222 protein-coding genes, 14 pseudogenes and 1 CRISPR repeat array are annotated in these 222,568 nt (G+C 40.5%); of the genes and pseudogenes, 120 read left to right on the top strand and 116 right to left on the bottom strand.

Going from position 1 to position 222,568, the window contains the following annotated elements:
* Positions 1-525 precede the first annotated feature (525 nt).
* Positions 526-954: a hypothetical protein gene (locus AACU33_RS36345; RefSeq protein ID WP_339376538.1), complete on the bottom strand. Its 429-nt coding sequence runs from the start codon at positions 952-954 to the stop codon at positions 526-528.
* Between the two features lie 928 nt (positions 955-1,882).
* On the opposite strand from AACU33_RS36345, the gene AACU33_RS36350 reads away from it, so the two are divergent.
* From AACU33_RS36350 to AACU33_RS36360, 3 genes are all read left to right on the top strand, one after another.
* Positions 1,883-2,458, top strand: a complete 576-nt coding sequence (locus AACU33_RS36350; RefSeq protein ID WP_096595518.1) for a hypothetical protein — start codon at positions 1,883-1,885, stop codon at positions 2,456-2,458.
* Between the two features lie 59 nt (positions 2,459-2,517).
* Positions 2,518-2,640 carry a hypothetical protein gene (locus AACU33_RS36355; RefSeq protein ID WP_339376539.1) on the top strand — a complete coding sequence of 41 codons (123 nt, stop codon included), beginning with the start codon at positions 2,518-2,520 and terminating at the stop codon, positions 2,638-2,640.
* Positions 2,641-2,734: 94 nt separating this feature from the next.
* A complete protein-coding gene (locus AACU33_RS36360) occupies positions 2,735-2,998 on the top strand; it encodes a hypothetical protein (RefSeq protein ID WP_096595519.1) in 264 nt (87 codons plus the stop codon).
* Positions 2,999-3,059: 61 nt separating this feature from the next.
* Here AACU33_RS36360 and AACU33_RS36365 read toward each other — a convergent pair whose 3' ends face one another.
* The gene (locus tag AACU33_RS36365; RefSeq protein ID WP_096595520.1) at positions 3,060-3,335 is read right to left on the bottom strand and encodes a hypothetical protein; all 276 of its coding nucleotides are present in this window, start codon (positions 3,333-3,335) and stop codon (positions 3,060-3,062) included.
* A gap of 69 nt (positions 3,336-3,404) precedes the next feature.
* On the opposite strand from AACU33_RS36365, the gene AACU33_RS36370 reads away from it, so the two are divergent.
* A complete protein-coding gene (locus tag AACU33_RS36370; RefSeq protein WP_339376540.1) occupies positions 3,405-3,539 on the top strand; it encodes a hypothetical protein in 135 nt (44 codons plus the stop codon).
* Positions 3,540-3,829: 290 nt separating this feature from the next.
* Entirely contained in the window at positions 3,830-4,429 is a 600-nt protein-coding gene (locus tag AACU33_RS36375) for a hypothetical protein (protein ID WP_096595521.1), read from the top strand.
* A gap of 211 nt (positions 4,430-4,640) precedes the next feature.
* Here the strand turns inward: AACU33_RS36375 and AACU33_RS36380 are convergent, their stop codons facing one another.
* A complete protein-coding gene (locus tag AACU33_RS36380) occupies positions 4,641-6,494 on the bottom strand; it encodes a protelomerase family protein (RefSeq protein WP_096595522.1) in 1,854 nt (617 codons plus the stop codon).
* 170 nt (positions 6,495-6,664) lie between these two features.
* Between AACU33_RS36380 and AACU33_RS36385 the strand changes: the two genes are divergently transcribed.
* Complete coding sequence (locus AACU33_RS36385; protein WP_339376541.1) at positions 6,665-6,826, top strand: hypothetical protein; 162 nt, start codon at positions 6,665-6,667, stop codon at positions 6,824-6,826.
* A gap of 138 nt (positions 6,827-6,964) precedes the next feature.
* Here AACU33_RS36385 and AACU33_RS36390 read toward each other — a convergent pair whose 3' ends face one another.
* A complete protein-coding gene (locus tag AACU33_RS36390) occupies positions 6,965-7,204 on the bottom strand; it encodes a hypothetical protein (protein ID WP_339376542.1) in 240 nt (79 codons plus the stop codon).
* A gap of 724 nt (positions 7,205-7,928) precedes the next feature.
* Between AACU33_RS36390 and AACU33_RS36395 the strand changes: the two genes are divergently transcribed.
* Positions 7,929-8,195 (top strand): hypothetical protein, encoded by a 267-nt coding sequence (locus AACU33_RS36395; RefSeq protein ID WP_096595526.1) that lies wholly within the window; start codon positions 7,929-7,931, stop codon positions 8,193-8,195.
* Positions 8,196-8,829: 634 nt separating this feature from the next.
* Positions 8,830-9,451: direct repeats of the CRISPR family, unit length 36 nt; unit sequence CTTGCCGATCACATTGCCCCGCAAGGGGATGGAAAC.
* Positions 9,452-9,613: 162 nt separating this feature from the next.
* Here AACU33_RS36395 and AACU33_RS37715 read toward each other — a convergent pair.
* Positions 9,614-9,742 (bottom strand): annotated as a pseudogene (locus AACU33_RS37715) (ribbon-helix-helix domain-containing protein); the annotation flags it as partial.
* A gap of 73 nt (positions 9,743-9,815) precedes the next feature.
* On the opposite strand from AACU33_RS37715, the gene parA (AACU33_RS36400) reads away from it, so the two are divergent.
* The 3 genes from parA (AACU33_RS36400) (at position 9,816) to AACU33_RS36410 (ending at position 11,838) form a co-directional block, all read left to right on the top strand.
* Complete coding sequence (gene parA / locus AACU33_RS36400; protein WP_096595527.1) at positions 9,816-10,448, top strand: ParA family partition ATPase; 633 nt, start codon at positions 9,816-9,818, stop codon at positions 10,446-10,448.
* Positions 10,449-10,703: a hypothetical protein gene (locus AACU33_RS36405; RefSeq protein WP_096595528.1), complete on the top strand. Its 255-nt coding sequence runs from the start codon at positions 10,449-10,451 to the stop codon at positions 10,701-10,703.
* A 196-nt stretch (positions 10,704-10,899) separates the two neighbouring features.
* The gene (locus AACU33_RS36410; RefSeq protein ID WP_096595529.1) at positions 10,900-11,838 is read left to right on the top strand and encodes a ribonuclease HI family protein; all 939 of its coding nucleotides are present in this window, start codon (positions 10,900-10,902) and stop codon (positions 11,836-11,838) included.
* 76 nt (positions 11,839-11,914) lie between these two features.
* Here the strand turns inward: AACU33_RS36410 and AACU33_RS36415 are convergent, their stop codons facing one another.
* Complete coding sequence (locus AACU33_RS36415; protein WP_339376543.1) at positions 11,915-12,427, bottom strand: GIY-YIG nuclease family protein; 513 nt, start codon at positions 12,425-12,427, stop codon at positions 11,915-11,917.
* Positions 12,428-12,473: 46 nt separating this feature from the next.
* Positions 12,474-13,163, bottom strand: coding sequence for a thermonuclease family protein (locus tag AACU33_RS36420; protein WP_096595531.1), 690 nt, complete (start codon positions 13,161-13,163; stop codon positions 12,474-12,476).
* 298 nt (positions 13,164-13,461) lie between these two features.
* Here AACU33_RS36420 and AACU33_RS36425 point away from each other — a divergent pair.
* Positions 13,462-14,160, top strand: a pseudogene (locus AACU33_RS36425) (ribonucleoside-triphosphate reductase, adenosylcobalamin-dependent); the annotation flags it as partial.
* A gap of 1,254 nt (positions 14,161-15,414) precedes the next feature.
* Here AACU33_RS36425 and AACU33_RS36430 read toward each other — a convergent pair.
* Positions 15,415-16,296 (bottom strand): hypothetical protein, encoded by an 882-nt coding sequence (locus tag AACU33_RS36430; RefSeq protein ID WP_339376544.1) that lies wholly within the window; start codon positions 16,294-16,296, stop codon positions 15,415-15,417.
* Between the two features lie 368 nt (positions 16,297-16,664).
* Positions 16,665-16,871 carry a hypothetical protein gene (locus AACU33_RS36435; RefSeq protein WP_339376545.1) on the bottom strand — a complete coding sequence of 69 codons (207 nt, stop codon included), beginning with the start codon at positions 16,869-16,871 and terminating at the stop codon, positions 16,665-16,667.
* Between the two features lie 119 nt (positions 16,872-16,990).
* Here AACU33_RS36435 and AACU33_RS36440 point away from each other — a divergent pair, with 119 nt between their 5' ends.
* A complete protein-coding gene (locus AACU33_RS36440; protein WP_096595534.1) occupies positions 16,991-17,392 on the top strand; it encodes a type II toxin-antitoxin system RelE/ParE family toxin in 402 nt (133 codons plus the stop codon).
* Positions 17,376-17,687, top strand: coding sequence for a helix-turn-helix domain-containing protein (locus AACU33_RS36445; protein ID WP_096595535.1), 312 nt, complete (start codon positions 17,376-17,378; stop codon positions 17,685-17,687). The genes AACU33_RS36440 and AACU33_RS36445 overlap by 17 nt, the downstream gene beginning before the upstream one ends.
* A 30-nt stretch (positions 17,688-17,717) precedes the next feature.
* Here AACU33_RS36445 and AACU33_RS36450 read toward each other — a convergent pair whose 3' ends face one another.
* Together AACU33_RS36450 and AACU33_RS36455 are read right to left on the bottom strand one after the other, a co-directional pair.
* Positions 17,718-18,641, bottom strand: a complete 924-nt coding sequence (locus AACU33_RS36450) for a ParB/RepB/Spo0J family partition protein (RefSeq protein ID WP_096595536.1) — start codon at positions 18,639-18,641, stop codon at positions 17,718-17,720.
* Positions 18,641-19,396 carry a ParA family protein gene (locus AACU33_RS36455; RefSeq protein WP_339376546.1) on the bottom strand — a complete coding sequence of 252 codons (756 nt, stop codon included), beginning with the start codon at positions 19,394-19,396 and terminating at the stop codon, positions 18,641-18,643. The genes AACU33_RS36450 and AACU33_RS36455 overlap by 1 nt, the downstream gene beginning before the upstream one ends.
* A 355-nt stretch (positions 19,397-19,751) precedes the next feature.
* On the opposite strand from AACU33_RS36455, the gene AACU33_RS36460 reads away from it, so the two are divergent.
* Together AACU33_RS36460 and rpsU are read left to right on the top strand one after the other, a co-directional pair.
* The gene (locus tag AACU33_RS36460) at positions 19,752-20,060 is read left to right on the top strand and encodes an RNA recognition motif domain-containing protein (protein WP_096595538.1); all 309 of its coding nucleotides are present in this window, start codon (positions 19,752-19,754) and stop codon (positions 20,058-20,060) included.
* Positions 20,061-20,175: 115 nt separating this feature from the next.
* On the top strand, positions 20,176-20,364 hold the full coding sequence (rpsU, locus tag AACU33_RS36465) for a 30S ribosomal protein S21 (RefSeq protein ID WP_096595539.1): 189 nt from the start codon (positions 20,176-20,178) through the stop codon (positions 20,362-20,364).
* Positions 20,365-20,571: 207 nt separating this feature from the next.
* Here the strand turns inward: rpsU and AACU33_RS36470 are convergent, their stop codons facing one another.
* The 6 genes from AACU33_RS36470 to AACU33_RS36495 all read right to left on the bottom strand — a co-directional run bounded on the left by AACU33_RS36470 (position 20,572) and on the right by AACU33_RS36495 (position 30,779).
* On the bottom strand, positions 20,572-25,485 hold the full coding sequence (locus tag AACU33_RS36470) for an nSTAND1 domain-containing NTPase (protein ID WP_096595540.1): 4,914 nt from the start codon (positions 25,483-25,485) through the stop codon (positions 20,572-20,574).
* On the bottom strand, positions 25,482-26,777 hold the full coding sequence (locus tag AACU33_RS36475; protein ID WP_096595541.1) for a P-loop NTPase fold protein: 1,296 nt from the start codon (positions 26,775-26,777) through the stop codon (positions 25,482-25,484). The genes AACU33_RS36470 and AACU33_RS36475 overlap by 4 nt, the downstream gene beginning before the upstream one ends.
* Before the next feature lie 317 nt (positions 26,778-27,094).
* On the bottom strand, positions 27,095-27,400 hold the full coding sequence (locus tag AACU33_RS36480) for a hypothetical protein (RefSeq protein ID WP_096595542.1): 306 nt from the start codon (positions 27,398-27,400) through the stop codon (positions 27,095-27,097).
* Between the two features lie 22 nt (positions 27,401-27,422).
* Positions 27,423-28,364, bottom strand: coding sequence for a ParM/StbA family protein (locus tag AACU33_RS36485; RefSeq protein WP_096595838.1), 942 nt, complete (start codon positions 28,362-28,364; stop codon positions 27,423-27,425).
* A gap of 499 nt (positions 28,365-28,863) precedes the next feature.
* Positions 28,864-29,976: a ParB/RepB/Spo0J family partition protein gene (locus AACU33_RS36490; protein WP_339376547.1), complete on the bottom strand. Its 1,113-nt coding sequence runs from the start codon at positions 29,974-29,976 to the stop codon at positions 28,864-28,866.
* Positions 29,977-29,978: 2 nt separating this feature from the next.
* Positions 29,979-30,779, bottom strand: a complete 801-nt coding sequence (locus AACU33_RS36495; RefSeq protein WP_096595544.1) for a ParA family protein — start codon at positions 30,777-30,779, stop codon at positions 29,979-29,981.
* A gap of 675 nt (positions 30,780-31,454) precedes the next feature.
* On the opposite strand from AACU33_RS36495, the gene AACU33_RS36500 reads away from it, so the two are divergent.
* Both AACU33_RS36500 and AACU33_RS36505 read left to right on the top strand, forming a co-directional pair.
* Positions 31,455-35,675, top strand: a complete 4,221-nt coding sequence (locus tag AACU33_RS36500; RefSeq protein ID WP_096595545.1) for a DEAD/DEAH box helicase — start codon at positions 31,455-31,457, stop codon at positions 35,673-35,675.
* Positions 35,676-35,934: 259 nt separating this feature from the next.
* A complete protein-coding gene (locus AACU33_RS36505) occupies positions 35,935-36,258 on the top strand; it encodes a hypothetical protein (protein ID WP_339376548.1) in 324 nt (107 codons plus the stop codon).
* Between the two features lie 152 nt (positions 36,259-36,410).
* On the opposite strand, the gene AACU33_RS36510 is transcribed toward AACU33_RS36505, so the two are convergent.
* Entirely contained in the window at positions 36,411-36,683 is a 273-nt protein-coding gene (locus AACU33_RS36510) for a hypothetical protein (protein ID WP_096595547.1), read from the bottom strand.
* Between the two features lie 417 nt (positions 36,684-37,100).
* Here AACU33_RS36510 and AACU33_RS36515 point away from each other — a divergent pair.
* The 7 genes and pseudogenes from AACU33_RS36515 to AACU33_RS36545 all read left to right on the top strand — a co-directional run bounded on the left by AACU33_RS36515 (position 37,101) and on the right by AACU33_RS36545 (position 44,374).
* Positions 37,101-37,465, top strand: a pseudogene (locus tag AACU33_RS36515) (Y-family DNA polymerase).
* A gap of 240 nt (positions 37,466-37,705) precedes the next feature.
* Positions 37,706-38,002: a helix-turn-helix domain-containing protein gene (locus AACU33_RS36520; RefSeq protein WP_339376549.1), complete on the top strand. Its 297-nt coding sequence runs from the start codon at positions 37,706-37,708 to the stop codon at positions 38,000-38,002.
* A gap of 206 nt (positions 38,003-38,208) precedes the next feature.
* Positions 38,209-38,400, top strand: coding sequence for a hypothetical protein (locus AACU33_RS36525; RefSeq protein WP_339376550.1), 192 nt, complete (start codon positions 38,209-38,211; stop codon positions 38,398-38,400).
* A 472-nt stretch (positions 38,401-38,872) separates the two neighbouring features.
* Entirely contained in the window at positions 38,873-41,263 is a 2,391-nt protein-coding gene (locus tag AACU33_RS36530) for a HEAT repeat domain-containing protein (protein WP_339376551.1), read from the top strand.
* 242 nt (positions 41,264-41,505) lie between these two features.
* A pseudogene (locus AACU33_RS36535) lies at positions 41,506-42,576 on the top strand (ISKra4 family transposase).
* Between the two features lie 48 nt (positions 42,577-42,624).
* A pseudogene (locus AACU33_RS36540) lies at positions 42,625-43,636 on the top strand (ISH3 family transposase); the annotation flags it as partial.
* Between the two features lie 558 nt (positions 43,637-44,194).
* A complete protein-coding gene (locus AACU33_RS36545) occupies positions 44,195-44,374 on the top strand; it encodes a hypothetical protein (RefSeq protein ID WP_096595551.1) in 180 nt (59 codons plus the stop codon).
* A 122-nt stretch (positions 44,375-44,496) separates the two neighbouring features.
* Here the strand turns inward: AACU33_RS36545 and AACU33_RS36550 are convergent.
* Positions 44,497-44,781: pseudogene (locus AACU33_RS36550) on the bottom strand (DUF6444 domain-containing protein); the annotation flags it as partial.
* Positions 44,782-45,129: 348 nt separating this feature from the next.
* Between AACU33_RS36550 and AACU33_RS36555 the strand changes: the two are divergent.
* Entirely contained in the window at positions 45,130-46,026 is an 897-nt protein-coding gene (locus AACU33_RS36555; protein WP_096595555.1) for an SDR family oxidoreductase, read from the top strand.
* Positions 46,027-46,203: 177 nt separating this feature from the next.
* On the opposite strand, the pseudogene AACU33_RS36560 reads toward AACU33_RS36555, so the two are convergent.
* Both AACU33_RS36560 and AACU33_RS36565 read right to left on the bottom strand, forming a co-directional pair.
* A pseudogene (locus AACU33_RS36560) lies at positions 46,204-46,533 on the bottom strand (molybdopterin cofactor-binding domain-containing protein); the annotation flags it as partial.
* A 28-nt stretch (positions 46,534-46,561) separates the two neighbouring features.
* The gene (locus AACU33_RS36565; RefSeq protein WP_096595557.1) at positions 46,562-47,017 is read right to left on the bottom strand and encodes a transposase; all 456 of its coding nucleotides are present in this window, start codon (positions 47,015-47,017) and stop codon (positions 46,562-46,564) included.
* A 204-nt stretch (positions 47,018-47,221) separates the two neighbouring features.
* Between AACU33_RS36565 and AACU33_RS36570 the strand changes: the two genes are divergently transcribed.
* Positions 47,222-48,361: an ISAs1 family transposase gene (locus AACU33_RS36570; protein ID WP_096595559.1), complete on the top strand. Its 1,140-nt coding sequence runs from the start codon at positions 47,222-47,224 to the stop codon at positions 48,359-48,361.
* Between the two features lie 224 nt (positions 48,362-48,585).
* On the opposite strand, the gene AACU33_RS36575 is transcribed toward AACU33_RS36570, so the two are convergent.
* Positions 48,586-49,317: a transposase gene (locus tag AACU33_RS36575; protein ID WP_096595561.1), complete on the bottom strand. Its 732-nt coding sequence runs from the start codon at positions 49,315-49,317 to the stop codon at positions 48,586-48,588.
* 98 nt (positions 49,318-49,415) lie between these two features.
* Here AACU33_RS36575 and AACU33_RS36580 point away from each other — a divergent pair.
* Positions 49,416-49,574: pseudogene (locus AACU33_RS36580) on the top strand (IS5/IS1182 family transposase); the annotation flags it as partial.
* Between the two features lie 467 nt (positions 49,575-50,041).
* On the top strand, positions 50,042-51,070 hold the full coding sequence (gene pyrC, locus AACU33_RS36585) for a dihydroorotase (RefSeq protein WP_096595565.1): 1,029 nt from the start codon (positions 50,042-50,044) through the stop codon (positions 51,068-51,070).
* A 302-nt stretch (positions 51,071-51,372) separates the two neighbouring features.
* Here pyrC and AACU33_RS36590 read toward each other — a convergent pair whose 3' ends face one another.
* The 5 genes from AACU33_RS36590 to AACU33_RS36610 form a co-directional block, all read right to left on the bottom strand.
* Positions 51,373-52,086 (bottom strand): HNH endonuclease, encoded by a 714-nt coding sequence (locus AACU33_RS36590; RefSeq protein WP_339376554.1) that lies wholly within the window; start codon positions 52,084-52,086, stop codon positions 51,373-51,375.
* 50 nt (positions 52,087-52,136) lie between these two features.
* Positions 52,137-52,403, bottom strand: coding sequence for a hypothetical protein (locus AACU33_RS36595; protein ID WP_339376555.1), 267 nt, complete (start codon positions 52,401-52,403; stop codon positions 52,137-52,139).
* 130 nt (positions 52,404-52,533) lie between these two features.
* Positions 52,534-53,466, bottom strand: coding sequence for an IS630 family transposase (locus AACU33_RS36600; protein ID WP_096595569.1), 933 nt, complete (start codon positions 53,464-53,466; stop codon positions 52,534-52,536).
* Complete coding sequence (locus tag AACU33_RS36605; RefSeq protein ID WP_339376556.1) at positions 53,379-53,645, bottom strand: helix-turn-helix domain-containing protein; 267 nt, start codon at positions 53,643-53,645, stop codon at positions 53,379-53,381. The genes AACU33_RS36600 and AACU33_RS36605 overlap by 88 nt, the downstream gene beginning before the upstream one ends.
* A gap of 495 nt (positions 53,646-54,140) precedes the next feature.
* Positions 54,141-57,221, bottom strand: coding sequence for a Tn3 family transposase (locus AACU33_RS36610; RefSeq protein WP_339376557.1), 3,081 nt, complete (start codon positions 57,219-57,221; stop codon positions 54,141-54,143).
* 197 nt (positions 57,222-57,418) lie between these two features.
* On the opposite strand from AACU33_RS36610, the gene AACU33_RS36615 reads away from it, so the two are divergent.
* Positions 57,419-58,003, top strand: coding sequence for a tyrosine-type recombinase/integrase (locus tag AACU33_RS36615; protein WP_096595575.1), 585 nt, complete (start codon positions 57,419-57,421; stop codon positions 58,001-58,003).
* 285 nt (positions 58,004-58,288) lie between these two features.
* On the opposite strand, the gene AACU33_RS36620 is transcribed toward AACU33_RS36615, so the two are convergent.
* Positions 58,289-58,930, bottom strand: coding sequence for a TetR/AcrR family transcriptional regulator (locus AACU33_RS36620; protein ID WP_096595577.1), 642 nt, complete (start codon positions 58,928-58,930; stop codon positions 58,289-58,291).
* A gap of 254 nt (positions 58,931-59,184) precedes the next feature.
* On the opposite strand from AACU33_RS36620, the gene AACU33_RS36625 reads away from it, so the two are divergent.
* Positions 59,185-60,567 carry an FAD-binding oxidoreductase gene (locus AACU33_RS36625; protein ID WP_096595579.1) on the top strand — a complete coding sequence of 461 codons (1,383 nt, stop codon included), beginning with the start codon at positions 59,185-59,187 and terminating at the stop codon, positions 60,565-60,567.
* 749 nt (positions 60,568-61,316) lie between these two features.
* Here AACU33_RS36625 and AACU33_RS36630 read toward each other — a convergent pair.
* The 4 genes from AACU33_RS36630 to AACU33_RS36645 all read right to left on the bottom strand — a co-directional run bounded on the left by AACU33_RS36630 (position 61,317) and on the right by AACU33_RS36645 (position 64,584).
* On the bottom strand, positions 61,317-62,672 hold the full coding sequence (locus tag AACU33_RS36630; RefSeq protein ID WP_096595581.1) for a cytochrome P450: 1,356 nt from the start codon (positions 62,670-62,672) through the stop codon (positions 61,317-61,319).
* A 73-nt stretch (positions 62,673-62,745) separates the two neighbouring features.
* Positions 62,746-63,864 (bottom strand): hypothetical protein, encoded by a 1,119-nt coding sequence (locus tag AACU33_RS36635; RefSeq protein WP_096595583.1) that lies wholly within the window; start codon positions 63,862-63,864, stop codon positions 62,746-62,748.
* 117 nt (positions 63,865-63,981) lie between these two features.
* On the bottom strand, positions 63,982-64,290 hold the full coding sequence (locus AACU33_RS36640; RefSeq protein ID WP_096595585.1) for an HNH endonuclease: 309 nt from the start codon (positions 64,288-64,290) through the stop codon (positions 63,982-63,984).
* Positions 64,291-64,386: 96 nt separating this feature from the next.
* On the bottom strand, positions 64,387-64,584 hold the full coding sequence (locus AACU33_RS36645; RefSeq protein WP_096595587.1) for a hypothetical protein: 198 nt from the start codon (positions 64,582-64,584) through the stop codon (positions 64,387-64,389).
* A 308-nt stretch (positions 64,585-64,892) separates the two neighbouring features.
* Between AACU33_RS36645 and AACU33_RS36650 the strand changes: the two genes are divergently transcribed.
* Complete coding sequence (locus AACU33_RS36650) at positions 64,893-65,645, top strand: antirestriction protein ArdA (RefSeq protein WP_096595589.1); 753 nt, start codon at positions 64,893-64,895, stop codon at positions 65,643-65,645.
* Positions 65,646-65,744: 99 nt separating this feature from the next.
* Here the strand turns inward: AACU33_RS36650 and AACU33_RS36655 are convergent, their stop codons facing one another.
* The 4 genes from AACU33_RS36655 to AACU33_RS36670 form a co-directional block, all read right to left on the bottom strand.
* Positions 65,745-66,083, bottom strand: a complete 339-nt coding sequence (locus AACU33_RS36655; protein ID WP_096595591.1) for a hypothetical protein — start codon at positions 66,081-66,083, stop codon at positions 65,745-65,747.
* 74 nt (positions 66,084-66,157) lie between these two features.
* On the bottom strand, positions 66,158-66,961 hold the full coding sequence (locus AACU33_RS36660; protein ID WP_096595593.1) for a hypothetical protein: 804 nt from the start codon (positions 66,959-66,961) through the stop codon (positions 66,158-66,160).
* Positions 66,962-66,979: 18 nt separating this feature from the next.
* Complete coding sequence (locus tag AACU33_RS36665; RefSeq protein WP_096595595.1) at positions 66,980-67,447, bottom strand: hypothetical protein; 468 nt, start codon at positions 67,445-67,447, stop codon at positions 66,980-66,982.
* A complete protein-coding gene (locus AACU33_RS36670; RefSeq protein WP_096595596.1) occupies positions 67,448-68,608 on the bottom strand; it encodes a ParM/StbA family protein in 1,161 nt (386 codons plus the stop codon).
* A gap of 412 nt (positions 68,609-69,020) precedes the next feature.
* On the opposite strand from AACU33_RS36670, the gene AACU33_RS36675 reads away from it, so the two are divergent.
* Complete coding sequence (locus AACU33_RS36675; protein ID WP_339376558.1) at positions 69,021-69,464, top strand: hypothetical protein; 444 nt, start codon at positions 69,021-69,023, stop codon at positions 69,462-69,464.
* On the top strand, positions 69,464-73,918 hold the full coding sequence (gene mobF / locus AACU33_RS36680) for a MobF family relaxase (RefSeq protein ID WP_096595600.1): 4,455 nt from the start codon (positions 69,464-69,466) through the stop codon (positions 73,916-73,918). The genes AACU33_RS36675 and mobF overlap by 1 nt, the downstream gene beginning before the upstream one ends.
* A 64-nt stretch (positions 73,919-73,982) precedes the next feature.
* On the opposite strand, the gene AACU33_RS36685 is transcribed toward mobF, so the two are convergent.
* From AACU33_RS36685 to AACU33_RS36740, 12 genes are all read right to left on the bottom strand, one after another.
* On the bottom strand, positions 73,983-75,374 hold the full coding sequence (locus AACU33_RS36685) for a hypothetical protein (RefSeq protein WP_339376559.1): 1,392 nt from the start codon (positions 75,372-75,374) through the stop codon (positions 73,983-73,985).
* Positions 75,367-75,768, bottom strand: coding sequence for a hypothetical protein (locus AACU33_RS36690; protein ID WP_096595602.1), 402 nt, complete (start codon positions 75,766-75,768; stop codon positions 75,367-75,369). Before AACU33_RS36690 ends, AACU33_RS36685 begins: the two co-directional genes overlap by 8 nt.
* A 10-nt stretch (positions 75,769-75,778) precedes the next feature.
* Positions 75,779-77,548, bottom strand: a complete 1,770-nt coding sequence (locus AACU33_RS36695) for a type IV secretory system conjugative DNA transfer family protein (protein ID WP_096595604.1) — start codon at positions 77,546-77,548, stop codon at positions 75,779-75,781.
* 2 nt (positions 77,549-77,550) lie between these two features.
* On the bottom strand, positions 77,551-78,750 hold the full coding sequence (locus AACU33_RS36700) for a hypothetical protein (RefSeq protein ID WP_339376560.1): 1,200 nt from the start codon (positions 78,748-78,750) through the stop codon (positions 77,551-77,553).
* Positions 78,747-79,568 (bottom strand): hypothetical protein, encoded by an 822-nt coding sequence (locus tag AACU33_RS36705; protein ID WP_096595606.1) that lies wholly within the window; start codon positions 79,566-79,568, stop codon positions 78,747-78,749. Before AACU33_RS36705 ends, AACU33_RS36700 begins: the two co-directional genes overlap by 4 nt.
* Positions 79,565-81,091 (bottom strand): TrbI/VirB10 family protein, encoded by a 1,527-nt coding sequence (locus AACU33_RS36710; RefSeq protein ID WP_096595608.1) that lies wholly within the window; start codon positions 81,089-81,091, stop codon positions 79,565-79,567. Before AACU33_RS36710 ends, AACU33_RS36705 begins: the two co-directional genes overlap by 4 nt.
* A gap of 4 nt (positions 81,092-81,095) precedes the next feature.
* Complete coding sequence (locus AACU33_RS36715; protein ID WP_339376561.1) at positions 81,096-81,812, bottom strand: hypothetical protein; 717 nt, start codon at positions 81,810-81,812, stop codon at positions 81,096-81,098.
* Positions 81,809-82,861: a type IV secretion system protein gene (locus tag AACU33_RS36720; RefSeq protein ID WP_096595612.1), complete on the bottom strand. Its 1,053-nt coding sequence runs from the start codon at positions 82,859-82,861 to the stop codon at positions 81,809-81,811. The genes AACU33_RS36715 and AACU33_RS36720 overlap by 4 nt, the downstream gene beginning before the upstream one ends.
* Complete coding sequence (locus tag AACU33_RS36725) at positions 82,851-83,609, bottom strand: hypothetical protein (protein ID WP_339376562.1); 759 nt, start codon at positions 83,607-83,609, stop codon at positions 82,851-82,853. The genes AACU33_RS36720 and AACU33_RS36725 overlap by 11 nt, the downstream gene beginning before the upstream one ends.
* The gene (locus AACU33_RS36730; RefSeq protein WP_096595614.1) at positions 83,551-84,108 is read right to left on the bottom strand and encodes a hypothetical protein; all 558 of its coding nucleotides are present in this window, start codon (positions 84,106-84,108) and stop codon (positions 83,551-83,553) included. Before AACU33_RS36730 ends, AACU33_RS36725 begins: the two co-directional genes overlap by 59 nt.
* On the bottom strand, positions 84,105-87,161 hold the full coding sequence (locus AACU33_RS36735; RefSeq protein ID WP_096595616.1) for a helicase HerA domain-containing protein: 3,057 nt from the start codon (positions 87,159-87,161) through the stop codon (positions 84,105-84,107). Before AACU33_RS36735 ends, AACU33_RS36730 begins: the two co-directional genes overlap by 4 nt.
* A gap of 317 nt (positions 87,162-87,478) precedes the next feature.
* Positions 87,479-87,967, bottom strand: coding sequence for a hypothetical protein (locus tag AACU33_RS36740; RefSeq protein ID WP_096595618.1), 489 nt, complete (start codon positions 87,965-87,967; stop codon positions 87,479-87,481).
* A 798-nt stretch (positions 87,968-88,765) separates the two neighbouring features.
* On the opposite strand from AACU33_RS36740, the gene AACU33_RS36745 reads away from it, so the two are divergent.
* The 4 genes from AACU33_RS36745 to AACU33_RS36760 all read left to right on the top strand — a co-directional run bounded on the left by AACU33_RS36745 (position 88,766) and on the right by AACU33_RS36760 (position 94,887).
* The gene (locus AACU33_RS36745) at positions 88,766-89,011 is read left to right on the top strand and encodes a helix-turn-helix domain-containing protein (protein ID WP_096595845.1); all 246 of its coding nucleotides are present in this window, start codon (positions 88,766-88,768) and stop codon (positions 89,009-89,011) included.
* Between the two features lie 132 nt (positions 89,012-89,143).
* On the top strand, positions 89,144-90,052 hold the full coding sequence (locus AACU33_RS36750) for a hypothetical protein (protein ID WP_096595620.1): 909 nt from the start codon (positions 89,144-89,146) through the stop codon (positions 90,050-90,052).
* 1,128 nt (positions 90,053-91,180) lie between these two features.
* Positions 91,181-91,336, top strand: a complete 156-nt coding sequence (locus AACU33_RS36755; protein ID WP_339376563.1) for a hypothetical protein — start codon at positions 91,181-91,183, stop codon at positions 91,334-91,336.
* Positions 91,336-94,887 (top strand): plasmid replication protein, CyRepA1 family, encoded by a 3,552-nt coding sequence (locus AACU33_RS36760; protein ID WP_096595622.1) that lies wholly within the window; start codon positions 91,336-91,338, stop codon positions 94,885-94,887. The genes AACU33_RS36755 and AACU33_RS36760 overlap by 1 nt, the downstream gene beginning before the upstream one ends.
* Positions 94,888-95,051: 164 nt before the next feature.
* Here AACU33_RS36760 and AACU33_RS37720 read toward each other — a convergent pair.
* Positions 95,052-96,279, bottom strand: a pseudogene (locus tag AACU33_RS37720) (IS4 family transposase).
* 146 nt (positions 96,280-96,425) lie between these two features.
* Here AACU33_RS37720 and AACU33_RS36775 point away from each other — a divergent pair.
* On the top strand, positions 96,426-96,611 hold the full coding sequence (locus AACU33_RS36775) for a hypothetical protein (RefSeq protein ID WP_339376565.1): 186 nt from the start codon (positions 96,426-96,428) through the stop codon (positions 96,609-96,611).
* Positions 96,612-96,713: 102 nt separating this feature from the next.
* A complete protein-coding gene (locus AACU33_RS36780) occupies positions 96,714-97,760 on the top strand; it encodes a tyrosine-type recombinase/integrase (protein WP_339376566.1) in 1,047 nt (348 codons plus the stop codon).
* Positions 97,761-97,779: 19 nt separating this feature from the next.
* Here the strand turns inward: AACU33_RS36780 and AACU33_RS36785 are convergent, their stop codons facing one another.
* Positions 97,780-98,361, bottom strand: coding sequence for a hypothetical protein (locus AACU33_RS36785; protein WP_096595625.1), 582 nt, complete (start codon positions 98,359-98,361; stop codon positions 97,780-97,782).
* A gap of 401 nt (positions 98,362-98,762) precedes the next feature.
* Entirely contained in the window at positions 98,763-98,942 is a 180-nt protein-coding gene (locus tag AACU33_RS36790; protein ID WP_339376567.1) for a transposase, read from the bottom strand.
* A gap of 405 nt (positions 98,943-99,347) precedes the next feature.
* Here AACU33_RS36790 and AACU33_RS36795 point away from each other — a divergent pair, with 405 nt between their 5' ends.
* Both AACU33_RS36795 and AACU33_RS36800 read left to right on the top strand, forming a co-directional pair.
* A complete protein-coding gene (locus tag AACU33_RS36795; RefSeq protein WP_096595629.1) occupies positions 99,348-99,767 on the top strand; it encodes an acyl-CoA thioesterase in 420 nt (139 codons plus the stop codon).
* A gap of 245 nt (positions 99,768-100,012) precedes the next feature.
* Positions 100,013-100,144: a hypothetical protein gene (locus AACU33_RS36800; RefSeq protein WP_339376568.1), complete on the top strand. Its 132-nt coding sequence runs from the start codon at positions 100,013-100,015 to the stop codon at positions 100,142-100,144.
* An 80-nt stretch (positions 100,145-100,224) separates the two neighbouring features.
* Here AACU33_RS36800 and AACU33_RS36805 read toward each other — a convergent pair whose 3' ends face one another.
* The 15 genes and pseudogenes from AACU33_RS36805 to AACU33_RS37725 all read right to left on the bottom strand — a co-directional run.
* Complete coding sequence (locus AACU33_RS36805; protein ID WP_096595631.1) at positions 100,225-100,482, bottom strand: WGR domain-containing protein; 258 nt, start codon at positions 100,480-100,482, stop codon at positions 100,225-100,227.
* Positions 100,483-100,644: 162 nt separating this feature from the next.
* Entirely contained in the window at positions 100,645-101,184 is a 540-nt protein-coding gene (locus tag AACU33_RS36810; protein WP_096595633.1) for a hypothetical protein, read from the bottom strand.
* Positions 101,181-101,744: a GNAT family N-acetyltransferase gene (locus AACU33_RS36815; RefSeq protein WP_096595635.1), complete on the bottom strand. Its 564-nt coding sequence runs from the start codon at positions 101,742-101,744 to the stop codon at positions 101,181-101,183. The genes AACU33_RS36810 and AACU33_RS36815 overlap by 4 nt, the downstream gene beginning before the upstream one ends.
* A gap of 27 nt (positions 101,745-101,771) precedes the next feature.
* A complete protein-coding gene (locus AACU33_RS36820; RefSeq protein WP_096595637.1) occupies positions 101,772-102,293 on the bottom strand; it encodes a hypothetical protein in 522 nt (173 codons plus the stop codon).
* A 438-nt stretch (positions 102,294-102,731) separates the two neighbouring features.
* Entirely contained in the window at positions 102,732-103,397 is a 666-nt protein-coding gene (locus AACU33_RS36825; RefSeq protein ID WP_096595639.1) for a hypothetical protein, read from the bottom strand.
* A gap of 2 nt (positions 103,398-103,399) precedes the next feature.
* Positions 103,400-103,864, bottom strand: a complete 465-nt coding sequence (locus tag AACU33_RS36830; RefSeq protein ID WP_096595641.1) for a hypothetical protein — start codon at positions 103,862-103,864, stop codon at positions 103,400-103,402.
* 3 nt (positions 103,865-103,867) lie between these two features.
* A complete protein-coding gene (locus AACU33_RS36835) occupies positions 103,868-104,893 on the bottom strand; it encodes a tyrosine-type recombinase/integrase (RefSeq protein ID WP_096595643.1) in 1,026 nt (341 codons plus the stop codon).
* A 124-nt stretch (positions 104,894-105,017) separates the two neighbouring features.
* A complete protein-coding gene (locus tag AACU33_RS36840; protein WP_096595645.1) occupies positions 105,018-105,353 on the bottom strand; it encodes a XisI protein in 336 nt (111 codons plus the stop codon).
* Entirely contained in the window at positions 105,341-105,757 is a 417-nt protein-coding gene (locus AACU33_RS36845; RefSeq protein ID WP_096595647.1) for a XisH family protein, read from the bottom strand. The genes AACU33_RS36840 and AACU33_RS36845 overlap by 13 nt, the downstream gene beginning before the upstream one ends.
* Before the next feature lie 38 nt (positions 105,758-105,795).
* Positions 105,796-106,131 (bottom strand): XisI protein, encoded by a 336-nt coding sequence (locus AACU33_RS36850; RefSeq protein WP_096595649.1) that lies wholly within the window; start codon positions 106,129-106,131, stop codon positions 105,796-105,798.
* Complete coding sequence (locus tag AACU33_RS36855) at positions 106,119-106,535, bottom strand: element excision factor XisH family protein (protein WP_096595651.1); 417 nt, start codon at positions 106,533-106,535, stop codon at positions 106,119-106,121. The genes AACU33_RS36850 and AACU33_RS36855 overlap by 13 nt, the downstream gene beginning before the upstream one ends.
* A gap of 380 nt (positions 106,536-106,915) precedes the next feature.
* A complete protein-coding gene (locus tag AACU33_RS36860; protein ID WP_096595653.1) occupies positions 106,916-107,734 on the bottom strand; it encodes a TniQ family protein in 819 nt (272 codons plus the stop codon).
* The gene (locus AACU33_RS36865) at positions 107,724-108,851 is read right to left on the bottom strand and encodes an AAA family ATPase (protein WP_096595655.1); all 1,128 of its coding nucleotides are present in this window, start codon (positions 108,849-108,851) and stop codon (positions 107,724-107,726) included. The genes AACU33_RS36860 and AACU33_RS36865 overlap by 11 nt, the downstream gene beginning before the upstream one ends.
* Positions 108,842-110,803: a Mu transposase C-terminal domain-containing protein gene (locus AACU33_RS36870; protein ID WP_339376569.1), complete on the bottom strand. Its 1,962-nt coding sequence runs from the start codon at positions 110,801-110,803 to the stop codon at positions 108,842-108,844. The genes AACU33_RS36865 and AACU33_RS36870 overlap by 10 nt, the downstream gene beginning before the upstream one ends.
* Positions 110,804-110,869: 66 nt before the next feature.
* Positions 110,870-111,124, bottom strand: a pseudogene (locus AACU33_RS37725) (TnsA endonuclease C-terminal domain-containing protein); the annotation flags it as partial.
* Positions 111,125-111,148: 24 nt separating this feature from the next.
* On the opposite strand from AACU33_RS37725, the gene AACU33_RS36875 reads away from it, so the two are divergent.
* Positions 111,149-112,026, top strand: a protein-coding gene (locus tag AACU33_RS36875) for an IS630 family transposase (protein WP_339376570.1) whose coding sequence is annotated in 2 segments (ribosomal slippage) — positions 111,149-111,478 and positions 111,481-112,026 — 876 coding nt in all. Because the reading frame shifts where the segments join, the coding sequence is not laid out codon by codon here.
* 15 nt (positions 112,027-112,041) lie between these two features.
* Here the strand turns inward: AACU33_RS36875 and AACU33_RS36880 are convergent.
* The 7 genes from AACU33_RS36880 to AACU33_RS36910 all read right to left on the bottom strand — a co-directional run bounded on the left by AACU33_RS36880 (position 112,042) and on the right by AACU33_RS36910 (position 120,839).
* Positions 112,042-112,533 carry a TnsA endonuclease N-terminal domain-containing protein gene (locus AACU33_RS36880; protein WP_096595659.1) on the bottom strand — a complete coding sequence of 164 codons (492 nt, stop codon included), beginning with the start codon at positions 112,531-112,533 and terminating at the stop codon, positions 112,042-112,044.
* A gap of 380 nt (positions 112,534-112,913) precedes the next feature.
* On the bottom strand, positions 112,914-113,726 hold the full coding sequence (locus tag AACU33_RS36885) for a TniQ family protein (RefSeq protein ID WP_096595661.1): 813 nt from the start codon (positions 113,724-113,726) through the stop codon (positions 112,914-112,916).
* Positions 113,716-114,024, bottom strand: a complete 309-nt coding sequence (locus AACU33_RS36890) for a hypothetical protein (protein WP_096595663.1) — start codon at positions 114,022-114,024, stop codon at positions 113,716-113,718. The genes AACU33_RS36885 and AACU33_RS36890 overlap by 11 nt, the downstream gene beginning before the upstream one ends.
* 190 nt (positions 114,025-114,214) lie before the next feature.
* Positions 114,215-116,137 carry a reverse transcriptase/maturase family protein gene (locus AACU33_RS36895; protein WP_339376571.1) on the bottom strand — a complete coding sequence of 641 codons (1,923 nt, stop codon included), beginning with the start codon at positions 116,135-116,137 and terminating at the stop codon, positions 114,215-114,217.
* 386 nt (positions 116,138-116,523) lie between these two features.
* Entirely contained in the window at positions 116,524-117,834 is a 1,311-nt protein-coding gene (locus AACU33_RS36900; protein WP_339376598.1) for a group II intron reverse transcriptase, read from the bottom strand.
* A gap of 120 nt (positions 117,835-117,954) precedes the next feature.
* A complete protein-coding gene (locus AACU33_RS36905) occupies positions 117,955-119,739 on the bottom strand; it encodes a reverse transcriptase domain-containing protein (protein WP_096595665.1) in 1,785 nt (594 codons plus the stop codon).
* 530 nt (positions 119,740-120,269) lie between these two features.
* Complete coding sequence (locus AACU33_RS36910) at positions 120,270-120,839, bottom strand: reverse transcriptase N-terminal domain-containing protein (protein WP_445291805.1); 570 nt, start codon at positions 120,837-120,839, stop codon at positions 120,270-120,272.
* Between the two features lie 234 nt (positions 120,840-121,073).
* Between AACU33_RS36910 and AACU33_RS36915 the strand changes: the two genes are divergently transcribed.
* The gene (locus AACU33_RS36915; RefSeq protein ID WP_339376572.1) at positions 121,074-121,226 is read left to right on the top strand and encodes a hypothetical protein; all 153 of its coding nucleotides are present in this window, start codon (positions 121,074-121,076) and stop codon (positions 121,224-121,226) included.
* 322 nt (positions 121,227-121,548) lie between these two features.
* On the opposite strand, the gene AACU33_RS36920 is transcribed toward AACU33_RS36915, so the two are convergent.
* Positions 121,549-121,971, bottom strand: coding sequence for an AAA family ATPase (locus AACU33_RS36920; RefSeq protein ID WP_339376573.1), 423 nt, complete (start codon positions 121,969-121,971; stop codon positions 121,549-121,551).
* 356 nt (positions 121,972-122,327) lie between these two features.
* Between AACU33_RS36920 and AACU33_RS36925 the strand changes: the two genes are divergently transcribed.
* The 20 genes from AACU33_RS36925 to AACU33_RS37020 all read left to right on the top strand — a co-directional run bounded on the left by AACU33_RS36925 (position 122,328) and on the right by AACU33_RS37020 (position 145,978).
* Complete coding sequence (locus tag AACU33_RS36925) at positions 122,328-122,906, top strand: DUF4255 domain-containing protein (RefSeq protein WP_096595667.1); 579 nt, start codon at positions 122,328-122,330, stop codon at positions 122,904-122,906.
* A gap of 12 nt (positions 122,907-122,918) precedes the next feature.
* On the top strand, positions 122,919-123,584 hold the full coding sequence (locus tag AACU33_RS36930) for a carboxypeptidase regulatory-like domain-containing protein (protein ID WP_096595669.1): 666 nt from the start codon (positions 122,919-122,921) through the stop codon (positions 123,582-123,584).
* Positions 123,585-123,715: 131 nt separating this feature from the next.
* Positions 123,716-124,972, top strand: coding sequence for a phage tail sheath family protein (locus AACU33_RS36935; RefSeq protein ID WP_096595671.1), 1,257 nt, complete (start codon positions 123,716-123,718; stop codon positions 124,970-124,972).
* A gap of 61 nt (positions 124,973-125,033) precedes the next feature.
* Positions 125,034-126,254, top strand: coding sequence for a phage tail sheath family protein (locus AACU33_RS36940; RefSeq protein ID WP_096595673.1), 1,221 nt, complete (start codon positions 125,034-125,036; stop codon positions 126,252-126,254).
* Positions 126,255-126,274: 20 nt separating this feature from the next.
* Positions 126,275-126,709 (top strand): phage tail protein, encoded by a 435-nt coding sequence (locus AACU33_RS36945; protein WP_096595675.1) that lies wholly within the window; start codon positions 126,275-126,277, stop codon positions 126,707-126,709.
* 22 nt (positions 126,710-126,731) lie between these two features.
* The gene (locus AACU33_RS36950; RefSeq protein ID WP_096595676.1) at positions 126,732-127,094 is read left to right on the top strand and encodes a hypothetical protein; all 363 of its coding nucleotides are present in this window, start codon (positions 126,732-126,734) and stop codon (positions 127,092-127,094) included.
* A 20-nt stretch (positions 127,095-127,114) separates the two neighbouring features.
* Complete coding sequence (locus AACU33_RS36955; protein ID WP_339376574.1) at positions 127,115-127,249, top strand: DUF6760 family protein; 135 nt, start codon at positions 127,115-127,117, stop codon at positions 127,247-127,249.
* Positions 127,250-127,353: 104 nt separating this feature from the next.
* The gene (locus tag AACU33_RS36960; RefSeq protein WP_096595677.1) at positions 127,354-127,794 is read left to right on the top strand and encodes a phage tail protein; all 441 of its coding nucleotides are present in this window, start codon (positions 127,354-127,356) and stop codon (positions 127,792-127,794) included.
* Positions 127,795-127,821: 27 nt separating this feature from the next.
* On the top strand, positions 127,822-131,445 hold the full coding sequence (locus tag AACU33_RS36965) for a hypothetical protein (RefSeq protein ID WP_096595679.1): 3,624 nt from the start codon (positions 127,822-127,824) through the stop codon (positions 131,443-131,445).
* Entirely contained in the window at positions 131,436-132,095 is a 660-nt protein-coding gene (locus AACU33_RS36970) for a CIS tube protein (protein ID WP_096595681.1), read from the top strand. Before AACU33_RS36965 ends, AACU33_RS36970 begins: the two co-directional genes overlap by 10 nt.
* Before the next feature lie 3 nt (positions 132,096-132,098).
* Positions 132,099-133,178 carry a phage late control D family protein gene (locus tag AACU33_RS36975; RefSeq protein ID WP_096595683.1) on the top strand — a complete coding sequence of 360 codons (1,080 nt, stop codon included), beginning with the start codon at positions 132,099-132,101 and terminating at the stop codon, positions 133,176-133,178.
* Positions 133,175-133,789 carry a phage baseplate assembly protein V gene (locus tag AACU33_RS36980; RefSeq protein ID WP_096595685.1) on the top strand — a complete coding sequence of 205 codons (615 nt, stop codon included), beginning with the start codon at positions 133,175-133,177 and terminating at the stop codon, positions 133,787-133,789. The genes AACU33_RS36975 and AACU33_RS36980 overlap by 4 nt, the downstream gene beginning before the upstream one ends.
* Positions 133,790-133,833: 44 nt before the next feature.
* Positions 133,834-134,238, top strand: a complete 405-nt coding sequence (locus tag AACU33_RS36985; RefSeq protein WP_339376575.1) for a PAAR domain-containing protein — start codon at positions 133,834-133,836, stop codon at positions 134,236-134,238.
* 14 nt (positions 134,239-134,252) lie between these two features.
* Positions 134,253-134,651 carry a GPW/gp25 family protein gene (locus AACU33_RS36990; protein ID WP_096595687.1) on the top strand — a complete coding sequence of 133 codons (399 nt, stop codon included), beginning with the start codon at positions 134,253-134,255 and terminating at the stop codon, positions 134,649-134,651.
* Between the two features lie 4 nt (positions 134,652-134,655).
* Positions 134,656-137,991 carry a putative baseplate assembly protein gene (locus tag AACU33_RS36995; RefSeq protein ID WP_096595689.1) on the top strand — a complete coding sequence of 1,112 codons (3,336 nt, stop codon included), beginning with the start codon at positions 134,656-134,658 and terminating at the stop codon, positions 137,989-137,991.
* 2 nt (positions 137,992-137,993) lie between these two features.
* On the top strand, positions 137,994-138,977 hold the full coding sequence (locus AACU33_RS37000; RefSeq protein WP_096595691.1) for a baseplate protein J: 984 nt from the start codon (positions 137,994-137,996) through the stop codon (positions 138,975-138,977).
* Between the two features lie 20 nt (positions 138,978-138,997).
* A complete protein-coding gene (locus AACU33_RS37005) occupies positions 138,998-139,822 on the top strand; it encodes a phage tail protein (protein WP_339376576.1) in 825 nt (274 codons plus the stop codon).
* Between the two features lie 26 nt (positions 139,823-139,848).
* Positions 139,849-142,065: a hypothetical protein gene (locus AACU33_RS37010; RefSeq protein ID WP_096595695.1), complete on the top strand. Its 2,217-nt coding sequence runs from the start codon at positions 139,849-139,851 to the stop codon at positions 142,063-142,065.
* A 245-nt stretch (positions 142,066-142,310) separates the two neighbouring features.
* Positions 142,311-144,485 carry an AAA family ATPase gene (locus AACU33_RS37015; RefSeq protein ID WP_096595697.1) on the top strand — a complete coding sequence of 725 codons (2,175 nt, stop codon included), beginning with the start codon at positions 142,311-142,313 and terminating at the stop codon, positions 144,483-144,485.
* 137 nt (positions 144,486-144,622) lie between these two features.
* Positions 144,623-145,978, top strand: a complete 1,356-nt coding sequence (locus tag AACU33_RS37020) for an eCIS core domain-containing protein (protein ID WP_339376577.1) — start codon at positions 144,623-144,625, stop codon at positions 145,976-145,978.
* 135 nt (positions 145,979-146,113) lie between these two features.
* On the opposite strand, the gene AACU33_RS37025 is transcribed toward AACU33_RS37020, so the two are convergent.
* Positions 146,114-147,460 (bottom strand): IS110 family transposase, encoded by a 1,347-nt coding sequence (locus tag AACU33_RS37025; protein WP_339376501.1) that lies wholly within the window; start codon positions 147,458-147,460, stop codon positions 146,114-146,116.
* A gap of 35 nt (positions 147,461-147,495) precedes the next feature.
* Positions 147,496-147,639, bottom strand: a complete 144-nt coding sequence (locus AACU33_RS37030) for a hypothetical protein (RefSeq protein WP_339375996.1) — start codon at positions 147,637-147,639, stop codon at positions 147,496-147,498.
* 405 nt (positions 147,640-148,044) lie between these two features.
* Between AACU33_RS37030 and AACU33_RS37035 the strand changes: the two genes are divergently transcribed.
* Complete coding sequence (locus AACU33_RS37035) at positions 148,045-148,833, top strand: eCIS core domain-containing protein (RefSeq protein WP_096595699.1); 789 nt, start codon at positions 148,045-148,047, stop codon at positions 148,831-148,833.
* A 224-nt stretch (positions 148,834-149,057) separates the two neighbouring features.
* Here AACU33_RS37035 and AACU33_RS37040 read toward each other — a convergent pair whose 3' ends face one another.
* On the bottom strand, positions 149,058-150,197 hold the full coding sequence (locus AACU33_RS37040; RefSeq protein ID WP_096595559.1) for an ISAs1 family transposase: 1,140 nt from the start codon (positions 150,195-150,197) through the stop codon (positions 149,058-149,060).
* Between the two features lie 369 nt (positions 150,198-150,566).
* Here AACU33_RS37040 and AACU33_RS37045 point away from each other — a divergent pair, with 369 nt between their 5' ends.
* Positions 150,567-151,148 (top strand): Imm21 family immunity protein, encoded by a 582-nt coding sequence (locus tag AACU33_RS37045; RefSeq protein ID WP_096595701.1) that lies wholly within the window; start codon positions 150,567-150,569, stop codon positions 151,146-151,148.
* A 122-nt stretch (positions 151,149-151,270) separates the two neighbouring features.
* Here the strand turns inward: AACU33_RS37045 and AACU33_RS37050 are convergent, their stop codons facing one another.
* On the bottom strand, positions 151,271-151,558 hold the full coding sequence (locus AACU33_RS37050; protein ID WP_339376578.1) for a hypothetical protein: 288 nt from the start codon (positions 151,556-151,558) through the stop codon (positions 151,271-151,273).
* Between the two features lie 595 nt (positions 151,559-152,153).
* Here AACU33_RS37050 and AACU33_RS37055 point away from each other — a divergent pair.
* Positions 152,154-153,734, top strand: a complete 1,581-nt coding sequence (locus AACU33_RS37055) for a B12-binding domain-containing radical SAM protein (protein WP_096595703.1) — start codon at positions 152,154-152,156, stop codon at positions 153,732-153,734.
* A gap of 239 nt (positions 153,735-153,973) precedes the next feature.
* Here the strand turns inward: AACU33_RS37055 and AACU33_RS37060 are convergent, their stop codons facing one another.
* The 3 genes from AACU33_RS37060 to AACU33_RS37070 all read right to left on the bottom strand — a co-directional run bounded on the left by AACU33_RS37060 (position 153,974) and on the right by AACU33_RS37070 (position 155,456).
* Positions 153,974-154,300, bottom strand: a complete 327-nt coding sequence (locus tag AACU33_RS37060) for a hypothetical protein (RefSeq protein ID WP_096595705.1) — start codon at positions 154,298-154,300, stop codon at positions 153,974-153,976.
* Between the two features lie 650 nt (positions 154,301-154,950).
* The gene (locus AACU33_RS37065) at positions 154,951-155,130 is read right to left on the bottom strand and encodes a hypothetical protein (RefSeq protein ID WP_096595708.1); all 180 of its coding nucleotides are present in this window, start codon (positions 155,128-155,130) and stop codon (positions 154,951-154,953) included.
* On the bottom strand, positions 155,130-155,456 hold the full coding sequence (locus tag AACU33_RS37070; RefSeq protein ID WP_096595709.1) for a hypothetical protein: 327 nt from the start codon (positions 155,454-155,456) through the stop codon (positions 155,130-155,132). The genes AACU33_RS37065 and AACU33_RS37070 overlap by 1 nt, the downstream gene beginning before the upstream one ends.
* On the opposite strand from AACU33_RS37070, the gene AACU33_RS37075 reads away from it, so the two are divergent.
* The 5 genes from AACU33_RS37075 to AACU33_RS37095 all read left to right on the top strand — a co-directional run bounded on the left by AACU33_RS37075 (position 155,448) and on the right by AACU33_RS37095 (position 157,978).
* Positions 155,448-155,780: a hypothetical protein gene (locus AACU33_RS37075; RefSeq protein WP_339376579.1), complete on the top strand. Its 333-nt coding sequence runs from the start codon at positions 155,448-155,450 to the stop codon at positions 155,778-155,780. The genes AACU33_RS37070 and AACU33_RS37075 overlap by 9 nt on opposite strands.
* 223 nt (positions 155,781-156,003) lie before the next feature.
* Positions 156,004-156,375, top strand: coding sequence for a hypothetical protein (locus AACU33_RS37080; RefSeq protein WP_339376580.1), 372 nt, complete (start codon positions 156,004-156,006; stop codon positions 156,373-156,375).
* A 291-nt stretch (positions 156,376-156,666) separates the two neighbouring features.
* Positions 156,667-157,071 carry a hypothetical protein gene (locus tag AACU33_RS37085; protein ID WP_096595715.1) on the top strand — a complete coding sequence of 135 codons (405 nt, stop codon included), beginning with the start codon at positions 156,667-156,669 and terminating at the stop codon, positions 157,069-157,071.
* Between the two features lie 33 nt (positions 157,072-157,104).
* Entirely contained in the window at positions 157,105-157,251 is a 147-nt protein-coding gene (locus AACU33_RS37090; RefSeq protein WP_339376581.1) for a hypothetical protein, read from the top strand.
* Positions 157,252-157,807: 556 nt separating this feature from the next.
* On the top strand, positions 157,808-157,978 hold the full coding sequence (locus AACU33_RS37095; RefSeq protein WP_339376582.1) for a hypothetical protein: 171 nt from the start codon (positions 157,808-157,810) through the stop codon (positions 157,976-157,978).
* A 461-nt stretch (positions 157,979-158,439) separates the two neighbouring features.
* Here the strand turns inward: AACU33_RS37095 and AACU33_RS37100 are convergent, their stop codons facing one another.
* Both AACU33_RS37100 and AACU33_RS37105 read right to left on the bottom strand, forming a co-directional pair.
* A complete protein-coding gene (locus tag AACU33_RS37100; RefSeq protein ID WP_096595717.1) occupies positions 158,440-159,357 on the bottom strand; it encodes a tetratricopeptide repeat protein in 918 nt (305 codons plus the stop codon).
* A gap of 24 nt (positions 159,358-159,381) precedes the next feature.
* Positions 159,382-160,722 carry an NB-ARC domain-containing protein gene (locus AACU33_RS37105; protein WP_096595719.1) on the bottom strand — a complete coding sequence of 447 codons (1,341 nt, stop codon included), beginning with the start codon at positions 160,720-160,722 and terminating at the stop codon, positions 159,382-159,384.
* A gap of 289 nt (positions 160,723-161,011) precedes the next feature.
* Between AACU33_RS37105 and AACU33_RS37110 the strand changes: the two genes are divergently transcribed.
* Complete coding sequence (locus tag AACU33_RS37110; protein ID WP_096595721.1) at positions 161,012-161,197, top strand: hypothetical protein; 186 nt, start codon at positions 161,012-161,014, stop codon at positions 161,195-161,197.
* A gap of 319 nt (positions 161,198-161,516) precedes the next feature.
* Here AACU33_RS37110 and arfB read toward each other — a convergent pair whose 3' ends face one another.
* From arfB to AACU33_RS37130, 4 genes are all read right to left on the bottom strand, one after another.
* Positions 161,517-161,930 (bottom strand): alternative ribosome rescue aminoacyl-tRNA hydrolase ArfB, encoded by a 414-nt coding sequence (arfB, locus tag AACU33_RS37115; protein WP_096595723.1) that lies wholly within the window; start codon positions 161,928-161,930, stop codon positions 161,517-161,519.
* Between the two features lie 112 nt (positions 161,931-162,042).
* The gene (locus tag AACU33_RS37120; RefSeq protein ID WP_096595850.1) at positions 162,043-163,128 is read right to left on the bottom strand and encodes a tyrosine-type recombinase/integrase; all 1,086 of its coding nucleotides are present in this window, start codon (positions 163,126-163,128) and stop codon (positions 162,043-162,045) included.
* A gap of 172 nt (positions 163,129-163,300) precedes the next feature.
* Positions 163,301-163,822: a DUF3122 domain-containing protein gene (locus AACU33_RS37125; RefSeq protein WP_096595725.1), complete on the bottom strand. Its 522-nt coding sequence runs from the start codon at positions 163,820-163,822 to the stop codon at positions 163,301-163,303.
* Positions 163,823-163,833: 11 nt separating this feature from the next.
* A complete protein-coding gene (locus AACU33_RS37130) occupies positions 163,834-164,058 on the bottom strand; it encodes a hypothetical protein (RefSeq protein WP_096595727.1) in 225 nt (74 codons plus the stop codon).
* Between the two features lie 29 nt (positions 164,059-164,087).
* On the opposite strand from AACU33_RS37130, the pseudogene AACU33_RS37135 reads away from it, so the two are divergent.
* Positions 164,088-164,494 (top strand): annotated as a pseudogene (locus tag AACU33_RS37135) (IS1 family transposase); the annotation flags it as partial.
* Positions 164,495-164,752: 258 nt separating this feature from the next.
* Here the strand turns inward: AACU33_RS37135 and AACU33_RS37140 are convergent.
* Positions 164,753-165,892 (bottom strand): ISAs1 family transposase, encoded by a 1,140-nt coding sequence (locus tag AACU33_RS37140; RefSeq protein WP_096595559.1) that lies wholly within the window; start codon positions 165,890-165,892, stop codon positions 164,753-164,755.
* Between the two features lie 167 nt (positions 165,893-166,059).
* On the opposite strand from AACU33_RS37140, the pseudogene AACU33_RS37145 reads away from it, so the two are divergent.
* Positions 166,060-166,332, top strand: a pseudogene (locus AACU33_RS37145) (IS1 family transposase); the annotation flags it as partial.
* Positions 166,333-166,361: 29 nt separating this feature from the next.
* Here the strand turns inward: AACU33_RS37145 and AACU33_RS37150 are convergent.
* Positions 166,362-166,664 (bottom strand): annotated as a pseudogene (locus AACU33_RS37150) (hypothetical protein); the annotation flags it as partial.
* Between the two features lie 230 nt (positions 166,665-166,894).
* On the opposite strand from AACU33_RS37150, the gene AACU33_RS37155 reads away from it, so the two are divergent.
* The 8 genes from AACU33_RS37155 to AACU33_RS37190 all read left to right on the top strand — a co-directional run bounded on the left by AACU33_RS37155 (position 166,895) and on the right by AACU33_RS37190 (position 175,025).
* Positions 166,895-167,389 (top strand): hypothetical protein, encoded by a 495-nt coding sequence (locus tag AACU33_RS37155; protein WP_339376584.1) that lies wholly within the window; start codon positions 166,895-166,897, stop codon positions 167,387-167,389.
* A 188-nt stretch (positions 167,390-167,577) separates the two neighbouring features.
* Positions 167,578-168,666 (top strand): tyrosine-type recombinase/integrase, encoded by a 1,089-nt coding sequence (locus AACU33_RS37160; RefSeq protein WP_096595731.1) that lies wholly within the window; start codon positions 167,578-167,580, stop codon positions 168,664-168,666.
* Entirely contained in the window at positions 168,667-169,089 is a 423-nt protein-coding gene (locus tag AACU33_RS37165) for a hypothetical protein (protein WP_096595733.1), read from the top strand.
* Complete coding sequence (locus AACU33_RS37170) at positions 169,065-170,591, top strand: tyrosine-type recombinase/integrase (protein WP_339376585.1); 1,527 nt, start codon at positions 169,065-169,067, stop codon at positions 170,589-170,591. Before AACU33_RS37165 ends, AACU33_RS37170 begins: the two co-directional genes overlap by 25 nt.
* Entirely contained in the window at positions 170,581-171,492 is a 912-nt protein-coding gene (locus AACU33_RS37175) for a DUF6262 family protein (protein WP_096595737.1), read from the top strand. The genes AACU33_RS37170 and AACU33_RS37175 overlap by 11 nt, the downstream gene beginning before the upstream one ends.
* Positions 171,493-171,705: 213 nt before the next feature.
* Entirely contained in the window at positions 171,706-172,524 is an 819-nt protein-coding gene (locus AACU33_RS37180) for a lecithin retinol acyltransferase family protein (protein ID WP_221705165.1), read from the top strand.
* Between the two features lie 123 nt (positions 172,525-172,647).
* On the top strand, positions 172,648-173,907 hold the full coding sequence (locus AACU33_RS37185) for a hypothetical protein (RefSeq protein ID WP_096595738.1): 1,260 nt from the start codon (positions 172,648-172,650) through the stop codon (positions 173,905-173,907).
* Between the two features lie 2 nt (positions 173,908-173,909).
* Positions 173,910-175,025 (top strand): DUF3800 domain-containing protein, encoded by a 1,116-nt coding sequence (locus tag AACU33_RS37190; protein ID WP_096595739.1) that lies wholly within the window; start codon positions 173,910-173,912, stop codon positions 175,023-175,025.
* Positions 175,026-175,173: 148 nt separating this feature from the next.
* Here AACU33_RS37190 and AACU33_RS37195 read toward each other — a convergent pair whose 3' ends face one another.
* The 4 genes from AACU33_RS37195 to AACU33_RS37210 form a co-directional block, all read right to left on the bottom strand.
* Positions 175,174-175,533 (bottom strand): hypothetical protein, encoded by a 360-nt coding sequence (locus AACU33_RS37195; RefSeq protein WP_096595741.1) that lies wholly within the window; start codon positions 175,531-175,533, stop codon positions 175,174-175,176.
* 161 nt (positions 175,534-175,694) lie between these two features.
* Positions 175,695-176,048 carry a hypothetical protein gene (locus AACU33_RS37200; RefSeq protein WP_096595743.1) on the bottom strand — a complete coding sequence of 118 codons (354 nt, stop codon included), beginning with the start codon at positions 176,046-176,048 and terminating at the stop codon, positions 175,695-175,697.
* A gap of 190 nt (positions 176,049-176,238) precedes the next feature.
* Positions 176,239-176,883, bottom strand: a complete 645-nt coding sequence (locus AACU33_RS37205; protein ID WP_096595745.1) for a glutathione S-transferase family protein — start codon at positions 176,881-176,883, stop codon at positions 176,239-176,241.
* 2 nt (positions 176,884-176,885) lie between these two features.
* Complete coding sequence (locus AACU33_RS37210) at positions 176,886-177,374, bottom strand: DUF4174 domain-containing protein (RefSeq protein WP_096595747.1); 489 nt, start codon at positions 177,372-177,374, stop codon at positions 176,886-176,888.
* A 257-nt stretch (positions 177,375-177,631) separates the two neighbouring features.
* Here AACU33_RS37210 and AACU33_RS37215 point away from each other — a divergent pair, with 257 nt between their 5' ends.
* Positions 177,632-178,366, top strand: coding sequence for a phosphoribosylaminoimidazolesuccinocarboxamide synthase (locus tag AACU33_RS37215; protein ID WP_096595749.1), 735 nt, complete (start codon positions 177,632-177,634; stop codon positions 178,364-178,366).
* A 147-nt stretch (positions 178,367-178,513) separates the two neighbouring features.
* Positions 178,514-179,005 (top strand): hypothetical protein, encoded by a 492-nt coding sequence (locus tag AACU33_RS37220; protein WP_339376586.1) that lies wholly within the window; start codon positions 178,514-178,516, stop codon positions 179,003-179,005.
* A gap of 157 nt (positions 179,006-179,162) precedes the next feature.
* Here AACU33_RS37220 and AACU33_RS37225 read toward each other — a convergent pair whose 3' ends face one another.
* Genes AACU33_RS37225 through AACU33_RS37235 form a run of 3 tightly spaced genes read right to left on the bottom strand, consistent with a single transcriptional unit; the run spans position 179,163 to position 181,468 of the window.
* Positions 179,163-179,672 carry an HAD family hydrolase gene (locus AACU33_RS37225; RefSeq protein ID WP_096595753.1) on the bottom strand — a complete coding sequence of 170 codons (510 nt, stop codon included), beginning with the start codon at positions 179,670-179,672 and terminating at the stop codon, positions 179,163-179,165.
* 45 nt (positions 179,673-179,717) lie between these two features.
* Positions 179,718-181,187 (bottom strand): DNA-processing protein DprA, encoded by a 1,470-nt coding sequence (gene dprA, locus AACU33_RS37230; RefSeq protein ID WP_096595755.1) that lies wholly within the window; start codon positions 181,185-181,187, stop codon positions 179,718-179,720.
* A 5-nt stretch (positions 181,188-181,192) separates the two neighbouring features.
* Positions 181,193-181,468 carry a phosphoribosyltransferase gene (locus AACU33_RS37235; RefSeq protein ID WP_096595757.1) on the bottom strand — a complete coding sequence of 92 codons (276 nt, stop codon included), beginning with the start codon at positions 181,466-181,468 and terminating at the stop codon, positions 181,193-181,195.
* Positions 181,469-181,663: 195 nt separating this feature from the next.
* Here AACU33_RS37235 and AACU33_RS37240 point away from each other — a divergent pair.
* The 10 genes from AACU33_RS37240 to AACU33_RS37285 all read left to right on the top strand — a co-directional run bounded on the left by AACU33_RS37240 (position 181,664) and on the right by AACU33_RS37285 (position 189,077).
* A protein-coding gene (locus AACU33_RS37240) for an IS630 family transposase (RefSeq protein ID WP_096595852.1) occupies positions 181,664-182,682 on the top strand; the annotation gives its coding sequence in 2 pieces (ribosomal slippage) (positions 181,664-182,084 and positions 182,084-182,682; 1,020 coding nt in all).
* A gap of 83 nt (positions 182,683-182,765) precedes the next feature.
* Positions 182,766-183,074 carry a hypothetical protein gene (locus AACU33_RS37245; protein ID WP_339376587.1) on the top strand — a complete coding sequence of 103 codons (309 nt, stop codon included), beginning with the start codon at positions 182,766-182,768 and terminating at the stop codon, positions 183,072-183,074.
* 70 nt (positions 183,075-183,144) lie between these two features.
* Positions 183,145-183,393: a helix-turn-helix domain-containing protein gene (locus tag AACU33_RS37250; protein WP_096595761.1), complete on the top strand. Its 249-nt coding sequence runs from the start codon at positions 183,145-183,147 to the stop codon at positions 183,391-183,393.
* 62 nt (positions 183,394-183,455) lie between these two features.
* The gene (locus tag AACU33_RS37255) at positions 183,456-185,468 is read left to right on the top strand and encodes an ATP-binding protein (RefSeq protein WP_096595763.1); all 2,013 of its coding nucleotides are present in this window, start codon (positions 183,456-183,458) and stop codon (positions 185,466-185,468) included.
* Between the two features lie 14 nt (positions 185,469-185,482).
* Complete coding sequence (locus AACU33_RS37260) at positions 185,483-186,817, top strand: DNA double-strand break repair nuclease NurA (RefSeq protein WP_096595765.1); 1,335 nt, start codon at positions 185,483-185,485, stop codon at positions 186,815-186,817.
* 26 nt (positions 186,818-186,843) lie between these two features.
* On the top strand, positions 186,844-187,299 hold the full coding sequence (locus AACU33_RS37265; RefSeq protein WP_096595767.1) for a hypothetical protein: 456 nt from the start codon (positions 186,844-186,846) through the stop codon (positions 187,297-187,299).
* Between the two features lie 210 nt (positions 187,300-187,509).
* Entirely contained in the window at positions 187,510-187,749 is a 240-nt protein-coding gene (locus AACU33_RS37270) for a hypothetical protein (protein WP_096595768.1), read from the top strand.
* Positions 187,750-187,785: 36 nt separating this feature from the next.
* On the top strand, positions 187,786-188,136 hold the full coding sequence (locus tag AACU33_RS37275) for a transposase (RefSeq protein ID WP_096595770.1): 351 nt from the start codon (positions 187,786-187,788) through the stop codon (positions 188,134-188,136).
* Positions 188,137-188,182: 46 nt separating this feature from the next.
* Positions 188,183-188,599, top strand: a complete 417-nt coding sequence (locus AACU33_RS37280) for a transposase (RefSeq protein WP_339376600.1) — start codon at positions 188,183-188,185, stop codon at positions 188,597-188,599.
* Complete coding sequence (locus AACU33_RS37285) at positions 188,562-189,077, top strand: 3'-5' exonuclease (RefSeq protein WP_339376588.1); 516 nt, start codon at positions 188,562-188,564, stop codon at positions 189,075-189,077. Before AACU33_RS37280 ends, AACU33_RS37285 begins: the two co-directional genes overlap by 38 nt.
* 53 nt (positions 189,078-189,130) lie before the next feature.
* Here AACU33_RS37285 and AACU33_RS37290 read toward each other — a convergent pair whose 3' ends face one another.
* Positions 189,131-189,352 (bottom strand): aldo/keto reductase, encoded by a 222-nt coding sequence (locus tag AACU33_RS37290; protein ID WP_096595772.1) that lies wholly within the window; start codon positions 189,350-189,352, stop codon positions 189,131-189,133.
* 66 nt (positions 189,353-189,418) lie between these two features.
* On the opposite strand from AACU33_RS37290, the gene AACU33_RS37295 reads away from it, so the two are divergent.
* Complete coding sequence (locus AACU33_RS37295) at positions 189,419-190,312, top strand: transposase family protein (RefSeq protein ID WP_096595774.1); 894 nt, start codon at positions 189,419-189,421, stop codon at positions 190,310-190,312.
* A 105-nt stretch (positions 190,313-190,417) separates the two neighbouring features.
* Here AACU33_RS37295 and AACU33_RS37300 read toward each other — a convergent pair whose 3' ends face one another.
* On the bottom strand, positions 190,418-191,269 hold the full coding sequence (locus AACU33_RS37300) for an aldo/keto reductase (protein ID WP_096595776.1): 852 nt from the start codon (positions 191,267-191,269) through the stop codon (positions 190,418-190,420).
* Positions 191,270-191,461: 192 nt separating this feature from the next.
* Positions 191,462-192,427: an aldo/keto reductase gene (locus AACU33_RS37305; RefSeq protein WP_096595778.1), complete on the bottom strand. Its 966-nt coding sequence runs from the start codon at positions 192,425-192,427 to the stop codon at positions 191,462-191,464.
* Positions 192,428-192,695: 268 nt separating this feature from the next.
* On the opposite strand from AACU33_RS37305, the gene AACU33_RS37310 reads away from it, so the two are divergent.
* The 4 genes from AACU33_RS37310 (at position 192,696) to AACU33_RS37325 (ending at position 195,132) form a co-directional block, all read left to right on the top strand.
* The gene (locus AACU33_RS37310) at positions 192,696-193,730 is read left to right on the top strand and encodes a class I SAM-dependent methyltransferase (RefSeq protein WP_339376589.1); all 1,035 of its coding nucleotides are present in this window, start codon (positions 192,696-192,698) and stop codon (positions 193,728-193,730) included.
* 239 nt (positions 193,731-193,969) lie between these two features.
* Positions 193,970-194,182, top strand: coding sequence for a hypothetical protein (locus AACU33_RS37315; protein WP_096595780.1), 213 nt, complete (start codon positions 193,970-193,972; stop codon positions 194,180-194,182).
* Positions 194,183-194,325: 143 nt separating this feature from the next.
* Positions 194,326-194,847, top strand: coding sequence for a hypothetical protein (locus AACU33_RS37320; protein WP_096595782.1), 522 nt, complete (start codon positions 194,326-194,328; stop codon positions 194,845-194,847).
* A 93-nt stretch (positions 194,848-194,940) separates the two neighbouring features.
* Positions 194,941-195,132: a hypothetical protein gene (locus AACU33_RS37325; RefSeq protein ID WP_096595784.1), complete on the top strand. Its 192-nt coding sequence runs from the start codon at positions 194,941-194,943 to the stop codon at positions 195,130-195,132.
* Here the strand turns inward: AACU33_RS37325 and AACU33_RS37330 are convergent.
* Entirely contained in the window at positions 195,095-195,661 is a 567-nt protein-coding gene (locus AACU33_RS37330) for an IS630 family transposase (protein WP_096588143.1), read from the bottom strand. The genes AACU33_RS37325 and AACU33_RS37330 overlap by 38 nt on opposite strands.
* Before the next feature lie 5 nt (positions 195,662-195,666).
* Positions 195,667-196,167: a helix-turn-helix domain-containing protein gene (locus AACU33_RS37335; RefSeq protein ID WP_096588144.1), complete on the bottom strand. Its 501-nt coding sequence runs from the start codon at positions 196,165-196,167 to the stop codon at positions 195,667-195,669.
* A gap of 210 nt (positions 196,168-196,377) precedes the next feature.
* Between AACU33_RS37335 and AACU33_RS37340 the strand changes: the two genes are divergently transcribed.
* Positions 196,378-196,563 (top strand): hypothetical protein, encoded by a 186-nt coding sequence (locus tag AACU33_RS37340; protein WP_096595786.1) that lies wholly within the window; start codon positions 196,378-196,380, stop codon positions 196,561-196,563.
* A gap of 111 nt (positions 196,564-196,674) precedes the next feature.
* On the opposite strand, the gene AACU33_RS37345 is transcribed toward AACU33_RS37340, so the two are convergent.
* A complete protein-coding gene (locus AACU33_RS37345) occupies positions 196,675-197,760 on the bottom strand; it encodes a DUF3696 domain-containing protein (RefSeq protein WP_096595787.1) in 1,086 nt (361 codons plus the stop codon).
* Between the two features lie 97 nt (positions 197,761-197,857).
* Between AACU33_RS37345 and AACU33_RS37350 the strand changes: the two genes are divergently transcribed.
* Entirely contained in the window at positions 197,858-198,031 is a 174-nt protein-coding gene (locus tag AACU33_RS37350) for a hypothetical protein (RefSeq protein ID WP_339376590.1), read from the top strand.
* 2 nt (positions 198,032-198,033) lie between these two features.
* Here the strand turns inward: AACU33_RS37350 and AACU33_RS37355 are convergent, their stop codons facing one another.
* From AACU33_RS37355 to AACU33_RS37375, 5 genes are read right to left on the bottom strand one after another with little or no spacing between them, the layout of a single operon-like run.
* Positions 198,034-198,426 (bottom strand): hypothetical protein, encoded by a 393-nt coding sequence (locus tag AACU33_RS37355; RefSeq protein ID WP_096595789.1) that lies wholly within the window; start codon positions 198,424-198,426, stop codon positions 198,034-198,036.
* A 4-nt stretch (positions 198,427-198,430) separates the two neighbouring features.
* Positions 198,431-198,721, bottom strand: a complete 291-nt coding sequence (locus tag AACU33_RS37360) for a hypothetical protein (protein WP_096595791.1) — start codon at positions 198,719-198,721, stop codon at positions 198,431-198,433.
* Positions 198,722-198,732: 11 nt separating this feature from the next.
* Positions 198,733-198,987: a Nif11 family protein gene (locus AACU33_RS37365; protein ID WP_096595793.1), complete on the bottom strand. Its 255-nt coding sequence runs from the start codon at positions 198,985-198,987 to the stop codon at positions 198,733-198,735.
* On the bottom strand, positions 198,980-199,213 hold the full coding sequence (locus AACU33_RS37370) for a hypothetical protein (RefSeq protein ID WP_096595795.1): 234 nt from the start codon (positions 199,211-199,213) through the stop codon (positions 198,980-198,982). Before AACU33_RS37370 ends, AACU33_RS37365 begins: the two co-directional genes overlap by 8 nt.
* A 33-nt stretch (positions 199,214-199,246) precedes the next feature.
* Positions 199,247-200,287: an HNH endonuclease domain-containing protein gene (locus AACU33_RS37375; RefSeq protein WP_096595797.1), complete on the bottom strand. Its 1,041-nt coding sequence runs from the start codon at positions 200,285-200,287 to the stop codon at positions 199,247-199,249.
* Between the two features lie 139 nt (positions 200,288-200,426).
* Here AACU33_RS37375 and AACU33_RS37380 point away from each other — a divergent pair, with 139 nt between their 5' ends.
* Positions 200,427-200,864 (top strand): hypothetical protein, encoded by a 438-nt coding sequence (locus tag AACU33_RS37380; protein WP_096595799.1) that lies wholly within the window; start codon positions 200,427-200,429, stop codon positions 200,862-200,864.
* 36 nt (positions 200,865-200,900) lie between these two features.
* On the opposite strand, the gene AACU33_RS37385 is transcribed toward AACU33_RS37380, so the two are convergent.
* Positions 200,901-201,128, bottom strand: coding sequence for a hypothetical protein (locus tag AACU33_RS37385; RefSeq protein WP_096595801.1), 228 nt, complete (start codon positions 201,126-201,128; stop codon positions 200,901-200,903).
* 111 nt (positions 201,129-201,239) lie between these two features.
* Here AACU33_RS37385 and AACU33_RS37390 point away from each other — a divergent pair, with 111 nt between their 5' ends.
* The 5 genes from AACU33_RS37390 to AACU33_RS37410 are packed head-to-tail and all read left to right on the top strand — an operon-like array spanning position 201,240 to position 203,411.
* A complete protein-coding gene (locus AACU33_RS37390) occupies positions 201,240-201,620 on the top strand; it encodes a hypothetical protein (RefSeq protein ID WP_096595803.1) in 381 nt (126 codons plus the stop codon).
* 4 nt (positions 201,621-201,624) lie between these two features.
* Positions 201,625-202,071: a hypothetical protein gene (locus AACU33_RS37395; RefSeq protein ID WP_096595805.1), complete on the top strand. Its 447-nt coding sequence runs from the start codon at positions 201,625-201,627 to the stop codon at positions 202,069-202,071.
* A 15-nt stretch (positions 202,072-202,086) separates the two neighbouring features.
* Entirely contained in the window at positions 202,087-202,551 is a 465-nt protein-coding gene (locus AACU33_RS37400; protein WP_096595807.1) for a hypothetical protein, read from the top strand.
* 10 nt (positions 202,552-202,561) lie between these two features.
* A complete protein-coding gene (locus AACU33_RS37405) occupies positions 202,562-202,858 on the top strand; it encodes a hypothetical protein (protein ID WP_096595809.1) in 297 nt (98 codons plus the stop codon).
* Positions 202,859-202,895: 37 nt separating this feature from the next.
* The gene (locus tag AACU33_RS37410) at positions 202,896-203,411 is read left to right on the top strand and encodes a hypothetical protein (protein WP_096595811.1); all 516 of its coding nucleotides are present in this window, start codon (positions 202,896-202,898) and stop codon (positions 203,409-203,411) included.
* Positions 203,412-203,457: 46 nt separating this feature from the next.
* Here AACU33_RS37410 and AACU33_RS37415 read toward each other — a convergent pair whose 3' ends face one another.
* The gene (locus AACU33_RS37415; protein ID WP_096595854.1) at positions 203,458-203,979 is read right to left on the bottom strand and encodes a hypothetical protein; all 522 of its coding nucleotides are present in this window, start codon (positions 203,977-203,979) and stop codon (positions 203,458-203,460) included.
* A 205-nt stretch (positions 203,980-204,184) separates the two neighbouring features.
* Between AACU33_RS37415 and AACU33_RS37420 the strand changes: the two genes are divergently transcribed.
* The 6 genes from AACU33_RS37420 (at position 204,185) to AACU33_RS37445 (ending at position 208,943) form a co-directional block, all read left to right on the top strand.
* A complete protein-coding gene (locus tag AACU33_RS37420; protein ID WP_096595855.1) occupies positions 204,185-204,550 on the top strand; it encodes a VOC family protein in 366 nt (121 codons plus the stop codon).
* 233 nt (positions 204,551-204,783) lie between these two features.
* Entirely contained in the window at positions 204,784-205,017 is a 234-nt protein-coding gene (locus AACU33_RS37425; protein ID WP_096595812.1) for a hypothetical protein, read from the top strand.
* Between the two features lie 278 nt (positions 205,018-205,295).
* Positions 205,296-206,228 carry a GIY-YIG nuclease family protein gene (locus AACU33_RS37430; RefSeq protein ID WP_096595814.1) on the top strand — a complete coding sequence of 311 codons (933 nt, stop codon included), beginning with the start codon at positions 205,296-205,298 and terminating at the stop codon, positions 206,226-206,228.
* Positions 206,229-206,858: 630 nt separating this feature from the next.
* Positions 206,859-207,818 (top strand): hypothetical protein, encoded by a 960-nt coding sequence (locus AACU33_RS37435; RefSeq protein WP_339376591.1) that lies wholly within the window; start codon positions 206,859-206,861, stop codon positions 207,816-207,818.
* 121 nt (positions 207,819-207,939) lie between these two features.
* The gene (locus tag AACU33_RS37440) at positions 207,940-208,077 is read left to right on the top strand and encodes a hypothetical protein (protein ID WP_339376592.1); all 138 of its coding nucleotides are present in this window, start codon (positions 207,940-207,942) and stop codon (positions 208,075-208,077) included.
* Positions 208,078-208,116: 39 nt separating this feature from the next.
* Positions 208,117-208,943, top strand: a protein-coding gene (locus AACU33_RS37445; RefSeq protein WP_339376593.1) for an IS5 family transposase whose coding sequence is annotated in 2 segments (ribosomal slippage) — positions 208,117-208,504 and positions 208,504-208,943 — 828 coding nt in all. Because the reading frame shifts where the segments join, the coding sequence is not laid out codon by codon here.
* Here AACU33_RS37445 and AACU33_RS37450 read toward each other — a convergent pair.
* The 3 genes from AACU33_RS37450 to AACU33_RS37460 form a co-directional block, all read right to left on the bottom strand.
* Complete coding sequence (locus tag AACU33_RS37450; protein WP_096595818.1) at positions 208,830-209,564, bottom strand: FAD-dependent oxidoreductase; 735 nt, start codon at positions 209,562-209,564, stop codon at positions 208,830-208,832. The two genes, AACU33_RS37445 and AACU33_RS37450, sit on opposite strands and share 114 nt — an antisense overlap.
* 64 nt (positions 209,565-209,628) lie before the next feature.
* Complete coding sequence (locus AACU33_RS37455; protein WP_096595820.1) at positions 209,629-210,918, bottom strand: FAD-dependent oxidoreductase; 1,290 nt, start codon at positions 210,916-210,918, stop codon at positions 209,629-209,631.
* Positions 210,919-211,927: 1,009 nt separating this feature from the next.
* Positions 211,928-212,821 carry a transposase family protein gene (locus AACU33_RS37460; RefSeq protein WP_096595774.1) on the bottom strand — a complete coding sequence of 298 codons (894 nt, stop codon included), beginning with the start codon at positions 212,819-212,821 and terminating at the stop codon, positions 211,928-211,930.
* A 220-nt stretch (positions 212,822-213,041) separates the two neighbouring features.
* On the opposite strand from AACU33_RS37460, the gene AACU33_RS37465 reads away from it, so the two are divergent.
* The 3 genes and pseudogenes from AACU33_RS37465 to AACU33_RS37475 all read left to right on the top strand — a co-directional run bounded on the left by AACU33_RS37465 (position 213,042) and on the right by AACU33_RS37475 (position 214,871).
* The gene (locus AACU33_RS37465) at positions 213,042-213,218 is read left to right on the top strand and encodes a hypothetical protein (RefSeq protein WP_339376594.1); all 177 of its coding nucleotides are present in this window, start codon (positions 213,042-213,044) and stop codon (positions 213,216-213,218) included.
* Between the two features lie 33 nt (positions 213,219-213,251).
* Positions 213,252-213,494, top strand: a pseudogene (locus AACU33_RS37470) (tyrosine-type recombinase/integrase); the annotation flags it as partial.
* A gap of 795 nt (positions 213,495-214,289) precedes the next feature.
* Positions 214,290-214,871, top strand: coding sequence for a PEP-CTERM sorting domain-containing protein (locus AACU33_RS37475; protein WP_096595824.1), 582 nt, complete (start codon positions 214,290-214,292; stop codon positions 214,869-214,871).
* 179 nt (positions 214,872-215,050) lie between these two features.
* Here the strand turns inward: AACU33_RS37475 and AACU33_RS37480 are convergent, their stop codons facing one another.
* From AACU33_RS37480 to AACU33_RS37490, 3 genes are read right to left on the bottom strand one after another with little or no spacing between them, the layout of a single operon-like run.
* Positions 215,051-215,275: a hypothetical protein gene (locus AACU33_RS37480; protein WP_096595826.1), complete on the bottom strand. Its 225-nt coding sequence runs from the start codon at positions 215,273-215,275 to the stop codon at positions 215,051-215,053.
* Complete coding sequence (parA, locus tag AACU33_RS37485) at positions 215,265-215,906, bottom strand: ParA family partition ATPase (RefSeq protein WP_096595828.1); 642 nt, start codon at positions 215,904-215,906, stop codon at positions 215,265-215,267. The genes AACU33_RS37480 and parA (AACU33_RS37485) overlap by 11 nt, the downstream gene beginning before the upstream one ends.
* Positions 215,882-216,091 carry a hypothetical protein gene (locus AACU33_RS37490; RefSeq protein WP_339376595.1) on the bottom strand — a complete coding sequence of 70 codons (210 nt, stop codon included), beginning with the start codon at positions 216,089-216,091 and terminating at the stop codon, positions 215,882-215,884. Before AACU33_RS37490 ends, parA (AACU33_RS37485) begins: the two co-directional genes overlap by 25 nt.
* Before the next feature lie 284 nt (positions 216,092-216,375).
* On the opposite strand from AACU33_RS37490, the gene AACU33_RS37495 reads away from it, so the two are divergent.
* The 3 genes from AACU33_RS37495 (at position 216,376) to AACU33_RS37505 (ending at position 219,157) form a co-directional block, all read left to right on the top strand.
* On the top strand, positions 216,376-216,567 hold the full coding sequence (locus AACU33_RS37495; protein WP_096595830.1) for a hypothetical protein: 192 nt from the start codon (positions 216,376-216,378) through the stop codon (positions 216,565-216,567).
* Between the two features lie 125 nt (positions 216,568-216,692).
* Positions 216,693-218,189: a protelomerase family protein gene (locus AACU33_RS37500; protein ID WP_339376596.1), complete on the top strand. Its 1,497-nt coding sequence runs from the start codon at positions 216,693-216,695 to the stop codon at positions 218,187-218,189.
* 626 nt (positions 218,190-218,815) lie between these two features.
* Positions 218,816-219,157 (top strand): hypothetical protein, encoded by a 342-nt coding sequence (locus AACU33_RS37505; RefSeq protein ID WP_096595834.1) that lies wholly within the window; start codon positions 218,816-218,818, stop codon positions 219,155-219,157.
* A gap of 145 nt (positions 219,158-219,302) precedes the next feature.
* On the opposite strand, the gene AACU33_RS37510 is transcribed toward AACU33_RS37505, so the two are convergent.
* Positions 219,303-220,454, bottom strand: coding sequence for an ATP-binding protein (locus AACU33_RS37510; protein WP_339376597.1), 1,152 nt, complete (start codon positions 220,452-220,454; stop codon positions 219,303-219,305).
* Positions 220,455-221,614: 1,160 nt separating this feature from the next.
* Between AACU33_RS37510 and AACU33_RS37515 the strand changes: the two genes are divergently transcribed.
* Positions 221,615-222,043 carry a hypothetical protein gene (locus tag AACU33_RS37515; protein WP_339376538.1) on the top strand — a complete coding sequence of 143 codons (429 nt, stop codon included), beginning with the start codon at positions 221,615-221,617 and terminating at the stop codon, positions 222,041-222,043.
* Positions 222,044-222,568: the final 525 nt, after the last annotated feature.

The raw sequence follows: 222,568 nt of genomic DNA on the forward strand, positions 1-222,568 counted from the left end.
GGGGTATACAACACCCCACTCATCGATGAGTGGGGTGTTGTATACCCCTGAGCCTGCACCCCATGTCTGCAATACACCCCTGAGTCTGCACCCCATGTCTGCAATACACCCCTGAGTCTGCACCCCATGTCTGCAATACACCCCTGACTCTGCACCCCATGTCTGCAATACACCCCTGACTCTGCACCCCATGTCTTTTAACTATACTAAGCATTTTAATATTACGCATTCTTAGTGCTTGCTAGGGACATTAAAGCACCCCTAAGTTACACCCCATAGCTTATATAAACCCCACTTTTGCACCCCATTTCACTATGCCATCGAATTTTACACAACTTTTTAGTACCCCATTTCTTTATACCTTTGATAAGTACACAACTTTTGCAACACCCCCATGTCTGCAATATAATTACCTGTGACAAATTTTTATACACCCCATTTCTGTTGACCAGAATCTTCAGCAATTCTGCACAGCATTAATTACACCCCATTTCTGTTAACTTTTGGCGATCGCTTCCAACAAGGTTATGCCTCATTAGTTTCTTGCGGCATAACCTTCGTGAGCGCGATTTCAATTTCCTTGAGTGCTTGGTCGATCGCCTCTAGACGTTTGCGGTTGTTCCATTCCTCATAAGCATCCTCAACCTTATCATCCATACCCAAGCCTGTTGAACTACCAACCCTACCAATGTGCTGATGACAGGTAAATTCCCGGTCTTTGCCCTTCTTGACTATCCCTTCCAACCTTGGCTTAGGATGACGTTTGAAAATTGGCTTGTCTGCCTGCCACTTAGCATAAACGTAATGTTCGATGTTCCCACTGCCAGGGTAGCGCCGGGTGATTGTGTACTCATGTATCCAAACACCTGGTGGTGACATCGGTGTCTTCAGCAGTTGCTCTCGTTCTTTTTCAAGCTGTTGCAGCTTTTCAATCAATTCTTGAATGTTGGTCATGACGGTCATGACATTAAAGTAGGTTATGCTTTTTTAAAATTTTATGGCATAACCCCCGTTACTGCGAAACCCGACCCTGGATGCTCAAAAGGTTGGCGATCGCTTCAGAACGTTTCACAACATTTTTAAATCACTGCCCTTTGCTAAACTGCCCTTAAAATCGCCTTAAAGCGTTTGAAAAGTTTAACATAGTAAGCTCTGAAATAATCGCCAACACGCGCTACAGACGCTTCTAGATGCCTCTAAATAGCTTTCCGCCTCTATAACGTTTGTGCAACGTTCTAAAACTTTCCTGGACTGTCAGATTTGCTTTGAAGCACTCCGGCGTGTTTTTAAAAGTTACTTGCGGTTTTAATCACCGTTGTGTGTTATTTTAATCACTAAAAATCAGTCACACCTTGTTTACATCTGGTTTAATAAGTGGTAAAAACAGGTGTGACCGCCATAAAGCTTGCTATACAAACGTTTTAGTCGTTTTTAAAGGCAAAAAATGAGAACTTTTTTCGTTTCTAAGTACAAGTACAATTTTATAAATGTATGTGCTAAATATTGCTAAATTTCTTAAGCGTTTTGAAATTCTGTAAACCTGATATAGCTATGTAACCTTGTGTGTTATTTTAATCACCAAAAATCAGTCACACACCTTACACATCTGGTTTAATAAGTTGTGAAAACAGGTGTGACCGCCACAAAGCTTGCTATACAAACGTTTCAGCCGTTTTTAAAGGCAAAAAATGGCAACTTTTTTCGTTTCTAAGTATAAGTACAAAATTATAAATGCGTGTGCTAAATATCGCTAAATTTCCTAAGTATTTGATAGCAGCTTCAGGAGTATCAAAAACTGGTTTTAAGACTTTGTAACATCTGTAATACTACAAGAGGCTGCGGGAACGGGCTGGAAAAAATATAAGCTTTAACTAATATTTTTATGGAACAAAAAGCGCATCAAGAAGAAAATACAAAAGAAATAAATGATCTCTACTGTGCTATAGGCGAATTCGTGATTGAGTTTGAGCAAGTTTGCTTTGCAATTTCTATGAATATTTCAATAACGCTTCTAGCGAATGGGTTGGAAAATGCCAATATTGGTCATATTTTTCTTGCTGGAATGACAGCATCTCCGTTAGGTGAAATATTTTCATCATTAATCCCTGAAGTTAAAAATCTTGATCAGCAAGAAAAAACTATAGTTAAGCAAATTTTTTCGCGGTTTCAAGCTCTTTTTCAAAAACGAAACGATATAATACACGCTACATGGTTTCTTCCTCTAAATGCTAACTCTATGGAGTTTGAAACTGCTAATGGAATAAAATTCCATAAAAGTAAAAAAGGATTTGAAATTAAAAATTTGAAATATACAGTTAAAACTTTTAAAGAATTAACAGCAGAAGCTAAAACACTCCGTGCAATATTTTATAGACTTGGTGTTTGTATATATGATGATTATGATATAAAAGATAATTTTTTTATTGATGCAGATGGAAATGTTTCAGAACAGTTCTAAAATTTTGATTTACAGATAATTTATTACAGATTTCTATGAATAAATGCTGAATATGCTCAATGAAATCGAGTGCTAAAGCTTGCCAGTATTGCTGGGGTGCAACTTTGGCAAGCGTGGCGGTAACAGGGGTGATCGCTGGTATGTGTGGTAAGATGTTACTTCCTGGTTTAATCCAGACCTAAAAACATTCGCATTAAGTCTACAAAGCTAGGCATATCCGGATGTTACTCTTGGCAAGGCATGGCATGGCATGGAATTACTTTTTCAGGAAATTTCATGACCAAATTAGTGACACCTCGACTATTAAAGACATATCTCGCTATCAAGGAATCGCCTAACTGGTTGACGGCTGATAGCATTGCTGAAATATCAGGAAACAAGCCGGACACAGTGAGAAAACACGTTCGCTACCTTTCTAGAGAAAAGGTTTTGGAGGTGTTTGAAATGCGTCCAGCTTATTATTACCAGTTGTCACAGAATATCAGTGATATATGGGTTGTACAACAACTAGAGGTACTTTTGACTACTGTTGGAAGCTAGCCTAGTTTATTTTAATTACCCCACCTCAGCAGTGGGGTTTTGCTGTCATGAAAAGCGATCGCTATGTTGTTCGCGCCAGCAATTCTTCAGTGGTCTGTATAGATTTCAATTGATTAAGCAATTGAATATTGCTTGGCTCGTCTGCAAGTTTGTAAAACCAATGTGGTCGAACGATTTGACACACAACAATTCCTTCCTGCATCAAGATATTTAGCCTGCGTACTACGGTAGCTCGACTGTATCCAGTAGTCTCTTCTAAATCAGCAGAAGTTAGCCAAGAGTTAGCATTTTCTAACTCGCGATGAATTATTACGGTTGCTTGTGAAATAGAGTTCATAACGCACTCACATAAATTTTGATGAGGTGCGTTGCGTTGCGTCGATTGACATAGAGATTATAGCAGGTTATGGGCGATCGCTCCTTTCTGTGGCGCTACTGCAAAGTCAGGGAAATCTACAAGAGAAATGCTAGCAGTGGCTTAAATGCCAAAATTAAGCCCACTCGCGTGATGATTGAGTGGAGTAAAGGTGATGTTGGGTGATGAGGAGAGGGGCGATAGTGGGGCGATGAAGGTCTAGGAAGTCGTTCAAACACCGATATCAAATTTTTTCGCTGTAGCAGATGGAATTATTAATAGTAGTACGTTAGTAAACCGTTTTCAGCAACTTTTGAGGTGATTGGTAGAGGCTCTTAAAGTCAATTGGCTTTATCAACAGCATCCAATTGACCACATAGGAATTATACAGAGGGATGCTTAATCCTTTTGCAAGAACGTTTGTCCAATCAACTACAAAAAGCCCACATTTAGCTAAGTAAGAAGAGTTACCGTATATGACAATAAAAATATTAATTAATAAACAAATGCATTTTATCGGAAATTATATCGTCAACGTTATAGAACCACGTTATGGTCTTTCCACCTCAGCTAAACTTGAGTTGGCTAAACAAAATGATATGCCAGAGTCTGGATTATGGGAATTTGAATGGCAAGAACTATGGCATAAAACAGACTTTGAGTATCAAAATATTATTAAAATTACTTGTGACAATTTACTCCAAGGTCTAATTAGATACGCAGTTTACACAGATGAAGATAGCGATCAGCCTTATTTGTTAGAAATTTTACATTTAGAAGCTATACCAGAAGACGAAAGATTAGTATCACCTTTAGGTAGATGGCTTATTTGGTACGCTGTACAGGTCGCTTTTAGGTACTGTACTCCTAGTGAGACTGGCGAATTAATTTATCTTGACTCAACGGAAGATGCAATATCATATTATCGGGATATAGTAGAAATGGAATCTCTAGGGTGGGTTTCAATCGCACCGGGAGAAGATGGTCATGCTTTTAGATTTACTGTTGCAGGAGCAAAAGACTTCTGTGAAAGACAAACAAGAGACTACGGAAAACCCAAGCTTTGTACAGTCTAAGCAAGTTAGAGTCGGTTATAAAACTGAATTAAGTCATAAGGATCGTCAAAATTGGCTGAAAACTAGAACTTATTCAGCTACCAAGCCCAGTTGCAATAGTGAGATTCACCAAAATTCTCTATAAATTAATTAAATAGAAGAATAAAAGCCTTGATTGCTTCAAATACAAGGCTTTTATTGTGTAATGGTGCAATTAGATTCTTTTAATTGACTACTCAGATTTAGCCTTGCGGTAGCCTTCTCCACTAAGGAACTCTTCATTTACTAGTGACAGAATTTTGTCTGTGTCCTTCCCTTTGTTGGCATAGCTAGCAGGGTTAGAAGGGTCTTTCTTGTTCTCCATCCCATACTTGGTATTGTGGCTAATCACTTCATCCTTATGCTGGTCAATCCAATCACGTACCAGCAAGCCATTACAGCCTGATAAATCTCTGAGTGCTTGGTTAGTAATAGCTAGCCGATCGCCATCCCCAGTTGCAACAGTATCGTTGTAGAGACAGATTGCTTGATATGACCTACGGATTTTTTCTAAAGATGCTCCCGGTGCTTTACTACCCCATACCTCAGCATCAGTCTTGGTTTGCCAGTCAATTTCTTCCTTGGGCGGTGCAACTTTAACAGGTGTGGCAGTAATAGCGGGTATCGCCACACTACCAGCTACTTTACCTACTACCTCAACAACTTTCTTTTCTAGCCAAGCTTCTAACTCTGTAATGTTGAGGGTAACTGTCTTGGGTTCCTGTGTAGTGGTTTCCATTGCGGCGTTCTCCTGTTGTAGTTGGTTATTAGTAGCTTGTAACTGGTTATTAAATTCTTCTAACTGCTTAACTTTTGCTTTTAGCTGTGCGACTTCTTGCTGTGCCTCTTTTAATTGCTGGGCTATTGATTCAGAGTTTTTGTAACGCTCAACCAACTTGGCTGTTACTGCCTTTTGGTTAGGAAGTTCTAAATCTTCTTGTAACTGTTTGACAAATTCCCAATCGGGAAGAGTAGCTTTAATATTGCAATCGCGCTCTTTCTCTGGTGCATCTGGGAACCCTACGGGCTTAGTAACGTAATAATCGGCATAACCCAAGCTGGTGACAATGTGGCTTAATTCTCGGTCTGACAGTTTTTCACCTGGGGTGATGTGTCCGAGAAATGTAGCGTAGAAAAACATTTTTGAGCCAACTGAGCCAGGGCGATCGCGCTCTGTCACTAAACAAGCACAGGCGGCCCGTAATGCCTTACAGTCATTTTGGTCTTGACCATGACGGAAGTTTAAAAGCGGTTCCTTGCTGTCCTTACCACCGTAGTACTCTTGAACTACTCGTCTTAGTGAATTGCCGCGTCTGTCTTCAATGGCTTTATTCTGTGCAGCCACATCACGGGGGAACTCATTAGAAACCTGCTTGAGCAGTTCCTTAATGCTGGCATCCTTCCGTAAGTGGTAAAAACGTTCGATGACGTAGGAAGCAGGAAACAACGTAGAAATTTTGAAAACTGGCTTTTCACCGCGTTTTTTACCTTGTCCCTCAAACATTAGTTGGTAAGATTCCTCTTCAACTGCGGTAAACTTACCTCTGGCTAAAATTTCATGTGGGCGGCGTCCAGTTGAGGCAATCAAACCTACTGCTAACTCATGAGGGTTATCGCTAGCTAACAAGCTGCCAGTAACTTCTAAATACTCTTCTGGGTTAATTTCAATCCCTGTATTGCCATCTTCATCAGCAGTCATCAGGCGATCGCTTACTCGTGTAGTCTCGTTTCTCTCTTCCCAATCTTTCTTATCCAAGCCACATAGTAACAAAGCATAGTGCTTTAACTCGTAACCTGTTACATTGCCCTGTGCATCATGCTTGGATACAGACTCAGCATTTTTACCTTGCTCTAATGGCAATGATTTAAATTTCTTGTAGAAGCCAGCACGACTCAACACAGTGCCTAGGCTGGCTTTACTGTAGTTAGTGCTGGTGTTTAGCCATTCGTTAAAGCTTTCGCAGTACGGTTTGATTTCATCGAGGCTTTTTAGGTCTTTTACCGCTTCAAACAGTTGATTTACTTGCTCTTGAACTGCTTTAGACATCTCACCTGCTCCCCTTATTTCTAAGCTGTTATCACTCTAGCTAACTTGTTAGAAAAAGTCAATAACAGTTATTGAGGAGCTATAACCTGTTAGATTATATTGATAACAGGTTGAACAAACCACAGAAAAAGCGGGCTACTAACCCGCGGCTTAAAAATAAGGATGTCTGTATGTTACTCACAATCGCAAAACCTCAGCAATCTCAACTTAGCAACGACTACTACGACGGACAATTTGATGCGGCGATCGGTCTTTCGCCAAAGACCTATGAAGGTGATTACTTCAAAGGCTACCTCGACAAAGTGAATGAATCTGGTGTAACACCGTTCTAAAAAAAACCAAAGGCTAGGGATAACCCTAGCCCATTTAAAATTTCGTTTTACCAATTCACCCTAAGGGTTATGAAATCCGAATCTTTTGTAATCGCCTTGCTCGTTGCAATTTTGATTTTGGTTAACGCACTCACTATATTAATTGCGCCAATTGTTAGGCACTGCTGGGCAAAGTACCAGCACTACAGGTTTATTCAAAAGCGTAGACGGCAATTCTACCAAGAGTTGAAAATTTTGATGAGCGATAGAGCGATCGCATAACTCACTTGCTTTGGCATTCATTCCCATACAAGACTTCTTTCTTCCCATCTGGGTAATACCTGATACACCAGCCTTCTGTCTTTGCCTGCCAGTACCGAAATGCAGTTGCCACAGCACAACTAGCAATAACCCCTAACACAATTGGCAATGCTATCTTCTTCCATCGGATTTGACTTTTAGCTTCCATTTCTCACCCCTCAGTAATTTTCTTATGGTTCCCAAAGGGGCGATCGCCTGTTAAAGCCAATTATGGACAAATAATTAGATGGATATCTAACACAAATTAGATGGTCATCTAAAAAAATAATAATAGGTCTATGTGAAAAAAATGTATCTAGAAATAGCTTGCGAGTTTCACACCCACATTGCGCCAAATCTCGCCAAAATTTCAAATAGCTATACCTACTCTACACCGTTGGCGAGTTTTGGCGCGGTTTAATGGTTGGCTTTTCTTAGTGCTATTCGTCTTACAGGATGAGTAATACTACACAACCTAAAAGCCGACCCTATCATTTTCAGAGATTGTCAACCTAATAATAACGGAAATTCTTACTTATACATAAAATGTGTTAAATATCATCTATCTAAAGATAGGTACATCTTTAGCTAAAAATTGGCATTAGTTGATGAAGAATTAACTAAGACATAATTTTCAAATAGATTATTGAAACTAAAACCCTGATCAATCAAGTGTTTTACTTAATAATTTCATTCTAATTTCGTATTTTCAATATTTAGTAGACTCACAGTGGATAGTTCAGATATCAGGAAATATATTGAATTTATTGGTGTATTAGCCAAAGTTTTTTTTGCCAACTTCTCATTTTTCAAAAGGTAAAGAATGATTTCTGAAATATCTTTGCTCTTCCCCACTTTTTATAGATTGTTAAATACTTTAGCTATAGCTAATAGCTTCAGGTTACAATCAAAAACAAAGAACGACCTAGAAATAAATAAGTCTGAAAATCAAGGAAAAAAGATAGTTCATAATGCTGATCAAGAAATAATCGACGACCCAGGCTCTGAAGCTATCTTTTTTGGATGGACAGATGATTTTTTTCTTGTAAACTTTGATTATAAACTCATTCCAATAAATAAAAATGATTGAACGTAATTGGCATAATCAAAAACTTATGGATTACTGTCTTTACAATATTCAATCACTACGTTTTCAACTTGGTAATAAGTTGAATTTGAATTAACAACTACTTAAAAAAGGGATGTAGTATTGGCTAGACCAATGCAAGATATATCAATCTTTGGCGGTTGATACAGTGTCCATTTAGATAATCTTCATAATTTTGGCTGACTTGATTGTCACTTTGAATACTTCCCATCCTTTCCAAGCGAGTAAGCAAAAAGTAAAAAAAATTTCTTCGTAATGCTGGAATCGGGTGTAGTGAGTTATTTTCAGAGCCATTACCTCGCAACACTTCCTGGGCGGTCGCACCTGTGTATCAATAATTTGCAGTAATAATATTAACTTATTTATTAAGTTCTTGACAGATTTAAGTATTGTATTTTACTTTTAAGCCTAAGTGTTGAGTCTCATCGACACCACTAAGCCGAACCTTGAAAACCTCATAACTTCGTTGACTGGTGTCGATTGCTTACACAGTAAAGTTTCCAAGCTGTGAAGAGTTAAATTTATTGACAATTTTCAGTATTTGTTGACACTAATAAAACTGGTGTCGAATTGGGTATCTGAAATCTTTGCTCAGTAAGCTTTCTAGAAGTGAACTCTTGCCGATCACATTGCCCCGCAAGGGGATGGAAACTTTGAAGATCAAAACCTTTAGGAAACCGCGTTTTCCTTGCCGATCACATTGCCCCGCAAGGGGATGGAAACCAGAGACTCGTGCTTCACTCCAAACACCTTGAATATTTGCTTGCCGATCACATTGCCCCGCAAGGGGATGGAAACCAGAGACTCGTGCTTCACTCCAAACACCTTGAATATTTGCTTGCCGATCACATTGCCCCGCAAGGGGATGGAAACGCTGGGGACACACCTTGTGCAGCTGCTCCGGCACTTCTTGCCGATCACATTGCCCCGCAAGGGGATGGAAACCAGCTATGCTTTGTCCTATCAAAACAAAAACAAAAACAAAACTTGCCGATCACATTGCCCCGCAAGGGGATGGAAACTTCTTCTATTGTTCCCTTGGCATTAATCACATTAACTTGCCGATCACATCGCCCCGTAAGGGGATGGAAACAGGAGAATCTCAGCCACAAGCTTATCGACCTCCCAAGCTTTCCGACCACATCACCCCGCAAGGGGATGGAAACCCGAAACCGTCTCGCTTGGCTTGGATCATCGCAAGACTTTCCAATCGCATTACCCCGCAAGGGGATGAGAACTCTTAACTAAATATGCCTTAGCGAGCAACTACAGCAAGTCTACAAGCTGTATACAGGATGCACACATTTACCAAACTAAAGCTTAGTACCAGCTTCACAGATTGCGATCGCGTGGAGCGCAGTGCCAGAGGCAATCACAGTTCATCACATTCAGCCGATCGCCTAAGCAATAGGTTTCTTACTATATTTCTCAAATAAATCATTTAGAGCCTCAGCGAGTAAGGCTTGTACAGTTGTATCTTGCTCCAAAACCAGTTGTCTCAATTGTTTTAATACTGCTGGGTCAAAATGTCCGGCGACCGCCCCCTAGTCAAAAGACTAATTTTCTGTAAATGTATAAACACGATTTCCTTTATTTACAGAAATGATTATTTCAGTACAGAACCAAAAAGGGGGCGTGGGCAAGACAACGTTGGCAATTCACATCAGTCATGGGCTGGTGTTGAAAGGTCATAGTGTATTGCTGGTGGATGCAGATCCGCAAGGTTCATCAAGAGATTGGGCAGCGGCACGGGGAGAAAAACCGCCATTTCCAGTAGTAGGATTAGACCGCCCTACCATTCACCGTGATTTACCAGCCCTGGCTAAAGATTATGACGATGTAGTGATAGACGGGCCACCGCGAGTCTCTGATTTAGCGCGAAGTGCAATTATTGCCGCAGATGTGGTTGTGATTCCCATTCAGCCCAGCCCTTATGATATCTGGGCAGCAGATGAAGTTATCAAACTCATCAAAGAAGCTTCTGTATTTAAAGAAAACATTAAAGCCGTATTTGTAATTAATCGTAAAATAGTAAATACGGCAATTGGACGGGATGTAGTTGAAGCACTTGAGCAGTACCCCTTTTCAGTATTGAAGTCAGCTATCAGCCAGCGAGTTGTGTTTGCAGAATCGGCAGCAACAGGTAATACGGTTCTTGAAGTTGACAAGAATGGTTCTGCTGCCAAGGAAGTGAAAGCGCTAGTTAATGAGTTGTTGAAGCTGGGGGTTGAATAGATGTCAGCGAAGAAGGTGAATTTTGGTAAAAAACCTGAAGCACGAGAATCTGTAGATTTAGAGCAATGGGTTAGCGATCGCGAGTCTTTAGTATCCCAACCGGAGCAAGCGCAACCTGAAAAGATGAAGCGTTTAACCTTGGATATCCCTGAATCACTGCACAAAGCAATTAAACGTCAAGCAGTGGATGCAGGGGTAACAATGGCTGATCTGTTGCGAGACTTGCTAGAGCAGCACTATGGAACTAAACAGTAAAAACGTATTTACAGAAATACTGAAGTGAGGAGGGAGGCGATCTCACCTGCGGAATCTGGGGTCTAAGTCAACAAATAAAATTTTCATAGCTTAGTTTGGTATTTTGTCCAATTGTCCAGTTAACTAGTTGACAATTACTTATAAACTCTTTTGTAATTTGAATTAAACCGCTATTAAATAAAATTTTTATAAAACTATGAATAAAAGAAAGAAGCACGTTGATGATGAACACTTCTGCCGAATTTATTTTGATGGTGCTACTCAACTAACTAATCCAGGTGAAGCTGCTTGTGGAGCAGTTCTTGAGAGTCCTGATGGAGAGTCCATTAACATAAGTAAAGCTTTAGGTTGGCAAACTAATAACTATGCTGAATACTCTGGGTTAATAATTGGTTGTGAAAAGGCTTTAGAACTAGGTTATAAGGGTGTTTCTATTAAAGGTGATTCTCAACTAGTTGTTAACCAAATTAATGGCTATTATCAGGTGAGGTCAGAAAGCTTACAACTACTTCACAAGCAAGCACTTAGCCTGCTACATCAATTTGATTTTTATGTCGTTAAATGGATTCCCCGCCATGAAAACGAGCAAGCAGACGCAGTTGCAGGTTCAGCTTTATTACCTATACAGCATCAAACGTTAGTGCTACGTGATAATTTTCCTGCGGAATTGCCTATAGTATCTCCTCGAAAAGGTTTAGAAGAGCAAATCCAGAAGTTGCTTACAAAGGGCGAAAATGCACAGTTGTACGATTACCTCAACATTAAATCAGGACGGGATGAATTTAGCTCAAAGCGTCTAACCGCTTTAGTGAAATTGCTTCCTGAAGAAGTGAAGGAAGCGCTCGCATCTCAACTCAAAGAGGGAGAAGATGAAGAGTTTTTAGGTATTTGTTATCGTTGGTACTTGCGTGGACTTCCCGTACAGTTTGCATTAAGGAAGGCGCGTGTGGATTTGGAAGCACGTAATTCGTTTAATAGTTCACCTGCAAGCATTCCAAGCTCCAGAGAACAACAAACCGAAACCGTTTCTTACTTTTGTCTTAACTGCGGTCGAGAGTGGTCTGAACTTGTTAAACGAGACTCCTTTATAGGAAGAGTTACCTGTTTAGACTGCGATTCTGGTAATGTCATTTGAGCGTTACAATATTGGCTGACATAATAGATAGTTAAGATTTTTCAACAGGGTGTTACCCGTATTTATGATTAGATATTTATAATTCTCTTTTTGCTTTTCTTGATAAATATTTTGTGTAGCATTCGGTGTTTTTCTTGAATTTTACGGGTAATAATCGATTTTTATTTTTCATCACTCTCACAACTTCATCTATTTTTAGCTGGTAAAATTCTTTTGATATACTTATCGGACATTCTTTTATATTGCCAAAATATAGAATAGGTCTTTTCTTATTAGTAAGTAGATATTCGTGTAGATGTCTCTCAAGATATTCTGCGCTTCCACATGAGTCTAATTGAAATATTTTAAAATTTTCATCTACCTGCTTGACTATATGCTGCTTAATATCTGAAATGTTGTACTTTTCTATGTGTTGATTGCTGGGATTTGTGTAAATATCGTTATATGTGATGTTTTGAAATTTTAAATAAGATATTTGTATGAGGTCTAGCCATTGTATAATTCTACGCTCTGGTGCTGTTGACACTCCTATTTTAGTTACAATTTCACTGCTCTCTGTTTCACACTCAATTAAATAGATATAGCTCATGTTACCGCCCTTAGTGAAATACCAGCATTGTCTACCCATCTAAGCTTTATCGCTCGCATCCTATGCCGTCCTTATCTCTATCAAATTTATGTGGATCAGGTTGGTTGACTCTGAATCGACGATACGGAATATCTTTGCAATCTAAATCCGGCGAATTAGGTGAAAGACAGAAGTCAGGATATGAAGGATCGCATTGTTGCTGTTGCTGTGGCTGGGACACTACTGGTTGAGTAGTAGTCCCCTTGCCTTGCCTAAAAATCCAAGGCATAACTGGCTTGGTTTGGTTCCAGAAGCCTAGGTTTTGCTGTTTGGCAGTAGCTTCAGCCTTGAGAAATTGGTCTTTAGTGCTGGCACATCCTTTTAAATACTGCCTGTAAACTACTGCCTGCCCTTCCTGAACCATATTGAGATTAATAGAGCGATCGCCTACATAAACCTCAGCCACAACTCGCTTGTATTTGTCTCGGTCAACTTGCCTGACTTTGATGGACTGACCTGCTGGCAGTAATTGCTTGAGTCGGGCTGCTGACTGCTGCCCCCAAGGTTGTTGTTTTAGTTCGGGAGCATCGATACACGCTAACCGGATAGTTACGGCTTGTCCTTGCTGGTTCCGTGCGCGTAATGTATCGCCATCTCCAACACTAACTACGGTCATAGCAGGTAAGTTGGTTTGAGCCACGGATGGAAGCCCAGAGATAAGCATTGCGGCTATTGCAAGGACGGCAGTCTTATTCATGGTTAAGTGAATAAATGTATTAGCTGGTAATAAAATTAACTTGTTATCGCTTTAACCGTCCGTGATATAGATCAATTAGACGACTAGCACAGTTGCAGGTGAAAGCATTGGCAGAACGCCCGAATACCTTACAATCCCTTTTTTACTGCTATCTGTCGCAGATTTTTTACTATCTGATATTCATGTTGCACTTTGTACTGTTGTAAACCAAGCGCAAGTTGTGCTTTTTGACAATCTTTCATCCTAAATCTACTTGGTCTATAGTCTTAATCTGTCAGCACGCAACAAGACTGGATTTATGGTTCGAGAGCTTGAAAGAAAACGCCAGAGTGCAAAGTTTCCGGAAACTGCCCCCGCAGCTAATCCTGTATTTTTCAGGACTTATAGCCGCCGCAATCCGGCTGGTTTGAAAGAAACTTGGGATGAAGTATGCGATCGCATACTTGTTGGCTTAGTCAAACTGGGGAAACTCAGCCATGAAGAAGCAGCCATCTTAGACAAGATGCAGCATCAGATGAAAGCCTTACCCAGTGGGCGCTGGTTATGGGTTGGTGGCACAGATTGGATAGCCAAGCCGAAAAACTTTTCTGGGGCTTACAATTGCACTTCCACCAACCTGCAAGACTGGAAAGCCTTTGGGTTAATGATGGATTTAGCTATGAGGGGTTGTGGTACTGGAGCCACCATTGAACCAAGATATATTAATCAACTACCCCCAATCCGCAATCTCCTGAATATAAATGTACAGGGTGAAATTAGTGCTACTCCCAAAGAACAGCTTCGGGAGTATACGGAAATTTCTATAAAGGGTAATCAAGTTACTATCCACGTTGGCGATAGCCGCGAAAGTTGGGTGGAATCATATCAAACCCTATTAGAACTTTCTACAGATGAGAGATTTAGTGGAGAACTTCAGGTATTTGTTGATATTAGTGATATTCGCCAAGCCAGAGAAACTGTAATGCTAATAAACAACCAGAGTCAGCCTGAGAGCCTGAGAAACCACCAGGCTGACTCTAAGTTAGACAAACTAGAAGGATGTGAACAAAAGATGAGACAGGAATCGCCATCTAATATCCAATCCCATTCACAGAGTAAACCACTGGAGACACAACGAACAACCGTAGGGGAATCACTGAATACAAAAGTTTTAAAACCCATCAGTAAAAAGAATTCTTGGCTTTGGCAGTTCAGGCAGAAATGCCGATTTTGGCACCCAATAGTTGCTGTTATAGCTACAATAATTGGAATTCTGATCCAGTTATTAATGTAATTAAAAGTACTTGGTAGCAAATTCACTACGAGAGCAAAACTGCTCTCGGTAGCATTTTTTAAGTCTCTAACTAGCATTAGCGGCTTAAAAAATTCCAGAACTGCTTACCTGAAGAGGTTTTGCTTCGATGTCGGGATAATTATATTTCCCGACATCTCCTCCACAAGCATTAACTTTTCTGTCCAACAGTTGACAGTTTTAAGTAGCATCTTTTACCCTTTACCCTAGTGTGTTGCATTCCATCGACACCACTAGCCCGAACCTTGAAAACCGCATAACTTCGTTGACTGGTGTCGATTGCTTACACAGTAAAGTTTCCAAGCTGTGAACAGTTAAATTTATTGACAATTTTCAGTACTTGTTGACACTAATAAAAGTGGTGTCGAATTGGGTATCTGAAATCCTTGCTCAGTAAGATTTCTAAAAGTGAACTCTTTCCGATCACATTGCCCCGCAAGGGGATGGAAACAAGGTGAAGAAGTCGAATCCGAATTCTCCTCGGAAGCTTTCCATAACCACTTCCCCTAACGGGGATGGAAACATATTATTCTGGGGGTTAACCAGCAAGTTATAGTCACTTTCCTAAACAACTACCCCTTACGGGGATGGAAACAAAAAATAATCATAGGGAATGTATCATTTATACTTCTTTCCTAAACAACTACCCCTTACGGGGATGGAAACCAGTAGATCCAGCTTGTTTGCTTGTGGAATAGGTTGACTTTCCTAAACAACTACCCCTAACGGGGATGGAAACCCTATGGTTATAAACATAGCTTCTGGTTTTCCTTTCCGATCACATCGCCCCGAAAGGGGATGGAAACACGCTTCCGCCGAGCGTATCTACACGATCCGCGAGACTTTCCAAACACATTGCCCCGCAAGGGGATTAAATAAACGACAATTCACACTGAAAAAAAACCTACCAACCACTTAAGGCTGATAGGGTTATAGCGTTCTCGCTGATCAAGCTAGCCTTTAGCTTTTAGGTTTTAGTTTCGGCTTTTCAACTACTGCCGCCGAACTTATTCCTGTTTGGTTCTGATTTTTCTCAATAACTTTCGGCTTAATCGTTACGTTGCCAGTATTTTGTCGTTTCCTGGCTAACTTACTCTTAAGCACTTCAGCCTTATCTTTCTTGCCAGCTTTCAAGTACTTTGGCGGTTCATCCTGTGGCATACCTAGCAACGAATCAAAGCCAAACATATCTTTACCTGGAATGAATCGAGCTTTGATTGACACAAACATTGCTTTACCCTGCTGTTCCTTTTCTAGCTTTGGATTGAATCTAAAAGGTTTTACAGGTGTATCTTTCCATATCAAAGGAATATGGCTAGCTTTCATAAAGTTAACCTTTGATGCTAGTTCAGCCTGCTTAATATACTCCAGCCGTTCATCACTAAAATTCTTCATTACAGTTATGCATGGTGTTCTACAAACTGGAATAAACTGCCATAACCCTGATAACTTAAATTCAAATTCATTCAATTCTTTTGAGATTGAATTCTCTACATTTATTGGCTCGAATGCAACCAATTGAAATGCTATTCTGTGTTGCTGTTCCCTGCCTGGATAGTGGGTAACTTTAGGATAAACAATCAATTTCTGTCTACTAATACCTGTAGATTCTATTTCTTTTCTTAACCCATTAAAAGATGCTAATTTGCTCCGTGATGAGCCAAGGGGTAATAGGTTGTATTGGTACTGCCCTATTGTGATATTTGCAATATATTTATTTCTTTCATCATCCTTAATGAAAGTGACATCGCCAGTCACAATGCCAACTGCTTGAAATATCCCTGTGGGTGTTTCCTGTTTGGTTTCTGTTGGCTGTTCTATTTCTGCTTGTTCGGTAGACATTTTGATAAAATCCCTAATGTTCCCAGTTGAAAAGCCATGTATCAATTGTATGGCTGTATCCTTACAATAGCTTTGAACCACTGGTTAGTTTGCAGCTAGCCAGTGGTTATGTCACTTTGATTCAACTTTCTATCGCTCTAATTGGTTCAATCCTGTCAGATTGATGTCTTGTGGATTTATTAAGACATGGTATTGAGCATTTTGGTTATGCCAATCTATATGACTGTGACGGTGAAAACGGGAGCTACGCTTACTTACTGAAAGACCCCAAACTCTTTAGACAACGATTCACTATTAAGGGCAAGCAGCCGATATTCTGGAAACCCCAGGATGCAAGTGAACAACGCATATTTGCTGCTGCATGGCAGCTAATCAATAAAGGCTGATTCTAGGGGCATTCCATCCACAGGATGAATTGTATTGCCTAGTGATTTTAAGCCCCTAGAAGGGCATCCTAAAGGTGGCATGAGATGTACACCTTGAATCATAAATGCGATCGTATTCTTCAAAAAGTGCGATCGCTTTTTCTTAAAAGCCAATGCTGAGAAATACGCCTGCTCAACATTGCCTCTCAAGAACTTTGCTATACAAGGATTATGACAACCCTTGGTAAGAAATTAATTACTATAGTTTCTTACTGGAGTTTACTTCGTTGCATTAATATAACAATATTGATATATTTATAAAGGAAGCTGTGCCTAAAACCCGTGTTGTTTTCTACCAGGAAGAGGAAGGGAAAGTTCCTGTCCTTGAATGGCTGACGCGACTTTTGAAAGAAGACCGCAAAGGTTATGCAAACTGTGTTGCTCGAATCAAACAATTGGCGGCATCAGGATATGAACTCCGTCGCCCTGTAGCAGATTACTTAAGCGACGGAATATATGAGCTTCGAGCAAAGCATATTCATGTGCAATACCGCATCCTGTACTTCTTTCATGGGCAAAATGTGGCGATTCTGGCTCACGCTATCACGAAAGAAGAAGCAGCTGTACCACCAATTGATATTGAACGAGCGAGCGCTCGAAAGCTTTTATTTGAAAAAAACCCAGAAGCTCATACCTATGTAGAGGAGGAAGATAATGGCTTCGACCAATGATGCAATAAAAATAATTGATAAGCTGACTAGCAGAGACCCTGAGCTTGAGGCAATGGTAGCAGAAGCTTCAATTAATGCAGAAGTGGCTCAGTTAATTTATGAAGCTAGAACTTCATCGGGGTTAACACAGAAACAACTGGCTGAACTTATTGGCACAAAACAGCCTGTGATTGCACGGCTGGAAGATGCTGATTACGAGGGACACTCTCTGTCAATGCTCCAAAAAATCGCTCAGGCTCTTAATCAGCGAGTAGTGATTCATTTGACTCCATTGTCACATGAACAAAGCGCATAGTGACATATAGGTGACAATGCTTTCATCAGCCTAATTTTCTGATGTGAGTTTTTCTAACTCATCCAGAAGCTTTAATATGCGTGTTCTATTCTTCTGAACACTCACTCCTTTATTTTTTTGTAGTCGCTTGCTAATCTCAGCTAATCGTTGAGCTAAAACTCTATCTGGTGTTGTTTCTGTTTCAGGTGTCAGTTCTTTTATTTTCGTCTTGATTTCGCTTAGAGATAAATTTTCAGCAATAGCTATTTTGAGTAAATCAGAACGTAGCTGTTCTGATTTTACTCGTGCAATTGCTTGAGCTTTAGTGTACTCAATCTCGCCCTGCCTCAGTACAGAAAGGATATCGTCAGGAAGATTTAGCAAAGGAATTCGACTAGAGCGGAATGTTCCAGCATTGAAACGTCCTATTTGAGACAATACTGTTTCAATCTGTTCAAGTTGAATCAGAACGTTCTGATTCAATTCAATACCTCTTTGTTTTGCGTTGAAAGACTGGTGCAAAATGGACACAACTTCACTCGGTTGTATTTCTAAGGAAAGCGACAAAATCTCTAGCACTGCCTCAGTTTCTTCCACTGGATTAAGGTCTTCCCGTTGTAAGTTCTCCATTAAGGCTACTTGGAGAGCTTGTTTGTCATCCAATTCATGAGAGACAATCGGGATTTCACCTAATCCAACTTCACGCGCAGCCCGTAGCCGTCGTTCACCAGCTACTAGCTCATACTCCCCATCATGCAGTGGACGAACTAGCAATGGTTCCAAAATGCCATGTTCTCTGACTGACTGCACTAATTGGGCTAACTTCTCCGGGTCGAAGTAGCGACGTGGTTGTTTGAGCGGTAATCGAATCTTTTCAATTGGGGCTGTAGTAGATGATGAGTTAGAAGAGCTACTAAGGAAGGCATCAACCGTATTTAGCTTTGGTGCTACTCGATTAGATTTTCTTGGTGGCATTAAACTTCCTCCAGTTTCTGAGCAATGGCTTCCAGGATTTGGACAGATGGGTGTTTAGGATCATAAACCGCCAAGGGCTGTCTTGCCATCGAAGCATCAGCAAAGCTAATTGTTCTAGGAATGGGCGGAAAAATTGGAGCTATAGGACTCAGTTGTTCATTGATGCCATCAAGAATAACTTTACCTTGGCTAGTACGGCTTTCGTGCATCATAGGCACTACACCAGCAATCGCCAGTCCAGGATTAATACGTTCTCTTACTTGGCGAATAGAGTCTAGCAGTAGTTCCACACCTAAAAAAGCTTTAAAGTGGGTTTGAATTGGTATAAGTACATGAGTAGAAGCTACCAAGCTCAGAATACTAAAAATTCCCAATGTGGGAGGGCAGTCAATGAGTACAAAGTCATAACTGTCTTGCACAGTTAATAATGTTTGCTTGAGCCTCCATTCACGAGCTATTACAGAATGAAGTTGTACCTCAATGGCACTCAACAGAATGTTGCTGGGAATCAAGTCTACATCGTGTATATTCTGGTGGAGCGGTAATGGAGCATCTTTTAACAACGAATCAGCAATGGTTTGCTTCAACTCGAACGGTTCTAAACCCATGAAGGCAGTAAGTGATGCTTGAGGATCAATATCCACTAGCAAAACTCGATGTCGCTGTTGAGCCAGCTGATAACCCAAATTCTGCGTCAGGGTGGTTTTACCAGTTCCACCAGCTTGATTAAAAAAAGAAATAATCTTAAGGGACACAGCGTTCACTGATGAAGCAACTAGAGTTAATTTAGCTTAAGCTATTGCTACTGATGATTGTCTGGAATGTCATAATAATTACATACTTACAAAATAAGATTTCTGTTGTGAGTGGTTATCATAGACTAAAATCAGTAATTCTGTAAATTTGTCAGTAATTTATTGATAATAAGTAGTGCTAGTAGGCATCACATCAGGGTTAACCATCTATTAACTATTTACTGGATGCGTAGATTTACCTTCTATGTCATCCTAGAAAACGAGAGTTAATTCGGTGAAAGTGTTTGTTTTTAGGATTCACAGACTTCTCTCCGAAATTTAAATCTCCACACATTTATGATTTTGGAGAAAATCGATGTCAATTTATGTAGGCAACCTCTCTTATGAAGTTACAGAAAATGATCTTAAGGGGGTTTTTGCTGAATATGGTACTGTAAAGCGGGTTCAACTACCTACTGACAGAGAAACAGGCCGTCCGAGAGGCTTCGCTTTTGTGGAAATGGGAACAGATGCTGAGGAAGAAGCAGCTATCGAAGCTCTTGATGGTGCTGATTGGATGGGTCGTGGACTCAAAGTTAACAAAGCCAAGCCCAGAGAAGACAGAGGTTCTTCTGGTGGTAATCGCGGGGGATATGGTGGCGGTGGTGGACGCGGACGCTACTAAGCTTTGAAACCAAGAATTTTACAAGCCAGTCTTTAGGTCAGACAAGGAGTCTGTCTTTTTTGCAATGTTAGCGCCTGCTCGCGCCATTGATTAAGTCAATTTAATAGGAGAGATAATGACCCAAATAGTAGTGGGTGACAATGAACACATTGAGTCAGCCTTACGTCGGTTTAAGCGAGAAGTTTCCAAAGCCGGGATTTTTCAAGATATGAGGAAACATCGTCACTTTGAAACGCCGATTGAAAAATCCAAGCGCAAAAAACTTGCCTTGCACAAACAAAGTAAAAGACGTTTCCGCACTTGATAAATGACATAGATATTAATCAATTCCCTCAGATATTTTATGAGGGTTTTATTTATGGAAATCAACACAAGTAATCAAAAAGTAAGAATGAAATTTTCTGAGCTAGCTGAAAATTAATATAGGCAAGAGTTCTGAGAGCCAATGCTGTTCACTGTTCTTGCCCGGTCGCGGCTTTGCCCTTGGTGTCACCTTTGCTAGATCCAGCCCTTATTGACTGGATGGCTTCTGTTTAATATCGTCACAGAGATGGCGATCGCTCTCATTCACTGTAGAGTTATTCTTCAAATAATCATGTAACCAATCACAGCCACGTACCAGTAAGCTATCTAAATTATTGAGATGATTTAGCTCATCCAAATTCCAAAGAATTATAGCGCCATCAGCACTGCTTAAGGCCAGAGTCTTGCCATCATCTGAGAAAGCCGCGCTTAATAAGCGATCGCTATGCCCAGTTAAAGTTTTGATTAAATTACCATCGTGTGTCCAGAGTTTTACAGTCTTATCATCACTAGCTGTAGCAATTTGATCCCCCTTGGGTGAGAAACTGACGCCATTAACCTGACCGGTGTGCCCTATCAGCTTTTTGTCCCAGCTAAACTTGCCTTTGTCGTCCCGCCGCCAAAGTATCACCGTTTTATCATTACTGCCCGTAGCAATCATTTTGCCATCAGGTGAAAAACTAACGCTCAAAACCCAACTGTTATGCCCTTTGTCTCCTGTAAGAGTTTCATATCTATAAAATTCGCCTTTGTTGTCCTGCTTCCAAAGTATCACCGTGTTGTCATCACTAGCTGAAGCAAGCATCTGACTGTCTGGCGACCAAGCTACAGCCTTTACCCAGTCATGATGCTTGTTGAGAACTTGATACTTTTTGCTATCTGGCTGTAATATTATGACTTTGTTATCCCTGCTACCCAAAGCAATAAACTTACCGTTAGGTGAAAAATTTAAGTCGAATATCTGATCGCTGTTCTGAAAAAGTGTTCTCAGGAATTTACCGCCATGTTTCCAGAGGTTCACTGTATTATCATCATTAGCAGTAACAATTGTCTGACCATTAGGTGAGAAACTAACGTTATTGCCCTCAAAAGTTTTGTTTAAAGTACCATCGAGCTTCGAGAGTTTCACAGTCTTGTCATTGCTGGCTGAAACGATTATTTTCTCACCAAGTAAGAAATGTACTTTATTAACCTGATCGCTATGAGCATTTAGAGTACTTACCACGCCACTACCAATCTGAATTTTCATCTTGCTGTCAGCCCCAGCAGTAGGAATTTTAGCGTTGCGTGAGCAAATCATACTACCAACTTGCCAAAGTTTCATCGTACTGTCAGCACTGGCAGAAACTAGGGTCTTACAGTCAGGTGAGAATCTGACACTATAAACTCCATTGGTATGTCCTGATAAAGTTGTCAGTAAGGTACCGTCAGGCTTCCAAAGCTTTATAGTTTTGTCATCACTAGCTGTAGCAATCATCTTACCGTCCGGAGAGAAAGCCACACTATTGATGCCATCTTTATGTGCTTTAAAATCTTTTAATAAAGTGCCATCTCGATTCCAGAGTTTTATTTTGTGGTCGCTACCAGCCGCAGCAGCAATTGTCTGGCTATCGGTTGACCAAGCAACATCCCAAACAAAGTCTTCATAGCCTTTTATAGTATGAAGAAGATTACCATTATATGTCCAGAGTTTTAAAGTACTGTCACGACCACCAGTGGCTATCATCTTACCGTCTGGTGAGAAAGCGAGACTGTTGACTCCATATTCATGGGCTTTTAGGGTTTTTAAGGGAGTGCCGTCTTGTTTCCAGAGTTTGAGTGTGCCGTCCCGACTTCCTGTGGCAATTGTCTGCCCATCAGGTGAAAAATCGATACTATAAACTCCCTTATCGTCATCAACTCCCTTACTATGTGTATTGATTTCTTTTAGGAAGGTGCCATCCCGTCGCCAAAATCTGATGATGCCTTTGAAATCGCCTGAGACAATTATCCGATCATCAGGTGAAAAACTCACACCCAAGACTTTATCTTTATGTCCTTCAAGAGTTTTGTACAGGCTCCCATCTAGATTCCAGAGTTTTATAGTATGGTCATAACTAGTTGAAGCAATCAACTTACCATCGTGTGAGAAAGTCACACCCCAGATCAAAGCCTGGTGTCCCTCCAAGCGATCGCGTTCTACTATCCAATAAAATGACTGTTGTAGCGCCGCTACAACTTGGGTGCGAAGTTGACTATCGCTTTGTGCAGAAGGCAATTTTTTCAGTAATATTCCAGCATGGATACCTTCAAAGAAAGCATCAAATGTTTGCTGTGAGGTAAAAAGTGCTTCTGAAGTTTTACTAATGGCTATTATTCGGTTTTTTTCTGATTGTTTTCTTTGATACTCTGCTTGGAACGCAAATATTACTGATACGATTGCCAAAAAGGTCATCATAGCACTTCCAGCGATCGCCCAGTTTCGTTGTCGTTTCGCGTTATTACGTTGTCGTTCGAGAACATGATTGAGTTCTGCTTCAACCTGTTGTCGTATTTCCTTTTCTTTTTTCCGTTCTTCTAATTCTCTTACTTGTTGTGACTGTCGGATAAAAGATACTAGATAGTCATGAACTAGTTGATATAAGTCAGCAGGGTCTTCAGGAATTTTTAACACCAGTCCAGAACCAACTAAAATTTCTAAGACTAGATTTAGTTGTTCTTTTTCTGGGACAATATCTGCTGTTTTTAAATCTTCCGCTAAATTGTCAGCAGTTTTGAAGGGACGAGTGCCTTTGTCATCTGTTAGTAAATATAAAACTACTCTGGCACAGAGTTCGTTTTCCGAACCACAGTCTTTAATAACTTCTTCTAAAAATCGCTCGACCAGTTTTTCTTTTGTTCCCAACTGAAGATATTGATCTAAAGTGGTAATTTTATCTGTTTGGAGTTGCGCTCCGACGATTTGTAACTCAATAGGGCGTACCTCGCCAAGTTCGTCTGCTAAATCTTCTACCAATTTATCAATCAACGCAGGCTCTAAGTGAAAGTGGGTTTGCTCGATCAGACTTTGCACAACAGCTTTAGCATCTACTGACGAGAAATTTCCCAAGTAATAGCGAACATTTTTATCTAAAATATTGTTATTAATGGTTGTAAAATTTAACAGGCGATCGCATTCCAATAAATAATGCAAATAATCTTCCCGCAAACAGAGAATAACCTTCACAAAAGGAATGTCCAAGACCAAGCGCAGAAACTTATAAAATGGCTGTCTTTTACTTTGATCTGTGTAAACAAAGAAGAATTCTTCAAACTGATCAAAAATTAAAACTGTTAACAAATTACGCTCGGTATTGTTCTGCAAAGTTTCACAGATAAATTCTATAGAGTTACTAGATGTATCATTGTCTACCAAACACTTTGCTAATATCCCCATCCAATCTGTATAAACTCGTATGACAATGGGTAATACATCACGAGCATCTATTGATTTCAGTTGCAGTGCTGGTACTAATCCCCCGTTTAAGATTGAACTTTTACCTACTCCTGACTGACCATGAAATACAGTCAATTTATGGTCATTACGGCTCATTCTATTCATCAGACGATTTACATCTTGTTGCCGACCAGAAACAGCAATTTCTTGAGCAACTTTTACAAGCTTTTCTGCTTGGAATAATGCTGGGTTAATTACCTCATGCTGAGGAATTAAATAAGCTGCTCCAATGAAAGCACGAAAACCATATTGATGTTCAATTTGAATTTTCTCTTGTTTAATATGAAAAGCTGCAAGATATTGACCCTGTTGGTAATAAATGTTGTGCAACCTTTCCAAAATCCGAATGTAAAGCTCTGGATCGTATTGAGGTTTAGTTTCTCTTCTTGCAGCTTTTAGAGTAGCTAAAGCATCTTGCACCTTATTAAGCTGCTGTAGCGCTCTGGCTAGTGCAAATAAATACCAACCTTGATGATAATAACGCACCAATTCTAAATTAGCGTTGGGTTGGGTGGATTGGTTAATAGCTACAATAGAAAGCGCTTTTTCAGCAGCTTGTTTAGCTTTATTCCAAGCAGAATCAGCAAGTGCTACTTCAGCGAGAAATCCATAAGCTCTTGCTTCTCGGAACCAATCTGGATAAATTTGATATAGACTTAAAGCTTTTTGAGCAACTTTTTCTAATTCATCCCACTGCTGAAGCGTTTGCAGTACTTCTCCCAAAGTGTTAATAAACTTTGCTACCAAGTCGGGACGATTTGCTCGCTCAAATAGTTCTAGACATTTATGATAATAATCTTTAGCGTGTAAGCAAGCAGCTTCCTGTTCTGCTAAATGCTGGATAGCGTAGGTACGCCACCATAACCCCAAATTGTGCAGTACACATCCTTCCTGCTCTAAGTTAAAACTCTGTCGCGCAAGTGCTAGACTGCGTTCATAATGCTGGCGCGACTGTTCCATCGAAACCGCATCTCGACCCAGGACAAATTCTAAACTGGCTTCTAGTTCTGCATCTAACTCCACACCCCGTTTTTGGAGTTCAGCTTGTGCTAACTCAAGTTCCACACGTTGCGGCGAACCGATTTCCAGGTTGAGTGCAGAATTATCGAGAAATTTCCCAGCACCCGCATCTAAAACTTTGGCAAAAACTTCTTCAGATGTTTGCTTGATGAATTGAACTAAATCAGGAGTTGCGATCGCAAAATGAATTATTGTTGCCCAATTCTCAAAATCTGTTGCTAATCTGATCAGCTTTTGCAGTACTTGGTCATTAATCAATAGCAGCACAGGGAACGGAAAATTTTTTCTAAACTCCTCCCGTACTCGGTTAGCTGAAGTTAGAATTGTATCAATATCTTTAACAGATTCCAAACCAAAAACTATTAACGCTGATGGCTGTTCATCTCCCAGTTTTTCATATATAGACGTGTAAAGAGTTTTTACTGACACAGGTAAGGTGATTTCACGAATTTTAACAGGAGATAGTTGATGTAGGCGTTGTACTATATCCTGACGGAAAGCTGCATAATTACAGCGTAGCAAAATCAACGAAAATTCTCCCTGAGAAAGGGTAATTGCTCGCACCAGAGTTTGCAATGAAAGCTCATTTTCAGCAGCTAAATTTTCTAGTTCGTGCTGATTACTCATAACCAGAATTCCTTAGCTTCTGCCAAAATTGGATTAATATCAAACCAAGAACCATCTTCGTCGCGGTATTCAAATACAAACATACTGCGAAGCAAAAGTTCGTATCTTTCATGACCTCTCAAGCTTTTCTGCTGCGCAACTTCACGCAGTACTTCCCATTCATCAGCAGTAATTGCTAAAGTTAGCTCATTGCAGCGTTGTTTAATCACCCTATTTACGCACTCTCGCGACAGGGGTGGGTCTTCTTGCTGAAGACAACGAAATAATAACATCAACAGATTTCGCAAATGACCGCCGCTAACTAAGCACAGTCTTTCTAAAGTATCAGGACTATCAAAAACTTCGGTAATCAAATGCTGACTTTGTTCCCAACTCACACCAGGAAAAGCCCTGGACATAATCATTTGTTTTAGTAGTGTCATTCCCTGTGGAAATTCCGAACCATTTAGCTTTACAGGAACCATCGGTAAAACTTTAGGGTCTACTCCAAAGCGATTTGTTAACCTACCTAAAGCATTGGAAAAAATCAACACTAGGGGAATGGTATAAACTACGTGACAATTTAGCTGTTTTAACTGTTCACCACGTTCCACAAAGAGATATTCTGGTTGGTAATAACCAGATGACTTAAAAGAATTATCAACTCGGTCGAGATTATCGACAATTACCACCAGTCCTTTTTTACCTTGCTGCGCCAGTTTTTCTCTAGCAGGCTTGAGTAATTCTTTGTTAATTGATTCTAAAATACCATTGGTGCGCGGTTCTAAATATTGTCGCAGTTGGACGCGAAGTTTGGGACTATCTTTAGTTTTAGCAGTAATTTTGGCAATACCTACAGATAACTCTCCCCCAAGTTCTATCGGCATTTGTAAAAATTCAGCAAGTTCAGTAAACAGAGTTTGAAAGTATCCAGGCTTGAGATTAATTTTTATTGCTTCCAAACTTTGACTTACTTCACGAGCAACTGCCAATAATATATCTGTAACATCAACATCAGCCATATCCAGGCTTTGGCTGGACTCAAAATAAACCACATGAAATCCCTGGTGTTCTAACTCTGCTTTTAGTCGCAGTAACTCAGTGGATTTGCCACAACCTATATGTCCTGTAAATAATTGACAAGTAGCTTGTTCCGGTGCAAGGCGGGTGATAGTTCGCCCTAATTCCTCAATAATCTTGGCACCACGCACTTTGGAGAAATCAATATAATACTGTTTATCCTCTGGTTTACTTATAACCAGAGTCTTGCTGGGGTTGCACGCTTGAAAAAAACTGAGTAAATCTAGTTTCATCACAAATCACCCGAAATCAGCTTGACACTCTTGCCCATCTCAGTGATTATACAGACGATAAAGCTACCATTTCGGAACAAACTTCTTTAGATTGACTAATTATTTATGTCTGATCAATATTTTTCATCTCCTTAGCTTTCCCTGATTCCCCAGCCACGACCGTGCAAAAGTGTTGCGAGACATTACCTACGAAAAACCCATGCTGTAAGCAGATCTAGATTTCATAGAGTAAGTGTTTCTTAGTTTTTTCTTTCTCCAAAACTGGTGAAGAAAAGAGCAGTGTAGGTGGGGGTGCGAACCCCGCACACGCCACTTGGTTATAAATCAAAATCAAGAGTGAAAGTTTCGCCATCTGAAGTTTCTTGAATTTCCTGTGTAGATGGCGTTGGAGTAGACTGTTCTTCTGGGTTTTGCTTTGTAGCACTAGGAGTAACAACAGGTGTATGTGGGACTGCTGAATATATCGGGAATGCACCTTTTTTGAATGCAAAATAGCAATCAATGATAAAGTAAAGCGTCTCTAGGTAACTTTTATCTAATTGTTGTGATTCTGCAAATATGCGTTCGCGGTAGCTGTCTTTAATGCGAATTTTTTCTGGGGTTGAGTCTTGTTTATCTGCCATTGTTATCTTCTACAAAGTATGCTTAGGTATTCTTTTTGACAATCGCTTTAGCCATTTCTAGGAGTCCAAAGGCATTAGCTTCTACCGGATTATCCAGAATTCTGAAACCATTCTTCTCTAATAACTTCTTAAATCCAGGTAACAGACAACCGCCACCAATCGCCCAAATTTCATCTCCAGTGTGTTTGGCATCAAGTGTGAGATTCACAACTTTCTTCAAGTATTTTTCATACCAGTCTTTTAAACAAGCACTATAAACATCTTTGATATCAATGTCACGGCTATACCTGGTATGTCCCATTTCTAGACAAAATCGAATCTTTGATGGATCGCCGATTTTCCCGCCATTGAGATGTTTCATTTTTTGAGAGATATCCTCTATGAGAACTTCTACACCTGTGGGATAAGGAGTATGAACTTCCCGCTTACCTTGGCTGTAACGAGAATACAGAGTTGTACCGTTGCCAAAGTCTAAAACGGTTAATTTTGGGGGAAGTTGTTGTCCAAACAATGCACCCATTCCCTCGGGGACGACTTTGAGTACTTCAATCTTTACCTCTGAAACTTTGCCAGCAAGTATTGGTTGGTATTCACCGTTGAGTACTTGTTTCAATTCTTCTGCCAAACCAACATCATGTAGGCTGACGACTAACTTTAAATGCCAAGCTTTACGGTGTGGCAGATGTGCCAATGCACCCAATAATGTAATTAGTGCATTATTGACTTTGTTCTCGTTGTTATCTGTATTACGGTCAAAATGATAACCTGTGCGAAAAGCAGATTCGCCGACAGTGTAAGCAGTACCATTGAAAACTACTCTTCCGGGGACATCTTCCATCTCAACGGAAGAAATGTAGCTGGGTACGCGAACAACATCAAAGCCATCGACTAAAAGTTTCAGGCTACCGTAACCGTTATCAAAGCCCGCTGGAAAAATTTTTTGTAAAGCGTGAATGTTGGTCATGGGGGTCAAGTAGGGCATAAAGTATTAATTAGCCAAAAATACCCTAAGCATCACCTATATATATCCTAAATAGGGGTTAAATTGAGTATCAAAATTCCCGACTATTTATAGGGTATATATAGCCCTCACTTATACCCTAGAAAAATTCTTGTGGATTGGTAACGATGTCAACTTTTGTGCTCTACTTTTACAAAAGTAGTAGAACTAGTCCAACTGACTATTTGATTGAGCAAGAAGCGCATAAATAGCTCATTGACCAATAATCCATGCTGCGTAAACTCTAACTTTTATTTATGGGGATAAGCCGCGCTTGTGATTTTAATCGCCATCTTTTGGCTATAAGCTAATCGTCATTCATTTTTCCAGGCTGATTCACTTGTAGTAAGGGTTTCAGCCCTAGTTTTATACAACTTAAATGCTGATTAGATTATTACTTCCATTTTTTATCTCCGCTTGAACTTAATTAGCAAAATTCAGGGATTGAAACTGTAAGATAAATTCAAGCATTGAGAACTTTAGAGAGCGCTACTAACTTTTGTTCTAGGAGTGCTCGTAACTGTTGAAGCTGTTCCTGACTAGCTCCCTGTAGCGAATCTTCAGATAGCTCCTTAATTTTTTGAATTACAGCTTTCACTTCTTTCGATTCAGATTTTTTGTACTTTAAATATTTATCCTTAATTGCTTTAATCAGTTGACGGGTTTCTGGGACTGTCAGGTTTTCGTTTAATACTTTATTTGTAGCGGCAATTCGCTCGGAAGTTGCTTGTTCTTCCTTTATGTCAAGTCCTTTTGCTGAAAGTGTTGCCAATGCTAAAGCATGAGCGCCCTTCAAGCCCTTTTGCCTAATTGCATCTTTCAAATCTTGAGGTAAGAATAGCATTGGCATAAGATTAGTTTTTACAGAACTTGGATTTAAGCCTAGTTCTAACAGTACTAAAAGTAGACTTTGCTCTGTATCTATAACTCCTAACTGCTCTAAACCTTGTTGCTGCTTTTCAGTGCTAACATTGATGAGATTTGTGAGTTCTTTGCTGTTACCATCTCTTTCTATTCGTTTAAGTACTGTTCCTAAAAGCGTAAATATTTCATCTATTGTTAAATCTGTAGACTTAGTTACTTCTTTAAATACCGCCTCTGCCTTATCTAAAGGGTTTAAATCCTCAAAGCCAAGAAAAGTAATAAGTGCAGATTGGGTTAAATCTTTAGGCATTGGAACCACGACAGCGCGAATGGTTTTCCATCCTAAAACCCTTGCACCCTCAGTACGCAGTTGACCATCAAGCAGCATATAGCGTCCGTTTTCCTGAAGTACCAGAATAACTGAAGAAATTTGCCCATGCTTTTTGAGTAAACGTGCTTTCGCTTGAATTGATTCTGATGTAATTGTCTGCCGAGGTTGGTTAGGATTGGAATCGATCAGGTCTAAGTCAATCTCAACTTCTCCTGATTGATTTTGTAACTGTTCTCGAAGTTTTTCCAATTCTATTTCTAAATCTGGGGATTGAGTAGCTCTTAGGCGCTCCACTTCTGACTGAAGTTCGGCAATTTTTTGTTCTTGATCTGTCTTTTGAATTGCGCCACTGAATCTGTCAGCAATTTTAGGTAAGGCCACGGTTATTTCTTCTCCTTTTTATCCTTTATCAAAGCTGCTAAATCGTCTGCTATTGGTTTGAAATCTTTACAAGCAGGATGCTTGGGACGGAATTTCTGTAAAGGCAAGCCATGAGCACTAGCATTTTTAAATTCATTCGAGTTGCGAACTTTGGGGTAAAGCTTCAAGTGTAACTGATTAGCAATTTCTGGCAATTGCTCTAAATATTGTCTATGCATTGCCACCGACTCATCATACATACTTGGTACAAAACCGAGAATTGGTGGTCTTGGTTCAAGATGCAATTCCTCCGCTGTGGAAATACACCATTCTACTAGTTCAGCTGACCCAGAAATGGCTTTCATTTCCAGTTGTACTGGTACTAAAATATGTGTTGACGCTGCTAAAGCATTGACATTAAGCATTCCTAAGGTGGCAGGACAATCCAAAATTATTAAGTTATGAGGCAGTGGGGAACTTTTAAGGCGATCGCTTAGTGCATACTCTCCTCGTTTTCTAATTACCAATTCATTTGCTATCTCAGCTAATAGTGGATGTCCTTGACAGACTTCTACTTTGTGATCCTGCCAAACCCGAACAAGAGACCAATTGCCTTTGAAGTCTTTCGATAAAACTTTTACTAAAGTGTTTGATGCTTCTGCTGGTGGTAGTCCGCAAAAAACATCCAAAGAACGCTGTGGATCTAGATCAATCATTGCTACTGAAAAGCCACGCCGACTCATTTCATAAGCAAGGTGTACACTCAGCGTAGTTTTGCCTACACCGCCCGCGTTTGCCAAAAGTGAAAGAACTATCTGCTTCATATGATTAGTTTTGTCGAATTTCAAAATCCGACATAATGGTGTTGAATATTTACTTTTAAGGACGTGACTGCAAAAAAGTGCTTTAGTTTAAACGTTTAGATTTGATATCCTCTCACCAATAAAAAAGTACCGTTTAGGGGTGGAGTTAATCAGCGATTTCCAGTCGGAGCCAGTCTTTTTGGTTGATATGTTAATCGATTTTGGATTTGAGATTGCTAGGCGGTAGCGTAGCAAAGAGTAAGGGTAAGAGACGCACTCGCATTCGCGATTTGGAATACAAGGATTTGTTCTGTCCACAGATGTGCATAAACTGAAATCATCTAAAATCTAAAATTGGTACGATCAAAGTAGTTGCTTGTTTACAGAGTAAATAAGGCTGGCTCCTACTTTTGGTTTAGTAATACCCCACCGGTGAAACACACTTTTTTTCAGGCTTTGCGCCAATAATATAGTTGCAGCAGCCTAATAGAACGAAGACGGTAGAGGTTATTATATGCAGTTTTGTCTGCTACATTAGCATGTCGGATTTTAAAATTCTACAATTGCACTGTCTGAATTTTCTATGAATTGAAGTAATTACCGCGCTCGCCTAAGAACAACTGGTACGTTCTGGATATAAAATACCGAACGGTGCGAAAATTATTATTAGTGGATATAACGCGCCTAATCAGAACCATGAACGCTTTTGAGGTTGATCGGCAGCAAAAACTACAAGCGCAACTCGCCCAAGCATACTCCCAGCTACCACCCCTAGAGCAAAAAATTGTCCAATTATTCTCAGTAATTTACGAACCTGTCAACAGAACTTCGTTTTTAGAATGTTTTAACTACATCGGTGCGCGTGATACAAATTACAAATATTTAATTAGCTCCACCTTAAAACCTTATATCGATGGATTACTAACAGCAGGTTTGCTGATTCAAGGACAAGGACAGGGGCCTCAGTGTCATCCATTACTGGTAGAGATTGCTACTCGCTCGGCAGTAAAAGCTGGCTGTTTTGAAGTCATGGTCAAAGCAGTGCAAGACAAGCTCAAAGTAAAGAGTCGTTGGCAAGATGGGCCACTGTATTTCCAAAGCGATCGCCAATTTATTCGAGAAATCCGGATTGGTCTTTACAATCAGAACCTCAGTTACATTAATAAACAAATTGAAGACTATAACAGATACAATTACAACGACGACAAGATATCTCTAGAAAATATCTTCGAGCAGATTTGCACTAACCCATTTGATGCCGATTGGTTTCGCACCCTGCCACAGGAATTATATGACAACTGCATATCAATCATCCTCATCAATGCCGCGTTGAAATGTTCTCCCGCAGATGAAGCCTTTACCTTACTGCAAGAAGAATGCGCAAAAGAAGGTGGACATAACTCAGATTACCTGCACATAGTTTTGACAGAACAATTACTACTGCGGGGTTGTATTCAAGAAGCACAGCAGAGTTTAGATTCCATATCCGAAGATTATCGAGATAATAGCCTTGTATACAGAGGTTGGTTGAATTTTTTACGCGGCGATAATCAGCAAGCCATAACCGATTACACTGCTGGTCTCAAAGCCATCAAAAAAGCCACAGGCAAGCGACAGGTGTATTTTAGTACTATGGGCGGCTTGTTTTTTATCTTGGCACTAATCAAAGATGGTTCGCGGGAAAGTCTCCAGGAAGCACTTGATTATACAAGTTTACTGGCACGTCAATCAGATCATTGGCTGAGACCGATTTATGCACAGTTGAAAATCTTGCTGCAAGTCCAATTAGGCGACATCGCTCAAAAAGAATTGATCATCAGCAACCGCATTCTATTCCCTGAAGAACACAACAGCCTAGAAACCCTATTTTTCGCCCTGTGCCATTACTGGGTAGATACCGACAGAGCCAAAAAACATCTGCCCAGGTTGTTAGAGGAATTCTACCAGCAAGCCGTGGCATCTGGTTATCACTGGTTAGCAATGGAGAGTGCAGAACTCTTGTCCCGACTCAAACCGCACAGCAGTTATGAAACCCAAGCAGAAATCCTGCGCGAAGATATCGGCATAGACAGCATTGTTGACTTGATGCAGCCACAAGAACCTTGGGAGATGTGCTTAAATGCACTAGCAAATCTTCAGAAAGCATCGCCAACACCTGTAAAGGCTCAAGCAGAACTACGCTTGGCATGGTTTATTACTTTCTACCCCAGCAAATGTCTTCTGCAACCACGCGAACAAAAGGTTAATGCCAAAGGTGAGTGGAGCAAAGGTCGCCCCATAGCCATCAAGCGCCTGAGCGGAAATCTGGGTGAGCTTGATTATCTCACATCTCAGGATCTGAGAGTATGTGGCTGTATTGAAACATTTACTTCCTATGATTATGGATATCGTGGCAAGGTTGAGTATACCTTCAGCGCCAAGGCAATCTCTGCGTTAATTGGACATCCCTTGGTATTTTGGGAAGATGCACCAACCACCCGCGTAGAAATCGTCAAGGGAGAACCAGAATTAATCGTTAAAAAGGGTAAACGCGATCGCTTAATTTTAGAATTTTCTCCCAAACTAGAGCCATCACAGAATATCCTCACTATTAAAGAAACCCCAACCCGCATTAAGGTAATTGAAATTAGTGCCGAACACCGACGCATCGCGGAGATTATCGGTAAGGAAAACCGACTCTTAGTTCCCGCCACTGCCGAAAAGCAAGTCTTAGCCGCCATCAATGCCGTCTCTGGCATCGTCACCGTGCATTCTGATATCGGTGGCGGACTAGAGGGAGCAGAAGAAGTACCAGCCCAGACTATACCCCACATTCACCTGTTGCCTGCCAATGCTGGATTGAAAATATCTGTGCTATCTCGTCCCTTTGCCCAAGGTGGCCCCTATTACTGTCCCGGCACAGGTGGTGAGACTGTAATTGCAGAGATTGACGGTAAGCGTCTGCAAACCAGGCGCAATCTCCAGGAAGAAAAGCAACTTGCCAATACCGCCCTTCAAGCCTGTCCTACCTTAACTCGTGCTGAAGAACAAGATAGGGAATGGCTCATAGAAGATCCAGAGGACTGTTTGGAACTGCTGCTGGAACTGCAAGCATTAGGGGACACAGTGGTACTGGAATGGCCGGAAGGAGAAAAACTGCGTATCAAGCACCAAGCAGACTTGAAAGATTGTCAGATGTCCATTCAACGGCAGCAAGATTGGTTTGCTGCTACTGGGGAGTTGAAACTGGATAAAGACCTGGTGCTGGATATGCAGCAACTTTTAGAACTCTTGGATAAAACCCCCAGTCGTTTTATTCCCCTGGGAGATGGTCAATTTTTGGCTTTAACCCAAGCCTTTCGCAACCGTCTTGATGAATTGCGATCGTTTTCAGAAAAGCACAGTAAAGGTATCCGCTTTCATCCCTTAGCAACATTAGGCTTAGAGGATTTTGTCGATGAGGTAGGCAAAGTAAAAGCAGATAAACACTGGAAGGCACATATCCAGCGTTTGAAGGAAGTACAAAGCCTGCAACCGGAACTCCCCTCTACCTTCCAAGCAGAACTGCGCGACTACCAGATGGAAGGCTTCAATTGGCTGGCGCGGCTGGCACATTGGGGTGTGGGAGCCTGCTTAGCAGACCAAATGGGACTCGGTAAGACCGTGCAGGCGTTGGCTGTCATCCTGATGCGTGCCCATGAGGGGCCAACCCTAATTATTGCCCCAACTTCCGTGTGCATGAATTGGGTGAGTGAAACGCAGAAGTTCGCTCCTACTCTTAATATTGTGCAATTTGGTGGGAGCGATCGCCAGCAACTACTCAACAACTTACAACCCTTTGATATGCTGGTGTGCAGCTATGGTCTGTTGCAGCAAGAAGAAGTATCGCAAATGCTATCCCAGATGCAGTGGCAAACAATTGTCCTGGATGAAGCCCAGGCAATCAAAAATATGACCACCAAACGTTCCCAAGCAGCGATGAACCTCAAAGGTGGTTTCAAACTGATTACCACCGGGACTCCCATTGAAAACCACCTTGGTGAATTGTGGAATTTATTCCGCTTTATCAATCCTGGGCTTCTGAGTTCCTTTGAAAGCTTCAATCAACGCTTTGCTATCCCCATTGAGAAATTTCAGGATAAACAAGTACGCAGCAAACTCAAAAAACTCATTCAACCATTTTTGTTGCGTCGCCTGAAAAATCAAGTATTAGAAGAATTACCCTCCCGTACCGAAATTCTGTTACACGTAGAGTTGAGTCGGGAGGAAATGGCATTCTATGAAGCGTTGCGCCGTGAGGCAATATCCAAACTGACCGAAAGTGAAGCAATTGCTGGTCAGAAACATCTGCAAGTGCTGGCAGAAATTATGAGACTGCGACGGGCTTGCTGTAATCCCAGTCTCGTTATGCCTGATACTGAACTATCCAGCGCGAAACTGCAACTTTTTGCTGAGGTGCTAGGGGATTTACTGGAGAATCGCCATAAGGCTTTGGTATTTAGTCAGTTTGTTGACCATTTACACATCATCCGCGATTATCTGGATAAACAAGGTATTAATTATCAATATTTAGATGGCAGTACCCCAGCCGCAGAACGGAAAAAACTGGTGGATGCTTTTCAAGCCGGGTCAGGCGATGTATTTTTGATTAGCCTCAAGGCGGGCGGTACAGGACTTAACCTTACTGCCGCAGATTATGTCATCCACATGGACCCTTGGTGGAATCCCGCCGTAGAAGACCAAGCCTCTGACCGCGCCCATCGCATCGGTCAACAACGCCCGGTGACTATCTATCGCTTAGTAGCAAAAGATACTATTGAAGATAAGATTGTGGACTTGCACCACCACAAGCGAGATTTGGCAGATAGCCTGCTTGAAGGTACTGATATTAGTGGCAAGATATCTACAGAGGCGTTACTGGAGTTGATTGGGGTATGAGATTAGCACAAGTTTTATGACCGAATTTTAGATTTTAAATAGTGGAATTGAAAATTCAAAATCTCAACAGGTCTCAAGCAAGCGAATTAATTAGTGGAATAAATCCAAAATCCACAATTTTTAATTTTGAAACCGTGCCAAAACATCATAATTCTGTATAGAATTAATCAATTAAATTGGGTGTATCTTTAAAAACACCCAGTTGTTGACGGTTGGTATTGACTGTCAACTGTCAAATACAAACTATCAACACATCCCTATGCTTCTCTCAGTATTTAAAACCTGCGTTCCTAGAAAAGAAATTTTAGCAGGGGAACTTTCTCCTGAATTATTAGCCGCCAAGTTACGGCTCGTTGTGGAAGGGAAAGCACCCCAATTATACCAAGATCCGACAGCATTTTTCGCCAATATTTTTGCTACTGACGGTTTAAAAACTCTAATTTCTGAAGTGTTTGGGCAGTTACTCAAGGAAGCTGTCGGTTCTCCTATTACCCGGCTACAAACTAGCTTTGGTGGTGGTAAAACCCACGATAAAATTGCTTTATGCACATTACTAAAAACGGGCGAGCCATTTCTGGACTAGACCGTTTTGTTGACCTGAATTTAATTCCAGACCGACTCATTTGATTTTCTGTCTTTTCAAAGATACGGAGTTTTTTCAGAAATCAAATAATAGCCCTATATTGCAAATGCATAAAAGTTCAATAGTTGTTGAAACTAACCATAGAGATAGTATCAATCACAAAAGTTATCAATACGTAAATCTCGCCAGATGTCAGACACCTGCCAGCCAGTGTTACCCACAGACTGGAGAACTGGAGAATCTTGCACTGGAGCGTAGATGTGAAGATATTCTCTCGATTGGCTTTTTGCCTTCACATCTGGCTGCTGCTCAATGATAGGTTCATCAGCAGAGACTGTCTCTGAAGGAGCAACTTCCTCAACTGCTGGCTGTGAAGCAACAGACTTTTTGACCATCAGTAGTTCCGGCTTTTTGATAGGTTTCATATTTATCTCGGTAATAAAAGCTTGATAGCAGAAAAACAGATGTAGCTAAAAATTATGTTTATGCCTCATCTATAGTGAGTAATTGGATAGCCCTTCACAAGTAGTGAAAACAAGACAATCTGTTCGGTCTGTTGAAGGGAGCAATTGAGTATTCGCAAGTTCTTTCTATGGGTTGGTCTCATTCAGGGCATCAGATGAAAGTCGGGCAGTATACCAAGTACATGATTTTAGGTATCTTTTCTGGCTATGAGAGTGCTTATGTACTATAAAGTTAGTACAGCAGTATTTAACTTTCAAAAAAAGGTAGATAAAATGCAAAGCTCTTGAGAAGCAAAATTTTGGATAAAAAAGCATATTTCGCTGTAAATCTAGGTTTTTGCGGTCAGTAAATGGATGAGGAAGATTATTCATATTGATATGGATGCCTTTTACGCATCAGTAGAGCAACGGGATCATCCCAGCTACCGAGGCAAACCATTAGTAGTCGGTGGCAGTCCCAATCAACGCGGTGTAGTAGCCGCCGCTAGTTACGAAGCCAGAAAATTTGGCATTCACTCAGCGATGCCTTCAGTCATTGCGATCGCTCTTGTCCAGGGCTAATCTTTGTCAAACCAAGATTTGAAGTTTACCGAGAAATTTCACAGCAAATCCACGACATATTTAAACGCTACACCGATTTAGTAGAAGGGGTAGCGCTAGATGAAGCATATCTGGATGTTACCGAAAATAAGCAAAACATCACCTATGCTTCGACTATTGCCAGTACAAGGCGGCAGAAATAAACAGAGCATTAAATAGCCAAAACTTTGCCCTTATATGTCCACTTAAAAGGTAAGCGCTATTGTTTGATTAAAGTAGTCAATAAAATGGAGAATTCGATTCTTTAAATCATCCTGGCTGACGAAACTTGCACGCTTTAGTAACTTGCAAACCAAAATACTAGACTTGTCCGAAATATTAACTTAGGAAAAGAAAAATGGTAAAACGTTGAATTAAGTGTCTACCATTTTTCTCAATTACGTATGGTTTTTGATTATATCGAGAAATATCCACATAGAACAAAACAAATTTTAGGAATTAGTTACGAACAATTTCAATCACTGTTAAATTGCGCCAGACAACGCCATCAGGAAATTAAAACTAAACTCCAGAGCCGAAAAATAAGAATTAATGCGGCTGGTGGTGGACGTCCAGAAAAGTTATTCATCCAAGAACAAGTATGTTTATGTTTATTTTATTTAAGACATATGCCAACATTTCAAGTCTTAGAAATATTGTTTAGTGTTTCCAAAACTGAGGCTAACGATACATTCCATTAATGGATATCTATTCTTCGAGACATTTTCCAATCAAGTTTATTAGAACAAGTCTCAAATAATGAGAGTGATTTACTATTTGTTCAAGAAGTATTAACCAATTTTCGGCTATTAGTCGATAGCCTAGAACAACCAATATATAGGGATTCTGACTCCGAGCAACAAAAAATTTTTCTGGTAAAAAGAGACAACATACATTAAAAAGTCTAATGGTTGGAATGCCGGAAAGAAAGGACATCGTGGAAGTAGAAATAGGTGTTCCTGGTCCAACAGCCGACGTTAATTTGTTTCGTAAATCTCAAAAAAAGTTTGATAAGTCTCAACCTTTTTCGGGTGATAAGGGGTTTCAAGGTGGCGAAAATATTACTAGACCTCATAAAGAAGACCGAAACGAGAACTAACTTAACAGCAAAAAGATGAAAACAAAGCTTTGTCTAGTAATCGGATATTGATCGAGTATTTGATTCGATTGCTTAAAATATTCTGCATAGCTCGAGAGCAATTTCGCTTAAAACTTGAGACTTATGAGCAGATTATGTTTAACAGTTTGCGGATTAGTTAGGTTAAGAATTGGTAGCTTAGTCCTGCCAACTTAGTTAGTAGCAAAAATTATAAGTTTTTTAGAAATTAGGAGTTGATTTTTATGCCTCTAAACTATCGTTAACTATTTCATACCCTTATAACTCCGTTTTTATGAAGATATCAAAGTTTTGCCCCAAAGCTTTGAACAGTCTGGCTTGGGAATTTTCGGACAGGTCTATTATATTTATTTGTTCCTGCATCGCAGAAAAACAATAAAATAGATACAGTTACCTAACTGGAGGTATAACACTGCTGAAAGCCACAAAAGCGATCGCCCAAAAATTCTACACCTTGTCTGTACTGTGTTTGTTGTTATTCTTGATGTTTACGGGAAATAGCTGGGCACAAATTCCTAGTGAGACAAAAATCACCCCTATAGTTGAAAAACTCATTGATACCAATGCCCGTGTGCGTTTAGAAGCACATGATGCACTTGTGAATATTGGTTCGGGGGCAGTACCGACGTTGGTAGAAAACCTCAAAAACCCAGATTGTAACATTCGCTGGCGTGCGGCTTGGGTTTTGGGTGATATGGGTACGGAAGCTGCGACTGCGGTGGGTGCGCTGACGGAAGCTTTGCAGGATGAAGATGTTCAAGTACGCATGTATGCAGTATTGGCTTTGGGTGAAATTGGCAGACCTGCAAAATCTGCGGTTCCGGCTTTGATGGCAGCTTTGCAGGATAAGGAACAATATGTTCGCATTTATGCAGCTTCGGCTTTGAGACGGATTGGTACGGAGGCAAAAGTTGCGGTTCCGTCTTTGATTAATGCGTTAAAAGATAGTAATCCACGGGTGCGGAAAAATGCAGCTTTGGCTTTGGGTGCAATGGGAACTGAAGCTAATTCTGCGGTAAAGGTTTTAATTCCTTTGTTGGATGATAGCGAATATTATGTGCGATATGCAGTAGTTAAGGGTTTGGGTAGCATTCTTGGCGGTTATCAGGATGTGGCTGATAATTTGCCTAGTGCAAAATTGGCGAAGGTTATAGGGGATTTTGAGCAGGTGATTCAAATTCTGGAATCACACAAAGATAATTTTACCGAAGTGGATAATGCTCGAATCCGTCGTCCTTTGGAAGCATTGAAAGCGGAGAAGGAAACCCGTTTATTTGATGTTGCGAGCGCGTGGATTTTGAAACATAAGCTAGTACTAGGATTAATAATCTATGTAGTTTTCCTCCCTTCGCTGTGGCTGATATTATTGCAAATCAAACCTTTATGGTTGTTACAAATTAATAATGCTCTAAAACCTTATACCGATTTTTCCCTGCCATTTCTCAGTATCAATGTGCCGTTGCGGTACGTGTTATTTATTGGTTGGTTTCATTTCCATCCCCAAGTGCTGGATGCATGGGTAGACAAGTATATTGAGTCAGCGCGATCGGAGTTTCCCAAAAAAGACACAGTTACTAGTCGTAGTAATTATATCCCGATTCCGGTTGTCTTAGATGGCAATACCTTACCCCAATTAACGCCGGAGAATTTACGTCCAACTTTTGAGAAACAGCGCAGTTGTTTGGTAATTTGTGGTGAAGGTGGGATTGGCAAAACCAGTTTAGCTTGTCAAATAGCCAATTGGAGTATTGAAGCACAGCAAGATCAACGACTTTGCGAACATTTGATGTTGCCTGTGCTTTTAGAAGACGAATTTCGCCAAGTTGATGGTAAGTTGGCACTAATTGAAGCCATTCGCGGACAATTGCGATCGCTTATTGATGAACCAGAACCAATATGCGAAGAGTTGCTGTTAAAGCTGCTCAGAAAAAGACGCATTTTAGTCATAGTTGATCGATTCTCAGAACTAAATTCAGCTACTCGTGAAGCTTTACAACCAGATTCACCAGATTTCCCGGTAAATGCGTTGGTGATTACTTCCCGGTTGGAAGAAAAATTAGGACAAGTAAATAAGACTATTATCAAACCATTGAGGATTGAAGCAAACAAGCTTTCGTCGTTTATGGAAGCGTATTTAATGCAGCGAGGGAAGCGAGATTTATTTACCGACCAGGAATTTTTTGATGCTTGTACAAAACTATCATTAATGGTGGGACAACGTAATATCACGGTGTTATTAGCAAAATTATATGCCGAAAAATTAATTGCTAATATCGCGTCTCCAAACATTACTGTACAAAATGGTGGTGTCCCCGAAACAGTTCCCAGTTTGATGTTGGGATATTTAAACGAGTTAAATCGCTATGTTATGGGAGAAAAATTGAATGATAGAACTGTACATCAAGATGCAAAAGTCATTGCTTGGGAATGTTTGCGGGAAAATTACCAACCAGGAACAGCAAAACGTGAGGATTTATTAGCTGTTTTAGCTGCATTAAACCCAGACAATCCAGATACACGCCTTGATTATCTGGAAAATAGTCTACATTTAATTCAAACAATTGGCTCCGCAAAAGATAAAATTAAATTCTGCCTTGATCCTTTAGCCGAATATTTAGCTGGATTGTATCTGGTGGACATGTACGAAAGCAACGAAAGCAAATGGCGATCGCTTTTCTTGAAGAAGGCTGATGATTTGGTGAAAAACAATCATCAAGATGCCATCAAAGGGTTTTTGATTGCTGTTGTTGATTGCTATTTATCTCAAATTACTAATGCGAAAGATTCTGACTTAGTACCGCAGAAATTGAGTAAGTTAACTGGGGTTGTTCCCATGACACCATAAACCTATAGGAATCTTGCTAAGTATGCTGAGAAACAAACCTTTGTATAGCAAGCTTATAACCAACTTGGTTATTCAGAAATCAAATAGGAGTCCTATACGATTCTTAGTATCAGTTTCGGGTGCATCCCACTTTTTATTCTCCCAACAATAAATAAGAACGTAAGATGGTGACACAAATCTGAAGTCAGAAAGTAATAGGACACCAGTAAGTGATAATAAAGTCATCAAAACTAGGTGTATCCATGACTCCCGAAGAAGAACAACAGATAATAGAGCATTCTCGTGCAATAGCAAAGATACTGTACAAAAATACTGCAAGTGAGCAACTGACAAGTTTGGCAAAAATAGAATCAATAGTACGCCAAAAAATGTAGGAATATATCATGCCAGAAGTAGGGGTTTTTTTTATCGAAAATGCCACAGGAGAAAGCAGGGGATACAAACGAAAAATAAAAAGTATAATTGGGATTTTGCCAATTACCAACTCTCAAGCACAAAAGCTAGAACTCAGACTACATAACCAATTGAGTCCATATTTAGAAGCTTGTTGTCTACGAATCAGCGCGTCGGTATCGTATCAACGTGCGGCAGAAGATATCGAATATTTAACTGGGGTAAAAGTATCAAAAACTATACAGCAAAGACTGGTACATCGGCAAAATTTTGAATTACCACAAGTAGAATCAATCGTGGAAGAATTGAGTGTGGATGGCGGAAATATCCGCATTCGTACTCCAGAAGGTAAACCCTGTGATTGGAAGGGTTATAAAGCTACTTGCTTACATGACAAACAGGCGATTGCTGCCTCATTTCAAGAAAATAGTCTTGTGATTGATTGGGTCAACACTCAACCACTTGCTTCGATTCTCACCTGTATTGGCGATGGTCATGACGGCATTTGGAATATTGTGCGCGATTTTGCTCCCCAACACCAGCGTCGAGAGGTGCTTGATTGGTTTCACCTTATGGAAAATCTACATAAGGTGGGTGGTTCAAATCAACGGCTCTTTCAGGCTACAACCCTTCTCTGGCAAGGAAAAGTTGATGATGCTATCGCTGTGTTTTCTGAGTGTAATCTCAAACAAGCCGAAAATTTTTGTGCTTACCTTGAAAAATATCGACACTGTATTGTCAATTATCAGTATTATCAAGCTGAACAGATTTGTTCTATCGGTTCTGGCGCTATTGAGTCTACTGTTAAACAAATTGACTGTCGAACTAAAATTTCTGGTGCACAATGGAAATCTGATAATGTTACTCAAGTCCTAGCTCATCGTTGTGCTTATCTCAATGGTTTAATCTCTGCTCGCTAAATAAAAACTGGGATGCTCCCCTAAAGATTTACTTTATAAATGGTCTCTAAGGCAGCTAGTAGTGGAGATAGTATTAAAAATACAGCCAAATTATTAAAGAACGTTCCCACAGCTAATGATATTAGATATCATCTCAATAAAATCAACAAGTTTGAGGAATTAGAGGCGTAAATAAATCAAGCGATGAAAAGTCGAATTCCTTTAGGATTGAAAAAAAGGCTCTTTAAAATAGCGATTGATTTAAATTTAATTTGTTATTATGGTAAGCCAACATCAGAGGAATCAGCATACATATATCGAAGTCAACCCAAAGCTGGTACTCATTCATTTTACTTCTTGAGCAACTTTATATGTGATTACTAAGAATAAGCGTGTAACCCTTGCAATAAGGGGTGTTCGTCAATCAGATACTAGTGTTGCTCTGATTACTTATTTATTATCAGAACTTGACTCTCTTAAAATAAATGTGAAGAAACTCTATTTAGATAGAGATTTTTTTAATACTCCTGTAATCCGATGGTTGCAGGCATTAGATATTCCCTTTCTTCTGCCTGCCATCAAAACTGGACAAAAGGGAGGTATAAAGCAATTTCTCAAGGGCAGGAAAAGTTATAAAACTACTTATACAATAACAAGAGATAAAGATGATTCAGTTACATTTGATTTATGGATTATTTGTAAGTATAGGAAGGGAAAGCGTAATCAGCGTGGAGTTCAATACTTTGTTTATGTCGCTCACAAGGTAAGAACAAATTTAAATTATATTTATCAAGATTATAGAAAAAGATTTGGCATTGAAACTAGTTATCGTCTGAAGAATATTTGTCGAATTAGAACAAATAATAAAAATCCAGTTTTGAGATTACTATTTGTGGGTATATCTTTTCTTTTAGTTAATATTTGGGTAAATCTACTTTGGCTCAGAATCAGTCGTAAAAGGAAAGGTAGCCGATTAATTTATCGCATACTTTTTGCGCTAAAACAGATGTTAGCCTTTTTATCTCAAGCCCTACAGCGGAAATATCAAGTCGTTGAAAGCATATATATTCCATCAGGTTAATATTGACCATTTTCGGCTAGCTAATTATCAGTAATCATAATCTATACTATGTCTGCTAGTCAGGATATTCTGTATTTTTAAGTATCATAAGCTACATTGTGTCTAGCTATTGCTCTTCTCTCAAAAACTTTTTGGTTTACTGGTTAATAACGCATCCCCTGAATCATCTGTATTACCGTGCGTTACGCTACGCTAACGCACTGGACTTGCGTAAATCCTATATTTTATTAAATTGTGATTTTTATCACTTTGATTTGTAATAATCCTCTAACAAATTTCAGCCAGTGAACTCATTGGTTGAATTTTTTATTGATGGTAAACAAATATTAGTAATTTACTCCTGGTGATATAGCTATCCTCTCCGCCTTAGGTAGGTTAAAACCTGTTTAACTATGCATAAAATTATTTTAATGCAATTGACAAAGCTCAGGTTATTGCTTCACTGATTGACATTAATGTTCAATCTTAGTTTTTGATAAACTTTTACGTTCGGAAAAACCAGCCAGAGCTTTTTAAAGATGAATTTGACCACTTTCTATAAAAAAGATAAGGACAATAATGATTGATTTAGAACACTTTGGCTTCTTTTTTCTGATACTAACAGTCTTGATGTTGACATTTAATGAAATGAGCTTGGCGTTGGATGAATCTGATATTGAGAGTTTTTCGTTGTGGACAGGTATTGCTGCTGTAATTGCTGGTTTACCGATAATTTTTTATCGAGTTTTAGTATTTTGAGGTGGTAATTTCAAGTGTGTAAAGAGTTGCAAAGACGCGATTTATCGCGTCTGTACTCAAGAGTCAAAAATTGGACTTTTGCAGCTAGATAAACTCTAAAAAAACTGGAGCCGATCAGTAAACGTTTTTCCTTGATGTCCTGGCTGCCCACCTGATTTCTTTTTCGGCTGATTTGATTCCTCTTGTGTTAATACTTTTTTGTTTTCGCTCTTTTTGTGGATATCTCCTGATGGAGGTTTCGATGAAGTTTTACTGTCAATTTTTAAGCTTTGTTTGAGCCTTGCTACTTCCTCTTGCAACGCCTTAATAATTTCTACCAACTGTTCCTTTGACAATTGGTTTAGTTCTTCTTCTGTTTTGGCTTTTAAACCTCGTCTATGTTGAAAACCGTAGTTTTTCCTCGTCAGAGTCAAGGTGATTTTTCACCCACAAGCGATCGCTTTTGGGTCTGTGATTTGATTAACTTGTGATAGTAGAAAATTAGGAATCGCGTTAACATAAGCTCAAAAGGTAACAAATCATGACTGAACGAGAATTTCCCAATTGGGAAGCGCTCTATCAAGAACAACTAGCCGTTATCCCACTGGCACTATCGTGATGCAGAGTAACTCATCTACCAATATCTAACCTCAGCAACTCATGAGCTATCCCAGATGAGGTCTTGGTGGAACATTATTCTGCTGAAAGGGTGAGGAATCGTTCTCCTCGATCTTTGATACTTAAGTCTGGAATTGCAAAAACTATCAAAACAAGCAATGAAAGACGATCGATTAGAGATGCAAGACCCCCGGCAGCAATATCCCGCTCCGCCCTTTCCCCAACAACCGCAGCCCGTACCAGGACTTGCTCAAAAGATGCAGCCCCAACCGGATCACGGTGAGCAAAGCTACATTGGATGTGGAAAGCTTGCAGGTCGCAAGGCATTGATCACGGGAGCCGATTCTGGTATCGGGCGCGCTGTGGCGATCGCATTTGCGCGAGAAGGTGCTGATGTCGCGCTCGCCTATCTTAAGAGCGAGGAGGCTGATGCTCAAGAGGTCATCCAATTGATTGAACAATCAGGGCGCAAAGCGGTTGCGCTTCCCGGTGACATTACCGACGAGCATTTTTGCCAAAAGCTGGTGACAGATGCAGTGCAATCTTTGAACGGTTTAGATATTCTCGTGAACAATGCTGGCGCACAGACATCTTACCCCTCAATTAGCGAGATCACGACTGAGCATTTCGATAAAGTGATGAAGACAAACCTCTACGCGCTATTTTGGATTACCAAAGCAGCCATTCCACATCTTTTACCCGGAGCATCGATTATTAACACCACTTCGATTCAGGCTTATCAACCTTCAGCGAGTCTGCTTGACTATGCGATGACGAAAGCGGGCATTGAGAATTTCAGCAAATCTCTGGCAAAACAGATGATCGAGAAGGGAGTGCGTGTTAATGCAGTCGCACCTGGCCCATTCTGGACACCGCTACAGCCGAGTGGTGGTCAGACCCAGGACAAGATCGAGAAATTTGGTTCTGAAGTTCCGCTCGGAAGACCCGGTCAGCCTGTGGAAATTGCTCCTGTGTATGTGTTGCTTGCTTCCCAAGAAGGTAGCTACATCACGGGAGAAGTTTATGGTGTAACAGGCGGCATCGGGATTGCCTAGTTCAAAATGTTGAAACAACTCTAGGAGAACTTTTATCAGAGTCACTGATCTTGAAAATACTGATAAGAGCGCGTTGAGGTGAACGCTCATCGCATTTGCACTAACTGTGACGTGCGTTCCCTCTCGCTCCCTATTCCCCTGCCCCTTTTGACATTGGTAATGTTGCGATCGCCAGATCTATAGTAGTTTGTCTAATGTAATTGGCAAATCGCGGACGCGTTTACCTGTGGCATGATAGACAGCGTTAGCGATCGCTGCCGCAGTAGCAGTAATACCAATTTCACCAATTCCCTTGACACCAAGCGGGTTGATATGTGGGTCATGTTCATCGACAAACAACACCTGAATATCGGGAACGTCTGCATTCACTGGTACGTGATACTCAGCTAAATCATGGTTGACAACGCGTCCTAGATTCGGGTCTATGACCGTATGTTCCATTAACGCCATACCAATACCATAAATAATCCCACCAATCAGTTGACTGTTGGCTGTTTTAGCATCAAGGTTCATTATCTCAATACTTCGGACAAAATTAAGCAGCAATAATGCCGTAAGATCGTAGGTTTTGATAGTTAGGATGGGATTTAATTACAGTCTCACAGAGTCCTAACTTTGAAATAAAAGTGTCGAGCAAGTGGTCATTGAGTGCACGTCGCTTAATACTTGCCATTGAGAAGACAAAGGGTTTTTGACCCAACTGGTGCTGATGAGCATCGAGCTTGGCAATATTGAGAGCAGCAAAACTGGCATTAAAATGAAAGTCCAGCTTTTTGACATCACGGGCTTGACAATCACTCAGTCCGGTAAACTGTTTAGCATCACGGAAGATAAATTCGATTTGAAAGCGCAGCTTGTAGAAACGATAAATCTCGTCTGCTGATTGGTTGATATCTGTTGAGAATAGAACTGAGTAACTCGGTTTGCTAGGGTTACGGTGGTCGAGTAAATAAGCCAGACGGATCTTACGTTTTAATGAAACGTGCCACACAACTGCTGTATAGAGTTTAACTCCTTCAGGTAGTTCGCCAGGGCAAACGCATCTAAATATAGTACAAGAATACTAAAAAAGGGCTAAAAGCAGGAAAATCTAGCGGCAAAGTTCCGTCTTAGTCGGTGGTATGGAGGATAACTAAAGCGACTAGGATGGTAAAGTGATGGATGGTCAAATGTAGAATCAAGTACCTAAAAAAGCGTGAAGCTCAAGCCCAAAATTACAATTGCTGACCACTTTGCACAGATGGAAGATCCAAGAGTAGATCGCACAAAACGGCACAAGTTAATTGATATTCTTACCATTGCCATCTGTGCAGTAATTTGTGGAGCAGATAGTTGGGTGGCAATTGAACTATATGGCTGCACGAAATATGAATGGTTAAAAACGTTTTTGGAGTTACCAAACGGGATACCATCACACGATACATTTGCAAGGGTATTTGCTCAATTAGATACCCAAAAATTCCAAGAATGTTTTCTGTCATGGATGAGAACAATACAAAAGATAACGTCAGCGGAAATAGTAGCAATTGACGGTAAGACTCTATGTGGTTCTAATGATAAAGCATCTGGGCAAAGTGCGATTGAAATAGTTAGTGCCTGGGCAACGACAAATAGAATGGTGTTAGGTCAAGTAAAAGTAGATTCTCATTCCAATGAAATTACAGCAATCCCAGAGTTGTTAAAGGTGCTAGAACTGTCTGGGTGTATTGTGACAATAGATGCAATAGGCTGTCAAAAAAATATTGTAAAGTTAATTGCCCAGCAAGATGCAGACTACGTAATTACCTTAAAAAAGAATCAAGGAAATCTTGCTAATGAAGTAGAAGAACTGATTGCTGAAGGAATAAGAACAGGCTTCCAAGGATTAAAGCATAGCACGTATAAAACAGAAGAAGTTAGTCATGGTCGTCACGAAATTCGTCATTATCTAATGATATCTAATATCGGAAATAAGCTTGACCCAGATTCAGTTTGGGCAAAATTAAATAGCATAGGCATGGTGGAGTCTGTACGGGAATTAGATGGCGAGACAACTGTAGAAACCCGTTATTTTATTAGTAGCCTGGAAGATAACGCCCAAAAGTTTGCTAATTCTATTCGCAGCCATTGGGGAATTGAAAATTCACTACATTGGGTATTGGATGTAGCATTAAACGAAGATAATTGCCGCATAAGAAAAGATAACGCACCACAAAATTTTGCAGTTCTGCGCCACATTGCAGTGAATCTATTAGGTAAAGAGAAACGGGTGAAGGTAGGAGTAAAAAACAAACAATTTCTAGCTGCAATGGATAATCAATATTTAACTAGATTACTTTCCTTAGCTTCAAGCTGATTTTATAGGACATTGAATCAGGCTATAACTAATTTTCTATTCAGGTCGCAGTTATTAAGTCATCTTGTTCACTTACTGCTAATTGTTGATTTAAAATCATATCTTCAGGGCAAATATTAAATTTTAAATATCTAAGGTTATCCTTTGATTTGTATTCAATATTTATCTCAGAAAACTGTCTTTATTCTAGATATTTGAATTTGCTTTCCAATTCTTATTAGCAATTAAGATGCGTTCGCCCTGGGTAGTTCGCTAACCATTGTCAAGCGAGTCGGGTCAGCTAAATTAACTTTGCCATCGTATTTACGCTTAGCTCCCCGTGCTTTCTGCTCACCCTCGAACACATATCGCAGATTCGCGTCTCGGCGCAGTTTACTAATCACATCCAGATTCAGTGCTCTGACTCCCTTGACAAATGCCTCTTTAGCATATGCTCCATCAACAGCAAGGTAGCGAACTTGGGGAGGTAATTGAGGTTGAGCAATTTCCAGGTGGTGGAGATAGTAGTCCATCCGCGTCAGTTCTGGACATTCGCTTTGGTCAAATGTTTGTTCAGCAAGCAGACTATAGGCCACTTCCGTTTCTACATCTACTACCGCCACCAAGGATACCTCTAATCCTCTCTCAACTCGATTGTGACTGCCATTATAAAATTGGTCTAGTCCAAAGGTCTTTTTCCCGCTTTTGGCAATGAATGAACAATCCATCACGGCAATCATTGAGTGATGAAAAGACGTTGCTGCTTTGATTAGTTCCGCGTTGAACTGAGCGAAATCAAACCGTTTTTTAAACTGTCGGCGATAAGTTCTCTCTGTTCGTCCGCTGTAGCGGCTCAAGTTGGTAAAGTTTACCTTGCCACAGGCAATTAGAATCGTCGCAAACAGCGTTGTCAATGCTTTGATCTGTGGTTTATGGAAAATCCCCATTTTTGTCAGTAAGCTTTGTACAATTTCCATATGGCTATCGAGTCGGTGCAAGGTTCTTCTAATCAGCACCTTAATGGTTCGATAGCTTTCTTGTCTATTCCGTCAACTAAAAATTGTCCGGAGTATTGTTATCTCAAACAGCTATGTTTAGACTCAAGACAATTTTTGGGGGCAAGTTAAGACGACGCTTTTTTGACAATCAAGCCGTCGAGTTATTTTTGCAGTGTGCTGCCCTTAACCGCATGATTCAATTGGGCAAGCCTGACAGTTACAAAGTTGAAGATTAACTAATACCAGATCTATCGAGAGAAGGTGTACCTTTTTTGATTCATGCAACAACGCCCATTCTGAAATTGAATTTCGCGTGGCGATTGCCCCACTCTCTGTGAGTAAATTCGTTCAAGGGCGATCGCTCAAGAAAAGTGGTTTCCTCACATCCAGCAGCCTGGGCGAATTCCTTGCAACTACCGACGGCATTTATGCAATTTTGTAAATAAGTTATATTTCTTTACTTAATGCCAGGGATCGCTATGCCAAAAAAGATTTTTTAAGCTTATGAATCTGCGGCTGCCGCGACCAGGCAAGAAAGCTGCGAAATAATGGCTCCGATAATTGTTGGCTTACATGACTTTTAAGCAAGTCATATATGCAATTGCCTAATTCTTGCTTATTTTGACATTGAGCCTTGAGCCTGCGTTCAATGGCGATCGCCCCTATTTTCATGAGGCCCTTGTTGCCGTTTTATAATTAAAGGATGCAAAAGCTTACCATCACCCGACCTGACGATTGGCATCTGCATCTGCGCGACGGTGCAGCACTGAAAGCAGTTCTGCCCTATACGGTGCGTCAGTTTGCCCGCGCGATCGTTATGCCGAACTTGAAGCCCCCTATCCGCTCGGTGGCAGATGCGGCAGCCTATCGCGATCGCATCCTCGCCGCCATTCCAGAGGGCCAACAGTTTGAGCCATTGATGACGCTCTACCTCACCGACAACACCAGCCCCGACGACATTCTCCGAGCGAAAGAATCCCAGTTTATCAAAGCGGTCAAGTACTACCCAGCCGGTGCAACAACCAACTCAGACTCCGGTGTGACGGATATTCGCAAGGGCGATCGCGTCTTTGAAGCGATGCAGCAGGTGGACATGCCGTTATTACTGCATGGGGAAGTGACCGATAACGATGTTGATACCTTCGATCGCGAGAAGGTGTTTATAGAGCGACATTTAATACCCCTCAAGCAGCGATTTCCCAACCTGCGGGTGGTGCTTGAGCATATCACCACCTCCGATGCGGTGCAGTATGTCCTGTCTGCCAACACCATCGCGGCAACAATTACGCCACAACATTTGTTGTTTAACCGTAATGCCCTATTCAAAGGCGGCCTTCGCCCCCATTTTTATTGCCTGCCCATTTTGAAACGGGAGGAGCATCGTCAGGCTTTGTTGCAAGCGGCAACATCGCTTAATCCGAAGTTTTTTCTAGGTACCGATAGCGCTCCCTATACCCGCACCAGCAAAGAAAGTTCCTGTGGCTGCGCGGGATGCTTTTCGGCTCTGCACGCCCTTGAGTTGTATGCCGAAGCATTTGAAAGCGTGAAAGCCCTGGATAAACTGGAGGCGTTCGCTAGCTTTTATGGCCCAGATTTTTATCAACTGCCGCGTAATACTGAGCGAATTACCTTGTCCAAAAAGACTTGGCGCGTTCCTGATGAAGTTCCATTTATGGAATCTGGGCTTGTACCTTTGGGGGCAGGGCAGGAAATGACATGGCAAATGGTATGACATTCGCATTGTGCATCAGCCATTGTGAAATCCTGTCGGTTAGCTTAGTCCAACGAGTAATTTGAATTCTGGCTCAACCCCCTCAGGCTTCTCTATCCATTCGATCATCTCCTGTGCGAACATTTTCTTGCCCTTCGGGGGTCCCGATTGTGGTGCATCATTTGACAAATATGATACTAATTGTGTGCATTGGGATTGCCCAAACTCCGATTGTGGTTGGATGGACGATACCTTGTGAAGAGCGATACCTACGGCACACTGCGTGAACGCTTGATAATTACCCCACAAAATATTTCTGTAAGTCAAGCAGGTGCAGAATCACCAAACAAACCTTTGTAAGTTTCAGCAGCTTCTATGCCAAAACCACCAGCTTGGGTATGGCGAACCAACGATTGAACGATTGGTACAGCTATACTCATACCAAATAAGGCATTGAAACCTGCAATTACCACTGGTGCTGACAATATAACCGTAAATTCTGGGAATAAAGCCAACACAGCCACTAACACGAGAAAAACAATTGGTGCAGCAATGCCTGCTGTTTTTGCTGCTTCTAAGATTAAAGTTTTATACTCTTCAACAGTGATGTCGCCTCTGTAAAGATCTAGAGAGTATGAAATCGCTGTTACTATAACTTGGGTGAGAATGGCGGTTCCCGTTGCAGTAATGCCAAGTCTAGCAATTGTCAGAGAATTGCTGACGATAGAATCTACAGCATTATAAACCCGGATATAGAACTGCTCTCCAACAGTCATAACTTCCGCACCGCGACGGAGATTATCAACGCCTACTTCCCAAAGAATATTGTCAGATCCATTTGAGCCACCATTGGAGCGTGGAATGATATGACTGCCATGTTTATCGCTGAGAAATTCACGAATAGTCCGTTCGTTAGCTCCCAGCTTTGATGTACCAGGGATTTTCTCAAAAAGCTTGATTACATCGGTGTCCGAGCGAGGAGAGTCACCAACTCTTAAACCAGCACGATACCTCAACCTATTTGCAATCTTGGGCATTTCTGCCGCTAATTCTGTGGCTGTCGAAGGCAAGTTTTGCAGAGCATTAGCTATAACCAGACTAGAGGTAGTAGCCCCAATAGCAGCTGCTTCAAATGCCTTGCTAACATTTTGTACAGTTTGAAAACCTTGGCTGCTGTAGTTGATAATCCTTGCAAATCAGCGACTGCATTAATGCTTGAAGTGGTAATCTCTACAGTAGTGTTTTTAATTCCATCAACCACTTCATCTAGACTGTTAGTTGCATTAGTTGCCACTTCCTGAACTTTATCTCTAACCTGAGATGCTAACTTTTGTGCTTGGTTGATGAAATCCATATTCTAGTAGACTGTCGAAAATAGTATTGAGTGTTTAGTCCAGCTTGTATGTTGATAGTAAAAAATCACAAGAGCATTAATCACGAAATTCTTAACAAGATTTTTAAAGAAATTGTAAATTAAACCTCGTCTAAGTTGAAACCCGTAGTTTTTCTTCATCAGGGTCAAGATGATTTTTCACCCATAGGCGATCGCTAATATCAAAGGGGTGAGCATTAATATCTTGTTCAAATAGATGAACACGTTCAATCAATTCTGTAGGAGATTGATAGCATGTGTGATAAGTAACATCTTCACGCAACCACTGCCACAGATGTTCGACAGGCATAAAATCAGGGCTGTAACCAGGCAAGGGTTCTAGATTGATTTGTAAAACATTCAATGCTTCTTTTACCAATTGTGCCCGGTGATAAGGAGCACCATCCCAAATTAGAGTGATGTCGCGCTCGGGAAATTCAGTTCTCAGGTGTTTTAAAACATCAATCGTATTGAATTGGTCTGCCTTGAGGTAAGGAAAAATTTTGACTTTGGCATAGTTGTAAACATAGACCCCATAAAACGAAACCTTGGCTCTTCCTGGGGAGTTGGAACTGACCCAAAAACGTTCACCTTTAATTGACCAACCATAACCTTCATCGCTGTCAAGATGAATGTGTGCCTCGTCGATAAAAATTATTAAATGACCATTATCCAGAGCATCCTCGAGTAAGCCCTTGAGTTTTAAGATAAATTCACCACGTTTTTTACTGTTGGCTTTATTTAACAACTTACGCGCTTTTTTCCATGAGAAGCCTAAATCTTTGAGAGTTCTACGCACTGATTCACGACAACATTTGAGATGGAATTGTTGGTCTATCCATGCTACTAAACGCTTTAATGTCCAACGAGGTAAGAATTCTTGATTCTGCTGTCTTTTCTGAGGTGGTATCGCTGCCAGTTCTAAAGCTTTGCGAATCTCCGAATCAATCGCTTTGTTTATATCTGAGGAAAAAAGGGGGGATGACCACCTGTGCGTTGATACCGCAATGCCGAAGCACCTGAAAGATTGTAACGATGTACCCACGCCATTATTGTCTGAGGGTTGCGTCCTGTTTCCCTACCTACCTGTGTTGCACTTTTTCCATTACATATCTCATACAGTGCCATTAATCGCTCACGGGTACGAGCATGATTTGCTTTTAATGCTTCTTCTCTCAATCTTGCGGCACTTTCATTCCAGCGCTCGCATTCTACTTTGAGCATTCCTGTTTCGTTCTCAATTACACCCACTTAAGACAGAGTAATATATCTTCTTGAAAAACTCCAGGTTTCAAGATGGATGAGGTTTAAGTTATAGCTTTTGTGGGTATAAAGCCAAAAAAATGAACAATGAGGTGAATTTAGCTCTTTATTTGGCGGTATTGGCAAATTTATTGATGTTGTAACACTATAGGAACAGCAGGGATTTGGCAGATGTGTGTTCAGTTGACCCTGGCGTTGTACGGCTAGGAAGAATTAAAGGTGGCAGGTAGAGCGATCGCACCCCCAAGAATATCATTGAATTTTTGAGTTGCAGTTAGAATTATGGCTTCTTGATAGCTTAGAAAACAATCTATAACATGAAGTCATCGCAGAGAATTTTGATTATCTTAGCTGCGCTAATTGGGTGGCCGCCGAGATACGTGCAAAATGGGACACGTTGTAAAGTTTTGTTAAGAGGTAAACAAAAAACCTGTGATTTACAAGGATTACAGCCGCTTAAGCAAGCACTAAACTTTCGACCTCATCCAATGAGGGTGGCACAGTCTCCATATCAATTAGGTAATCACCAAACCGCTTAACATGAGCCGTAATATAAGGACTCACAACCGCCACATCCTCACGACTAATCAAATATCCCTGCTTCTGTAAATTTCGCAGTATATCAGTTAAATCAACAACATTTTGGAACAAAACAGCATTTGCTACTAAATCCTTATACTTAATTACCTTTTCCTGTTCAATTGGGTCATTCTTCATCACAACTCCAAAGCCACCAAAGAAAAACCACTTCGAGAATTTATGATAAGCCTCCACAATATTCGTCACAGCAGTAATTTCTTTTCTCAGCTGCATATCCGATATGTATTGCAGCAAAAAAACAGTTCTTACTACTTGTCCTAATTCCTGAAAAGCCTGATATAACCTATTTTTACGGCTATAATTACCCAATTTACGCAATAAAATTGCGCTTGATACTTTACCTGTTTGGATTGATAGAACTACCTGTAAAATATCTTGCCAATGAGTTTCTATCCGCTTCCAATCAACAGTTTCACAGAACAAAGAATCAATATGTTGATAAACAGTCTCTTTATCAGGACGATAAAAATTTAAATCTTTCCAATTACGAATCCGAGGCATTAACTTAATTCCCAACATATGTGCCAATGCAAACACAGGTGTTGATTGACCGTGGGTATCAGCATGAATTGTATCGGGTTGAATATCGGAAGAGTTTTTTAACAACCCCTCGATGATATGAACAGCCTCCCAAGTGCCACAAGAAATAAACTGGCTAAATAAAGCCACATAGGTATCAGAGACATGGTGGTAAGCTATTCCTCCGTAGCCCCCATAGCGAATATGATACTCAGACAGTAAATTCTCTTCGTAGAGTTCATACTTTGTTCCATCTGCCGCCGCACTCTTACCATCACCCCAAACTGACGGCAGATTTAAAGCATTATAGCGGTTAATAATATCCACCAATGCTGCATTGAGCTTATCCACAGTCACATGGCGACGGTTGACAAATGCCAGTTCCTTCGCGGTGACAATGCCTCGCATATGTCTCGCCGCTTGAGTCGGCCCCAAATTGCAACCATAAGTAAACGTCGTTAAAAGATAACGTTCCGTCGCACGTTCAATTTTAGGATCTGAACCTGACAGCGGCCCAAAGTGACGGGTAAAATTCGTCCAGTAGTCAACATTTCTGAGGATATCGATTAAATTTCTTTCTGGAAATTGTTCTTCGATTTTCTCTATTAAGGCAATGGCCGCAACACTCAACTCGTTACGCTGATACTTTTTGAGTATGGGTTCGCCTTCATCATTAATAATAAATTGGTGGTTATTGGGATAACCTGCATCCACCGCCGCTGCCGTGTCCGTCAACCAAGATTTTAGTGTCAAGGTAAAAAAAGAAGCGGTATTAGGAAAGCCTAAATTCTCACAGTATTGGTCAACTAACGGCAAACACTCTGACCAAGGTAGTAATTGTTCGCGGTAGTCGGCGTAATCTTCACTACCAACAACGCAGATATCTCCTGACCTTAATTCGGCTGCTAAGTAATAAAAAATACAAGCCTCGAAGTGCCGACGAACTAATTTGGTTTTCTCTCCTCGCTTGACTACAACTAATTTTCGCCACTGTTCTGAAATAAAATCTAGTTCAATACTTGCTTTGAGAAATTCTCCTCGACGATGAGAATTATCTAGGACAAATTGTAATGCCTCGATAACACTTTGTTCGTTAGTAGTTGATTTGAACTCTAATGCTTTTACTAAGCGAAAAAATGTCCGACGGTGATTTTTATAAAATTTCCAAATTAGAGGAAGATGATTATTACCCCTATAAGCATTCATCGCCTCACATTCCGAAAGCAGTTGCTCTGCTCCTCCGTCTTGAATAAATACATTATTTAGTTTATGAAACAGAGATATTCCCTGATTTGTTAGTAGCTCAGTAGAGAGATTTAATTCCAGTATCTGCTCTGGAGAATTAGATGAATAACTATCGGTTGCTTCAATCTCTGGGTGAGAGGATACTGGTTCATGATTTAATTGATTTTCCTCCATAAAAACATGGATGACATTAGTCAACACACCAACTAATTTCTCTTGTGTTTCTTGAATTCTCTTTTTGATGAGTTCTAATTCTTTTGTAGCGTCATTATTGATTGAGCGCATTTGTTTTAAAAACATCTCAACCAAACTATCTCGCGCTGTAACTTGCGCCGCATAAATTAAGCATAAAATCAAAGTAATCCGTTTGGATAAACTAAAATCCTTGATTTCATGGGCATCTAATACCCGTACTTCGGCAGCAAAATGGTGAATTTTGGCAGTGGTAATATCCTTTAGTATTGGCTTAACATCACCCAAAGAATCTAGCCAGATTAAATGTACAATAAAGTCATTGATATTGTTACGGGTAGGGCTTTTAGGTAGTTGCTTCAGGCTGTTGAATGAGGTTTGATACTCAAGTGGATGACGCTCTAACAAGTCCAGCAAGCGTTCTTGGTAATCTGACGAGATGCGACTCAGTACGAGGGAAAATAATCTTTGGTTTACTACATTTCTCACTCGACGGACTAATCTATTTAATGTGTTAAACCCTGGTAATTCATATCTATTTTTAACTAATTCAGCAATGGCTACATTCATTAAATCAGCAGGATTATCCATAACAGTCGCCGATTCATTCACTGCTTTTATAGCTATATGTAGCCCAGTTTGATTAAATTGATTTACCTGGAGATATTCGCGGATAGCAGTCCGGTGCCGATACATTGTTTTGCGATTTTCATAACCCAAAACAGTATCAACTGAGAATTTTAAATTGCTGCGAATATGATTAACTATTTTCAGAGGAATTTCTATTACCGAAGGAAAGTAACCTAGTCGCTGGAATGATTTTAATAGACATACTAAGTTAAGAATATTACTTTCACCTTTAGTTGTTGCGTAAGCAAAAGCAATTTCACTCTTGTTGGGTGTGTAAATCTCGGTGAGTTCTTTGGGGGTTAATTGACGCTTAAATCGAGGGTAAGCGGTACGTTCTATCGATGTCACCATCAGTATGTGTTTGTGGGATTTAAAACTTCAAAAGATATATATCACCAATCAGCCACAAGCGTTGGATTTTATGTAGAGAAACATTACCAAAAAGAACTGTTTATGGGCAAGTTTTTAACATGGAATGTGTGGGGAGTTGATTGTGTCGTACCCAATGTTAAAGTACCCAATTACCTTTTATGGGCAAGTTGGTTTTTATGACTCATACTGCTCCACCCAAAAAAGTCACAAACCTAGAGAAACGCACACGAGAATATCTGCTACCCCACGAAGTCGAAGCCATGATTAAAGCAGCTTCATCAACAGGGCGGCATGGTCACAGAGATTCGACTTTAATTTTACTGGCTTATCGTCACGCTCTACGTGTATCAGAATTAGTAGCACTGCGATGGGAGCAGGTAGATTTTTCTAGTGGCACAATTCATATCAATCGACTCAAGCATGGTATTAGTTCAACGCATCCTTTACGTGCTAGAGAGTTAAGGTGGCTACGACAACTACAACGAGAATATCCTCACTCCCCTTATTTGTTTGTTTCTGAGCGTGGTACTCCGATGGCTGTTGCCACAGCTTTTAATATTATTAGTCGTGCTGGCACTCTTGCTGGGTTAGGGTTATCCGTGCATCCGCATATGTTACGTCATGCCTGTGGGTTTTATCTGGCATCTGTTGGTCATGACACTAGAGCTATTCAGGCTTATCTGGGACACAAGAATATTCAACACACTATTCGCTACACAGAATTATCGAGCGATCGCTTCAAAAATTTCTGGCTCGACTGAACCTAAAATCAATGCTTTCAACCTGATTTCTTTACAAAACTTTACAACGTGTCCCATTTTGCACGTATCTCGGCGGCCACCCTGAACGTCTTCCTGAAATGAGTGAAGCTGCCATATATGCCGTTATGACTCGTATTATGTTACGTCGTCTAGCCGTCTAAAGATTTACTTTATAAATGGTCTCTCAGGGCATTGCCTTGGTTATTAAACAGCAACCAGAGCGAATATAGATTAAGCTGTTACCCCGCCTACATAGCAATTGATTATTTTTTTAACCTAAAGTCCCTAAATAGAGAGTCGTGCTAATACATTTTCTATCCCCCTGCGCGCTTGGTTGAGATGAATCGGGTCATCTCTCATCACAAAGAGGAAATTCGCAGCCAAGAGCATGGCTTCGATTTCAAAGACTGTCTGAGCAACGTCCGCGTTGGGATCTATCTCGCTGAGAACCCGTGCATCAAGGATGCACTGCTTCAATAATGACATCCACTTGTCTAGCACTTCGACGACGCGATCGCGGGCTGGCCCCGGGCGCGTGTCGAGTTCTGCGGCGACTGCGGCAAAAAAACACCCACCCGGAAAAACTTTGCGTTCGAGATGGGAAAGAAATGCATTAACTACTACCTTCAGCCGTTCAGTTCCTTCCTGTGCTTGCATCGCAGGCTGAAGTACTTCACTCTCAAAAATCAAGGCTGCCGTTTCAATCGTCGCTAACTCTAGTTCTTGTTTGTCTTTGAAGTGGGCGTAGAGTCCACTCTTGCTCATCCCCACTTCAGCAGCTAGAGTCCCAAGCGATAAGCCATTCAGTCCCTTGATTGTTGCTAACTTCGCCGCAGTTAGCAGAATAGTGGCGCGACTAGTCTGGCCTTTTGAGTGGCGAGGCTTGCCGTCTTCTGAATCGGTTTTTAATGACGAAATATTACTCATGGCTTGACAATAGCACGAACGGTCGTAATAATCAACTTTAACAAATAAAAAACGACTGTTCGTGCTTTTATGTATCGCTCTTGATGTCATCCGCTCCGGAGGCAGAATCAGGTCAAGCTAATTGACTTACAGACAAATTAGATTGCCGCAGATATCCGACACCATTGGACGACAAAAAGTTTGACACTGCATGAAAGGACGGAGACTGTATCACCGATGTGTGCATCACTTTTAAAGTAGTAGGAATAAATATCATGACAATATTGTTGAATGAGACGCTTGGGAAACTGAAGACCAATGTAAGGGGTCATGTGGTGCTTCCTGAAGATCCGCCTTATGACGAAGTTCGGGAAATTTGGAATGCGATGATCGATCGGCGACCTGCTGCGATCGTCCAGTGTGCAACAGCCGATGATGTTGCTCATACAATCTTGTTTGCGCGAGAAAACGGACTGGAAATATCAATCAGGGGTGCTGGACATAATATTGCGGGGAATGCTTTGTGCGATCGCGGCGTGACGATCGATCTTTCAACCATGAAGAATGTCCGTGTCGATCCTCAAAAGCGGCGTGCCTATGTCGAACCAGGTGCGACGCTGGCTGATTTCGATAAAGTGGCACAGATGCATGGGTTAGCAACTCCAGTGGGAATTAATTCAACAACTGGTATAGCCGGTCTTACTCTCGGTGGTGGTTTTGGTTGGTTGACTCGTAAGTATGGCATGACGATTGATAATCTTGTTTCTGCGGCAGTAGTCACAGCAGACGGAAATCAAATCCGAACCAGCGAAACCGAAAACCCTGACCTTTTCTGGGCGATTCGCGGTGGCGGCGGTAACTTTGGTGTAGTCACTGAGTTTGAATTCGCTCTCCATCCTGTGGGCCCTGAAATATTGGCTGGGTTAATCGTTTTTCCGTTTAGTCAGGCTAAACAGGTGCTAACACAATATCGGAAATTTGCTCAATCGGCTCCTGAGGAACTGAATGTATGGGTGGTACTCCGCAAGGCTCCGCCACTACCTTTTCTACCCGAACACGTGCATGGTAAAGAAGTAATCGTGCTAGCTGTCTTTTATGCAGGTGACATTGCAGAAGGTGAGAAGCTGATTGAACCTCTACGCAGTTTTGGCGATGCCTATGGCGAACACATCGGCCCTCAACCCTATGTAGTATGGCAGCAAGCATTTGATCCCTTGCTGACAAAGGGTGCTAGGAACTACTGGAAATCTCATAATTTCATAGAATTACAGGATGGGGCGCTGGATGCGATCGCCCAATTCGCAGGCAAATTACCCTCACAAGCGTGCGAAATCTTCATAGCATTGATTGCCGGGGCATCCAACCGAATTTCAGCAGATGCTACAGCATATTATCATCGAGATGCAAAGTTTGTGCTGAACGTGCATGGACGATGGGACGATCCCGCGCAGGATCGAATATGCATTGCGTGGGCACGGGAGTTTTTCCAAGTTTCTGCACCTTATGCATCTGCTGGTGCCTATGTAAACTTCATGACCGAAGAGGAAGGCGATCGCGTCGCCGCCGCTTACGGAGCCAACTACGAGCGCTTGTTACAGATTAAGAGGCGCTACGATCCTGAAAACATTTTTCATCTCAACCAGAATATCAAACCCTGAGTTGGCTTTACTTTTATCGCTACGCCTGTACGTCGCATATTTTGAGTTGGGTTTAAATTCCCGACTCAAAATGTCTTTAGAGGTTATACCATTTTGGATTTTAGATTTTGCGGAAAGTTGCCAGGAGGGTTTCCCTCCGTAGCAAACTTTCCAAGACGGATTTTGGATTGTGAATTGTCTTCTGTGTATAGCTTCTGCGAATCCATCTGTCGCAATCATTAGGCTAAGAGTAATCCTTTACGGTAGCTTCTAGAGTTGTCTGCACAACCATAAAAGAGCGTTGTTTGATTTTAGATTAGTATTCCGCAAGGAAACGATAGATATTCGGCTAAAAACTAGCGTATCATCGAACTTAAACCTATTCCTGCCCAAATTGCATTATTTGAGACTGCTTAGATAGTGTCGTCGTTGAAAGTAGTATTTTGATATACGACAATATAGCCTCCAGAATGTTGCAATCTCGTTGCCGATTTCATTCTCAGGCTTTGCTAAATCATGGTTTAATTTCGCCCAATTGAAACTTTTGGTTGGAGTCAAAGTTAATCAACTGGTGGAATCTAGCTTTATCCTGGTTTAATCATTTACGATTCGTCCTCAAGTCTCAATCTTACTTCCTCTACAAAAAATCTCTCCTACCTGGTTTTTAGAGGAAAACCCAACAGCAATCTACTACTCGCAAGTTGGGTATTAGCTTTTTTGAGTATATCCATGACCAAACCTATAATATAGGGAGCAACAAATCCTAATGACTAGGCAGCTACTTGTTTTGCCACAATACTCATTTTTACACCACCTTGAGGTGCCAATAAAAAACCTCGACGTGCAGGATTAACAGGATATTTATCTTCTAATTTTAATTGATAATTTAACATAATCGTCGCCAGAATTAATTTCATTTCAAACAGAGCAAATACTTGACCTAGACATTGACGAGAACCTCCACCAAAAGGCCAAAATTCATAAGATGAGTATTTACGATTAATAAACCTTTCTGGTTGAAATTTGTTTGGTTGAGGATATAAATCTTCTCGACGATGAGTTAGATAAATACAAGGTGTCACATATGTCCCAGCAGGAACATCATATCCCCTTAAATTAACAGAGCGGAGAGTAACTCTGGGAAAAGTGAAAAGAACTACAGGGTAAATCCGTAAGGTTTCTTGACAAATTGCTGTCAAATAAGGAAGTTGAGTAATTGTGAGTGGATCGGGAGTCTTTAAACCTTGTAACTCATGTAACATTTTCTCATAGACTTCCGGTTGTTGATGAATCCAGTATAAAGCCCAAGCAATTGCAGTAGCAGTCGTTTCGTGTCCAGCAACAAGTAAAGCTAAGAGATTATCTCTTAATTCGGCATCACTCATGCTCTGTCCATCTTCATATTTTGCCTGCATTAGCAAACTCAGAATATCAAAACGATTTGGTTGCGATTGTTGGCGACGCTTCCATATTTCTGACATCAGTATTTTATCAATCTGTTGTCGCAAACTCAGATATCTTCCCCAAGGACTCCAAGAGCCTAAATCTTTCTGTAAAGCCGGGAACAATAAAAGACTAGCACCAAGTGGTGAATTAGTTAAATTTAACCAACTTGTCATTAAGGTTTTCAAATTTTCAAAGTTTAACCCCTCATCAATACCAAAGACTATTTTTAAAATAATCTTCATGGTAATGTTTTCACTCAAATGACGAGCAATAAAATTTTCACCTAGTTTGAGTTGTTGTATTACTTGTTGAGTAATCTCACAAATTTGTTGCCCATAATTGAACATTTGTTCTCCATGCAAGGGAGGCATCATTAGCTTGCGCTGTTTCTGATGACGTTCTCCATCTTGCACAATTAATGAGTTTTCGCCAATTTGAGGTTTGAAGATTTCATTGGCAGCACCTGGAGCATCAAGATTTTTTTTGGGAGGATTAAATAACTCTTGAAGGTCTTGCGGATGGCTAACAACTAAAGTCTCTATGTTGCCAAAAGAATTAGTAAAAAAAATATCTCCATAATTTTTAGCACAACGTTCCAAAAAATCTAACGGTTTTAGGGTAGATTCAATTTGTTGGATAAATTTAGGAGTTTTAAGTTTTTCAATTTGCTTGATTGTCATATGTGCTAGATGCCCCGAGAAATATTTTGTTTAAACTTTTAGTATAAACAGCAAGAAGCTGCATTGGTTTTCGTCAAACTGCGAATAATCCAGATTTTTTAAGACGAGAGAGTAAACCTGAACGGCTACTGTAATCCTTCTGTATCTTTTGAATGCTGGCTTTAAACTCTTCTAACGATCCTTGATATTCTGCCAAGTCTCGCAAATCAATAAGATATGCAACTGCTTGTTCATAGGGTTTTGATTGCTTCAGTTCGATTAACTTATATACTTCTAACCACACTTTATCTTTTTTTAAAGCCAGTGCTTCTAATTTACGGATTTTCTCCTGTTGTGCTCTCAGGAATTCCTGTTTATTGCGGCGTTCATTTTGCTCTTGAGCACCTGTTAATAATTCTGCTAAAGAGCGTCTAGTAATCTTATCATTACCAGAATTTTTTGGATTTTTAAATATTGCTCTTAGTCTCTTAATAAGCTGAAGCTTAACATTAGGTTCATCCCTCATTACTTTGAGTAGAAATTCATTTTTCTCCTCTGATGACAAAGTACGAATCCATTCTTCTATTGGTTCAACTTCATCTTGTTGCGAAACACTTTCTCCTGTTGCAAACGCTATCAGATCTCGGTCGATATCAAAAAATTCTATAAAAGCTTCCAAATAGATGGGTAGTTGATTCAAGTTCGCAGGTACAGGTGGTTCAAGCAACTCCTCTTGCTCTTCATAGATAGAGATGGAAGTAGCTTTTAGCCAAGCAAGGTATAAAGCTCTAAAATCTCCCTGTAAAATGTCATCTCGAATCTGCAATAACCTAGTTAACCATCCTTCACCTTCTATCCAAGTTCGATATTCTTCATCATCAAGATTGATATCTAAGATTATATAGCTTGAGTTTGTAGATACTGTAATTTGCTCGGGTAGACAGTAAGGCTCAAAAACTGAGGAATCAATCACCGATTTTGGCAGACGAAATACTAATTGTCTAGTACCCCAATTTGCCACATATAGCATAACATCAAAGCACTTTTCTAAAAGCTCTTTAGGTTCGCCTCTAAAATCACCATAGCTATAAGTAAAAATCGCACTTCTTGATGTTAGCTGTACGCGGCTGGAAAGCTTACTAATATACGTTTGTTCTGATGTTGTTAATGGTTTGTCTACTGCTTGAAATTCGTAATACTGATATTCACTCATTGTCTTATTTATTTTGACGATGTTAATTTATTTAGATAAATTCATAACAATTGATTCCGCCCATTTTTTATAATTTTGCTGTTATTACTTTTCAATAACAGCAAAACAGCTTAATATTTAGCTAACTTTTTGTTTTCCAAATAGCGATAATTGTCCAGGGGAAATATTGCCTCTTCTAAAACGATGGTAATAAAGATGACAGCCACTACATAGACAAGCTAAGGTTTCCAAACGATTATCGAAAGGATCGTAGTTCCAATGATGTACTTGCAATGTGTAAGCTTTACGTTGAGAAACAGTTAAATCAATAGGTTTTTCACCGGGGCGCAAGCATACTCTCCCGCACCTAGTACAACGCCAATCAGAAGCAGCTTTTAAAGCTATGGCTATTTCTTTCCAATTGTTTGGATATACACCTTGACTCATGAAAGTTTTTATAGCTGATAATGCTGATAATTACAACAGCTTACCGCAACTTTAAGTCTAGTTAAATCAGCGATCGCTCAATAGCAAAATTTACAATCAATCTTTCTCTTGAGCTTCCGCTTGTTCCTTAGCTACAGCAAGAGCAATAACCTGCCGTAGCCATTCAGAACGGTTGGGCTTGTTACGCACGTAAGTATCTAATTCCTCTGGCAGCAGTACAGATATAGGTTTTGCACCAGATTTTACTCCTACTCCTTTTGATTGAAAGCGAGTAGCAATATCCTTTCTTTCCATAGTAATTAGCCTTTTCTCTCAGCCTATTTTAACAAAACCCGTATATATACGGTTATACATTAATTATTTTAATCATTTAACAGGTTCAAAATTATTGAAATAGCCATATATATATGGGATAATAAAGATAGTGAGAGATAGGAAATGGAGCGCCAAAAAAACTCCCGGCAACGGAACCGATACCGAAGCGTGAAGTTTTAAGATGTAGCGCTAAATCCAAAACTCTTACATACACAACAGAAAAAGCACCCCCGACGACCAATCTAAAGGTGCTTCTTCTGAGTTCAATACTAGAAGGATTGTAACACATGAATTTGTTTTCTAATACCCTAATATTTCACTCAGAACAAGATGCTCAATTAGTTGCCCAACAAGTTTACAACTGCCACCAAGAAGGTAATGTTTTAATTTGTCCGATTCAAGAACAGAGGGCAGTAGATTTAGCAATCAATTTAGCAGATGTTGCCTTACCAATAATTGAAGGTACTAGTTGTTTACTTCCCTTCCCCAAGCATAAGCGTGAGTGTCAAGATGATGATACACCACAGATTTATGTAGCTTGTTTATCTGCATACAACAATGGCTTTTTACACGGAATGTGGATAGACTGTACACAAGATGCGTCAGACATTCAAGAAGACATTGAATGGATGTTATCTTGGTCGCCCTGTCGTAATTATGAAGCCTGTGAAGAGTTTGCAATTCATGATTTTCAAAACTGGTATGGTATTCATCTGAGTGAATACGAAAGTATAGAAAAACTAGCCGAACTAGCCCAAATTTTATCAGAGTATGGTGCAGCCTATGCAGCTTATTATGAATATGACAGTAGTGAGGCTAGCGTAGAGGATTTTCAAGAACATTATTGGGGCGAGTACGAAAGCGAAGAAGACTTTGTATATGACCAACTCGAACAACAAGGATTGATTAAAAATCTAGAAGACATGGGTATTTCTAGCTTCTACCTCAATTGGTCAGCAATAGCTCGTGATTGGTTTATTGACTCCTACTACTCAGTAGAAGAAAGTTACAACAAAGTCTACGTTTTTAGCCGTCACTAATAAAATAAAGAGGGTAGTTATCAACTACCCTCTCTCTTAAAAAAAATTGACATATGAATTTAGATAAAATTCATATGTCAATCTTAAAAAAAACCATAATCATTTACGTTGACGAGGGGATTTCTTGATAGATGATTCTTGGATATAATTACCAGGAATCACCACTTGTGTTTTATTCAATCGCAAATGATAACAATAGCTGTTGGTGTTAGGACAAGCAATCAAAGAAGGATAATTTACACCAAACCAAAAACCCAGTGAAGTAAAAATCAATAGACCCACCAAATAAAATGTACTGCCGGAAGTACCAGAACCAATCCATCCACCAAACCACAACAGATTTAACTTTAAATCGTGGATTTTTTCTTTTTGCAGTTGCACTCGCTTTTCTTGAGTTTGTACCCATTGTTGAGAATCTTTCAACTTTTGGTAAGCCAATTGAAGAGCTTTAACTTGAGACTTTTTTTCAATGCGAATATCAATGGTACGTTTTTCAGAAGCCAGCAGTTGTCCTAATCTGTATTCGTTCCATTCTCGGATTCGGGCGGCAATGGTATCGGCTTGTCGGAAGAAGGCAACAACGGTTTCATCTCCAAATCTGTCGCCATTATGGCGCGAAGTGGGGACTTTCCCTCAATCTGCTCCAAAATGCGCTCTTCCAATTGGGCATAAAAACTTTGAATATCCTCTTGGCTTTCAGATAGCTGACGCGAAACATTTTTCAGGTACAGTTTGTTAACTAAACCAGGAATCTCAGAAGCACGTTTTTCTGTGACCTTATCTACCAAATTAATCAGAGAAGCTTCCGATGAGGCAGCAGCATTACTAATATGCTCAGTAATATTTTGCTGAGGCTTTTGTTGAGTTACCGCAGTTAAGTCAACACCAAAATGAGTTGCTACTGTTTGGAGATTATTACCTTGCTTATGCAGCAGCTCACTGGCTTGCAAAAATCGCTCACGCTCAGACTGACTATATTGTTTTTGGTTGGGTGATAATCCACAGGCTGTACAAATTATGACAGCTTGTGATAATTCGACAGCTAAACCAGATTGTTCTTGGACATAATTCAACATCTCTAAAATGTTCATCTGTGCTAACGGCTCAATTGAAGATGAGCGTTTTTTATCTTCTTGTTGAAAGTAAGCAGATATTTGTTTTTTAGTTTTACCAAGCTCCATCAACTCACGACAGCTAAGAATTCTGAGAGCCTCATCTTCTGTATACTCAGCTTTGTCAGTTAAACCGCAAGCTTCTAAACACTGAGCAATTTTATCGTCTGTCAGGTTAGAAAAAACTTCATTTCGTTGTTGCATACTCTTTCACTCACTCACTCACTTGCTGATGATGCTATTTCCGAAAGGATTAAACGGCTCTAGAGGCGAATCTAACTCCAGACTGAGATCATCTATAACCTGTTGAGATTCAATTTCCAATTCATGATTTTGTGCTGTAGTAGTTGTAGAAGCCTCTACCAATATAGATGCTTCTTTCTGTTGTTGATGACTATTAGCATTATTGATAATTCTCAGAGAGCCTACCCCTAACTTGGTACGCAGATATAAACTGTGCAACTGCCAACGATATTCGGCATCATAGAGTAACTGTACTGCCTTGGTATGAGAATTAGTTTGGTGCTGACAAGCTAAAGGTAGCCAACAGACCTTGGCGGCGATCATCAGCATCTCGTTTTTTGAGTATGGTCTTGCTTGCTCATCTTGGAGAAATTCCATGAGCATTGCTTCCGGGCTATCTTCTTCCACCGTCGCCCGTAATCGGATTTCAAATGTCCGTTTTCCCATCTATTTATCCCGATTTTGTTTGCCAGCTAGAATTGGAGCTTGGGGAATTGCTTGCCGAAAAAGAAAGTTAGACAGAGCATAGCAATCAGTCAGTCTTGTACACAAAGCACGATGCTCCGGCGGAAAATTAAAACTAATGCGTACATCCTCCTCCAAATCACCTCCAAGGCACAGATGAGCATGAGGTAAGTGCTGAGATAACAGTTGTTTGAGTTCTTGGCGAAAGTAATCAAAAGTGCCACCACCAATAATTATCTCATCAATGTCAAAGGGAATGTGAGCCAGTATGAACTTAGAGATAGTTTTCCAATATTCAAGACGAGCGTATTTCACCGCCGAAGAAATTTGGGCAGCTTCAGAAGAGCGATTTTGAGAGTTTTTTGACAGCACCAGATGTAGAAAGTTTTTCGGTTTAATATCCTTGCCTAATTGGTGAATCGTTTCTAGTAAGCGCTGTTCTCTTTGTCTGGTAGTCTGGTCAAAAGTCCGGCTTTGTACAAGCTGAAGCATTTTAGTCATTCCCAGACGCTCCGTCTTACCGCTAATTACTCCTTTGTCAAACAGAACAACAGAGACATCCCTGTAACCAAACATCATGGATGCAATCTTCTTGTTGCTAAAAGCTGAACCAATCTTTTGTCCTCGTGAAAGAGCGTGACCACCTCCTTCCGGTACGCATAAGAACAGATTGACATTCACCCAAAACTTTTGGTCACAGAAGCAGAATTCACTAAGAGCTTTTCTGACTCCCATCTCAAATTTTTCTCTAGCTTCCCATTCGCTGTAGGGCAGCAGTAAAGCTAAAGCTAAATCAAACTTGTTTGGCAGTTTAGTTTTAATGGCCATTACCCCCACTGCCGAGAGAACTTTGGCGATCGCCCATTCGTACTTAAGATCCTCTAGGGCGACCCGAGCATCAAAATGACCTTGAGCTAAGTAACCCACAACGTAGATATTACCGTCATACTCAACCCAAGCTTCATTCTCCGGTTCGAGAGGAGAGATTCTGCGAGTTTTATAAAAATCGATTGCCTCTGTTTCAACTTCAATCACCTCTGGACTCATCAGCAGTAATTGAGGTGTTCTAGCCGAATCCCGCCAAATAATTTTCGTTCCTGACAGGCCAGGATCTAGAGTAAGCATTGCTGAAATTTCAGTCATGATATTCAGCCTCTAAAAATGGAAAAAAGCCTTAAAAAACGTGATTTTTACTCCCAAAAGTTGACAACAACCTGACAACTATTTACTAATTTGCAACCAATAACTTTAGGGATTGACAATATTATGGATACATTTGGGTAATTTTTTCAAGTAATTTTAATTTATTGAGAAAATTATCAATAAGCAATGGATGTCATGAGCGAAAAAGTTCCCAAAAGTTTCCCAATGTTCTCCCAAATCTAACAATTGCTTGACTAGAAAATCTCATAAATAAAAATTATGGTGCGAGTTGGTCAAATATCGGGAACCCCAAAAAACTTTCGCACAGTACGCAAAAAAGTTTTGCCCAAAAAACTGGAGAATAATTTAAAATTTAAAAAAGCATCAAAGCGGTATTAACAAATATAAAGTTTTGAATTACCCAATACTACAGAAAGTAACTTTTGCGCTTTTAAAGACTCAAGCGCAGCAGATGATGTCCATGTGTTTCTGGAAGAACAGCCATTACTTGAGTAGCCGTTCATCTTCTACAACAAGGAATTCTGGTAGTGTCGTCATCCGCATTGCTTATTTTAAAACGGTTAATTGGGTAGGTTTTAACTTTTGTAAATATCATCCGGACGCTGTGAAAGTATTTAGAAAGCTACCAAAGAGTGACAGATTATTTTATGGGATAAAGCCTAATCGCTATGCTGCATTCAAAGTTTGGTGCGTTGATTGTCAGCACTTTGAAAAGATAATAAGCTTCCTCAAAAATTACCCAGATATAGAAATTGAATTTGTAATCAGTGAGCCTAGCCAAATACCTGAATTATTCCAACCGCTAAACCTGAAATTCTATGAAAGGAGTGGTTAGTGTTAACAGGAAAGAATACAGAACCACAACAGGCAGTACATTACTTCATGGAAGGATATTACCAGGAAGGTACTTCACGTTGGTCTGGTCAAGGTGCAAAGAAACTGGGATTATCAGGAGCAGTAGATCATCAAGAAACATTTTCTAACATTGTTAATGGGCGATCGCCTGACGGCAGCCAAAACCTCTGTGCCAGGAAGTTGAACTCATCCCAACGTCGCGCCGCAACTGACTTTACCTTCTCTGCACCGAAAAGTGTCAGCCTGCAAGCATTGGTAGGCGGGGATGAAAGACTGATAGCAGCCCATCAGTTAGCAGTAAAGAAGACATTAGAACTGATTGAACAACGTTATAGCTACACCAGAGCCACAACCCAACAGGGGCAACAACTGATTCGGACTAACAACTTAGTAGTCGCGGAATTTGACCATATTGAAACCAGAGAACTAGACCCACATCTGCATACTCATGCTTTAGTCATGAACATGACGCAGTTAGAAAATAGCTCATGGTACAGCCTGTTCAACGATGAGATTTTCAAAAATAAGAAATTTCTCGGCATGGTCTACCAAAATTACCTGGCTCTGGAGGTGGAAAAATTAGGGTATCAGGTAGAACCTAAAAAGCACGGGCAGTTTGAGATTAAGGGCTTTCGAGACGAAGACCTCAAAGAATTCTCCAAACGCAGACAGCAGATATTAAATGCAGCAGGTTCTGATGCAACCTGGGCAGAGCGAGAAGCCGCTTGGACTGCCACCCGTAACAAGAAGCAGAAAATTAATCCGCATGAATTGAAAGCGTCCTGGAAAGAAGAAGCGGCAGCCCTGAGTATCAAGTTTGTGCAGCCAAAGTTGGCACAGCCTCTACTTCAACAGAGGTTAGTAAGTGAAGAGAACGTAGAGGATGCGATCGCTCACTGCTCTGAAAGAAACGTAGCATTCACCCAGGAAGACTTAGAAAAATTCATCCTCAACCAGGGATTAGCCACAGATGTAAGCTTAATTGAGCCATTAATTAAGGCTAACTCTCAATTACTCAGTTTATCACCAGAAAAACGCGACTTTACCACCCTAGCGGCAGTTCATCGAGAATTAGCAACCATTAAATTGATGCAGAAGGGGCAGGGTCAAGTTAGCCCACTGGCCCAAACAGAGGTAGCTTCTAGCCATTTAGAGAAAACTGCTTTAAACCCAGATCAGCGTCGAGCGGTACTAGATACAGCAACCACAACTGACCAATTTACAGCATGGCAAGGGGTAGCTGGTGCTGGTAAGACTTTTGCACTCAAGGAACTAAAAGCGATTGCTGCTGCATCGGGCTACACTATCAAAGGCTTTGCCCCCAGTTCGATGGCGGCTAAGGTTTTGAGTCAAGAGTTGGATATCCAAGCCGAAACTGTTGCTAAATTGTTAGTTTCTGAACCACCCCAAGAAATTGAACCCAATTCTTTTTGGGTAGTGGATGAAACTGGGTTACTCAGTGCTAAAGATGCCCTTGCACTTTTAGAACGGGCCACCTTGGAACAAGCCAGAGTTTTGTTAGTAGGAGACACAAAACAGTTATCAGCCGTAGAAGCTGGCAACCCTTTCAAATCGCTGCAACAGGCAGGAATCAAAACCAGCCACTTAAACGAATCGAATAGACAACGTGCGCCCAAACTCAAATTAGCAGTAGACCTGGTGGCAGAAGGTCGAATTCAAGAGGGATTTGAACGCTTAGATGAAAATGGCTACATCCAGACTGTAACCCCAGAATCCAAAATTGAGGCGATCGCTGCTGACTATATCAAATCCACACCCTCTGAACGAACACGAACCCTAGTATTAGCAGGAACAAACTTTGAACGTTTAGCCATCACCCAAGCCATTCGGGAGCATTTAAAAGCTGAAGGCAGTTTAGGAACCGCGACCAATATCACCCAACTGCAAGCCAAAGACCTCACATCAGTACAAATGCGCTACACACACAACTTTGAGTTGGGTGATATGGTGATGCCCACTCGCAGTTATAAGCGTCGGGGGCTATCCCAGGGTGAGTTGTATGAAGTGGTAGGCAAGGACACCGACCGATTGCTACTAAAGGCTACCGATGGCAAGCAACTTGAAGTAGACACGGGATTTAATAAAGCAGTTTACCAACGACAAAGTATTGAAATAGCTAAGAGCGATCGCTTACGCTGGACAAAAAACGACCGACAATTAGGACGGCGTAACGGTCAGGAGTTTGTCGTTAAAGCCATTGATGGTAATAAAGCTCAAATTGAGTATTTAGATAGTGGTCTAACCGAATCAGTCAACCTGCAACAAGCCCGGCACCTAGATTATGCGATTGTCAGCACTACATATAGTAGCCAAGGGAAAACTGCCGATAGGGTGCTGATAGCTGCTGACCATACCATTGGGCAGGAAAGCTTTTATGTTGCTGTTAGCCGTGCCAGGTATGACTTGAAACTATACACGGAGGATAAAGACAATTTACTAGCCTTGGCGCAGTTGAGTAAGGCTAAAGAAAATGCTCTGGTGCTACTGCGACAGAAGAAATTAGAGAAGCAACACCAGTCAAAACTAGAGAAAGAACAGGTTGCAAATGCTGTAATTGTAGCTAGAAGCCCGGAAGCAAAGGAGAAGGGGAGCGGAGGAGCAGAAGAGCAATCTTACAGTAAACCTTCCCCTCTGCGCCCCAGCACAAGAGCCTCTCTGCCCAATTCTTCCCTTCTACACAAGAGTGCCCTTGTAAAGGAGCCGAATTCTTCTCAAGAGCGCCCTGCCCCTCTGCCCCCCTGCACCCCTGCTCCTCCGCCTCCCGTTCCTACTCAACCGCCTGTTATTAAAAAACCAATCCCAAAAACAGCACAAAGGGAAGTAGCATTTTGGACTCCCGGTAATTTGGGTGAAGCCCCCGAAAGACTAGACTCTCAACACTTGCGAGAATTGGTAGAAGACAGTGCCATTCACCCAGAAATTGCCGCCCTTAACTTCAAAAGTCTGCATCAGACTCAAGATTGGGAACATGAAGCTTGGGAATACCTGATGTACAGCGACAAACTGCCACGCACTAACACAGGCAGGTTGTCCAATGGCACGATCAGCAAATATGCTCACATTGAAGATGGTGGCTGGTGGTGTGATGCTGGCGTTAATCCCAAATCCTTTGCTAACCTACAGCCTGGAGATAAACCTGATAGGAAGTTATGGGGATGCTATAAACCCAATAATCCAAGAGAAAAAGCTGATAAGCCAGGCAAATTCATTAAATATGAGCATCCACCTAAAACTGAACTGAGTATCTTCCTGCTTGATGTGCCGGATGATATTGCAGAACGTATTTATGAAAAATTTGGGGTACAGCCAACCGAAAGCGATCAGAAGAGTGGATTTTGGTACTGTGTTTGGAAACATAATCTCCCAGTCACTATCACTGAGGGAGCGAAGAAAGCTGCCAGTTTGTTGAGCCAGGGACACCCTGCCATTGGACTGCCCGGAATTTACGCCGGTTATCGTAGTAAGGATGATAGCGGTGAAAAGATGAAAGCTAGACTCATGGACGAGTTAGCTGTCTTCGCCACAAAAGAACGGGAAATTACTTTCTGCTTTGACTACGAGACGCGGACTGAAACTCAACGAAATATAGAAATTGCCATCTCGCGCACTGGTAGATTATTGGAGTCACAGGGTGCTAGGGTCAGTGTGGTGACATTGCCAGGCCCTAATAAAGGTGTTGATGATTTGATTGTGGCAATGGAGCCACTAGCATACGAGAAAGCATATTCTGAAGCATCAACCCTCAAAGCATGGCGAGATAACAATAATCAACAGCGTCATGCTTCACCTGCACCACCCAAAAAATTGAGTATTGAAGAACGTAAGCAACGACTGCAACAACGTTTAGAGGAGCAACAAAATCAATCAGCATTCAAGGGAGCAATCAATGAACTAACTAACCAAGAGTTACTGTACTTAGAACAAGCTGTTAATGAATATTTTGCCTTTCCTGTGGCGCAAATACCACCGACAATTAATAAGCAAGCTATTGAAAACCAAATTGACTCCTTAAAACAACAACTTGATAGTTTGTGGATAGAACACAATCAACAAGAAAAGGCTATTAAATCAATGGAGCATTATCCATTTCATAAGTTAAGTGATAAGTATAATAATGCTCTAGATAAGCAGTTAGAAACTATAGAAACTATCAAAGAATTATTTACGCAAAAACAACATCTAGAATCAAGTATCAACCAATGGGAAAACCAGGTTCAAAATCATGAAACCTGGAAGAGAGAGCAGAAAACTATTGAGATGAGTACTATTTATAATTTACTCAAATCACCTCAAATACAAGAGCGACTCACGAGTATTAAAGAGGAGCAGAAACAACAATCAAGAGAAGTTCAAGCTAAGTTGGCTATTTATCGTCAGCCATCTCCACAGTCAAAGCGAGGCTTGAGAAGATGAAGAAGTCAGAGGACAAGAATCAAAATTCACTTCTGCCTCCTGCCCTCTGCCTTTCTTGATAAAGCTAACGTCTTAATTTGGATGATTGTGATTGTGTTTGAGTCTTGGGTTTCAAATAATTATTGACGATTGCTTCTACCTTATTGAGAGACTCAACATCTTTTTCGGTCGCAGCAGTAGTTAAGTCACCCTCTAGCATGACTGGTCTACCATCAATAGAAGTAATGGAAAGATTACTTCCTTGCTGATGAAAGTGAAAACTTTTAGTTTCGTAACTCATAGACCCATCAGAATTAGTCTGACCAAAAAGACGCAGCATGGAATCAACACTTTTAGCAATAGCTTTACCTTTAGCCTCCATAACGCTATCAGTAACTTTTTCAAAATTCTGCTTAAGAGTGTTGGTTGCTGATGAATGTATATCAGCAACGGCTTGAGTTACCTGCTTGTGAACAGTATTGACTTCCTCTGAAACTTTACCTTGGATAGCACCCACAGCAGCTTGGTGACGTTCTACACCCTGTTGAATTTCGTTTTGTACTAGTTCCTTAACTTCACCAAAACCAGATTTGACAACATCAGCTTGTGTTTTCAAATCATTTCTCATAGTCTCCATTTGAGATTGCATTTCTGTCTTCAGAGATTCAATCTGACTGTCGATTTGAGCCTTAATTTTATCTATTTTTGGAGTCAGAGCAGATTGAATTTGAGTTTTAATTTCATCTACTTTAGGAGTCAAAGTAGATTTAACTTGCTCGTACAAGGATGAGGCAGATTTTTTAACATTAGTTTCCAGATTAGTTATCCATTCTTTCAAAGATTGATTCTTGACGAATGGAGTGGTGTGGCTATTAATTGCTTCCAACCCTTTCTGTAGCTGCTCAATCGTTTGATGCTGTGCTTCAAAAGCTGATTTTAAGTTGTTCAATTCAGCAGATAATTTTTGAATCTCTAAAGGAGATTTTTGTGATTGACTACTGAAATTATTAATGACTTTCTGCTGTTCTTCAACCTTTTGCTGTAAAGCATCAACTTGTTTCTGTAACTCTTTAATACTAACGACTGATTGCTTACTAGATTGAGCAACACTAGCGCTAGTACTCAATTTTTGAGAAGTTTTACTAGCCAATCCCAGTTTATCTGTGAGAATTTTTCCATCTTTAGCATGAAAAACTTTGTCCTGACCAATCATAATTCGGACAGAACCTTTCAATTTTGGCGGTTCATTAATAGCTGTATTCAATTGTTCTACTAAATCTGAATTCATCAGATTTACAATGACTTCTCCATGAGAATTAGCCTTATATTGAAGTTCTCTACCTACAAATATTGATACATCCTTGCTGGGAGCTACTCCTTGAAATTCTCCTTTTTCAAGTATCTTTTCTAAGATGTCATTGAGAATTTCTAAATAATCATGCTGTACTTGTTTAGCTTCGGATTTAATTTCATCCATGATTTTCTGCCTTTAAAATTGAATTTAACAATGCAGAGGGTTCAATAACCGCATCTGGTAAAACTACACCACCTAAACGATTGAGTATTTCTTGTCCTTCAACTTGTATATAAGCCCATTGGTCATCAATCTGTACCGCAATAGATTTTCTATTGATATCTAAATCATCGAGCTTGTAATCTTCTAATTGACCATTTAAGATAAACACATGGGGACTGATAGTATTGCCGTAATAAATTTCAATCATTTCTGGTACATAGTTGTCTGGAAATGGTGGTTCATCCCAAAACTCCGCAGCATTAATGATATCAATGCGATATTTTTCAGCTAATGCAGCAACATCTAAGGGAAGTTTTGCTAACAGATGTAATTCATAATTGGAGAAGTTCTTCATCAATTACCTCCTAAACTTCATTTTGCAATGCTTCTTCAGCTTGCTGTTTCTCATCTACTAAAGGCAATAACTTTTCAGCCGAAAATTTTCTAATTTCTAATTCTTCACCAGATGGCTCTTTCAATGTAGATTTGGATATAAATTCCTGCTGGAGTTCATACCACTTTTCTACACTAGCCACCTCGGAATTACGATCGCTTTGTGGTATCCGAATTTGCTCTAAAAGCGGCAACCCCACCTCTTTACCGGAGCGAAACCCAGGACTAACAATAATTGTTCTCCCTTCTGGTAAAGAATTAAATTGGTTCACCTCAAATAAATTCCGGGTACTATTTTGTTCAGAAATTGAGGTACTTGCACCACCTTTACCACCAGAACTGCGCGAACGTTCTCTATGCTTAATTTGTTCGTTACCTAAGAAATTACTAAAACGTTCAGCCGCTACATCATCTTGAGGATTAAAGAAAGCCTTCGTAGCACAACCGCCAAAGATAGCGTTGGTAGTTTCTTTGGAATAAGCCCTTTCAAGCTGTGATAAATTTTGCAATCCCAGTAAACAAATTAAGCCATCCTCCCTATTTTGATTAAGCCAATCTACCAAAGCTGGTAGATATAAAGTTGGTAATTCATCTAGTGCCAATAGCAATGGTTCTGTGCGTTTACCAGCCAAATTACGAGAACATAAAAGATGCAGAATAGACACCAATAAAGGAGAAATCACATCTCGCTTCTCCTTATCCATGCCAAACACCACCATCTTCCGCCCTTTCAAATCCAAGGGAATATTTGTTTGACCACAAAAGCCAGAAAGAGTAGAAGGGGTCATAAAGCGAGTAAATAACCCGCTCGTCGTACCGACAATACTAGCGGCGGTTTCTGGAGAACCAGCCACAGACAGGAATTGGTCAAAAGCAACTTTTACCCAAGGATTTAAAGAAGCTTGTTGAATGCGGTCAATTAATTTAGGCAGACTGAGAATTGCATGGCACATCATAATGTCTGGGAAATCAGTACCTCGTGCCAGCATAAAAATTGCTTGAGCTAACTGATCTCCAGCATTGACAAAGAAACCACCATCCGAGACATCACCACCAGAAGATAATTTAAAATTGCGGTTGAGAACGATCGCTAACTGACGTGCCATCTCTGCATCAGTTTCACTCCGCAGAAAATCCAGGGGATTAGCCACACAGGATTCAGGAAAACCGGGGGCGAGAATAGAAACCTCATACCCATGCATAGCTGCATATCCTGCCAGTTTCGCTGCTTGCCCTTTAGCCCCAGCAGTAGCAGATTCTTGATGAGCATATTTAAAATCGTAGAGAATAATTGGTAGTCCCTGGTCGATAGCAGAACGCACCAAGGGATTAATCATCGAGAAGGTTTTACCTGAACCAGCACCACCGCAAACCAAAATTCCCCGTTGCACATCTGGCAGATAGAGTCGGCTTTTATCTTCAGGAATATTGGTAATACGTTTGTTATCCACAACCTGAGATTTCGTACCCACAGGCGTACCGATGTAGAGAGCTACTCTGTTATGTCTGCGCTCAGTAATTTGTTTGCAAGCCAACTTACGAGCTGCTGTTTTCTCCCTAGCGCCCGCCCATCGCGCCCGTGCTAACTTGTTGGATGCTCCGCGCCCTTCCATAGCTTTCGCTAACATTAGCGCCCCAATACTTACAAGTAATGCCAAACCCATTGGTGAGAAGAAAGCATTGTAAAAGTTTTGAGGAACAAGATTATCTACTGGTTGGGTAGTTTTAGCGATTTTAGCCATCTTCATCCTTTACCTAAAATGACTAAATCATTCTCCTTAACTGGAACCCAAGGGACTGGCCCAATAAAGTAGGGAGTGCAAGATTTACCAGTTCCAAAGAAATTAACGCAAATACGAAAGAATAAACCAAAGTTAGCTGTACCTGTGGACTCATTAACACCTGTAAGGACGACTTTGAAACCAGAACCATAGACCAACCTACCTGTAGGTTCTTTACCACCATTGACACGTTGCAATATGCCAAAACCGCCATCTACCTTTTGTGAGGAACCAGAAGCCCAACGCTTACCGTAAAGATTGCCTTGTTGCCCCGCAATATCCCCCAATTCCAAGTAAGGGCATTCTTGACTCACCCCACAAGCAACAGCAACAGTTTGATTAGAACGAGTTACCTTACCTGATACAAAATAGCTTTCTCTTACCCTAGAATCTCCACGTTCAGATTTACCTAAAACCACAGAAGCAATACCAACTACATCCAACCCTGAATTAATTGGTTGGGGCATTTTATCAAAAGGTACTCTATTTAACCCAGGAACTTGATTAATAAAACTTTGTTGCCAGTTGAGAAATTTACTAATCCTTGTTTCTGTTAATTGCGGAATTGAACTTAACGAATACTTGCTTAAATCTAAATTACCGAGTGGAAAATTACTTGTTTTTGGATAGTCATGTAAAACTTGTGAAATTGTACCATTGGGAGAAATACCCGACTTCTGAAGTAAGTCTTGAATAGGTTTAATTTGACTCACATTAATATTGTTCAAATTGGGAATTGCTTGAACTAATGAACCGATAGTCTGCCACTTCATTAAACCAAAATCTTGTAATGTTAAAGAGTCAATCTGATTTGAGGTTATTTCAGCTATCAGTTTCAAAGTAAATTGACTTTGTGTAAAAGCTTCATCCACATCACCTAACATAACCACAGAATCGATATTCTGTCCGGCTGACCAAGAACGGGAAGGATTATAGCCTAATTTAGCAGCAATATCTGCTGAAACATTGATGTATCCAGGCTCCTGAACTGGATCTAAGCTACTCCAGTTTATCTTTGTCCAATCAGGAGACTTTAATTGATATTTACCAGAAGTATGAGTAACTGTTGGGATTTCTGCAATTGCTATACTTGGTAATTCTAATAGTAAAATAGCAATTAAAGAAACAGAAATTGTTGAGAAAATAGCTTTATTTATAATCACCGCCTTTGCCCCCATTGCATTAATTCATTAAAGAGGTTTTGGGGAATACCTGATAACCTGATAGCTTCCGTTCTGGGTTTACCTTTCCTCAGTAAGCGGATAGTATCTTGTGCTTTCCGCCATTCTACCGACTTAGGTTTAATTGTGCCGTTACCAACTGCAACAGCTAAACCAACGGCAATAGAATTGGCATCATTTCTTAATGATGAAGCATTTAAAACTGGAGAATTATTGTTGGAGAATCTATTTATTGGAGTCGAATTTCGATTTGCAGTATTAGTGCTAGTGTTTAAATTCCTGTTATCTGGCTTTTCAACGGAAAGAGGCTTTGGTCTATCAGAATCTGGTTTGATAATCAGACTTGTGTACTGTGGCTTACCTTTAGCCGGAATTAACTTAAATTGATACTGTTTTTGACCAAGAGAACTATTAGTAATCACTGTCATCACAGTACTACCATCAACAGAAGAAGTTAGAGAAGGAAAATCAATCGGTTTAATCTGCCTCAAAAATAAAACTGTCGCCCCTCCAGTTCCACAATTTTCATCATTTGATGCACCACGCTGACATAAATTGCCATTAGAACTAAGAGCAAAATGCGAAGGGTCTCCCAGCCAAACTTGCTTAATAGTTTCACCTGTAGAGATAAAGTTGATAGTTAGCCCGTAACCACTCCAAACTTTTAAATCAATTCCATTGGAGTTGTGACCTTGGGCATCTTGTGAATATACATTTCTAGCTGGCGGTAGTGCTAAAGATATGCCAGGTGTAGCACTGATAAATAAAGTAGTTATCAGTAATAAACTTAAACGTTTCATATCATAATAGATTGATTCACGAAAACTTGTACTTGCTTACCGGCTTCAATGACAAATACTTGTTGTTGCTGCTGTAGCCCTTGTAATTGCTGCTCATTGGAGTTTTTCATCCTCGACAAAATCTCATTAATACTTCCTTGGGCAAAACCAGCTGCTAAATCTTTCTCACCATTACTTGTAGTCGTAGTAGTCGTACCTAATGAGCTAATTGTTGTTTCGGAATTAGCTCGATTTTGAATTTCAGCAGCCTTAGATAAACCTCCTAGCAGAGATGCCATGAGCGAATTGCCTAAATTACTGCCACCTTTACGAGATTCAGCCTTTAGTAAATTACCGTTTTTACCTAATATCAAAATAGAATTTGGCGGCAGTTGTTTTTCTTGTGTCTGACCATCACTATTAATGAGTGCAGAAACTGCCGTCATCTGAGCTATTTCTGAGTTAGTCGGATTGAGGATAGCAACAACATAAGACCCTTTGGGTAATACTTCCTTACCATCAAAAGCTTTGAGAGGTTCTGATAGTTTAATCAAACAATTTTGTGCTTGCTGCTGATTATTTACGCCACTACCCACCCAAGCAATGGGAGTTTCCATTGTCCCAGCTGCACGAGTCCCAACCAATACCCGTTTGCCATCATAGTTAGTCTGCGGTGACTGAGGTACTTCTTGATTGCGATTAGAAGCACTGGCTGGTTTAACTCCTGTACCTCCTTCCACGCCAGCATTTTTTAAATCTGTCACCTCATTGTTTGATTCTCCACTCCCAGAATCGCTAGAAGCATAATTTCCGATATTGGCTACTGCTAACCATTCCTGCATCGGGTCTTTGGGCGTGGTTTTAACCTTTGGTAATGGGTTGGTATTGCCAACGTTAGATTTTACGGGTTTAGGTTGCGGTGCAGAAGTAGGTACAGAAGCAAGCTGTTTAACTGGGGGAGTAGCTTGATAGCTTGTACTAGGTCTGGTAACTGCAATAGGTGGTGGTGGTGCTTGATAAATTGTTGGCGATCGCGTTATTCTTGGCTGAGTCTTAACACTAACAGTAGCTGTCGGGGTAGTTGTTGGTGATGGCGTGGGTGATACATCCCCATTATCTTTTTTACTAATAGATTGCAATTCACCTTTTTGGGTAGTGATAGCCATAGCGGTTTTGAGATTTCCGTCCTCCGTATCCTTCTCTTGTTCTTTCATCTCTTGGCTAGTTTTTGCACTTTGTTGGGTTTGATTATTGCCCTTTTCATTTAAAGCTCCTGTCAATGTGCCAATCATCGCCCCAAAAATCAGAACTAATAGCAGAACTCCACCAGAAACTGTCAAGCCTTTCAACAAAGGATGTCCCGCTATCGGGCGAGTTGTGACAACTTCTTCTGGTTCCTTTGGTTCCTCAGAGAGGGTTACTTCTATCGATGATGATGAATTTTTTTCAATCTCTACACCATTCATCTGAGCAAATTCTTGGCTACGATTGTTAGATTCTTTATTAGTAGAAGAATTTGAATTTTCAATAACCTGACTTGACATAATATCACCTGCCCAAATCTACGTCTTGGATGCGATAAATTTCCATTCCCGCAATTCTGGCGTTATAAGCTGCTAACTGTTGTTTTGAAGGATTATTCGGTAAAGGAGGAGTATCTACCGCTCTGACAAAAATAGTTTTATTAAAAGAAATTCCTTTACCTGACTGGTCTTTACCTTTAAAAACCACTAAATTGGCAACCATATCTATGCGCCATTGCCCATCTGATAATTTTTGTGGAGGCGCAAGATAGCGCACTACTAGGGCTGATTGTGTATCCCCATTAAATACATCAGATGGCGTTAAAGCTGCTATTTCGCGTAAAAAACTAGCCCGAAAATCTTCTGATAATGCAAATCCTGCATTCCAAGTATTTGTAGTAACTTTTTTATCAGCTATTTGGATACCAGGGTCAATTTTTAAATTTCTGGAATCGAGATTTTCGTCTGATGATTTAGGGAGAGCATTCCAACTCATTAAATTCATCATAGTCCGCCCCACAAAATCCATAATAGCTTGGTCAGTGCGGTCTTTTTCTCCCATCGCAACTGCCCTAATAGAAGTTCCATCTTGCAGTTCAACCAAAGTCGGCTTGCTATTAGAAATCTTCCCTAATCTACTCGAATTAGCGAGAGTAATTAAAAATAAAAATATTAAAATAACAGTTTGTCCTATAGATACCAAAGGAGTAAAATTAATCTCTTTCTTATCCAGTAATCTCATCTGAATACCCTCCCAGAGATTAACCTACCACTACTAGAGAAAGCAGAGAAAACTGCCATCCCTCCACCAGCACCTATCGCGATAGCCAAAATCGGAGAAAGAATTGCTTCTATTAGCTGTAAAAACAAAGGATTATTACTATCTGCATTCACAATTGAACTAGCAGCAATCCCACAAATAATTGAATATGACATCAGTACTAAAGTAAGTGCCAGCCAGCCTGCAATCCAAGCATAGATAGGTTTAGTACCAAAAGGAAAAAGCGAAAGTACTAAAAAGATAGGCGCAATATAAGCATTCAATAAAAATGCTACCTGCACAACATACTGAAACGCTGCTTGTAAACCGCTAAAGATAATCCATGATAAAGCTTGCACCATTGAATTGATAGTTTGACCAGCAATATCTAATGGATTCCAGCTATTTGAATAAGATGGTAATCCATGTTTGTCCCGATATTCTTGAGCTTTTTGTTTGGCTTGATTGATTTTAGTCTCTCGACAAGTTTCTCTGGGATTAATTGGTTGTCCTTGGTCATTTTTACCATTCTCAGGCTCTTTTTCACATTCTTGAAGTTGTGCTTGAACTGAAAGGATAAAAGCCTGATTCATATTGGTACTACGAATCGCATCTCTTAGGCTGATACCGTTGCGCGTAATATTTAGCACCTTATCATTTAAATTAATAGCTGTATTGCGAAACATTAAAGACGTGCTAGCTAGTAATTGTCCATTATTGATTGTCAACATCAAACATACCAATAATGGATATACCATCTCATTTAAAACATCATGGCTCCATCCTTCTTGCATCATGCGTGAATACCAACCTACTGACCAGAAAGAAACAAATACAACACCACATAAAGCGGAGACAGTAACTACTGCTTTATATATTTCACTTTGACCAGTAGCTAAATCCTGCCAATCTTGGTTAAACGAAGATACAACCAATCGTGAACCATTGATAGCACCATCAACGATATCTTCAGCATTAGTATGTCCAGTTACATCTAGTAAGTACCAGAAATTAGTTACATTATTTATCATTTGTTTTTTCCCAAAAACCATCAGCAAATGCAGCTGCATCTAATATTTGTCGAGCGCTAGAATTACTATTAGCTTGCTCTTTCTTTGCTTGTTGATCTAACCTACTAGAGATATCACTCAAATTAATGTTCGCGGCTGATAAAGCTCTAGTTTGTTTTTGGGCTTCACTATGAATCGATTTAGTAATAATTGTGGTTTGCAGATTCTGCACTGCCATTTTTTTGAGAATGTCTTGAGTAATCACATCATTTTGAACCTCATCTGCGTTATTAGATGAAGTTGCCAAAGCCTGATTAGACATTTCACCCTCTTTGGCTTGAGTTTTCTGTCCTTCTCTACCCAAAACCGATTCAGCCAGCCCATAAGTATAAGATTGATGCCAGTTTCTTTGAGCATTATCACCTTGGGTTTGTGAATCAGTTTGCACTAAATCAGTATCTTGTTCTTGAATAACAATCTTAATTTTTTTACCAGCTTTTAAGGGGTCAGGTATCCCTAAATCTCCCACTGTAGAACTGATAGCTTCGTTTAAATCTGCGTTCAATTCTTGCCACTGCTGGCTGAATTCTTGTTTGTACTGCTCAATAGAGGTTTTTAGGCTCACAAGAACCTGTTGGAGTTGATTGAGAAAAGATGCTCCAGCTCTAGCTGGTAAAGCTGAAAATACAATCAATAGAACTATTAAGCTACTAAAAACTGCTAAACGGCGGCAGATAAGGGCTAATGTCAAGTTTTTGATTGGTCTCATATAAATTATCCAGTGGAACTATAAAAGTTTTAGGAGAGCAAGCAGATATTACCTCTGCGTTATTTCCTAAGAGTTTTTTTCCAGTTACCATTAATGGTTCTGGTGGATATTTAGCTAGTTGTCTAGATAATCTTTCAAATAAACTACCTTCATACCTGGGAGTTTCAGGTATTAAATGCATGGGTTTGTTATACATTAATATGTATTCTTTTTCTGTTTGAAAATTAGTTGTAATCCCAGGCTTTTCTAATTTAATTTTTAACGGTGATTGTGTTTTATGTGCATAATATTCAGCTTGCAGAAATCGATTACTCTGTACATAGCGGTCAGCCGTAGCTAAACGTTGCTTGCAAGCTTCTTCTTTCTGCGCGATATATTTTTCATGTTGTGCCTGATTCCATTTCCAAACTTCAAATGATGCCCATGCTGCTACAACTCCTAAAATTGCTAGCAAGACTTTATATTGTGCTAATCCAGTAACAAATTCTAACTTTTTCATAGAGGCTTACCCTGTTTAATGCAATCCACGTAATACTTAGAAAACTCCGCAACCCATTGAAATTTATCTGCATACATAGCTTTAAATCGGTCACGGGCTGCTTGCTCCTCCCGACTATTTGCCACCAACGCCAACATTGAGTAACAAGGATAGTAACGACAGCGAATATATTTGTTGTTGTAATCCAACAGCCAGAGCGTATATAACTGCTTAATATTGGGGCGAAAGCTTTCATTTTTCTCAATAATTTCTTGAGGAATTCCCAAATGTTCTGAAAAACTCTTAGCAGCCCCAGGTACTATCCGCCCAATCAAACGACAGGGCATATTTTGTAAAATCTGCTCCCCAGCTTCGGAATTAGCAATCGACAGAATATCTTGTCCTGCCAGCATAACTCGACAACCTGACTTGCGCGCCGTAGCACATTTACGACCTACCAACCGCGATAAAGCAGCGAACCGCAACAGCACACTGCTTTCATCCATGAAGAACGCGCTATTGGGTGCTGAGAGCGATTGGCGAGATGCGGCGATATATGCAGACATCCCGAAAACCTCTGCATCCTTACTAGATTGCAGATTTGTCAGCGCAAAGGTAATTAACTTAGCATCAGTATCAAAAGTTGAAGGACGGCAAATTGCATTGCCGATACTGCTATTTTTCCAATATTGAAAGCGCAGCCGGATATAATTAAGCGCTCGCTCCACATTCTCATCTTCATATCCCAGGCTGATATGCTCCTTGTCAAAGAAATGTTCCATATCTGCTAACGTTGGGGTATTCTCCCAAGCCGCAGAACCCAATCCTTCTTCTTTAGCTAAAGCAAAACGTCTTTGGATATCAGGATCGTCGTAAAAAGCCTTTGTCCCTAGGGGAATCAAAGACTCGATTGTTTGGGACAAGAAGCCGTCAAAAGTCTGCGAACCCAAAACTAATTGCAGAACAATTAAGTTCACATCATTCCTGTGCGCCTTAGCTCGTTCTTCCCTTTGCTCTACAGGGATTTTTGATAAGTCCAAAGGTTGCACCAAATTATTGGACTCCTTGGAGATATCAAAGTAAAAGCCATTGTGATAAGGTGTGTAGTCGCCAAACGTACCTGTACCATCATCATTGGGTAGGTCAATCATCAAAACACTCATATCCTGAGCTTGGCACTCGGCAATGATGGATGAGACTAAAACAGACTTACCTGAGCCGGTTGTACCCAGAATCAAGATATTTTTGGTTTTTGAGAGGTCAATTTTGACTGGTGAATCCCCTTCATCTGCAATCAACTCAAACCCTTGCATATCTGCGGGACTATTCTGCACTATATTGGTCAGTCCCAGAATTTCGCTAGCAAAGAAAGTTTGCCGCCGATTGTACGGACGCATCAGAATTGGTTCTAGCCTGATTAACAAAGTCTGCAACCAGATTAACCAAGCATATTCCACTTCACGGGTAAGTTCTGTCGGTTGGGAAATATAACCAGAAATCAGTCTGCAAGCATCATCTATTTCCTCTGCTGTATCTCGATAAACCAGCACTACCAAGCTTAAATTGAGTGGCACATCTCCTGTATACAGTTGTCTTTGTGCTTCCACTGACCTTTCTACATTAATTTGGGCAGAAACATCAATGGATTTTTTCTGCTGCACATTTAAATCTAACGCCCTAGAGCGTTTAGTAATCATCTGCTGGGCCGCACGGGTAATTCCTCGGTCAGCTGGGGAAAATTCTGTAATGATTTCCACATCAAAAATGTTGTGGCGCGAAAATAAATCCCATAAGAAACGAATTTGATGTCTGGTAGAAGCAAAGATTTCTGGTTTGCGGCTCAGTACCATTACGCCAACATACTTCTTCTCATCACCATTTGGTAAGCAAATCCAGCGCTTATCTGCAAAAGGTACACCATTGTTGAGGATGATAGAAGTTAGATGAGGTTGATTGATGATTTCGATTGGTTTATCAAACAAAGCTTTTTCATCAATTTCTTCTCGAATACCTTGCTCATCAAATACCAAAGTGTGCGGAATGATGACTTCTTTAGCTCCAATATTTTTACAAAGCTCTTGCCATAAATCTTTATCTGTTTTCGGCTGAGGATTTAACCCCATCTCTGCAAGAATCTGCTGGTATCTTAATGAAGCTTCTAGGGCTTTCGTTAATATTTGCGTTAATCTTTTCAGGGTTAATTGATTCACGCCAGAATCTGTAAATCTGCGTTGTAAGAAATTAGCCAGTTTCACCAAAAACTTATCTACTGGGTCTGAGGTTTCTAAAGATTCAGAAGCTATGGTAAATGACCAATAAATATTGAGTTTGATGTTCTTCCGGGCTTTTTCTTTGGTGAGCTTTTGTGTGCGGGCAAGTCTTCCCCAGTCTAAGAATTCGCACTCTAGAGAAGCTGGATTATTTAGGCGCTGCATCAAATATTCTGCACTATCGCTATCATCACAGAAAGAACTCCATCTAAACGTGATTTTTTCTCTTTGTGGTATTTCTTTACAGCCATTTTCAAAAGCTTTGGCTACTGCTTCTATCTCTTGTGCAGAGTTGAATAAAGGATGAATTCCCGTGCAAGAATAACCAAAGATTAATTGCAGAGTATTACTACTCTCAGTTAGATGCTTTTTACTGAGTAGATAAGCTCCAATAATGTATGAATCTTTTTTGAGTCTGACTATTGTAGTTAAATCCAACCAATCTTCAAATGGATTGAGAGTTTTTGGTTGAGATGAGCGAGTCAATTTGACTTTTCGCTTTCCAACTTTTTTCTTGTGCTGTGCCTGAGTGTAGGTGGCATATCCTCTTGTCCATCTGGGAAGAATTGGGGAAATTTTAGACCAATAAAGATATGGTTTATCTCCTGAGAGTAGGGCGATTGAGAAACTTGCCCAAAATGCCAAACCTAAGCCCCAAAAGATATCTAATCCTATGAGTAGGCACAATAGTACAAAAACTAGGCAAAATACCAGGGCGAAAATTACGAACTGTCTGCCTGTAAATGGGCCAAATTTGGGACTTTCACCTAAGCTCTGATTGACTTTGATAATCTCTTCTTTCATAGAACTTTCAGCAGGATTCCGTCAATCGATTTGATATAAGGATTCAGGAGTCAGAATTCAGGAGTCAGAAGGGTTAAAGAATGAGGAGAAATGTTTGATGAATTAATTTACTAATCTATTAGATTAACTCTAAATTCTGACTTCTGGCTCCTGGGTGCTGAATTCTTATAATTTGGAATTGTAGATGTCCGGATTGAAGAAAAGAAGAATTCTTCAATCAAAATTGAAAATCTAAAATTCCGTGCAGAATGACTAGAATTTAACTCTAAGTCCAATATCTGCGTCTGAATTTTTATTCCACTTCTGGATTTAATACGTCAAGTGCAGGATGCATTATTACCAAATAACAACGACTGAAATACCACGATAAATATTACGGATATGAATGTGAAGATGGGTTGCTGGATGACGTTACTTACTTCCTCTCCACGCCCGTATGCGGCAACTCCTTGGTAAACAGAAAAGCAGAAGTAACCAAACAAAACGATAGTCAAAGATGTAAATAGAATTACTGGCAGATTAGTCAGAACTGCATTACTAATAGTTCCACCACCTGAAGCACTAGTAATCACACAGGTCATTGCTTTTTGGGCATTAGAAAATATTGAATCTGCTCTAGCTGCTCTTGATTGCAATGCAACAGAAAGTGTGGTGGCGACTGAAACTAATTGCCAGCGTACTGGAAATAATCTCTCAAGTAAGTTTTTTGTGGCTGGATTAATTCTTGCTTTACTATCTACTTGCATGGATGCTGATGTAGATTTTTTAAGCAAAGCTAAAGCCACAGGGGGTGTTTTTCTTTGCATAATGAATGCCAAAGATTACAAAAGGTATTTAATGGTTATTTGTCAGGTTGCTGCCTTTAATTGAAGACTATTACGAGGGGTTTCCCCTCTAGTATTGGAGAAATATTGATTATGAGCGTTGGTTATTAACCTTGATAACTAACAAGAGTTAAAAAATACCAGAATGCAATAATTTTAGACTTCTTCGTGAGCCTCAACCGAAATATTTTAGATTGGAATACTCTAATTCAAAATCTAAAATTCGCTAATTTTAGATGCCTTTACCCTGACAGTCCTTTGCTTCAATGAATTCCTATAGGAAGGAATAAAGCCTTTGTGGTAAGAAGCATAATTATTTTGCAAAGGAACAATAAAAAAACTGTAGTCCAAGTTACCTGGTATAAACACAGCTTGCAAAATTAATTCTACTTTCTATATATTTATTTACTAACAAAATTTCTATAATCAAGGTTTTTACTACTTTGACAGCTTGACTCAATAATATATTTATGTATTGAACAAGACATTATATTGTGTTTTGTAAACCAATGAATATTTATGATAAAAATATGTATTAAAAATACATATACTACTTCGCCACATAGATACCCATAGTCAACCCCGATCGATCAATGGTGAAACATGTCCAAATTCATAATTTTGATGTCTTCAATTAGTACACAGTCGATCAAGCGTGTTTTTTTATGCATCATTTAGTACACTATTAGTTTATAGTGTGTTAACTAATAGCTGATAGTGTATAGAAAAACTAATAGTTAACCCTTTACTCTAGGAAGTGATAATGTGATGAATACCAGAATGCGAATTAGACAGGTCAAAGAAGTTGAAATTGAAGGGTTAGGAGAGCGGATCAAGCAAGCTCGATTTAATTGCAGTAAGTCTCTCGAGCAAATATGTGATGAGGTTGGTGTATCGCGCACTTACTGGTACGACATTGAAAAAGAAACTCTTAAAGGAGCCCTTTCAATTGAGAATCTTCGCAAAATCGAACAAGTGTTGAGTGTAGACTTTGGTGTAACTCTTTTTGGCGAAAGTAATGTTTAATTACACCGATATTCATCCTATGCTGCTACTTTCAATTTCTTGACTGGAGTCATTGCAACTATCTAGCTCGTAGAGGATTGATTTGCAATCGACCTTAAACTCACATCATCAAAGTATAAGAGATGGGAAATCATGAACAAACCATCCTCTAATGACTCAGAAATACCTGCAACAGAGGCAACTAAGGATATCTCCCATCAAACAGATTCAGTTTCAGCAACTATTACAGTGATGGCTGTGGAAATTTCTGAACTGACACAGGAAGAACAGCGAGATCGTCTCCACTTAGAACGGAAGGTAGAAAGAGCATTTTTTGAAGCAGGTAAGGCATTGATGGAGTTGCGAGATCGCAGGCTATACCGCTCGACTCATAAAACTTTCGAGGATTATTGCCGTGATAGATTTGGTCATAGTCGCCAAAAGTCAAATTACTTGATTGCGGCAGCTGATGTCTACGAAAATTTGACAACAATTTGTTGTCAAAATTCGCCAGATCGAGATTTGACAACAAATGAATCACAAATTCTGCCGACAACTGAGGGGCAAGTCCGACCCATTACAAAGCTAAAACCGCAGGAACAGTGGGAAGTATGGCAGAGTGCAGTACAACAAGCAGGTGGTAAAGTGCCGACTGGTAGAATCGTGAAGGATGTTTTACAACGCATCATGGAACGTACCAAAGTACCAAACACCTACTTTGTTGGCGAAGTCTGCCAAATCCTAACTAAGGATAATCCAGAACTTAGAGGTAAAGGTGGCTGTTGGGCAATTGTCACTCAAGTCAACGAATTTAGTTGTACCGTGAGAATGTGGGATGCAGAGTATACCATTGGGTTGAAGCATTTAAAATCCTTCAATTACTTGCCTGATGATTGTCAGCAGATGCAACTCATATGCGGTCGCATTAGTCGAGTGTATTCCAGTACCTTAGAGGAATCAGTGCAAAAATTTCTGGAGTATTTGGGAAAAGTGAACCGTCCTTATTTAACTTCTTTGGAAGAGAAATTGTTGCGTGTATTAGAGTCAGAAATTCTCCCCTAAAGGTTTCGGGACTGTCAAAACTTTCACCAGTATGGATTTACTCCGAATAAAAAAATATTGATTTGACAAATTATAGCTCACAACGATGCGCAACAGGCGGCTTTCATACTTGCAACAAAATCGGCAACACGGAAGAGATCGGCGAGTTTTAATACTGTCCAGGAGCAATTCATGTTACTCTAGCGAAAGCAATGATACCCAGAAATGGTCTTCGTCGATGTTTGAAGGAGGTTAAACCGACAAAAGCAATATATTGAGATAACCAGAATGTGAGGGGAGTCGTTAGAAAACAGGATTGGTGTCCGAAGGACTTGGCGGTCAAGAAAACACCAAAATTGTTTAGAGCCTAACGATACCTTACGACCGACCCCTGTTGCCAATATTAGCATATAGGGGATGGAGTAGTATGCCTTTTTTTAGACAAATAGCAAAAAAGGCATCTAGCGCTACAATTTCTCCCAACTCTAGCCCGACTGTAGGTGAAAAACATTTTGATAGCTAGATTATCTAGTTACCAGTCACAAATAGTTTAGGAAGAAATTTCTCGGCTAGATGCCTCTTATATGAGGATAATGTCGTGAATACTCAAATTTTCCAGCTAAAAGCTGTTTTGTTTGGCTTTGAAATCAAGCATAGGACTGATTTTTGGTTTTTTGACTGTCAACCCCCAAAGCATTGCCTAATCGCTTAGGAGTTTTGGCAAGTCACTTAAAAAGAAATCGGTTAGCTGCCCACACGCCAGACCTATGCTAAGCGGTTAACAACTAACCGTAACAAACATTAAAGTAATTTCAATGTAACAATGTCTGCGTCATAAAGGCAAAGTAAGCGCAACACCGAATCAAGTGCATCACAGAATATCAAACTAACTTCTTAAGTTTCGTTACTCAAAATTTCAGCCTTTTCAGGAACGAAACTGCTTTGTTAAAAGATTGAAATCTTGTTATTAAGGGAGTTGGAATGAAGTTGTTAGCTGTTGGTAACACTTGATATGAACACCGCTACTTTCGCCTTCGAGAGTCAGGGTAGGGGGCTTTTCAACAGTAGGTATTTAGGTTGACGACAATTAATTGCAGTAAATTCTCAATTATTTAATGTTTTTTTCAGATTTTTAACCATTGTTTTGGTTTGAGAACCCAAACAATTGGTCAAATCTCAAAAACCTACACTGGAAAAACGCTGGAAGTAGAAGAAGAATCTTCACTACACCTTGCATTCAACACCCTACGCTCTCAAACAGTGGGTAGCTCCGATGTACGCGATCATCATCGGAGAATAGAATAATGACACTTCCCAATGTAATTAATATCAATTTTACTAATGATAACGACCAATTAACTGACAACCATTGGCTTGAATGGGTAATTGCTTCAGGTGTTGACCCAAAATTAACTGCTCTCAATGTCCGTTCTCTTAGCGGATCGATAGTATACGAATATTTACTTTACGCGCTACCCCAAACAGCCAGACGTAACGATGGGCGATTACGAGATGGATACTTAAGACAATATGCTCACACTACATTAGGGGGATGGTGGGTAAATGGACTAGACCCACTCAACAATTGGCTTCCTATGGAATGGGGGCGTTTCAAACCAGATCGTCCCCGCATCGATTTTGAGAAAAACAAACCCGTTAAATACGAATCTCCTCCCAAAACACCCAACCGCGTCACTTACTTTGATGTTCCCAACTGTATTTGGGATAAAGTTGCCCAACGGTACAATATCAAAAGATATCATTCTCCCTTAGCATTACGTCTGTTTGACCGACTCAATCCGCGCTTATTTTGGGAGTGGGTGCAGTTACATAGAGAAATTCCCATCATTCTTTGTGAGGGAGAGAAAAAAGCAGCCAGTTTACTGAGTCATGGATTTGTAGCGATCGCCCTCCCAGGAATTTGGAACGGACGCGTGGGGCAGCAGGACTTTGATGAACGGTTACACCCAGACTTAGTACCGTTAGCACAAAGCGGGCGCAAGTTTATAATTCTCTTTGATTATGAAACAAAAGCTTCAACCTGCTGGTCAGTTTTTCAAGCAACCGTTCGTACTGGTAAGGCGATTGAGGCATACGGTTGTACAGCTGAAGTGGCGCTGTTACCGGGGCCAGAAAAAGGTGTTGATGATTTTGTGGTTTCTAGGGGTAAGGATGCTTTAGCACTACTGTTAGCAATCATTGATGATGCCAAAGCACTGGCTGATTATCGCTGCTCGTATCGTGGCAGAAAATGGGGACTGAGCAAATATAAACCAGATGTGACAGTCAATATCAAATATCTAACCCAAGCTCTGGAAATTCCTATTTTTGAAGAACTTGGCGATACTATTGAGGTTATCGATCGGGGAGCAAAAGAAGATGAGTCGCACGAAGTTAGCTTTGCAACCACCCCTCTATCTGACTCCAAAAACCTAGTCGAAAATTACCCTAAGTCTCTGACTGCCCAATATTCTTCCACAAGCAGAGCATCTTTTCGCTTTCCTCGTTCGGGGCTTGTGGTTTTGTGGAGTGATATGGGTACAGGTAAAACTGAACTCATGCGCTGGTGGCGTAACCACAATCCAAAAGCAAGATTCCTCAACAACGGACATCGCGTCAACCTGCTGAAAAATCTGGCTCTGCGCTTAGAAACTGCTATGTACTCAGAATTGGGTTACGTAGGCTTGGCTCAAGCTACTGCTTTGAGCATTACTATTGATAGCTTGCATAAGCTCAACACTCAAGCCCTCACATACGGCTGCATCTTTATTGATGAAGCTTGCCAATACCTCACACACCTCTTGCACAGTAACACTTGCAAGGAACATCGCGCTGCAATCCTGGAAGTGCTGGAATACATAGTATACAATGCTCCACTGGTTGTGATAGCTGATGCTCATATGGACGATGTTACTATCGACTTCTTCCGAGCAATGCGACCGCAATCAGAAGTCCCATACATCATCAAAAACGAATGGCGCAATGGAGATCGGACAATTTACTGGTATGAAGGTCATAATTCCAGCGCCCTAGTTGCTCAAATTTCAGCAGCGCTAATGGCTGGACAAAAAATTATGGTAGTTTCTGACTCGAAGCGCTTTATTAAAAAACTCGAACAGTCACTAACAGTGCAGATACGCTCAAAAAACGACAACAACAGCGCTGACGAGCAAAATCTTCCAGGCTTGAAAAATCAGCTACGCATCTGGTCTATCCATTCAGATAACTCCGGATCTGAAGAAAACATTGCTTTCATCAAAGATATTACCAACGCCGTCAAAAACCTCGATGCTTTACTGACCTCTCCCAGCCTCGGGACTGGAGTAGACATTGCCCAATATCATTTTGATTTGGTTTTTGGTGCGTTTCATGGAGTTTCCCAAACTGCAACCGAGTGCGCCCAACAGCTGTATCGTTATCGTCCCTTAGTTCCATTTCACGTTTGGGTGGCAAAGCGCCCTCCCTTTGGCTACAAAGACACTAACGCCGCCAAAATTAAAGAACGCTTACTGCAAACCAATGAAATGACAGCTTTTTTATTGCGAATTGACCGTCAAACTGGCTCTCGGGGCGCAGAGAAAGACTGGGCGCTAGAGGCTTATTGCCAAATTTTAGCTAAACGCAACCAGTCTATCAATAATCTGCGTGATGATTTGCACTCGCTGCTGTCCCTTATGGGCAATACATTTATATCCATAGGAAGTGATGACAATCGGCTTTCCCTTGAAAATCTTAAAAAAGCTGCGGCGGCGTTGGATACTGCTTATCATCTGGCTGTTACCAGGGCTAATAATATTACAGCGACTGAGTATCGTCATCGTAAGAGCAAAGATTACTTGTCACCAGAGGAAGTTTTTGAGTGCGAGAAGTATCGTATTCGGTCAGCTTACGGTATGGAGGTGACACCCCAACTGGTTGAAAAAGATGCGGGTGGTCGGTTAATTGGTGCGCTTGCTGACTTAGAAGCAATTTTAGAAGAACCATTCGAGTCAATTATTGACTTTCAAACTGGGCAAAAATACCCTGCGCCACCAAAAATTGTCATAGATAAAGACCGCACCGAACGGGACAAATTACCTTTGTGCATTGACTGGGGGAATTACTCGGCGCGGTGGCTGGCCCGCTTCAACTTGGGTTTACATCACATTCTTAAACGATTGATAGCCGGGGGCGAGATTACAGCAACCGACCCAGACTTACTCAATATGAGGGAGATTGCCTCACATTGTGCTGCTCACATTAAAGCAATTCTTGGTTTTACTGTCCCTTCAGAATGCGAACCCATTTGGTTACTGGCCACTTTAGTCGAACAGCTAGGACTAAAGTTATCATGTCGCAAACAGGGGCCACGCGGTCAACAAGTGAAAATTTACTCACTTTCACTAGAGGAATTAGAATTTGCTTTTCATGTAATTGCTTACCGTCACCAAGGGCTTACATTCAAGGAGTCGGATGTTTGTTTGGTTGCTGGAACTCCCGCTTCATTAGAGGAGATCGTGCAGTCCCAATCTGCTGTAGAGCGAAAACAACAGCTCGTATCCACCCCCCCCCATAAATGTATAGGTAACTCCCCTCATCAGGGGGGGGATACTACGGATTTTGACCCACCTCCTACTGACCCCACTACCCTACTCCATTGTGTGGAAATGCTTCGTTCTGTTGTTGCTCAAGGAGTGGACGCAATTAAAGTCATTCTCCAGCGATGGAGTGGAGTTTTGCGCTGGGAGACTGTGTTGGAGTGCGAAGCGAGATATCCTCATGAACTGCGGCAACTTCATGCTGCTGTCCCAGAATTTTATGCCTTGCTAAATGAGGAAGTTTTACCAGTGACAACTCTCCCAATACGGTTCGGTTAAGTTCTAAGCGGTGTTAATTACGGAGAAAGTGAGCGTTTGTAATTTAGCTGTTTGGGTTCTATGTATGGGCTTTTTGTTCGGAAATTTGGCTCTAGTTTTTTTGACAACACGAGGATTGCTTCTACCTTCAGGTTCAGGAATCTGCTCATCCAAAATTTCGCGCTTTAGCCAGGCGAAAAAAAGGGAAATTCTTCAATTTGGAGCCGCTGAAATTTAGGAACAGCCCGACGAACAATATTCAGCGTGCCAGTAAAACTTAATCGTAAGGGAGAGATGGAAGCAGATTCGGCAACTTGAAACATGAGCGAACGCACAGCCCAATGACCAAGCAGCCAGCCATAAATTTCCTGAACAACTTCACGGGGATTGAGAGAACGAATCAGAGTTTTACGCCCTAAAAGATGGACTTTAAGTTCATCAATAGTACTCTCTATTTCCCAACGGCGATGATATTCTGTTGCTAACAATAGAGCGGGGAATTTCTCAACATCAGTCAAACTGGTAATTAAACGGTAAGTTTGCGCTTGGTCATCAGTATCAATAGTGTATTCAATTACCCGCGTCCTAATTTTTGTGCCACCTTTTTTTTTTAGATTTACCGTCCGGGGCAATCCAAGATAGATAAGAACCATCGGGCAAGACTGTCTCGATTGAGAACTTGACATTCTTTGGTATCCGCCCCAAGTAATCACATTTTTGATTGACAGTGGCTTGTACCATTTTGTAAGAATGTAGCCCTCTATCCCACATCAATAACATTCCTTTTTGTACAGAGCGTAAGAGCTTTTTTGCTCTGGTTCGTTCGCCAATCCGGTATGGACACATCAATGCGTCAACGATTAAATGTGTTCCAGCTTCAATCAACAGTACCAAACGAACCTTGGGGAAAGCAGCTACCGTACCTGGGCGTGTTGCTGGGTAGCCAAATACTCTTGCATTTGTCACTGTATCTGGAACATCAAATACTGTCCCGTCTAGTGCCATCAACCGCAGCCCTCCCAAAAAAGCCCCTGGGGTTTGGGCTGTGGCACAAGGACGCACTACCAAATGAAACAAGCGGCTCATCACCCTACATCCTACACGCTGTCTGGCTTCCGTTATTGACGACTTGCTAGGTACTCGCCAATACTGCCCAACTCTGATCCACACTTCACTCAACCCATCCACCAGATTTTTCAGTACTGTTCTCATTGATGCTTTTGACCACAAGCTCATTGCAATCACCAAACAAATCACCAAATTTGTTGGTAAAGCCCGCTTCCGTTCCTCATTACTGTCTGTGTCTGCGATCGCCTGCGTCATTGCCTGTGCCGGTATAGCTGTTTCTAAAGCTTTGAGTACTGTACCCGACTCAATTGCTGACGAGATTAATGAGAATTCTTTGAGTTGCATTCAACATCAGTACACTTGAGTGACAACCCTCAGTCTACCTGCTTTTGACCTTAACCGAACCGTATTGAGAGTGGAAGACGGAATATAAGGAAAAATCGTAGCAAAATTCCAAATCGCATTCTGAGTTGGTGAAGTGGAGTTGAAGGGTGCAACTTATTGCTCTTTTAGGCGATCGCTCTGCCACATTGAGCTACACTAGCATTTCTGGATCGACGGGTCTTTCCAGTAACCTTCAAAAGGGAGCAACGCGATCGCCTAAAAGAGCATTTCACCTTGTAAAACCTCAGCCTTCTACAGTATTAAAAGCGTATATTAAATTACATTTATCTTGAAGAATTATCATAGAGAATTTGTTAGTTGAAAGTGAGTTAGAGAAAGCAAATTGCGGGAGAATAGGATTGATATCGAAAAGAACCATTTTCGCGCACAAGGCTATGTCCGATACCTCTTATCCGACTGGGCGTGCATCCCCAAAAGCAAGCGATAATACTCCTATTGATTTGACAGTAGAGTCATTAAAAAAATCTTTTGAAGCCCCAATTGAGCGGTATTTTGCGGCAACGGAGGATGAGCAGGATGTCATTGCTTTGATGCTTGCTAATATCCGCGCACTTAGTACGCGGCGCGAATACCAGAAAGATTTGCGGAAATTTTTCGTGGCGATGACTGGTGTTGACCCAAATCCTGACAGTGTGTTGGAGTTTTTACACCTCAGCGAAAAGCGGGCAGTGGCGGTGGTGTTGAAATATAAGGCCAAGCTACTGGCTGTTGGGTTGAAGGAAGCAACAGTTAACCGTCGCCTCAGCAGCATTAAATCGTTGGTGAAGTTTGCCCGCAAGTTGGGTGTGTGCAGCTACACCCTAGAAGATGTAGAGTTGGAAAAGGTAAAGGCGTATCGAGATACCACTGGGGTAGATGCCGAAAGCATCAACAGTGCAATTGGGCTAATTGAGCGCTCAACTGTTCGGGGAAAAAGGGATTATGCGCTATTGCGTCTTTTATGGGAAAATTTGCTGCGTCGTGATGAAGTCAGCAAATTAGACGTGAAAGACTTTAACCCTCATGAGTGCAGATTACGGATTTTGGGGAAAGGAAAGGGTACAAACGATGAATGGGTAAGATTATCAGTGGCTTCGGTGAATGCCATCTGCGATTGGTTGCAAGTGCGAGGTAATCTTAGTGCCGCTTCACCTTTATTTATCTCTCTTGACAACCGCAGCAAAGGGCATCGGTTGACTGGAGATGGCATTCGCAAAATTGTCGTCAATTATTTTGATGCGGCTGGTGTAAAAAAGTTAATGTCACCGCACCGTATCCGCCACAGCGGGATTACAACTATTTTGGATGCGACTCAAGGGGATGTACGCAAGGCACAAAAAGTTAGTCGCCATGTGAAGCTGGATGTATTAATCCAGTACGACGATAACCGCAAACAAGGTCAAGATGAAATGACCAATTTATTGGCAGATATGATTGACTAAGGAAGCTAGCTGGGTAATTCTATTGCGGTACTGGATGGTATAGACCGTCTTCTAGGTGGAACTCCCATCCTATGCTTCTTGGGTCGCGGTTACGAGTCCAACTGATGAAATCTTGGATGGAAAGTTTTTCAAAGTGGTCTACAAGATATGATGCTGTTACACCTAGTCTTGAGGCTAAGTTTTGGGCTGGTAATGGTTCTAGTTCTAGCTGTGGTGGGTGGTAGTTATTTGATTTGCGCTTAGAACTAGAATATGAGCGCCCAGAGAGGACAGAGATTGCTCCTTCTATTTTTGCTAAACGTTGGGCAATTGCTTCGGTTTTCTGCTCTAACAGTGAAAGTCGTTGTTTTGAGCTATTTTCTACACCAAATTCTACACTGGCTTCTTGCCTATTAGCGAGCGCGCTCAATTGAGCTTCCAAGTTGTGTAGACGAGTTTCTACACTCACTTCTGTACCAGCAGTTGGTCCCAGGACATGAGACAAACCTTGGATAACTAAATCGGTAGCAGTGGTGTGACGTTCTTGTGCGGCAGCGCGGAGCGCTTTGGTCAGGGTTTTGGGAAGTTTGAAATTAATTGATTCGCGTTCTATAGAAGCCATGTCTACACTACTTATATACCCTAGTACAGACAGTTTACCGCGTAGTATGACACTGTATGTGGTGTGAGTTCGCAGATCGGATGAAATTTGAACAACGAATTTATGAGTATTAAGACAACGAAACTCGCGCATAAATTGAAATAGACTGTGGAGTTAGGCTGGGAGCTAAATAGTCAATTCGCAAAGCAACTGAAATTTTCTGACATGGAGAAATGATGATGTATCGAATCTATCCCACTAATAAAATTCGGTTAATCCAGATATGAATCGTGGCTAGAGAAAGAAAACCATTGAAGCAGGCAGCAATTCTTTCCCCTCTCACAACGAGCCGACGATATTTTCGTTGAAACCAAGCAAAACAACGCTCTTGTTGAAAACGCGGCACGGAAATTTTAATTGGTCTACCCCGATTTTTCTTGCTCTTCCAAGAACGTCACATCTGTTTGCCAACGCTGAAGCCATCTGTGTGCTGCACTTTTTGATACCCAAATTTCCCCTTTTGGAATATCACACCAACGACTTCCTGTTATTAATATATACAGCAATGTGTTCAGTACATGACGAAATGGTGCATGAGGCATTCCGCGTTAGCGAAGCTTACCGAAGGTATCGCGTTTTTCTGGTTCTTGAGGAAATATATCTTCAAACAACCTCCATTCTAAATCGCTTAATCCTTCAAACCGTCCAGCCATACCGTGTTACACCTTTCTGATTTGAAAAGCAGATTATCACATTTCTGGTATTAGTGGGATAGGTTCATGTATCCGATTACATTATTTGTTGCTGCAAGATGTGAAAAAATTTCAGGAACAAACCTCACTCAACCCCTGAATATTCAGCAACCATCTAGAAGTGAAAATATAAACAAGATACAGGTAATGTTCAATGTTTTCACTGCTGTAGTGATTTTATCCGAAAAATCTCAAGATATAGTCTAATAGTATTTTTATCCATTGAATAAATCCAAATTGAGAGAGTTTGAATTAATGAATTTTGAACTTGTTTCCTTGCAACTACAGGTACGTCCGAATGATCTAGATAGTTTTGGTCATGTTAACAATGCTACTGTTTTGGAGTATTTAGAAACTGGGCGTTGGCATTGGCTAAAACAACACAACTTACAGGGCAAACAGAAAATTCTTCCAGTTGTTGCTCGGATTGAAGTTAATTATCGTAAAGAAATTATCCTGGAAAATGTGATGATTCATACCAAGTTAGAAGAAGACAAGAAAGCATCTAACTACCAAGCGAATTTTTGGCAATCAATTGAAATCCTTAAAGAAGGCAATCCATTAATTGCGGTTGAAGCTCGCATCAAATTAGTATTTATTGATTCGACCAAACGAACTTTGCGGACACTACAAGAATTTTTAGAAGGAGCAAACGATAATACCTTAACTACTTGAGCTTGAATAAAATTTTCACATTCACCAGGTAACAATTTCCCAACATTTAAAAGTGGATTTTGGGGATTTTTGTGCCTTTTTTGGGTTAGGACTTATAACAGTTTTCATCTCTATACAACTTCAATTCATCTAATGAAGTTGCACGTTAGTGCTTGTTATAGTTCTGATGATTAAGGGAGAAAATTAATTGTCCCCTTCTTATAATTATTGGTGATTTCTCTAAATTAAATTCTACAACGTAAAAAATGGTCAAGGTAGAATGGGCGATTACTCCTGTTGAGGATGATTTTGAACTTTGGTATCGTCAGGCTATTGAGAGAGGTTTCTGTCAGGATGTTCCGAAAAATATTTACCAGTACAGCAAGGAGAAATTTTAGTTAGAGTCAGCAATGATAAATTTTTATGAGGTTATGAACTACTTTCATGGCGACTAGCTAAAGATTCATCAATATCTTGACTATAGGTCAACTCTTTTATACCCTCGCTTTTCTCTTCGCTCTTGGAGCTTATAGTAAGTTAGTAACGCGGCTTGATAATCAGGACAATCTAAATCTTTTGACTTGCCAAATCCTCTATATATGGCACTGCCCCAAGTTTTAGCGATCGTCCATTCTCCAAATAGGTTTTGGCAAAGGGTTAAGGTGTAGAATCGCGTATCTCTTTGCCACTTCGATTGAAGCCATTTGTCAAGTTGGTAGGCAATTTTTACAGTCATCTCAACCACGCTTTTGCTGCTGGGAGCAAGAATCTGTCAACACAATGATTTTAATAATTAGGCTCGGCTTGTGCGTTACTGGAGTACCTATTACTCTTGCGGTTGCCCCTTTAATGAATTTGATTTAATTTAATACAATATTGTTGTTCTTATATTAAGTATTTAAGCAGAAAGTTTTTCGGAAAAATTTACCTGCAACATAACTTGTGCGCGTATTGAATTAGCAGCTGTCTCTGCAATTTCTGCTCTATCAGAATCAGTAAGAAGTACTGCAAGTAGCGATTTGAGAACTTCGCGGTTAGATATAAACTCTTCACCGTATAAATCATCTTGTAGCAGTGTCGCTTCTAAATGAGGTAATAGCTCAGGCGCAGGAGATAACAACCGTTCTTTAATGCGTCTCCTTGCAGTCTCTGTTGCCGCCTTTGTACCTACACCTAAATCCCATGTTTCAATTATTAGCCTGATTTCACGGTTAAGTGATACACGCAGCGTTGATAGGCGACCAAATAAAGGAAGGTTAAGCATTAAAGGTGGTAGTGCATTACCCCAATCCAAACCAGCACCAATAGTGCAATTGGCTTCATCTTCGATACGAACAGCTTCATCGAGCCATCCTTCACCAAAAAGTAAATCTATAGCTTCTTGGGTTGTTACTGGCTCGTTCATCTCAGAATTATTATTTTGCTGTTGATGATTCATAAATTTTCACCCGCTCTTCGTCTCAATACACCATACTCAAAGTAAACCAAATTATCGTATTCTTCTTCAGTCCCGCAGTTAAACATATTTTGGTTTTCGTAAAATCCTACAGACCTTGGTAAAGAATGCAACCCAACTCTACCTTCATACCCAAGCTCAACACTTCTAATTCTGGCAAAATTTAAAAGTGCTTGACCAACACCTTTGAATTGAGGCGGACGCTGAATTTCAATTCGGTTAGTGGGGGCAGTTGCAATACCATCAATATAAACTAGTCTCTTACCAATATTCAACCGGGAACCGTGCATTTGTGTTTCTATTATCATTAAACCTTGAGTTGTATTTTCGCACTCAACTGCATAACCTTCAAGATTTGCTTGATTGGCAATAGATCTTAATTTAAATATCCAGTCCCAGTATTTATCTTCTTGAGTAAATAACCTTAACTTTTCGACCCAAACATTGACATAATCATCAACGTGTCTTTGTCCTAAATCTACCAAATATGCTTCAACAGATGTGTTATCGCTACCCCTTTTTAATTCGATTTTTAGTTGCACATAAAGCTCCTAATGCTCAACTGATGATTAAAGCTTGTGGCTGCTATTTGACTGATAGATAAAAGAGTAAATGTGAATGCGTATATCAATAGCTTTATGCCAACCAGCAAGCACAGCATCATCTGAAATGTCTCCAAGAACTACCAAACTATCTTCTTTATCCACATAGTAAGGTAAAGGTTCAGCCTCTAACCAACCATAAGCGATCGCTTGGGAGTTCTGCTCGTCAAAAACTGAAACTTTTAAGCACTGCTCGTACCTGAAGTAGTAATAGGGTAAATAGCAAGCTGGATATTCTCTTAAAGATTCGCGATTAACTGTGTATGATTGCCAACGTAGTCGCTCACCCTTAATTTCTTTTGCATTAGCTTCTAGCCAATCATAAAGTTTTTTAGCTTGCCGCAATGCGTGGTCTTTGCCTTCAAAAACAACGCTGGGAAGAAAAATATCGCCGTCAAAATGCACCGCGACTTCAAATAAATCTTCATCCTTATCCTCATCTTCAGCTTCTGTTACCTCAATGATTCCAGCCTTGTATAGTTCGGTCATTTCCCTGCATTGCTTCGTCAGATATACCCCTACATTATTAAAATTTTAGCTTTCAGTTACAAAATAATCAGAACGCTCTGTTGGTTCTAATCCCTTATCTGGAGGGAAGTTTTGTTTGTGTACACGAGCCAGTGCCGTGGTGTTAGCGCAGGTCGGCAGTCCGATTTTGGAGGTTTTCTCCTGAAAGAACTGCCATGCATGGTTTCCCACTCCAGTCCGCACAATGGAGGTTCCCCCGGCAAGTGGTTGATACCATTAGTAGGAATTGCGATTTTACATCGCTACGATTGCGGATTTCAATTGAATCTAAAGTGTTAACATCACAGTATTGCTGAGGGTCTGTTAGGTTAGCCACGCTAAAAGCGATCGCAGATAAGAAAAATGCTTGGAAATTAATAAAATACTAACTGTTGTGACTTGGCAAGCGTGCCGTTCGGTTTAGTCTGCCATTACCCAAATATCCGATTTATTATAAAAATCCCCACGCTGTTCCAAAGTAAAGCCACCCAGCAACAATCCCAGCCATACCTCAACAATTGGCATTTTTAAAGCACGTTGGAGTTGAGGAAGCGAAATTTCATCTTGAATATTTGCAAGGCAGTGAGCGATCGCATTTTGCCACTTCTGCACATCTTCATCACCCGCTAATTTGTGAACATCTTCTACAGTCCTGACTTCCTCCAACATTTCTAAGACTTTCTCTTTCTCCACAGGTGCTACCACTGAATCACCCTTAGAGCCAGTATTTAAAAACTGATGCGGGCCATGTGGTTTGAAAGTTTGCGGTACTGTTGGTTCAATCAAATCATCCAAATCAAGCTGCATTGTGGTTCGCACTAACCCAGCAAAGATATCAGTGCTGACAATTGGCCCGTCTGGGCTATTGCGATCGCGCACATCTTGCAATAACATCAGCGCCCGAGATTTGAGGATATCTGCAATTTGATTAAACGCAACAGCAGCAGTTTCTAACTGTGCTTCCACAGATAAATCCTGGAGTTCTGTATCCAAACAATCCCACACCGGAGCAAGCGAAGAAGTTGGTGGCGCTTCTGACATCTCATCAAGTACATCCCAAATCGTTAATTGACGGTATGCAGTCATTGCTATGACTCCGGATGTAGTGGACAGGGACGCACTGGACAGTGCTTGGGGCTAATCTCAAACATATCCTTATATTGATACAGTGACACACCATATTCTTTAGCAAATGCCTGCAATACCCGATCTGTGTATGCACGTATCTTGCCAGCAGTTAGCCCAAAGCAGTGAATTGGTTCGAGGCGACAAATCGGTTTTTGCCCCAACCACAGTTCAGCACCCAATGCATGTAATGGCTTATCTCCCGGTTCCTTGTATAAATACAGTACAGCAAAATACGTTGCAGGCGGTTCAACTGTTATCGAATCAATGCTGCTATGATCTTCAGTTCGACTACGGTAAAACGAGCGACGATTATGGCAAATACGCGGATTCCAGCATCCATCCCCTTCAGTACCATGCAGCACCTTAGCCTTAGCAGTTGGTAACTTGGCGCACAACTGACACTTAGGATTTAACGGTTTTGGCATTTCCTACTCTACTTCCTCTTCGCCAATAGCTTTGTAGTAGGCAGAGATTGCCGCTTCTTGCTCGCTGCGGAGTGTATACCGTCGAAAAGCTTTCTCGCTAGTGTGTCCTGTCAGTTTCCGCGCATGAGTTGGGTCTACACCTAATAACAACAAATCAGTAGCATAAGTATGACGGAATTGATGAGGATGCAAGTCTTCAATACCAGCCAGTTCCCCGATTTTCTCGACAGCAAAGTAAATACCGTGATAACTTAGGCGATCGCCCTTGTATGACGGATGGTGCGAAATCATCAGTGGACTGAGGCTAGTCAAAACCTCCCCCTGCGCCTTTCGCCAATGCAAATACTCTGCAACCACCTCTCGGCTTTCTTTGCGCAACGGCACTAAGCGTGGTTCATTCGTTTTTGTATCTGGTAAGAAAAGGAGTTTACCATCGAACGAACCAACATTTAACTGTACAATTTCCCCGGCGCGGAGTCCGTGGCTGAGGATGTGGACGAGTGCTGTATCCCGTTGTTTTGTTTCTCCAAGCAATTCTAAAGCAGACCAAACTCTTTCCATTTGCTCAGGAGTCAAACTTTGGGCTTGTGGGAGCGGAACTTTCTCCAATTTCACTCCCAGAGTGGGATTAGTAGTGATGATTTCTGGGTACGTATAGCACATCCATTTGAAAAAGCTTTTGAGCGCAGCTATCCCTGCATTGATGCTGCTTTTTGATAGTGATTTACCCGCATCAGTCTTGACTTCATCTCGTAAATATTCTTTGTATAACCCAAAGTGACGCGATCGCAGTTCATGATAGTGCAACTGCGTCCATCCTAAAAACCGCTTAAGTTCGCGTTCATAAAGCTTACGGCTGTTGGGTGCGAGATTGTTACTGCGTAAAAATTCCAATACCTTAACCCAACGGATATCAGTTGGTGGGGTTTTTAGATTAGTCTTTTTACTACCAACTGGATTCCTATTAACTGCGGTATCTTCAATTGGAATTAGTTTAATAGGTGGTAAAGATTCTGCATTTTCCATCATTTATTATTTAATAATTGCCAGTAATTGTATCAGCAAAATTGAAGTCACGTTATATATTATCTGTGGTTTTACAGATGATATTATCGGTGTTTTATATCAGATTTTTTTGGATAAATATGTTTAATTAGCTAACAGCAAAATCTGTCAAATGCCTTAAATAAGGAGCTTGGTATCCTAGAACAATATCTGCTTTTGGTATTCCTCTATCTACTAATTCATTGGCAATACCCACTTCCGTATTATCATTTTGAATCCAAACTTTTTCATCTTGAATATCAATGTGTACTGTACATCCATAAATCCGGTGACGATTCTCCCATCCCATATGAAGAACTTGATATTTATCAGATTCATTATTAAAAATAGGAATAACTTCAATTTCTCCATTGGCTGGTTTAATCTGGCTATACTCTGTGAGCACTTCTTTGATAATTTGTCGATATTTATCTACTTTATCCATGTTACTATTTCCTCTTGAACTGGGTCAAAAATTAACAGTTTTAATTGATATTCTTGAATACTTAATTTAGGGAGACGGCGATTAAAAAAATCATTATATATTTCTAAGTTGACTGCTAGATAGAGTACACGCTCTGGTTGTTTCTCACGCAGAACAATACGATAATTAAGAAACTGACCAAGCGCTGTATGAAACTCTGATAAAGTTGAGGGAGCTAGAAAACTCTTAATTTCGACAGCAATCTGTTCCCGATCTCGTTGTGCAGCAATTAAACGTTCAGCACCCAAATCTATAAATACTTGGTCATCTTCTAGCTGTAATGATAATGGATCGTCAGTAATCGTCCACCCATCTTTTTGTAAAGCTGTTTTGACAATTTCATGAAATACATCTTTTGCTGCCATTCACTTTATATTCTTATGATTTTATACCTGTTCATTTTTTAATTAACTGCATAGTCTGTAAACTGACGCTTGAATGGCGAATGAAAACCAATTACTATGTCTTGTTTAGGTATTCCCAAGTTAATCAGTTCTTCGGCAACTTCACCTTCTGTACCATTGTGTTGCAGCCAGACTTTTCCATCTTTAATATCAATATGTAAAAAACAACCATAAATGCGACGCTGATTTTTCCAACCCACATTCATCAGTTGATAATGGTCGCGTTCGGTATCAAATAGAATTTGCGTTTCTACATCTGGGTCAGGACTACCAATTTCTGCGTATGACAGTAGAACTTGTTTTACTATTTCTCGATACTGATTTATTCTATCCATTCCACAATTTCCTCTGTTTCTGGGTTATAAACTATTAATTTTAGTTGATGAATCCGGATAACATTTTGTACAAGCCGGATGGTAAAAAATGAACTGTAAGCATCAATTGGTATGGCTAAATACAGTATGCGCTCCGGTTCAATTTCAGATAGTGCTAGTCGGTAGTTAATAAATTGTCCCAGTGCTGTGTGAAATTCAGAAATTGCTGATGTTCGTACAAAACTTTTGATCTCTACTGCAATTTTTACCTCACCCCTTTGAGCAGCCAGAAGCTTTTCGGCACCCAAATCAATATACATATCCCCTAATTCAAAACTGACTGGTAATGGATCGTGGGTAATTTCCCATCCATCGGTAATCAGTCCACGCTTAACTGCATCGTGAAAAACATCTCTTGCTGGCATATTTTCAATCTTCTCAAATAGAACCTCCATATTTAGTGTCCCCTAAGGTAAAACCCATCGAAGTGGCGATTGCTTCCGTATACTCAAGCCTCAACCAGACTATGCCTGACCCCACTTCTGTGCTTCCAGCATAGGCTTTCTCAGAGCAGGCTTCAAGAGCGTAGATAGCGATCGCCATCCTCAGCATTCAAGAGCCTAAGTCAGGTGTTTGGTCATATTATGGTTAAAATTACACCGTAGTACAACACTACAAGACAAAATAAGTAGACATTATCTTTTATCCGATATTAAATACGATTAATACCTGTGACTGTAACCATAAGTTTGCCGGAGCGGCAGGTTTATGGTTTCAAACCCCCTGAGCAGGTAAGAATGGAAAATTAGTTCTGATTTATGGGTGGCAGGAAATCAGAGGGAGTATTGGCAGCCAAATCATCGACATCATCAAACCACATACACTGCCAGACAAGCTTGTTGCTTTGATGAGAGTGCACAGGAGTCATCAAAAGCTGTCGCCAAAAATCAACGCTTTGAGTTTGTTCATTGGCTAATTGGTTGAGTTTCTGGCTACCCAACCACAGATGACAGATTGAGCAAAACCCTGGACGAGAATACCTGGATAATGGTGGAAATTTTTCGTGGCAGTGAGGGCATTCCTCAATTAAGGGCTGATGGTCATGGTCAGGGCATTCCTCAATTGTGTTAACTAACCATAACAGTGGATTGTAGATGACTCGATTATTGACAAACCAATGGTCATAACATAAGGGACACCAAGCTTGATGCAAACGCAAAATGCTAAACTCGAAAAAAATGCTGGCCCATTTTAATGGCCATAAACAAGATAAATCTTGACGTAAGGTCAATTCTTTTAGAGCTTGAATCAGAGTGGTGGCAATGTCAATTCTTTTTTCGTTGCTTGAAGTTAAAAAATCTTGACCTCTAAATAAATGATTAATGATGTTAATAGAACAAACACTACTTCTTTTATGCCTCATCAATGGAATAACTTTTGATAAAACTAGTTCTCCAGTAGTTATGGTGTGACAATCGGCAAGGCGAGCAATATATCCACTCAAGCTTTCGACATAGAGCGTACCGACACCGATTGGTTCCAATGGGAATAATTTAGAGCGTTCTGGAATTGTTGGTTTTTCTAAAGCCCAAAACTCATCTTCGGTATAATAATCAACTGACATCAAGATTAATTCCTACGGTATCTCTTTTAGCCTGACGTTTTCCAACACGACCTTTCGTTTGAGATGGTTGCTTCACATCTTCATTGGTCAAACTAAGTCCTACTGTGGCAACATCGTTGCGCCATCGTTTCTCTCCAGCTTGTGCTTCCTGTTCTATTTGCTGCCGTCGTGCTTTTGAGTATTCATTTTGTTGAATATACTTTACGTTGAGGGTTGTTGCGTTCTCTACCAAAGCATTTCGTAAAGCTTTTGTTAACCAAGTTTTGAGAAGACCAACGCTACCAGATGAATAATCCAACAGATATTCATATTGTTCTACCAAGCAGGGTTCTTCAAGTAAAGGTAAATGCGCCTGAAATGTTCTGATAATCCGCATAAACTCAGCGATATCTTCTTTGTTATCTGTTGAGTAACGAGGTAAATGTATATCATCGCTGCGTCGGCTAACTTGACCACTGAGGTGACAGCAGTTAAGTAAATCGTAAGTACCAAATAAAATATGTACAACACCAGTAATATTGGCAAGAGATTTTATCCAATTCATCTGATGTAACATTTGCTTTCCCCCAGCAACCATCAGTAAATGTTGGGCTTCGTCTATCATCAATGCTGTTAATTTATGGTGTTGCATAGATTGTTCTAAAGCACGACGCACCGTATCGGAACTTTTAGAAGCAAAGTATGTAGTAGAAAGAAAACCTGAATTATTTTGATAATTTAATGAACTATTTGTAGCAATTGAATCAAAAGCAATTTTTTCTAAACATTCTAAAACGCGGAGATAGTAATCTTTATAATTAAATTTTCCTCCTTCATTAGCAATTGCCTCAATACCTGCAACTGGAATTTGATAAATATGATTTTTCATAGATGCTAATGCATCTTCCATCAATAGTTTTTCAGACCTTAGTCGCAAAGTCGTCTTACCTACTCCTGCTGGGCCAACAACAAAGAAAACACAAATATCTGTTGGTTGTTGAAGGTTAAGCAACAAAGTCTCTAAAGCTTGTTTTAATCGTAAGTGTCCAATTGTAATTCCTTGAAAATAGTTCAACCGTTCGGTTAATGATTGTGTCAAGAGTTCTTGTGGAAATGGACGGTTGTTTTTTACTGCCATAACTCCTCTTGAGAGTAAGGTTGGATTTTTCCCAAATCTATTGCTGAAGTATTTAATTGATGTGTTTGTGATACTTCTTCTGTACTAATAATTTCATTGCTATCAACTGGACGCTGAGTAAGAATAGAGGATGTTTGTTTCTTACCATTTTTATATATTAAGTGTCGCAAATCAGTTGCAGCTAAATCATGAAGTCTTTGTGTCTGTAAAACTTCTTGAGCTTCTGCTGATTCTAAATACTGTGCAAGTTCTTTAGCTCTAATTGCTATTTTTTGATTATACTGATTTTTTTGCTGTCGTAATTCAATACTTATCAGTCGAATTTCTTTTTCGGAATGACCTTGTAAGGATGAATAATATTCAGATATACAGCGTACCCAATTACCTTTAACATAAGCATAAGCAGTTCCTACATCAAATGGATCATATCTAACTGGTACTTGAGTGCCTTCAACTTCAGGATTAAGAAATGAATCATCAATTGACCAATAGTAGATATAATTAATTTTTATCCCGAGTCTTGGTATGACTTTTGCACTTCCCTTTGCAGTTGAGGGCAAAGTAAAAATTTTAAAGTTTTCATCATCTAAAATTTTTTGTCCATAGCGCATCCCACTCTGATTCACACCTCTTGCAAATGCAGCAAGAGGAGACATTCCCAGTGCTGGATGCTCTCTACTGTCATAAATTACATAAGCATATTCACAAAAATATTCATATAATTCTGGCAATGTCCAGACAGCTTGTACTTTTGGGTTATTTGTTTTATTTACCAAGCGTACCTGTTTAGTAATTTGAGTATTGCCTTTAAGGTTGTAAAAAAATTCTGTATTAGTTGTGCCGAAAAATCTTTCAATGACTGAACCAAATCTAGGACTAGCAGATGGTCTTTGCTTTTTTGTGCAACTAAAGGCAGCTAGAAGAGTTTCAAAGTAAATACTGCCAAACTCTACACCATTATCCATTACTAATGTTTCTGGAAAGCGTCCAAATCTCTGCACACAAATTCGCAATACCATCATGCAGGAACGATAGGATGGCGGGTCAAACGTTAAATAGATTGCGAAAATACGACGCGAGAAAGCATCAATGAGAATAGTTGCCCAAGGTCTGCCTAAAGGGCGCCCAGTGCGCGAACAAACTAACTCGATATCTAATTCTGTATGATCAATGTGGCAGATTTCAAATGGCCGACTCCCGTGACTAGGGGTGGAGAGCGTTAATTCGTGATAAAAAGGACTCTTTTGGTAAGCGGCTCTTGACCCTTGCCTATGGCGAGTTTGTCCTACTTTTTCTCGTTGATTAATGCGTTTACAGAAAGTGATCCGGCTGGGGCAAGGGTCTGTTTTCCCAGCTTTTTCCCATTCTCTAATGAGAATACCGTAAGTTGCTAGTTTTCCTCGCTGTTTGAAGTTCTCATAGTGCTGTTCAATAATTTGGTCAATAAACTCCCAAGTATCGGGTGAAAAGCGATCTACCCTGTTCCCTTTCTTGCCACGATTGGGTAGTAACCCAATATAGCCCCAGCCATAGTTATTCAGAGCCTGATGATATTTTGATTTCCAACTACGAATTGTCCGCTCAGGTACAGAACTATTAATTGACGGGCTGCCATGCAAATATGGTTCAATAACTTTATAGCGGTAATTAGCTACTGCTAAATCCTCAGAACTGGCGCATTTGATGTGTTCCCAAATTTCTGTTGTTTTTGCAGATAATGGTTGAATATGAATGATTTCTTTTTGTGCAATCAGTGCATCAAAGTTTGCATGAGTTAACCCAATCAGTTCATTTTCGCTTTGAAGCGCAATCTTTGTGTCTCCGATTTGAATTACACACCAACTTTTACCATCCCAAACCAGCGTTGAACCAACTGTCACATCAATTCGTTGCCCACTGGCGATACTAGCAGAAGCCTTTTGAGCAATGATGAGATCATAAGTCCTAGCCATTTCTTGGCTGCTGAAAAGATGAACTTTTTCTGGCTCATTCAAGGCTACTGCTTTGAGATCTATATATATTTGCTTTGTTGCAATCAAGGCATAGATATCATCTGCCCAATCGGTATTTGTTGATTCTAGTAGTTCTTTGAGGGTTACTCCAGGATTGGCATTAATACACTCAACAACTGTTTTTCTTACCTCTTTGTTAACTGTATTTTCTTGGTTGAAATAACCTTGAAGAAACTGATAGTTCCGGTAAGCAATCCAGTTGATTTCAAGATCTGTACGTATAGCTATAGCCAGCCAAGTTAGGACGTAGAGTATAATGATTAACTTCTGATCTACCCGATTTCAATGGCTAAACCTTACAGTAATGACTTCCGGCAAAAAGTAATGCAAGCGATTGAGTTGGATGGTCTCAAGAAAAGTGAGGCGAGCCAACTGTTTAATATCAGCCGCAATACAATTAACTTGTGGTTCCAGCGCAAAGCCGAAACAGGCGACATTAAGCCAAAGTCGAGGCAAGCATCCCAACAGAACAGCAAAATCAGCGATTGGGAGAAGTTTCGGGTATTTGTCAAAGCACATGGAGATAAAACTCAAGCAGAGATGGCACATTTATGGGAAGTTCCGATTAGTCAGCGAACGATTTCCCGGGCATTACAGAAGATTCGTAATAGTCGTAAAAAAAAACATACGGATATTGCCAACGCTCTGAAGCCAAACGAGCAGCTTTCTTAGAACAACTGGAGAACCCAAAAGCCCCTCACTTGGTCTATGTCGATGAATCTGGCATGGATGAACGAGATAATTATGGCTATGGTTACTCACCTGTGGGGGAACGGTTTTACGACTTCAAATCAGGTCGGCGGCAGGGACGCATTAATATGATTGCTGGATACCGAGATAGCCAATTGATTGCGCCATTTACTGTCGAGGGTGCGTGCAACCGCACTGTCTTTGAAACCTGGCTAGAAACCTGCTTGATTCCAATGTTACGTCCAGGTGAGTGGGTGATTTTGGATAATGCGACGTTTCATCATGGTGGTCGGATTGCACAATTAATCGAAGCTGTGGGCTGTCAACTGATATATCTGCCACCCTATTCCCCCGATCTAAATCGAATTGAAAAATGTTGGGCATGGTTGAAAAGTCGGATTCGCAAACTGTTACCCAACTCAGATAATTTACGCCATGCAATCGAAGCCGTTCTCAAGCAGGCAGCGTCCTAATTAAGATGGCTATAGCTATAAATAATAGTACAGTCCCATTGCTTGAACTTTCGTTTCTGCTGGTGGCGCGTGCCAACGACCTTCTTCGCTTTGCTGATAGCGTGTAGGTTGTTTCTGAGCTAGTGTTTTGAGCCGCTCACTAGCTTTCCATTCTTCAAATCCCGCACTATTACGCCTCATTACCCAAAAATCTGGAGTATGAGATGTCACCACACAACGTCCGCTCAGGGAATGAAATGATAAACTTAGACGAATTGGCTGGTCATAGTACTCTAATACATCTTCATCATTTTCGTACTCTACGAGCGCCGGCAGTTCTACTTTATGAGATTCAAACTGAATCGTTTTCCCCATTTTGCGACTTGGATAACTGCCGCAAACATTTTTCGCTCCGCCACCTACCTTCCTCACAGGTTCTGAATTCCGGATTTTTTGCACTAGCTCTTTTGTCGTCTCTGGTAAACAAAGGCGGCGACACCAGTCTTCAAACTCTCGGTCGCTGAGCATACGAAATACCGTAACTTTCGGCAGGTTTATGCTTGATTTTTATACTTTCGGCAAGCTTATCATTTCAAAACTCAACTTTTTCTATTTGGCTACTAAACGTAATAATCTACTTTTGGGCTATGTCTGCGGCAAGGTTATGGTTTCAAAAACGGCAAACTTTTGGTTACAGTGACAGGGTGTGTGACTGTAACCATAAGTTGTCCGCCGCGGTCAGTTTATGGTTGAAAATCTATGAGTTAAAGTAAAAGGTTACTTACCATAAAGCCTGACTGGCTTTATGGTCGAATACCCGTTTTGTACTTTGCTCCCGGTGTACACGCCTGCTATAGGCGATCGCAAAGTACAAAAAATCTCCTTCCTCTCATTGATGACGAGTGAGTTTAATGCTTGGGCGGTAAAAAATTAGAAGGCGTATTGTCAACCAAATCTTCGACATCATCGAACCACATGCACTGCCACACCAGCTTGTCATTGTGATTAGAGCTAAAATCTCCTATCAAAAGCTGCCGCCATGAGTCTTGTGTCACTATCTGTTCATTAAAGGCTTGATTGAGGCCAAAACTACCCAACCAGAGATGACAGCTTGAGCAATATCCTGGACGAGAACACCGAGTCAATGGTGGAAATTTTTGGTCGCAGTGAGGACACTGCTCGAGAAGAAGTTGATGTTCGTGGTGAGGACAAAACTTGATTGTGTTGACTAACCAGAGCAAAGGATTGTAGATAATCCGATGATCTGTGTGCCAATTGTCATAACATAAGGGGCACCAAGCTTGATATAAGCGCAGAAGACTAAATTCAAAAACCAAACTTGCCCATTTCAGGGGTGTCAAATTAGATAAATCTCGACGTAAAGTTAATTCCTCAAGAACCTGAATGAGGGCCGTGGCGTAAATACCTCTTGTTTCGTTTGCAGTTGCCAGAGAATGTCGAATTCCAAATAAATTATTAATGATGTTGATGAGGTTTGGCTCAGACATTTTTTGTCCCATGAGAGGGACAATGTGGGACAAAATTAACTGTTCGGTAGTCATGAAATGATATTCAGCAAGGCGAGCCACATACCCACTCAAGCTTTCTACGTAGAGGGTGCCAATACCAATAGGTTCTAATGGAAACAATCTACTGCGTAGTGGAATTGCTGGTTTTTCTAGGTTCCATAATTCATCATTAGTATAATAATCAACTAACATCTAGATTAATCCCCACTGGATCTCTTTTAGCTTGCCGCTTTCCGACACGACCCTTTTTTAAAGGTGATTGGCTTCTTTCTTCAGCTGCTAAAGTTTCTATCTGAGTTCCTACTTCGTTGCGCCATCGTTGCTCTCCGGCCTTGGCTTCAAGTTGAATTTGCTCACGTCGTGCTTTTGAGTACTCGTTAAGTTGAATATACTTCCAACTCAAGGTCAGGGCATTGTCTGCTAACGCAGCTCTTAAAGCTTTTGTTAACCAGGTTTTGAGGATACCAATGCAACCTAACGAGTAATCCAAAAAATATTCGTACTGTTCTACCAGCGATGCTTCTTCAATTAATTAAACTCAACGAGTCAGTTACCCGACCCGTTGGTCTTCAAAACCGTGCGTGAGGTAGGGTAGGTAGCCAGCGAGTTACCAAATATTGGCACTTTTCCAACCACCCCCCTCCAAACGAAGCATGACCGTTTCCGTATCACTTCGCTTTCTAGTAATTTTTACGTTTGAGAGCGTCACCGTCGTAGCGTCCGTATTGGATTTTCTCATGGCACTGACGGCAAACCACCAGGGTTTTACGTTTACGTGCTGACATTTTAAGCATCCATTCAGGGCGTTCCTTACAACCTTTTTGCTGAATATCTGCTAATTTGCGGACATGGTGGACTTCAATATTATCCGTTGCTCCACAAATTTCACATTTTTGGGCTAAAAGACGTTGAACGACTTCACTACGCCCGTTCCAGATATGATTAGCCAGGTTATCGTCTATGTTGACCCACTTATTCCATCGCAAACAGACACCACCAAAATGAGTTATCAAAGGCTTATTGTCATCGCGCTCCATTGTAATTTGTAATACTTTGTAAGTACCGTCTTTGGTATCAATGGTTGTGCGATACCGTTTGTAAATTTTCTGGCATGTAGTTTTGAACTTCTTTGCCAGAGTCTTTACTAAGGAAAGCTCCATGACTCGTTTAAGTAAGGAGAGAGTGTGAAGGTTGTAAGCCATGCGGTAATACTGGACTAATCCTCGATATTCCGCTTGATACTGGCTAACTATGCTGTAGGCATTGTCGTTGACTCTTTGCGTCAGGTGTATCGGCTTCCCAGAGCGCATATATTTAACACAATGGTCTTTAATTACGCTTTTTGGAACCAAAAGACCCACACTACCGTTGATACATCTTTGACCACGATGGTCATGCTTATCATCGGCGTGTAGTATGTGGATTTCATAACCCAGGAATTTAGCAGCTTCGTCCCTTGCATGGGTAACGAGCGTCTTTTGTTCACTGAGTTCCAGTTTTAAATTTTCACGTAGAAATGTGGCAATTTTCTGTTTGATTTCCACAGCTTCAGATTTTGAGCCTACAACTCCCAACAGAAAATCATCGGCATACCTTGTATACCAAAGGCGACGAAAGTTTGGGTCATTAGGGTCACGAGATGGAATAGACTGTGCCTGTTGGTTCAGTTTCCGTGCTTGTGATAATTCTCCCGCTTTTCGTGCTTTTGACGCAGCCTTAGTTAAATCTCTGTACGGTGGATAGACACTCCTTCGTTGACCTCGTGTGTATGCTGGTATTAGTTCGTGTTCAACGTATTTATCCAGCTTGTCTAACACCAGATTGGAAAGTATTGGGCTTACAACTGCACCCTGCGGAACCCCGCTATAGGTGGCATTATATTTCCAGTTTTCCAAATACCCTGCATCCAGCAACCCCTTGATTAGTCGAATAAAGCGATTGTCGTGGATTTTATCTTGTAGTATTTTTAACAGGATAGTATGGTTTATTCTGTCAAAACACGCACAGATATCTCCTTCGACAAACCACTTAGTAGCTCGACCTTTTTGGGTAATTTCTTTGAGTGCTGTATGACATCCGCGTTGAGGTCGAAAACCGTGAGAATGTTCGCTAAACTGAGGCTCATAGTAGGCTTCTAGTATGGAACGAATTACTTCTTGAAGTAATTTATCTGACCAAGAAGGCATACCGAGAGGTCTTAATTTACCGTTCTTCTTAGGGATATAAGTACGTCGCACTGGTGTCCATCTATATCGCTCATATCTCAGAGCCTCGATGATGGCATTGATTTTCTCCAGGGACATTCCATCCACTGTTTGCGACGTAGCGCCTGGTGTCATAGCACCTGCGTTGCTGTTTAGCTTGGCGTAGGCGCGTAGGTACAAGTTTGGGTTATATAGCAATCGATACACGTTTTCTACTGGCAACCCACGTTGTCCTCGCTCACGTATGATGTTCAGTATCGTTTCGGCTGTTCGCATCTCGCGTACCTCTCGATTTCTGTTACATCCAATTACCTGTTCCACTTCGCCCTGTAAACGGTTCTCCCGTTTTCCCTGGTGGGGCGTTACTCCCACGACTACTATTGAAAACTCCGTTACCATAGGACTCGCGTCCCTTAGGCAATCCCATGTTCCGTCACTGATGAACGTATAAAGAACGACTTAGGCTCCTACTCATATCCTTGAATGAGTTCATTACTCATCGTTTATCGGTCAGGGCGTACCATAAACAAACGTCGAATTTATGGCTACCGATAACATCGGTGTACAAACGTGATACCGAAGGATGTGCAGTTCCACCACTGGACATTAGGGTTCAGGCATTCAGCTTTAACCATATCGTTCAGGCGTTGCAAAACCGTAACATACACGTTTTCTGTTACTTTCCGCTTTACGAACATGCTCTTGTCCCCTCGCCCTTTCGGGTCTAGGTTAGTTGTTCGCCTTGGAGTCAGTTGCCCTGAACTCCAGCCAACTGTGTTGGCAATTCAATCAGTGCGTACCACGGCGCACACTTTCACCTCACACGGCTCCTCAACAATTTGGCTCAAGTTATGAGTACCTCTACTACCATCGTTGGCAGTTTTGCGATCGTGGCAGTGACGATGTAATGCTTGGAGGTTGCTGTACCTATCCAAACCGCCTAGAGACTTGGGAATGATATGGTCAACTTCGATTAAATCGTCTTCTCTAAAGTACAATCCGCAGTGAGCGCACTTACCTTTCTGTTCTTTTAGGAGTTTTGCAACTCTCGTAGGAACTAGGGGGTGTTCTCCTCTTCTAGAACTCCAGTATTTCAGGTTTCCATCAAATGGGGATGCATTGCCCTTAACTTTGATATATCTAACAATCGGTTTGCTGGAATACCTGATTAAGGTTTCTGCAACTTTGCCATCTTTGGTTACTGCGAATACCCAATTGTCGCCACCTACTGTATGCCAGTACTTTCTAGTTACCCATGCCGCTGATTTATTGGGGTGGCGGCGTTGCGCCCATCTAGAAAGCTTTTGATATACCAAGTGGTCAAGCGTAGAGAATGTTTCTTTGCTTACAACTGTCGAATAGTAATTTACCCATCCCCTAATGACGGGGTTAAGTTTTGCTATTAGTGCAGCTTGTGGGGCTGATTTGTGAGCATCGATAATTTCTACGATTGCGTCGTAGTGTTTCTTAATCGCTTTCTTACTGGGTTTGATGAGTGTTTTAAATCCTAGCTTTGTTCCATTGGATGAACTACTGGAGCTATTCGAGCCAACTTCGTATTGCCTGACATTGAACCCCAGGAAGTCAAACCCAGCATTATCTGAGAATTTTTCTTCTGGTTGTTTGTAGTTTCTTTGCCATTTATCAAAGGTATTATCCTTGATAGGGAGCAACATCTTCTCCGAGAAGTTCTTCTTTCGAGGATTTAAGAGAGTGTGACTAATGCTCGTTTTGCTAGGACTTAATTCCAATCCCATTCCTGCTAACCACGTTTTAGCTAACTTTTGCATCTCAGATATCTGAGATGCTTTTGGGGCTAAGATAACAAAATCATCTGCATATCTTATTAAGGATATGGATTGTTGATTTGCTTTCTTTTCTCCTTTGAGGCTGCGTGCATAATCTATTACTAATTGTTCCATCCCATGAAGGGCGATGTTAGCTAATAGGGGAGAAATAACGCCGCCTTGAGGTGTGCCTGAGTTAGTTTTAAAGAACTGTCCATCATCCATTACACCCGATTTCAACCATGCTTTGATAAGTCTCCGCATTGTTGGGAATGTATTGATTTTGTTAAGTAATTCTTCGTGGTTGATTTTATCAAAAGTGGGTAGCCAGCTAGCGAGGTTTCCACTGTTTTGGCTCCTTTTCTAACTAGCCCCCTCCGAACCGTGCTTACGAGATTTCCAGGTACACGGCTCTCCAGTATTCTGTGATCACGAGACTCGTTGAGACATTGGTTTACCAGCGTGTATTGCATCATGGCATTGAGGGCAAACCATGAGAGTTTTCCTTCTACGTGCGGACATAATTTGCATCCATTGCGGTTTTTCTTTTCTACCCTTGGTTTTGAGGTCTTTAAGGGCACGAATATGGTGAACCTCAATGTTACCTTTTGCACCGCAAATCTCGCATTCGTCAGCAAGCAGACGCTTGATTAGTTCATTTCTGAAAGCGGGCTTTCTACTTGTTGGTAGGTCTAAAATGTTTGCTTTTAGGTTACGTTTTAATTGTATGCCGCCAAAGCGAGCCACTAAGGATTTCTTACCTTCTACAGGGACGGTTATTTCCACACATTTTCTTCTTCCTTGTGGAAGCTTAACAGTCTTCTTATACTTGGCGCAGATTTTCGCTACGCTAGTTCTGTATTTACAGGCAAGGGTTTTCATCAGCGAACTCGACATAACCCATTGGAGTTTTCGCAGCCATGCAATATTTTGAGCCAGACTATAGAATTGTACGTACCCTCGAAATTCCGATTGGTAAATGTTGATAATAGTAAAATCATCATCATTTATTAATTCAGGGCGATGAATGGGTTTACCATTCCTCATGTATAAGGCACATTTTTCTTCTATAACTCTTGCTGGGATTCTAAGTGCAACAATTCCGTTGATTGAGCGTTTACCATTGGTATGCTTATCGTCAGAATATTGAACTAGAACTTTGTAACCTAAAAAGCTTGCTGCTTCATTCCTGGCATTAGTAATTAAGGTCTTTTCTGATGACAGTTCTAACTGAAGATTTGCAGCTAAAAAGGTCTTGATTTTCTCCTTAATTGCTTTAGCTTCCTGAAATGAGCCAATAAAACCAAGTAGGAAATCGTCTGCATAGCGGACGTAATTTAGCCTTCTGTACCCAGGGTCACGAACATTTTTCGAGGGCATTTTCTGGTATTTAATTTCCAGTTGACGTGCTTTCTCAAATTGTCCATTCTGCCTGTAGTACCAAGCCAGCTTTACGAGTTTTGAATACTCTGGATTTTCTGCCCGACATTTGCCGCGTGTATACTCTGGAATCAGTATTTGTTCGATAAATTTATCGAATTTGTCAAGATAGATATTGGCAAGTATGGGTGATAGAATCGAGCCTTGTGGGGTTCCGCTAAGGGTCGAATAATATTTCCATTGCTCGCAGTAACCTGCCTTGAGTAAATTTTCAATCAATCTTAAAAAGCGGTTATCTTGGATTTTCTCACGTAGGATTGACATTAAGATTTTATGATCTATATTGTCAAAACAACCGCGAATATCTCCTTCAATAAACCATTTAGTTCCTTGCCAAGTTCGGTCTATTAATGTTAGTGCCGTATGGCATCCGCGCTTGGGTCGAAAACCATGACTGCTGTTGGAAAATTGAGGTTCGTAGTACGCTTCTAGTATCAAACGTATTACTTCCTGAACCAATTTATCATTCCAAGTGGGAATACCCAGCGGTCGAGTTTTTCCATTTTTCTTGGGAATATTAATTCGCCTTACTGGTGTCCACCGAAAACGTTCATAGCGAATATCTTCTATGAGGTTTTCAATCTTTTTAAGGGACATCCCATCTACAGTCTCTGATGTAACTCCTTGTGTCATTGCCCCATTATTTTTATAGATGCGGCTGTACGCTAAGAAGTACAGATTCGGATTGAAAAGTTGTCTGTAAATACCATTCAGAGGTAAACCACGTTGTCCTCTGTCTCGGATTACACTTAAAACCGTTTCGGCGTTTCGCATCTCGCGTACCTCTCGATACAAGTGTAAAGATTACCTGTTCCCCTTTGCCACAGCAGTTATTACTGTGAATCCCAGTAATAAAGTGCCTCATGTGGACGGCTTTCCCGTCCCCGGACTACTATGGGAACTCTGTAACCATAGGGGTCGCCCCCTGTAGGTCATCCCGCGCTTGATTAACTCAGTACGTAACAGTGTGATTTAGGTGTCCCATTCATTCGTTAAGCCATCTCATCGCTGGCTGACTCCGTTTGAAGAAGTTGTGTGGTTCAAATGCTTAAAACTACACACAAACGGTTATTCCTGTTAGGCGTTGTAGGAATAGGCAATCGCGTATACCGTCAGAATTGGGCTTCAGGTAGTTTAACCTTCACCATGTCACACAAGTCTTGCCGGACTCTAGTTTTAACGCCTTCTCTCTATTTCCGGCTTTACCAACATGCTGTTGTCCCTTTTGTCTTTCGACTCCAGGTAAGTTGGTTGACTTAAAGACGTTCTTCTTAGTCTTTCCCAACTTAGTTGGGGATACCGCGTTAACTGTCACGGCGCACACACTTGGATATATCGGCATCTAGTACAAATTTTGGTTTGTACCGGATTTCGTTAAAGATTGCTTCGATGGCATCATGACATGACCTTCCGGCTCTGAACCCGTATGAGTTCGGTTCAAATCGCGCTTCCCATTCTGGCTCTAATGCCAACTTGACAAGTGCTTGCAAGGCGCGGTCTTTCATTGTAGGAATTCCTAAAGGTCGCTTCTCCTCCGTTCCAGGTTTGGGTATCCAAACGCGTCTGGTTGGGCTGACTTTTGAACCCAGTTTTAACTGATTTATCAGGGCAAGACGTTGCTTTGGGGTTAGTGCTTTAATACCATCCACACCAGCCGTCTTTTTTCCGCAGTTATCTTGGGTTACTCTACGAACCGCTAATGCTCTTGCAGACCAGGATTTCATCAACGTTTTCTGAAGTCGGCGAGTTGCTTTCACATCACCACGTTGAGAGGATTGATAGATTCTCTTTTGCAGCTTGTACACTTTACGTTCCAGCTTGCGCCAGTTGATATCGTGCCATTCCACCGTAGTCTTAATACTCGTTTTAGACATATTTACTGTTACTGGAAACTCTATCTTCCAAGCCACCGTGATTCTGTCTGCTTATCCTCACCATTACAGTGAAGCTTTTGCTTGTGAATCAATCTTTCCGTCTTGTTGTATCTGGTTAGCACCTACTCAGACATCGACCTGTCTGAGAACTAACAAGCGGTTACTTCGTTTCTGATAGTCATTTGGTCGAGTTTTTAGAGCGGTACTCTCCACCGGGGTTAGAGGAAGTGCTTGTTGGTCAACCAGGAACTTGCCAACTCCCCATTATCCTTATTACAGCCAAGCATTCGCTTCTTACTCAATCTCGCCCGTCAAGGCATCCGGTTAGTACTTACTCAGGTATTCGACCGCCTGAGAGCGTTTGACGGGTTACTTCGTTCCGAATAACAATGCTGATACCTTTAGAGTGACACTTTTCACCGGGTTTATCGGGGGTGCTTATTGGTCGGCAATATAACCGCCAATCCCATATCCTTTGCCTTTTGGCGTAGCGTTTCAGCCTGATTTCGCTACTTACACATAACGGTGATTCAAACGTGTCTTTCTTGCGTACTCATGGGTATCTTGCTCGACGATTACCGGGTTTTAGGCTCCCAGTACTACCGCCTTTTATTCCCGCTTTACGGATTGATGACTAGTCGCTACCGTAGGGAAAATGCTTTCACCTTAGCACTTGAGGGGTGGGTTATACTCCCACATTGTTATTCAGTTATCTAGGTTTGAACCTAGCGGTTAATCCCCTAGAATCCTTATGGGGTCTAGTTTCTAACCAACGAATCGCACATGGTATGTGTGTTTGAAATGTTTGGAGTACTCGAATAAACTCAGTTACATCTTCTTTGCTATCTGACAAATAACGAGGTAAATGAATGTCATCACTGCGCCGATTGACTTGACCACTGAGGCGGCAACAATTAAGCAAATCATAAGTGCCAAATAAAATATGTACAGTACCAGTAATATTGGCGATAGATTTTATCCAATTCATCTGATGTAACATCTGCTTTCCTCCAGCAAGCATCAACAGGTGTTGAGCTTCGTCTACCATGAGCGCTGTCAGCTGATGGTGCCGCATTGCTTGTTCTAAGGCACGACGCACAATATCAGAACTTGCAGTGAGGGCACTGCTCAATCAAGGACTGATGCTTATGGTGAGGGCATTCCTCGATTGTATTAACTAACCACAGCAGTGGATTGTAAATTACCCGATTATTGGTACGCCAGTTGCCATAGCATACTGGACACCAAGCTTGATGTAAGCGCAAAATACTAAACTTAAGTCTGCGAACCCACACACATAGCTATCTGTAACGACTTGTAAAATCTCCTTGACTTATTCATCAAGCAAATAAGAGAGTAAAAGACAAAGACAAATAAATATACTTATTTGCCAATTTTTAAGGTATTACAGGCTCAATCAACAAAATTTAAGCCGCAATCATCACAGTTTTGGGTTGGGTTTAGAGGAAGATAAGGTATCGAAACATCATGATTGACGACCTAGATCGGACTCTAGAAGAATTACTTAAGCGATCGCTACCACCAGATCTAGTTCGGCAGGTGAGCATCAGTTTTGCTACACCTGATCCTCAGTTTCCGCCTCCTTCAGTAACCCTACCAGCAATAGATCTATTTCTTTATGACATTCGAGAAAAACGCGAACTACGTAACAATGAATGGCTCGTAGAACGCCAGAGCAATGGTACGGTCGCCAAAAAGCCTCCTCTAGTGAGGGTAGATTGCTCCTACCTAATCACTGCTTGGCCTAGTGAAAGTTCTACTACTCCAATTCGAGATGAACACCGTCTACTAGGGGAAGTGATGAAAGTGCTGTTGCGCTATCCAATACTTCCATCTGAGATACTTCTGGGAAGTCTTGTAGAACAGGAAATACCACTGCCGACGATGACACTTCAGCCGATTCAACTGCAGAGTTTGGGAGAATTCTGGCAGGCGCTGGGAGGAAAGCCGAAAGTAGTTTTGAATTACACCATAACCATCAGTGTGACAGTCCACGAGGCAAGGTCGGCAGCACCGTTGGTGACAGAAACACAGGCTGGAACATAGGAGTCATAGCCAATGTCGCAGTGGGTTTTAATCGAGCCAGTTCGTCATCAGGTAGCAATCGCCGGACGGGTGATCAACGCTCAGACAAAGAAAGCTATAGGTGGTGCCAACGTGATGATTACCAAAGCACCAGAGGAGTTTACTAAATGGCTAAATCTCAAATCTTTACAGTATGGAAATCACTGGCAGGTCATGGTCGAACGCCCTGACCGAACCAGAAGCGCTGTTGATGGACACTTTCACTTTTTAGATCTTCCTAACGGCGAATATAGGTTGACTACATCATTACTAGGTGCTGGAAAACGCTACGATACCGCCCTGGTAGGTATCACAGTATCCCGCCAAAATGACAAGATTATCATGGCTACTGCTGATATCGCCCTACCGCCCACAACCATCAAAGGCAAAATATCTGACCAGAATGGCGATCCTGTAGTATTGGCTGAAGTGTGGGTGAACAGAAGTACAGAAAGTGCCTACAGTAATCAACAAGGACAATACTTATTGATGGAATTGGAGGCATCAGAGAAACAGGAGCGCACAGTTATGGTTTCGGCTCCAGGCTACGAAATAGCCTCTGTGGAAGTACTGCTCAGTCAGGCTGGCGTAGAGAAGACTTTGGATTTTGTCTTGAAAAGAAGAAATAGTGTGTCAACTGTTTCAGGGGCAAGCCAATGAAGTTTTCATTGCCATATCCAAAAAGTTTCCTTGTATAAGGGATGGCCTTGTGCCTTTCAACTAGGTGAGGCTAACTCACCGATCTCAGATACGTAGTTCACTAACCATTTTGAACCGAAGGAAGGAAGACTATGCCACCAACAACTTATTTCTCACCTGGAGTATATGTTGAGGAAGTCCCCTCTACTATCCAGCCTATTGCAGGTGTGGGCACTAGCACACCAGGCTTCCTCGGAGTTGTACCAGATGCAATCAAGATTCCTAAAAGCAATCCAAACTATGACCCAACCCTCCCAGTAGGAGACAATAACAAATCTTTTATAGAAGAAGATGTTACGCTTACTATTGCTGCAGGTGAAGTGAAGCTATGTACCAACTTCAGTGAGTTCAAAAAGTTTTTTGGAGACTTCTCGACTGACCTAGGGCAAAAAATACTGACCCATGCAGTTTATGGATTTTTTAACAACGGTGGCACTCGCTGCTATGTTGTGCGGGTAAAGGCTGCGGGTGACATTACTGCTGAGTTTCTAAAACAGAAATTTGCAGCCATTGACGAGATCGCAATTGTTGCTGCTCCTGGGATCACAAAAACAGATCATCCCGAGGTTATTGATGCTATCACCATCCACTGTCAAGAGCAGACTCAAGACCGTTTTGCTATCTTTGACAGTGAGGAAGTAGTCGAAGACCTAACCCAACTCGACCCGAAGTCTAATAACAACAAATTACCTCCCTTTTCAAACTATGCTGCTTACTACTTCCCTTGGCTCCAAGTTTTCGATCCGGTGACAAAAGTCCAAAATCCACAGGGTGATGGGTTCATATACGTCCCACCAAGCGGTCACATAGCGGGGATCTATGCTCGAGTAGACAATACTCGAGGCGTGCATAAAGCACCAGCTAACGAACCTGTGTTGGGATCTCTGGGACTGAAGTACAAAATTAGCAAAGCTCAACAAGACGGACTAAATCCCCAAGGCGTTAACTGTATCCGCGACCTCAATGGTAATATCCGCGTATGGGGAGCACGCACACTTGGCGGTGATAAAAACGGCGAGTTTAAGTACATTAATGTCCGCCGCACAATGCTCTTCCTGCGCAAATCAATCGATCAGGGTACTCAGTGGGCAGTCTTTGAACCCAATGATACTAACTTGTGGGCGAAAATTATACTCAATGTCACTGCCTTTTTGACCATTGTCTGGCGTAACGGGGCTTTGTTCGGCAACACACCCCAACAGGCATTCTATGTTAAATGTGATGCAGAGACCAATCCTCCTGAAGTTCGAGAACTGGGTCAGGTAATTACAGAGATTGGGGTGGCAATTGTCAGACCAGCAGAATTTGTCATCTTCCGCATCAGTCAGTGGGCTGGACCTAGCAAATAATTTAAGGGTAGGGAGTTGTTGATGGCGCTATGTTTCATTTGCTATCGAATAGGAGTAGAAAATGCTCAAGTATAAAACACCTGGCGTTTACTACGAAGAGCGCTTTCCATCACCAGTGGAAAAACTGCAAACAGGAGTGCCTGCAATTCTTGGATACATCAAGGGTAACGCAAAATTTAATGAACCTCAGCCCCTAACCCACTGGTCTGAGTTTCAGCGAGACTTCGGTGCGCCACTTCCCAATGGTTACTTGGCTTATGCAGTCCGAGGCTTCTTCAAGAACGGTGGAAGTTTATGCTATGTGGTTCCTCTCAAAGATACTATCCCGCCTGAAGATGCTTTGCTTGAAGGTTTGGCAGCGCTAGAACCACTTTGCACTATCGACTTAGTTTGCACTCCGGATATTATGCGATCGCCACCACCTATGAATTTGACAAATGATCCTTGTGCGCCAGATCTGACAGACTCAACAATATGGTCAAACTTGTCGCCACTTAACCCAGATAGCGTAATCACAATGCAGTCTGCTGTCTTAGAACATTGCCATCGTTTGGGCAATCGCTTCGCCATCCTAGATTCTTTACCTCACACCAATGAGCAACAACTGCACAATCAACGACGGGGACTCAATGGGGCGAGTGCTGCCCTTTACTATCCTTGGGTTCGAGTACAAGATGACTCATACCTGAAAAGCACCTTCGTCCCACCTTGTGGTCATGTAGCTGGAGTGTACGCCCGCAGCGACCAGAAAATTGGTGTCTACAAAGCACCTGCAAATGAAGTTCTTAAGGGTGTTCTCGAACTGGAAGTCAATTTGACAAACCGTCAACAGGGTCTATTGAATCAAGAAGGGATCAACTGTCTGCATACTTTTCCTGGTCGTGAAATTTTAGTTTGGGGTGCCCGAACCCTAAGCCATGACCCTGAGTGGACATATATCAACGTGCGACGGCTGTTCCTGACCGTTATCCGTTGGATCGAACGCAATATGTTGGAGGTAGTGTTTGAACCTAACGATGCCAGTTTATGGAATCGGATCAAGCGTGATCTGACGGATTACTTCAATGACCTGTTTCGACAGGGGGCTTTGAAGGGCAGTCAACCAGAGGAAGCTTTCTATGTCAAATGTGATGAGGATACCAACCCGCCGCAAGTGCGTGAAGCAGGACAAGTGGTCACGGAAATCGGCTTAGCTCCAATTGAACCCTGCGAGTTCATCATTGTTACCATCATCCACGGCACTACCGGAGTCACCATTTCCGGTGTTCCCAAACTTGGTTAGTAAATTCAGGAGGTTTGATTATGGCAACTGGAGATCGCAAAGATCCATTGATGGCTTATAACTTTACACTAGAGATTAGTGGAAAACGTGCTGGTTTTCGAGAGTGTTCTGGTTTGGATTCCAGCCAAGACCCCACTGAATATCGCGAAGGTAACGAAAAAGTCCTCACAGTACGGAAATTACCTGGACTGGTTAAGTACTCCAATATCAGCCTTAAATATGGAGTAACTGACGATACATCTCTTTGGCAATGGTTGACAAAAGCAGTGACGGGTGACATAGAGCGCGTGGATGGCACTATCTCCCTTTTGGATGATAAAGGTGCAGAGAAACTCAAGTGGAAGTTTAAGGCTGGCTGGCCTACCAAATGGACAGGTGCAACCTTCAACGCCACCAGTAACGAAGTGGCGATCGAAACCCTGGAAATTGCTCACGAAGGAATAGAGAAGGGCTAGAAGCGATCGCTAGGAGGACATAATGCTGCAAACAGAGTTTCCTTTCACCTTGCCTCAAGGCTACGTGGACTCGGAGGGCAGCCTCCATCGCGAGGGCATAATGCGGTTAGCTACTGCCTACGACGAGATTGAGCCATTGAAAGAGTATAAGGTGCAGACTAATGCTGCTTACTTAGTAGTCATCCTGCTGTCACGGGTGATCACCAAACTAGGTAACTTGGAACAGATTAATCCCAAGGTCATCGAAAGCTTATTTGCCGGTGACTTTGCATTCTTGCAGGACTTTTATCTGCGGATCAACCAGAATGGTAACAGTCGGCTGCTCGTGGAATGTCCACATTGCAAAGGTGAGTTTGAGGTGGAAACAGCCACCTTGGGGGAGTAATTCGCTATCCAGCAGACAGATTGTCTGCTGAGATAGCCTATATTGCCTATCACTTTCACTGGTCTTACGATCAGATTATGACCTTGGAACACCCAGAGCGACGGCACTGGGTGAGCGAAATTGCCAATATTAACCAGCAGTTTTCACATAAATGAACCACATCTTTTGTCAGGGCGAACGGTCGAGAGCCTCTATGACTATTTACAACAATTTTGCTGAAACCAAACAGATCAACAACACTGTAAGGAGGTCATGATGTATGACGGTAGGTGCTCGCAAAGATCCCTATCTCGCTTTTAATTTCCTTGTTGAGATCGGTGGATTAACAGTTGGCGGTTTCTCCGAAGTTAATGGTTTGCAGGCGGAGCTGGAAATCCTAGATTATCAGGAGGGTGGTGAGAATCAGTACATTCACAAGCTACCTGGTCCAGTTCGCTACCCGTCTAACCTAGTTCTCAAGCACGGGTTGACAGATAGCAAAACTTTGTGGAATTGGCAGCAAGACGCAATCAAAGGTACTATCAAACGCTTTAATGGGTCTATTATTCTGCAAAACAGTACTTATCAAGAAGTATGGCGCTGGAATTTTTTCAAAGCGTTTCCTGCACGCTGGATTGGACCCGATCTGCGTGCGAATACTGCAGAAGTGGCTTTAGAGACTCTAGAACTGGTTCATCATGGAATGATACAACCCCAATAGTAGATCCAACACCAATAGGCTGACGAAATGACAACATCTCCTGAAGGTCTGCATCAAGAGGGCGATCACAACGATCTCGCTCACCAATCTACCCAAAATAAGACCTGGCAGGATGCTCTTGACCCGCAATTGACCTGGCGGCTCAGGCGTCCGCTAGTCCAACCAGGTGCTATTGGGAGTAGACTCGCTAGGGCTGTGTTGTCGCGGACGCAACGAGTGAGTAACCGTTTGCCATTACTAACAAAATTAATACAGCCTTGGATTCATAATATTGGTTATTTTCACTTCCAGCCCAGCCCCAACGACCATATACTGCGGCTACCAGACTTTGATTCCACTTCTGACTCACCTGATATAGCTGCTGCGTTTAATTCTCAATCCCCTGCCAATAATGCGATCTCAGACCAAGCCGACCATCATAATACTACCGAGATGTCCCCCAGCTTGGAGGTGACTAAATTTACTCTTCTGGCTCAGGCAAGACATCAAGTTGGCTACCATAGCCAACCTTTATCATCTCTAGCTAAATCTACAGATGATACATCTAGCAGAGATAACCCACAACAAAACATCTCATTGCCCACAGATGCAATCACAATTAGCAAACCAACTTTAACTTCAGGACAACCAATATTACACAGAGCAGCCTCTAATTCTATCCCTAGTTCCCAGCCACATCTATTAGACGTAAATGCTCAACTATACCAAAGGCTTCAACGTCCGCAATTACAACCAAGGCTAGTTTCTATTCAACTAGCTCGTACTGTTCAATCACGAATACAACACTTAAGCGATCGCTTACCGTTACTGAAAGAATTAGATCAACATCAGCCTCATCAAGAAGATTTACAAGTACATAAAAAGTCTAATGATGAGATACAACGTTTGCCAGACTTTGATTCTGGCAAGGATTTACCTGAATTAACCGTATCTGAAGATTCTCAAGCTATCGCCAATGCCAATGTTGCTCGATTTAGCAGAGATAATCCTCAACAAAACATCTCATTGCCCACAGATGCAATCACAATTAGCAAACCAACTTTAACTTCAGGACAACCAATATTACACAGAGCAGCCTCTAATTCTATCCCTAGTTCCCAGCCACATCTATTAGACGTAAATGCTCAACTATACCAAAGGCTTCAACGTCCGCAATTACAACCAAGGCTAGTTTCTATTCAACTAGCTCGTACTGTTCAATCACGAATACAACACTTAAGCGATCGCTTACCGTTACTGAAAGAATTAGATCAACATCAGCCTCATCAAGAAGATTTACAAGTACATAAAAAGTCTAATGATGAGATACAACGTTTGCCAGACTTTGATTCTGGCAAGGATTTACCTGAATTAACCGTATCTGAAGATTCTCAAGCTATCGCCAATGCCAATGTTGCTCGATTTAGCAGAGATAATCCTCAACAAAACATCTCATTGCCCACAGATGCGATCGCTACTAGCAGACCAATTCTAACTTTAGGAAAACAAATAGTACACAGAGTAGGCTCTAGTTCTATCACTAGTTCCCAGCCACATCTATTAGACGTAAATGCTCAACTATACCAAAGGCTTCAACGTCCGCAATTACAACCAAGGCTAGCTTCTATTCAACTAGCTCGTACTGTTCAATCACGAATACAACGTTTGAGTAACCGTTTGCAACTGCTGACAGAGTTAACCCAGCATCAAAGCGGGGTACAACATCTGCAAACAAATCAAAAAAATCATCATGAAATACAACGGCTGCTAGACTTTAACTCTAACAATGTTTTGCCAGCATTAACAGCATTGCCCAATTCTCCACAAGTGCGTTACATTAACCAAACTAGCCAGCCGACGCAGAGAATTTTTGAAAATACCCTCTCCAGATCAAGCTATACCCATGATTTTCTAGTTGACAAATCACTTGCTCCTGATGCAACTACATCTATTGATCAACCTACTAGACAAGATCCAGAAAAAAACACCTCATCATTTTCACCATCCGTAATCAAAAACAGTGAACTTGCTGCTAACACTGCACAGACAACATCAAAGCTCGATTTAGAAAACCAACTACAACACCAACTCCTGCGTCCAATAGTCCAACCAGGTGTACTCAGCTTTAAACTAGCCCATGTTGTTCAATCACAGATACAACGCTTAAGCGATCGCTTACCGTTACTGAAAGAATTAGATCAACATCAGCCTCATCAAGAAGATTTACAAGTACATAAAAAGTCTAATGATGAGATACAACGTTTGCCAGACTTTGACTCTCGCGTTAACCCACCTAAGTTAGCAGAGTGGTCTACTTCTAATGCCGAAACTTTTCTCGCCCAACAAGTGCATCATATTAACCAGACTAGCAAGCCGAGTGGATCAGCTACCTCACGAAGCTCGAAGGCTAACAAACCGACTATTGTTCAAGGAAAAGCAAAGCATCAAGTTACACATGAAATGTTTGTCAGGGTGGATAGCCGTGCTAACCTACCATCTGCATCTGTAGTCAGATCAAAGCGAAATGGTACAACTACGATCCCAGCCCAAAAGATAAAGCAATTTATTCATCAACCAAAAACCTCATTCCCATCATCAGTTAAGACTCAAAGTAATGGGATTGCTTCTAGTAGCACTCCCATGACTGCAAAGGAACAAATAGCACAGATATCAAAATTCAACTCTACCCCTAATTTCCAGTTACATTCATCAGAACAGCAACGGCAACAACGACTCCAACACCCCCTAGTTCAATCAAGTATAATTGGCTCTCAACTAGTACGTACTATCCAGACACGAAAGCAGCAGCTAAGTAATCATCAACCACTGTTAGCTAAGTTATTCCAGCGCCAGCATAGTAGATATCACAACCAAACTCAGTCAGATCCGAGAGTTGATGTGCAGCGATCGCTCCAGGAATTTCGTCACCCTAGTGATTTAAAAGTGTTAGCAACTGAAAACACCTTGACAACAAACCCCTCTAAATTTGAGCTAGTTAACAGATCGCAACCTAACGAGCAACCAAAGGCGACCGTATCACCTTTGGCTAGAGTTATATCCGCGAGACAAACTAGATCCAACCCTACACAACAAAATTTGCAGCCTGTGAAATCAATTACTGTTTCCAGAAGCAAATCTTCTGTTTTTTCTAGTCATGCAGATATCTACTCGCAAATATCGGCAACACCTGTGACAGCAATTTCTCATAGAACAGACCATGTTTTAGAGCCACAAAGCTCTGCACCCATACAAAGAATTATGATTAAAACGAACGAAAATAGCCAGAAAATCCAACTTTCATCTGTACGACCTTTAGTGAAGGAAATTAGGAGGAAAAAACTGCTTAACTCTCCTATGCCCTTAGTTCTCTCTAGTTCATCAGCTTTTGATCGCTCAGGAGTGAAATTACAACCAACGAACAACTCAGTTATGTCTGGAACTCACAATTCATTTACCAACAGCCATCAGGAAAGTGCAATCATACCCAGCAATTCATCACAGATTAATGATACTCAATCTCATACTAATAATCAAAACAATTCAGCGAGAACCAGAGAACGCGATCGTGAGAATGCAATCGATGTAGACGACCTAGCAGATCGGGTAATGCGGAAGGTAATGAGGCAACTTGCCATAGAAAGTGAACGACGAGGAGGATGGCAATGGCCTTAGAAAAATTGAAAATCGTACCAGAAATTGGCGCAGAAATTACTGTCTTGTTTAATCCCAATGAAATCACTATTGATAAGACAGCCAATTGGCGCGTAGCTCCTACCGATGAATCAGACGTGCCAGAATCTCAATTTACTCATGGTGATCCAGCACAATTGACCATGAATTTATTATGCGACACCTATGAGGCAAAGACCGATGTCCGCACACACACTGATAAAATATTTGACCTCGCAACTATCCAGAAACACGGTTCATTACACCGACCACCTTTGTGCAAATTGATGTGGGGAAAGTTTGATTTTAATAATTTTCAGTGGGTGCTAACGAATTTAAACCAGCGTTTTACCTTATTTCTGGATAACGGTACGCCTGTGCGTGCTAACCTCACATGCACTTTTAAACAATGGCGTTCAGATCAAGAGGACGCTAAACTAACAAATAAGCAGTCGCCAGATGTAGCTAAGACACGCCTTGTTAAAGACAAAGAGAGAATTAGTAACATTGCTTATGAAGAATATGAAGATCCCACCCTCTGGCGGGCGATCGCCCAAGCAAACAAGATTGATAACCCCACCTACTTAAAACCGGGCATAGTATTAGCAATTCCTGCTTTGCGTCCTGGTTCTTCATTGGGAGGTGACATCTAAAATATGCCGAATTTAGGTGACAAGCAAAAAATAGTCCCAGATTTCCGTGTGTTGATTAATGGCACACCTATCCCAATTGATGTATCGACTGATCTGATGACTGTCGTTGTCCAAGAAGATATAGAAGCACTCAGTATGTTTACTCTTAAACTTACTAACTGGGATATCCAAAAGCACAAAGTAACTTGGTCGGATGATGAACGTTGGTTTAAAATGGGCAACGAAGTCGAAATCCATATGGGTTATATAAATCACCTCGAAAAGCTCATCAATGGTGAAATTATTGGTCTCGAACCAGAATTTGATGTGAATGAAGCTCCTAGTGTGATTGTTCGTGGTTACGATCGCCGCCATCGTTTATTGCGTGGACGTTATACTCAGGCTTTTCTTCAGATCAAAGATAGTGAAATTGTCAGCCAAATAGCCAGCAGCAAAGAGGTGAATCTAACACCTAAAGTAGAAGACACAAAAGTAAAGCTGGATTATGTCTTACAACACAACCAAACTCACTGGGAATTTTTGCAGGAACGTGCTCAACGTATAGGCTATGAAGTGGTTGTAGAAGACAAGATCCTGTATTTCCGACCTCATCAAAATGCTGATAGCCCTGTGTTAATGCTAGACCTCGACACAGACTTAATGGAGTTTTATCCCCGCCTGACTACATTACCTGAAGTTGGACAAGTGAAGGTGCGCGGCTGGAATCCCAAGAAAAAAGCAGAAATAGTTGGTTTGGCTAAGGCTGGGGATGAGGGTACGATGATGGGTGGTTCTACTACTGGCCCTACGACTGCTAATCAAACCTTTGGTTCTGCTATTAACACCAGCGTCAAGCGACCTGTATTCAATCAAGGAGAGGCAAATCAAATCGCCTTGGGATATTTAAAAGACATGGCGCTGGAATATATCACTGGTGAGGGAACTTCCATTGGTCGCACAGATTTACGAGCTGGTAAAGTTCTCAACATTCAAGGTATCGGTAAACGCTTTAGTGGCAACTACTATATGACCTCAACCACCCACATCTATTTACCGAAACGAGGCTATCGCACCCGCTTTACTGTCAGGAGAAATGCAACATGATTGATGTTAGTCTATTAGCAAATCTTTTACATTCAGATAATCAAGGTAGTCGTTTTTACGGTGTAACTGTAGGTATTGTCACTAATAATAAAGATCCTGATGGTTTGGGGCGAGTGAAAGTTCGTTTTCCTTGGTTGTGGGATGAACAAAAAAATATCGGTGTCGATAGTCACTGGGCTAGGGTGCTGGCTCCGATGGCTGGGAATAATCGAGGGCTTTACTTTTTACCGGAAGTGGAAGATGAAGTTTTAGTTGCCTTTGAACATGGTTTAGCTGAATTTCCCTATATTTTGGGGGGTTTATGGAACGGTAAGGATAATCAACCAGAAAATAATAATAATGGTCAAAATAACAAGCGTACGATCAAGTCTCGTAGTGGTCACATTATTAGCTTCGATGACACCAATGATAAGGGAAAAATCGAGATTGTTGATTCATTAGGGAACAACAGCATCACCATCAGCACAGATGATAATGCGATCGCCATTGTGTGTAAAACTGGCAAGCTCAAACTCAGCGCCGAAGGAATTGAAATTAGCTCTGGTGCAGGGATTGATATCAAAGCTACGGGCGAATTAAATATCAAGGGCAGTGTGGTGAATATCAACTAAACCGATCAGATTTGATTTTTTCAGAATAATTCTGAGGAGGAAAATTGCTAGAACAGCCAGCAGCTAAACAAGGCGACCAAATAGTGGCTGTAGATATGCATATCGTGATGATTCCCAGTCCAGCAGGGCCCGTACCAACACCATTACCTCATCCTTTTAAAGGCATCATTAAAGGTAATCTCAGCCGCAACGTCAAAATTATGGGTATGTCAGCAGCAACGGTAGATAGCACTGCGGATAATATACCGCCCCATATTCCCACACCACCAGGGACTGCTTTTCAAAAACCACCAACTAATAAGGGTACTATCATCACTGGCAGTACAACTGTCAAAATCAACGGCAAAGCTGCTGCTCGTACAGGCGATCGAGCCATAACTTGCAACGATCCGGTAGATCTGCCAGTAGGTAATGTTTTGGCTGCTGGTACTGTATTCATCGGTGGATAAGAGAGGGTGTATTTATGAATACTAATTTTCTGGGTGTAGGCTGGGAGTTTCCAGTAGAACTGGACAAAAATGGGAAAATCAAAATGGCCTATTACGAACAAAGTATCCGTAGGGCTATCAAGATGATTATAGAAACTGCCCCAGGTGAACGGGTGATGCGTCCCGACTTCGGCTGCGGTATCCACAATTTTGTTTTTGCGGTCAATAGCGCTGGTACAGCAACTAGAGTTGCAAGTGAGGTGAGTGAGTCTCTGATTAAGTGGGAACCTCGGATTGATCTAATTAATGTAAATGCCTTTCCTGATCCCGACAAAGCCTACATATTGCTAATCTCCATCGATTATCGGGTGCGTGCTACTAACAACGAATTCAACATAGTCTATCCATTTTATTTGGAATATCAGGGTGTATGAATTTATGAAAGTTCCGGAGATTGACAAGCGCAACTATGACGATATTGTTGCCCGTACGGAAACCTTAGTTCAAGCTTTTACAAGTGAGGTAAAGCCGACATTTGAAGCACTTAAGAGTCGTACTCTCAATCAAGATATTACTGACCCTGATACGGGTAAGATAATTGCTGCTGGAACTTATATAAATGATGATTTAGCCAAGCAAATCAGTGAAATTAAAGGACTGAACCTGGTAAAAGTGCAGCCTTGGCAAGCATCTGAAGATCATGATGCTGGTGGGGCGCTGATCCATATCTTTGCGCGAATGGTGCAACTAGCGATCGCTCGCCTCAATAAAGTACCAGAGAAGAATTTCTTGGCTTTTTTGGATTTGATTGGTATTCAAACCCAACCGCCCCAGCCAGCCAGAGTCCCCTTGACTTTCAATTTAGCAACTGGTAGTCCCCTTGATACTTTCGTCCCTGCTCAAACTCAAGCAATCGCTCCACCAACTGAAACCAAACCAGAAGAAATTACTTTTGAGACTGATCGCGATTTAGTTGTCACCCCATCCCAACTGATGGCGGTGTTTGTGCGTGACCCTCTGAGCGATCGCTATGGTGATTATACAGAAGTAGCTCAGGGTTTGGTAGATAAAAGCTTTTCTGCTTTCAGTGGCGATCGCCCCATTACCCACAGTTTTTATTTAGCCAACGACGAGTTATTTTTATTACCTAATCACAAGACAATTACTCTGACGATTCACTCAACTGATGCAGAGCGACTCGCAGGACTCCCTATTTCTTGGTACTACTGGGATAGTAATAATATTATTCAAGACTTAATAGTTACTTCCTCACTCAGAGAAAATGACCAGTGGCAAGTCTTGATCGCAAACTTCCCAATCCCAACAAAGCAAACAATCAACGGGGTGAAAGCTTCATGGGTAGAGGCTCGACTCAATACTGCTTTACTGCCAGACTCTCAATTACCAAAAATTAATTATATCAGTGTCAAGGTAAATATTCAGCATAGTGAGTTAGTTCCTGACCTTGGATTTACCAACTTCTTGGCACTTGACCTGAGTAAAGATTTTTATCCCTTCGGTACACAACCAGCCTTTAACGACACTCTATACCTGGCTAGTGAAAAAGCATTTGCCAACCCAGGAAGCAAGGTGACGTTAAATGTGAAACTTAGTGAATTTTCACCCTTACCAATCAATCCTGCGGCAGACTTAGAAATTGCATGGGAAGTTGGAAATGGTCGTGTTTGGGAGCTAGTAGGTAAGTCAGTTTCTCATAGTTCTGGTAGTAACTCTGGCTTCATTGATATGACTCAAGCTTTTACTAAAAATGGCAAAATTGAATTCACCCTACCCTCAGAAATTGGCTTAGAAACAGTTAATGGACAAAGCAATTATTGGATACGCGCTCGGATTATTAAAGGTAACTACGGTACGAGAACGGCTCTTACTCAAGAACTTACACACACTACACTAAGTGAAAATAGTCAAGACACCGATCCAAATGAGAGAAAAATAATTAAAGTTACTAGTGTTCGAGGTTTCTTACCAGGCGATCGCATTCAAATTGCTTCTGGTGGTAATAACCAAGAAGACGCTGAGATTGAAAGCATTAATTTGGCAGAAAGTAAATTTATCCTACGTGCAGCCCTCACCCACGATCACCCTATCGGCACAAGTGTAATCCTGTGGAGCAACTCAGCTTTAGGTCCACCATCAATCGCATCCCTTACCCTGAGTTATGACTATAAGCAGAGTGCTGCTGTGTCTGCCTGTCAGACTTACAATGACTACACCTATGTTGACTGTACAGCCGCAGCAACTCAACTAGACTCTTCTGGCTTTGAACCCTTTACCCTCACAATAGACACACAGCCAAACCTCTACTTGGGATTTGACAAACCTTTCTCTAACCGATCCGTTACACTCTATGTTGGTTTAGAGACATTACTTTACCAAGCAGAAATATCTTTCAAAAATCAAAATTTAACTAAAGAACTAGCTCCAATCAACTGGGAATATTCCAGTTCTTCAGGTTGGATTTCTCTGCAAGTTCACGATGAAACTCATGCTTTTACGCAACGGGGCTTAATTCGCTTCACGGGTTTACAACATATTCAGCCTCGCACAGAATTTGATCGCAACCTTTATTGGTTACGTGCTTACACAAAAAACAATAAAGATCAACAGCAAACCTTGCCGCCCATGCGACATCTGCTACTGAATACGACTTGGGCTACTCAAGTAATCACAATCGAAAATGAAATTTTGGGATCTAGTAATAGCCAACAAAACCAGGTTTTTCGCACAACCAAAACACCAGTATTAAAAGGACAACATCTGGAAGTGTTTGAGCCTCAGATGCTTTCACCAAAAGAACGGAACAAAATTATTGAACTTGAGAGTAAGGATGCGATCGCACCGATTTTAGGTTTTGCTGGTGAATTGGAAGGTGTTTGGGTGCATTGGCATCAAGTACCGAATTTCAATGCTTCTGATACATGGGATCGTCACTATATTCTGGATCACCTTACTGGTGAAGTGCGTTTTGGCGATGATCAACGGGGAAGAGTCCCGCCTCAAGGTCGTAACAATATCCGTATAACTTACCAGACTGGTGGCGGTGAAAATGGTAACTGTCCAGCAAAAACTATTGTTCAACTTAAATCGGCAGTACCCTACATAGACAGTGTTACAAACTATGAAGCTGCTGGTGGTGGTGCTGATCCAGAGACACTAAATGCTATCAAAGAACGGGGTCCCAAAACACTCCGTCATCGGGGTAGAGCTGTAACTGCTCAGGATTTTGAAGATTTGGCCCAAGAAGCATCTCCTGCTGTTGCTAAAGCCAAGGCCATTACTCCTTCTAAGAAAAATGGTATTGGTCTAGTTGATTTGATCGTTGTACCCCATAGCCAAGAGCCTCAACCAATCCCCAGTTTAAACCTACTGGAAAACGTTGCCAATTACATTCGCGATCGCTGTGCGCCTACCTTGGAGTTGCGAACCAACGGCCCGGATTGGATCGCCATTAGCGTTAAAGCAGAGGTAGTACCAGTGTCTTTAGCAATGACCATGAATCTTGAGGTAACTATAGTCAATGCCTTGCAGGACTTTCTGCATCCACTCACTGGTGGTTGGGAGAAACAGGGATGGCCTTTTGGTCGCACACCGCACAAGTCTGATTTTTATAGATTACTGGAATCGATTGACGGCGTTGATTTTGTCACTACTATGTCTGTGCAGGAAAGCCAGCAATCGATCTTAACTAGGAGTTTAGTCTACTCTGGCAATCATACCATCAATATCACTTCACCATCACCGGAGGAAGCCTAATTATGACCTTACCTTTACCAAACCTAGACGATCATACTTACGCCGAACTGGTAGAAGAAGCTCGTTCTCTGATTTCTAATTTATATCCTAAGTGGACAAACCATAATCCCACAGATACAGGGATCATTTTGATTGAATTATTAGCTTGGTTGACAGAGATGAAGCTCTATCAAATCAACCGAGTGCCAGATCAAAATATTGTCACTTTTCTCAAACTGCTCAACGGACCAGAATGGAGTTTTCAAGGCGATTTGCCAGAAAGGGATAAACAAACCAAAGCTTTAAACGCAGCTATCCGAAACACACTGTTGGATCTGGAGGAACGCTACCGAGCAATTACTTGTGATGATTTTGAATACCTAGCTATTCATCAATGGCCACAGACACCAGAAGCAAAAGCTTTGGGTGATGAAGGTAAAATCAAGCGATCGCACTGCATCGCCCAACGCAATCTCACTTGTGCTGATCCCAAAGCACGACAACAGTCAGCACCCGGACACATGCGCCTGATTGTAGTACCTGATATCTCCGACAATCCCACGCCCAAGCCAACCGAGGCTTTATGCCAAAGTTTATGGAAATTTCTGGATGAGCGACGTTTATTGACCACACGGCATTATGTGGTGGAAGCACAATATGTACCAGTAAAAATTACAGCAAAGTTATTCCTTGTAGACAATGCATTACCAAACAAAGTCTGCAAACAAGCTGTGCAAGATATTCGCCAATTCTTCCATCCTTTAACAGGAGGAAGAGACAGTCAAGGTTGGCCCTTTGGACGAGATATATACGTATCTGAAGTATATCAATTGCTGGAGACCGTAGGCGGAGTAGATTACGTAGAAGCAGTTAAATTACAGACACAAGAAACTTGGCGGTTCAACCGTGCTTGCAGCAACGCACTCATGAGCATTACTTTAAACCCGGACGAATTAGTAAATGTGGAGGTAAACGAAAAGTCTTTTGAGATCAAGACAATTGGTTAATCCTAAATCAGGTAATGTATATGGCAAATAACATCCCACTGACACAGGTAAGCTACTATTTACAATATCTGCCAGCCATTTTTCAGGAAGATATAGACCAGTATGGAGTCAACTTTATTGGTCGCTTCTTACTGGCTTTTGAGAAAATCATCACAGGTTTAGGGGATGTTGATGAACCTGGAATAGAAGAAATCCTCGATGGCATTACCGATCCAACCACTCAAGAATTGTACTTAGCTGGGATCTCCCGCTACTTTGAACCTGGCCCTGGTTTGTCTGCACATAAGCGATCGCCACCCGAATTTATAGAATGGCTAGCAAGTTGGGTAGCTCTCAATCTGCGCGAGGATTGGAACGAAGAAGATAAGCGTCGCTTGATTAGCCATGCAGTCACTCTGTACCGCAAGCGTGGCACAAAAGCTGGTATCAAAGAAATGCTCAACACTTATATTAGTCCAGTTGTTGAGATCTATGAATTTCACGAGCCTTTACAAGTAGAAAGAATTTCTACTGTCGGTATCAATACTATTCTTGGTAACGGTTTACCCCACTATTTCTTGGTCAAAATATTCTTGTCTAACTTTGGCGAAGAAACTTTTAACACCTGTAAAGACCAACAAAAGCTAGCTAGAGGGATTCTTGAGCAAGAAAAACCAGCCCACACTTATTATGACTTTGACATCGAAGTACCGTTGATGCAAGTTGGAGTGCGATCAACGGTAGGAGTAAACACGATACTTGCATCTCCAGCCTATGAAGTCCCAGCTATTCAACTTGGAATATATTCCACAGTCGGAGTTGATACCTTGCTAGGAACACTAATACTCGGAAAATTTAACAGTTAAACCATTACAGAATCAGGATTACAAACATGACAAACAATCATGATGTGGAAAAAAGACTACGTTATTTTAACGGTCAGTTCTTAAATAACGATGACTTCACAGACGAACAGAAATATCACCTAGACAGACAACGAAGACATAATCGACTGTTGCACACACCAGGTATTGCTGAAGGTCTGGAAATTATTGCTGAGTGTAATTCACATCATATAGAAGTACGCCCTGGTACTGCTGTAGATCAGCAAGGTAGGCAGATTGTTTTGACTACAAAAGAAGTGAGAAGCCTCAGAGATTTTGGGTGTGGTAAGGTTTATGTAGCGATCTCCTATCATCAAGAACCATCGGATCTCGCCACAGTGGGAGCAAGAGACGAGACTCGCTGGCACGAACATCCCAAAATTGAAATTTTAGCACACAGTGACGATATTGAAAAAGGCGATCGTATTCCATTAGCCTGCTTGGTTTTAGGTGATGGTGGCAAGATAGAACACCATCACGAGCATGTTCGTTACTATGCTGGCGTTCGCATCAGTCCAGAGGTAGATTTACGTAAACTTACTTTCTCAAGTAAAAGTGTACATTGTAGTTGCTGGCCAGAACTTCATTTTGGTGCTGCTCATCGCATTGACCTGATAGGTAGTCTCTATGTCGAAAGACATCTTGGTATTGGAGTAGAAAATCCCAAAAATAGATTAGATGTCAAGGGTGGAGCAGTCATTGGTGCAGATTACTGCGAAAGACAAGAAGCTCCATCAGATGGTCTTTTGGTAAAAGGAAGGGTTGGCATTGGGAATAATAGTCCAGGATCAAGTTTAGAAGTCACAGGTGCAACGAGAAATAACAATGATTCCGCCCTTAATGTTACAGACTGTGATGGGAAGAGTCTTTTGTATGTAAGAAATGATGGCAACCTTGGCATCGGGACAACACAACCGCAAGATAAGCTGCACGTTAGTAGTGGAAATATCCGACTCGATAAAGACAGTGAATTGTTTTTCGCTGATAACGGACAAATTAGGAGTTTAGACAATAACCACAGTATTTTGTTCAACCCATCCCAGAACAAGATGGAGTTGAGGGAAAAAGGCGACTTGATCTTTTCCCCAGGTGCTGTAGAAGGAAAAGAGACCGCAAAAGTTGTGATGTTGGCAAACGGCAACGTTGGTATTGGCAAGGCTGATCCAAATGTAAAGTTGTATGTTGAGGGCGGAATACAAGCTACCAATCTTGGGGGTACAGGGAGTGACTATGCTGAGTGGCTTCCTAGACTTCAGCAAGATGAAGTTATCCAAGAAGGCGATATTACTGGAGTGTTTGGCGGCAAAATTACTAAGAAAACTAACGATGCCCAAACTCTTATGGTCATTAGCAGTCAGCCGCTTGTTCTGGGGAATATGCCTAGTCAAGAAAACAAACTCCCACATGAAAAAGTGGCATTTATGGGTCAGGTGCGGGTTAAGGTGAGAGGAAAGGTTCAAGCAGGTGATTATATTGTCCCGTCGAGGTTGAATGATGGAGTAGGTATAGCAGTATCGAGCGATAAAATTACTTCTGCTGCTTATGCTACTCAAATCATTGGTACTGCCTGGGAATCTTCACAGCAAGAAAATGTGAAGCTGATTAATGTGTTAGTCGGTCATCAGTCTAATTATTCCTGGATAGGAAAAATTCTGAATACTATGCAAGCACAGCAAATAGAAATTCAATCGCTCAAGACTGAAATAGAGTCGCTAGAAAATTCAGCAGATTTAACTGAGATTCGCAATCAACTTGCAGAAATTCAATCGCTTAAAGTTGAAATGGAGTCGCTAAAAAATTCAGCAGATTTCACTGAGATTCGCAGTCAACTTGCAGAAATTCAATCGCTCAAAGCTGAAGTGGAATCTGTCAAAAACCAATCTGATTTAACAAATATCCAAAATCAAATTACAGCAATTCAAAGCTTTAAAACAGAGGTGGAATCAAACCAAAAACAATCTGAACTAACTACAATTATTGAAATTGCAGCATTGAAAGCAGAAATAGAAAATCTAAAAAACCGATCTGAACTAGATGCTATGCAAGCTCAACTATCACAAGTTCCATTGCTAAAAACAGAAATAGAATCTCTCAAAACCAAATCTCTTATCACTGCTAATAATGAAATTGCTTCACTCAAAACAGAAATTGAGTCGATAAAAACTAAACTCAAGCAATCTAATTGGCTAGGTAACGATAATATTGTATCAACTTGGTTGGGTTAATGTTGGTACTTAGAAACACGGTTTTAACGAACTGCAAATTTTATTAGGGTGCTTTATAAATGTAACGCACCCCACCCAACATACAACTTTTGGGTTAATAGAAAGCTTTAAAGGTCGCTCTATAGGTAAAAACCTATCTGGGCAGGGGTTAATAAAGTTTATTCTCTGCCATCAGCAACAAAAGCCGATATTATTTGGTGTTTCTCTGATTCTGGTGCGTGATTTGAGCAGAAATTCAATTTTTTATGGAATATTATTCAACCTCAGTTGAGCATATTTTGGCAGAGCTAGAGAGAATTGGCCTGCTGATTCAAGTCCAAGTCTGGAGAATGCAGCACATCCAGCCAAGTGACAACGAATTACAGGGACTTCTCGTTTCCGAACAAGAGATAGAGGAACTCTTAAGACAACCTATCGGTTTACCCCGTTGGGCAAATATTCCCACACCATTGTCCTCAATCGAGATTCAAACTGCTCTAGAAGGTATGGCTGCTGATATTGCTCAACGCCAAACTGAGAGTATTCAAAAAGGTATCAAATTACGCTTGTATGAACTAGTTTGTCACTTTCAGATCACACCATTTGACAGAGATACGCTATTAATTTGTTTAGCTCCGGAATTAGATTTGGGTTACGAGCGTCTTTATGCTTATCTCCAAGATGATGTAAGAAAGAAGCGACCTTCTGTAGACTTGGTGTTAAATTTACTATGTGCGGATTTCAAAAGCAAGCTCGCAGCGCGTCAACGTTTCCTCTCTACTGCTCCCCTACTCAAACATCAACTGCTGCATTTGTTTGATGATTCGTCACAGCAGCAACCACCACTGCTGAGTAAATATGTCAAAGTCGATGAACGGGTAGTTAATTATTTACTTGGTAATGACGAACTCGACATCCGGCTTTTACCCTATGCTAAATACGCCTGTACTCAAAAAAAACTTGAAGATTTGTTACTACCACTGGAAATTAAAGAACGCTTAAGCATACTAGCCCGAGAGAAACAAGTAATTAAAGCCGGACTAATATTTTACTTCCAGGGGACTTACGGAGTTGGCAAGCATACTACTGCCGAGGCATTTTCTCAGGAATTGGGAATTGGGTTGTTGACAGTAGAGTTAGAAAGACTATTACAGGCAGAAGCAGGAGAATTTGCAAGAATTATCGCTCTAGCTTGTCGTGAAGCAGTTTTACAGTCAGCAGTTATATACTTTGAAGGCTTTGACGCACTTTTGACAGATGACAAAGCGGCTTGGCGATTAGCCCTATTGCGACAAGTGCAGGAGATGCATTTGCTGACCTTTCTAGCTGGCGATATCACCTGGGAACCATCCGATGCACAACCTGAATTGACCTTTTTGCGAGTGGAATTTCCTTACCCAACAGCAGCCCAACGGGTGGAGTTATGGAGGAAGTTTATAGGGGAGCAAGGCTTTGCACCTCTACAGGATTTGGCTAACAAATTCCGTTTGAGCGGCGGGCAAATTCGTGATGCGGCAGCTACAGCACGCAATTTAGCTTGCTGGCGAGATCCAACACAAGGGCAAATAACTATAAATAACCTAATCGCTGCCTGTCGCTTGCAATCAAATCGCCAGTTAAGTGAAATGGCTCGTAAGATTACACCACGCTACAAGTGGTTAGATATTATTTTACCTGATGAGCAAAAAGGAATAATACAAGAACTTTGTAATTATGTTAAATATCGCAGCTTGGTTTATGACGAGTGGGGATTTGAGAAAAAACTGTCTTTAGGCAAAGGATTAAACATTCTATTTGCAGGGCCTCCAGGGACAGGTAAAACAATGGCGGCTGAGGTTGTAGCAGGAGAATTGGAGTTAGACTTATATAAAATCGACCTTTCGGCAGTGGTCAGCAAGTATATTGGCGAAACAGAAAAGCACCTATCTCGCATCTTCCAAGAGGCAGAAACTAGTAATGCAATTCTCTTTTTTGATGAAGCCGATGCCCTATTTGGCAAGCGCACCGAGGTAAGTGATGCCCATGACCGCTACGCCAACCTTGAGGTCAGCTACCTCTTGCAAAGAATGGAGGAGTACGACGGCGTGGTAATTTTGGCGACAAATTTTCGCAAAAACATGGATGAAGCCTTTGTGCGGCGCTTGCATTTCACCATCGATTTTCCCTTACCTGACGAGAAGCATCGCCGCTGGATTTGGCAAAAGCTATGGCCGGAGGCTACTCCTCGCAGTGCAGACTTGGATTTGGATTTTATGGCGCGTCGCTTTGAGATTGCGGGGGGGAATATTCGCAATATTGCACTGGCGGCGGCTTTTTTGGCAGCGGATGAGGGCGGGGTAGTGAAGATGAGTCACTTGATGCGTGCGACTCGACGGGAGTACCAGAAGATGGGAAAGGTGTTGATGGAGGGGGAATTTGGGGAGTATGTGGGGCAGTTGTAATCTTAGATTTGGGAGTTTGGATGGTTAGAGCAAAGACGGCAAATAGACGCTGCGTTGATTTAACAGAACAAAACAGTGGTTTAGAGTCAGCAGAAAGTTTTTGAAATTCGTATTATTCTACATCTGGAGATAATGTTATGTTTCACCGTCATCAAGAGCAGATATCGAAGAAAAGTGATAAGGTACTGCCAAAGCAACAAACGACAAGAAATACAACAGTGCCGCAGGTCAATGTGATGCACCCAGCAACATTGATTCAAAGGGCGAAAGCTGACCCCAAATCGCTGAGTGCGGATGAGGTGTTGACACTTCAGGAGACGATAGGGAATCGGGCGGCGAGTCGGCTGTTGGCGGGGCGAAGTCCAACCCTGGTGCAGGCCAAGTTGACTATTGGAGAGCCAGGGGACAAATACGAGCAAGAGGCAGATAGGGTTGCTTCTCAGGTAGTCGAACAACTCTATGCTCCCGCTTCTGCCCAGTCAAATCAAGGGCAGTCGGTACAGCGTCAGGAAGAAAAGAAAGAGGAACTCCAGGCGAAGTCAATCCTACAGCGTCGGGAAGAGATCGCGGTTGGGGAAGCTTCAACGGATTTGGAATCGGCAATTAACAGTGCCAGGGGAAGTGGACAGCCTTTAGATGCGGGTCTGCAACAGTCAATGGGGCAGGCTATGGGGGCAGATTTTAGTGGGGTGAAGGTTCACACGGATGCACAGGCTGACCAGTTGAATCAATCGGTTCAGGCAAAGGCGTTTACCACAGGGCAGGATGTGTTCTTTCGGCAGGGAGCATATCAGCCGGGGAGTCGCGGGGGGCAGGAGTTGATTGCCCATGAGTTGACCCATGTGGTGCAGCAGAATGGGGGGGAGTTGCGGACGCCGGAAAAGGATGGAGACCCAAGCAACCAGGAATCGAAAGAGAACATAAGCCTAGCAGGAGGAGTCATCAGCCTCCAGAAGAAGACCGCGACGGAGTTCAGCAAGGAGACTGGGGTACCTCATAGTAGTGAGTTAGAGAGCATCACGCACGAGAGGGTTGATATGACAACTGCGGAAAGAAATGCTGCGAAGGTATACTGGGCAAATGCGGGATTCGGGCTTATACCGACACGCACAGTGTGTAATCATCACATACCGTACAAAGAGGTTAGAGACAAAGTACGAGAGGCTCTCGTCCATCGGAAAGCTGACGAAGTAGCTTGGCGATTGTCTCAGGTAGCGCTAAGTGTATTGCCCAATGAGACGGGATTCAATCGTCAAGAAATAGAAAATAGTATAGATGAACTTATAGCCTCAACAGCTAACAACCCTAAAAACCTATTCTATTGGCCAGACACGACAGGCGACGACGGTGGAAACACGAGAGACAATCCGGCTTTTAGTGACAACTACGATATAAAGCAACTACGTGTCCGAGGAGAACTGGTAGATCAGTTGAGAGCATATGATCAGTCATTTGAAGATATAATGTCTTCATTAACTAAACCGATATCATAAGCTAGAAGTATGTAACGCACCATCTATGTTTTCTGACCCTCCGTTATCGTAAGTGCGATCGCCCGATCTTGTAGCAACTGGCTTAAAAGTCAAGTAATCGCTCCTACGCTGATATCATGATGACATGGATATCTCCTAAGAAACACATTCCGTAGCGTTGGAAATAGGGATGAGTTCTAAGCCAAAAGCTTGAGCTTTTCTCTTGAGGTTTTTAAGTATCCGGTCTTGATACTGTTGCTCGTAAGCATCAATGCCAGGGTCAGTATAGTGCTCGCCAGATGTCCAAAGGCGATAAAAAATACGTGCCAGTTTATGAGCGGTAGCAGTAATTGCCTTGGGAGCGCCCATCCGTGATTGCATACGACGGTAATATGCACCTAAAGCAGAATGACTGCGACATAGAGTTTGTGCCGCCATGCGAAAAGCAGTCGCAGCACGACTGGCAACAGGGCGAGTTTTGGAACTTTTAACTTTACCGCCAGTAACACGACTACCAGGACATAGACCTAACCAAGAAGTAAAGTGCTTAACAGTAGGAAAGCGATTTGGATCTAAACCAACTTCAGAAAGCAGTACCAGTACAGTTAAAGCACCCAAACCATCAACAGCAGTAAAATCGACACCACTGATGCGATATAAATGTGTACGTAAATCAAACTGTGGTGCATTACCTGGTTGCTTTTTACCCCGACGCTTGGGTTTAGCTAAAGGCTTTTTTTCCACATCAACTTTATCAGTAAATGAAGCCAAACATTGCTCAATTTGGGTATCGCACTTCTGGATTTGAGCTTGATAAAACTCGTAAAGTTCTAATTCTTGCTCAAGGATAAAAACTAATTCTGAACGATAGTCTCCAGTTAAAGAAGCAGCTATTTCTTCTAAGCTGGCTTTAATACGCCCATCCTTCAAACTTGCTAATTTCACTGGGTTTCGTTCCCCAGATACAATTTCTCTAATTATGCTCAAGCCAGTAGTGCCTGTAATATCGCTGATGACTCGATGTAATTGTATATTCATCTGTGTTAACGCTTTTTGCATCCTTTGTACATGGATGCAGGCACTTTTAATCAGATTATCCCTTTGACGTATGTAACTGCGAAGCTTACATATTTGGTCTTCGGGACGGAATGAGCCGGATAGTAAACCGTAAGTATGTAATTGTTGTAGCCACTGACAATCTAATACATCAGTTTTCCGACCAGGTACAGTTTTAACATAGTGAGCATTGACGAGTTTAACGTCAAAACCTCGACTTTCCAAAATCTGGAATACAGGTATCCAATAAACCCCTGTCGATTCCATTGCTACGGTTTCAATTTGGCACTGCTTTAACCATTCTGCCATTGCATAGAGGTCGGCAGTAAAACAAGCAAAACTGCGTATATTGTCCTCATCTCTCCCCTTAGGCACACTTACCCAATGCCTATCAGCACCAATATCTATTCCTGCGGCATTTGGGTTGATTTGGGATAGTAAATTCATCTCCAAATCTTGTTTTTTTGGCTTTTTGTAGTTGCTCATGCGACAAGGGCAGCATTGATTGCATCGCTGATTTTAATTGGGTGTACCATGCCTGGGTGGGCAAGTAAATCTAATCTCCTAAACGGGATAGTAGCTTTAACTACTTCACCAATACCATTGCCAACAACACCCAGAACCACGCTTACATTCGGACGAATACTGTACCAGTGTAATAACGGCTTTGACTGTCATGATACTTTTTTAGTGTATAAGTTATTAGTATTAAAACTCTTGTTAACTGTGTTTCTTTCATTTATTGCGGGCGTGTAATCGCGCCCCTTGGGCGCTTATATCACGTACAGTGCGCTCGCTCTTGTCGCGACTGTCTAATTGTGATAGCTTGTCAATTGATTTTTGACAAAATGGAGACCGATCACGTGTATTGGTTGAGTGATGAGTGTGATCGCCTTGAGTTTCCAAAGTGTGATCACTCACTCATAGGTGGTGTTGAGGCAAGAAATCCTGGTAATCTGACCTGACAACGTACTCAATTGAATCTACTAATTATAGAGCGATAATTTAGCTACCCAACATAGCGCAATATTATGTTTTACCAATCCAGGCAGATATTCAAGAAAGGTAACGAGCCACTGCAAAAAGGACAACAGACAACGTATAGACCAACGCCGCAAGCAAATACGACGCATCCGGCAATGCTCATCCAGAGAGCCAAACTTAACCCTAACTCGCTGAATGCGGATGAGGTGTTGACACTTCAGGAGATGATAGGGAATCGGGCGGCGAGTCGGCTGTTAGCCAGTCGAAGTACAACCCAGGTGCAGGCCAAGTTGACTATTGGAGAGCCAGGGGACAAATATGAGCAGGAGTTGATTGCCCATGAGTTGACTCATGTGATGCAGCAGGATCAGGGTGGTGCTGTACCACAGAACATTCAATTAGCCCAACAAAACGAACAAGTAAGAGATCTAGACAAACCCACCTCTAATCACAGAGAAACAGGACTAATTCAGCGCCTTGCAGCTATACCTACTGCACAGAATGCTAGTGATCAGGCTGTGCAAAATGTAGAGACTTCTGTGGGTGGATCACAATTATTGTCTGGATGGAATACTAACCTTAATGCTTATACAGCGGGACGCAGCGGACATAATTTTACAGTAGCGGAAAGACAGGCGCTTAATGCAAAGGGCGACCAATATGGATGTTGTATCTGCGGAACAAAAGATCCCGGAACAGTATCACAACCAAACCGCCCAATAGTCAAAGGAAAACAGGTAGGAAATTTCATACCTGATCATGAACCACCAGACTCTCTTGTGGGTGGTGGTTACACAGGTACTATTCGCTTTTATCCCAGGGCGAACGCATCTTAATTGCTAATAAGAATTGGAAAGCAAATTCAAATATCTAGAATAAAGACAGTTTTCTGAGATAAATATTGAATACAAATCAAAGGATAACCTTAGATATTTAAAATTTAATATTTGCCCTGAAGATATGATTTTAAATCAACAATTAGCAGTAAGTGAACAAGATGACTTAATAACTGCGACCTGAATAGAAAATTAGTTATAGCCTGATTCAATGTCCTATAAAATCAGCTTGAAGCTAAGGAAAGTAATCTAGTTAAATATTGATTATCCATTGCAGCTAGAAATTGTTTGTTTTTTACTCCTACCTTCACCCGTTTCTCTTTACCTAATAGATTCACTGCAATGTGGCGCAGAACTGCAAAATTTTGTGGTGCGTTATCTTTTCTTATGCGGCAATTATCTTCGTTTAATGCTACATCCAATACCCAATGTAGTGAATTTTCAATTCCCCAATGGCTGCGAATAGAATTAGCAAACTTTTGGGCGTTATCTTCCAGGCTACTAATAAAATAACGGGTTTCTACAGTTGTCTCGCCATCTAATTCCCGTACAGACTCCACCATGCCTATGCTATTTAATTTTGCCCAAACTGAATCTGGGTCAAGCTTATTTCCGATATTAGATATCATTAGATAATGACGAATTTCGTGACGACCATGACTAACTTCTTCTGTTTTATACGTGCTATGCTTTAATCCTTGGAAGCCTGTTCTTATTCCTTCAGCAATCAGTTCTTCTACTTCATTAGCAAGATTTCCTTGATTCTTTTTTAAGGTAATTACGTAGTCTGCATCTTGCTGGGCAATTAACTTTACAATATTTTTTTGACAGCCTATTGCATCTATTGTCACAATACACCCAGACAGTTCTAGCACCTTTAACAACTCTGGGATTGCTGTAATTTCATTGGAATGAGAATCTACTTTTACTTGACCTAACACCATTCTATTTGTCGTTGCCCAGGCACTAACTATTTCAATCGCACTTTGCCCAGATGCTTTATCATTAGAACCACATAGAGTCTTACCGTCAATTGCTACTATTTCCGCTGACGTTATCTTTTGTATTGTTCTCATCCATGACAGAAAACATTCTTGGAATTTTTGGGTATCTAATTGAGCAAATACCCTTGCAAATGTATCGTGTGATGGTATCCCGTTTGGTAACTCCAAAAACGTTTTTAACCATTCATATTTCGTGCAGCCATATAGTTCAATTGCCACCCAACTATCTGCTCCACAAATTACTGCACAGATGGCAATGGTAAGAATATCAATTAACTTGTGCCGTTTTGTGCGATCTACTCTTGGATCTTCCATCTGTGCAAAGTGGTCAGCAATTGTAATTTTGGGCTTGAGCTTCACGCTTTTTTAGGTACTTGATTCTACATTTGACCATCCATCACTTTACCATCCTAGTCGCTTTAGTTATCCTCCATACCACCGACTAAGACGGAACTTTGCCGCTAGATTTTCCTGCTTTTAGCCCTTTTTTAGTATTCTTGTACTATATTTAGATGCGTTTGCCCTGGCTTTTATCCACATTGTCTAACCCATTCAAATATGCAAGCTGCTGTAGTAGCTAGGTATAAAAAGGAAATGAAAACACTACGGAGCGCAAATGATAGTGATTGGGCAACAGGTGTACAGGGACAATGGTTTTGGAATTAATTAACTTCAAATACTCTGTGTAACAGAGAACGCTCTACTTAAAGCAGAGGAGCAGTACAAAAAATGAAAAGTCGATTAAAATGGATTTCTTCAACTGGAGGTCCTTTCGTCCTCATTCATACGCTAGATCTAAACAAATGGTTCGGAGGCTATTCGTTCACCACTGAGGAAAACAAAGTAGAAATTCATTTGGAAGGAGGAGGTTTGGTACTAGAAGAAGATTTTCTCAATCCCCAGAAGACTCACTATGGAAAAGCTTGTGAATATCCTAATCTTTGCCGAATAATAGATTTAGATGGCAAACAAGTAATCGTACTAGGGGATGAACCAGCTACTACAGCTTGGTTCCCTTACGCCGATGATTCAGGAGGAATTTTTATAAGATGGATTTATGCAAACGATGAAGAATCCATACTAAGAAGTTTGAATGGCATACCAAAAAAGGGATGGGAGAGAAATGGAATATTTAATGCAAAGTCGTCTAGTTTTAAATTAATAGATTCTTTTAGTCCAGGGATAAACATAAAAGACAATGAATCACTAGCTATTACATTAAATCCAGGAAATTATGAATTGGCAACCCTTGAGTATCAACCTGATATATCTACACATTTAAGGTTACACAAACTCGAAGCTATCCCCTGATATGGTTGTGCGATCGCTTGTCAATTGATTTTTGAGAAGATGGGGAGCGATCACGTAGAAATTGGTTGGGTAATGAAGATAGCGATCACTTTGAGTTGCAAAAGTGAGATAGCGTGTATTGGTTAGATGATGAAGAGTGCGATCTCTTTGTTTGTGGAGATTTGTGAAAGCGATTGCCTGATTTGTAAAGTCCGATCGGGTGGAAATTTGTTGGGTGAGGAACAGAGCGATCGCTTGATTTGTAAAGTGTAATCGCGGATCTTGTAGTGCGATCGCGTGTATTGCTTTGGTGATGAAGAATGCGATCGCTTTGTTTGTAGAGATTTGTGAAAGCGATCGCTTTTGGCACAGTGATGTGTGTGAGAAAATCCATTCATGGAAGCTTCGTAGGATTTGCTAGGCGATCGCATTCTTCAGTGCACCTATAGCCACGACTCAGCAAAAGTGTTGCGAGACATTAGCAGCCAAAACCTTTATAAATCAGGCTTTTTAGCTAAGTCATCAGATTTTTTCTTAGTTGCTTTCTTACTTACCGAAGAAAGGCAGAGGGAGAGATTTGCAGGGTATTTGTGAGAGGCGATCGCTAAGTACAGACCACCACAATTCTGGAATTAGTGGGATAGGTTCATGGAACCATTATGCTGTCTACTTTGAGCAGCTGACGGTGTATTTAATTACTCTATAGTACAACTATGAACTGTAATCTCTAGAGAGGCAATAGCATGGCAAATATTCAAATAGCTAAACACTCAAAGTTGGAGTAATCAGATTTTTTTCTTAGGTGTTTCCTTACTTGCGCCAAGTTTACAGTATCTCGATTCCAGATTTTAGAACTCGTGGCGATGAGGCGGCAACGCGTAGCGTCTCGTAGAGAAGGTTGGCAGCGATCTTGAGGGACTTAACGGGAAAAGTCATCAATGAAAGATTATACCATTTGAAGACTCTAATTTTTGTAGCCTAAAACCCTTATGGCTACGTTGTTTTTTGTTGTATCAAACAGCTTTTATGCGAATTCTATTACTTTATCCTCTGTTTCCCAAATCATTCTGGTCTTTTGACAAAGCTCTGGAATTAATTGGACGTAAAGTTTCTCTTCCACCTTTGAGTTTGATCACTGTTGCAGCTATCCTGCCTCAAACCTGGGAATTTCGCTTGGTAGACCGGAACGTTGGTTATGAAACTGAAGCAGATTGGGACTGGGCAGATCTGGCGATCATCTCCGGCATGATCGTGCAAAAAGACGACATGCTGTATTTGATTGCAGCGGCGAAGCGGCAGGGCAAACGAGTCGTGGTTGGAGGACCTTATGTCACCTCCGTACCTGAGGCGGCGCAGTCGGCTGGGGCAGATTTTCTGGTGTTGGATGAAGGTGAAATCACTCTACCGATGCTGGTTGAAGCATTGCAACGAGGAGAAACGAATGGCATCTTTCGTGCCAATGGCGAAAAGCCTGATGTTACCACTACACCCATTCCTCGATTTGATCTGCTCAATCTCAATGCATACAGCGATATGTCGGTTCAGTTCTCGCGGGGGTGCCCGTACCAATGCGAATTCTGCGACATTATTGTCCTCTATGGACGCAAGCCACGCACTAAAACACCTGCCCAACTGTTAGCAGAGTTGCAAAGGCTCTACGACCTGGGTTGGCGTAGATCGGTCTTTGTCGTAGACGACAACTTCATTGGCAACAAACGCAATGCCAAGCTGATGCTACGAGAACTGGTACCCTGGATGGCAGAACATGACTACCCTTTCAGCCTCTCAACAGAAGCTTCGGTTGATTTAGCCCAAGATCAGGAATTGCTGGCTCTGATGATCGCCGCTAACTTTAGTGCTGTCTTTTTGGGTATTGAAACGCCAGACACAGATAGCTTATCTCTGACTCAAAAATTTCAAAACACTCGCAACTCTCTTGTAGAGTCAGTTCAAATCATTAATCGAGCAGGGCTACGGGTAATGGCAGGTTTCATCATTGGGTTTGATGACGAGAAATCAGGCGCTGGCGATCGCATTATTGACTTTGTTGAAGCCACTGCTATTCCCCAAGCACTCTTCGGAATGCTGCAAGCATTGCCCGGAACCGCACTCTGGCATCGACTTGAGAAAGAGGGGCGCTTACAGACAGAACACAAAGCGGTTAGCGGAAAACAAACAACGCTGATGAACTTTGTTCCAACCCGCCCATTAGAGGAAATTGCCCAGGAGTATATCAAGTGCTTCTGGCAGTTGTACGAACCCGATCGCTATTTGGCGCGGGTTTACCGCCATTATTTGACTATGACACCGATTTCTCATAAAAAGAAAAATCCTCAGATGTTGGAGTTAATGGAAATTCGGGCGCTGTTCATCATCTTCTGGCGGCAAGGAATCAAGCGCAGCACTCGCTGGCAGTTCTGGAAACAGCTATTTGCAATTATTCAGAAAAACCCAGGAGTATTCACGCATTATCTGACCAGTTGCGCCCATATCGAACATTTTCTTGAATATCGTCAGATTATATGGGAAGAAGTTGAAGTCGAACTGGTTGATTACTTATCGCGCGAGCCGAAAAATACTGAATTAGCAACAGATAGCTCCATGTAAAAACCTGTTTTCTTGCTTCAATCACAGAGGACACCAAATCCGGTCGTGAGGTCGAGCATTGGTCGAATCATCCCCATTACTTTCATTCCACGAATTTAGGATTTGGTGTAATCGGCAACTGAGAATGCTTCTAGCTCTGCAATGAGAATTGGGCAAACGTTGGTAGTTTTAGAAAAAATTAATGCAGTAAAAAATTAAGGGGCTAGTCAGTAGCTATGCCCCTATTTTTCTGCTTATTTTTATAACCGCGAACGCTGATACATCTCCCATTTATTGCAGTACTCCTGCTGCCGATACTCTTCTGGGATTTCCATTTCTTTGCACTCGTTAAACAGCGATTCAAAAGCCTTCCAGAATTGCCCGTCTCGTGGCTCATTCACTAAATCCCACTTGTTGAGCGCTCGCTGCAACAAAAAGAATGCTGTCAGCTTTTCGAGTGGTTGTAAATCCCACTTCTGAGATGAGAAATAATTATCTATTGCTTTGCTTGGGTCAAACCCAGTTCGTTGCAGATATTTGTATCCATCAAAACGTAAAGCACAGGTATTTAGTGTATCGTCGTTCATTTTTCTATCCTAATTGTGTACTCATCTACTGCGATATTCTATTAATATTCCTCGCTTTATCAACCAAGAGCGAGACATAAATCTGTGAAACTTCATGTATTCCTAAGAAAATCCAATATCTCCCAAAATATCGACCTGAAAAACTGATTTATCACACTTTGTTATAGCCACTTTGATCGCTCACCATCTCCTTTCGCTGAGTTGGTGGCTGGAGCATACGCAAGATCTATGGCAACAAGTTTTCGCTAATTTGGGGGTTTAATTAGCTGAAATAGGTTGTTTGATAGTTGGGTGCATTATTTAACTTTCTTATAGAAAACTTTTAATAGACGCAAGTGGATGCGATCGCTTCCTCTAGACTCAAGCGCAAAGGCGATCGCACGCTAGAGCTTATTTTTTGGCAGATATCTATATCTATTGCCATCTTTTATTTTTTCGACTAAACCTTCTTGTACTAATTTATTCGCGTTCCTATATACAGTATCCGTGCAAATATAGTTTAGTTTTTTAGATATTTCGCTTGCAGTAACTCCATTTGAACATTGAATAATTATCTGCTTAATCTTGTCTTTATTATTAGTCATAGTTTTTCTTCATTAGTTGTTGGGAAAAAGGCAAGCGCCGTTTAGAATTGCGCTCGCCTTTTTCCTCTAAGAAATTGCCTGCTCAACTGCATCAACCAACTTTCTTGCTAGTTCAAGAGCGCGTTTTGCCCTTGGATCTGTTTCTGCTAAGAAATCAATTGTAAGAGCAGTTGAATCACATCCTATGAAAGTTGCAACTTGGACTGCAAACTCATGAACTAATTCGTGACGTTGTTCTGAGGTCATTAGTTTAGTGCAGTAGCGATCGCAGCCCCTAACTGTTTCAATGTTCTTTCTTTAGCAAACTCAGCCGCCGCCCGTGCTGATTCTGCCAGGATGGTATCAGTGTTAGGGGTCAGCTTGAGCGCACCGCCCAAATACCCCAGTGCTTTACAGTAATTGTCAGAGAGATTGGTAGATGCCAAACGTTTTACAACTTGATGATTATTTTGATGAAATGCTTTCAAAGCATCAATTTGAGCATCGGTTTCAGGGGTTCCCAAAACATCTATAATCGCGTTAATAGCTTCTAATACTTGTGCTGTTGTTAATTCTGATGTTGATTGAACCATTTTACTTATTCTCCTTTTAACCAATCGTTAGATTTTTCTGCCAGCGATACTAGAAAAGCCAAAGAAAGATTTATCGGTGTAACCCATCTTGGAACTAATGCAGCTTTTGGGGATGGTACAGCAGCCATGAGAAAGGCTGGCAGTATCCTGATTGAGAAATTTACAGCAGATGGTGAGAAACCATTGTCTAGAGTAGTTGTTAAGCATGGCTTAGTTGATACTCAAGAGAATAAACTAGAAGATATAGAGCATATATTACCAACATGGTTTGAGGCTTTCACGATTTACAATCATTTCCACAATCAACCTATTGACTTTAATTAAACTATGGACACGAACTTATGATTAAGAAATTAATTAAGATTATATTAAAAATCTTACCAGATGATACACTCTGCTTACTTGAAGAGGAATGCTTTAAGGAAATGGAAACAAGAAATTTTATTATTTACGAAGATGATTTAAATCAATCTGGGCAGAATTAAATCAGTAGCGATCGCAGTCTTTCTCTTGGGAAAGCTAAATTTATAAACAATTAATAAATAATATGACAACTACATTAGACCTATCAAAATTCCTATACTGCCGCAATTGTGGTATGAAAACCCAGCATTACAAAGATTTAAAATATGACTGGGGCTATAGCTGCCGCACTTGCACGACTTGGCAACATCAAAGCCAATTATTTGAAATTCAGCAAGGTTATCCCGCAGCTTTGATAGTTGATAGCATGAAAGATGATGAAATTAAATGGGCTGGTGGCAATTTACAAAATTTTATCGAAGCTGCTCATGCTTTAGAGCTTGAGTATGATTATCAAAAAACTGAGGATGGATATGATTTTTTAGCCTGGCATCCAGATGATGAAGAAAAATCAGCACAAATTAGAATTGCCACTATGGAATATATAAAAGATTAGCGTAGGAAGCGTAAGAACCGTAAGCATCGCTTCCAAGACAATATAAATTTTCCTCTAAGAATTATGAAAGCACGAAAGATAACAGGAACATTCAAATACTGCAATTCAGGCAGGGAGGAAGTTAAAACAGTTAATTGCCTATTTGATGAAAATGCTGAAAAATACGAGTTGACAAAGGTTTATGTTGTAGAATTTGGTTGTCAACTAGTATTTTCTAAATCAGACAATACTTTTTTAGTTAACGATTAAATTTATAACGATAACGCGCTTTAATATGAGAGTTAATGAAGCATGAATATGCAATCATTGCCACTAGAATTTGAACTGGCAGCATCTAAAATTGCAGCACAGTATTATCCACATAGGCGTTATAAACTAGTTTTCACAATTGAGGCTAATTATATTGAGATTCAATTTCAGGGGTATCTCGCTGAAAGTTTTGACCCACGCAAACGCCCATCAAATAATCCAACTGATGATTTTTACCGCGACAAAGAAATAGACTTCACAGTTAGTTATGGAAACGGACAGCTATCACTATCTGGATGGTGGCGGAGAGCGATATTAACTTTTGATTACAATACTCAGTCTTGGAGTAATGAAGATGGGGAAGAAATTAGTTGTCCCTATCCCGATGGCTATGAGTTCGAGAATATTGCAGCAGCACTCTACCCTTTGTTACGGCAGTATTTTTAATTAAAACAGTGGGGTAGCAAGTTGCTGGGCGGGATGAATATAAAACAGAAGCCTGTGAATAAAAAGAATTCATCACCAGGGCAATTGAGCCTACCTTGGAACCAGTGCCAGGTATCGGAAAATCCCCAAGTAAAAGATGTTGCAGAAAAATTTATTCGTGCCAATTGCTTTAAGTCTTGAAAATTTGCTATCTTTGATTCTAGTTACTTTGTCCCCCACCCCCTGTTTGTTCGGGAGCGACACTCGCAGCATAAGAATTTGGTACTTCTTGGAAAATCATGAGTGAATGGGGTGGAAAAGGGAAAAGGTACTACTAACAAGCTGCTTTGGTGTTCGTTCATTCAACTTACTTAACTTCAGGGCTTGCCTTGAAGAAGTATAAGGATAACTGTATTTTATATGCAGATGTCCAATGCTGATCGCATTTTGCTGTTGCAATTTGTGATTTGAGTTGTATACACGGATGCCCGGTTAAACAAAGCAGTATAAAGTCAAGCTTTTAGCTACCGGAATTGTTGCAAACGCTCTCTTCAAGGCAGCCTCCTAGATTAAACCCAAGGAGGTTAAATAAAGTGCAACGTTCCGTCAATATCACCAAAAGCAATAAGACCGCATTCAATGCGATCGCCCCAGGCTGTCTTGATCTGGGGCTTTTGCTTTTGCAGTTTCTATTCACAGAAAAAAGCCCGGAATCTCTTCCAGGCCAATCAATTAAACTCACTTACATGATATAGCCATGTCAATAGAGAAACATAAATTTCCTAAACCGCCCAAAAAACGCAGAGGTTCACTGCTTTGGTGGTTTCGTCAGAAATGCAGATTCTGGCAGCCAATTGCAACTGCGATCGCAGCAATCTTTTCCTTGCTGCTAACACTGCTAAAGCTTTGGCAATATTTCCATCCTTAACTGTGCTTTACGCACATAATTAAACTTCAAAGGTGGGCATTGCTCACCTTTTTTGTATGTAACGTACAGTCTTAGCATGGGGCATTGTCAATGCTGTACAAAGTGCGATCAACTTTTGCCGTTATGAAGCGATCACAGAGTCAGACTTAATCACAACTTCAGTTCTTCGCGCTTAGTGTTTGAACCAATCATCCTGAGCAACTGCTGATTAAGGTAACTTTGAGTGCAAACGTAGAGACTATCCCAAATACCAGACTAGGACAGATTTTGCTACCGACTGTATTGACTGTTGGTTTCTCTAATACCAGATACTTGCGATAATGCAAAAGCAAAGTTTGCTTTTGTCAAACTGACAGTAGCATTATATTACCACACTACAACAGTTGAACTTATCTCTAAAATGACATGACAGAAGAGACATTTAAATAACTGCATGAAAACTAATTTTATAGACTTTTCTCTTAACTCTCAACTTTATACCTAAAACGAATAGCCTGATTCCGAAGGGCAGGAAATTCCTTTCCAGAAACTTCCTCTGCTTCTTTAGCCAATTGTTCAGCGTCCTCCTCATTACCTTCTGCCCTAGCTAACTCTGCTAGTCGAAGTAGTACACCAGCTTTCATATCAGTGCGATTAATTTCGTTACAGAGTTGATGGCATTCAGCATAATATTTTCTAGCATTTTCATAATCCTTTTGAAGAAAGTATAATCGACCTAAGTTCAGCAATGGGGCTGCTTGATAATACAAATATGGAGAACCCCATTCACTATATAGTTCACGATACTGAGTTAAAGACTTATGAAGTTCATCATAACTTGCATGGAAGTTTTGGAGCTTGAAGTAGAGATTACCAAGCACATTACGTAGTTCCGCTTCTTGAGCTGCCAAAGCCTTGTCTTTATGAACTTTAGTTTGTTCAATAACTACAATTTCTAAAGCTTGGCAATAGCACTTTAAGGCAGATTCTAAGTGTTTTTGGCGAAGTAATAAAGTTCCTAAATATCGTAGTGACTGGCATTCGCCTACAGGATTTTTAATTAATTGGAATTTCTGTAGTGACTCATCAAATTGCTGTCGGGCTTTATCAAATTTTTCTTGTTCCATATAAGCCCATCCTAGCTCATTTAAGAGTTGTCCTTGTGCTGAAATATTATCTAGAGCTTTAGCACAACTAAGAACAATAGTTCCACATTTTACATAGTCATTCCAATATCCCTTGTACCACAATTCTGTACTTATACATTCCCATATTTCCTTCAACTTATTAAAAGCACGAACGCTTTGAGAATTACGTAATAAACAAAACTCTTGATAGCTTTTTAGAAGACTAGGTAGATTTAACCTTTCTTCAGATACGAGTAAGTCAGTTGTATTCATAATTACTTTCTATTTCGTAACTTTTTATATACCAAACTTCCACCTAGTTATTTGTTCTAATTCTTCAAGTGATGGTTGCCATTTCTCTAATAATCCACTACGTATACTTCTCCTCACCCACGGATGTAAATCATATCTTTGATTACCCTTAACGTCTTGTGCGTGTAAAATTAAAGACCATCTCTCTAGTTGAGTCCGTGCAGCTCTTCCATCTGAATCTGATAGCTCCAAAGTACCGCATAATTCTTCTAGAGGAACACCTGCGTCTACCCGACCCATATAATGCAGTACTTTTTTGGCTGCATCACTAATTCGCTGCCATGCTGTTTCTAGGGTAAATCGATAAAATACTTCAACTTCTCCGTCAGCTTTCTCTAAGGCTGATAGAACTGGCTCTAACGCTTGATCGTCACAAACACGTCCAATAACAAAATGCAGTGCTAGTGGGGCACCACAGGATAACTCATGCACACGATGTAGCTGTTCATCATCCGCCTGTAACAGGGCTAGTATGTTTTTACACTCTGCTGCCTCAAATAACAATTTGCGTGACCATTCTTCTTCTAGTCCTGGACATTCAATTGGTTTGACAAATGAAGGACTGCTCTTGAGACGGCTGGTTAAAAGTGCCCGACTGGGGTTTAGCATCCGGACAAGCTTAGAAAGAATATCTTCTATATCTGCCGTTTCAGCATTATCCAAAACAACTAGTAGTTTTTCTTTTCTAAGACATCTGATTACCTGTTCTCGTTCTGGAGGACAATCTAATTGCCGAGATATTTCGTAAAGAAACTGATCCCAATCAAGAGTCTCAGATTCATTTGTAATACGATTTTCAACTAGCTCACTCTCCCTAGCTTGAACCCACAGCACATCAGTAAATACATTTTTTGCGAGTGCTGCTTTAGCAATTTGACTAGCAGCTTCAGTCTTACCATATCCTGCAACGCCATTTAAGGAAAGAATAGGCAATTCCAGGGAATCAGTTAACTGACTAAGCACTCTTTCAATTAGTCGCTCGCGTCCCCACACTGTTTGGCAGCGAGCATTAGGTATATACAATCCACGATGCTGTGTCTTTTTTTCTAAGTCATTGACTTTTGCTTCTCGAAAATTATTGGTTGGTTTTTGACTTCTTGGGGTGTCATCAACAATTTCTTCCCAATTTTTTATTCCTACAGCATCACAGATAGCAACAAATACATCTCGGTCAATTGGCTCCCCCCTCCTAAACCGCTTTAAGGTTGATTCTGTAGTTTGGGCAGCCTCACACCAAGTAACAGATGTTGCTGCCCATCCTTTCTTTCTTCTCGCTTGATCAACAATTTTTAGACCTTGTTTAGATGCTCTAAGAGAAATTGCCATACTTAAGCATATTTAAATACAAGTATATATTCCAACAAAAACTCTTTCCTTGCGGTTTTATAAACGCATTCGCTAGCTTTGCACAATTTAACTGATATGCCACGTTTAGCCAACGCTTGGCTTCTATTCGGCTCAATTTTGGTTCACTTTAGAAGTAGTCACAAAGATAAGCCAAAACTAGAACGTTGAAATCTAGGTGCATCGGGGATTCTAGAGATATGAGACGAACGCCAGCACTAACCGAACGTCTCCTTTGTTCAACCAAATAGCTTGTTTAAGGACGACTTTGATGAAACCCCAACAACAGCCCTTCATCCACACTGATGTACCCATCATAACAACTGTACCTGTTGACCCTGCTACGTTACCTCAGTGTTGGGTCAATGCACCTGGATTGATCTTGGCAACCGCTGCTTTAATTCGAGCAGTTACCACCCTGATTCAGGTCTTACGAGAGCCTCGTAAACAAAAATAGTCGGATTAATTACAGGTCGTACCTTCTTTTCTTGAGAAGGTACGATTTTTTCTTTGTATACAACGAAGAACCCCCAAATTCTTTGGAAGACATCGTACAAAATTTGTGTAATAGTATACAATTATTTTAGCGCTCGCCCCTTCGCCTTTCCCCCAGAACTACCCCGGCAAGTAAAGACCTGAAGAATCGCACTTGCTTGGCGTGGCCATAGCGACTGGTAGTATGCAAAGATGTGTGGCCCAAAGTCTGCTGCACCAATTGCACAGGTACTAGCAGTACAAAAGCTTAAGCAAATTCATACAAGCTAGGCGATCGCATTTTAATCAATGACTTGCCTTCTACTAGATTTAATCTGTCCACGCTTGGTTTTACTATCAAGGCGTTTTTTTTGCGAACTGCGCGTTGGCTTAGTAGATTTGCGTTTTCTCTTGAATACAACTGCGCTTTTAATAAGTTCTTTAAGTCGTTCTAAAGCCTCTTCCCGGTTCTGCTCTTGGCTGCGGTGTTCTTGGGCTTTGATGACAATTACTCCCTCTTGGGTAATGCGTCTATCGTTTAGCTTCAACAGCTGCTCTTTATAAAAAGCGGGTAATGATGAAGCTTCAATGTCAAAGCGTAAGTGGATGGCGGTAGCAACCTTGTTGACGTTTTGACCACCTGCTCCTTGTGAGCGAATCGCGCTAATTTCGAGTTCGCTATCTGGGATGAGAATTTTTTGAGAAATTTGCAGCATACCTTATATATAGCGTAGCGCGATGGCGCAAGCGATCGCCTATGGTGGGCACTACAGTTTTAGGGCAACCGTGGATTTTACCAAGCAGCAATAGCATGAAGCGATCGCTTCTTTAAAACCTTGGCAGCACTGTACCCGTGCCCGCGTTTTTCTTCGTGCGGACATAAGCCTTTGTTGTATCGGTTTTACTATGCCCCAACTGGTTTTGCACCTCAAAAACATTCTTATAATGCACCGCCCTGGTTGCATGAGAGTGCCTTAGCCAGTGACAAGAAAATTCTATTTTGGCCACTTCAGATATATCTTGAATCAACCGTTTAATTGCGCGATCGCTCAACGGCAAGCCCCTTTTTTTTGGGTCAGGTGACATATTCGGGAAAACTGGCATCTTGTCACTAGCCATCCCCCGGTACTTTTTAAACTGCGATGATGTCTCGTGGTCTAACCCAATCTCCCGGTACTTCCCACCCTTCCCTCGAAACTTAATTGTGTAATACCCCCTTTGCCTATCCTCCGGTGTTGGGTCAAATTGCCATTGAAAGTTGTGCCAATATAAACCCGGATAATCTTCTTTGGGTTTCCCTGGTTCATCACCTGGAACAGTTACACGACCAACTTCACCAACCCGCATCCCACTATAAAAAAGCAAACTAAAAACTAGCCAGTGCTTCCCTCCCAACTGCTTGGCTGCTTGGGCAAGTTTCGCCATCTCCCAATCTTCTAAATACCGCTCTGCCTTCGGTAACTCACTGAAATTGTCGTAATTTATAGTACTTGCAATATTCCTCAGGAAATAGCCAACATTTTCTCCACTCCCGTAACTCCAGAGCGAACGCAACATCAATACTTGGTTAGATTTAGTATAAGGGGAAACCTCACCCCAAGAGGCAATAAATTCAAGTAACTTTGGTTGCTGGATTAATCTTAAATCAGGTATACCTTCATTGCGTACCCAATCGAGTAATTTTTGACCAAAATGATAGTATTTCCGCTTAGTTTGCTCGCGGTTCTGACTACCCGCCCAAGCCACGATTAACTCCTCATCACTACCCACAGCAGGAGTGCGGTAATAATACTGCCTAATAACCTCGCTAACCAGCTCCGGAGTAACTTGTTGCTTAGTATTCTGAGTTACACTTATGTGCTGGTCGCTCGAGAGAATTTCTACGGAGCTAACCTCGATACCTTCGACTGACATATCAGAAAAATATTTACTCGACCATAAACATATAGCTTCCTGGAAGTGCAGTTTCAGGAAGCTTTTATATTCTACAATGCAAGCGTGGATATGCCGGCATTGCCCCCAACTGTATTTGTGGTCAAAGTCCGCCCCGGCTTTGGGGTTTTTTGAGTTCAAGATGTTACAGGGCTTAATCAATCTCTGTTACTAGCCATTGCCACTCGGTTACTACAGAGTTGGGGATATTTAGAACCAATGGCTTTCCACTCTCTACTGGCACATGAAGTTTGAGCGCATCGATGGTTGGCAGTTTGGCTAAGACATCAGTTAATTGATATTCACCCACATTGGAAGCGGGTGCAGTTACAGCATAAGCATCTGACGCCAACAGCAATTTTCCACCTGCTGTTTCAATTTCTAATGGTTGGGGGTGAGCAATTTCAACCACACCAGGAAACCCTACCAAGCGTAACCTTAAGTCTTTAACTGGATTGTTGTAATTTTGTTTGAACAGCAGCACTTGCCAAGCATATCCAAATTCATCTTTGATGGATACTTGCGAGTGGTAGCGCAAAACGCTAGGTGAATCGTGATGTTGACGCAGCAGCGCCTGTGCTGGCTCCACACCCCATCCAGCAAAAGTTAACACTAGAATGATTACCAGGGCGCAACGCCAAAAATATTGCCAAAATTTTCGCTTTTGTTGACACATACACTCAATACTTATTTGACTGGGTGATAAAGACCATCTTTTTGAGAAAATTTCCATCCCGTACTCATGGGGTCGCGGTTACGAGTCCAGTTGATAAATTCTTGGGCAGTTTTGGTTTCCCTTTCTGCAATTAAACTTTGAGGACTAACAGCGAGTCTTGCGGCAAGGTTTTCGTTGGTTCTGGGTTGCAGTTCAACTTGGGGTTGATGGTATGAATAAGCTTGTCGGCGTTGCATAATAGAGAGATGAATTGAGGTCATCTACTGTGCAATGTCCATACTGCGGAACTACGAAAATTCGTAAGAACGGAAAGCGAAAAGGTAAACAAAATTACATTTGCGTATCATGCGATCGCCAATTTATTGATGTGTACGATCCGCCAAAAGGATACTCAGAGGAGCTCAAAGAAGAATGTTTAAAAATGTATCTTAATGGTATGGGTTTTCGTGGTATTGAACGGGTTAAAGGTGTACATCATACTACGATCATTTATTGGGTCAAACAACTAGGAGAAAAGTTGCCAGACGTTCCGAAAGAAGATATCGTACCAGAAGTTGGAGAACTAGATGAATTAGAGACATTCATAGGTTCAAAAAAAACAAAATCTGGCTGTGGACAGCAGTAAATCACTTTACTCAAGGCATTTTAGCCTGGGTTTTAGGAGACCATAGTGCTGACACCTTTGAGCAGGGCGAACGCATCTTAATTGCTAATAAGAATTGGAAAGCAAATTCAAATATCTAGAATAAAGACAGTTTTCTGAGATAAATATTGAATACAAATCAAAGGATAACCTTAGATATTTAAAATTTAATATTTGCCCTGAAGATATGATTTTAAATCAACAATTAGCAGTAAGTGAACAAGATGACTTAATAACTGCGACCTGAATAGAAAATTAGTTATAGCCTGATTCAATGTCCTATAAAATCAGCTTGAAGCTAAGGAAAGTAATCTAGTTAAATATTGATTATCCATTGCAGCTAGAAATTGTTTGTTTTTTACTCCTACCTTCACCCGTTTCTCTTTACCTAATAGATTCACTGCAATGTGGCGCAGAACTGCAAAATTTTGTGGTGCGTTATCTTTTCTTATGCGGCAATTATCTTCGTTTAATGCTACATCCAATACCCAATGTAGTGAATTTTCAATTCCCCAATGGCTGCGAATAGAATTAGCAAACTTTTGGGCGTTATCTTCCAGGCTACTAATAAAATAACGGGTTTCTACAGTTGTCTCGCCATCTAATTCCCGTACAGACTCCACCATGCCTATGCTATTTAATTTTGCCCAAACTGAATCTGGGTCAAGCTTATTTCCGATATTAGATATCATTAGATAATGACGAATTTCGTGACGACCATGACTAACTTCTTCTGTTTTATACGTGCTATGCTTTAATCCTTGGAAGCCTGTTCTTATTCCTTCAGCAATCAGTTCTTCTACTTCATTAGCAAGATTTCCTTGATTCTTTTTTAAGGTAATTACGTAGTCTGCATCTTGCTGGGCAATTAACTTTACAATATTTTTTTGACAGCCTATTGCATCTATTGTCACAATACACCCAGACAGTTCTAGCACCTTTAACAACTCTGGGATTGCTGTAATTTCATTGGAATGAGAATCTACTTTTACTTGACCTAACACCATTCTATTTGTCGTTGCCCAGGCACTAACTATTTCAATCGCACTTTGCCCAGATGCTTTATCATTAGAACCACATAGAGTCTTACCGTCAATTGCTACTATTTCCGCTGACGTTATCTTTTGTATTGTTCTCATCCATGACAGAAAACATTCTTGGAATTTTTGGGTATCTAATTGAGCAAATACCCTTGCAAATGTATCGTGTGATGGTATCCCGTTTGGTAACTCCAAAAACGTTTTTAACCATTCATATTTCGTGCAGCCATATAGTTCAATTGCCACCCAACTATCTGCTCCACAAATTACTGCACAGATGGCAATGGTAAGAATATCAATTAACTTGTGCCGTTTTGTGCGATCTACTCTTGGATCTTCCATCTGTGCAAAGTGGTCAGCAATTGTAATTTTGGGCTTGAGCTTCACGCTTTTTTAGGTACTTGATTCTACATTTGACCATCCATCACTTTACCATCCTAGTCGCTTTAGTTATCCTCCATACCACCGACTAAGACGGAACTTTGCCGCTAGATTTTCCTGCTTTTAGCCCTTTTTTAGTATTCTTGTACTATATTTAGATGCGTTTGCCCTGCACCTTTGAGCCATTATGGGAAATTGTTGAACAGTGGAAAAGCTATTTTTATGTGACCGATGGCTGGAAGGTTTATCCCAATTTTATACCTGATGGAGACCAAATTGTGAGTAAAACATATATGACGCGAGTGGAAAATGAAAATACCCGATTACGTCATTATCTTGCACGTCTTCACAGAAAAACTTTATGCTATTCCAAATCAGAACAAATGCTGAGACACTCAATTAAATTATTACTTCATTATTTGAAGTATCAAATTGTACCTACATAAATAAATTCATCTCTCTATTCAGCAACGCCAGCTTGTCTTTTTGCTCTAGTGTTGTATCTACCAGAGGCCATCGCTCTCTCCATCTGCTCCAACTTCTTAGTAATCGCTTCTAGTTTGGTTTCCAGCTTCTTTTCTAGCTGCTTAACTGCAAAACTACTAGGGGTAATATCGATATCAATATTGCTATCAAACTGAGCTATCAATTCCTCTAAGGCTTGCAGCAATGCAATTGTATGACCTTGCCGATGTAGTTTTGATAGTTCTCTGACTGCTGGAATTAGAGCAGTAGGCACGCGAATCATTTCGCTTGGTGGAGTCTTGTGGTCAGCCATGATATCAATTTTGATAGCAATAAACTGATTTTAGGATGAAAGCGATCGCCCTCACCCAATACAAGCGTTCACGTAGTGTCTCGCAGAGAGGAAACTAAAGCGATGAGGCAAGAGCGATGGCACGAATAGCACTCAGGTGAGTTTACTTTCCGAACACTTTATTAAGCACATCCGCAATGAGATATTATGTAACAAAAACATTAATAAAATTAATTTTTTCCAGCAAAATTATGATGAAAATTTTTTATAAGAATGTGATTTTTGGATTATTAGCTTTACTAATTACCATACTTATTTGCGGTACAATTCCGACTTGGGCAGCAAACCCTAATTTAGATGGCGACTCACAGCCTACAAGAATCAAGCTAAATGAATGTCTTGCAGATGTAAAAGAGGTGACAGCTTGGGGCGAGGAAGAAACATTGGATGCAGCTCGTGAAACTTGTGAACTCCGCAAAGCTCACGCCCAACAAAAGACGCGGTTTTTAACATCTTTAAAGAAACTACAACAGGAGTATAAAGATTCTACAAATCACGGATTTGATAAACATTTACCTACAGCTATTGCAGATTCATGGACAATTGTGAAAAGTTGCATTGATTTCAAAGAAGGATTTACATATCCCCACAATATAGCTTTATTGAAAGTGCCAGAGAATGTTCGCATTCGTTGTTACTCGCTAGGTGCAGATTTAGTAGAATCCGCACTGTTTAATCAAAAATAAAAGTCCAGCAGATTTAGTAGAGCGATCGCGCTACACGCTATCATCCATCCAACCGCACTTAGGGCTTATATTTAGCTAATTTATTTATTTCTACCACGTAAACAACAACAATGTTGACTAGTCATTCTGTACGTCGTATAATTTTAATATATTGCTATTCTACAACGTAAATTAAATAAACCAAGTAAATGAAGGTTCAAAGGGTTCGCATCCCCGATACTGACAGAGTGACGTGGTTGGTGCTGGATGACAACTATCTATCAATTCAACCCATTCAGAGCTATTTGCAGTACCTAGAAAGCATTGAACGTTCTCCCAACACAGTTCATGCTTACGCAGGTCACTTAAAGCTGTTCTGGGAATTTTTGAGGGATTCCAAAATTGATTGGAAGGATATCAGTTTAGAAAAGCTAGCAGATTTTATTCACTGGTTGCGTAGTCCAGAACCAAAGGTTATTTCTATTCAAACCCAAGAAGCCAAACGAACTGAGCGTACTGTTAACACTATCCTTTCTGCCGTTTGTAACTTCTACGATTTTCACTACCGGATGGGAAATGTAGAAGAACTGAAAGTTTACGGTCAGCAGTTTTACTCTGGAAGTCGTTCATATAAGCCATTTTTACACCACATTACAAAGGGCAAACCAGTAAAAAAAAGTCTCATCAAATTAAAAGAACCTCGCATACCACCGGAGATTTTAACAGGTAAGCAAGTAAGAGAGCTAATTTCAGCTTGTAATTGTAGACGAGATAAGTTTTTGATTTCCTTGCTTTATGAGAGTGGAATGAGAATTGGACAAGCTTTAGGGCTACGTCATGAAGATGTTCGTTCATGGGATAACGAGATTTATATTGTCCCAAGAACAAACAATGTTAATGGTGTAAGAGCTAAATCTAAAAACTCTTATGTAGTTCACGTTTCCAAAGAACTAATGACTCTTTATTCCGATTACTTAATTTACGAGTATCCAGAGGATTTGGAGTCAGATTATGTATTTATTAATATTTGGGAAGGTGAAACAGGAAATGCTTTAACTTACTCAAGTGTTGCGGCTTTATTTCGTCGCTTAGAAAAGAAAACGGGGATTAAAACCAGCCCACACATATTTCGGCATACCCATGCTACAGAATTAATCCGCCAAGGTTGGGACATGGCTCACGTTCAGAAGCGGTTAGGTCATGCCAGCGTCCAAACTACTATCAATACCTACACTCACTTGACAGATAACGATCTCAAAGAAGCTTATCAAGAATATTTGCAGCAACGAGATAAATAAATGGAACCTCTTCACATCTGCTGGTCAGAATCAAAACAAAAAGATTTGGAGACTCAACTAGTAGGATTTTGGGCAAAAGACGTATGGAATAGAACCGAATGTCCTTTAGCTAAAGATGTTATCTGGAAAGGTAACAATGGCAAAACTATTGGAATCAAGGAAATACAGTTTAACGGCAAATCTAAATCAATTAATACAGAAATTAAATATGTTCTATGGCAGAGATTGGAAAAACAGGAACTATCGCCAATGACTCTTTGGCGACAGGTTCATATCCATATTCGCTGGATTACTGAATGGATAAACCAAGTAGCTCCTAATACTACTTCCTTTATGGAAAAAAGCCTAACACAATGGGAGCTTTCTTTTCGGTCATATGTAGTATCTCAAGGAAAGTTATGTACAAAAAAAGAAAATATATAGCTGAAGGTGAAATTCGATTTAGTCCAAAATGTGACTATCGGATATCTACCCTCAGAACAATATATGAAACTTTGCAGGAAGCTTACGATGAACGTTCTGAGTATGAGAAAGATATTTGGGATATGCGAAAGTTAGGGGTAAAGCTTGTCAAATCAGCAAGAGACCACCACCTAAACTTTACGTTAATTTTGCAGCCTTGGTTGCGCCAAGCGACTAAATCTTATATTCGCTATTGTCTTGCTATTCAAGCAGGAGGAACTTGCCGTAATAAACTTAAGTACCTCAGCCATTTTTCTGAATTTATTAATAAATTAGCTACAGAAATTCGTCCCGAAGATATTAATCGTTCATTGATTGTTGAATATTTAAGTGACTTAGCATCTTTGGATTTAACCAGTTCATATAGACAAGGTTCAATTGGTGCTTTAAAGGAATTTTTAGAGCTATCTACAAGAGAAGGATGGGTTAATGTAACAGAAAAAAGTTTAATTTATCCTAGTGATTATCCCAAAACTACTGAACATTTACCTAAATATATTTCTTCTTATGTCATCGAACAATTGAATCAACATCTAGATGCCTTACCACCTTACATTATGAGGATGGTGTTGATTTTAGAAGAAACGGGAAGACGGATTAGTGAAGTTTGCTGTCTACCTTGGGACTGTATTAAACAGGATTCTCAGGGAGATTGGTTTTTAATTCACTATCAATACAAAATGAAAAAGCAAGATAGTATTCCTGTCAGTAAGGAATTAGCAGCAGTTATTCAAGAACAGCAGGAATTTATTATTAGTCAATGGGGTCAAGGTTTTCCATATCTTTTTCCTACTCCTAAGCCTTGGGGTAAGGGAGAACCAATGAGTGGTAGTAATTTTAATTATGCTTTAAAAAAGCTGGCTTACGAGAAGAATATCTGTGATGAATCAGGAGATATTTATCAATTTCACTCTCACCAATTTCGTCATACAGTAGGGACGCGCATGATTAATAATGGGGTTCCGATACATATTGTGCAGCGTTACCTTGGGCATACATCATTAGAAATGACGTTACGTTATGCCCACATCCACGACCAAACCCTTAAAGCGGAATTTGCTAAATATCAGGGTAGGATGGTGGATATTACTGGCAAGATTGTTCAAACAGAAAGCGTCATTGCAGAGATGGCTTTCGGGTCAAATCTAGACAATATTGATGAGCAATGGATGAAGCAGAATATACTAGCCCAGGCGTTGCCTAATGGTCTTTGCAGCTTACCTGTAGTCCAGGGTGCTTGTCCTTATGGAGCTAACAAATGTTTAAGTTGTACTCATTTCAAGACTGATATTAGATATTTAGACAAACACCAAGAGCATTTAGAACGCACTAACAAAATAGTTGAATGGGCGCAGCAAAATCAAGGCAGTAAGAGAGCTAAGGAGATTCTTAAAGAAAATTTACCAGTTCAAGAAAATTTGGAGCGCATTATTGCAACCTTGGAGATTAACCATGAGGCATGAAAGAAATATAGATGGTTTGCGTCAAAGTGCTGAACAGAGAAGTCAAGAAACTTTAAAGCGAACTGATGAGGCAATAAACAGGTTGGTCAAGGCAGGAGAAAAAATTACTTTTCAATCGGTAGCTAAAGCAGCAGGAGTATCAGTTGCCTACCTTTATAAATATGATGAAATTAAACAACGCATTGACCAGCTAAGAAAGCAACAATTTCCCATTAAAGGATTGCCACAAACGCAGAAAGTATCTGAAGATTCCCAAAAAGCTGTTGCGAAGACTTTAAAGGAGCGAATAAAGAAGCTGGAAGCTGAGAATAGGGGGTTACGCGACCATATTGAGGTCGTTCAGGGAATAGCTATGCAGGTTACAGATTTAAAACAACAGGTAGAAGCTCTCAAGGCTGAAAATTTAAAACTTAAGGAGAAGTTAGAAGAGTCCGACCGCACAATTGCTTCTGCTCAGTTGCAAACAGTTGATGATTTAAAAGTGTCATCCCTAGATAAGAAAAGGTCAAAACGCCTAAGTATAAATAACAAAATTCAATTTGAGCTAGACGAATTGGGGGTTAGGATAAATTCAACCTTGTCGAAATTAATTAACTCAGCACCAGAAGAATTAGTGCTAAAGGCTATTGATGCACTTAAGGAAGCCCTAACAAACACCGAGGTACGTAATCCCTCTGGTTTCTTAGTGGAAGCCATTAAAAATACTTGGATACCTAATGAAGAGTATGTACAAAAAGTGGAACTCGACGTTTTCAATGAGTGGTATGAATTAGCACGAAAAAAAGGTTTAGTTCTTGCCAGCCAAAGCAGTAAAAATGGGATTTTACTTTACACAAATCATGAACAGTGGATACCATTCCCAGAAATGCTAATCAAGTATCCTATAGAAGAAATTAGATAGCAAATTAACTAACATCAAAAGCTTAATGAAAGTATCAGGATTTTCCCAGCACTAGTGTATCTACGATAGGAATATAGTTCTCCTATAGACAAACTTTAAAATAACTCAGTTTAAATACTGTAGATATTCAGAAAAAGTTTATGCCACAAATATCTTAATCAGCTTCTAATTCTGCTGCCATTAATTAAATCTAGTATTAAAGAGAAATACGGTATGCGGGGAGATCACGTTTACTACAATTGCGGTGCTTACAGCCATCATGGTATTGACTGTGGTGATGGTACAGTCATTCACTACACCAAAAGTCAAGGAAATATTTCTCGTATTTCTTGGGCTGACTTTGCATCAGGAATGACAGTTTTTGTAAAAGAGTATGGTCAATGTGATACACCAGATACTGTAGTTTGGCGTGCTGAAAGCAGATTAGGGGAAAATGCTTACGACCTATTTGATAATAATTGCGAACACTTTGCTACATGGTGCAAAACAGGTATACACGCAAGCGAGCAAGTAAGAAATGTAGGAGCAGTTGGAGTGGGAGCATCTGGAAGTGGAGCAGCAGTTGCAGGTAGTCTCGGTGTTGTTAGTGCTGCTGGAGCAGCTGCCGGGTTAAGTGGAGCAGGGATTATGTCAGGTCTGGCTACCGTAGGCGGAGTTGTTGGAGGTGGTGCAGTTGCAGGCATTGGTGCGCTTGGTTTAGCTCCTGCTGCTATCACAAAAATAGCTATGGATCAGGTTTTAACAGATGATGAAAACCTTCCAGATGATGAACGTGAAGCTCGTGCTGTTGGAAGAACCATGACAACTGTAGGTGCTTTAGCTGGTACTGCTGGAGCCGTTGGTACAGTCGCTGCTGCTGGAAGTGTTGCTGGTTTGAGCGCGGCTGGAATAACTTCTGGATTAGCAGCAGTTGGGGCGACAGTTGGAGGTGGAATGGTAGCAGGTGTTGCTATTACGGTTGCAGCACCTGCGGCTGCGGCTGCGGCTGTAGGCTTTGGTGCTTACAAACTCTGGAAATGGATATCAGAATAATAATTTACTACTGTTAAGCGAAGTGAGCTAGACCAATCTGCACTTTGTAGTTTAAATACTACTTGCAACTATTAAATCCACCTAGCTAACAGGTGGATTTTTCAAGTAAAGATTCAAAAAAATATGATAGAACTTCAGACTACATTTGAAATTCCCGATTGGATAGTACAAGGTTTAGAAAGCCAAGAATATGTACGAATTGGAGGAGTTATTCGTGATGCAAAAACAAAACACATCATTGCTATGTTACGTGAAACAGTACCTGACATTTCACAAGCATCAACATTACTTACCCAAGCTGGCTCAGTTGCTAGTCTTGTTAATTTAGGTGTATCAATACTTAATTTAGGCGTGTCGGTAATAGGATTTGCTTTGATACTGAAACGTTTAAAACAAATTGAGCAATGTCTTGAAGAGGATTTAAATCAAATTCAAGCAAACATAAATAATTTACACCGTAATTTTAATATTTCTGTTCATGCTAATTTTACTACTGCTCTTGATCTAGCTCGTGATGCTACTACAATGCTTCATCCCGAAAATCGCAGAAGTATGGCTACATCAGCTATTAATAGATTTTTAGAAGCTCAACATACTTATAATCAATATGTAGATATTTCAATCAATGAAAATATTAACTTTACTGATAAGTATATATTATTTTTATCGTTAACCTATATAGCAAGAACACGTTGTTACTTAGAATTAGAAGAAATTAATTCAGCTATTTATTGCTTGAATGAAGGTAATGAAGTTCTTCGTCGTCATGTGGAAAAATATGTAAAAACTCTTCTTATATCTCAGCCAATAGCAAAAATTGTTCCAAAAACAATTGGTAATAATTTTGTAATATTAGGTTTAGGGAGTAGTTTAGAGAGTTCTGTTGAACTAAATAGACTAGTTAGTATTTGTAAATGGCTTGAGCCAGAATTTAATAGTATTTTAGATGACCAATATATATTGCTTGAGGCTCAAGAAAGAAATTTAGTCAAATTTCATCTTGATGGGATGGGGATGATACCGCTAGATGTAATTGCCACTGCTGCAACTCCTATGCTACCACTACCAATAATGCTTGGAAAATTTGTTGTAGATAAAACTGTAGAAACATTTTTTCCAACAGAAGAGAAAGCTGTAAAAGAAGAGCGTGATTGTACTGGTAAAGAAAAAAATAATTCTTACGATTTACTTCAGGTTGTAGAAAAGATTGAACAAATAATTGAAACTTATAATCGCTTTGAAACTTATTTAGTAGAAGTGCAAGTTATCCAACAACTAGGAATGAGCTTTCAAAACTGGCTTAAATTAGCTTCTCAGAAAGAAGCCCAACAGCATGAAGTAGAAACTATCTGTATTATCCCATTACAACCACTTAACCTATAGCGATGGAACTATTGTTTTATTTAGACGAAAGCGGTAACACAGGTGATGCCATTGCCAAACATGGTGTTGAAGACTCTTTTGCAGGGCAACCATCCTTTGCACTAGCTGGGGTTGGTGCTTTTATGGAAGATGAGTTAGAACAAATTGTACAAAACTTGAAGAGAAAACATAATGTTTATCTGTCAGAATTGAAGGCTTCCCGTCTCTTCATAAAAAAACCTAAATTTATTCAAGAATTGGTACAGACTTTAGTGGAAAGAGATTACCCCTTGTTCATCGAACTGATGGACAAAAGGTATTTTATTGCAGTTAATATTGTATTATTTTATTTACTACACGTTTTAACCGTTAAGTATCCTTTGTTTCAAGGCTACGCGAGATATTTAGCGGGTTTAATTTCAGAACAGCTTGATGATGTTGTTTTGATTGAATTCAGTGAGTTTTGCCGATTCCCATCAAAAGAAAAACTTGTTCAATTTACTCAGTTGTTTCGTAAGGAAGTTTTGGCTACTTTTGACAAAGTGCCAATCGATAGCGATTTACTTAAACAGGTAACTCTTATTGTAACGAACGGTGTGCTAGAAGCAGAGCAAAACAATGAGTTAGATGAAGACATATTTGAGAGATTTTTACCTCCACCTGACCGAAATAACAAGGGGGAGATAATCGCAATGTTGCCTCACACCAGTGCTTTTACCAATATGTATGCACGAATCAACCGTTTTGTAGATGATGATATGAAAATACGAATAATTCATGATGAACAGGCACGTATTGGCGAGATTCTAAAAGTGCATGAAGATACACTCAGGACAAATCAGTTAACTAATATACTTCAGAAATTAACTTGGTGGGATAAAAACGTTAATTATAAATTCACAGGTAAATCTAGTTTGGAATTCACTAAATCTAATACAAGCATTGGTATCCAAGTTGCAGACATTCTTGCAGGATTCTGTACCAGATACTTCAACAAGATTAAAGCTAATCAGGTAGAAGAGGTGCGTTGTCATCACATAACGATTGAGCTACTCAAAAGTGTGTATTCGGGTGATGGTCGAGGGTTAAATATAATTGCTTCAGATGCTTCGATAGAAAGATTTTATTCGCCATTTTGAAAGTTTAATGGTTCAATTACGGTTGTATAACCCTATACCCCTTTTCGATGTCCTTATCCAAAATTTCTTTTGGTTTTTCTACTTTTATCTCACATTCATCAGACCGAATACTTTCTTCGTTGTAGAAAACATTTATGACGTAAAACTTTTATAAATCAAAGTGTTTGTTGTTAAACCTATAGATAACTGCACAATCCCAATGCACCCGTGCTGTATAGTCGCGGTCAAATGTAAACCCGCACTGTGGGCATTTACCAGTGAATAAAGGATGGGTGTCTAGCAGTTCTAGCTGTTGCTGTTGCGTCCATCGCTGTTCGGGTTGCAAAATCAACTCGCCATTGTAGTAACTTGCGCCTTCTGGTTGCCATAGTTCCTCTACTTGGGCGTTGGGGTCTTCTCGAAAGTCGAGGCAGCTGTCACCATCTACCCCCGTTGGGTGAACGGCACAGACGAGGTGGGGGTTGTGGGCATAGAGGAGACAGCGATCGCATTGGTTGATTTTTGGCATAAGTACTAGTGTACTCGCTTTGAAAATGATAACTTGTCAGGTCTACATCTTTATAGTACATTTGTACTTTACAAGAGAAATCCCTATCCCCACTGATAAGGTGGGGATTTTATTTTATGCTGGGGTGTAACATCTCTGGTGGCTTACAGAGAGCGGCCCCATCACTCCCCATCCTTAACTTCGAGCTGATAAATCTGCATCGATGGGTGTTCTTCCATCATCCGCCAATAGTACCCAGTAGGCAGCGGCGACACATTACCACCACAGCAATACAAAAAGATTGGCTCGTCCCGCTTCATCACTTTCTTAACTGTTTGCTCCAGGCTGGGGTCAGGGTTATCGCTGTCGTACCAAATGATGTGGGATTTGCCAAAGTATCCGGCTGCCATGAGACTAGCAGACAGCCATTCCATGATTGACTGAATTTCTTTTGGCTCAACGCCACAGCTTTGTTGAGCGTAACTTTCGATGGTTGGCTGTGCTGGCTTGGGTTTGAGGAAGTTCAGTAATTTCATGATATTGGGAATGCAACTATTACCAGGATTCCCAAATTAGGGGGGTGCGTAGCTTGCTGCCTTTGGCATCCCTTAAGAGTCACATTTACCGCATCATTGCACTTTTTTCCTTTAAGAATTTTTTAGGGGCGATCGCCTATGACACAACAAAAACCCCACTTCACCTGTGGGGTTAGTTGGAATACGAGAATTATTGAATGCTGTTGGCGTAGTCGTATTTACCACCACGTTCAAGGGCGCGTTTGTAAGCAGGGCGCGCCTGAATGCGTTCAATAAATTGCTGAATCTTTGGTCGATTCTCAATTTGTTCAGGAAGCGTAGCGACAATTTCCAAAGGAAAGCTCATTTGGATATCGGCGGCGGTGAATTCTTCGCCTACAAACCATGTACTCTTACCAAGTTCAGCTTCTATATAGTCAAAGTGAAGCTTGATTTGGGGCGCGATAAATGCATCGTTGGCACTGCTGTTTTCTGCTGCAAAACGGTTAAAGATGAGGTTCATCACTAAAGGTGGCATTGCCGAACCTTCCGCATAATGCAACCAATAGGTGTAACGCAGACGCTCTGGTGTACCAGATGGTGGAATTAGCCGACCGTTGCCGTAGCGCTCTACTATGTATTCGATAATCGCTCCTGACTCAGCAATAGTTTCCCCTGCATCTGTAATTACTGGTGACTTACCAAGCGGATGAACTTGCCGTAGTGATGCTGGTGCTTGCATCGTCTTTGGGTCGCGTTCATAGTACTTGATGTCGTATTCGATACCTAATTCTTCAAGCAGCCATAGCACGCGCTGCGATCGCGAGTTGTTAAGATGATGGACAACAATCGTCATAGCTAGTTTCTACCTCGCTGTTGCATTTCTTGTTGGCGCATGGGCATAGCGTCAATTTGCTCAAATATTGCCTTAACCTGGACTGGTGTAGTATCTTGGCGCTTAACACCACCATCTTTGCCCACCAAAATTACACGAAAATTATCTTTGTCAACTCCAAAGCGCGATCGCAAATTGGCCACAGAAGATTCATCTATTAATTGTCCATTGGCATAGCTTTTATCAGCCAAAGCCTGAACCAGAACTAAATCCCGGTCAGCAAAACCACTATTATGCTGTTGCAATAACTGCATCTGTTGTTGGTAATTACGGTTATCAACAGATGGCGCAAACACTAGTAGCACGCGGTTTTGCCATTTTTGGGCACTGAGGTTAAATGAAGACATTTTGATAGGATGATTGCTTGAAAGCAGGGCAGTACCAGCAATGCTGACTGGCAACAGGGTAGACCACGCGGTGAGAGTAAAGGCAATTAATACTGACTTATTCACGCTCTTGGTTGTTATCTTATTGCATCATCTCAACCTATCATCAGTTTCCCCACTCTTTATATATCTGGTGGTTTGTCTTGGGTATTAAGTAAAGGTTCTTAAGATGCAACTTTTCCTCTAAGAATTTGGACTATGGGCGTGTAGGCGATCGCACCTCCCCTACTTCTCCTCTATCTTTGAGTAAATCTGTAGTTGGGCTTGTGGATAAAAGTATTAATCTTGGAAATCTCTAGTTAAAATCATACATTTTCAGTAATATGTTATACAAAAACTTACTTTGGATATTACCAATCGCCTCTACACTCAATTTTTTAGTTGCCATACCAAAAGCTCAAGCTAACTGTCCTGGATCTGTTCAGCCACTTGAGGAAGTGCAACCGCAAGTGCAGCAACGTTGGGATGAATTACAGCGCCAAGAAACTTACCCTTGGGGTACAACAAAAGTGTATGAAAGCTTAAAAGGCGCTCGCATCACCCTAGCTAAGAGTTTCGATCGGCTGCGTGGCTCACACAAACAAGAAGCCCTCAACTTGCTACGACTTGGCAATTACTTGCATAGCGTTTATGCCAGTGATGGCCGCTTGCTTTCGGCAGTGTATGACGCTTGTACGCGGTTTGATATGTTAACAGAGAAAGCACGTTATAGCTGGTATTACAATACTATTGGGCGATCGCTACCCTCCAATTTGCCTCGTGAAGCTCTGCGGAATGCTGGCCGTCCATCTTGGCGACAAGTGCGTGTACCCATTAGCGAGGCGCAAGAGCAAAAAATCCGCAATTTGTTCTGGAGCAAAATGGGCTACAGCCAAGCGAACAATGGTATGTGGATTGCCTGGGTTCCAGAACACGGTTATTTTGAAATTAATGTACCCAATGGCTACAACATCAAGCAATTAGGGCAATTTTGGCGTTCGGCTCCACGTAACTATCGCTATATCGTACTATCAACTGACGGTTCATTAATATCAGACGCTAACATGGATCAGCGGTAGAAGGGCTACGCCTACACCCTTTTGGTTTTCCTCTCTGCGAGACGCGCTCACGCGAACGCTTGTATGCTCGTTTGAGGCGAAGGCGTTTGCTGAAGTGCTGAAAGTGAAATAATAAACCAATATGCCCTGCTGGTAGGAGATATAGCGATGACCTATACCATGCATGAAGCTCAAGAAGTAGCAAAGCTGGCTGCTGCTGACATCGAGGCTTGGCTGCGCTCTAAACCAGAAACCATTGACGTTGTTAATGTTGAAAATGACCTAGATTACCAACGCAGAGATGTTGACCTCATCTGGACAACGCAAAGTGGCGAAATTTTGATCGAGATTAAGGGCGACAGGTGGAATAAAACTCGTAACTTGTTTTTTGAAACCCACAGCAATTTGGAGAAAGGAACCCCCGGCTGCTTCATGTACACCGAGGCAGATTGGCTTTTTTACTATTTTGTCAATACTCGCCAACTCTACAGACTACCAATGCCCAAAACGCGGGAGTGGTTTCACATCACCATGCGGCGGTTTCGGGAACGCTCAACTACAACACCAGTGGGGAGCGGTTGTTACACTACTTTGGGGCGATTAGTACCAATTACCACAGTGATGTTGGAAGTTGCTGGGGTGAAGATGGAGCAGCTGTAAGGGGCGATGGGGCGATCGCTGATGAAAATTCTTAGAGGAAAAGTTAGCAGAGGAGGAGCGATGCCTCCGGTTTTTGTGCTTCCTACGCTCTGTTACTAACTCTGTACTAATTTTTATAGCTAAAATAGATTTTTCAGGTGGGAGAAGAAATAAATTTTCAATATTTATACTTCACTAATAAAATTTCTCTCAGATCTGTAACCGTTTCACAAACTATATCTGGCTTTGAGGCTTTTAGTAAGTCTTTTTCTAAAGAACCCCAAAGTGTTCCAATGGATAAAACTCCTGCTGCTTTAGCGGCTTGAATATCTTTTGCTGCATCACCAATAGCAACTGCCTCTGATGCTTCTAATCCTAAACTTAGTAAGCCTTTTTGAATAGGGTCTGGATGAGGTTTATGATTAGTGGTGTCGTGATAACAGACAGTTGCATCTATCTTCCAATCACAATGTTTTATTACCTTCTCACAATATGGTCTTGGGCTAGAAGTAACTATACATATAGGTACACCAATTGCTTTTATCTCTTTTAGTAGCTCTGATATTCCTGGATATGCATATAGCTGTGGAATTAGTTTATACACATTAGACCATTGTTTGTTTCTGCGGAATTGTTCAGCCACTTGAGAATCTATAAGGGTTTGGTCAAGGTCTATTAAAATTCCCATAATTTGCTATACATAATTTGCTATAGTTTATAACTACTAAAAAGCTTAAAATGCTACTTCAAACAACTTAGTCTTTTCAAAATATTCCCAAGCAATTCCATCTGGATCTTTCTTATGGCTCCATTCTTTAAAAAATTCAACCCCTTTTGCTTTATTTTTAGAAATAGTAGATGGATTTACATTCAACCTTTCCGCTAACTTTTTAGTATTTAAAGCATTATTTGTATTGCTATCTATTTGATGAATTTCAACTATTTTATTTTGCGAAACATCTAAATTTTCAATTGGTAAGGTTAGTTGACAACTTAATTGTTCAGCCCCATTAATATTTTTTTCTTTAAATACTTGAGACGGGTAAGTTACAGTTTTTGAGGTTTCATCAATCAAATAAGCTGTAATAAATTCATGTAAAACTTGGTTAACTGTCATGCCATTTTCAGCACATTTAACTTCAAATTTTTGCTTTTCCTCTTGACTCAAAATAACCTGAATAGTTGTATTATTGTTTTCACCTATTACTTCTGTAGCACTTGTTTTTTGCGATTCAACTATTTCTGCTTTGGTTGAAATATTTGGAGTTATTATGTCTGAACCAAATAATTCTGTTGTTTCTGTATTTAAAGTAATAATTTTTCCAAAAACATTACTTAGAAAACTTTTGAAATCGTCTGCATTTTTAAGAGAAAATGCTTTTCCTTCAGCAATTAATTTTTCGTTTCCTCGTGATTTATCAGAACGATGCTTAGGTTCATAATTTATACAAGCAAGAACTCTACCTTGCTCAAGACAAAATTTAGCTGTATGCATTGTTCCACCTTTAATGTCAGTTTCAATAATTACTACAGCAGAACTTAGGCCACTTTGTATACGATCTCGCTCTACAAATTGATTTTTAAAGAGCTTATTACCAATTGGATATTCACTTACAAGGCATCCACCATACTCAATAATTCTTTGAGCCAATTCTCGATTTTCAGACGGATAAATCCTGTCTAATCCATGTGCTAAGACAGCAACAGTACAACCTTTTCCGTCTAAACAACCTTGATGACCAGCAGTATCACAACCTTGTGCTAAACCACCTACAACTATCAAACCTTGCTCTGCAAATCGTTGAGCAATTCTAATTGCTGTTCTTTTACCATAATCAGTAGGCTGGCGAGTTCCAATGACAGCTACTGAGCATTCTGGTTTTAAGCAATTGATATCTCCCTTAACATAAAGAACTGATGGAGGATTTGTTATGGTTCTTAATTGTTGTGGAAATTCTGGATCGTCAATTCCAATAACCTTAATACCAGCCTTGTCATGTTCTTCTAATAATTGTTCAGCACGATTGAAAGCTGATTCTAATTGTGAATTAGTTAGATTAATATATGTAGATGCTACTTCATAAAGTTCTTTTAAATTTGAAGGTTTAAATGATAGGTTATTTAAAATACGCTGAAGAGTACTTTTACCTACTCCTGGTACTAAATTAAGAGTTAGTATATTAAGAGTATCCAATCGTTGCATAAATATTAGTAACTTGCTGTTTTGCCTAAAGCTAATTTTACTACTCTTAATGCACCAGCTTGTTCTAATAAAGTTTCGCAAGAAAGAAAAGAGTTACCAGTCGTAGTAACGTCGTCTAAAAGAAGAACTGTTTGTCCTTTAAGCAGGTGATGGTTATTAACCTTAATAGAATTTAAGTCTACATTAATATCCCGATTTCCACCATTTGATTTTTTTTCAACCTTCTTATATCTTTGCAGGCAAGAAGTAGCATCTATACGTCCTTGTTGAGTCAGCAACAATGCTACTTGGTTGATTCCAGTATTAATATTTTGAGGGTCACTGGAAGGAACCGTTATGATAGGAAAGTTTTTATCCAGAAGTAGGTCAATTTCTTTAAAAAAATAGTCTATAGCAATCCGAAATCATTTATGAGAAAATACTGAAGAGATATAGCAGTAATATTTACGACAAGTGCTTGGATGATAGCGATGTGGATACAATCATTAGAAGATTTTATCAGACATAGCCAAGATAAACGTGAAATTACAAGAGCAATGGCAGTCAAAATGTTGCTTTATGGATACAAACATAAAGAGATAATGCCAATATTGGGTGTTTCATCAGGCTTTATAAGTACATGGAAAAAAGCATTTTTTGAAAATGGAGTAGATGGTTTAAAGTTAGCATATAAAGGCAGCAAAGGATTTTTAGATACACAACAACATAGGGAAGTGATTGAATGGCTACAAACAAAGAATGAATGGACGCTTAATGAGCTAGAATACCAAGTAGCATCTAAGTATGAAGTAACATTTGAATCTAAACAAAGTTACTATGATTTGTTTCATGAAGCACGTATTAGTTGGAAGAAAACTCAAGCTAATAATCCAAAGCATGACCCTGAATTAGTCGCTTTAAAAAAAAAGAGATTTGTGAATTGTTGGAAAAGCGACGACCCCAAATCGAGACAGGAGAGCTAGTGGTTTTCATCATTGATGAATGTCATTTACTCTGGGGAGACATAATAGGATATATCTGGGGTAAAATGAGTGAGCGCATTTCAATTCCAGTCGTCAATGCTCGTGATAAACAAACATACTTTGGTGCATTAGACTATAAAACTAAGGAATTTCTCACCTATTCTGCTAAGAAAGGTAACTCAGAAAACACAATTAATTTTTTAGAGTATCTCCGCTCACAACGTCCTGATGCAAAACTTTTAATCATTTGGGATGGCGCTAGTTATCATCGCTCTCAAAAAATCAAAGATTATTTAGATTCTTTGAATGCGAATTTAGAAAAAGAACAATGGTTGATAACTTGCGAAAGGTTTGCCCCAAATGCACCCCAACAGAACCCTGTAGAAGATATTTGGTTGCAAGGCAAAAGACTGATTCAAGAGTTGCATTTTTTCTGTCATTCCTTCTCTGTTGTCAAGGCTTTATTTGAGTTATCGCTTAATTGTCAAATTTTTGACTTTCCTAAGCTCCATGAATATGGTGTTTTCTCATGAATCAGTTAGGATTGCTATATCTTTCTTTTGTCACTCCGGGAAGAGTAAAATCAGAAAGAAGGGCTGAAAGCCAGGAGGGGAGGATGACACAGCCAAGAAGCCCCAAACCTAGCATCAAATTTGTGGATGAATATTGTGCAATCTACAGAAACATCTTTCCAGAAATTAGGAGTTTTGAAAATTTCCGAGATTTACATTTGGGAAATAGTATGTCTGTATTAGTAAAGCTGCTTAAGGAAATTTTAGCCCCACCGACTGAACGCGGGGATTTTGATGTGTTAATCGAGCGAGAAGGGGAGATCGCACTCCATGTCTTTCTTTTAGACGAAACTGCTTTAAATCTTGTTAAGCCAAAAAATTTCAGAATATTTGCTGACAGCACACCAGCCTGAGTGTAGCTAAAATGTATCAAATGATATATCAAGTATTACACCAAGTTTGTTATTTGAGTTCAGAGGCTAGATGACCATAAAAAAGCCCCTAGTCATTCATCAGCCAGAAGTTGGCAAGCTAATCCGCGAACTTCGCTTGCTGTCAAATTTGACTCAGGAACAGTTTGCAGCACATTTGGGTGTGACATATCCCACAATTAACCGTTGGGAGAATGGACGCACTAAACCATCGCCTTTAGCAATGGAAAAGATTGAGGTGCAACTAATCCAGATGGGCGATCGCGGTAAGGATTTGCTAGAGAAGTATTTGGAAAATTAATATTCTTTGAACATTGGAAAATTTTCATGCTAAAAGTAGTAATTTTATAGAGGTAATTATCTATGACTTTAAGTTTTACCAATGTAATAGCCAAAATCGCATCTGTAGATTTATTTAAAAGAAATAGTAATACAAACAATATAGAAACTGGTATTTTTATTGGTCGTCCTTTTCACATTGATTATGAAAAAGCATATATTTTAGTTGCTGATTCTTGGAAGCTAAAAGCTAAAGGAATTCCCCAAGGGTCTTTTCTGCTAGCTTATTACGAGAATGAAAATGATGTTTATGAGGTATTGCTTCTCAGGGTTGTAAAACCAGCAAAGTTGCCAACTGATAATGATGTTATCAGTTCAATGATTGAGTATTACAAAGATAATTTGAAAACTAGTGGTAAAGAAAGTCAGTTAGATAGCTACACAAAATATGAATTTAGCTTTTCTGGGCTGGAATGCAGAATTTTAGGAACGTTTTATAAAGATGATAAAGGATGTACACGTTTTGGTGCTGATGTTGAAAACTTTTATAGCGCTCATAATTATAGGGTAATTAAGCCAAACCCAGACGTATTAGAACTTATCGTTAACTTCCGTGAAGAGGGCATCACAGGTAAGCCAACTGATATCAAAATTGGCAAGGTTCGCTACAGCTCTAGCCTTCGCTTCCAGGCGCAGGAAGATGATGTACCTGTATTTGTAAGTCCAAAAGACTTTCTTGGTAAACGTACTGCTCTATTTGGAATGACCCGCACAGGTAAGTCAAACACAGTTAAAAAGGTCATTCAAGCTACTGTTTTGATGAGCGATAAAGCTGCTTATGCACTCAACGGTAAGTTAAATGGTAGCGCCGTAGCGAACTTAGAGCCTTTAACTGAAGATGGTTTACCAAAGTATCCAGTCGGTCAAATCATATTTGACATCAATGGTGAATATGCAAATGCAAATATGCAGGATGAAGGTACAGCCATATTTGAAATATACAAAGAGCGAACCATCCGGTACAGCACTCTCAATAAAGATGGTTTCAAAGTGATGAAGGTGAACTTCTACAGAGATGTAAAATCTGGATTTGAATTAATACGCAGCCATTTAGGACTAGAAACTGCCGATTATGTAAAAAGCTTCTTATCAATTGACCTTGAAGAACCAAAGGATAAAACTGATTTTTCGGCTACTACGCGATATGAGCGTAAAAAAGCTGCTTATTTGTGCTGCTTGTATAAAGCTGGATTTATTGTGCCTAATGGTTTTACAGTCAAGTTTCAGGGTCAAAAGGAACTCAATCAATTAGTAAAAGAAGATGGAAGCATAGATCCCAGTAAAGGTATATCACTTGAGGAAGCGAGCAATTGGTTCACTACCATTTGGGAAAACTACAACCATGAGTTCTTCAGTGATTATAAAAAAAGTAAAGGACGTGAGTGGGCTGATGAAGATTTGAAAGCTCTGCTTATTTTCCTGACACGGAAAACTCAACCCAGTGGCAAAGCAACTATTAATGGGTATATCAAATTACGAGATATTGCTATTCTTCATACAGAAACAGTTGGTAAACCCTTTGAAGAAGAAATTATTGAGGAGCTTCGCAAGGGACAGATTATCATTGTAGATTTGTCACAGGGCGACCCAGAGATTCAACGCCTGTATTCCGAACGCATTTGTCGCCAAATTTTTGCAGATGCAATGAATCGCTTCATTCAAAATACATCTAACAACTTCATTCAGTTTTACTTTGAAGAAGCTCACAATCTTTTTCCTAAACAGAATGATAAGGACTTAAGCCAAGTCTATAACCGGATTGCCAAAGAGGGTGCAAAACTCAATCTTGGCTTAATTTATGCTACTCAAGAAGTGAGTTCAATAAGTTCCAACATTCTCAAAAATACTCAAAATTGGTTTATTGCCCATTTAAATAACGAGGACGAGACAAAAGAAATTAAAAAGTATTACGACTTTGGAGACTTTACTGAATCTTTAGTCAGGTTTAGTGCGGATAGTGATAAAGGTTTTGTACGCATGAAAACCTACTCTAATGCCTTCGTAGTTCCTACTCAAATTGACCGTTTCTCTAAATAAAAAGTACGTACTATATGGGATATACAAGCAAACGTGGGCGGCGGCCTAATGAGTATGCCAGCAAGTCTGCACATAGTCACATAATTAATGATGAATCATTACAGGAGTTTCTTAGTCAATGTAATCTCCCTAAATCAGCAGATGAAGTAACTATTTCCGACTGCCTTAACTTTTCCTATGAACCTGTAACAAAAAATCCAATCCGCAATATTATCGCTATTGATGGTGGATACAGTGAAGTATCTGTACAAACTGGTTTCCCATCGTCAACTGTCTGCTTTTTTCAAATCGGGGCGCTCATCTTTAGCATTGATGATCTTGATGGACTTGGTAAACAGCCTTTCATAGACCCAGATGATATGGCGAAGTTAAAGCAGATTCAACGTTTAAAACTAACTCTGCCTGTTCGTAATATTCAATTTAAAACTGAAAGTACACTTGTAAATTCAGTACGTAGAACTATTCATAACTTTTTCTGCCAGAAAGTAGACAATGAAGAATTGATTACAACACTACGGTGGTTCATCTTTCAGGAATATGAAACAAGTTTATCAACTTGGAACTTAGCAAGTTGTCCAGTTTGCGGACAGACAGGTATTCCCCTTAATCTGGGAGACATGACAAAGGACTATACCTTTTCTTGTAATCATTGCAGCACTGAGATTTTTCTAACAGATGTATTCCGGCTACATGAAGCTATTGATGAAGAGTTAGGTGCTGGCGGTATTTTAGGATATTTGATGACTACGTTAGAGCAGATTATCCTAGTTCACCTCATTCGGCTCATTCTTAAGATGAAGCCTGCTTTATTGGAAGAAATCTTGTTTGTTAAGGATGGCCCACTTGCCTTTTTCGGGCAAACAGCAAATATGTACCGTCCGATGCGATCGCTTGTTAACTTTCTGTTTAAACATCACAATTTATACCTGGCTGGATTAGAAAAAAGTGGAGCCTTTGTAGAACACGCCGATGAAATATCTGAGAAGCTTGCAAACGGAACTCTACTAATTCTAAATAATGATTACATTTACAAGTACATTCTCCCTGGTAAGGCTGACCCAAGCAGACCTTATGGTTCTACAACTTACTACAGCAATAAGTTGATTTTTAAAACATTAGCAGGCGGGATGTATATTGTTTCCTTACCAACTTCAAATAATATGACGAATCCCAAAGAAGCAGACTTTCAAAACTTGGGTGCAATTTTAACCAACATTGAAAAGCTCAAGTGTGATATGTACGATAGTTCCCTCATTCCTGTTGCTTTAGCAAACAAGCTTGTCTCTTTAGCTGACCATCCTAGCTCTAGAATTCTTCAGAAGTTTGCCAAAGGTGCAATTATTAGTTGATGGTTTTGAAAGGTTAGCGATCGCTCATGAGCAGGCTTGATACCTCCCTCGAATCTTCTGGCGCAGAATTTTTGGTACTAGGTCATTTACTGATTGAGGGCATTCAGGCATTCAAAGCCTACACCAACTTTCCTGGCTATGACCTCATTGCCACTAATCCCGAAAAAAACCTATCCTGCCGTATCCAAGTCAAGAGCCGCTGGGCAACCGACTTTGACGGAGGTTTTCCCATCCGCAACTTTGACTGTGACTTCGTTATCTTCGTTGCCCTGAACAGAGGTTATAGATATCGAAAGAAAGCCTCAGAGCAAAATAATGGGCGACAAGAACCACAGATTTACGTCTTTCCCGTTGATGTTATTCGCAAAGCCCAAAATCCTCAAAGCCAGTGGGGTAAAGTATTTCTAAGACATTTAGATAATCCCAAGCAGTATTCGAGTAATTGGTATTTAATCAAAACCTTTCTCATGTTTGAGGATTAATAGAAAAGCGATCACACACCATGCCTAAAATTATTACAACCTTAAGTACGGTTATCCGCACCGATACAATTGTTCTATTTTTTCTATAAAGGCATTAAAGTACATAATTCATTGGGTTTTGCATTGATTAAGTTAGCTTTCCTTTCTAGCGATCGCAGTTCGTCTAGTCAATACGTGTGGTAATGATGCTAGTGCATTGGTAGTAGAGAAATGAAAAATAATACTAATATCGGACTAGGAATAATTACAATTACTATTTTGGGATTAATAGCTTGGGGATTATTTCATGAAATTGGTCAAGCACCTTGGCAATTCATCACAATTTTAATTGCTTTATTGGGGGCATTAATTACATTTGCTGGTAATTTGCAAATTCAAATTCGTAATGAACAAAAACCTAATAAAGTCGAAATATACGATGAATCTATCCCACTAATACCAGCAATATGATAATCTGCTGTTGATGAAGATAAGTTGCATTAAGGTATGGCAGGGCGATTTGAAGGATTAAGCGACGTGGAATGGAAGTTGTTTGAAGATATATTCCCCAAGGAGCCAGAAAAGAAAGGGCGAGGAATGCCCCATGCGCCGTTTCGTCATGTACTTAACACCTTACTGTATATATTGATAACAGGATGTCGTTGGTGTGATGTTCCCAAGGGAGAAATATGGGCATCAAAAAGTGCAGCGCACAGATGGCTGATGCGTTGGGAAACAGACGGAACGTTAGAAAGTTTACAAGCACGTACACTAGGAATTGCTCAAGAGAAGGGTTTAATTAACTGGAATTACGGTGCTGTAGACGGGTCTTTTTCCCCCTGGAAAGGGTGGCGGTGAAGGAGTTAAGTATGGTCATAAAGGTAAAGGAATTTTAATACATACCCTGACTGACGGTAATGGAATGCCTTTAGCCAATTGCACAACACCTGCCAATGGCAGTGAACGAGATCAAGTTATTCCACTACTCGATAGCGTCAAAGTCAAAACTAATAAACCCGGTAGACCACGTAAACGAGTAAAGGTGTTGGCAGCTGATAAAGGTTACGATTCTAAAGATAAACGTGCTGCTTTACGTAAACGCGGTATCAGGCCACAATTACCCAAGCGTGTTTGGAAGAGCAAGAAAAATCGGGGCAGACCCATCAAAATCTCCGTTCCACGTTTTCAACAAGAGCGTTGTTTCGCCTGGTTTCAAAGAAAATATCGCAGGCTTGTTGTTCGATGGGAAAGAATTGCTGCCTGCTTCAACGGTTTTCTTTCTCTTGCCACAATTCACATCTGGATTAATAGAACCTGCTAGTGCAGGACGGCAGGGGCCAGTACCAGATTTAATTAAACTCCCCAGTTTTAAACATGAGGTAGATTACTTGGCCCAAAGAGTGCAACAGTTACACGAGCGTAATACTCCCTGGAACGAAATAGCAATTATTTATCGCTCTAAATTTATGGGCGATTGCATATATAACCACTTCCAGCAAGCCCAAATCCCAATCGAGTGGGTAAATGCCAGCAGTGACAGCCGCAACTATCACCCAGCCGAGCTTACTATCAAACTTATGACTATGCACTCATCCAAGGGGCTAGAGTTTCCAGTAGTGTGCATTCCTGGTATTGGTTATATGCCTTACCAGTACAATACACCCGCAGAAGAAGCACGGTTATTGTATGTCGCCATGACACGGGCTATAGAGCAACTGATTCTGAGTTGCGCTCGCCCATCGAAATTTACCAGCCGTTTGGAGAAAGTACTCTTCAAGGTCACAGTTAAAGCAGCATGATTCAGATGCATAGCGATCGCTCCTATGCCCCATCACTACACCAAACAGCGCTGTTAGCGTTCGCTGTCTAGCATCTTCATCTGATGCTCGTCGTAGCGTGTTCCAGCGATCGCTGATGCCGGAATCGCCGCTTCGATACGGCTTAACTCCTCTGGTGATAATTCCACCTCAACAGCTTTTAATGATTCTTCAAGTTGGGTGCGCTTGCGTGCGCCGATTACTGGAATAATATTTCTGCCTTTTGCAAGTACCCAGGCAATAGACTTGTCCGAAATATTAACTTAGGAAAAGAAAAATGGTAAAACGTTGAATTGAGTGTCTACCATTTTTCAAACTTAGTTATGGTTTTTGATTATATCCAAAAGTACCCACACCGAACAAAACAAATTTTAGGGATTAGTTACGAACAATTACAATCACTATTAAATTGTGCCTGCAAACGTCACCAAGAAATTAAAATTCAGCAAGAAAGCCGAAAAATAAGAATTAATGCGGCTGGTGGAGGTCGCAAAGAATTATTATCAATCCAAGAACAAGTATGCTTATGTCTATTTTATTTAAGACAGATGCCGACATTTCAAGTATTAGGAATGTTATTTGGGATATCTAAGACAGAAGCCAACGATACTTTTCATTCTTGGATACCAATACTGCGAGATATTTTACCAGCTAGTTTATTAGAACAAGTCTCAAATAATGAAAGCGAATTACTCTTTGTTCAGGAAGTATTAACCAATTTTAGGCTATTAGTCGATAGCCTAGAACAGCCAATCTATAGGAATTCTGACCAAAAAGAACAACAAAAATATTTTTCTGGCAAGAAGAGACAACATACATTGAAAAGTCTAATGGTCGGGATACCAGAAGGTAAGGATATTGTGGAGGTGGAAGTGGGCGTTCCTGGGCCAACAGCAGATATAAAATTGTTTCGTCAATCTCAAAATAAATTTGATAAATCTCAACCCTTTTCAGGTGATAAAGGTTTCCAAGGAGGCGAAAACATCACTACTCCTCATAAAAAGAAACCAAAACGAGAATTAACTCAACAGCAAAAAGATGAAAATAAGGCTTTGTCTAGTAATCGAATATTCATCGAACATTTAATTCGATTACTTAAAATATTTCGCATAGCCTCACAAAGATTTCGATTAAAGCTCGATACTTATGAGCAAATTATCTTAACAGTATGTGGGTTGGTTAGATTAAGGATAGGTAGTTTAATTTTACCAACTTAGCAACTAGGAATAACTAGAAAATTTAGAAAAATAGGAGTTGATTTTTATGCCTCTATACTATCAGTAACTATCTTAAACCCTTGTAATTACGTTTTGACGCAAATATCAAAGTTTTGTCTCAAAGCTTTGAACAGTCTGGCTTTGGAGTTTTCGGACAAGTCTAATGGCCAACTGTGAAGGACTAACTCCTTTAGTTGTAGCAATTTGCTTTAGCTCTTCAACAAAACGCTGGTTTTGGGCAAAGTTTTCTTCCCTAAAACGCGGTAAATAGGCACGGAAGTCACCTTGAGCAGATGGAGTAGAACCACTCAGTAGACCTCGCGAAAGAACGCCATAGGCAGTCACGCCAATACCAAGTTCTTCTAGTACGGGAAATATCTCGGTTTCAGGACTACGGCTAATGAGCGAGTATTCAATCTGAAGGTCGCTGATGGGGTAAACAGCGTGTGCGCGGCGAATAGTGTCTACTCCCACCTCTGATAAACCGATATATCGGACATAGCCAGCCTTTATTAGTTCAGCGATTGCTCCTATGGTGTCTTCAATAGGAACTTGTGGGTCTAGTCGAGCAGGACGGTAAATATCGATGTGGTCTACTCCCAATCGAGTAAGACTATAGGCTGCGAAATTTTTAACGGCGGAGGGCCGCGCATCTGTACCTATCCATCCACCATCAGGAGAGCGCATTGCGCCAAATTTCACAGAAAGCAGGGCTTTGTCTCGGCGGTCTTTCAGCGCACGACCAATCAGCATTTCATTGTGTCCGGTGCCGTAGAAATCACCTGTATCTAGCAGCGTTACACCGTAATCAAGAGCTGCGTGGATGGTGGCAATACTTTCGTTGTCGTCCGCCGTACCGTACATTCCGGACATACCCATACATCCAAGAGCCAAGGGGAAAACAGTTAGACCAGTAGAGCCGATTTGACGAAGCTCGATTCTATGTTCAGTGGTCATAGTTTTTTTCCAATTGTTCTGTGTTTACCCTAAGCGAATTAGTTTCCATTTGCAACAAGGCAGCGGCAAGTTTAATAGTATTTATGTACTATTAAAGCCAGAGCGCGTAGGCGTAGCCCCTTAAAGTAGACATCGCTCTCATCTGCTAATCTAGGCTATGAAAAAATATAAGCGATATCACTGTTTATTCAACTAAGTGTTTGAGGAACTGGCTTGATTGAGAAGGTCAATAGCATCTTGGTCGAGATGAAGATTGACAGCTTTGATAATATCGTTGAGTTGCTCAACCTTGGTTGCACTAACAATAGGAGCAGTAATAGTGTGATTAGCAATGAGCCACGCCAGAGAAACTTGGGTGGGAGTAGAATTATAAGTTTTTGCCACCCGATCAATTGCCTCTAAAATTCGCAAACCACGAGGGTTTAAATATCTTTTTACAGAACTACCACGCAGACTAATAGACAAATCTTTTTCTGAGCGATATTTACCAGTGAGAAAGCCACTGCACAAAGAGGAATAGCTAATTACACCAATTCCATGTTCAGTGGAAATTTGTTGTAAATCCTGCTCATAACCATCTCGGTCATACAAGTTATAACGAGGCTGAAGGCTCTCGTAGCGAGGATAGCTATACTGACGGCTGATTTCTAATGCCCTCCGCAGACGTTCTGCACTATAATTTGAAGCACCAATTGCACGTACTTTTCCCTGACGAATCAACTCTGCGTAGGTTTCAAGAGTTTCTTCAAGTGGAGTAGTTTCATCGTCAATATGCGATTGATATAGATCAATATAATCAGTTTGTAACCTTTGCAATGAGTCTTCAACAGCTTGTTGAATGTGTTGACGAGAAAGCCCTTTGCCTTTAATGCCCATATCGTTGCCAACCTTAGTTGCAATCACCACTTGGTCACGATTTTTACGCTGTTTGAGCCATTTTCCTAAAATTGTCTCGGACTCTCCACCAATATTTCCTTTCACCCATGTGGAATAGACATCAGCTGTGTCAATAAAATTACCTCCAGCCGCTATAAAGTTATCTAAAATCTCAAATGAAGTATTTTCATCAATTGTCCAACCAAACACGTTGCCACCAAAACATAATAGTGATACTTCTAGTCCTGAATGTCCAAGTTTACGTTTTTGTGTAATGACCATAAGTTTTCTCTCAAGACAGTTTTATAATTTCTTGTGCCAACTATGGCTTTATAAAAAATACAATATGCTCTTTAAACTACGATAAATATATCGACAAACCGTTATTTAATAGCACACGAAGAGTATCATGAAAAATCATCCAAAATCAAGTCTTTTTATCGTTCTATTACTTCTTTTGTCTTGACTTCTGGGAGAGAATCTCAAGCGGTTATGCTTACCAACAATAGAAACAAAGCTGTTGCTCCCGTCTTACCAACTCTACCAATTTTTGAGAGCAGCGATAAAAGCGGGCTGCGATCGCCCTAATCAAGCGAGGAAAACTGATGAGCGATACCTGCCAGGTTACTTGGGAAAGCCGCCCCCTCAACGCTACATCATCAAAAATCAGGCAGAAAACGATTTGAAGGGGCTATTTGCCTTTATGCTGAAGCGGAAGGGAGAAAAAACATTTATGAGACAAAATCCCACCTACCACCTTAGCTTACTGAAAGCCCTGACTCTAGCTTTCTTTGTATTGGCATCCGTAATGCCCCCAACTGTTTTAGCCAACGAAAGCGAAAAAGCGACATTCAACAGTACAACCACGCTCCAAACTATACTGAAGAGCAGTCATCGCTCAGAGCAGAATCGCCTCCGAGACAAGTACCGCCACCCCGCCGAAACTCTCGAATTCTTCGGTCTGCGCTCCAATATGACCGTAGTTGAATTATGGCCGGGGGGTGGGTGGTATACTGAGATATTGTCCCCATTTCTAGCACCCAAGGGACAACTCATAGTTACTAACTTGGCTCTCCGCACGAGTAAACCCGCTTTGGCTTTCCAAGAGAAACTAGCAGCTAATCCAGAGATTTTTGGTAAGGTCAAAGTAGCCCAAATCAATCCCCCAAATGAACTTACCCTGGCCCCAGACAACTCTGTGGACATGGTTGTTACCTTCCGCAATATTCACAACTGGGTCAAAGCTGGCTATGACGGGCAGGTTTATGCAGCAGCTTACAAAGCACTCAAGCCAGGAGGCATCTTAGGGGTGGAAGAACACCGCGCCAAAGTAGGCACTTCTTTAGCTGAGAGTATAAAAACTGGCTATATGTCTGAAGACGGGGTAATTGCTGCTGTACAGAAAGCAGGCTTCAAATTGGTGGGCAAATCAGAAATTAATGCTAACCCAAAAGATACCAAAGACTATCAAGGTGGAGTGTGGACACTACCTCCAACCTTGAGCCAAGGGCAAAAGGATAAGCAACGTTTCCTCTTGATTGGAGAGAGCGATCGCATGACTCTTAAGTTCGTCAAACCAAACTGATGATTGCAATAGGTGCGTACGTAGCAACGATGACCATCGCATCTGCACGGAAATGACTGTTGGTGTGCGCCCTTCTTAAAGGATGCATAGCGATCGCTCCTCCCAATTCACCCGCCGTTTGGAGATGGCATTAGGTAAAGTGGAGTGGTAGCGAAAGAAATTTGATTGTGTTCACAATATATTCTTAGAGGAAACCCAAGCTTAGGCGTAATCTGTCGCAGACATCACACCCAGCTCTCATGACTAACATCCACGACCTTGGCATGACTGATAACGAATATGCTGCTCTTGTTGCCAAAGGATACAACCCAAATTTAGAACTTGAGCTAATAGAACTGGGCGAAAGTCCAGCTATAGCAAGGAAGTTGAGCCTAATTGTAGGGCTAACACAAGATAAACCACCCCAAACTGACCTGGAGTGGGAAGAGTTTATGGCAGCTTGGGGGGATTAGTTCTCTTGGAAAGTGGGCGAGCGCTGTACAAAGGTACTACGCGTTTAAGCAGTGCGTCTAATTGGTATCTTCGGAAATAATGTCAGTGTAACTGTAGAAGTAGGGTAGAAGTAGTCTTGTATGCTCTTGTACCTAAAGAAGTTATGAAAGAAATCAGCTATTTAGAAGCATGGCAGTTATGGTTTTCTGGTCAGCAAACTAGCAGTTATCTTCTTTGGGGAATGCAAATATTGTGGTGGGGCAGAATTGGTAAAGTCATTCAGTTGATATCAGCCCTCACAATTTTAGCTGAGATTATTGGTGCAGAGAGAATTCGTAAATTTGGTAAGTCACTACGTAAAGATTTTACTATTTTGAAGTTTTGGCAAGATTTTAAGCAAGTCAGCCAAGAATTCTTACAAGATTTATCACAAACTAGGATAGCTGGAAAATTTGATATATTAAAACTGATTTTCTTTAGCATCAAGTGGCTACCTAAAAGCGCGAAGATAATACTTCTTACCTTAATAAGTGGTTCTGCTATTCTACAAGAATTGTTTATTAATACTTTTATTATTAACTCTATGGCTTGGATATTAGAAAGACCTTATATAAGCAACTTAATAAAAGTAGTTAGTGTTCTCTTGCTCCTGATAGGTTTTCACTTCGACCTTCTGGCATCTTAGCTTTTTAGTGAATTAAGCAACTTGCCTTGATTATTTAAAAGTGATCGACCCCTAAACCCTGCTAAAATCCCTGTATTCAATACACCAACTACCATGTCTGGCAAAGGATTTGGGCAACGCCAACCTTCAAAAATCGATAAAATTATTGAATCTGCGGTGCGCTATTGCCAAAAACGCAATCCAGAAGCACTGGATAAAATTTTTGACAATCTGCCTGTGAAACTCAACAAGCAGGTGTTATACCAATTCACGAAAAATTTGATTCAAATAAAGCATCAAGAATAAAGTCCCAACCTGTAATAGAAGCAATGGTTGATGTGTTTAATTTCTCCAAACGCTTCCAGATAAATTGTCTTAATTCATCCAACGCTCCAAAACTTTCCCACGCCAAATATCTTTTAACTTCCTCCCACAATCGCTCAATTGGATTAACTTGCGGTGTATGTGGGGGTTGAAATAACAAAATTATATTTTCTGGTATCTGAAGATGTTGACTAAAATGAAAAGCACCATTGTCTAACTGAATAATATGTATATCTTGGGCATAATTAGCCGAGAATTTTTCTAGAAAAATCTGAAAACAAGCTGCATTTAAATGAGAGAATTCCCAAATAAAATTCTCACCAGTTAATGGTTCTACCAATCCATATAAATAAAAATTTTCTCGCTTCCATTGCATGATGCCAATAGGCTTAGTACCTTTTGTAGTAATTAATCTTCCTGCTTCTGTTTTCAGTCCTACGCGGCTTTCATCCTCACACCAATACCTAATTTTTCTTTGTCTATCTATTGGTGATATGACATATTTCTGAATTACGTCTAGGTATTGTGGGAGTTTTTTTTAAACTCTTCTTCCGCTTCTGGTTGGTGTTTAATGCCTACTGCACGCGGCACCTTTAGCTTCGCTTTCATTTGATAACGCACTGTATCATGTACTACTTTGTATGAAGCTTCTACACCCTCTACCGCTTTTAACCATGTTCGGATTTCTTCATAACTTTTAAATCCCTGGGGGTCTTCCAGTTCCTTTGAAAGCTGCTCTCGAACATCTGTGTTAATAATTGGTGGTCGTCCTGAACCTTTTTTTCTTGATACGAGACTAGTGATTCCTGACTCTGCATAAACTTTTAACCACCTTTGTACCGTCGCGCTTCCTCTGCCCAATACCACTGCTAAATCTTGTATTGTCTTTACCTGCTTTATCTTCAGTAAATACAACGCTTGAATCCGTTCTTTACCTAATGCTGTTTTTTGTTTTCTTAGCAGCTCATGTAATTCCTCGGCTGACTCCTTTATTTTTACTTTGGTGACTCCTGCCATAAACTTCTGCTCATATTTCTTCCTTAATTATCTTTATCATTTTTTTAGTGAAATGGTATTAGATAATACAGTTGCAGCTCTATAGAAAAGGATATTGATAGCCTCAGTTGGCTGTGTGGTTACTTCGCATCCGAAATTAACAGCACTTCAGACAACGATAAACCTTATCATCCCATTACGCTATTATCAAAACTGTTGATTAAATGTGGAATGCAACCATTTGTTGACTTTATGCCCGACATCGGTTGTCGCATTTCTATACTCAACACCGACAAATTTGCAGCCTTACCTCCTAAAGTTCAAGCAGCAGTCAAAGAAGCTTTTGAGGTAGTAGAAACTAGTGGGGAAGAAGCACAAAGGATAAATGAGGCGCTGCTAAAAGAGTTTGAAGTGTAGTAGATAAATTGTGGAATTGATTGATGAGCGTAGTTTACCGCCTTTGGCATCACCCTTAATTCTTAGAGGAAATCTGGCTTAGGGGCGATCGCAGCTTGTAAAAGAAGCGAGTTATAATTTCGCAGGTTCCAATAAAACTATTAAACTGTTTTCCCACTCATCAAAAAACCCATCCGGCCATCGGTCAATCCTGCCATCTTTATCAATACGTGGTGACAGAACTTTAATAAAAGCTTGACCTTGTTTTTCTTGACGTTCAAAGTAATGTAATTGCACATCTTCTGGCTCAATTTTTCTGCTATGAACAGCAAGACGAATACCGTTTAAAATATGGTCGCTATGAGTTTCTACCACAACTTGAACACCACACTTAGCAGCCAGTACTAACAGTTTAGCAAGCTTTGTTTGTGCTTGCGGATGAAGTGCGGTTTCTGGGTGTTCAATCAAAATTAATGCACCTGGATTGGAGGCGAGGATTGCCACGATAATTGGTAGAGCATAAGTAATGCCATATCCAACATGGTCACTAAATTTTAAGTTAACCAAATCCATATCTAGATGTGCGTTAACTTGTATGCCTAAACCAGAACTTATTTCTCCCATCCATGCCTCAACTTGGTCTAGCAAATTCATTGATTTTGCTTGTGGGTGAGCGAGGTTAGCGATGGGGATTGCTTGACTGCCGTAGGTATAGAGAAAATGCGCTGTATATTCGCCAAGCGCACCAATTTGTTTAACTTGTCGCGTTTGGTAATTTAAAATTCCTGATACAGTGGTAGCACGTTCTGATTGAATGTGATGAAATTCTCCACTGAAAATACTTGACTCATAAACATCGGCATCAACAGATTTAAATCCAAGTTCTAAAACATCAGCTTCTCTCTCTAATGAGTTGTAGTTAAAGTGCCATGTTCCTTTAGTTTCGTTGTTTAAACTTAGCTCAAAGCCTACATAATCTTGTTTTGCATTCTCATACAAAGTATCACTAGCCCTACCAATATTTACCAAATTCCCATTGAGTAATAAGCCAGTGTTTGGTAGTAAACCTTGCTGGTAAGATTGGCGCAGCAGTGATATTGCTTGCAATACTGATGACTTACCAGTATTATTGTAACCAGAAATTAAAGTAAGTAATTTTAAATCAACTAATTGATTCTCAAATGACTTAAAATTTAGCAGTCTTAATGAGTTAATCATTAATATCTAAAATAGATGTGTTCTTATTTGTTTAATTTTATTAGAGTTTGGTTGCTTAACTCCAGTAATTTCAGAAAAATATAATTTTTTCAATAAGATGACACCTGAAACTATCAAAGAGTTTGTCACTATTGCTAGCAAAATAGCGAAGAGAAGAAATCAAGCGATCGCAGTGTTCAAATATAATAATACTTATTACATGACTGATGCTCGTGAATGGGAAAATGGTCGTGCTTATGGGCAATATATTACCACGGTAGAACCTGAATAAAATCAACCGTCAAGTGTTTCATCTTGCTGAAACTTTTGCCAATCGAATCTAAGCGTCAGCATTTCAAACAAGACGGGAGGCAACACATCTAACTCTACAGGTTCACCAGTGTAGATGATATCTGGAAAGTCTTGAGGGTAAAAGATTCCATGAGGAATATTCTCTCCTTTAAGCCACATCTTGGCTCGATAATCAATGCGCTCACCTGATGGTAAATCAATCCAAAAATGCGGCTCAATCCCTTGATTTTGCAAAGTCACAACCCCATACATTGGCTGATGCTCAATGCCGTGATTAGTTAGTACAGTGTGACAGATGCGAACCATACCATCACACTCTGTTTGAGAAGAATCATATGGGTCAAGGAGTTGTTTAATTATTTCTCTTTGTGTCATTTCATTAATCCTTAATCAATTCCAAACCAGTCTCTCTTGCCACCCGTTGAGCTACAGATTCGCTAAAAGGGCGAGGATTAGCTTGCAACCATTGAGAAAATTCATGTATTAAAATCTCGTTATAACTATCTAGATTTTGCTCTAACCAATCTGCCTGTAAGCCATAACCAAGGTCTTCAAGAGCAAGGATGACACAGGCATAATTGAACATATTACACAAGCTGCTAGCCCTAACCTCAGCCAATGCTTCCATTAAAAGCGGGGGGCGATGCCTATCGTATACGCTGCTTTCCATTTCAATATCACCTACTCTTCGGACGCGGCTAAGTTTTGCTCTTGCATGATTGGCGTAATCAAATTGAATATCTTCGTTAGTCCCTGGCGCAATGATTCTTGAGAGAAGTTATAGCCACGCTCGGCAGCTATAGTCATGATTGCAGTGTTATCTTTTGCGCTCATTGCTTCCATGAGCAGGTCTAACAACACCTTATCTTGAAGGGCTTCTGCAAAAAAGTTCATAACTTGTAGTTCGCTTTGAGCAGCATTTAGAGACTCATTCATTTCCGTCCTCATCCCGCTTTACTTCTACCACCTTAACGTCAAACCCTTCCCACTCTTCCACAGTAAACCCCGCTTCAGTTTCGTCTGGATACTGCCGCGCCATTTCCTGCCATGCAGCTTCTTCGTTGATTGCCCAAATGTAATGCCCCTGACGTTCGCGCAGGTCATTTTTACCAGTGCAGTCATGAGCATAGAGGGCATTACGGGTGCAGCGATATTCGCGCATATTTTTTAGAAACTTGACTTTGCACCTGTTATTTTAGAACGTTGCTGGATATTCAAACTCTGGTTTCCAGCCATCATTACGTCCGCTTCCCAAGAGTGATTGCGCTTCATGATACGTTGAAAGCAAAAATTTGTGACGTTTTTCTTTCGTGTCGCCTGTTTGTTGAATAAGTGTTTCACGTAGCGGATGGTGGCTGGTAATCAAAAATTCGTTGCGGTTGTGTAGGCGATCTAAATATTTGATATTAGGAAGTCTATCAAATTTCCCCCTTTCGCCCCGGTTACATTCTTGCGATGCCAAAACTAAGTTCCATACACCATCGATATTTCCTATCCGTTCGTTCAAAGCGTGAGGAAAAAAATGGTCTACATCGGCTAAGTTTGTAGAACCTGGCTCAATCGAAATATCTGCAAACGAATAAAAACACTTGCCCTTCTGATATCCGTTGAGTGCATCACGGCATGAGGTAACATCTACCCGCCGCCTGCGATCGCTAAATGTAAACAGCAGTTCATTATCTGGGTTGTAACCAATAGATATTAAATTACGCGAAATGTTTAGTTCCCAAGCTGTCTCTACAAGCCGCCATCGTGCTTCCACTTCATGAGGTAAGTTTTCAGACTGGAGCTTTTTTATCAGTTGAAATAGCTCATCGGTCAAGACAATACCTTTATTAGACCCTCGGCGCTCATCCATAAAAAACCGTACCGCCGTTTCTCCGACGCTAAGGTTATGGAAAGCATCAATCACATTTTCAAATCCACGCTGCACGGTGGTGTCAATCAATTTTGTTTTAGTTATCTCTCCGTTATTAAACTGGCGACAAGCATCTAAAAAGCGGCTGGAAGATGAGGTAGTTTGCTTATCCACAATTTTTAAATGCTCGATAATATGCCTTGAATATGGTTGTGCTAACTCCTCCAAGGTGATGATACTTTTTCCTTGCGGTGCTAATTCCAACAATGACTTTGCCAGTGCAAATTTATAACACGCAACGTTTTTACCAAACAATATAATTGAGCGCCAATAATCCTCTGGCTTCGGGTCAATTGCAAAAAACTTTGACTCGCTCATTGTATTTTTAGATACTCATAACTTTCGGCAACAGCCTAGCTTATGAGTGACTAAAAACACATCGATTACAACACGGATATCAGTATTAGTCGGCTAATAGTTTGTTGTAAACTATGCGGGTTGTAGCCGTAGGCGCATCATGACTCATCGGTATCCGTTCAGTATCATTCACCCAACCGCTTATTACGGTCAGCGTGTAGCGGTTTATTTCAACCTGCACTATCGAGTCTTCTCACTCAAGTCAGGGGGAAAAAGCGGATCGCTGCTAACTCATGCTGGTGTGTGTCAACTAAGGGATGCCGTGTTTGAGGTTGAGGGCAAAGGACGAGAACGTGCTGTTAGGCAAGGTCGCAAAAATGTTCACGCCTATGTTGTGGGAATTTTAGAGTTGTTAGGGTGGGATCAACTGACTGATAACGCAGTGCGATCGCTCATAGAATTAGGCTACCAACGGGTAACATATAACCTGCATCCCGACCACCCACAGTTTTATTGCAAAGATACAACAAGCTACACACCAGTGAAGGCTTCAAAATCTGTGATTTTAACTGGAAATGTGGCTTTAGCTTTGGAATGATAGAAGTTCTTGAGACGGGCGGCTTAACCTAAAGCCTCATTCTTGTGGATACAAGATATTTTGCCAAGCTTGTTTTAGTTCCTGTTCTACTGAGGAGCGCAACATATCATCAACTTCAATTCCTAGTCTTTGAGCAGCGTACTCTATCAACTGATTCCGCCAATAATCTACGTAAATGTATCTTCCCGCTTTCAAACCTGCTGGAGACATCAATTTAAGAAACTCAAAAGCTATATTTTTCGCTGTTTGTACTGTGTCTTCCATTTTTTCTATCCTCTAGTAATGGCCATACAAATAGATTGTAAATACATAGTTTACTATGTAAAATATTAGAGTAAGCAATCGCTCATTCTGACTATCCCCATTAGAACCATCATGAAGCTGCAACGTATTGAGGCAGGTGAATATCTTACCCCTGATGACAGGTTTTACGTCCGCAATACCTATTACTCCAACGGGACACCTGGACGGAATAACGCAGCTAAGGGCTGGTTGATTGAAGATAGAAGCGGGGCAACTCCATTTCGCTTCAGTAGCACCCAAATGAGCAAGCTGAGGCGAGTGGATACGCTGGCACAGGCAAGAGAAATTGTGGCAGAGATTGTTCAACGTGATGCTGACGCGCAAAAGCTACGCCAAGCCGGATGGTGCAAGGAAGAAAACCCACAGCAGCCAGGGGTTTGTTGGCGATCGCCGTACACTGGTAGGTTGTTAACACAAACTGAGGCATTACTAGAATTAAATTTAATGTCATGAAAACATGAACACACTAGAACTAAAATCAGGAGATAAAATCGGAGTATTTTTCTATGACGACAAGCGAGGTAGTAAAGCCTTAATTGAAGAAATTGATAAAATATCACCAACTGGTGTAGTTACTCTAAAATCGGGGACTCGCTACACTAAATACGGAAAAGAAGTTGGCGCTCTTGGCGACCCTACCCATTTATGTACTGTAGAAAAAGCTACTGCTGTCATAGAAAAAGCTAAACAACGTCAGCAACAAAAAGAAGAAGAATATAAGGCATACGTAGCATCACCTGAAGGTAGACGTGATAAAGCTGCGGCATCAGCAGTAAATGCTGCTATTAAAGTACTCAATCAGTATGGCTGGTATGCTGATGTTGATGGTCACATGGATGTAATAGAAGCAGAAATTGAGGAAATTATAAAAAAATATCTCAGCCAACACGAACCTATTAACTAAATTAAGTTTCTACTAATGTTCTATGGATACCGTTGCTATACAAAAGATGATGAGCCTTTAGGTTGGCTATACACATTTGACTGTAATCTTGAATATGCTTGGACTAACAAAGATTTACATTGGTGCAAGCATTGGAAGACAGAAAAAGGAGCTAAAAAACACTTTGATTATTACAATAATAACTGGCGATTTAAGAGTAAAGGAGGTTATCTCAAAATTGAGGTAATGCCAGAGTTTTCTAAATCCAAATCTTCTGCTAAGTCTAATCAACAGCTTTGGAATGAAGCTAACCGTGATAAAGTTTATCAGTCACAAGAAAAGTACAATCAAAAGCGCCCTATAATATCGTTTCGTCCGAAAGCCGAACTCTTGCAATGGCTGGAAGAGGAACGATGTACAGATAACAATGGTGAACCTGAAACTGATGCAGCGCTACTCAATAGAAAATTAGAAAAGTTGAGAAAATTAGAGCAACAATGATTTTAAGACAGTGAAAGCAGAAGAATTAAAAGAATTAATTATTAATATCCTTCAAGAAAAGCCGAGATTTTTTGATCATGTTAATACTAAAGATGTCAAAGCTCTGCTATTAGAACATTATAATATTTCTGTAAGCGAAAAAATGGTTATTAAAGTGATGATGGAAATAGTGAAAGAAGGGATAAATAAATTTGGTGGTGATGGTTATGAGTGTGGGGATGGTAGTACACTAACATGGTCTGATGAACACGAAGTAGCTGGTTCAAAAATGACAGGACTTCATAAGTATTGGTGGTTTAATATTTAGTGAACTCTAATGAAATTTATTTTTAATAAAGAATTTAATGATGAATAATCTAGACCGCCTGCTGGTAATATTAAAAGAACAAGCCGACTTAATTGATAAACTTAATACACGTTCTGATTTTCGCTATAAAAGTACACAAAAGCTAGTGTTGGATTATGGAAAACCTTTTGTAACCAAGGTCAAATCACCATTTAAAGGCGAACCTAAATCATGCTTTGAAAATTGTTACAAGGCATTATGGAACTACCCGCAACTAAGTTACTGTGAAGGTTTTGCTATTGATGATGAGTTGAATTTAGCAGTATCTCATGCTTGGTTAGTTAACAATTCTTTGGAAGTGATTGACCCAACTTGGATTGGTAAACGATTTAAAGGTAGTACTTATTTTGGTGTCATATTCAATAGAGAATTTGTGATGGAGATGGCAGAAATTACTAAAAGTTACGGAATTCTTGATAGCGACTATATGAATGAACACCAACTTAAACGAGAAGGTTTTTCACCATCAGCACTTCATCCCGTATTTCATTCTTCTGTAAGTGTGGCTGAGTGACATAGTTTTAGAAGCGATCGCTTCTCCAATCCTCTAAGAAAATGCCCTACCCAAACGGTTGCCCCCAGCGCTCCCACATTTCTTTATTAAAAGGCGATCGCCACTTCTGAATCATTGCCTGTTCTAAAGTTTGCCGTGCTTTTCTTTCTACCGGAGCATCCCACCAAAATCCAATATTAACCGCCGTCTCCATCTGATAGCGATAATGTAAGTCTTGGTAACTGCTGATGTAATCTTTGCAACCATGAGTCCCACGCCAGCGTTTGTTACTTCTGCACGTCTCACCCACATACAGCAAAAGAGAAGCAGCAGAATCAATCACAAAATACAAAGCTGCTTGACCAAAATCATCTGGCATCCGGTAAAAAGCCATTGATTGTAAATGCAGCTTAAACGGGTCTATCGCTTCTGGGTCACAGTGCGCTGGAGCTAGGTCAAACAGTGTCACCTGCTGTGGTGGTTTACTCTCCCTAACTTGTTGCTGATACTGAAATATTTGCGCTTTCCACTTCAGCAGGGCATTAGCATCCATCACCAATGCCTCTGCTCTACGTGCTGGTTTGGGCATTAAATCTGCAAACAGGTTTAGTTGCTGGGGTTCCACAGTGCAATGTAATAAATCTGACCAGAGTCATAATAAAGCATCACTGTCAGGTGTGATCGCTCCAGGGGAAAACTTTGCGATTTACTGACTATCTAAAAGGAGGATGGCAAAGGAAGATTTAACAAGTCATGCTGGAAGTAACACCAATAAGTTTTTTATGAGGTGTAACATGACTATTACTTTAAATCACACGATTGTGCCCGCAAGGGATAAAGAAGCTTCAGCAGAGTTTTTTGCCAGTATTTTTGGTTTGAGGGTTGAAAAAGGTGTAGGCCACTTTGTGGCTGTCCAAGTAAATGAAAAACTCACACTAGATTTTGACAATAGAGAAACATTTGAGTCGCATCACTATGCATTTCAGGTGAGTGATGAGGAATTTGATGCCATATTTGCGCGAATTAAAGACAAAGGCATCGAATATAGCAGCGACCCTATGCATCACAATAAATGTCAAATCAATCACAGGAAAGAAGGACGTGGCTTCTACTTTTATGACCCCAACGGCCATAACTTAGAACTTTTGACCCGCGTGTAAATATTTACTTAACTACCTAAGCGGTTAACACCACAGGCATCCCTCCGGTTTTTAACTTTTTAAAAATCAGCCGCCTTTGATTCGTAGAGGAAAATTGAGTTACCAGTTTTCCTCTAAGAAATTTTGCCGTATTAAATTACACAAATTAAACTTCTGTTCTAAGATACGAGGGAAGCAGTAGTTTATCCCCTGCTTGGGAACCCAAGAAGCGATCGCTTAGTCTTACACTCCGTATGAAGTATCATATTTGCGAACTAGAAGCGGCCCCCGAATGGCTCACAATTGAATCAATTGATTACATTGCCGAATGTCTGGAAGCTTGTGAATCGCTGGAAATGGTGGCAGATTTACGGGCAATCTTCCCAAGAGCTGCACTACGCTCGGCTAGCACAAAGGTAAGCGATATTCAGCGCCAAAAACTTGTGCAATGGTTACAGCTTTTGAACCAAGAGGAAAAAGCAGCATAAGAGTTTTCTTAGAGGAAAAGCGATCGCTCGAAGAGCATTAGTATTTATTGTTCAGTCCAAGTAGAATATTACCTTGGTCTGTTTTGTCGCACAAAAGCATCAGCGTTACTGAACAATTAGGCATATATAAGGATGTGCCACTGTGCTTAATTGCGCTTAGATTCTTCAAACCAATATTAAACTTGAGTACCTATTTTTAGCACTAAAGATAGAGACATTTTTGAAAAGTTGAAGCAAACTTGTAAGAGCAACTTTAACTATTCAATAATGGTGTGGTAATGTGGCTAAAATATGGTGTAGATGAAGAAGGTACATTAATATATATTGAAAATGTCACTAGTGGCAAGACTACAGTTAAATGTCCTTATTGTCATGGTGATTTAACTGCCAAAAAAGGCAAGGTGAAAGAACATCATTTTGCGCATAATGACCAAACCTGCCGCCCCATAGCTAACCGAGAATTTCCAACTCTACCACTGTATGACAATTTCAACATTCAGCTATCAGGTAAAGATTTGGAGCAATTAAAACTGCTGTGGAGAGAGTATGGTTCCAAAAATTATCCAATTGATTATCACTTAGTTTTTCCTGGTTTAATAAAAGCAGGTGTGTTACATAAAAATGTTTACATAGTTCCAGCTACGTATGAATTCAGCAATTTAGGTAAAATTCCTGTTCGAGCGCTAGATTTGATGCATTTTAACGAAGTGCAAGAGCCACTATTACTTAAAAAGCTACTGAAGTTGAAGCTAGCTTTTGAACACGCCAAACACAAAAATGCCCCAGATTTGGCATACAGACTCACTGATTTAAAACTGTACCGCACTCAACTTAAACGTATATTATCTTGTTCACTCTATTTTTTAGAAATTGAAACGAATAAAGGAACTCTGTACAAAATAGGAGTTACCACTAAAACTATCAAAGACCGATTAGCAGAAATTAAACTAGATTTATTAGCACATTACCAAACTGTTGCTATTAAGGTGTTAGGAACCTGGGAACACCGAGGGAATATTGAATTATATTTTAAACATCGCTATCGTAACTTTAATTATCCCATTGGGAGTTTAACTGAATACTATAAATTTAATGCTGAGTCTGCCAAAATAGTGCTGCACGACCTGCAACAAATGAAACTTAAAATACTTTCTCAAGTAGAAATAGATATTTTAGAAGATAAGTCTAGCTTAATTCAAGTGGCTGCTTAACTCAAATACTCTCACTCTATGGTTGCGATGCCTGCGGTGTATCGCAACTGTAGAACATAAAAACTACAAATGTGATTTTACCCCCCGCGTGACCAAATTTTGAACCATAGCTTGACCAAAGGTGTCACTTAAAGGAATAAGTGGTTCTTGGCAACTTTTGGTGATCTAGGTTGGGGAAAGGCAGAGGGCAGAAGGAAGGAGGAAGGAAAAATTCCCATAATTGAAGCTTTGCTTGGATTTTAGAACATCTGCATCACAAAAAAGCCGTAAGCGATCGCCCCTTGAAGTCACAAACCCCACGCCCGGATAAGAAAACGTTTTAAAACCTTCTGCCTTCTGCCTTAAAGTGCGTAACCTTCATCATCACCAAAATCTGACAAGAACCAAAAAACTGAATAATTCAACTTTCCTCTTATAAATATATAAGTATTAATTTATACAAATTTTACTTGTGCTACAGGGATTGAGTTAGGTTGAGGGGAAGCATTATCTTCCGCCCCTCGGAATAACTCCATACCACGTTATTGTACTAAATTATGCTAAAACCAGATTCATATGTTAAAACTGATACTCGTGCGTAAATTATTTATTTTTACGCAATTAAAATTCTTCATTAATCGGGGATGTGTCATGTCCATATCAATTTTGAATACCCTAAAAGAAATAGTTCAGGTAGCGGAGGGTACTGCAAATACTACAGTACATTGGGTAGGTGAGACGGTGACGGATGTAACAGGCTGGGCTGAGGAGAGGACTAAAGATACACTTAATTTCGTGGGTGAAACTGCTCAGAAAACTTTAAAAACCGCTGAAGATGTTGCTAAGATTGCTAGAGCGATTAATAACAAAACCATAACTTTTGCTGAGGATGCGGTAACACGCGCATATTTAGCGGCTAAAGGGGAGCTAAACTACGACATCATCAAAGATGGCCCTTTACTAAAAAGTATGAAAGATTTACGGCCTGGCGATATCTTGCTTAAGCAAGGTGGAATTGAGGTTACTGACCTTGGGGGCAAACTTGGTATTGAGGAAGGTGTATCGCTAATTATCGATGGTGTACAAATCGTTACTAACCGATCAAATCACAGATATATTGGAGCGGGTTTGTTGGGACATGCAGCCATCTACATTGGGTCTGGCGATGTTGCCGAGGCTATAGGGGCGGGGTGTACTATCCGAGAACTTGATGGTGACTATAACAAGAATTTTAATTTCTACGCTATCCGCCCCAAAGACGAAAAACTTGCGCAGAAAATTGCAGAGCTTGCCAAAAAGTACGCTTCAACCAATAGGATTTCCTACTCTCGATCTGGGCTTCCCTCTGCTGTAATAGGTGGGACTATCTCAAGTACATTAAGTAGCGATCTAACAAAGCTCAAACGCCAGGGATTGGATAGTGAAGGTAAAACATCAATGTTCTGTTCGGAATTTGTTGCCTTCATCTTAAATTGCACTACTGACGATTTGGGGCATCCGCGGATTATAGCTGTATCCCAAGATCGCATTACACCAGAGGAAATTTATGTACAATTACGGGATAATCCAGATTTCTCTTATATTGGTGAACTGCGCAAAAATGTACGTTAATCAAAATCTTCCTCAACCTCCAAAATTTTTTGTCTTTGTTTAAACGCCTGGAAAATCAATCTAAATGCTCCTTCTATAGAAGGAGCATTTAATATTTGGAGATGCTCCTGGCATTACAAGTATGTTCCAATTTCAATTTGTCACCAGCCTGAAACCCATGCATGACAGGACTTTAGGAAAAATATCACCTCTAAAAAGTAGCGGACATTTCTTAGAAGCTCGCATTGTTCAGGTGTTAATAGACCTCTTGCACGAATAATGTAAGCATGAAAAAATACAGGTCAAAAAACAAAGAGCAATGAGCTACGAACAGATAAAAGACCTGCCACCACCAGAATTCAACCGGTTATGTGGAGTGCATATTGCTACGTTTAAGAAGATGGTAGAAGTTCTAAAGCCAGAACTAGTCAGAAGCGGGAAAAAAGGTGGACAGCCAAAGTTAAGTGTGGAAGACCATTTACTAGTAGCACTGGAATATTGGCGAGAATATCGTACTTACTTCCATATTTCTAAAAGTTGGGGTATACATGAATCCACTGTATGCCGGATAGTACGGAAAGTAGAAAATATCTTGATTAAATCAGGAGCATTCCGACTACCAGGGAAAAAAGAATTACAAGCAGCCTATGAATGGAAGGTATTGGTAGTAGATGTGACTGAAACCCCAATAGAACGCCCAAAAAAAAACAGCGCCGATACTATAGCGCTAAGAAAAAACGGCATACTTTCAAAGCACAATTGGTAGTTGACCAAGCTAGTGGCAAAATTCTTTGTACAGCTTATGGAGTTGGTCGCATCCATGACTTTCGTTTATGGAGAAATACTAAGGTCAGATTTCATACTTCACAGTTGTGTTTAGCTCTTCAAGGTTATCAAGGTATTGCTAAACTCCATCCCAACAGCTGCATACCCAGTAGGAAACCTCCTGGGGAAAATTTATCTACTCCAGAACGCCAGCACAATCGTCACTTAGCTAGCCTACGTATTGTTGGCGAACATCTCAACCGTCGATTAAAAATTTTTCGCATCCTCAAAGAACAATATCGGAATCGTAGAAAACGTTTTGGCTTGCGATGCAATTTGATTGCTGGACTTATTAACTATGAACTTGCTCTTTTTTCTTGATTCATGCAAGAGGTCTAATAACTCTAGTTGAAAATCTGAATGCTCAGGTAAGGGGCCAGGAGCAGGACTATATCGCTTCAATCCCGCCCCTTTTTTTGATTGATGAGGCTCTCCGTCACCAATCATCGTTTGTCTAACTGCCGAGTTCAAACCATCCGCCCCAATCAACAGTTCTGCCTCTACTGTCTTGTTTCCATCAAAGTAGACTTTGACACTGTTGTCATTTTGCTCAAAACTAATGCACTGATAACCGAAATGAATATTTTCAGTTGGTAATGCAGAGGCGAGGATTTCTTGCAAACGTGACCAGCGGATCTGCAACATTGGCTGACCATATTTATCCATTAAGTTCACAGCTTTCTGGGCAATGATTTCACCACAGCTTTTTTTTAAGGTCAGCATTCGAGTTTCGCTACCCGCCTGTTTGAGTAAGTCGGTGATTCCGGGAGCAATTGCTTCGAGACTATGCAAGCCGTTCGGTAGAATACTTAGACCAGCACCTATTGGGCGCAAAACAGTTGCTTTTTCATAGATTTGAGCGTTGATACCTTTTTTATGAAGTGCGATCGCTACTGCTAAACCACCTAGTCCAGCACCAATAATAGCTATTTTTTTGTTCATAATTATATAACTGACGCAGAAAAAGCATAATTTTTGAAATTTCTCAAAAGTTACTATTAATTTTTCAATTTTTTTTGTTTGATTTCTTTACTTTAGATATCCAGCCTTTGTATGTATCCAAAATTTTTGAATAGGGAATAGTTGTTTCAAAAATCAAGTCAATAAGTGAGGGTGGAAAATTATTGGGAGATAGTTTGTGCAGAATTTTAGCAATACTTTCTCTTAAGAAAAACTCGATAAATAATCGAGTAGACGAAGGAAAAGCATAGTCGCCTAGCTCAACTAAAGCAAGGCCATCCGGCTGACGGCGTATAGTAAACTGTTCGAGAGCCTCAGCTAGATTGTCAGAATACTCATCCAATAGATTGTCAAATACAACCACATCTTCAAGTGCAGCATTGCAACCTTGACCAATAGAGGAAGAGACTGCATGTGCCGCGTCTCCTATGAGTAAAACATTATCATCTTGGTGATAACGGTTACAGCGAACTGTTAAAATTCTCGATATTGGTTTATTGAGAAAAGCTTCGGCGTCCTTGTCCGTCATTAATCGACCAATTTCTGGAAAATTACCCTGAAAGAATTTGAGAACTGCTTCTACTGTGGAAAGACTAGCTACTTGATTTTTTTCTGGCGGAAAGTTAATTGCACCACTCATTGTTCCATCGACTTGATGTAATGCCACCATAATTGTTCCGTCATTTAGTCTCCAAGTATGGATATTATCTACTTTCAATTGTGTGCTTGAATTTTCGCTACTATCTAAGTAAATCGATTTGTAGTCAATGGGATAGTATTTCTGTTCACATTCAAAATCTTTTGCAGTCATAAAATACTCTCTAACCGCAGAACGTGCTCCATCCGCACCAATTAATAAATCGTAATGAGTAGTGAATTCCTCTTTTGTTTCTATGTTTCGCAACTTTATATTTTTTGACGCTAAATCGACAGAAGTACATTGGCAATTAAAGTGAATATTAAGGGTACTATTATTGTACTTTTCAGTCAACTTTTCTAATAGAGCAATTGTCAAGCTTGTACGGTCAAGTGTGGTGAGAGGTTTGTTTCTTGGCGTCAATCGCGTCTTGCCATTTTTTTGGTGAAACAGGGTTCCCGTCATTTCCACACTAATGGCTTTGACCGCTTCTTCTAAGCCCTCAATTTTTTTTAAAGCATTCATTCCCCTTTCATTGAGAGAAATGGGGAAAGTTCTAGATTTTGAAAATGGGACAATTCTTGGATTACTACGACATTCATAAATATCGATTTGGTATTTGTTGTCACGACGCAACAAGTAATGAGCCAGCAGAATTCCGCTAGGTCCAGCACCCACAATAGCTACTTTCTTGAGCATAATTCTCAGACTAAAGCAATGATTGCAAAACCCGAATATTTAATTTTACTTATTAAAGTCGTCGTATTTGATTTATGAAATTACTTTAAGAGGCAATAAAGAAACAACATAGTATTGATTAAGGTACAAGCCTACAGATTTTTTCAAAAATCAAATCGGATTCCTATATTTCTTTCTAAATAAGTTTGAAAAGAATTTCATCAATCTTAAGAGGGATTTATTGATAAGGCTTTAGAGATATTAATCAACACTATTTCATCACCTCTAATCCAATCAATAGATATAAGACAAATCCCATATTCAGGGCAGTTTACGGAAGCTGCGAAGAAGTGGAAAATTCACCATTACAACAATCAGGTTTAATTTTTGAAAAAATTACGTACACCTTAAGCTTGACTTCATCCATTTTTGATTTAATCAAGCAGCATAAACAGCAATATCTCTCAAACTTTAAAATAAAACACGAGGAAATTTTACAATTTCGGTTGAGAGGTGAAATGAGCAGACCCGCCTAAAAGTTACGCGCTTGGAATATGTTGAGCCACGACCGTGCAGAAGTGTTGCGAGGTAATGGCTTTGAAAATGACTCACTATGCCCGATTCCAGCACTACGGAGAAATTTTTGCTTACTTTTTGCTTACTCGCTTGTCAAGGCTGGGAAGTATGAAAAGCAACATTCAGAGCAGCCAAACAACTGTTAACTAGTTAACACAAGGGATAGAGATTCAAAAGCTTACCCAGTAAGGTTTTTGTCCTTGTTTTGAAGCTTGCAAAGTATTTTTCGCTACTACTATAATCTACGAGAATCGCTTTGTCTGATGGTGATTACAATGCTTAACAACTTAATAGACTTGTCCGAAAACTCCAAAGCCAGACTGTTCAAAGCTTTGAGACAAAACTTTGATATTTGCGTCAAAACGTAATTACAAGGGTTTAAGATAGTTACTGATAGTATAGAGGCATAAAAATCAACTCCTATTTTTCTAAATTTTCTAGTTATTCCTAGTTGCTAAGTTGGTAAAATTAAACTACCTATCCTTAATCTAACCAACCCACATACTGTTAAGATAATTTGCTCATAAGTATCGAGCTTTAATCGAAATCTTTGTGAGGCTATGCGAAATATTTTAAGTAATCGAATTAAATGTTCGATGAATATTCGATTACTAGACAAAGCCTTATTTTCATCTTTTTGCTGTTGAGTTAATTCTCGTTTTGGTTTCTTTTTATGAGGAGTAGTGATGTTTTCGCCTCCTTGGAAACCTTTATCACCTGAAAAGGGTTGAGATTTATCAAATTTATTTTGAGATTGACGAAACAATTTTATATCTGCTGTTGGCCCAGGAACGCCCACTTCCACCTCCACAATATCCTTACCTTCTGGTATCCCGACCATTAGACTTTTCAATGTATGTTGTCTCTTCTTGCCAGAAAAATATTTTTGTTGTTCTTTTTGGTCAGAATTCCTATAGATTGGCTGTTCTAGGCTATCGACTAATAGCCTAAAATTGGTTAATACTTCCTGAACAAAGAGTAATTCGCTTTCATTATTTGAGACTTGTTCTAATAAACTAGCTGGTAAAATATCTCGCAGTATTGGTATCCAAGAATGAAAAGTATCGTTGGCTTCTGTCTTAGATATCCCAAATAACATTCCTAATACTTGAAATGTCGGCATCTGTCTTAAATAAAATAGACATAAGCATACTTGTTCTTGGATTGATAATAATTCTTTGCGACCTCCACCAGCCGCATTAATTCTTATTTTTCGGCTTTCTTGCTGAATTTTAATTTCTTGGTGACGTTTGCAGGCACAATTTAATAGTGATTGTAATTGTTCGTAACTAATCCCTAAAATTTGTTTTGTTCGGTGTGGGTACTTTTGGATATAATCAAAAACCATAACTAAGTTTGAAAAATGGTAGACACTCAATTCAACGTTTTACCATTTTTCTTTTCCTAAGTTAATATTTCGGACAAGTCTAATAAACCAGTTTGCGCTCACAAAAGTGCAACAAAAGTGCTGACTATTATATTGATATGAGTTTAGTAGCTATAAAAATATGAAAATCATTGTAAAGAGTGGGTACAGATTACCAGAAAAAATCAAATTCGAGTCCGGGTTGGTTGTGAATCCGTTCGGTACGGAGTTTACGATTCCCGATGGAGAAGATATCAGTAAAGCGCAATTTTACTGGGACGTTATTGAAGAAAATTATCGCGGAGAGATGGAACACGCCGGGTATACCATTAAGGCGTGGGACAAAGCACAGCAATATTTTGAAGTATCGCAAGAGTAGGTCAATATTAAAGAACATTATTTTTGCGATCGCTCCACCCACAGCTTCAGAAGGACAGCATTAACCCAGTTGAGCAATGCTGGTATTCCGCTAAGGGTGATACAAGAGATATCAGGACATAGGAACTTAGAACAGTTGCAGAAATACCTTGAGGTTAGTGATGAGCAGGTATTAGGTGCGGCGGCGAGTTTGGCGATGTTGTCACCTGTGGGTAGAAGTGGTGTAGAAATTGATATTGATGAAAAGGTAGAAATTGATGCGAATAGTCCCCGTTAGGGGAAAGTGGTTATGGAAAGTTGACCTTCAAGGTAGTCGCTGCTCCCTTCTCCAAGGTTTCCATCCCCGTTAGGGGTAGTTGTTTAGGAAAGTCTGTTGTCCAAGTGGTAATAGCTGCTCAGGCGACAACGTTTCCATCCCCGTTAGGGGAAGTGGTTATGGAAAGCTTCCGAGGAGAATTCGGATTCGACTTCTTCACCTTGTTTCCATCCCCTTGCGGGGCAATGTGATCGGAAAGAGTTCACTTTTAGAAATCTTACTGAGCAAGGATTTCAGATACCCAATTCGACACCACTTTTATTAGTGTCAACAAGTACTGAAAATTGTCAATAAATTTAACTGTTCACAGCTTGGAAACTTTACTGTGTAAGCAATCGACACCAGTCAACGAAGTTATGCGGTTTTCAAGGTTCGGGCTAGTGGTGTCGATGGAATGCAACACACTAGGGTAAAGGGTAAAAGATGCTACTTAAAACTGTCAACTGTTGGACAGAAAAGTTAATGCTTGTGGAGGAGATGTCGGGAAATATAATTTTGACGACATTTTCAACAGTGCATCTATTTAGACTATGACGCTTTATAAAACCCAAAAATAAGCCTGTATAAAAGGCAACTTTTTTGAGGCATCTCACAGGAGTTTTTAAAAGGCTCGACGCGTAAAGCGTGAAAACATTTACTAACTGGACGTTTTATAGAATACTGACATATCTAGGGAATATATTGATGAGTTGTCTTTTTTTTGATACTGTTAAAAACGTAAATTAAGTAATAACCCTTAGGGTTATAGTATCCTTTATGAAATTGAGTAACAAACTTAGCATTGCTGCCGCTGGGGTAGTTATGGGACTTGCAAGTGTCAGCATACCTTCTAGCGCCCAAGCTGCACAGTTATTTAAGTTAGACTACAATTTAGGCGGGAGTAGTGTTGATGCAACTTTGACCACTACTGATTTAGATCCTGTAACTAATAGCTACACAATTACAGACATCACTGGCACAAGAACATTCCAAGATGTTACACAAACCATATTCGGACTGCTGCCAACAGGTACTGATGTAGATGGGACGCTAACTGACAACAAGTTATTTGCAAATGCTCCGTTTCTAGACTCTAATGGCTTCGGTTTCTTTGTTAACAGTGGTTTATTGAGAGTGTCTGTGAGTCCTTTTGGCGTTGGCGGCGCTTTTGGCGACTACGGTGAGTGGAATGATCGTAGAACAGGTGTCGGAGGTTCCAATTTTAATGTTACCAATATCACTAACGCCCGGCCAGTTCCCGAACCCACTACAGTAGCGGCTGCTATTGCATCTGGTGCAGGTTTAATTGCAGCCAAATTGAAGCAGCGTAAGAAACAAAAAGCTTCTCAGGCTGCGTAATCTTAAATTATCTATGTTACGGCATCTACCACTTAAATATAATTTTTATACAAACTAAAACTGTTATCTAAATTAGTCCCTTTTTTAAAACTGTAACTAAGTCGTCTTGTAAATTGATTCTTGTTTTGCCCTTGCTTAATTAATTGAGTATTTGAGTAAAACTTCAAATGAGTAATTACTCAATCTTTACCAACTGGATTATCTAAATATGCCTCTAATGCTTTAATGACAATACTTGTAATGCTGCTACCTTTGCCTTCCTCTATGGCTCTAATCTTGATTTTGTTGTGCAAACTGACGGGTATTTCTGCATTGAGTCGAGTAGTTTCTTCCTTGCTGGCTTCTTCAATAGCTAAGTTCTTAAGCTCATGTTCCCGCCGTGTCTTCTTCGCCTTAAGTACCATGCTTGATAAACCTCAACACTTCTTTTTTAAGTGAGTCAATTTCTTTGGCAGCATCACTGTTGGGTTCATTGAACACAGTTAAACCTTCTGCTGCTGTTGTCGGATAAGCTACCCGTTGAGTAGTTCCAGCTTTGAGTACAGGTAAGCTGTAATCTTCCAAGGCGTTAGTAATTTCTGTGCTAAGTTTGGTATTTTTGATAGCACGACTGATAACAAAAACAGCTTTTGGCTTACCCTCAGTCACTTCCCATCGTGCGGCAATGATATCAACCAAATCAGCGCAAGCCCAAATATCATAGGGACTTGGTTGTACTGGGATAAGAACTAAATCGGCAGTTTTGACAGCAGCCGCACTGAGTTTGGCGATTTGTGGCGCTCCATCAATAACTATCCAATCATATCCATGCGAAATTGCTTGCAGATCCTTAGCTAGTGTCTCTCGGTCAAGTCCAACAACAGGGATAATGCTGCCGCCGTTGGCTTCATTCCAGTCTCTAGTACTTCCCTGTGGGTCAGAGTCAACGAGTAAAACTTTATATTCATCTCGCTGTAGAGCATGAGCGAGATTAGTTGCAATGGTCGTTTTTCCTGATCCTCCCTTCTGGTTCAGGACAGCGATAACTGTTGGCATTTATGGACTCCAGCATTTTTGAGTAAAAGCTCATTTGAGTAAATACTCAAAGTATCAAAGCATGATTTCACTGATAGGGCAAGTTGTATATCGCTGGATTTAACATCAGTGATCGGGCTAGTAGCGATCGCTCCAACATCGGGATAGGGATTTATTACGACATTGGGGTTAAAAGCTAAAGTCATCGGTAAAGGATGGCGAGTTAAGCGCACTGACCTGGAACAGTACGTTGATAAGCTGTTTTGAAACTCGCCAAATTAAAAAGTCACTTTCAAAAAAAATGTCTTTCAAGAGTACGTTGATAAATTGCTGCAAATATCGCCAAATTACGACAGTGTGAAACTCGCCAATAGCATAGAAGCGGTATAGCTATTTGAAACAGTGGCGAGATTTGGCGTGATTTAACACCAGTGTTCAAAAAGGCGATCGCCCCTTTGGGAACCATAAAGGCATTACCAAGGGATGAAAGATGGAAGCTAAAAGTCAAATCCGATTGAAGAAACTGGTATTGCCAATCGTGTTAGGGGTTATCTCCAGTTGTGCTGTAGCTACTGCATTCCGATACTGGCAGGCGAAAACACAAGGTTGGTGTGTTCGTGCTTACCCAGATGGTAAAGAAGAAGTTCTATATGGTAGTGACTGCCAAAAGCCAGCAGACTGAGCAATAGAGAAAAGTCTATACACCCCACTAATGCACCCCATAACTTTTATGATGCTTATCTGCACATTTAAGAAATGGGGTGTTATGATTGGGGTGTAAGACAAAGTAAAAGGTATTTCTCAATCATGACACGCTCACTAGAACAAATTGCAGAAGGTAAAAATACTCAGGATTTAAGAAAAGAAGCTGTTGAATTTTTACGTAAAACTAAAATACCTTTTGTACAGCAAGGTATCGAACGTACCGCAAGCTATATCCAGTCCAATGGACGTAAGCAAGATTGTGTAGAGTACATCAGTTTGTGTGAAGCAACACTGGCACAAGAACCGAAAAAACCTGCCGTAGAAACTGCTGTAAAAACACTAGATACTACAACTAAGCAAACACCAGTTAAAAATTCTAAAACTCGCAAAAATACCAAAAAACAACCTGTAGAATTTGTAGAACCTGTAGAAATTAAACCTGAACCGATACCCGAAAAGATTGAAGCTACAACAGAAACAACCAGACCAACAATAGAACACTCAGAATACTCTGATTCTGAGGCTGAAAAGCTTGGTATAGCCAAGAAACTTTACTATGCAACTGCTGCCAAAGATGGTTTAACGGGGTTAAGAGAATATCAATTAAATCTGTGTAAAACTCAAAAATACTTCTTACCAGAGTTTGCAATTTTGGTAGCACGTACCAGAGTAATTATTGAAGATTACGCTAATGCTAAAAGTCCAGACGGTAAGGCACACCCTGGCACTATTCAAAAGATTCGTGTGGATGTAATGCGATATCTAGCTGATATCGTTAAGCCAGAGATTGATAAATTCCCGCCAGTCAATGACCGCACACTTGAAGATATTTTTAACGAGTTTGAAGCTTCTGTTCGCGGTGCGTTCGCAGATATCGGCAAAGCCAAATATGAACTCAATCGCAAGAAGAATGAAGCGGCTGAGGAAGATGTAAGAGCTATCAAGGTCAGTCCATTTATTGAATGGGCTATTGACCAAGTTTCAGATTTACCAGAGTCACCAGCCAGATGGAGAGAAGTTGCGATCGCCCTAATGTTGCTCACTGGCCGTCGCCAAAGTGAAGTAATGAGTTCAGGGATTTTTAAATATGCCGACGAAACTCACGTTATCTTTGAAGGACAGTTGAAACGTCACGTTGCAGAACTGGTAGAAGCCGAAAAGATTCCCGTACTTGGGAAAGCTGCTAGAGCCGTTGTGAATGCTATTAACTGGCTTGAAAGTCATGGTAAGCGCACCATACCAACTGAACGTACACCAGAAGCACTACAAGCAGCTGCTAAAAAATCTCATGACCGATGCTCTAGATATATTGCAGAGGCAATGGATAAGCTCTCTGTATACTGCCAAATAATCAATAACAAGTCTTGGGAAGTTACAGAGAACGGCAAACTAGTTAACAAGTTCAAAGGGCATTTATGCCGTCAAATCTACGCTCAGGTGTGTAGCGGTCTTTTCAACGATTCCAACGAGTCCAAAAAACGTGCGTACATTAGCCGAATACTACTAGAGAATCGTGACGCTGCACTAATTTATGACCGTGACATTGAAGTGAAAGATTGGGATGAACTTAAGCAACTTTGCGGAGTGATTGAGGAATAGCCATCGTTATTGCCTCACCCTGACTACATTAACCAAGAAAGTAAACAGGTAAGAAATACCCCATGTATAAATTTTTTAATTACTTGGGGTGTTTAGGTTTGGGATATGTACGAGCAAACAGCTTTAGTTCCTCGGTCGGTGGTTATTAAAAAGACCCATCTAAGCTGTGTATTTAAGCGGTTTCTACACTTAGAATGCAATACTTCTTACTACGCAATGTAAGACACTGTACATATACAAAATTTTTATATATACATATTAAACAATACACATCTATCTTGAGGTAGAAATAAAGAATACTAGTTTTTCAGTATAAACTTTGTTAAAACAAAAAAATCGTCAAAATAATACTTTCTTTTTCTCAATTTTTACCTAAAAATTAAGAGTATTTGCCTTAATACTGAGTTATTTAAGTAACAATATTTTTTTATATAAAAGTTTTAATATAAATAATTTAAATATTTATCCTTTGGTACGTTTTTTCAGTACCAGCTATTGTTGTATATGTAAAATCATTAATAAATCCTTTGACTTTGAGATAAGATATATCAATTTTAAAATTGATACTTATTTTAAGTACCGTGCTAATCTTTGAATATCGACTTCAAAAAACAACCACATAAATTATGAATAATATTTTTGTACCTATTGCCTTTGTTGCAATGTTTTTGGCAGCTATTGCTGTTTTACCTGACAACCCACAACGATTAAATCCTGGAGAAGCAGCAAGAACTGCGAAAGATCTTGCTGAATTCGGAAAATTTGTAAAGGAAGGTGGAGAGAAAATTCATGATAATGTAACAAATACTAGAAAGTTTATCGATGACAGACAAACTGATTTTTATAATGACCAAGCTAGGCAAAATTTAGAGAATGATATGCACGAGAAACGCGAACAAATTTATGATGACATAAATGACTATGCTGTAGAAAGAGAAAGAGGAAGACGAAGAACAAACAATTATTAAGTTAGAGCTTAATTTAATGCTACTAGTTGTGGATAAAAACTGAAACTAGTTGAGTAGAGAAAAACCACTAGAGAAAAAACTGGTGGTTTTTCTTTAATCTTTATTTACTCAAATAGTTGCAGTAGAATAAATTACCATAGAGTATTTAATTATCATCTTGTTTCAATCTCTTTTTAATCCACTGAGTCAATAGAGGCAGAGTAATACGGTACTTTTCTTCGGAATTGTAAAGCAAGCCTTTTTCTTGTAAGCCCAAAATGGCACTTTGGAGACTACCACCTCGTAAAAGATTATGCTTCTGGGTGTATTGACGGCTGAAAGGTGTTTCAGTAGGGTTTAAAGCTAAACACTCTAGGACTTGTACTTGGCTTGGTGGCAGTAATAACAGTAATGACTCGAATACTACAGATAGATCTTTTAAGAGATCATCAACTACTTTTTGTACTTGTTCTGTCCCAATTTGTTCATTTGGTGCATATGTAGCTTCCAATCGTCGAACTAAAGTCTGAGTATCTCCTAAATGCCCTTCTACTGTATTTAAGAAAAGTTTTAGTCCCTCCTCATTAAAGGATAATTCTCTCTTATTTAGCCAACATATTAAACTATCCTCTTTTAGAGGTGAAAGATTTATATGGACTACTGTGCTTTGGTTATTTTCGTCAACACCTGTTTTTATGTTTACCTCAGAAATTGTAGCCACTACAACATAACTTACTAATTGTTGTTTGTTAATTGTATTTTTTAAAAAATTTTCCCATATATGGTCTTTCCTATCCCAAGAGCGAATATGAGAAAAATTCTCTAAAATCAAAACAATTCTTTGTTTTAGAGCTTCTGCTAGTTCTTGCGGTAGCTTAATTAAAACTCCAAATGCCTGGAATAAAAACTTATCTTTTTCGTGTCCAGTCAGTTTGTTTTGACTTTGCGCTAATCCAAGTTGTAGTCTATTGTTGGCATCGAAATTCAAATCAAATAGATTTTTAGCAATGTTTATGTGCCACTTTTGTATACGATTTAAAGCTTCTTCACCTTTAAAGGTATGGATTATACCTTGACATAATTGTTTTATAAAGGTTTCTTTATTTATGGCTTGAATGCAGTCTATCTTTAATACTTTTACATAGGCTTGACGAGAAGCTTGCTGTATTAAGATATGCCGACCACTGCCAGGTACTCCAGTGATTAATAAATCCTCATCATTTTCTAAGGCATTAATAATGCGTTTAAACTCATTTTCTCGCATTATAGGCACTGCCGAGTTTGTATCTGGAGATGGAAACTGTATGGTTTGCGACATTTTACCTCTATCTGTGGACGGTTATAGCTGGTAGGTTCTGGAGAAAGAGTAATTGGGCAATAATTATTTTGATGTTTACAGCTACATAATAGCATTGGTACTTAAAATACGTACCAAGTTATTAAATATCAAGTAAAGCAAATTTTTAGTGTATAGATATTAGCGGAAGGCATTACCCAAAGTTCTCACACTTCCAAAACATTCCGATCGCTTCACAACCTTCCAGTCCCTTCCATAAATTCCAGCCCCTTCCAGTCCATTCCAGCCCGTTCCCGCAGCCTCTTGTAGTATTACAGATGTTACAAAGTCTTAAAACCAGTTTTTGATACTCCTGAAGCTGCTATCAAATACTTAGGAAATTTAGCGATATTTAGCACACGCATTTATAATTTTGTACTTATACTTAGAAACGAAAAAAGTTGCCATTTTTTGCCTTTAAAAACGGCTGAAACGTTTGTATAGCAAGCTTTGTGGCGGTCACACCTGTTTTCACAACTTATTAAACCAGATGTGTAAGGTGTGTGACTGATTTTTGGTGATTAAAATAACACACAAGGTTACATAGCTATATCAGGTTTACAGAATTTCAAAACGCTTAAGAAATTTAGCAATATTTAGCACATACATTTATAAAATTGTACTTGTACTTAGAAACGAAAAAAGTTCTCATTTTTTGCCTTTAAAAACGACTAAAACGTTTGTATAGCAAGCTTTATGGCGGTCACACCTGTTTTTACCACTTATTAAACCAGATGTAAACAAGGTGTGACTGATTTTTAGTGATTAAAATAACACACAACGGTGATTAAAACCGCAAGTAACTTTTAAAAACACGCCGGAGTGCTTCAAAGCAAATCTGACAGTCCAGGAAAGTTTTAGAACGTTGCACAAACGTTATAGAGGCGGAAAGCTATTTAGAGGCATCTAGAAGCGTCTGTAGCGCGTGTTGGCGATTATTTCAGAGCTTACTATGTTAAACTTTTCAAACGCTTTAAGGCGATTTTAAGGGCAGTTTAGCAAAGGGCAGTGATTTAAAAATGTTGTGAAACGTTCTGAAGCGATCGCCAACCTTTTGAGCATCCAGGGTCGGGTTTCGCAGTAACGGGGGTTATGCCATAAAATTTTAAAAAAGCATAACCTACTTTAATGTCATGACCGTCATGACCAACATTCAAGAATTGATTGAAAAGCTGCAACAGCTTGAAAAAGAACGAGAGCAACTGCTGAAGACACCGATGTCACCACCAGGTGTTTGGATACATGAGTACACAATCACCCGGCGCTACCCTGGCAGTGGGAACATCGAACATTACGTTTATGCTAAGTGGCAGGCAGACAAGCCAATTTTCAAACGTCATCCTAAGCCAAGGTTGGAAGGGATAGTCAAGAAGGGCAAAGACCGGGAATTTACCTGTCATCAGCACATTGGTAGGGTTGGTAGTTCAACAGGCTTGGGTATGGATGATAAGGTTGAGGATGCTTATGAGGAATGGAACAACCGCAAACGTCTAGAGGCGATCGACCAAGCACTCAAGGAAATTGAAATCGCGCTCACGAAGGTTATGCCGCAAGAAACTAATGAGGCATAACCTTGTTGGAAGCGATCGCCAAAAGTTAACAGAAATGGGGTGTAATTAATGCTGTGCAGAATTGCTGAAGATTCTGGTCAACAGAAATGGGGTGTATAAAAATTTGTCACAGGTAATTATATTGCAGACATGGGGGTGTTGCAAAAGTTGTGTACTTATCAAAGGTATAAAGAAATGGGGTACTAAAAAGTTGTGTAAAATTCGATGGCATAGTGAAATGGGGTGCAAAAGTGGGGTTTATATAAGCTATGGGGTGTAACTTAGGGGTGCTTTAATGTCCCTAGCAAGCACTAAGAATGCGTAATATTAAAATGCTTAGTATAGTTAAAAGACATGGGGTGCAGAGTCAGGGGTGTATTGCAGACATGGGGTGCAGAGTCAGGGGTGTATTGCAGACATGGGGTGCAGACTCAGGGGTGTATTGCAGACATGGGGTGCAGACTCAGGGGTGTATTGCAGACATGGGGTGCAGGCTCAGGGGTATACAACACCCCACTCATCGATGAGTGGGGTGTTGTATACCCC

It is taken from the genome of Calothrix sp. NIES-2098 (genome assembly GCF_963875125.1).
In the GTDB taxonomy this organism is placed as follows: Bacteria; Cyanobacteriota; Cyanobacteriia; order Cyanobacteriales; family Nostocaceae; genus Aulosira.

Coding starts and splice junctions, on each gene's coding strand:
- AACU33_RS36365 (WP_096595520.1), bottom strand. CDS start 3,335: ATGAACTCTATTTCACAAGCAACCGTAATAATTCATCGCGAGTTAGAA.
- AACU33_RS36805 (WP_096595631.1), bottom strand. CDS start 100,482: ATGACTGTAAAAATTGCCTACCAACTTGACAAATGGCTTCAATCGAAG.
- AACU33_RS37035 (WP_096595699.1), top strand. CDS start 148,045: ATGTTTTACCAATCCAGGCAGATATTCAAGAAAGGTAACGAGCCACTG.
- pyrC (WP_096595565.1), top strand. CDS start 50,042: ATGCAAAAGCTTACCATCACCCGACCTGACGATTGGCATCTGCATCTG.
- AACU33_RS37045 (WP_096595701.1), top strand. CDS start 150,567: ATGAAAAGTCGATTAAAATGGATTTCTTCAACTGGAGGTCCTTTCGTC.
- AACU33_RS37510 (WP_339376597.1), bottom strand. CDS start 220,454: ATGTCGCAAACCATACAGTTTCCATCTCCAGATACAAACTCGGCAGTG.
- AACU33_RS37155 (WP_339376584.1), top strand. CDS start 166,895: ATGATGAAAATTTTTTATAAGAATGTGATTTTTGGATTATTAGCTTTA.
- AACU33_RS37455 (WP_096595820.1), bottom strand. CDS start 210,918: ATGCTCAAGAAAGTAGCTATTGTGGGTGCTGGACCTAGCGGAATTCTG.
- arfB (WP_096595723.1), bottom strand. CDS start 161,930: ATGCTGCAAATTTCTCAAAAAATTCTCATCCCAGATAGCGAACTCGAA.
- AACU33_RS36405 (WP_096595528.1), top strand. CDS start 10,449: ATGTCAGCGAAGAAGGTGAATTTTGGTAAAAAACCTGAAGCACGAGAA.
- AACU33_RS37275 (WP_096595770.1), top strand. CDS start 187,786: ATGGCAGGGCGATTTGAAGGATTAAGCGACGTGGAATGGAAGTTGTTT.
- AACU33_RS37415 (WP_096595854.1), bottom strand. CDS start 203,979: ATGCCCAAACCAGCACGTAGAGCAGAGGCATTGGTGATGGATGCTAAT.
- AACU33_RS36605 (WP_339376556.1), bottom strand. CDS start 53,645: ATGCTCAAAGTAGAATGCGAGCGCTGGAATGAAAGTGCCGCAAGATTG.
- AACU33_RS36970 (WP_096595681.1), top strand. CDS start 131,436: ATGGCCTTAGAAAAATTGAAAATCGTACCAGAAATTGGCGCAGAAATT.
- AACU33_RS36785 (WP_096595625.1), bottom strand. CDS start 98,361: ATGGCTTCTATAGAACGCGAATCAATTAATTTCAAACTTCCCAAAACC.
- AACU33_RS36730 (WP_096595614.1), bottom strand. CDS start 84,108: ATGAAAAAGTTAGAATTTGTTACTGGATTAGCACAATATAAAGTCTTG.
- AACU33_RS36880 (WP_096595659.1), bottom strand. CDS start 112,533: ATGCTCAGCGACCGAGAGTTTGAAGACTGGTGTCGCCGCCTTTGTTTA.
- AACU33_RS37160 (WP_096595731.1), top strand. CDS start 167,578: ATGAAGGTTCAAAGGGTTCGCATCCCCGATACTGACAGAGTGACGTGG.
- AACU33_RS37260 (WP_096595765.1), top strand. CDS start 185,483: ATGGGATATACAAGCAAACGTGGGCGGCGGCCTAATGAGTATGCCAGC.
- AACU33_RS36395 (WP_096595526.1), top strand. CDS start 7,929: ATGATTTCTGAAATATCTTTGCTCTTCCCCACTTTTTATAGATTGTTA.
- AACU33_RS36930 (WP_096595669.1), top strand. CDS start 122,919: ATGTCGCAGTGGGTTTTAATCGAGCCAGTTCGTCATCAGGTAGCAATC.
- AACU33_RS36820 (WP_096595637.1), bottom strand. CDS start 102,293: ATGACCGAACTATACAAGGCTGGAATCATTGAGGTAACAGAAGCTGAA.
- AACU33_RS37390 (WP_096595803.1), top strand. CDS start 201,240: ATGAAGCTGCAACGTATTGAGGCAGGTGAATATCTTACCCCTGATGAC.
- AACU33_RS36745 (WP_096595845.1), top strand. CDS start 88,766: ATGCGAATTAGACAGGTCAAAGAAGTTGAAATTGAAGGGTTAGGAGAG.
- AACU33_RS36940 (WP_096595673.1), top strand. CDS start 125,034: ATGCTCAAGTATAAAACACCTGGCGTTTACTACGAAGAGCGCTTTCCA.
- AACU33_RS37255 (WP_096595763.1), top strand. CDS start 183,456: ATGACTTTAAGTTTTACCAATGTAATAGCCAAAATCGCATCTGTAGAT.
- AACU33_RS36715 (WP_339376561.1), bottom strand. CDS start 81,812: ATGAGATTACTGGATAAGAAAGAGATTAATTTTACTCCTTTGGTATCT.
- AACU33_RS36870 (WP_339376569.1), bottom strand. CDS start 110,803: ATGGCTAGGACTTATGATCTCATCATTGCTCAAAAGGCTTCTGCTAGT.
- AACU33_RS36575 (WP_096595561.1), bottom strand. CDS start 49,317: ATGGAAATTGTACAAAGCTTACTGACAAAAATGGGGATTTTCCATAAA.
- AACU33_RS37215 (WP_096595749.1), top strand. CDS start 177,632: ATGTTATACAAAAACTTACTTTGGATATTACCAATCGCCTCTACACTC.
- AACU33_RS36710 (WP_096595608.1), bottom strand. CDS start 81,091: ATGTCAAGTCAGGTTATTGAAAATTCAAATTCTTCTACTAATAAAGAA.
- AACU33_RS37335 (WP_096588144.1), bottom strand. CDS start 196,167: ATGGCAGGAGTCACCAAAGTAAAAATAAAGGAGTCAGCCGAGGAATTA.
- AACU33_RS36625 (WP_096595579.1), top strand. CDS start 59,185: ATGACAATATTGTTGAATGAGACGCTTGGGAAACTGAAGACCAATGTA.
- AACU33_RS37450 (WP_096595818.1), bottom strand. CDS start 209,564: ATGAACAAAAAAATAGCTATTATTGGTGCTGGACTAGGTGGTTTAGCA.
- AACU33_RS36905 (WP_096595665.1), bottom strand. CDS start 119,739: ATGCGAAACGCCGAAACGGTTTTAAGTGTAATCCGAGACAGAGGACAA.
- AACU33_RS36795 (WP_096595629.1), top strand. CDS start 99,348: ATGAATTTTGAACTTGTTTCCTTGCAACTACAGGTACGTCCGAATGAT.
- AACU33_RS36380 (WP_096595522.1), bottom strand. CDS start 6,494: ATGTCTAAAGCAGTTCAAGAGCAAGTAAATCAACTGTTTGAAGCGGTA.
- AACU33_RS36945 (WP_096595675.1), top strand. CDS start 126,275: ATGGCAACTGGAGATCGCAAAGATCCATTGATGGCTTATAACTTTACA.
- AACU33_RS37270 (WP_096595768.1), top strand. CDS start 187,510: ATGAAAAATAATACTAATATCGGACTAGGAATAATTACAATTACTATT.
- AACU33_RS37495 (WP_096595830.1), top strand. CDS start 216,376: ATGGAAGCTAAAAGTCAAATCCGATTGAAGAAACTGGTATTGCCAATC.
- AACU33_RS37435 (WP_339376591.1), top strand. CDS start 206,859: ATGTCCATATCAATTTTGAATACCCTAAAAGAAATAGTTCAGGTAGCG.
- AACU33_RS36445 (WP_096595535.1), top strand. CDS start 17,376: ATGGCTTCGACCAATGATGCAATAAAAATAATTGATAAGCTGACTAGC.
- AACU33_RS36725 (WP_339376562.1), bottom strand. CDS start 83,609: ATGAGACCAATCAAAAACTTGACATTAGCCCTTATCTGCCGCCGTTTA.
- AACU33_RS36620 (WP_096595577.1), bottom strand. CDS start 58,930: ATGAGTAATATTTCGTCATTAAAAACCGATTCAGAAGACGGCAAGCCT.
- AACU33_RS37475 (WP_096595824.1), top strand. CDS start 214,290: ATGAAATTGAGTAACAAACTTAGCATTGCTGCCGCTGGGGTAGTTATG.
- AACU33_RS36925 (WP_096595667.1), top strand. CDS start 122,328: ATGATTGACGACCTAGATCGGACTCTAGAAGAATTACTTAAGCGATCG.
- AACU33_RS36350 (WP_096595518.1), top strand. CDS start 1,883: ATGGAACAAAAAGCGCATCAAGAAGAAAATACAAAAGAAATAAATGAT.
- AACU33_RS36485 (WP_096595838.1), bottom strand. CDS start 28,364: ATGACCAACATTCACGCTTTACAAAAAATTTTTCCAGCGGGCTTTGAT.
- AACU33_RS37085 (WP_096595715.1), top strand. CDS start 156,667: ATGAATATGCAATCATTGCCACTAGAATTTGAACTGGCAGCATCTAAA.
- AACU33_RS36385 (WP_339376541.1), top strand. CDS start 6,665: ATGTTACTCACAATCGCAAAACCTCAGCAATCTCAACTTAGCAACGAC.
- AACU33_RS36520 (WP_339376549.1), top strand. CDS start 37,706: ATGGTTTTTGATTATATCGAGAAATATCCACATAGAACAAAACAAATT.
- AACU33_RS36860 (WP_096595653.1), bottom strand. CDS start 107,734: ATGTCAGTTGATTATTATACCGAAGATGAGTTTTGGGCTTTAGAAAAA.
- AACU33_RS37250 (WP_096595761.1), top strand. CDS start 183,145: ATGACCATAAAAAAGCCCCTAGTCATTCATCAGCCAGAAGTTGGCAAG.
- AACU33_RS36825 (WP_096595639.1), bottom strand. CDS start 103,397: ATGACTGCATACCGTCAATTAACGATTTGGGATGTACTTGATGAGATG.
- AACU33_RS36645 (WP_096595587.1), bottom strand. CDS start 64,584: ATGGAAAGAAAGGATATTGCTACTCGCTTTCAATCAAAAGGAGTAGGA.
- AACU33_RS37060 (WP_096595705.1), bottom strand. CDS start 154,300: ATGAACGACGATACACTAAATACCTGTGCTTTACGTTTTGATGGATAC.
- AACU33_RS36370 (WP_339376540.1), top strand. CDS start 3,405: ATGGGCGATCGCTCCTTTCTGTGGCGCTACTGCAAAGTCAGGGAAATC.
- AACU33_RS36720 (WP_096595612.1), bottom strand. CDS start 82,861: ATGATAAATAATGTAACTAATTTCTGGTACTTACTAGATGTAACTGGA.
- AACU33_RS37225 (WP_096595753.1), bottom strand. CDS start 179,672: ATGGGAATTTTAATAGACCTTGACCAAACCCTTATAGATTCTCAAGTG.
- AACU33_RS36360 (WP_096595519.1), top strand. CDS start 2,735: ATGACCAAATTAGTGACACCTCGACTATTAAAGACATATCTCGCTATC.
- AACU33_RS36470 (WP_096595540.1), bottom strand. CDS start 25,485: ATGAGTAATCAGCACGAACTAGAAAATTTAGCTGCTGAAAATGAGCTT.
- AACU33_RS36640 (WP_096595585.1), bottom strand. CDS start 64,290: ATGAGTCAAGGTGTATATCCAAACAATTGGAAAGAAATAGCCATAGCT.
- AACU33_RS37015 (WP_096595697.1), top strand. CDS start 142,311: ATGGAATATTATTCAACCTCAGTTGAGCATATTTTGGCAGAGCTAGAG.
- AACU33_RS36500 (WP_096595545.1), top strand. CDS start 31,455: ATGAACGCTTTTGAGGTTGATCGGCAGCAAAAACTACAAGCGCAACTC.
- AACU33_RS37000 (WP_096595691.1), top strand. CDS start 137,994: ATGACCTTACCTTTACCAAACCTAGACGATCATACTTACGCCGAACTG.
- AACU33_RS37095 (WP_339376582.1), top strand. CDS start 157,808: ATGTCAATAGAGAAACATAAATTTCCTAAACCGCCCAAAAAACGCAGA.
- AACU33_RS36780 (WP_339376566.1), top strand. CDS start 96,714: ATGTCCGATACCTCTTATCCGACTGGGCGTGCATCCCCAAAAGCAAGC.
- AACU33_RS37505 (WP_096595834.1), top strand. CDS start 218,816: ATGAATAATATTTTTGTACCTATTGCCTTTGTTGCAATGTTTTTGGCA.
- AACU33_RS36610 (WP_339376557.1), bottom strand. CDS start 57,221: ATGGTGACATCGATAGAACGTACCGCTTACCCTCGATTTAAGCGTCAA.
- AACU33_RS37205 (WP_096595745.1), bottom strand. CDS start 176,883: ATGACGATTGTTGTCCATCATCTTAACAACTCGCGATCGCAGCGCGTG.
- AACU33_RS37175 (WP_096595737.1), top strand. CDS start 170,581: ATGAGGCATGAAAGAAATATAGATGGTTTGCGTCAAAGTGCTGAACAG.
- AACU33_RS37430 (WP_096595814.1), top strand. CDS start 205,296: ATGTGGCTAAAATATGGTGTAGATGAAGAAGGTACATTAATATATATT.
- AACU33_RS37005 (WP_339376576.1), top strand. CDS start 138,998: ATGGCAAATAACATCCCACTGACACAGGTAAGCTACTATTTACAATAT.
- AACU33_RS36505 (WP_339376548.1), top strand. CDS start 35,935: ATGCTTCTCTCAGTATTTAAAACCTGCGTTCCTAGAAAAGAAATTTTA.
- rpsU (WP_096595539.1), top strand. CDS start 20,176: ATGACCCAAATAGTAGTGGGTGACAATGAACACATTGAGTCAGCCTTA.
- AACU33_RS37245 (WP_339376587.1), top strand. CDS start 182,766: ATGACACAGCCAAGAAGCCCCAAACCTAGCATCAAATTTGTGGATGAA.
- AACU33_RS37185 (WP_096595738.1), top strand. CDS start 172,648: ATGATAGAACTTCAGACTACATTTGAAATTCCCGATTGGATAGTACAA.
- AACU33_RS36960 (WP_096595677.1), top strand. CDS start 127,354: ATGACGGTAGGTGCTCGCAAAGATCCCTATCTCGCTTTTAATTTCCTT.
- AACU33_RS36965 (WP_096595679.1), top strand. CDS start 127,822: ATGACAACATCTCCTGAAGGTCTGCATCAAGAGGGCGATCACAACGAT.
- AACU33_RS37300 (WP_096595776.1), bottom strand. CDS start 191,269: ATGACCACTGAACATAGAATCGAGCTTCGTCAAATCGGCTCTACTGGT.
- AACU33_RS36975 (WP_096595683.1), top strand. CDS start 132,099: ATGCCGAATTTAGGTGACAAGCAAAAAATAGTCCCAGATTTCCGTGTG.
- AACU33_RS36705 (WP_096595606.1), bottom strand. CDS start 79,568: ATGAAACGTTTAAGTTTATTACTGATAACTACTTTATTTATCAGTGCT.
- AACU33_RS36990 (WP_096595687.1), top strand. CDS start 134,253: ATGAATACTAATTTTCTGGGTGTAGGCTGGGAGTTTCCAGTAGAACTG.
- AACU33_RS36510 (WP_096595547.1), bottom strand. CDS start 36,683: ATGAAACCTATCAAAAAGCCGGAACTACTGATGGTCAAAAAGTCTGTT.
- AACU33_RS36410 (WP_096595529.1), top strand. CDS start 10,900: ATGAATAAAAGAAAGAAGCACGTTGATGATGAACACTTCTGCCGAATT.
- AACU33_RS37055 (WP_096595703.1), top strand. CDS start 152,154: ATGCGAATTCTATTACTTTATCCTCTGTTTCCCAAATCATTCTGGTCT.
- AACU33_RS36760 (WP_096595622.1), top strand. CDS start 91,336: ATGACACTTCCCAATGTAATTAATATCAATTTTACTAATGATAACGAC.
- AACU33_RS36475 (WP_096595541.1), bottom strand. CDS start 26,777: ATGAAACTAGATTTACTCAGTTTTTTTCAAGCGTGCAACCCCAGCAAG.
- AACU33_RS36850 (WP_096595649.1), bottom strand. CDS start 106,131: ATGGATAGAATAAATCAGTATCGAGAAATAGTAAAACAAGTTCTACTG.
- AACU33_RS36430 (WP_339376544.1), bottom strand. CDS start 16,296: ATGTCTACCGAACAAGCAGAAATAGAACAGCCAACAGAAACCAAACAG.
- dprA (WP_096595755.1), bottom strand. CDS start 181,187: ATGCAACGATTGGATACTCTTAATATACTAACTCTTAATTTAGTACCA.
- AACU33_RS36695 (WP_096595604.1), bottom strand. CDS start 77,548: ATGGCTAAAATCGCTAAAACTACCCAACCAGTAGATAATCTTGTTCCT.
- AACU33_RS36685 (WP_339376559.1), bottom strand. CDS start 75,374: ATGGATGAAATTAAATCCGAAGCTAAACAAGTACAGCATGATTATTTA.
- AACU33_RS36630 (WP_096595581.1), bottom strand. CDS start 62,672: ATGACAATCAAGCAAATTGAAAAACTTAAAACTCCTAAATTTATCCAA.
- parA (WP_096595527.1), top strand. CDS start 9,816: ATGATTATTTCAGTACAGAACCAAAAAGGGGGCGTGGGCAAGACAACG.
- AACU33_RS37480 (WP_096595826.1), bottom strand. CDS start 215,275: ATGGTACTTAAGGCGAAGAAGACACGGCGGGAACATGAGCTTAAGAAC.
- AACU33_RS37065 (WP_096595708.1), bottom strand. CDS start 155,130: ATGACCTCAGAACAACGTCACGAATTAGTTCATGAGTTTGCAGTCCAA.
- AACU33_RS36525 (WP_339376550.1), top strand. CDS start 38,209: ATGGTTGGAATGCCGGAAAGAAAGGACATCGTGGAAGTAGAAATAGGT.
- AACU33_RS37340 (WP_096595786.1), top strand. CDS start 196,378: ATGCAACCATTTGTTGACTTTATGCCCGACATCGGTTGTCGCATTTCT.
- AACU33_RS36830 (WP_096595641.1), bottom strand. CDS start 103,864: ATGCCAAAACCGTTAAATCCTAAGTGTCAGTTGTGCGCCAAGTTACCA.
- AACU33_RS36750 (WP_096595620.1), top strand. CDS start 89,144: ATGAACAAACCATCCTCTAATGACTCAGAAATACCTGCAACAGAGGCA.
- AACU33_RS36545 (WP_096595551.1), top strand. CDS start 44,195: ATGATTGATTTAGAACACTTTGGCTTCTTTTTTCTGATACTAACAGTC.
- AACU33_RS37090 (WP_339376581.1), top strand. CDS start 157,105: ATGAATATAAAACAGAAGCCTGTGAATAAAAAGAATTCATCACCAGGG.
- AACU33_RS37025 (WP_339376501.1), bottom strand. CDS start 147,460: ATGAATTTACTATCCCAAATCAACCCAAATGCCGCAGGAATAGATATT.
- AACU33_RS36460 (WP_096595538.1), top strand. CDS start 19,752: ATGTCAATTTATGTAGGCAACCTCTCTTATGAAGTTACAGAAAATGAT.
- AACU33_RS36995 (WP_096595689.1), top strand. CDS start 134,656: ATGAAAGTTCCGGAGATTGACAAGCGCAACTATGACGATATTGTTGCC.
- AACU33_RS36590 (WP_339376554.1), bottom strand. CDS start 52,086: ATGCCCAAGATTGCAAATAGGTTGAGGTATCGTGCTGGTTTAAGAGTT.
- AACU33_RS36910 (WP_445291805.1), bottom strand. CDS start 120,839: ATGTCTAAAACGAGTATTAAGACTACGGTGGAATGGCACGATATCAAC.
- AACU33_RS37375 (WP_096595797.1), bottom strand. CDS start 200,287: ATGAGCGAGTCAAAGTTTTTTGCAATTGACCCGAAGCCAGAGGATTAT.
- AACU33_RS36895 (WP_339376571.1), bottom strand. CDS start 116,137: ATGGTAACGGAGTTTTCAATAGTAGTCGTGGGAGTAACGCCCCACCAG.
- AACU33_RS37020 (WP_339376577.1), top strand. CDS start 144,623: ATGTTTCACCGTCATCAAGAGCAGATATCGAAGAAAAGTGATAAGGTA.
- AACU33_RS37355 (WP_096595789.1), bottom strand. CDS start 198,426: ATGACACAAAGAGAAATAATTAAACAACTCCTTGACCCATATGATTCT.
- AACU33_RS37380 (WP_096595799.1), top strand. CDS start 200,427: ATGACTCATCGGTATCCGTTCAGTATCATTCACCCAACCGCTTATTAC.
- AACU33_RS37500 (WP_339376596.1), top strand. CDS start 216,693: ATGACACGCTCACTAGAACAAATTGCAGAAGGTAAAAATACTCAGGAT.
- AACU33_RS37385 (WP_096595801.1), bottom strand. CDS start 201,128: ATGGAAGACACAGTACAAACAGCGAAAAATATAGCTTTTGAGTTTCTT.
- AACU33_RS37515 (WP_339376538.1), top strand. CDS start 221,615: ATGACCAACATTCAAGAATTGATTGAAAAGCTGCAACAGCTTGAAAAA.
- AACU33_RS36980 (WP_096595685.1), top strand. CDS start 133,175: ATGATTGATGTTAGTCTATTAGCAAATCTTTTACATTCAGATAATCAA.
- AACU33_RS36835 (WP_096595643.1), bottom strand. CDS start 104,893: ATGATGGAAAATGCAGAATCTTTACCACCTATTAAACTAATTCCAATT.
- AACU33_RS37220 (WP_339376586.1), top strand. CDS start 178,514: ATGACCTATACCATGCATGAAGCTCAAGAAGTAGCAAAGCTGGCTGCT.
- AACU33_RS37200 (WP_096595743.1), bottom strand. CDS start 176,048: ATGAAATTACTGAACTTCCTCAAACCCAAGCCAGCACAGCCAACCATC.
- AACU33_RS36790 (WP_339376567.1), bottom strand. CDS start 98,942: ATGCCTCATGCACCATTTCGTCATGTACTGAACACATTGCTGTATATA.
- AACU33_RS37165 (WP_096595733.1), top strand. CDS start 168,667: ATGGAACCTCTTCACATCTGCTGGTCAGAATCAAAACAAAAAGATTTG.
- AACU33_RS36345 (WP_339376538.1), bottom strand. CDS start 954: ATGACCAACATTCAAGAATTGATTGAAAAGCTGCAACAGCTTGAAAAA.
- AACU33_RS37295 (WP_096595774.1), top strand. CDS start 189,419: ATGGTTTTTGATTATATCCAAAAGTACCCACACCGAACAAAACAAATT.
- AACU33_RS37400 (WP_096595807.1), top strand. CDS start 202,087: ATGTTCTATGGATACCGTTGCTATACAAAAGATGATGAGCCTTTAGGT.
- AACU33_RS37365 (WP_096595793.1), bottom strand. CDS start 198,987: ATGAATGAGTCTCTAAATGCTGCTCAAAGCGAACTACAAGTTATGAAC.
- AACU33_RS37320 (WP_096595782.1), top strand. CDS start 194,326: ATGAAAGAAATCAGCTATTTAGAAGCATGGCAGTTATGGTTTTCTGGT.
- AACU33_RS36865 (WP_096595655.1), bottom strand. CDS start 108,851: ATGGCAGTAAAAAACAACCGTCCATTTCCACAAGAACTCTTGACACAA.
- AACU33_RS36800 (WP_339376568.1), top strand. CDS start 100,013: ATGGTCAAGGTAGAATGGGCGATTACTCCTGTTGAGGATGATTTTGAA.
- AACU33_RS36415 (WP_339376543.1), bottom strand. CDS start 12,427: ATGAGCTATATCTATTTAATTGAGTGTGAAACAGAGAGCAGTGAAATT.
- AACU33_RS37100 (WP_096595717.1), bottom strand. CDS start 159,357: ATGAATACAACTGACTTACTCGTATCTGAAGAAAGGTTAAATCTACCT.
- AACU33_RS36450 (WP_096595536.1), bottom strand. CDS start 18,641: ATGCCACCAAGAAAATCTAATCGAGTAGCACCAAAGCTAAATACGGTT.
- AACU33_RS36635 (WP_096595583.1), bottom strand. CDS start 63,864: ATGAGTGAATATCAGTATTACGAATTTCAAGCAGTAGACAAACCATTA.
- AACU33_RS36670 (WP_096595596.1), bottom strand. CDS start 68,608: ATGACTGAAATTTCAGCAATGCTTACTCTAGATCCTGGCCTGTCAGGA.
- AACU33_RS37420 (WP_096595855.1), top strand. CDS start 204,185: ATGACTATTACTTTAAATCACACGATTGTGCCCGCAAGGGATAAAGAA.
- AACU33_RS37440 (WP_339376592.1), top strand. CDS start 207,940: ATGTTCCAATTTCAATTTGTCACCAGCCTGAAACCCATGCATGACAGG.
- AACU33_RS36845 (WP_096595647.1), bottom strand. CDS start 105,757: ATGGCAGCAAAAGATGTATTTCATGAAATTGTCAAAACAGCTTTACAA.
- AACU33_RS36375 (WP_096595521.1), top strand. CDS start 3,830: ATGACAATAAAAATATTAATTAATAAACAAATGCATTTTATCGGAAAT.
- AACU33_RS37130 (WP_096595727.1), bottom strand. CDS start 164,058: ATGCAACGCCGACAAGCTTATTCATACCATCAACCCCAAGTTGAACTG.
- AACU33_RS37070 (WP_096595709.1), bottom strand. CDS start 155,456: ATGGTTCAATCAACATCAGAATTAACAACAGCACAAGTATTAGAAGCT.
- AACU33_RS37305 (WP_096595778.1), bottom strand. CDS start 192,427: ATGGTCATTACACAAAAACGTAAACTTGGACATTCAGGACTAGAAGTA.
- AACU33_RS36690 (WP_096595602.1), bottom strand. CDS start 75,768: ATGAAGAACTTCTCCAATTATGAATTACATCTGTTAGCAAAACTTCCC.
- AACU33_RS37110 (WP_096595721.1), top strand. CDS start 161,012: ATGAAACCCCAACAACAGCCCTTCATCCACACTGATGTACCCATCATA.
- AACU33_RS36660 (WP_096595593.1), bottom strand. CDS start 66,961: ATGCAACAACGAAATGAAGTTTTTTCTAACCTGACAGACGATAAAATT.
- AACU33_RS37120 (WP_096595850.1), bottom strand. CDS start 163,128: ATGTCAGTCGAAGGTATCGAGGTTAGCTCCGTAGAAATTCTCTCGAGC.
- AACU33_RS36355 (WP_339376539.1), top strand. CDS start 2,518: ATGAAATCGAGTGCTAAAGCTTGCCAGTATTGCTGGGGTGCAACTTTG.
- AACU33_RS36950 (WP_096595676.1), top strand. CDS start 126,732: ATGCTGCAAACAGAGTTTCCTTTCACCTTGCCTCAAGGCTACGTGGAC.
- AACU33_RS37190 (WP_096595739.1), top strand. CDS start 173,910: ATGGAACTATTGTTTTATTTAGACGAAAGCGGTAACACAGGTGATGCC.
- AACU33_RS36810 (WP_096595633.1), bottom strand. CDS start 101,184: ATGAATCATCAACAGCAAAATAATAATTCTGAGATGAACGAGCCAGTA.
- AACU33_RS37265 (WP_096595767.1), top strand. CDS start 186,844: ATGAGCAGGCTTGATACCTCCCTCGAATCTTCTGGCGCAGAATTTTTG.
- AACU33_RS37315 (WP_096595780.1), top strand. CDS start 193,970: ATGACTAACATCCACGACCTTGGCATGACTGATAACGAATATGCTGCT.
- AACU33_RS37350 (WP_339376590.1), top strand. CDS start 197,858: ATGACACCTGAAACTATCAAAGAGTTTGTCACTATTGCTAGCAAAATA.
- AACU33_RS36495 (WP_096595544.1), bottom strand. CDS start 30,779: ATGAAGCAGATAGTTCTTTCACTTTTGGCAAACGCGGGCGGTGTAGGC.
- AACU33_RS37125 (WP_096595725.1), bottom strand. CDS start 163,822: ATGTGTCAACAAAAGCGAAAATTTTGGCAATATTTTTGGCGTTGCGCC.
- AACU33_RS37195 (WP_096595741.1), bottom strand. CDS start 175,533: ATGCCAAAAATCAACCAATGCGATCGCTGTCTCCTCTATGCCCACAAC.
- AACU33_RS37410 (WP_096595811.1), top strand. CDS start 202,896: ATGATGAATAATCTAGACCGCCTGCTGGTAATATTAAAAGAACAAGCC.
- AACU33_RS37370 (WP_096595795.1), bottom strand. CDS start 199,213: ATGCGCGAATATCGCTGCACCCGTAATGCCCTCTATGCTCATGACTGC.
- AACU33_RS36650 (WP_096595589.1), top strand. CDS start 64,893: ATGAATTTGTTTTCTAATACCCTAATATTTCACTCAGAACAAGATGCT.
- AACU33_RS37080 (WP_339376580.1), top strand. CDS start 156,004: ATGACAACTACATTAGACCTATCAAAATTCCTATACTGCCGCAATTGT.
- AACU33_RS36735 (WP_096595616.1), bottom strand. CDS start 87,161: ATGAAAGAAGAGATTATCAAAGTCAATCAGAGCTTAGGTGAAAGTCCC.
- AACU33_RS36665 (WP_096595595.1), bottom strand. CDS start 67,447: ATGGGAAAACGGACATTTGAAATCCGATTACGGGCGACGGTGGAAGAA.
- AACU33_RS37180 (WP_221705165.1), top strand. CDS start 171,706: ATGCGGGGAGATCACGTTTACTACAATTGCGGTGCTTACAGCCATCAT.
- AACU33_RS36840 (WP_096595645.1), bottom strand. CDS start 105,353: ATGGATAAAGTAGATAAATATCGACAAATTATCAAAGAAGTGCTCACA.
- AACU33_RS36595 (WP_339376555.1), bottom strand. CDS start 52,403: ATGGATTTCATCAACCAAGCACAAAAGTTAGCATCTCAGGTTAGAGAT.
- AACU33_RS37050 (WP_339376578.1), bottom strand. CDS start 151,558: ATGCGATCGCCTAGCAAATCCTACGAAGCTTCCATGAATGGATTTTCT.
- AACU33_RS37360 (WP_096595791.1), bottom strand. CDS start 198,721: ATGGAAAGCAGCGTATACGATAGGCATCGCCCCCCGCTTTTAATGGAA.
- AACU33_RS37395 (WP_096595805.1), top strand. CDS start 201,625: ATGAACACACTAGAACTAAAATCAGGAGATAAAATCGGAGTATTTTTC.
- AACU33_RS36855 (WP_096595651.1), bottom strand. CDS start 106,535: ATGCCAGCAAGAGATGTTTTTCACGATGCAGTTAAGCGTGGACTGATT.
- AACU33_RS36555 (WP_096595555.1), top strand. CDS start 45,130: ATGAAAGACGATCGATTAGAGATGCAAGACCCCCGGCAGCAATATCCC.
- AACU33_RS36420 (WP_096595531.1), bottom strand. CDS start 13,163: ATGAATAAGACTGCCGTCCTTGCAATAGCCGCAATGCTTATCTCTGGG.
- AACU33_RS36740 (WP_096595618.1), bottom strand. CDS start 87,967: ATGCAAAGAAAAACACCCCCTGTGGCTTTAGCTTTGCTTAAAAAATCT.
- AACU33_RS36885 (WP_096595661.1), bottom strand. CDS start 113,726: ATGTTAGTTGATTATTATACTAATGATGAATTATGGAACCTAGAAAAA.
- parA (WP_096595828.1), bottom strand. CDS start 215,906: ATGCCAACAGTTATCGCTGTCCTGAACCAGAAGGGAGGATCAGGAAAA.
- AACU33_RS37490 (WP_339376595.1), bottom strand. CDS start 216,091: ATGACTTTAGCTTTTAACCCCAATGTCGTAATAAATCCCTATCCCGAT.
- AACU33_RS37345 (WP_096595787.1), bottom strand. CDS start 197,760: ATGATTAACTCATTAAGACTGCTAAATTTTAAGTCATTTGAGAATCAA.
- AACU33_RS37425 (WP_096595812.1), top strand. CDS start 204,784: ATGAAGTATCATATTTGCGAACTAGAAGCGGCCCCCGAATGGCTCACA.
- AACU33_RS37325 (WP_096595784.1), top strand. CDS start 194,941: ATGTCTGGCAAAGGATTTGGGCAACGCCAACCTTCAAAAATCGATAAA.
- AACU33_RS37105 (WP_096595719.1), bottom strand. CDS start 160,722: ATGGCAATTTCTCTTAGAGCATCTAAACAAGGTCTAAAAATTGTTGAT.
- AACU33_RS37010 (WP_096595695.1), top strand. CDS start 139,849: ATGACAAACAATCATGATGTGGAAAAAAGACTACGTTATTTTAACGGT.
- AACU33_RS37170 (WP_339376585.1), top strand. CDS start 169,065: ATGTACAAAAAAAGAAAATATATAGCTGAAGGTGAAATTCGATTTAGT.
- AACU33_RS36615 (WP_096595575.1), top strand. CDS start 57,419: ATGACTCATACTGCTCCACCCAAAAAAGTCACAAACCTAGAGAAACGC.
- AACU33_RS37460 (WP_096595774.1), bottom strand. CDS start 212,821: ATGGTTTTTGATTATATCCAAAAGTACCCACACCGAACAAAACAAATT.
- AACU33_RS36480 (WP_096595542.1), bottom strand. CDS start 27,400: ATGGCAGATAAACAAGACTCAACCCCAGAAAAAATTCGCATTAAAGAC.
- AACU33_RS36935 (WP_096595671.1), top strand. CDS start 123,716: ATGCCACCAACAACTTATTTCTCACCTGGAGTATATGTTGAGGAAGTC.